Genomic DNA, 230,686 nt, shown 5'->3' with positions numbered 1-230,686 from the left:
TACGAACTTCTCAGTGCGGGCAGCTTTGCCGTTGGGACCTATTCCGCGAAGGATGAAGATGGTGCCTGCTCCGGAGTCGGCGAGAAATAGATCCCCGTTGGGAGCGGTTCTGAGGATGCGCGGCATGGTGAAAGTGCCGTTGCTACGCGCCATATTTTCTTTGTTGTCGGCACGTTGCATAGGAGCGGAGTCGCCGCCTGCGTAGAGAGTGACTTTAAAACCAGCGGGTGCTACCGGCCATGCATCGGCGGGGCGAGGAACGATATGTGGGGTATTGTTGACGGCCTCTTGCGGCTTGGGTTGGGGAAGATCGGCCAACGTGATTTTGCGGTGAGCACCGGGCTGCTGCTGGTTCCAGTCGGCAAATGCGGCCTGACCGGTGATGACTTGTTGAGCCAGTAACGCTGTGGGAAGAAGTGCGGTAGCGGCGAGGAGGGCAATCGAGGCTGAATTTCTCATAATTGGCATCTCTTTTGGGGGTTGGGATGTATCGACTTCGTGCCTGCGACCTTTTGATGATCATACTGCCGACGATGAAAAGGGCGTTAGTCCAGGGAATACGCTGGAAATATTGCACGCGCTGCCGATCGCCTATTTGTATATGGATGCATATTCCGGGTCACGCAACACTCCGAAGAGTCTAAAGAGTCATCAATTCTTCGTAAAAGCCACCGATTTCATGCTGCCTGTCCACAAAGTGAATCTCCAGAATCCAATGCCGTTTTTGTCCATTCTGGTCGAGCGAGCGCATGGGCAGGTGGCTGTCTGGATGAATATATAAAGACACTTTATCTCCGGAAATTTTTTCATGAGGGAACTGTCCGATCAGATGTCCGGCGATTGGGCTACCAAACTCCCATCCAAATTGCTTAGCCAGCGATTGTGCGTAACGGAAGAGCTCGCTGCTGACGAGGTCGGGATTCTCATGAAAGTATTTCTTTCCTGCAGCAAAGGCCAGTCCGACGTCCTGTTGAAGCTTGAGTTTGAGTGGGTCTGTTCCGAGAACGAAAGTGCGTCCAAAGTCTGCCTCCCACTGCTCGAAGACTGGTCCAAAATCGAGAAAGAGGATGTCATCCGCCTGCACAGTAAGGTCGGGCGGATTTTCATCATACGGAAGAAGAGTGTTCTTTCCAGCACGAACGATGCGCTTATGCCAGTAGGCGGAGATTCCATACATCTCATTTGCGAGAGCATAAATAGCGGAATTCAGCTTGCTCTCGGTGACACCGGAACAGATCAGTCCGCGAGACTCCACTTCATGAAAGAGCTTCTCGGCCTTGGTCTGTGCCTCCAGAAGTTCTGCTGCACGCGCTTCTTCGTTCGCCGTCATATTCTCTCCATGTTTGTTGCAGGTGAGATTGGAACGCTTACAAAGGCAGAGGGAATCATCTACCCTGTTCTTGTATGGTAAAGTCGACCGTTCACGGAGTTTCTCTAGACTCGCAAACCCGCTGCGCTCACTACTCAACTCTGCGGGATGTGATTGCCATTCAAATGAAATGCTGCGGCATCTATTACGCATGTAAAGAATGTCATGATGCAATGGCCGATCATGCTATTGAAGTTTGGCCGCGAAGCGAATGGGATTCGCAAGCAGTCCTATGCGGAATCTGCGGCACCGAAATGAGCATACGGCAATACCTGGATTGCGAGAATGAATGTCCTGCGTGCTGTGCGCCGTTTAACCCTGGCTGTCGTAATCACTATCACTACTACTTTGAATGGAATCCTGTCGCTACCTAAGATGTATAGCTTCGCCCCAGACCAAGCGCAGAAAGACCTTTGCGATAAGTGATGGAACTTCTGTCAGCAGGGAAGTGTGCTTCATCGTGGAGCTTGAGCGGAAGATCCTCGGGAAATTGTCGTTCAACAATCTCTATATCTTCCGAAAATACCTGATAGTTGAAATCGAGCGTTGCTTCAATCGCTGCCTGCTTATCGAAGTTACGGCAGATGGGTACGAACAGGCGCGTTTTTCGTGCAGATACAGGCGAGGCCGCGTTCATGATGTGGAGTAGTCCACCTTCGGGAAACGTAACTGTGAGCTTAGCAGTGAACGGGAAGAAGACTTCAAAACGCCTGTGCCATTGAAAGCCAGGCGGATTCAGATGCTTGTATCCGTGCGCGTAGTTGCTAACGGTGCTGATGTAGTCGGCTACAAAGCCCCCCTTGGTCGCGGTCACTTTGTAATCTGGAACGACGGGGTTATCAGGCTCTCCAAAGCTGTTTTTATGAATGAACGCGAAGTGGCTTACATCGAGAAAGCCTTCGATCTGCCTGCCCGCTGCGGCCTCGATAGCAACGCTGTCTGGTAGCACTTTCAGATAATCTGGGTCTTCCCACTCTTTCATCTCGGGAAGCGGACTTGGGCCGTTGTCTACCAGGCGAACCCATACGAGTCCATACCGTTCCTGCGCCTGATACATATCAAGTCTGAGACGCGGTGAGATCGCTCCGCCGGGATGTGCCGGAATGCATGTGCATCTGCCTTCACGGTCGTAGCGCAGGCCATGATATTTGCAGATGATCTCGTCTCCCTCAACATGGCCGAGACTAAGCGGAACTCCACGGTGATAGCAGATATCTCGCGCAGCCGCCAGGGAACCATCCGAGAGACGATAGATGACAACCCGTTCGTCGAGAAGTCGCGCCGCGTAAGGCTTGTTGGTTATCTCATGTGAAAACGCCACAGGATACCAAAAGGGAGCAAGCGCTCGCCAATCCGACTCGGTAAAGGTACAGTCCCGGGGGAGCGCCTGTACCTGTGCTGAATCACTTTTGGTAAGTTCCGTGGCCGGGACAAAAGAGTCGGTGATCGCCATGCATGATTATGATCTGAGCCGATGGTTCAAATCAACGAAAGACTGGCGACGACTGTTTTTGCAAATCTCAAGCTGTTTTTGTAAATCGCATAGAAGCCGAATTCATGCAGTAACGCATGCCTGTCGGTTTCGGACCGTCGTCAAAGAGATGACCGAGATGTGCGTCGCACTGGGTACAGGCGATCTCGGTGCGTGAAATCCCGAGGCTATTGTCGGTCATTTCACGTACATTTTCCTTTGCGAGAGGTTGCCAAAAGCTTGGCCAACCCGTTCCAGACTCAAACTTGGTTTCGGAACTGAAAAGCGCCAGATCGCAGCAAACGCAGCGATAGATGCCGTGGTCATGAAGATTCCAAGTGTTGCCCGTGTAGGCTCGCTCTGTCGCCGCGTGGCGCGTAACTTCGTATGAGACAGGTGAGAGCTGTTTCTCCCACTCGGCATCGGTCTTCACAACACGTGGCACGCTGACTTTACCAATCTTTTTGCCGTCCGGTGAAAACTGGATAATGGTTACGGAGCTGTCTCCTTTAGCGATTGCTTTAACCGGAGAAGTGAGGCATGCCGATAGGGCAAAGAGGCTACATGTGCTTGCCGTGCTGAAGAGAAAGTTGCGACGGGATGTGCGGCGAATGCTGGTTTGGCCGTTCGTCTCAAGCGTCGCAGGTTGTTCGGGAAAATTCCTGTTCATAACAGATAGCCTCCTGAAGCCGGTGTGATTCACGCAAGGCAATCTGTTTCAGCCCCAAGTGAATGATTCTGAACATCTGATGCAAAATACGCTGTAGAGGTTACGGATTGTGAGGTGATTTGGTTTGCCTGGTATTCCTCAGGCGGGATGTTTCTCAATATAGGTTCCAATAATCCTTGCCGCTTCTTCGAGAAAATCCCGGTCAGCGCTCGTGAAAGCGGCGGCATCGTGGCTATCGATATCGATCTCCCCCAGGATTCGGCCATGCACATAGATGGGGACAACGATTTCAGACTTGGTCTTGATTGAGCAGGAAAGATAGCGTGGGTCCGCGTTGACATCATCAACGATTACGGTTTTACCCAGTGCCACGGCCGCTCCGCAGATGCCCTCTGTGACAGGAATACGGACATGCGGCGTTGAATCGCCTACGAATGGGCCCAGAACCAGAGTGTCTGGGTCGTTGGGATCGAGCATGTAAAAGCCTGTCCAACTGTAGTAGGGCAACCGCGAGGGGATGGCCTTAACGATGTACTCCTGCAGGATGATCAGCGAAGGAGCGGAAGATGCCAGCTCCCTCATCTCAACAAGAAGGTCAATCATTTCGGGAGTAAGTTTTTTTTCTAACATGGTCTATTGCCACCGCACATGAATTGCAACCGAGTGGAAAAGGTCGCGACACGGTATTTCTACTATATCTGCCTACCATTGGGCAGCAATATACCGCAGCAGTCTATTTAAGGTTTACGGCAAATTACGCAGATATAACTTGCTATGAGAAGACGATCTCCTCGCCTTGTGCGGGGGAGTTTTGGATCGAAACGAAGCTCTAGGGAAAATCTAACGGAAGTGTTATCGTCTCTTGGAGAGAAATTGGAGCAATATGCACGCATCTAAGAAAGCAGATTCTTCCAGGAAAACAACAAAGCGCTTGTACTTGATACCTATCCTATCCAAGGCGCTGGATATCATGGAATTGCTGCAGGCCGAGAAGGCGCCGATGGCTCTAGAGGCGGTTTATCAACGCACCAAGTTCTCCAAGACAACTGTCTATCGTGTCTTGCAGACGCTGGCACATCGAGGTTATATATCGAGGACGAGCGATGGCCTGTATCGACATGTGAATGCTCCTGCGAAGCTGCGCTTTGGCTTTGGCAGTCAGAGCTCCGATATGCCATTTTCAGAGGCTGTAACGGAAAGCATGCGCGTTTCGACCGCCGCCTCGGGGGTTGATCTCATAGTTTTAGATAACCGGTACGATGGCGCAACTGCACTCAAGAACGCGGATGAATTTATTAAAGCCAAGGTCGATCTGATTATTGAATTCCAGATCGATCGGCGAGCTGCCCCGGTAATTGGTGACAAAGTTGCAGCAGCGGGCATTCCGTTAATTGCAATTGATAATCCTCATCCGCATGCAACTTACTTTGGGGTTGATAACTATCGCGCAGGTCTGGAGGCCGGCGAGTTACTTGCCACCTATGCCACGGAGCAGTGGGGAGAAAAGGTAGATTGGGTGCTCGGACTCGATCTTGAAGAAGCTGGGACGCTCGTCCAAAGCCGCATTACCGGCTCTTTGGACGGCGTGCATTCCATGTTGCCGCAGATACAGCCTGATCGCTTCGTGCGGATTGATGGGCGAGGGATGCGCGAAAAGAGCCAACGAGTGGTAGCGGAGTTTCTTGCACGGCATGCCAAAGATAAGCATATTTTGATAGCTGCTGCTACCGATACCAGTGCTCTTGGTGCGCTTGAGGCTGTGCGCGAGGCGAAGCGTGAGCGACAGGTGGCTATTGTCGGACAAGACTGCATTCCCGAAGTGGTCGAGGAAATGCGTCGCACGGGAAGCCCTATCATTGGTTCGGTTTCTCATGAAGTACATGAATATGGCCCGCGAATTATAGAGCTGGGCTTATCCATTCTCCAGGGCAGAAGTGTACCTCCCTATAACTATGTAAACCATAAGACCATTACGCAAAAGATGGTTCGTCAAAGGATCAAAGTGTAGAGTGGGTTTATTGCTGGCCAATGGTTATAACCCACGATGCCGCAGGTAAACTGTATTTATAGGCCTAAAGGACATTAGGCGATAGGCGAAATGTTTATTATAGATAGCGTTGTTATCGATAGGTTTTTGCAGAGTTATATATGACGCTGATTCCTCACTATATAGCGAGCTACATGTGAGTACGGGATGGATGATTGCCATTAGACCTTTTAATGAACCAATTAATCTTATGGCGCACGAAATCTGTATCCGAGATAGCGTCTGTTAAAAGATATGTTGGGTTAGCCGCATTATCTTCGAGCTTCTTTCGCAGTTGCCCGATAAGAACTCGTAAAATAAGTGCGCTCGTCTCCAAAGCCTGGCCCACGCAAGGCGGCAAGCAGCCGTGCATGCGTAACCGGGCGTCCTGCATGTATCATCAAAAACTGAAGAGCATCGAACTCACGTGGCGGTCCATATCTGACCCCGACCGTACATTGCCACAGAGCCGTGGATTGGTTATCGTTTTTGTCCCTCGGGCAAGGATCATGCCTGAGACTCGCAATCATCTCGGATGACCGAGGCGTTGAAGTCCGGGTCAATTCTTCGCGCCAGCGATGGGATATCCTTGCCATAGATACTCCAACGCCTCGGCCAGAGTCTGTTGTTTGACTGCGTGATCCACGCGTCCTGCATTGCGCGCAAAAATATATTGATAGTGATAGCCTTTGGCGGCCAGTACCTTTGCCATCTCTTCATTAGCTACAACCCAATCATGCATATGATCGTTCATGACATTTGGATTGAGCAGGTCTCTGTCGCCGACTTCCATCCAAATTCGGAGTGGCTTAGCAGGATTGTTAGGTATGAGGTGTTCATGGAACTCCCATGCACCATGAGGAGTCTGCGAATTATACGGCCATTGCTGATTCACATAAGTTCCTGAATAAGTAAGAACCCGATGGTATAACTCGGGGTGATACCACGCCATGATGAGTGCGCACGAGCCGCCGGAACTGCCTCCGGTCGTTGCACGGCCTTCAGGGTCTTTGGTTAATTTCACATGGTATTGCGACTCCACGCGAGGCAGCACTTCCTGCTCTACAAATTCTGCGTATCTGCCTGACATGGTGTCATATTCCAGACCACGCTCGCTGCCTTGTGCATCTCCACTGCCGTTGCCTATGGAGATAGCGACCATCACTGGAACGCGATGTTCTGCGATCAAATTATCCAGGACCGTGAACAACTCTCGATCCGGTCCGTCGGCGCCGACGATGAATGGCACTACTGTTCCTGGCACGTATTGCTGCGGAATATAAACGGTAACTCGGCGTGTGTAGGGAGCAGGGTGGTTCGTAGGTACCAATAACTTTGCGGGATCAGTCGGATCGACTGTTCCGAATGTATTAGCCTCACGCGCTATACCGGGATAGATCTTACTATCAGTTGAATTCATGGTGAACTCAAGCACAGCTCCCTGCGGTACGCCCTGTTGCACGGATGATTCTGGTGCGCGTTTGTGATCAGGGCCGAGGATAAAATTTCCATCAGCATTTGCCGGAGCATTTGTTCCGTCCGGTAATTCAGTAGCAGTGACATCGCCTGGTGTGTGTGGTGCGCGGCTAGGAGGGGCCGGCCGTACAACCGCTGGTGAGGTCTGTGCCAGCGCAGAACCAAACCCTGCGCCCGTGATCGTACCGACTAAAAACATAATGCGCAGAAAACGAGGCATTGGAGGCTCCTATTGTCTAAGTGATACTAACCTGGGACGCGAGGAATATCCTTGCGCCAGATGCACAAATTCTAATGGATTGTGATGATTGCTTGCTGTGCCAATCCATAGGGAGTCAGCAGTGAAGGCAGCAATCAAAGCTGATGCTAAGAGTAGTCCCAGTCAACTGTGATTGGACCTGCTGGATATGAGCTGCCTTCACAATGTTGCGCATATCCTATCGGTGCTACCCATCATTTCGTAAGAAGCCGCGAGCGGAGCCTCTCTACAAAGCGCAAAGAAAGCGAATTCTATATAGCTTCGATTGCCAGGTAGCAATAAAAATTAAAAAACCTTTGCCGATGCGTTACTTGCCACCATGTGTATTAAGGCATTTCGAGCCAATGTCACAGAAGTTGACGCGCCCTCTACAAGATGTTTGACAGCTGGGCTCTTCTTGTAGTCGACTAAGCGTGCATACTTTTGAAAGAACAATTAGAAACAGACGAAAGGTGGAACGGAACTTGGCAAGCAGGCGCATTGGCATCATCATGCATGGCATCACCGGGAGAATGGGTTACAACCAACATCTGGTTCGTTCCATACTGGCTATTAAAGATCAGGGTGGTGTGCTGCTCTCGGACGGAGATCGTGTCATCCCCGACCCAATTCTGGTGGGACGCAATGAGGAAAAAGTAAAAGCGCTGGCCAAGCGCCATGGTGTGGAGCGTGTAGCAAAAGATGTTGAGGCCGCTCTGGCCAATCCGGACGATACTATCTTCTTCGACGCAGGTTCGACGCAGATGCGTGTGCCGTTGTTGACCCGCGCTATTGAGGCTGGTAAGCATGTGTATTGCGAAAAGCCGTTGTCGGAGACGCTCAGCGAATCGCTTGCGTTGGCGCGTCTTGCACGCAAACACGGCACCAAGAGCGGCATCGTGCAGGACAAGCTGTATCTACCAGGTCTGCGCAAGATTCGCATGTTGATTGATGCTGGTTTCTTTGGGCGTATCCTCTCCGTGCGTGGGGAGTTTGGCTACTGGGTATTCGAGGGTGATCTGCAACCGGCACAGCGGCCTTCATGGAATTACCGCAAGGCAGATGGTGGCGGCATCATCCTCGACATGCTACCCCACTGGCGTTACGTACTGGACAATCTTTTCGGCGCCGTGAAGGCTGTAACATGCATTGGCGCCACACATATTCCTCATCGAATTGATGAGAGTGGCCAGACTTACAAAGCAGACGCCGATGATGCAGCTTATGCCACCTTTCAGCTTGAGGGAGGCGTAATTGCGCACATCAACTCCTCCTGGGCTGTCCGCGTAAAGCGTGATGATCTCGTCACTTTTCAAGTAGATGGAACGCATGGTTCTGCGGTCGCTGGATTAACAAGCTGCTACACGCAACATCGTGTGAATACTCCGCGGCCAGTATGGAATCCCGATCAACCACAGACGATGCAATTTCAGCAGCAGTGGGAAGAGGTGCCGGATACGCAGCTCTATGAAAATGGCTTCAAGTTGCAATGGGAAGACTTCATTCGCCACGTGGTTGAAGACGAGCCGTGGCGCTACGATTTGCTGGAAGGCGCGAAGGGCGTTCAACTCGCGGAACTGGGGTTGCAGAGTTGGGTTGAGCGACGCTGGGTAGATGTGCCCGCGTTGTCACTGGATTCGACTGGCTCGATAGATTCGATAGGCTCGACCAGTGAGGAGAACTAACACAATATGCCCAGCCTCAACCTGCCTATATCCAATGGCTGTATCGAGACTTATAGCCTGGTTGGCGTTCCGCTTGAGGCGTCTCCCTCGGGCGCAATCCCGTCGTTTAATCGTGTCGTGTATTCCGCCGCGCATGTGGTCGTAAATCCACTTGCGGATAACAATCCGTGGGTAGACCAGGACGCACAAAGCATCGACTGGGATCGAACGATTGCCTTTCGTGAGCATCTTTGGGATCTTGGTCTCGGTGTCGCGGAAGCCATGGATACGGCACAGCGCGGCATGGGCCTGAATCTGGATGGCGCGAAGGAACTGATTCGTTATTCCTTGCAGGCTGCTAAGAACCGCCCGAATGCTCTCATCGCCTGTGGCGTTGGCACGGATCAGTTGACACCCGCCGCAAGTCTGACAGTGGATGATGTGATCCGCGCATATGAAGAGCAGGTTGAATATGTGGAGTCGTTCGGTGGCCGAATCATCCTGATGGCAAGCCGTGCGCTGGTTGCAGCAGCTAAATCACCAGACGATTATCTTCGTGTGTACGATCGCATACTTCGACAGACAAAGCAGCCTGTGATTCTGCATTGGTTGGGTGAGATGTTCGATCCAGCCTTAGCCGGTTATTGGGGATCAAATGACCACGCTGCCGCGATGGATACCTGTGTCGATCTCATCAATAGCCATGCGGGGAAAGTGGATGGGATCAAAATCTCGCTACTTTCCGCTGAAAAGGAAATTGTCATGCGCAGACGATTGGCGCATGGCGTTCGCATGTACACCGGCGATGACTTCAACTATCAGGAACTTATCGCAGGGGATGAGCAAGGCTTCTCACACGCGCTGCTGGGGATCTTCGATGCAATAGCTCCTGCGGCTTCAGCTGCGCTGGCAAAGCTTGCAATAGATGATGAGGCTGGCTTCCACGCGATTCTTACTCCAACGGTGCCATTGTCGCGACATATCTTCAAAGCTCCCACTCGCTTCTATAAAACGGGCATCGTATTCCTTGCGTATCTCAATGGATTTCAGGATCACTTCGTAATGCTGGGTGGCCAACAGAGTGCGCGTTCACTTGTGCATCTCGCAGAGCTCTTTCGTCTTGCGGATGAGGCTGGAGTACTCCGCGATCCGGATATGGCAGTTCAGCGAATGAAGCAGGTTCTTGCCGTGGGCGGAGTTGTATGAGTCTGCGCAATCTCTCGATCAATCTAGCCACGGTACGCCAGCAGTACAACCTTGCGCAGGCCGTGGATGCTTGCCTGGCACAAGGTATTACTTCGATCGCTCCTTGGCGCGACCAGATACATGAGACCGGATTGGCAGAGGCTGCAGAAATTATTCGCTCCAATCAGATGCGCGTCACCGGGCTTTGCCGCGGTGGCATGTTTCCCGCATCTGACAGGGGCGGTCTTGCAGCCGCAGTCGAAGACAACAAACGCGCCATTGATGAAGCCGCGGCCATAGGGGCTGACTGTCTGGTGATGGTTGTAGGCGGCCTGCCAAAAGGATCGCGGGATATCAGTGCTGCGCGAGAGATGGTCGTAGATGGTCTCGCCGCAATCCTTCCACACGCCCGTGCTATTCGTATGCCAATCGCAATTGAGCCCTTACATCCGATGTATGCAGCGGATCGAGCATGCATCAACACGCTCGAACATGCATTGGATGTTTGCGAGTTGCTCGGCGATGGGGTGGGAGTTGCCATCGATGCGTATCACGTTTGGTGGGATCCGAAACTGCGTGAGCAGATCGTTCGTGCTGGTGCCAGTAACCGCATTCTCGCGCATCATATTTGCGATTGGCTTGTCCCCACGCGCGATCTTTTGTTAGACCGTGGAATGATGGGCGATGGAGTTATCGACCTGCGTTCGATTCGTCGCACGATTGTTGAAGCTGGATACGATGGGCCACAGGAAGTAGAGATATTTTCTTCGGAAAATTGGTGGAAGCGTCCAGGCGAAGAAGTACTCGCCACTTGTATCGAGCGCTTTCATGAGGTCTGTGAGTTGCACGAAAAATCTTTTCAGGAGAGGTGAAGTATATGTCGTTCGAGTCAAGGAACCCAACCACCGGGGAGTTGCTGGAAACATACCAGGAACACAATACAAACGATGTCGAGCTTCGCCTGCAAAGTGCGTGGGACTGCTGGGGCAGGTGGTCGCAAACTGCACTTTCTGAGCGCACTGCGTTTCTGCTTCGCCTGGCGGATTTACTCGAAGAGCGCGTCGAAGAGTACGCACGGCTGATTACTCTTGAGATGGGTAAACCGATTGGCGAGGCTCGCGGCGAAGTCAAGAAAGCTGCTTTTGGTGCACGGCATTTTGCTGAAGAGGGTGCGGCTTATATCAAACCCGAATCCATCTCTGGAACACCAGGCCGTGTTGTTTATGAATCGCTTGGGCCGATCCTCGCAATCATGCCGTGGAACCTTCCTTTCTGGCAGGTACTTCGTTTCTTCATCCCCTCCGCGCTTGTTGGCAACACCGTAGTCGTAAAGCATGCGGAGACAGTGCAAGGCTCTGCGCTCGCCATCGAAAAATTAGTGAGAGATGCTGGCGGACCCGAAGGACTCTATGTAAATCTCTCAGTGCAGCGTGATGCAGTCGCAGAGATCATCACGGACTCGCGTATTCGTGCGGTCACTGTGACAGGCAGTGTGAAAGCTGGTCGGGCTGTGGCGCAGCAGGCAGGCCTGTATGGCAAGAAGGCTGTGTTGGAGCTCGGCGGTTCGGACCCATTCCTTGTCTTTGAAGATGCGGACATAGCCAAAGCCGTGCAACTCGGTGTGACATCGCGGTACTCCAACAACGCTCAAAGCTGCATCGCCGCCAAACGCTTTCTGATTGCGGAATCTATCGCCGATGCTTATATCCAGGCCTTTGCGGAACAGGCTGCCGCTTTGAGAGTAGGAGACCCCCTGCTTGCAGAGACGAAGCTAGGCCCGCAAGCCCGTGCCGATCTACGCGCGACCACCGAACGTCAAGTACGGGACGCAGTAACTGCGGGAGCGCGTATCGTCACCGGGGGAGAATCTCTGGATGGCCCGGGTTACTTCTACGCTCCGACAGTATTGGTAGATCTGCCGCATGATGCCGTTATTGCTAGAGAAGAATTTTTCGGCCCAGTCGCGCTCTTCTACACATTCAAAACAGAAGAAGAAGCGATACGACTGGCAAATGATACTGAGTTTGGATTAGCGGCAACAGTATGGTCGAAAAATATTGCGCGCGCCAATGCGGTTGCAGCAAAAATTGAAGCTGGAGCTGTCTTCGTCAATGACTTTGTGCGTTCCGATCCACGAGCACCTTTCGGGGGCATAAAAGGTTCCGGATTCGGCCGTGAGTTAGGTGCCCTCGGTGCTCGAGAACTCACGAACGCGAAGCTTATCTGGGAAGGGAATTAAGATCTTTCATCGCTGATATTTTTGGCCACGCTTCGACTATTCGCCATGGACTTGCAGGTTCAAAAGAAGGTGACGCCAAATGCAATGGATGAAGAAGTCCAGGCCCGCTTCAGATGCGTCGAGTATCACTTCAAGTGCCGATCTCATTTCGCCGCGATGGGGATTCGCTGTATCTTCCGGAGTTTTGGGTTGGGTTCTCGACGCATTCGACTTCTTTGTCCTTGTCTTTCTTGTAGATGTTCTCGCAGCAAACTTTCATGTTGAGAAGAGTGCGATCGTTTGGACGATTACGATCACCCTGGCAATGCGGCCTGTCGGAGCCTTGCTGCTTGGTTCGCTGGCCGATCGCTTCGGACGTCGCCGCCCACTGATCGCTTGTGTTCTCTATTTTTCAATCATTACTGCGCTTACTCCTTTCGCTCCGAACTACACGGCATTCATAATCCTGAGAGCGCTCTATGGCATCGGGATGGGCGGCTATTGGGGGATCGGTGCATCGCTCGTAATGGAAAGTTCCCCGACGCGATGGCGCGGTCTATTTTCAGGAGTCCTGCAGTCCGGCTACTCACTCGGATATCTGTTGGCCGCGGTTGCTCTGCGAACCATCGAACCGCATTTTGGCTGGCGATGGATGTTCCTATGTGGTCTCGCCTTCGCCTGTATTATCACTGTACTTACTCTGCTTGCACCAGAATCTCAGTCATGGGAAAAGCATCGCCTGGTCAACTTCGGCGAGGTCTTTCAGGTACTCTGGCAACATAGGAAAGATTTCGCGTATCTAGTCCTGATGATGACCGCCATCACCTGCCTATCTCATGGCACGCAGGATCTTTATCCAGACTTTCTGAAGACAGTCCATCGCTACTCCAACTCAGTTATCTCGAACATCGCAATCCTATACAACATAGGCGCCATAATGGGCGCACTCGTAATCGGCCATTATTCTGATCGGCTTGGTCGGCGCAATGCCATCTTCCTGGCTTTGATCATTGCTTCTATCAGCATTCCTCTATGGGCATTTGGCTCATCGATCATCATGCTGGCGATTGGATCATTCGTAATGCAGTTCGGCGTCCAGGGAGCCTTCGGTGTAATTCCTGCTCACTTAAATGAACTCTCCCCGAACAGCGTACGTAGCCTGTTTCCCGGTATTGTTTATCAGCTTGGCGTTCTTATAGGTGCGCCGTCAGTTGTGATTGAGTTCACGCTGCGCAAACATCTCGGTTATCAATGGGCGCTTACCGTATTTGAAATATGCGTGATTACCGCCCTGTCCCTGATCTTCGGATTCGGCCCTGAGCGAAAAGGTCGGGACTTCGCAGGGTAGGAACAGCTTCGGGTAAAATAGACAGGTCCGAGAAAACTGCCAATTCGATCGCTACAGTAAGATCATCGATGGCAAGGGTATTTATGGTTGAGAATTACTACCCTCTTTCAGAAGGCTCTTCCTGGACTTCGCGGAGGAGCCGCCTTCACGCTTTTGCTTTCTGCCCTGGCGGTGGCTTGCGTGAGCGGACCGTGGAATAAACGTATTCATGCTGCGCAGCAATCCTCAGATTTAGCCCCACATAATCCCCCTCCAGCATCAGCCTATGCTGGGGATGCGGCATGTCTTGGATGTCACCAACAGGTAGCTGAAAGCTATGTGCACACGGCACATCACCTCACGTCGCAGGCGGCATCCACTGAGTCGATTCACGGGAGTTTCAGCGCGGGGGCTAATACGCTGAAAACCTCCAACCCTCGTTTAACTTTCGAAATGCGCCAGATGCCGGATGGTTCCTTTACCGAAACGGCCGACTATCGTACGCAAACTGGCAATCTCCAAACTCTCACGCAACCCATCGAAATCGTGACTGGCTCTGGCCGTAAGGGACAGACGTATCTATATTGGGTAGGCGATCTCTTGTTCGAGTTGCCGGTCTCATATTGGGCCGCTAATGGCACATGGATTAACAGTCCCGGCTATAAAGAGGGAACAGCTCATTTTGATCGCCCCGTCATACCGCAGTGCCTCGAATGCCATGCATCTTATTTCGAATCTCAAACTCCACAGGTGAACCGCTTCAACAAGACGGAGTTGGTTCTGGGCGTTGGCTGCGAACGCTGCCATGGCCCGGCTGCCGAACACGTGCGAAGAGAACAACAAAGTCAGCAGACGCATACCCGCCCTGTAGCCGAAGCGATTATTAATCCGGCCAAGCTTACGCGTGAGAGACAAATCGATGTCTGCGCACTATGCCACGCAGGAGCAGGCCTGTTACCCGCCCCTGCACCAGCACTGTCGTTTCAGCCGGGAGACGTTCTCGCTGAGTATGTTAAGGCCGCACCGATTGATCCAGATCAGCCTCTGGACGTGCATACAAATCAGGTCCAATTGCTTCGCCAAAGCAAGTGTTTCCGGTCAAGCGAGATGACATGCACGACATGCCACAACACGCATGAAGAGCAGCGGGATGCGGCTGCCTTCTCGTCCAAATGTCTTGGATGCCATTCTATAAAAGCCTGTCCTACCTACAAGGAGCAGCATGAAGCTATCCAGACGCGCTGCGTGGAATGCCACATGCCTCTCCAGCAATCCAAGACACTTTTCTCCGACAATCTGGGAGAGCATCTGACGCCTGCAGTTCGCAATCACCGTATCGCGATTTATCCCAAGACCCAGTAATTAGTAGTAATCGAATGGATTTGAGTTGTTTGAGTTACGAGATGCAGCCTGGCCTCTACATCTCCGCCCAACGACGTAGCAGATTGTGATATACGCCCGTCAATTGAACTCCCGCACCATTACCGGGAACGTCTTTCGCTAATTTCTGAATTGCCGTATCCAGATCGTAAAGTAGTGTGCGGTCACCATCGCTGCGAATCATGCTTTGAATCCAGAAGAAGGACGCCAGTCGCGCTCCGCGAGTAACAGGTGTAACTCGATGCAGGCTCGTAGCAGGATATAGAACCATGTGCCCGGCCGGAAGCTTCACGCTATGTACTCCATAAGTATCTTCGACGAGTAACTCACCACCGTCATATTCTTCTGGCGCAGCAAGAAACAATGTTGCAGAGACGTCCGTCCGAATTCGCTGACCCGTCGATGCCATCGCGCGAATTGCAGTATCGACATGTGTGCCAAAGTGTCCACCACCTGTGTAGCGATTGAACATGGGTGGAAACACTCGCAGCGGCAGTGCCGCAGACATGAATAGTGGTGAGCGCGCCAACGCTCCCAACACGATTTCCCCGAGTTTTACCGCAGCCGGATGGCCTTCAGGCAACTGCAGGTTCTCCTTGACTGTTTGTGCCTGATAGCCGGCTGTTACTTTTCCATCTACCCAGTCGGCGGCATCGAGCACAGACCGCGCATGGGCGACCTCGTTAGCGTTCAATATGTCGGGAATTGTGATCAGCATATAACGAACTCCTTACGCTTGCGGACTTGATGGTGAGGGCAGGATTACTGATTATGTAATCAGGCAACCTACCCTCACCATTTTTGTTTCTGGGGCGTACTCAGAACTTAAAGTTTACCCCGATGATTGCATTCGCTCCCGCTCCGGGAACGAGATGGCTCGGATGCGGCAGGTCAATATAGTAGCGATTCAACAGGTTATTCACATTTGCCTGGAATTCGATCTTCTCTGTTAGTGGGTGCTTGATCATTGCATTGAAGATCCAATAGCCTGGCACCTGTTTCATGGCTACGCTCGTAACCACAAACCCAGGGCCATTCGGATTTACGGCGTATCCGGTCGGTACATATGGCACTGTTGAACTTGCTGTTCTGCTGCCGACGTAGTTGCTGCCCACGCCACCATTCAATCCCAATGGGAGGCGATGTGTCACAAACAAATTAAATGTCTGCGTGGGCACATTTGCCAGCGGATAGCCTACCGAAGTAGGGAAGTATTGGGAAAAGATCACTTTGTTATCCAGGTATGCATAGCCAGCCACTAGGTCCATTCCTTCGGGCAATCGTCCCACCACGCTGAACTGCGCACCTTTTACCAACTGATTACCGGCGGCGACAATGTTATTCGAGTTTGTCGGATCAGTCTCGTGCGCGTTGTCTTTCTCAGTTCGAAATACTGCGCCTTCCATCAGTAGACGATCATTGAGAAAGCTCCATTTAGCGCCGCCCTCATAGGACTCATTCTCTTCAGGCTTGACATTGCCATTCACCAGTCCAACACTGAGGCTTAACGACTCTGCATCTGGATTGAAGCTTGTTCCATAATCAAAGTAAACACTGCCATGCGTCGATGGCTTGTACACAAGCGCTGCGCGATAACTCGGCTGCTCATCCAGTCTGCTGATCGGCGCCACAGCCGCAGTCACCGTGCCTCCTGCTGGAGGTGTAGGAGCAGCAAGGTTGTAATCCGTATCGAACCGATCCCACCTTATGCCTCCGCTTAGTTCAAAAAACTTGCTGATCTTGATCGTATCGAGGAAGTACAAGCCAACACTCTTCGATTTCGTATGCACAATCGAAGTGATATATCCCGTGCCGCCAAACGGCTGATCTTCGTTCGGATTTAACAGCGTCGTCTCTGGAACAGTATTGATCTTGTTAATCGTGTAGCTGTAGCGAATAGGATTCGAAATCTCCTGTCCACCCTCAGCGCCTGCAACGAAATCATGCCTCATCTTCCATGTCTTGAAGCGGGCCACGACTTCTGTCTGGTCCCACAGATCACCTTCGACACTCTTCACTTGAATCTGGTTGCGGTTCAGTTGCGTAATCTCGCTCGCCGGAGTATTTGGCGTATAAGGGCAGGTAATCGCGCTGTTGTATGCCAGCGTGGGGAGTGAAGTAACAACTCCTCCCACAGGTACGCTCAGCCCTGCATTCGAACAGATCTGTGGTTCCGTAATTTGCGCCTGTCGAGGATAGTTAGCAGCGCGCGCAATCGTATGTAGATTCAAGCTCGGAGAAAACTCATGCTCGACCTTCAATGTCATGATGTCATCGCTGGTCTTCAGATAGTTCTCATCAGGAAAGCCAAAGTAGCTATGACGATTCGCAGGCGCCAGCTTGTTGAACAGCCACGGCAAGCCATAATCCGGTGTGTCATCTTCAGAGAGATGCATATAGCTAAGAGTGGTGCGAGTTTTTGTATCCATCCCAATTGAGATCGAAGGTGCAAATCCGAACCGCCGAATCTCAGCCGCATCGCGCCCGGCAACTCCACCTTCCTGTGCCATCACATTCACTCGAAATGCAGCGCCGCCTAACTCATTGGCTATCGGGGAGTTAATATCTGCAGTAATTCTTCGCGTAAGGTCAGTTCCAAACTGTGTATCCACATGCACGAACTTATCAACTTGTGGAACCTTGCTCTCCTGGTTGATTACGCCGCCCGTCGAACCACGTCCAAACTGGATTCCCGCTGGTCCCTCTAACGCCTCGACCTGCTCATAGTTGAATGAGTCGCGATAATAGCTGCCGAAATCACGAATTCCATCCAGAAAAATATCGTTGCGAGCCGTAAAGCCGCGGATGGTTAGATTGTCGCCCTGCGCACCCGCCTCACCTGCTGCAAGGCTGATTCCTGGAACGTTGCGTAATGTGTCGCGCAGAGTGGAAACGCCCTCGTCTTGCAACACAAATGTGGGCACCACGCTCACGCTCTGCGCCGTCTCAAGTAGAGGCTCCGTAAACTTACCCATTGAGATGGAGTCAGGCACCGCAGATGTAACCGATACCGTATCCTTTGCCTGCACACCGACAACCATGGTTGTTGCATCTTCAGCGCGGTAGTTCAGCCCTGTTCCGTTCAGCAGTAGTCGAAGTGCTTCGTCCTCGCGGTACAGTCCCGTCACACCGTGAGAATTGAACCCCGCTAATGTGCCGTTCGGCAGCACAATCTTCACCGATAGGCCGGTCGCCTTTTCATAAGCTTCAATCGCGGCATCCAGTGGACCAACGGCAATGTCAAATCGTTTCAGCGGCAATGTGGCTGAAGCTCCATTACCACTTGGATCAATCTTCCAAACAGCTGCCATCGCCGGACGATTTGCGCCCATCACGGCATAAGCTGCCAGGGTTCCCATTGCTACCAAACCGCGAGCGTTTCCAAACATCACTGCCTGGGCTGTCTTCTTTTTGGCCTGTACTTTTTGTGTCTTCTGGCTCATCGTCATCCTCGAATTTAGTCTCCGTTTGGCAATCGGCGTCCCCTCAAAAAGACGACCCTTGCGATTCCATTTCGCGGATTATGAGGACCAATGACGCCTGAAAAAGGGCGCACGACATCCTCGACCGCAAGATTCAAGCATCTTTGCCGAACCACAACAACGCGACGGCAAATACCTGAGCGTTCTTCAAAAACGCAATTTAAAAAGTTGGATTGATAACAGAAGTTTGAGCCAGTTCGAGAGACGACCCTATAATGCAGATAGCTCGCAGTCGATCCGGCTGTAGCTCCAGGGTCTTCGCGGTCTCCGCCAAGAGATATTCCGCAGGGCCCTGGTTCCTCTTAATTCATTGCTTTCATCCATCCATGCAGTTATTCGGTTCCGCTAAAAAGAATATACGACAGATTTTGTCGTATATCAATGTCGCAATGAAAAATCCTGCGCAAAGTTCATTAATACAAAGGACTCCGTGGAGTATGTATCCCTCCAGGGAGTCCTTTGTATCTCAGGTCGTTGATTCGATGTTGATAGGTTATGTTGTTTAAGCCTCGTCCTTATATATTGCTGGATCACTAGTGCTCGGCCGTCCTGTTTCCATATGGCCAGCAAATCGCCGCAGGAAGGTTGCGGAATCATTGGACGTGATTTGTAGATCGAACCAGCCAGAACTCGCTGCAAGCGACCAGCGATCCTCAGTCTTGGCGCCGGCCTGAATCGTAAGCTGACGGCTGGGCTCCTGAGCTGCATAGGTGTTGACAACCTTGAGCGATGCAGGCAAAGCTCCTGCATTGACTAAGGTAAGTCGAACCTCGCCACTATCGCGATCATAACGGATAGTGACCTCTGGATTGGCCTGGTTAAGTGCAGCGACAGTGCCTTGAAAGTGGCTCAGGAAACCATTCGGACCCTGCAACGTGATGTCGTAATCAAGATCGACTCGTGGCTCTTTGCCTGGTTTGCGATTCAAGTCGTTACCGGAAAGGAGCCAGTAATCGGAGATGGTGTTCGCTGCCGAAACCGAGTAACGGCGCGGCGCTTCGTGAGGAAGAAGTCCATTGCGTGCATAAAAAGCGGCACCGGCCTTACCTGTATTTTCAAAATCGATCCAGAGCTTATCCTGCTTACTATCGATGCGGCAATGCGTGTAGAACTCATACGGCAGAGCCCGTGCAGGCCGTGTGCCAGGCTCTTGCTCCGGCATGGATTGTACCGCCGGCACACTATACGGCTGATGCAGCGAGGCCAAAACAGCGGGCACAGGGAAGCTCTCAGTTACTGGGTGACCAGCTCCGCTAAAGTCAAAGGCTGAGGTCAAATCGCCGCAGATTGAGCGACGCCACTTGTTGATATTCGGCTCTTGAATCCCGAAGCGAGCCTCAAGGAATTGCAAAACAGAGGTGTGGTCAAATGTCTGCGAACATACCCATCCGCCCGTAGTCCATGGCGAAATGATAAGCAGAGGAACGCGCGGCCCAAGGCCAATTGGTTGCATCCCGCCCGGATCGGTTCCTGGAACCAGCGGCCTGCGCTCATGCGGGAATTTATCCATGTCGATGAATTCGTCAGAAAGAGCATCGACCAGGTCCGGCGAAACAAGCCCCTGCGTATTTGGTTCCCGTGTCAGTGGTGGCATCGGTGGCACGATATGATCGAACAAACCATCGTTCTCGTCATAGTTGATGATGAAAGCTGTCTTGCTCCACACCTCGGGGTTGGCGGTAAGTGCTTCCAATATGAGGTTGATGAAGTAGGCTCCATCACGAGGTGAAGCCTCCGGGTGCTCGCAGTATTGATATGGGGCCACAATCCATGAAACCTGTGCAAGATGGCCATCGACCACATCTTCGCGAAATTTCGCAAGGTTGCGGTCTGTTACGCCTTTCTGAACAAGTGTGCCGGTCGGCGATGCGCCCTCATCGACCTGATACTGGGAGAAGAATTCCAGCGAATTATCCGTGTAATTATCAGTCGGTGTGCCGGGCTCGCCCGTGCCGCCCTGGTAGAGCTTCCAACTTACCCCGGCCTTTTCCAGGCGCTCTGGGTAAGTTGTCCAGGTATAGCCATTCTTTTTGGGGCGTTCACCAAAACCGGGCCCATTTGCTTTCTTTCCGAGGCTATTGGCAGCATCCATCGTGCCCGACCATAAGTAGATGCGGTTGGGCGCTGTGTTCGCGTGGACCGAGCAGTGGTATGCGTCGCAAATCGTAAAAGCATCCGCCAGCGCGTAATGAAAAGCGACATCCTCACGCTTCAGATAACCCATCGTCATTACGTCTTGCTTCTGGGTGACCCACTGATTATGATGTCCGCGATTCCACGCCTGATGTCCGCTGCTCCAGCCATGATCGGTACCGGCCTGAAACTCCGTCGTAAGCTTTGGATTGATATAAAAAGGCAGCACATGTTCTGCGCCTAGGTGAAGACCGCGATCATGAAAATGATGCGTCTTTACGCTGGCAGCGGGCTGATACCAGACTGGTTTTCCATTTGGCTGGCGCGCCGGACGTGGGTCATTGAAGCCTCGCACACCCCGTAGAGATCCAAAATAATGATCGAAAGATCGATTCTCCTGCATGAGAATTACGACGTGTTCCACATCCTGAATTGTTCCGGTTACTCGACGTGCGGGAATTGCCAGCGCCTTGCGAATGCTGGCAGGAATTATGGCTGTACTCGCCGCGGTGGCGGCCAGACGCAGAAAGTCGCGACGTGTTCTCATTTGTTACTTATCTCCTCGGATAAAAGCGTAAGTGTAATATTGCTTGGGCTCGAAGTAAGCTTATTGTCGAAAGTATACATGCGCTACATTCTCGGATGATTACAAGGATGGCAGGGGAATTCGCGATCCTGGTTAAGTTGCCCAACGTCTCTTAGCGCGTGTAAATAGATTTTTTGCCGATGAGTGAGAACAGATATGAACTAGGATAAAAACTTAAATGATTCATCTCGCTGTAACATGCAAGCAGGAGTCGAATGGATGTTGGAGTCAATGAACAGGGGGCCTCTGAATGAATGGGAATGGTACAAAAAATGACGAAGCACTTGGCGAGCAGTTGCCGCCGCTGACGTCAAATGCAGCGTCAATTGAAGCGGACCGATGCCTTTACTGTTACGACGCTCCATGCACCCATGCATGTCCTACCCATATCGACATACCGCGCTTCATCAAGAAGATAGCAACGAACAACCTTCGCGGCTCAGCGGAAGCTATCTTTGAATCTAACCTGCTCGGAGCCACATGTGCGCGCGTCTGCCCAGTACAGGAGTTATGTGAAGGAGCATGCGTGCTCGGCTCAGATCACAAGCCGATTGCCATTGGAAGGCTTCAACGGTATGCGATGGATTATGCCCGCGACACAGCAAGTTATCCGAGAGTGAATGCTGAGCCCACCGGCAAGCGAATCGCTGTTATCGGGGCTGGCCCAGCAGGTCTTTCCTGCGCGGGAGAACTGGCAAAACACGGCCACTCCGTTACAGTGTTTGAAAAGCGCAGTCTCGCAGGCGGTCTTTCTACGTATGGAATTATCGCGCTGCGTGAGCCAGTAGATATCGCCCTCGATGAGGTACGAATGATTGAAGGGATGGGAGTGAAAATCATCACTGGCATTGAGTTTGGCCGGGATATTTCACTGGCCGAGTTAAAGAGTGACTATGACGGTGTTGTACTGAGCCTCGGTCTGGGCCGTACTCCCGCTCTAGGCATCGACGGCGAAGAAATGATCGTCGATGGGCTTGAATTTATTGAGGCCAGCAAGATATCCAATTGGAAGCTGGTTGTAGGCCGAGATGTAATCGTGATCGGAGCAGGAAATACCGCCGTCGATTGCGCGACCATAGCGAAAAGGCTCGGTGCCGAGCGAGTAACAATCGTTTACCGTCGAACAGAGCGCCAGATGACCTGCTACGAGCATGAGTATGATTTCGCACGCAGAGAAGGAATAGAGTTTCGCTTCCTGACCCAACCTTCGCGCGTGCATCAGCACGATGGTATCGCTGTCGGATTGGAATGCATGCGAGTGGAACTTGGTCCCATCGACACTACCGGACGACCCGCTCCCGTATACGTTGAAGGATCGCAATTTATGTTGAGTGCAGATCAAATTATCAAGGCAGTCGGGCAGACAAAATCCGCACTGAATCTGAAAACACACAAGGGGTTCATCTTTGTGGATGACAGCTTTCAAACAAGTATCACGAATGTTTATGCCATCGGAGATTGCATTCGCACAACAGGTGCTGCATCTACAGTGATGGCCGTGCAGGACGGCAAGCTCGCAGCACAGGAGATCCATCAGCAGTTCACGCAGCAGCCTGTTTCTGCAGAGGTAAATTAGCATGGCAGATCTTCGCATCGACTTTGCTGGCATCAAATCACCGAACCCATTTTGGCTTGCATCGGCGCCGCCGACTAACTCAGGCGCGCAGATTCATCGAGCCTTTGAAGCAGGCTGGGGTGGCGCGGTTTGGAAGACAATCGGGGCGCCAGTATTGAATGTTTCCAATCGCTATGGCGCATGGCATTATGGCCGCCAACGCATGCTCGCAATCAACAACATAGAACTCATCTCCGACCGGCCCATCGAGATCAACCTGCGTGAAATAACAGAGCTCAAACGCACATGGCCAGATCGTGCCGTAATCGTATCCGCGATGGTTGAGTCAAAGCCTGAGGCATGGCATGATATCGTCCGTCAGATAGAAGATACAGGCGCGGACGGCATCGAACTCAACTACGGCTGCCCACACGGAATGAGCGAGCGAGGAATGGGCTCCGCAATTGGGCAGGTGCCCGAGTATTGCGAACAGATCACGCGTTGGGTGATGGAGGTCGCATCGATCCCTGTGATCATGAAGCTTACGCCTAACATTACTAACATTGTGCTTCCTGCACGAGCAGGAGTAGCTGCCGGAGCAAATGCGCTCTCGCTAATTAACACCATCAATTCGATTGTTGGTGTTGATCTTGAGACCCTCGAACTTACTCCAAGTATTGGAGCCAAGGGCGGTCACGGCGGATACGCCGGTCCGGCAGTGAAACCAATAGCATTGAATATGCTGGCTTCGCTGTGCACGGATGAGATCGTTGCAAACTCAGGCCTGCCCATCTCTGGCATGGGCGGTATTACGACCTGGCAGGACGCAGCACAGTTCCTATTGTTGGGCGCGTCAAGCCTGCAAGTGTGTACCGCAGTGATGCATTACGGTTATCGCCTGATAGAGGATCTTTGTGATGGCCTCTCGAACTGGATGGATGCAAAGGGCTTCGCGACCATTGCGGATGTGACCGGTAAAAGTCTCAATCGAGTTTCAGAATTCAAGGATCTAGACCTGTCTTATCGTGCAGTCGCCCGTATTGATCATGACAAGTGCATCAAGTGCAATCTATGCTATGTCGCCTGCAATGACAGCGCCCATCAGTGCATCGACCTTGTCTCGCCCAACGGTGAAATCGCTGCTCCAATGGCGTATGATGTTCGCTCTAACGGCAAACAGGATGCCATCCATACACGGCCGCAACCTGTAGTGCGAGATGAGGATTGCGTCGGTTGCAGGCTTTGCTATAACGTGTGCCCAGTGGATGATTGCATCGAAATGGTGGAACTGCCTTCTGGACGGGAGTCGGTGACATGGAGTGAGATCTCACAACAGAACTCGGCGGTCACCGAGGATTGGGAAGAGATGAAAAAATATCGCGAGCAGGTAGGGATACATATCCATTAGAAAAGCCTGTAACGCAATTGCGCAGAGATGCAGCAGGAGAAGTCTTCAATGGGATTGCTGATCAAGGATGGCGAGATTGTTACAGCGGATGCTCGCTGCCATGCGGATATCTATATTGCAAACGAGACCATCACCAGCATTGGTCTTGACCTTCAGGTGCCTGCCGAAACGGAAGTTATCGACGCCAATGGAAAGCTGATCTTTCCCGGATTTATAGATCCTCACGTGCACATCCATCTTCCCTTCATGGCCACGTTTGCCAAAGACACACATGCGACGGCAAGTGTGGCTGCACTGATTGGAGGAACTACAACCTTTATCGAGATGGTCTGTCCCTCGCGTGGAGAAGATGCGCTTGAGGGCTACCACAAATGGAAGCAGAAAGCAGAGGGCACTTCAGCCTGCGACTATGCATTTCACATGGGTGTCACCCATTACGACGCTGGCACAGAAGCTCAACTACGTGAGATTGTGAAGGATGGAACAGCGTCATTCAAGATCTTTCTTTCTTATAAAGGCTTCTTCGGCGTCGATGACAATGAGATGTTTCGTGTTCTCAAGCTTGCTGCAGAACTTGGTGTGATTACCACTGCTCATTGCGAAAACTCAGAGCTAGTAAGTCAGATGCAGCATGCGTTGCTCGCAGCAGGTAAGACAGGCCCTGAGTGGCATGAGCCGAGCCGTCCTGAAGCAATTGAGGCCGAGGGGACGAGTCGCTTTGCAACCTTCGTCGAGCAAACAGGCGCGACCGGCTATGTCGTGCACCTCTCATGTGCGCCCGCGCTTCACGCAGCAGTCGAGGCAAAGCTGCGTGGAGTAAAACTGTATGTCGAATCAGTCGTGCCACATTTTCTACTCGATAAAAGTTATGCTGAGCTTCCAGGAGTCGAGGGAATGAAGCATGTCATGTCTCCGCCTCTACGCGACAAGAGCAATCAGCAAGTACTATGGAGCTCACTTGAGACCCGATTGATAGACACAGTGGGTACAGATCATTGCCCTTTCGATACAGGCCAAAAGCTCCTGGGTGCAAATGATTTTACTCAGATACCGAATGGCATTCCCGGCATTGAAGAACGTATAAACCTGATGTATACGTATGGTGTTAACCGTGGGCGATTGAACATCCATCGTTTTGTAGATGCACTTAGCACCCAACCTGCGAAGTTATTTGGATTGTTCCCAAGGAAAGGCACCATAGCCGTAGGCTCGGATGCAGACCTGGTTATCTATGACCAGGAATATCGCGGCATACTCACAGCAGCTAAACAACATACAAATAACGACTACTGCGGCTTTGAAGGATTCGCCATTGAAGGGCGACCATCCGTAGTGATGGTACGCGGCAAGGTGCAGGTGCGCGACGGCGTATTCATTGGCGATCAAGGACGTGGATTGTTTTTGCGCCGCGAGCCACAATATCAGAAGCATGAGGTCGCTGATGCCTGTTGATGCCAGGATGGCTATAGCCGAGCTAAAAGAATTACGCGCTCTTACTGCGAATGAACATGGAGCGCAACGTGTTGCATGGTCCCCTATGTGGATTACTGCGCGAGAGTGGTTTCAAAGCAAGTTACAGGGCATGCCGGTGGAGCATCATCTGGATGCAGCAGGGAATAGTTGGACAACGCTACGCGGAGAATCAGAAAAGACGTTGATCCTCGGCAGCCATCTTGACTCTGTTCCCAATGGTGGATGGCTCGATGGTTGCCTCGGAGTCGTCGCAGCGCTGGCAGTGTTACGACGCATCGTGCTGGAGTATGGAGAAAGACCGCCAATAACGATTCGTCTCGTTGATTGGGCCGATGAAGAGGGAGCGCGCTTTGGTCGTAGTCTCTTTGGATCATCTGCTTTCGCAGGTACTCAAACGATAGAGGCAGATCGAAGTCGAACAGATGCCAACTGCATTCAGCTTGAAGATGCGCTATTTGAGTGTGGGGTTAAGATTGACTCCATCGGCGAAGCACAACTGGAGCAGAAGAACGCATCTGCTTATATAGAACTACACATTGAACAAGGTCCCGTGCTGGAGAGCATTGACCTGCCGCTAGCCGCTGTTACCGGAACCAAGGGCGTTGAGCGTCATGCTATTACCTTTCATGGACAAGAGGCGCACTCTGGCTCAACGCCGATGGCCGCACGCCGCGATGCTCTGGCAGCAGCAGCCAAGCTGGCCCTTGCGATTCGTGGCATAGCTCTGAAGCATCCGGATGCGGTATGCACCATAGGCAGCGTCAAGACGTTTCCGGGAATAGTAACAGCAGTTGTTGGACGCTGCGAATGTACGCTCGATCAAAGAGATCTCGATGCAAATGTGCTTGCACAGATGTATCGTGAAGCGCAGGAGATGAGTAAGCGTTTTGCCGAAGAAGAAGGATGTTCTGTTGAGTGGTCGCGCATCTGGAACATCGCGCCTGAACCCTTCCACCCATCACTGATCGGGCTCTGTGATGAGGCGATTCAGGAGGTACTTGATGGATCAGAAAAAGTGCCCTATCGCATGCCATCCGGACCGTTGCATGATGCCGCAGAAGTTTCGCGTGCCGGCATCCCGACTGTGATGATGTTTGTGCAATCGCTCAAAGGAATCAGTCATAACAAGATCGAAGACTCCCGTGAAGATTATCTCGAGCTTGCAGTGGAGGCATTCGATCGTCTCGCTTCAAAAGTAATAGCGTGGATTCGTACAGAGTGACAGAAAAGTTGAACAGAAAGGCTGAGTTGATATGAGCGTTACAGAGGTAGTTGCTCCGCAGGTTATAACTCACTGGATCAATGGAAAATCCGTCGCATCCTCGTCTGGGCGAAGCGGTGTGGTCACGAATCCTGCAACTGGACAGAGGGTTGCCGAGGTCAGTTTTGCCTCGGCAGGTGAAGTTGACGAGGCCGTCGCAGCAGCCAAGGCAGCATCCGTTGAGTGGCGAGCCACTCCACTCTCCCGACGAGCCGAAATCATGTTTAGACTACGTAGTCTCATCGTCGATAATCGCCAACGACTGGCCGAGATCATCAGTCTTGAAAACGGTAAGACGATTGCCGATGCTCTCGGCGAAGTGGCACGCGGTTTGGAAAATGTAGAGTTCGCATGCGGTATTCCGAATCTGCTCAAAGGTGGCTATTCGGAACAGGTGAGTCGCGGCGTAGATATCTATCAAATTAAGCAGCCTCTTGGAGTCGTTGCTGGAATTACTCCTTTCAACTTTCCTGCAATGGTCCCTTTGTGGATGCTCTCCAACGCAATTGCATGTGGCAATACATTCCTGCTCAAGCCCTCTGAAAAGGTACCTTCGGCGAGCATTCTCATCTCCGCGTTAGCAAAGGAAGCAGGCGTTCCAGACGGAGTGTTGAATCTTATCCAGGGTGATAAAGTTGCCGTGAGTCGCTTGCTTGAACATCCCGACGTAAAAGCGATCAGCTTCGTAGGATCAACTCCCGTAGCGCGATACATCTATGAGACGGCAACTCGCAATGGTAAGCGCGTCCAAGCCCTCGGAGGCGCAAAAAATCATATGCTCGTGCTGCCTGATGCGGACATCTCCATGACGGCAGATGCCGCAGTCTCTGCAGGTTATGGTGCGGCCGGTGAACGATGCATGGCCATCTCCGTCGTGCTTGCTGTGGGCAGCGTTGCGGATCCACTGATCGAGGCAATTCGTGAGCGAGTAGCAAAAATCAAGGTCGGTCCCGGTTCAGATATCACCAACGAAATGGGACCATTGATCTCGCGTGAACATCGCGATCGGGTTGCCTCATATCTCGATAGTGCCATTGCAGAGGGAGCAACCCTGCCCATTGATGGAAGACTCGATCCCGCGATGAAGCATGATGGTTATTTTCTAGGACCATCCCTGATCGACAATGCCAGGCCGGGCATGCAGTGCTACGATCATGAAATCTTTGGACCCGTGCTGAGCGTTGTACGCGTGAATAGCTATGCCGAAGCTCTACAGTTGATCAATGACAATCCCTTTGGAAATGGGACGGCTATCTTTACGCAGAATGGTGGAGCAGCGCGACAGTTCCAGTTTGATGTTGAGGTGGGAATGGTGGGCATCAACGTGCCTATCCCCGTGCCGGTTTCCTATTACAGCTTTGGAGGATGGAAGTCTTCGCTCTTTGGCGATTTACATATGTATGGACCAGAAGGTGTGCAGTTCTACACTCGCTCCAAAGTAGTGACAAGCAGATGGCCTGATCCAGCATCAAGCAAAGTAGATCTGGGGTTTCCGCAGGTTTGATAAGCACTGAGAAAATTGGATATTCACTTTAAGAAAGTTAGCCCTGCTATCGCAGCAGGGCTAACTTGTGTCATAACCCCTAGAACGCGAGTATAACTATTAGAAAATAGTTGTAAGTCGCAGGGAGAAACTCCTCGACGGCCCGATGGCGTTGCCAGAGAAGAGGCCTCCGAAATCAATTACATCCAGAACATCTGTCAGGTTCTGCCCATCAATCTGGAACCGCGTATTGATGCGGTCGGACTTGTACAGGTCAGCTCCTGCTGATGCATTGAACTGAAATGAAGGATCGATGCGGCCACGATCGAAATTGATCCGATCGATGATTTGCGGCCCGTATTGCGCGAGCGCCTGGTCCCGATCTCCGTCGAATTCAAAGGGAAGGCCAGTATCGTATTGCACTCCGCCGGCAACCCAGAGGCGAGGGATGACCTGATAGCGTGCGCGGCCACGTACAGTATTGCGTTGGTCCTGCGAATCTGGGAAGTGGCCAGTCAGGGCTGCTGCCGCAGCATCTGCATCGTCGCCAAGAAATAGACCACCCGTGACTGGGTTCCAAACATTACCGACCTCATACGAGTAGCTTACGAAGCCCGAAAAATGATGCCAGTCGGGAACCTCGATCTTGCCCTCTGCACCGTAGATGATCGCTTTGCGGAAAGATATCGGAAAGCTGATGGTCGTGTTATCGATCTGATCATCGTCAGCGTAATCATTAACGAAGCGGCGGAAGTAGTTGGCATCCAGTTTAAGATGGCGCGCAAAGACCGTAGTCAGCCCACCTTCGTAATAGTCGCCCTGCGATGGCTTAACTGGAAGGCGCAAAAAATCGCCAGGGTCGATGGATTCAACCGCAGTCGAACTCGAGAGCAGAATGTTTTCAAACGAGGGTGTCTGAAAGACGCGATCGTAAGAGAAATGAAACACCGTGTTTATGGAAGGTAAGTAACGTGAGATCGAAAAGCGTGGCTGTACCGCTTGTTTGTTCAATATCAGTTGATAGTGATCCCATCGCAGGCCTGCGGCGATAGTCCAATTATGTAGCTTGATTAGATCCTGCACAAAGACAGCCTGCTCCAGATCGGGGCGCTGGTCCTGAAAAGAGAAAGTGTTTGAACCGTTATTATCCGCCGGTCTCAAGCGAGTTCGCCTTGCACGCGCCGGTCGCGAGTCGTCATCATCGTCATCCGAACTGGTGATTGTGTAGCTGGTGTTTTCATGCAGGAACATGTTGTCGCTTTCAACGCCAGCTTTCAATTCCTGGTGCCCGCGGTTGAGAGTGAAGTTTGCCCTGAAATAACCCTCACGAAAGGAATTGTGCTGAAAGACTTCGACAGGTGTGGATTCCGGGTTGGAGTAGAAGTCATTGGCATTGTCACGCACCATTCCTGCCACATCTCCAGTAGCATTTGCAGAGAAGATATGCTGATACGAGGCGACACCCATCGTCTCGATGTTGTCGGCATTCTGGCGCTGACCCGCTGCCTGCTGCACAAGTTCATTCGGAATATCGTAACGCGAAATCTCATGACGTACGCTCATACTGAGCTTGTCGTCAGGCGTGAATACACGACGGTAATTCAAAGAGAAGTCGCCCAAAGTTCCGGTGTTGGAGTAATTCTGTGGGACGACTGGATTCAGGTAGTGATCCGTCATGCTTCCACTTGAGCTCCCGCCAATCGTATTCTTACCCCAGGCATACTGGCCTTTCGCAAAAGAACCGCCCGAAGCGAAGCTACCGCCGGAGAGAACCACCTGTCCGTGAAATCCTGGTTGGGTATCCTGCAATGTATTTACCTCAACCACGCCGCCCATTTTGCGTCCGTATTCCGCAGGAATTCCGGCAGTATAGATACTCATCGATTGAACATCGTCAGCCTCAATCTCTGGTCCGAAGCTGGGCGATCGATCGTCTGTCAGCGGTATGCCATCAATAACAAACTGCGTCTGGTACTCTGATCCTCGCGGATGCAGCACCGCATTGCCCTCATAGAGCCAACCAGGCTGCGAATTAACCAGGTCCTGCAGGTCACGCCCCGGAATGGAACCAAGCCTATCCCTGATCGCCAGTGATCCTATCTGATTCACCGAACCCGCCCTGTCAGGATCAATAAGGGTATTCGCCGCATTGACCTTGATCGATTCATTTACGCGCGGCAACTCTAGCTGAATTTTCAAGGTAGTCGGCAGCGATGAATGAATCTCCACAGATATAGATTTTGCAGCGAAGCCAGCCTGCTCAACCTCAAGCTCATAGATACCGAATGGCAGACGTTGCACGTCCAACTCACCTTCGCTGCTGGTCTTCAACGAATTGCGATATTGATTGGCGCTGCTGACAATCTGAACACTCGTTTTCACGCCCAATCCAGATGGGTCGGTAACCCTGAGGCGCAATTCACCCTGGTTCGTCTGACAAAGGAGCGGTATGGCGCTGAACAAAAACAGAATTGCAAATTTCTTCATGAAGAGATGGCCCTTATCGATAGATAGTGACAGTTAGTCCCTGGAGCAAGATTGAAAGCAACGCAATTCGCCACTATTGCTGGTGATATATGCCGTTCATTTTCTATTGCTCTACTGATATATTCCTTCGGTTGCCAATCTGTTCAGCTTTTCTTGGATTATTTTGCAAAGTAAGTTCAATATCTTTGAACAGCAGCGAGAATAAAGGAATATAGAGAGTAGGCGTAGCGCGTGTCATTTACAAACTCCATCGACGAGGCACTTTATCCGGAGAGTACGATCGCGTCCTCTTCGGCTAAACCGACGGAGATCGAGCGTGAGGTTCTCGGCCTTTTTGAGCAGCTTCGAGCCCCCGTCCTGCGCTATACGCTCTCGTTCGGAATCCCAATGCATGACGCCGAAGAAGTGACCCAGGAGGTCTTTCTTGCGCTGTTTCGGCATCTTCAGCTAGACAGGTCGAGGAAAAATCTTCGCGGTTGGATCTTTCGAGTTGCCCACAATCTCGCGCTCAAGCAGCGATATGTGAACCAACGCATCTACGACAAACTGGATTATGACGATGCCATCGAAGATACTCATCACGATCCATCGCCAAATCCGGAGCAACTCCTCTCATTTGCCCAAAGGCAGCATCATCTGCTGACAATTGTTGATGCTCTTCCAGCCACGGACCAAAGCTGCCTTCGCCTGCGTGCCGAGGGGTTGCGCTATCGGGAGATAGCCGCAATACTTGGAATCTCATTAGGATCGGTATCTATATCACTGACCCGTTCACTGGCGCGGCTGGGCCGTGCGGAGGGGAGGTAATCCATGAGGAACGAGAACAATCACCCTGCGGATGAAGAACTGCTTCTCGCCGCTGACGGCGAACTATCAGATCGTCGAGCGAACGAGCTTAAGAAACACTTGGCAACCTGCTGGGAGTGTCGCACACGTCAGGCTGAAATAGAAGATACCATCACAGAATTCATGAGAGCCCACCGTCATTCTGTCGACCCACAGCTACCTTCAGTAGATGGGCCGCAGGCGTTGCTACGCGCTCGATTAGCAGAGCTCACGATTGATAAGAGTCTTACACAGCCGTGGTTCCATCGGCTCACTTCGCCCATTGCTGTTACGCTCTGTCTTTGTGCTGTTCTATCAGTCGCAGCGACGTACAGTGTGTATGTTCTACGGCACTCCAATCAGAAGGCTCCAATAGTTGCAATGCTTGATCGTGGTGCCATTCCAAATCGTGAACTGACACCCGGAGCAACGCGCAGTGTATCGACCAGGGATGTTTGCTCCATGGAGCATGAACAAGTTGTCGGCGATGTTTCATTGCCCTTGCGGCAGCAGGTTCTGCGTGAGTATGGAATAGCGAGTGCGCGCCCGAGTGAATATGAGATCGACTACCTGATCGCTCCGGGATTAGGTGGTACCGAAGACATCCATAATCTCTGGCCAGAACCCTACACTTCAACGGTATGGAATGCTTATGCAAAAGACGAACTGGAGGAGCATCTCCACCAATTAGTTTGCTCTGGCGCGCTGGATCTCTCGACAGCCCAGCGCGACATTGCGACCAACTGGATCGATGCTTACAAAAAGTACTTTCACGCCGAGCATCCCATTCCAGAGGCAACTTCCTGGCCTACACACCCCATTCGTATTTTTTCAATTTCGCCCGCCATAGTCAGTTGCGCATATAGCTCATGAAGAAGTCTTGCCGCCTGGCATAACTCCCAGGTCTGTCTTCAAATGAGGAAAGACCGCGATGCGCAATTCCGTGCTCGCAAACGGAACTAATTTCAATGTCTGCACTGGGCCTGTAAGTTCAGTGGGGAGTTGAATCGGATCAGGCAATCGCGGCGTGAAGGTCGCCTCTTCGTTATTCACTCTGGACTTTGTCAATTCCCAATGCGCAACTTCACGCGCTGCGACAGATATGGACGATGTTGGATTGCTCCAGGGGTCGAACTCGCCCGCATTTTCAGTGGGCACTTGTTCGTGGAATGAAGGGGCCTGCGAATCACTCTGCTGTAGTAGTGCATAATTCCATTTGCCTTCAGGCGTGAGATCCCATGCCGGAAACTGCGGCGTCGATTGCTCATCAGGAATTACGGACCACTTCTGCGGAATCGGATAGGCATATACCAACGGCCCTCGTTCATACGCGATTCCATCCTCAGGCCATGTGCTGGTAGTGATGGACATGGGCAGTCGCAGGACGAGGCTATCACCCGGTTGCCACACGCGCTGCAACGTGACAAAACCCTTCTTCTGGATTGGGAGTGCAATCTCACTGCGATTCAGCAGCACCTTCGGAGCATTACACCACGCTGGAATACGCAGATGAAGAGGGAACTCTACAGGCTGCGGTACTTTTAGATGAAAAACAATTTCATCTGAATAGGGATATCGAGTTTCTTCGTGAATCTCAATTTCAATTTTGTGAATACCAACACGAGTCTTGACTTTGCTCGGCCCGTACAACGTTGCCGCGAGGCCATGTCCTTCGCCATCCGACATCCACATGCGGGCAATGTAGTTAGGCAGGATTCGATTTACATTTGCAGGGCAACACACAATGGAATATCCCGGAGACGGACGATACGACATGCGCTGCATGTATCGAAACTCCGCGATGTCAGGATAAGAAGTTCCCTTCATGATGCCTAAATGATCTGAGTGCGCCGTGCAGAGAAATTGATTCGGCGAAGAGTAATACTGTAACGCCTTCCAATCCTTGCGTAGCGCTCCGGGAACAGCGTTGAATGTCGTACGCTCAATGCTGTCGCCGTAAGCACCATCCCCGGTAGCCATCATCAGATATCCCCAACTCCACGGATAGTCCGCCAGATCGCATGTCTCATGTGCGTCCCGCGCCGTAACGGTCGACAAAAACTCAGTCGATGAAGCTCCGCCATCTACCAGTACATGATGATTGAATACCTTCTGCTGAGCGGCAATTGCCAAATCAAGATATTGTTGTTTGCCCGAGGCGCGATAAAGCAATGCCGGTAACTTACTGTGCTCGGCATAAGTCACTCCATGCATATTAATGACAGGTCCTGCACTGAGCATCGACTTCTCTGTCAGAGCCAGCATGTCTTCCATTTGAGCAAATTGCGCTTGAGACAAGGTCCATGTCTGTTCCGCCAATTCCAGAAGCTTTCGATCTCCCGTCCTATCGAAAGTCCACAACATCGCCTCGATGTTGGTCTGATTGCGCTGCCCTGTAAAAGTAAACGGCGAATCAATGTAGTGACGGTGCAGGCCTTCGACAATAGCAGGATCATTGGAGGAATCATGCCACGCCATAGCCGCTCGAAAGAAGACATTATGTGGCCAGCGATGATAGTCGCCCGAGGCCTTCAGAAACGCAGGTCCAAGATATCCATCGCGCTGCGGGTTAGCAAAAGTGTATTTCACGAGCCGCGATGCCTGCTCTATGAGGGTGTCCTGCTGCAAAAGCAATCCGCATCGCAGCGCGCCATCGCACCAATAAGCACGCACCTCCCACGGAACCCAATCCGCATCTGCAGCCTGTTCATCTGCAACCCAGGCGTTACCGGTGAAAGGTGCATAGAGATGTTGCAGGTGGCCGGTAATGCCATCGGCTTGCCGTTGCAACTGTTGCTCTAACCAACCGTCAGGGCGCACACTCCCAATCGGTAATTCTTCAAATGAAGAAACTGCCTTGTGGCTAACGGCCCGGGCGCCTTCTTCCTCCGCGGCTAAAGGCAGCACTGTATTGAAACTGACTGCGGAAGCTGCACCAATCGCTGCCAAATGAAATGCTTCACGGCGGCTGAACTTTTTCATTGTCAACTTTATAACGCCCCTTTGCTATGTTGATTCCATTATCACGGCAGAGAGCCACGGCTGTCAGGAGAAAATACTTGAATCGGTGCAATTTCTGTTAGCCACAACGAGATTGCAATGAAGCGTCTCTGTGCTCGACGCAATGTGCATCGACACGATTCTTACATACGAATTTGTATCCGTTTGATTTTACCCTTGCGCTTATTGACTTCCACGCTACGCTCAAATGTTTCTTCTAGGCAGATATAAATGTCGTGGCAATTACTTACCAGACATGGAGAGAGTTTGATGCTCCTGTAATAACTGCGCTCGTAGCACATCATAGGGAACATCCTGTACTGCTACGCCACGATCAATTGCGATTGAAGCCGCAGTCCCCGCAGACTGGCCCACAATCATGAACACAGGTTCAAGCCGCAACGAGCCATAAGCAACATGCGAAGCGGAAAGACACACGGGGACAAGCAGATTTGCAGCCTCTCCTGCACGCGGCGTAATCGATCGATAAGAGATTCTATATGGGCCGTTCACACCTATCTGTACATCTCCTTCGTTTCTAACTTCACCGGCAGCATCAACATATCTCTGCGTGTTGTGAGAGTCGATCTGGTAAGAGCCCATGCCAATCGAATCATTGACCGTTGCATCATTACGCAAGGTCACCTCTGTTTCAACAAATGGCCCAATCATCCGGCGAGCCTCTCGTATATAGAGTTGCCGAGGCCAATTGTGATTGTCGGTAAACTCATCCTTCGCTAGACCCCACTGCGCATATTTCTCTCGCACGCTCTGAGGAACTCTAGGATTATGTTGAATGGTATAGATGACGCCACGTTGCCAGGCTTCCTGGGCTGCCGCGATCTGCGCTCTCGTAGCATAATCGCCATCTGGGTATGCATAGTTAAGCCCGATGAGATCGAACGAGGCCCCCGAGCTATTATTCGCATCCAGCTTTCGATTCGGAATATAACTAAGTTTCCACGGTGTTGTTGAACCATGCTCACTCGCTCGAATCAATAGCTCGTAATCCCGCTCGTCATATCCCGCGGGCTTATCAACTATAACTCGGTTATCGTGATCCATCGTCATGCATAGCCGATAACAATAAGCTTGTATCTTTTTATCCGCGCTACCATCTATGCCTCCAGGGTTTTTGTTGACGGAGGGCAACAAGCCACTTGCTGGATCGCCTTTCGTGGCATACGGGTCGATACCCAGTGGCAGATTATTTCCTCGTGCCATCGCCGCCTCAATACCATTGATCGTTTCACCATACTGACTATTCGCTTCGCGACCTACTGTATAACTGACCCCTGCACGGGCCATTACGTCTCCCTCATAACTCGAATCAATATAGATTCTTCCGTGAAACGTTCGTCCATCTTCCATTCGTATGCCGATGATATGTGTACCGTTCTTGTCTACTCCGTTGCTTAGATCCAGCCGTCCTCGAACAACAAGAACGTCAGCCTCTCGGATCATTTCGTTATAAACCTGCTCGGCAATATGCGGCTCAAAGGACCACTGCACCTGGTTCACGTCATCGATTGAAGGAACAGCCTGGCCCGGTACCGTATGAAAGAACTCGCGACTATCCTGCTTCCACGCTTCTGGTTTTTGATAAGCCTGCCAGACTCGGTGGTAGAATTCGCGAGCCATTCCCCCCAGCACTTCGGGTCTGCCAACATCAGTAAAACCGAGACCATTCGTAGCGAGACCGCCCAGATGCTCAGACGGATCAATCAACACGACCCTCTTACCCAATCGCGCCGCCTGGATAGCCGCAGTAATGCCAGCAGACGTTCCGCCGTACACCACGACGTCATACATATCCGTGCCCGGGCATGCGGTTACAAACATGCAGATAACGGAAATCATCACTATGCTGGCCCACAATTGTTTCGTCATGAATGCTCCAGTAACTCAATGCTGGCATGCGCCTGGTTAGAGTCTACAAGTTCAGCAAGTCGCCACTCAGACCCCGGCTCCGTCTACAAATTGGTCCACATAACTATTAGGACTTGACGAATATCTAAGAATGGTGGCACAATCCTCGCCAAAGTTTTGATAGGGCTTGCCAGCATCGCAAGTTCGATCAACGCAGTAGAGGGCCACCAACCTGGTGCATGTATAAGTCATTGCAATGCCCAGAGCTGAGCACTGGTGATCTCCATGTTTGTGTGCAGACTCAGACGCGCGAAATGCATTCTCAAGGCCTTCACGCTTTTTGTGTTAATCGTCACCTTCAGCGCATGGACGCCGCCACTAACAGCCAAAAATCTTACGGATTTCAACATCGTTGGAACTGACCCCGAGTCTGAAACGGTGCTTGGCGGAACGTCATCTGCGAGCCAGGGCACCCCGGTAGAGCACCCATCGCCAGAGCAGATGGGCGATCTATATATGGCCCATCAACGTTACCAGGAAGCCATTGAAGCCTATCGTCAAGGTCCGCGCGATTCTTCTGCAATCTGGAACAAGTTGGGGATCGCAAATCAGCAGATGCTGCTCCTGAATGAAGCTAGAAAAAGCTACCAAATAGCTCTCAAACTCGATTCCAGTAATCCAGATGTACTCAATAATCTAGGCACAATTCTCTACACACTCAAGCAGTATCGCAATGCCGAGAAACTATATCGCAAAGCCATCAAGCTAAGCCCCAAGGCACCGCTCATCTATAAGAATCTGGGCACCGATATGATGGCCGAGCGTAAATTCAAAAAAGGACTGGAGTGTTTTCAAACCGCCTTGGCACTCGATCCGAATGTGCTGGAGCGCATCGGTTACTATCACGTTGGCGATCCAGCGACTCTTGAGTTGCGTGGGGCCATGAACTATTATCTCGCCAAGAGCTACGCTCACGCTGGCATGTACGATCGTGCAATCGAGCTTCTGCGAACTGCCATTGATGAGCGTTTCGCTGATCGTAAAAAAATCATGGCAGATGAAGAGTTTGCAGGTTTACGCGACATGCCTGCATTTCAAAAACTTTTCGCCGAACAGAACATGCAGTAAAGAGATTGCAAGCCTTCATCTGAAGATGCCGCTCCCAGCCAGATCGCGAACATACCGTATCCTCAAAGAACAAGAAGCACTCGGCGAGGATATCCCAATGCAGGATTGGCACACGCTCTATCAGCAAATGCTAGCCGTAGCTCTCGACGAAGCCCGGCTTGGACACGCCGAGGGCGGAGTTCCCGTCGGCGCAGCGCTCTTTACGCAGGAGGGCACCCTGCTCAGCCGCGGACACAATCGTCGTGTTCAGGATGGAGATCCCTCCATACACGGCGAAACCGACGCATTCCGTCGCGCCGGTCGGCAAACCTCCTATCGAAATCTGATCATGGTCACCACGCTCGCGCCCTGCTGGTACTGCAGCGGTCTCGTCCGCCAGTTTCGCATAGGAACGCTCATCGTCGGTGAAAGCCGCAACTTCCAGGGAGGCATCGACTGGCTCCGCGAAAGCGGCGTCAACGTGATCGATCTCGAGAGCCAGGAATGCGCAGACCTGATGGCCGGATACATCAGCACCCATCCAGAAATCTGGAACGAAGACATCGGCGAAGAATAATCCGCAAAGCCCATAAAAAGATCCTTGACAGGCGACATAGGCATAGATAATCTATGCCTATGTCAATGATGCCTAAGATCGATACGCCTAAACCCGGTATGCCTTCCGGAGCTTTGGCTATGCTGATTCTCCGTGTCCTCCAGTCCGGCTCTCTTCACGGTTACGCTATCGCCCAGCGCATTCACCTGCTCTCCAGTGAAGTGCTTGAGGTCGAAGAAGGCTCGCTTTATCCCGCATTGCAAAAGCTGCTGCTCAAAGGCTGGGCAACCGCAGACTGGGGAATTTCCGAGACCAACCGCAAGGTCCGCTTCTACAACCTGACCCCGGCCGGTCGCAAACAACTGGAGACCGAACTCCAGGAATACGATCGTGTTACCCAAGCCATCCAATCCGTACTGCGCACCGCCTGAGTCCAGATCTGGTCCGAAAGAGGTCCCATCCATGGGTGAACTCTACCGTCGCCTCCGCTACCTGCTTCAACGCAATCGTCATAGTCAGGAACTCGCCGACGAAATGGATTTTCATCGTGAAATGGCCGCGCGCGCCGGTCGTCCTGCAAGCCTCAGCTTCGGCAACGCCGTGCGGCTCCGTGAACAATCTCGCGAGGCCTGGGGATGGACATGGATAGATCGTCTTATTCAGGACTTGTCCTACGCGGGCCGTACGCTCCTCCGCTCCCCTGGATTCACGATGACAGCGATCCTCGTGCTGGCAGTCGGCATAGGCGTCAATATCACAGCCTTCAGTCTCTTCAACATGATGGTGTTCCAGTACCTGCCAGTGCGGGATCCGGCATCGCTCGTTCGTCTTCAGCGCCGCTCGCCCGATGCATCCACCAACACCATTTCCTATTCGGCAATGCTCTTCTACCGCGATCACGCGCGAACCCTTTCTGCAGTCATGGGCACATTCGGCACAAGCGTCCTTCAACTCGAAAGCGACCCACAGCCAGTTTCCTCCAACTTCGCGACCGAAAATTACTTCACCGAACTCGGCATCCAGCCCTCCCTTGGCCGTTTACTCGATCCTGCGCAGGATCGAGTAAACGGCTCAGCCCCCGCAGTTGTCATCAGCTATGGTTTCTGGCAGCGTCATTATGGAGCAGATCCCAACATCGTTGGCAAAGTTATTCATCTCAATCAAAAGCCTGCAACGATCATCGGAGTCACCCCCTACATTCTCCCCTCGCTCGGCAATCAACACCCCGATCTATGGCTTCCGATGAATCAAATTGCCTATTTCATTGAAGGCAACACCACTCTCATCGATACCGGTTCCAGCGGTCCAATAGAAATGTGGGGTAGGCTCGCCCCCGGAGTCTCCGCCAAAACCGCCGAACAAGAGCTTCTCTCGCTAACCAACCAGCTCCGCAAAGTGCATCCCAAAGACATCTGGGACAACGAATACATCCGCACAGATCCCGGCGGTCATGACCAGATCATGCAGCCCGAGATGCTTGCCACCATGGCCATGTGCGGAGCCCTCGTCCTGCTCATCCTCGCCGTAGCATGCGCCAATCTGGGAGGTCTGCTCCTCGCCCGTGGCGTGGCCCGCGAACACGAAATCAGCATCCGCGTAGCTATCGGAGCCAATCGCAAACGCATCTTCCGTCAGCTCTTTACCGAAAGCCTCCTGCTTTCGTCGCTAGGCTCAGCCGCGGGACTCTTCCTCGGCTACATCGTGATACGGATTACCATGGCCCATGCCAACGCGCCCCTGTGGATGACCGCAACTCCTGACTGGCGCGTTATCGCCTTCGCCGTAGCAGTCGGCCTGTTCGCCGCGCTCCTCTTCGGCTTCGCGCCCGCATTGCAGATAGCCCGCCAGCGTCAGCGTAAAACCATCGCGCGCCAGATGCTTCTCGGGGCGCAGGTCGCAGCCAGTTGCGTGCTTCTCATCGTTTCCGGATTGCTGGTCAGGGCAGTGCAACATGCTCTTCATACGAACCCCGGCTTTGGCTATGAACAAGTCATCTCCATTGATCCAGGCCTGAGCACCCACGGCTATAAACCCGCCGACGCCCGTAACTATATCGAACAGTTATCCAATCGCCTGCGCACAATCCCCGGTGTAACTTCCGTATCCCTCACTTCGATGACGCCATTGAGCCACTTCCGAGTCTCTACCATCTCCAATACCATCAACGGGCATCTCGTTCGAATCTTCCCATTCCAGGTCGATCCGGAGTTCTTCTCCACCATGGAAATACCTCTTCTGCGCGGGCGCAACTTTACTCCCCGCGAAGAGCACGCCGTCATCATCAGCGACACTCTGGCCCGCAAACAGTGGCCCGGCGAAGATCCCATTGGCAAGCAGGACGCCAGCGGCTCCGCTCCCGGCGATGTTGTCGTCGGAGTGGTCGCCAACGCCCGCCTCATGGACATACAGAATGGAGATACCGTCGAGCTTTATCATGCAGCCCAGGAAGCCAATATGGCCGATCTGGTCATTCTCATCAAAACTGCTGGCGTTCCCGAGGGATTCATTCCCTCCGTTCGCACAATAACGCGAAGCCTCGATCCAAAGCTCTTTCCCGAAGTAAACACCCTCAAAGAAGGCTTTCGCGATACCACCCGGAGTTCGGGAAATATCGCCATGGTCGTCAGCCTGCTCGGTTTCGTCGCCGTATTTCTGGCAGCGCTTGGAATCCTCGGCCTCGTCGCCTACACCGTATCCCAGCGAACCAAAGACATCGCCATCCGCATAGCCCTCGGTGCAAAACCATTGCATGTGCTGGCGTCTCTGCTGAGTCAGTTTTCCTGGCCGGTTGCCCTCGGTCTCGTCGTGGGTATCGGTATTACCGCTGGAGTATCGCACACGATGCGCGGTGTGCTTTACGGAGTTAGCAATCTGGATCCGTTCAGCTACATCGCCTCGATCGGCATTCTGCTCGCAATCATTGCCTGTGCCGCATTCCTCCCGGCACGGCGAGCACTGCGGCTCGACGTAGCCCGTGCTTTGCATCAGGACTAACTAAAGCGAATATTCTCCGGCTCTAATACAGAAAGGCATGGCCAAAGCCATGCCTTTCGATAAAGCAAGACAACGTAAGCTAGAAGCTGTAAGAAACTCCAAGCGTAGCTCGCGGATTCACACGCATATGAGCTGACTCACCCGAACCGGATGGAGCCTGCACAAAGGATGAAAGAATCCCGTCGCCAGAAACACGAGCCGACCAGCGCGGAGTAAGGCTGTAGCTCAGGCCGCCGCCAATAGCGTACGCGAACGAAACGTTCGGGGTTGTTCCGACGTTTCCCGTATGCGCTCCGCCGAACATCACGTGGAAAAATCCAGTGAGCTTATCGGCTGGTATGTAGACCTCAGGGCCAGCCAGCACTGTAGTCATGGTCGGACTGGCGTGAGTGGTCGAAGTAGCGTTGATTCCGTAATAGCCAAAATCTACAACACCGCCAAACCACGGCTTCAGCTTGGCATCCGCGCCCACATTGAAACCAATCAACGCAGAAGAACCCAGAACCTGGTTAGCGGAAGAGTAGTCAACGCCTGCAAATGCGTCATACCGGTGGAAGACATTGATCGTATCTGCCCCAGGAGCGGTCGGCTTGGCAACCTGGCCAGCAAGCGACACTGGCAATAACGACGCAAACGCAGTAAACATCAAAAGCAAAAACTTACCCTTCACCAAAGATCTCCTCAACTCAATCAATTTCCATCAATCCAGAACTTTTCAGCGGGTCCCATCCAATAGACGGACCAAACCGCAAACCGGCGCTTCCTATTCAGCTTATCAGCCCAGGTTCTGGTCTTCCTGGTTACCGGTATTTCAGGCGGCCGGTTTCTTCCTGTCTATTTCCCGCTCCAGGTACCACGGAATGTTGATCACCACGATATTGTGGTTGCCGCGCATCATCAGCAGCACCTTCAGTATATCGGCTCGCCGGTTATGCATCAGGTTTTCCCACCAGTGCCGCACCATCAACTCCGGCACCAGCACACAAATCTTGCGCGAGTCATCCTTGGGAGCCACCGAAAGAACATAATCCACCAGCGGCTGCAGAATATAGCGATAAGGCGACATCAGCACCACCAGCTTCGGCACCGGCTTGCAGGCAATATGCAGAGGATCGACCACCAGCCGCTGCCATGACTTGCTGATTTCGTCCGGTTCCTCTCCCGACTGCACATGAACGCACCGCACGTCCGAAGAGAGCGACAGCGCAAATGACACAGCCCTCTCCGTAATCCTGCTCCAGCGATCGATCGGCATCACCACAATCGGCTCCTGCACCATTGCTGAGACTAGCGGCGTATCCAGCTCCGTTTGCTTGGCGACGCTGTCATAGTGCCGCCGCACGGTATACATCACCAGAATCATCGCCGGAATCAGCAGCGCCGTAATCCACGCGCCCGAGGCAAACTTCGTCACCAGCACTACGATCGCGGTGATTCCCGTAGCCACCGCGCCTAATCCGTTCACAAACCCGCGAAATCGCGCGCCCCCCTGGCGCTTCCAATGCATCACCATGCCCGCCTGGGACAAAGTGAACGCCAGAAATGCGCCAATCGCGTACAGAGGAATAAGTTTGTCCGTAACGCCGCCAAAGATGATCAGCAGTAGCGCAGTCAGCGCCACCAGAACAAAAATTCCCCACGAATACAGCAATCGCCGTCCGCGCACCAAAAAGATATGGGGCAGGTAATCCTTCAGGGCAATCGCGCGCGTCAATCGCGGAAAATCCGCGAACGCCGTATTTGCCGAAAGCGCAAGCACCAGCAGGATCGCCCCAATTGTCACGTAGTAGAACCATCCATGCCCCATCACCGCGCGCGTCAGCATTGACAGCACGCTCTCGTAATGCGGTCCGGTTGGGTCCGTGGCAGCCACACCGTACGCCCGGCATAACAGTGCGATTCCCAGCAGCAGCACGAATAGAAACGCAATGATGATAGTGAGTGTTGTCTTGGCGTTCTTACACGCCGGATCGCGAAACGCCATCACTCCGTTGCTCACCGCCTCCACTCCGGTCATCGCCGCGCAGCCGGACGAGAAAACCTTGAGCAGCAGCCACAGGGACAGCATTTCAGTTGCTGGAGCAGGCACCGGCAACGGCGTCAGCGGCGCCGGATGCCCACCGCTCATTAACACATGCCATCCTCCTACGCCGATCACGATCAGTAGCGTGATCAAAAACAAGTAGGTGGGGACCATGAATATCGCGCCCGTATCGTGCACGCCGCGCATGTTCACCAGCGTCAGTATCGCCAGAATCCCCAGGCACAGGACAAGCGTGTAAGGCTGCAGAGACGGCACAGCCGAGATCAGCGCTCCCACGCCCGCCGAAATACCGACAGCCGCCGTCAGAACATAGTCAATCATCAGCGCCGCTGCCGCCAGCAATCCCGCCCCATCGCCCAGGTTTTCACTCGCCACAGTAAACGAGCCGCCACCGTGCGGATATGCGTCAATTGTCTGCCTGTAACTGAAGAAAATAAGGATCAGCAATCCGAGGATCGCCAGGCTGATGGGAACAATTTCTTTCACTCCCAGCAATCCCAGAGGAATCAGCAGGGTAAGCGCAGCCTCAGGCCCGTATGCCGCCGAGCTCAACGCATCCAGTCCGAAGATGGGAATGCCCGCGAGCGGGCCTATCTGTTCAGCGCGTTCTTCCGACGTGGCCAGCGGACGGCCTAACAGTAAATTCCATAGGTTTGGGGATGCCATACGGATCAGCCCTCTCGCGACGTCTCTTGATTAAAAAGCTACCGAGGGCATTCTCTCACGATGCGGTTGCTATCTCTGAGCTGCCTGCCGGAAGAGTAAACAGAAATCTGCTTCCTTTACCGGTTCCGCTTTCCGCCCAGATTTTTCCGCCGTGCTGTTGCACAATGCGGCGACAAATCGCCAGACCCAACCCCGTTCCACCCAGTGCCCGCGAATCGGACGCGTCGCCCTGCTGAAAGCGCTCGAAGATCATATCCAGCTTGTCCCGCGGAATTCCGCGCCCCTGGTCCTCGATCACAACGCAGATTTCGTCATTCTCCACCGCTTTCGCGCTCAATTTCACGATCGTTTGTGGCGGCGAAAATTTGATGGCGTTCGAAACCAGTTCCGACAGCACCTGCAGGATGCGCTCTTGATCCACATTCACCAGCACCTTGGCCGGCGCATCGAAGCGGAAGGTAATCTGCGCTTTGAGTGCAGTCTCGTTTTGAACATCGGCAGCCCGTCGCAGCAAATCGCCCGCTGGCAGAACCTCACGATGCAGCGGCATACCGCCTCGCTCCACCCTGTCAAAGTCCAGAATATCGTTCACCAGCCGGACTAGCCTGTCACAGTTGTCAATCGCCACTTCCAGCATCTGCTTCTGCTTTTCGGGCCGCTTGTCCAACGATCCAGACGAGATCAGGCCTAGCGACGCGCGCAGCGAAGTAAGCGGTGTGCGCAACTCATGGCTGACCGTTGAGATGAACTCGTCCTTCATCCGCTCAAGGCGTCGCCGTTCAGAGACATCCTGGAATGCTACAACCATACCGGCGATCTGCCCTTCATCAATCAGTGGACTCGCAACATATTCAACAGGGATCGTCGTGCCATCTTTTCGCCAGAACACATCATCATGAATGCGTATAGCCTCGCGACGTTTCAGCCCGAGTGAAATGGGGCAATTCACCTGGGAATGCTTAGTGCCGTCCGCGTGGCTGTAATGAATCAAATCGTGAATGTCCTGACCCTGCATTTCCTCACCGGTATAACCAAGCAGCTTGGCCGCTGCAGGATTGGCGAAGGTCAGTCTACCCTCCATGTCCATTCCATAAATGCCATCATCGAGGGCCGCCAGGATCAACTCCTGCTGGCGTCGCACAAGGTTCAGCTCGTCTTCCGCTTCATGCTGGTCCGTTACATCCATCCCATGCGTCAGCACAAACGATGCACTGCCGGCCAGATCCATACGCCGGCTGCGAAAAGCAATTCTGCGTACGCCTCCATCCTTGCCCAGGATGGGAATAGTGCCCTGAAATTCGCCCGTCTTGATAATCGTCTTCAGACTCTCGGCAAAAGTCTGTTGAGCAGCCTTGCTAAGCAGGTCGGAAAGAGCTTTGCCCATCAACTCGTCCACCTCATAGCCAAGACTCTCGGCAGTAAAGGTATTGAGTGAGGTCAGCCGTCCCCCCAGCGAGCAGGTAAAGACGAACCCCAGGCTATTCTCGACAACATGCCGATAGCGCGTCTCACTGGTCAGCAGAGCCTGCTCTGCCTGACGCTGACTGGTCACATCCTGGCCGCTCACGATCAGGTATTGCACCTCGCCGCTCAACCCCATCAACGGACGAAGCGTCCAACTCACCCGGCGAGGCGCTCCCTGCGCCGTGCGCCAGAGATTCTCATAAGGACCAGCCACCTGTCCCGCCGCCGCCTGTCGCACCTTATCGCTGGCCCAGCCGCGAGCCTCGCGCTCCGTCAGTACTTCCTCGACAAATGGCCTGCCCGCAACATCCGCCAGCTGCAGCCCCGTCAGGTCTTCGCATGGCTGATTAAATCGAACCATCCGACCCGCGGTGTCCAGCACTGCAACCAGCGCAGGAATCGAATCCAGGGTAGCCGCCACAAAGTTGCGTTCGATGGCCAGCGCATGTTCCAGCCGCTGCCGCGAGCGCTGCGCCTGATCCTGTGCCGCTATGCGGCTATAAAGCTCAACCCGAGTCACTGCCTGCCGGGCAAGAATATTGATCAGATTCACATGCTCCTGGCTGAAGCGATTCTCTTCAATCGCCAGTACCGACAGCGTTCCAACCGCCTGATTTCCCGGCCCGATAAGCGGTACGCTCAGGTAAGAACGGCAGGGAAGCGCATGCTCCAGTTCAATCCCCTCATTCGGAAAACGCGGGTCGCCAGCAGCATCTTTGAGCAATAGAGGTTCCCCATGCTGCACCACCCAATGGCAAATGCTCGATGGCAGAACCCGTTCCCGATTTAGAAATCCATGCGTAGCCTTGAACCAAAGCTCACCGGAATCGATCCAGCTCAGATAGGCGTAGTCTGCTCCCGAAAGTACCGATGCAAGTCGAACCAATTCCTCCAACGCAGGGTCTGGAGTGAGGTTAAAAACCTCCGCCTCAGGGCCCCGGGGTATAGTTCGGCGTTCGGTTCGGGTTTTATCTTGAACTGCAGACATTGTGGCCATTTACCTATGCATGAGTATGGCCTAACCATCCGCAATTAGCTCTTGCACAAACGGGTTAGCGATGACTGACCGCAGTCTGCAACAGAAGTAATCTCGCCTGTCTGTATTTGTATAAGAATGTAACGGTACTGTAATGCACCGCCGTACCCGGAGTTATTTCGCCTTATTCCCCCGGAGGCAACTTGCAGCAGTCGTCCGCCCCCGCCGGTTCATCACTACTCGCATCCAGAACGACTTTCCAGCTCCCATCCGGCTGTTTGCGCCAGATAGTCAGGTAACGTCCGCTAGTTACTTTTGAGTTACCATCGGCATCATGACTGCGCCCTTCGTAATGCCCCCAGGTATAGCCCATATCGCCCGTCGCGCTCATCTCAGCATCTGTGGGAGTCCACACCAGTTGATAATCCTTAGGAGACCAGGTAGCCTGTTTCGCAATCGCATCCCGCCCATGAACTGCCGCCTGCCCATTTCCCAGCGATACACCATCCTCGGCAAACCAGGTGGCGAAAGCCTTGCCGCCGCCTTCCGCTGTGGCCTTTGCAAACTGGGCCTCCAGATCGAAGAGGATAGCTTTCCCAGGCTTTACCGTACTGTCTGCCAGAGCATTGGGAGTAGCACTCTGCCCATCGGCAGACAAAACTTGTCCGTTTGCCATCCGGCTATGAAAGCCAAATGTAATCAACAAGATAAGTGCAATCGAAAATAGGCGAACAGTCTGCATCTCACATCTCCAGCTCGTGAAAAATCAATCCAGTCAATCGCCCTTCTGTGCCACAGGCGCCGCATCCATATCCTATCGCAGGCCCGATGCCCTTCAAAGATCGTCGACAAACGTCCGAAAAAACACACCTGAACCAATAACCCAGCGTCCAATCTTTGAGCAGACATAAAATGGTTGCGCTCGCAAAAATGGGCAATTCACGAAATTGTTATACTTGCTGAGGCCGATTCTGGTCTTTGTCGCAGACAATGGTCGGTGCGACTTTACCTCCGGTCTTTGCTGCCTATCCACCATCGGAAGGCAGAACGTAGAAGCCCCTGGTCGAAGCCGCGAATCCTCCTGGGGAAGGAAATGGAATGGCAACGTTGCTCGATACAATCCAATCGGCGCGCGACATCAGGCGCCTCTCGTATGCTCAACTAGAGCAACTTGCCGTCGAAATCCGCGAGTTCCTGATTCAGAAGCTCTCCCGCACAGGTGGTCACCTCGGCCCCAATCTCGGCGTTGTCGAGCTATCGATGGCTCTGCATTACGTCTTCAACACCCCTGAAGACAAAATCACCATGGATGTAAGCCACCAGTCCTACATTCATAAGATTCTCACCGGTCGCCGAGCACAGTTCGATACCATCCGACAACCAGGCGGCCTGAACGGCTTCATGCTGCGTACCGAGAGCGAGCATGACGCCTACGGAGCAGGCCACGCAGGCACCGCACTCTCCGCAGCACTCGGCATGGCAGTAGCGCGCGACCTATCCGGCGGCAAGAATCATGTAATCGCTCTCGCCGGCGATGCAGCTTTCACCAACGGTATCTCCTACGAAGCGCTCAACAACATCGCCGAACAAACCAAGCGCCTCATCATCGTCCTCAATGACAATGAGTGGTCGATCGATCGCAACGTCGGAGCCATCGCCGGCTACTTCCACCGCATCGTCACCAACGAGCGCTACAAGCATCTGCACGATTCCGCGTCCAGGTTGCTCGAACGCTTCGGCGGCAAGACCGTCGCCCATGTAGCGCGTAAAGCCGAAGAAGCAGCCAAAGGCATCCTCTGGCCCTCCATGTTCTTCGAAGAGTTCGGCCTCAAGTATTACGGTCCCATCGACGGCCACAATCTACCGCTGCTCATCGAGACCTTCAAGTTCCTCAAGACTGAGGACAGACCAGTCCTTCTCCATGTCCTCACGCAAAAAGGCAAAGGCTTCCAACCCGCACTCGACGGACAGAAGAAGTTCCATGGCCTCGGACCCTACGATCCAGAAACCGGCGAGACCAAGCAAGCCGGTCAGGTCACCTACTCCGAAGTCTTCGCCAACACACTCGTGCAGCTCGCCGACGAAGATGAAAAAATAGTGGCCATTACCGCAGCCATGCCCAACGGCACCGCGCTCGATCTTTTCCGTCCGCATCACCCCAAGCGCTACTTCGACGTAGGCATCGCCGAGGAGCACGCAGTCGTCTTTGCCGCCGGAATGGCCACGCAGGGATTCAAGCCAGTCTGCGCCATCTACTCGACTTTCCTGCAGCGTGCCTTCGATCCCATCGTCCATGATGTCTGCCTGCAAAAGCTCCCCGTCCTCTTCTGCATGGACCGTGCAGGTCTCTCCGGAGACGATGGCCCCACGCATCACGGTCTCTTCGACATCAGCTATCTCCGCGGTATCCCCGACATCGTCCTCATGGCTCCCAAAGATGAAGATGAACTCGCAGACATGATGCTCACCGCGCTCCAGATTCCCGGTCCCAGCGCCATCCGTTATCCACGCGGCGTTGTCACCGGAGTAGAACGAAAGCCACATCCAGTAGCACTTCCCATCGGCAAAGCAGAAGTCCTTTCCGACAGCCCGAACATCGGTGCGGATGTAGCCATCTTCGGCCTTGGCCCCATGATCGCTCTGGCCGAGGATCTTGCCAGACGTCTCGATGAAGAAGGATTCTCGTCCGCCGTCATCAATCCCCGCTTCGTCAAGCCTCTCGACCTTGATCTGATTGAGTACTACGCCCGGCGCGTCACCGCCTTCGTCACCTTTGAAGATCACGTCAAGATGGGTGGCTTCGGCTCAGCTATCCTCGAAGCCCTCAGCCAACTTGGACTGAGTGTTCCAGTCGTCAGCATCGGCTGGCCAGACCACTTCATTGAGCACGGCAAAGTGGATCAGCTACGCGAGCGTTACGGCCTCACCGCGCAGGCTGCGTTGGCCGCACTCCAGCCATATCTCGCCTCTTTGCGACATCGCACAAGAATTGCCATCTGAGATATTTCTTCCAGCCAGCATGCTCCTCCATGCATACGCTTTGTACGGCAAAATCCCCGCTCGTCTATAGAATTGTCTGGTGTCTGACAGCTGCGCTTGTACAAAAGGGAACTGCCAGTTCAGCATTCCACCCGTTGTATAGAGACTGGCATTCGTCGTCCGTTCATGCTGTAAACACATCTTCGTGCAACAATATGAGGATTAAAGCCCCATGTCATTCATGACGCGAACATTGCTGCGAATATCGTCTGTCTGCGTCGGGGTCCTCACCCTGGCTTTTGACTGCGGCGCCGCGTCCCCTCAAGTACAGCTCCCAAAACCAAATTCAACACCACCGCTGGTTCTGGCTGGCGGCACGGTAATCGATGTCACCGAGTGGGGCCACTCGGCCAATGATCTTCAGGATGCCGTTATCTACATCCGCGACGGCCGCATCACCGCCGTCGGCCCACGAAGTGCACTTCCCATCCCCAAGGGATCGCGAGTCATCGATTGCACCGGCAAATTTCTTATTCCCGGCCTGATCGATGGTTTCGCAGGCATGAGCAGCCAGGGCGAAGCCAGCGCCAATCTCTACATGGGTGTAACCACTGTCGTCGCCAGCTCCGATGAACGCCGTGGCCACATAGACCAGCACGCCAGCCCAACTCCCCATCTTTATCTCCTCGATAGCATAGGCTCCACCGATGACTGGAGCCTGCTGATCAATCGTCCAGCCTGGGCCACCAAGCTCAAAGACATCAATGGACGCTCCGTCGAACTCAACCCCGACGACACCGCGCATCAGCTCGCAGACACCGCCAAACTCGGGACTCGCGTCCTCTGGCTGGGCCACAACCTCACGGCAGCCAACACGCAATGGATCATCGAGCACGCCCATCAACTCGGCCTCATCACCTACGGCGAGTTCGTTTCGACTCCCTACAGAGTAGGTATCCAGGCAGGCGTTGACGCGCTACTCCACATGAGCCGCTACGAGTTGGGCGTCATCCCGGACGAACTTCAGCAGCCCCTTGTGGACGATCCTGAAGGCTCCGCCAGCCGCACCGCCTATGGATACTCCGAGCGGCTTCCGCCGACCGACTTTCACCTGCACGACTACGCAAGATTTCTCGCTGGCCATCGCACCGCATTGATGCCGACCTTCAGCATCTACTACCTGCGCCTACCCAATCACCGCAACCTCTGGAAGGAACCAGCAGCACAACTTCTCGATCCCACCATCCCCGAGTCTGCAACCGATCCCAGAGTAGATCCCGAGACCGGCGAGCTGATCTATCCTCTGGCCACGTGGACACGGCATCTGCCCACTTCAACACAACGCTGGATGGAAGACGGCATGCGCCGCAAAGCAGACCAACAGGCGGACAGATTGTGGGCAATCAATCAGACTATATTTGCGGCCTATCCCCACTATCTCGCAGCCAGCGGAACACCGGCAATGGGCACGATGGCCGGTATCTCCATGCACACAGAGCTGGAGCTGATGGTGCGCCTCGGTCTATCTCCTCGAGAGGCTCTCGCCGCAGCGACAAATAACTACGCGGACCAATTCAACTGGCATGAATTAGGCCAGATTGCTCCCGGCAGACGCGCTGATATTCTCGTTCTCGACGGCGACCCCACTACCAACATCTGGAACGCCCGCCGCATCAGCACCCTGCTGGTTGATGGCAACGAAATCGATCGCGAATCACTGCTTAAGAAATAGCAGGCATCACTTCTTCTGAGAAGCCAGCTTCTTCTGCGTCTCACCAAAGCGCCGGACCCGATCAAGCGTACGCGCCTTACCAAACACAATCAGACTCTCAAGCAGTGGAGTGCTCATCGTGCTGCCTGTCACAATTGCGCGCAGCAGCATGAAGTTTTCCTTGACCGACCACAGCTTTTCTTCGCCCAACTTTTTCAGCGCAGCTTCGAGTGCCTCAACTGTCCAGTCAGTGGCCTCAAGCACCGCAAGCTGATCCGCAGCGAACGGGAGAGTTTCCTCCAGCGTGCGCTTCTTCGGAACAAACACCTCAGGCGTCGGAAGAATGTTGTCTGCAAAGAAAAAGTTTGTCAGGTCGCCAAACTGCCCCAGCGTCTCAACACGAGTCTGTATCAACGGCGCAATCTCAGAGAGATAAGCATCGGAGAGCACCGTAGAGCGAAGCACCGCGTAAAAGTCAGCAGGAGCGAGTGCACGGATATATTCGCCGTTCAACCACTTGAGTTTGGTGAGATCAAACACCGGCCCGCCCAGCCGGATATTCTTCACATCGAAGTGCTGCTCCATCTCTGCCAGCGTGAATTTTTCTGTCCCGCCATTGATGTCGTTTGGCATTCCACCGCCCAGAAGTCCCAGGAAGTTCAGCACAGCCTCGGGTAGAAAACCAGCCTGCCGATAGTAGACCAGCGAGACAGGATTCTTGCGCTTCGAAATCTTCGACTTGTCCTGATTGCGCAGCAGCGGCATATGCCAGAAGCGTGGCGCAGGCCAGCCAAAAGCCTGGTACAGCAGAACATGTTTGGGAGTAGAAGAAATCCACTCCTCCGCACGTATCACATCCGTGATGCGCATGAGATGGTCATCGACAACATTCGCCAGATGGTAAGTAGGGAACCCATCCGACTTCAACAGCACCTGGTCATCGACATTGGTGTGCTCGAAAGTGATATCGCCGCGCAGCTCATCCTTGAACGTGGTCGATCCTTCAAGGGGCACCTTCATGCGAATGACAAAAGGCTTTCCAGCCGCAAGATTTTCCTCGATCTGCTCAGCAGATAGATTGCGGCATGTGCCCGAGTAGCGCGGTGGCAGCTTGGCTGCAATCTGTTGCTTGCGAGCGGCTTCGAGTTCATCGGCCGTGCAGAAGCACCGATACGCGCTGCCGTTTGCCATTAGCAGATCGGCGTGTTCACGATAGATCTCCGTGCGCTCCGACTGACGATAAGGCCCGTAGGGACCACCCACGTCCGGACCTTCATCCCACGTAAGCCCGCACCAATGCAGTGCATCGAAGATCATCTGCTCGCTCGTGGCTACAAAGCGTGCGCGGTCCGTGTCCTCGATGCGAAGAACGAACTTGCCCCCACGCTGTCGTGCATAGACGTAGTTGATCAGGCCAATGTATGCGGTTCCAACATGCGGGTCGCCGGTAGGCGAAGGAGCAACGCGAACACGAATAGTCGGCGCAGAAGAAGAATCAAGTTCAGGCATTGTCAACGTATCTTTCTAACCAGTTCGCCAGAGTTCAATCTCACGGCAAAGCCGATGCGGGGGAAGATGGTCACGCGTCAAGTGTCGCCGAAACCATCCTCCAGTTCGTAAAAGCGAAGACATACAGCATCCCGATGTTCACTCACAGAACAACGATCATCAGGACCAGTATCACCAGATCTAGGTGATGTCTTCCGTATCAAACGCCGGCACAATCTCCCTGCGCTTGGGTACGCCATGCACCTGTGTCAGCAGGTCTTCGACAACATCTTCCAACTCACGCTGGCTCTGAATGACCGCCGACATGCTCTTCAGATCCTCAGGATCGCGCACCCGTTCCAGCAGCACCACGGCATGAGCCTGCGCCACATGATCCAATCCAAGTCCCTCAGGAGTCTTGGCCTTGATGCTTACCTGGTCCAGATCGACATTGAGCAATTCAGCAACACGCACCCGCATCTCCCCGGCAATCGGAGAAATCTTCGGAGCCGCCAGCACCAGTGTCGTATCCACATTCACAATGCCGTACCCGGCATGCTGAATCTCTTCCAGGGCCAGGTTCAAAAAGATAGCGGAATCCGCATCCTTCCAGCGCGGATCGCCCGGCGGAAAAAAGCTTCCAATATCTCCAGCCGCCACCGCTCCCAGCAGTGCATCGGTAATTGCATGCAACAGCACATCGCCATCCGAATGGCCAGCCAACCCAGAGTCATGTTCCAGAGTCATCCCGCCAATGCGCAGAGGAACGCCCGGTTTAAACGCATGCGAATCCCAACCAAATCCAATTCGTGTATCCATAATGTTCGTGCCTGTTCCTTATCCATCCTGAATGAAGAATAGAAGTTTTGAATGATCCCGCTTAAACCCGATTACGATCCCGGTCTCTTTGTCGCAAATAGAACTCCGCGAGTTCAATGTCCCCAGGTTGTGTGATCTTAAGATTAACCTGTGAGCCGGGAACCACCGCCACCGGGTGCCCCATTCGCTCTACCACCGAGGCCTCATCGGTTCCCACAAATCCGTCCGCCGTCGCTTCCGCAAACGCCTTGTGCAGCACTCCGCAGCGAAATCCCTGGGGAGTCTGCGCCAGCACCACAAATTCTCGCGGAATCGTCGAAGTCACCAGCGCCCCATGCGCCGTACGCTCCACCTGCTTCACCGTATCAATCGCAGGTAGCCCCACAATCGCTGCGCCAAACTCCACCACCGCGTCAATCGTTCGTTCGATGGTCGCCGTATCGATCAAAGGCCGCACCGCGTCATGAACGAGCACAATATCCTCGTTGCCGCTCTTCAGCGCAGCCAGGGCATTCGCCACCGATCCCTGGCGATTATCTCCGCCTTCGACCACATGCACCCGTCCGGCAAAACCATAGGCATCCGCATATTCGGCCACCTGCGCTCGAACACGCTCCACCTCATTGCCGCGGACTGCAACGTAGATCGCCGTCACCCTCGGTACAGACGCAAAGGCGCGAAGAGAATGAATGAGGATTGGCAGCCCATTCAGTTCCAGAAATTGTTTTGGCAACGCCGCAGCCATGCGCGTGCCCAGACCAGCAGCGGGAAGGATCGCAAAAACCTGCATAACCAGTGGAGTATACCCTGTTACACCGTTCTGTCCCACCATTCGGTCTCACCGTTCTAACATCAAGGAGTGATCGCTACGCATCTTCCTCTCAGCACATCCTTCCTCAAGCCCGGCCTGCGGCTGGCCATCGGACTCTCCGGCGGCGCCGATTCCGTAGCCCTTACCCGTGCACTCGCCGCCCGTGCTGATGAACTGGGCATCGTCCTTCACGCCGCCCATCTGCATCACGGCCTCCGCGGCGCTGCAGCCGATGCCGATCGGCAATTCGCCTCGGACCTCGCCCAATCCCTCGGCCTCATCTTTCATTCCGCTCAGGTTGATACCGCCAGCGAAGCGGAAGAGCATAAGGAATCCATAGAAGAAGCAGCCCGCCGCCTGCGCTACACTTGGTTCCGCCAACTCATGGCCCATGGCCACGTGGATGCTGTAGCCACTGCCCACACCCTCGACGATCAGGCAGAGACCGTTTTAGGGAAATTCCTTCGCGGTGCCTGGACCGAAGGCCTCTCCGGCATCCATCCCATCGTCGTATTCCCTGAGGGCAGGATTCTCCGCCCGCTCCTCGCTGCCACGCGTCCTCAAATCGAGGCGTATCTTCATGAACTGGGTCAGGGCTGGCGCGAAGATGCCTCCAACAGCGACCCGGCCTACACCCGCAACCGCCTCCGCCACCAGTTGCTTCCGGAACTTGAGCAATGGAACCCCCAGATTCGGAAACATCTCTCCAACATGGCCGAGCTATCCCGCGATGAAGAAGCCTGGTGGCAATCCGAACTAGCCCGCCTCGCTCCCCAGCTCATCCTCACCGGGCGTCCCGTCCGCGGCGGTGGTCGTGCCTCCGCGAATGAAGACGCCCTCGCTCTGGACATAGTCCGCGTCAGCGCGCTGCCTCCCGCCCTGCAACGCCGCCTGCTTCGCCATGCCGCCGCTACCCTCGGAGTATCGCTCAGTTTCGACGCAACCGAGACCCTGCGCCTGCTCGCCACCCAGGGCCGCGCAGGCCAGCAACTGGCACTCCCCGGCCCGCTCACCGTCGAACGCACTCCCCGTGAACTCCGCCTCTCGCGTAACCAGCCTAAAATCCACTCATCGGAAGCGCCAGCCGCCTGCCCGCTTCCTGTGCCTGGCGAGGCCACCGCCTTTGGCCTGCGTTTTCAGGCCACCGCCACTGCCCCGGTTTCCCCCGCAATCATCCGCAATTGGAAGCCTGGTGACCGAGTAACCCTGCGCTACTCCAGCGGTCCACGCAAGGTAAAAGAAGTACTTGAACGCCTCAAAGTCACCGGAACCGACAGGGAACACTGGCCTGTCGTCGAATGGCAAGGCCTCATCGTCTGGATGCAGGGCGCAGAACTCCAGCCCATCCAGGAATTGACCATTTCCGCGCAGAAGGAATAAATTGCCGTTTCGGTTCCCGTTCACTAGCCAACGTTTGGCTGGCTGTGCAACCGGAAGCGTCAGCTACATTGAATTAGCTACCCGGATTGGCCCCTGGCCAGCAGGAAAGAAGACCGTCGCATCCTAACCGAAATATAAGCTGGCATTGGACTTATAGGGCAAATCGATTTTTTGAGATCTACCGGATATCTTCAATTCGCTCACTTGTGCCATGCGAGAGCGGCCCTCTTAGGAGTACAATCAACGGACTGTGTAGTCACTCCAGATCCAGTTGTTCAGCGCAATCAAATCAGTGCAATCTTATCTGATACTTTGCAGCCGGATATGGAGTCTAATCGGGTAAGTAGGCGGCTTCGGAGCCCTAAACAGTTCCTCCCCCGCCCCAAAAGGAGTCCTGGTGAACTCGACCGTTAAGACAATCATGTTCTGGGCTTTCATCGTTATCTGCCTTGTCCTGCTCTTTGGAGTAGTGCAGCGCGGCGCCGGAATGGGTGGAAAAGAGCAGGAAATTCCTTTCTCCTCGTTCCTTGAAAAAGTCCAGCAGAACCAGGTGAACGACGTTACCATGCAAGGTATCGAAGTCCATGGTCATTTGAAATCCGAAGGTAAGGATGCTCCTCAATTCCATACCACGGTCCCTTCAAACTACCCGGACATGATCACCCAGATGACCAATGCCAAGGTTCAGGTCACAGTGAAGAATGCCGAAGGCAATCTCCTCTGGCCGATCTTGATGAACATTGGACCTCTCGTGCTGATCCTCGGAATCTGGTTCTTCATCATGCGGCAGATGCAGTCCGGCGGCAATAAAGCCATGTCCTTCGGCAAGAGCCGCGCCCGCTTGCTTTCCATGCAGCAGAAGAAAGTTACGTTCAAGGACGTAGCTGGCGTTGACGAAGCCAAGGAAGAGCTCAAGGAAATCATCGAGTATCTGCGTGAGCCCCAGCGCTTCCAAAAGCTCGGCGGACGCATCCCCAAGGGCGTTTTGCTCGTCGGACCTCCGGGTACCGGTAAAACTCTGCTCGCCCGCGCAGTAGCTGGAGAAGCGAACGTACCGTTCTTCTCCATCTCCGGTTCGGACTTTGTTGAAATGTTTGTCGGCGTCGGTGCAAGCCGCGTCCGCGACCTCTTCGAACAGGGCAAGAAGAACGCACCCTGCATCATCTTCATCGACGAAATCGACGCAGTTGGCCGCCATCGTGGCGCTGGCCTCGGCGGTGGACACGATGAACGTGAGCAGACCCTGAATCAACTCCTCGTCGAGATGGATGGATTCGAGTCCAACGACGGCGTGATCCTGGTCGCTGCAACTAATCGTCCCGACGTTCTCGATCCGGCACTGCTTCGCCCCGGTCGTTTTGACCGCCGCGTTGTAGTCGGTTTGCCTGACGTTCGCGGTCGCGAAGAAGTGCTCCGGGTCCACGTCAAAAAGGTTCCCGTCGCCGAAGATGTCAACCTCAACGTTCTGGCTCGTGGAACACCGGGTTTCAGCGGTGCCGATCTGGCCAACATGGTCAATGAAGCAGCCCTGAATGCAGCCCGCGTCAACCGCAAGCAGGTCACCATGTATGACATGGAACTGGCCAAGGACAAAGTCCTCATGGGTGCCGAGCGCAAGTCCATGCTCCTCACGGATGAAGACAAAAAAGTCACCGCGTATCACGAAGCCGGTCACGCACTGGTCTCCGTACTGCGCGATCACACCGATCCTATTCACAAGGTCAGCATCATTCCTCGCGGTATGGCGCTGGGCGTCACGGTCTATTTGCCCGGCGATCGCCACAACTACACCCGCGAGTACCTTGAAACCCGTCTGGCCACAGCCTACGGCGGACGCGTTGCTGAGGAAATCTTCCTTAAGCAAATGTCCACCGGTGCAGGCAGCGACATCGAGAGCGCAACCGATCTCGCCCGCCGCATGGTCTGCGAGTACGGCATGAGCCGCCTCGGTCCTCTGACCTACGGCAAGAAGGAAGAGCAGATCTTCCTCGGTCGCGAAATCGCGCAGCACCGTGACTTCTCCGAGGAAACGGCACGTCAGATCGACCAGGAAGTTCGCCGCCTGATCGATGAGGCCTACCAGTCTGCTTACACGCTCGTTGATACCAACAAGGACGCGATGCATCGCATCGCCAACGCCTTGCTGGAGCGGGAAACCATCGATGCGGAAGAAGTTCGTCTCCTCATTGAAGGCAAGGAACTGCCGGAAATTCGCTCATCCCTCGCATCGCCCAGCGATCAGGGTGGTGGCGGCGGAATCCAGCAGATTCTCAAACCCGAAGGCGGTCGCGGCAACTCCGGCTTCCCCGAAGGCTCACCCTCACCGGCATAACTCAGCTTCTGGCTGCAAGCTTCAAGCTGAAATTCAAAAGCCCTGCATCTTCAATGAAGATATAGGGCTTTTTCACGTAAGTATGAGCCTCTCGCTCAAGCCAGCACCATAACTACGGCCCCACCGGCAATCATCAACCCACCCACCATGGCCCAGGGCGACAACTTTTCCCCCAGAAAAATCACGGCAAACAGCATCACCAGCACCACGCTCAGCTTATCCAGCGGAGCTACGCGCGAAGCCGGCCCAAGCTGCAACGCCCGAAAGTAGCAAAGCCAGGAAAGCCCCGTCCCCAGCCCCGAAAGCGCCAGAAACAGCCACGCTCTTCCATCCACTTGCCGCAGTTCATTATGTTTCCCCAGCCCCAGCGCAATCGCCCAGGCAAAGACTACAACCACCGTCGTGCGAATTGCCGTAGCCAGGTTGGAATCAATATGCGCCACTCCAACCTTGGCCAGAATCGCCGTAGCCGCCGCAAACAACGCCGAGAGTAAAGCCCACCCAATCCAGTTCATCCTTCCATGCTACGTCTGTTGAGGCTACGTCCGCTTGGGCCTCCCGCATTAAACTAGTCATCATGAAGCCGGGCCGCATCAGCATGACAGCCAGGGGAGTAGCCAGTCGCCGGGCCGCACACCAGGTCCTTGACGACTCACCCAAAGTCCTCGACGACCCCATCGCGGTTCCCATCCTGGGTCCCGAATTCTTCGCCGACCCCGTCCGCCACGCCGATCCCAGATCGCGCGCCTTTCGCGCCTTCATGGTCGCTCGCAGCCGCTATGCAGAGGACAACCTGGCATCCGCAGTAGCCGCTGGTGTATCTCAGTACGTAGTTCTAGGCGCTGGCCTCGACACCTTCGCCTATCGCAATCCCTTTCCCACACTCCGCGTCTTTGAAGTGGACGTGCCTGCCATGCAGCAATGGAAGCGCGGTATGCTCCAGTCCGCAACCATCGCCGAGCCGGCCAATCTCACATTTATTCCCCTCGACTTCGAGCACCAGACACTCATGTCCGGCCTCACCGAAGCAGGCTTCGATGCTCAGGCACCGGCCTTCTTCACCTGGCTTGGCGTCATCCCCTATCTGACGCTTCCCGCCTTCCGTTCCACACTCGACGTCGTCGCCAATCTTCCAACCCATAGCGGAATCACCTTCGACTACTCCCTCTCTCACGACGAACTCAGCCCCCGATTGCAATCCGCGGCAAAATCCCTGGCCGCCCGAGTCGCTGCTGCCGGAGAGCCTTTCCAACTCTTCTTCCGCTCATTACAGATGGACAACGAACTCACCTCAGCAGGCTTCCAGCGCATCGAGCAACTCGACACCATAGACCTCAATGTCCGCTACTTTGCCAACCGCAGCGACGGCCTGGAGTTACCCGCCGAGGGACTGGGCAAACTCGCAACCGCCTGGGTTTGAGTACACTGATAAAAGTCATGCGCAGGTTTGCTCTTTTTCTCGCGATAGCCTCGTCCGTCCTCTGCCTGAACGGTTGTGGCTACCACACCGTCGGCTCCGCCACACACCTGCCCGCAGGCACCAGGAGCCTGTCGATTCCGGTTTTTGCAACCAAAACTACTGCGTATCGAACAGAGACCGTGATGACTACCGCCGTCGTCCGCGAATTCGCAACGCGCACCCGTCTACGCGTCACGCCTGACGAAACATCCGACTCCGATCTCGTTCTGCATGGTACCATCCTCAGCCAGACCGTGGTCCCGCTCACCTATAACTCGCAGACCCAGCAGTCTTCAAGCTTCCTCATCACCATCGCCTGCTCAGTCGTACTCAACGATCGCGAAGGAAAAATCCTCTACAAGAACGACAAGTACGTCTTTCGCCAGCAGTATCAATCCACCACGGATCTGCCCACTTTCCTTGAAGAAAGCCCTGCGGCCATCGAACGTCTCTCCCGCGACTTCGCTAAATCCCTTGTCGCCGACGTCCTCGAAGGCTTCTGATCACAGAAAATGCAGCAAAATCAGGGCACTCCGACGTAACCAATACAATTCCGCCCACGTTTTCCACCGCCTCCACAGGCCGCCCGAAGGGTATCCTTGAAGCAATGGGCATGGAACACAGCGTCGGCGAGCCGCAAGCATGAGCACTCAGCGCTCCGGCGTGGGCTTTGCCGCGACAGATCGTTTCGTTGCCGAGGTCGCAGCCGCTACCGCCAATCCTGCAGCTCTCAAACCTGGCTACGTTCTTGTCGGCGATGAAATCTTTCTCTACGAACGCTGCCGCCGGGCCGTCCTTCAGGCTTTCGTGCCCGAGGAGCTCCGCGACTTCTGCCTCTCAGAGATGGACCTGGCCCAGAACTCCATCTTTGAAATCCTGGACCGCGCCCGCACGCCATCCCTGATGGCTCCATTTCAAGTTGTCTTTGTCCGAAATCTAAAACAGCTCTACACCCGCGGCGCGAAAAAAGACGAGTTCGCCGAGATAGATCGCTACTTCCGTTCGCCCAATCCCCAGGCGCTCATCCTCTTCATCGCCGATCATCTCCGCATTCCCGCCGATCCACGCCGCATGGACATGGACGACAAAAACAAGTTCGAGCGTCTCCGCGAAACTCTCGGCGACCACTGCAGCATCGTCGAACTGGCCCGTGTCGATGACACCGACGCCATGCGCTGGGTCGCTTCCACCGCGCAGGAGCAGGCGACCAGGATGGATCCCGACGCGGCAAGGGAACTGGTCGACGCTCTCGGCTCCGACATGATGCTCATCGCCTCAGAACTCGAAAAACTCTTGCTCTACACCTACGGCCGCGGGCGCATCACTCTTGGCGATGTGGAGACAATGGTTCTCAGCGCCAAGCAGCGATCCTTGTATGAACTCACCGACGCCATCAGCTCCAAAGACCGGCCACGCGCTCTGGCCCTTCTGCACGGTCTGCTCAACAGCTCTGAAGCAGGCGAAGAAGCCGCCATCGGCCATCTCTACATGCTCGCCCGTACCTTCCGGCAGATGCTCGTCATCCTGGAGAAAAATGTGCGCGACTCTCGCGCCATCTGGCAGGCACTCTGGCAGGGTTTCCGCATGCCCCCATTCGCAGCCGACGATCTTATTCGCCAGGCTCGCCGCTACAAGAGCCGCCGCGATCTCACTCGAGCACTGCGCCTGATTGCCCGCGCCGATCTCGAATTACGTTCATCCCCACCCGACAAGCGTCTCGTCTTGGAACGTCTGATCTACGACCTCGCCAGCGAACCACGCCCCTATGCGCCCGCCTACGCCTCTCCGCAACTAACCTTCGAAGGCTAGAGTGATCGCAGTTATCATTTGCGAGCGGGAAGCTGTAAATCGTGGATCGATTCTACGTCGACTGTAGGTAGCTGGGTCTTCCGGGCGAGGATCGCGGCCAACGAGACTTGGATGCCTTTTGCCGAATCGTCCCAATTGGCTTGCGACCAGCGGTGGCCATCTGCGAAATCGAGAACATAAGCAGGCCTGCTTATGAATTTTCCGTGCTTATCGAATGCCCCACTTACCAAAGTGATATTGCGAATATCTTGATAAGAATGAAAGGTCTGTTTCGCAAAGGCATATCCGAATTCGTGAATACCGTCGTCACCGAAGGTTGTGTGCATATTTAGAGCAAGGCTGGTGAATATGCCTATAGGAAAGACAAGCAGGAGCGCAAATCCGCGAAGGACTTTGCGCGCATCGTAATAGACAATGCCTCCGCGCGATTTCTTGGGTTGTCGGCTATCCCAGTCGCTGTAAAGTTCAACGACACGTTGACCGACAAACAGCGCCCAGATCTGGAGAGTTATCTCAAAACACAGGCTCAATGCCCCGAAGCCAGGAAAGAACCACAAAATCACAGATTGATAAGGAACACGGTATCCTGCGATACCGTCAGAGTTCACGAGCCAATTGCTGATTGCTGCCAAAATCGCATGCGCGATAAAGAAGAACGCAAGTCCAGACGGAATACAGCAAAGGTTGACGATAGTTTGCTGCGCTGCAAATTGAGCCTCAAAATCCTCAATCTGATCCTCTGTCAGGCCTGAGTCGGACTCAATTTCCGAACGATGCTGGTGGGACAAAGTCGTTATTCCTTTTGGTAAACAATTGTAAGCAGGAAAAATCGATCTTAAATTAAGAGTTGAATGCCGATACGGGACTCGTCTTTACTCCAATATCACTTCCGGCTCCATCTTCTGCCCTCGCGCCGTAAGCGTCACCGCCGCAGCCAGAATCAGTCCACCGCCCACCCACGCAAACGGCCCCAGCGTATCTCCTAGTAACTCCACTCCCAGCAGAGAGCCAAGGGCCGGTTCGATATTTAGAAATACCCCCGCCCGCGATGCCGGCACATGGTGAATTCCCCAGTTCCAAAGCAGCGTAGTCGTCGCCGTACATAGCACTCCACTTGCAGCCAACGCCAGCCACGCCGTCCTGCTCACATGCATCACCGGCGGAGGCCCATCCACCGTCACCACCCAGGCAGCCAGCATCGCCGTCCCCGAGAGAATTCCGTAAGCCGTCACAGTCAGCGGGCTGTGAACCTCCATCAGATGCTTATTGAGCAAAATCCATCCCAACGCAATCGTCAGCGAAAGCACCACCAACAGATCGCCCGCCAGCGTTGGACCTGAACCCGCCGCCGAAGCCGGATGTCCACCCATCACGATCAGGGCCGCTCCAACCGTCGATCCCGCCAGCGCGATCCATCCAATACGATCAAGCCGTTCCCCCGACCAGATCGTCGCCCCCAAAGCCAGCAACACCGGCATCGTCCCCACCATCAGCGATGCATGACTGACCGTAGTCCTGGCCAACCCGGCAAACTGCAGCAGAAACTGAATCGGAATCCCCAGCGCCGCAGCAATCAGCAACGTCCGCCATTCCCGCGCTGACCACTTCGGGCCAGTTGGGTGTAGCGCACTCACCAGCAACACCGGCAGCATGCCCAGGCTGGCAAACAAAAACCGGTACAGCACCATATGCCCCACGCTCATCTCTCGTAGCGCAAGCTTGCCAAAGTAAAATCCTGTTCCCCACAGGCATCCGGCCATCGCACAAGACCCATAGCCCAGCCAGGTCAATCGCCTTGTCTGCCCTCCGGTCATCCGCCCGGTCTTTTGAACATTTGTCATTCCTTCCAATGTCGCACACGCGCGACCGGCCCGAATCAGCGACAATAGTGAGCGATGAAAAAGTGGTTTTTCAGTGCCGTGTTCGTTGGAGGAATCAGCCTCATTCCGAGGGCAGCTTTCGCTCAGCAACTGGACCTCATCGCGCCCGACCCGTCGACGCATAAAAGTCACAAAGTAGCGGATAAGCCTGCACTCAAGCCGGACATAAGCATTGCAACAGCTCCACTCGGCTTCGGTCCGCCCGCGCCCTTTTACATCAGCATGCGCATCGCACAACTATCGCTCGATTTTCTCGATGAAGATACCCTGCTCTTCACCTTCCACGTCCCCGGCCTCGTCGTGCGCGAACGTCCCATCCCGTCCCCCAGCCCGTCATCCAGTTCCGACACGCACAGTCAGTCCGACACACAAGACGCGCAACAGGATCAGCCCCTCTGGAATGAACGCCACATCCGAGCTGTCGTTCTCTCCCTGCCCGATGGCCGCGTCACCGCCGAGGCTCTGTGGACAGTCCACGACCGTGCTCGCTACCTCTGGATGCTCAAGGACCGGCATTTCCTTCTGCGCGATAAAAACACTGTCCACCGCGGCGATGCAGCTCTGCGCCTCGATCCGTTTCTCCGTTTTCCCGGCCCGGTCAACGACATCGAGCTGGACCCCGCACAGCATCTCCTCGTCGCCAACACCTCGGAAGCCCCAGCTCCCGAGGCCAGCACCGAAGCCAGGCCGGATAAAGGAATCTTCCCCGCAACAGCATCCGCCAACGTCACCTTGGAAGAACATCACGATACCGCTACATCCCAAAGCCTGCTGCGCATTCTCAGCATGGATTCCCGCAGCGTCATGCTCTTCAGCCGCGTCTCCGGCACGATCCACCTGCCCCTCGATGGCGAGGGGTACTACGAAGCACTCCGCGGAAACGGCCGCTATTGGACCATCGTTCGCCAGAACCTGGGTGGCTCCACCGTTCCTCTTACCGAGGTCGAGTCCATCTGCTCGCCGACACTCGATGCTGTCGCTCCCGATGTCGTTCTCATCTCAGCCTGTCTCGATGGTGGCGTTCGAAGGCTCTCCGTCGTCTCCAAAGACAAGGCGTTGCCCTGGGATCAGACCCTGCCACCGACCTGGGTCTGGCCCACTCTGGCCAACGCGCCCGGCGCCCGGCGCATCGCTCGCGCCACTCTGGATGTCACCCACCCCATCGGCCCCAGCAATCCGCTCGATTACGATGACATCCGTGGCCAGATCGTTCAGGTCTACGATCTCGCCACCGGCAATCTAAAACTCACAGTGCCCGCCAATCCGGCACTTGATGGAGGCGGCAACTTCGCCCTGTCCCCCTCGGGCAATCGCCTGGCCGTTCTGAATGCCGGAGCCATCCAGATCTACAATCTGACGCCGGCCCCGGCAATGCCGTAGCCCAAATTACAGCTTCCTGTGTCTATGGACCGCATCGCCACCCCGTCCATTGACATATCGTTGTAAACTAGTTGCCGGGGAGATGGGCTTTGGCTACCGCTGTCGTGCGCTATACCGCCGCCGCTATTACGGATCGTGGCCGCAAACGCGCCTCCAATGAAGATGCCTTCGGATACTCCGTCGAGCATGGAATCTATGTCGTCTGTGACGGCATGGGGGGAGCTGCAGCTGGTGAAATCGCCAGCTCCCTCGCCGTCGACGAAGTCCTGCGCCTGGTCACCGAACGCCGCGCAGCCGAGTCCGGCATCCTCCCTCATATCGCCACCGAAGCCGTCGATGCAGCCAATGAAGCCATTCACTCCCGCGCCCAGCGCAACCTCCGCCTCAGCGGCATGGGTACCACCCTCGTCGGCTTTCTCGCTGAAGAACGCCAGGCCTGGATTCTCAACATCGGCGACAGCCGCTGCTATCGCCTGCGCGGTCAGCGGATACAGCAATGTACCCAGGATCACTCGCTCGTTGAAGAACAGATTCGTCTCGGCCGCATGACCCGCGCCGAAGCAGCCCGCTCCCCGCTGCGCAACGTCATCACCCGCGCACTTGGAACGCAGGGCAGCGTCACCCCGGATGTAATCGAAATCGAAACCGACCCCGGCGACATCTTCCTGCTTTGCTCCGATGGCCTGACCCGCGAACTCTCCGACGAAAAGATCGAGGCCTTGTTGAACACCCCCGCCACCCTCGACGAAATCTGCACCCAACTCGTCCAGGCCGCCAACAAAGCCGGCGGTCACGACAACATCACCTGCCTGATCATCCGCGTCGACTAAATTTCTAGTCCAATACGCTAAAATTCGTAGAAATCATATACCTGATTGTTCGGGAGTTTAGTGCGAATGAAAGCATCGCAGATGATTTGCGTTTTTCTCCTAAGTTCTGCTTGGATAACTACTACATTTGTGGCCGCTGAAGACATGTCCGGCATCGCCAATAAAGCGGTGGGTAAAAGTACTCTGGATCAACCGGGAACGCATCCATTTCACTTGAAAGCCACGTATGCGCCAAGCCTCGAACGCGACAAGGCTTCAAATCGCACTGGAGAAATCGAAATATGGTGGCAGTCACCGACTAAGTGGCGCCGAGAAGTTCGATCGCCTGAATTCCATCAGATTGCAATCGTGGATGGACAGAAAGAGTGGCAGAAAAACGACGGCAACTACTTTCCTGAATGGCTGAGGGAGCTATCCGAAGCCATGATTCGCCCTGTTCCGATACCTGCGGACGCTTTATCAAAGCGCATAAAGACTGCCGAAGTACACCATGTATTCACTCAGACCAATATTGAATGGCAGGCCATAAGCACTCCTTTGTCTACGCCTCCGAATGAACAGATTGACGGCAAAGGGTACTTGGCTCTCAGCGATAAGACAGGCCTCCTGCTATATACCGGTGGGCCCGGATTCAATGGTCTTTATCATGACTTCAAAGATTTCCACGGTCGCATGATCGCTTATACAGTGGCAGCAGGCTACGTTGAGGTCACGGCAAAAATCTCTGTGCTCGAAGATTTGGCAGCTACACCTGAGGATTACTTTAACGCGACTGCACCTGGAGGCGATGGAGAGCCGATCCAAACCGTCGTACTTGACGAGTCGAACCTCCGCAAGAACCTGTTACCCGGCAAATCGTTCGATTGGCCCGCGCTACAGGATGGCCCACTGGAAGGCGTTGTCTGGACTGAGGTCGTAGTAGATAGGACCGGTACGATTCGCGAGATGATCCCGCCCATAGCAGATAATCCGGGTGTCAAGGAGGCAGCCGAGCAGACCTTTCGCTCCATGCAGTTCAGCCCAATCCTCCGCGATGGGATTCCTGTACAAGCTATGGGCCGATTATCCCTTCGATTCAAAACGGTTCGTCCTTCAGGCATTGAAAATTTCGATAGTGCTCACAACTACTTCGAACGAGGGCGCAAAGTAAGCTGCCTCGGCTCCGGCTCAAGCGAGCCGTACCTGTTGCGAGCAGAATTTCAGATAGCTACGAAGTCCGGCATCCAGACCGGTCGATATGAAGACACCTGGATTAGCGCAACAAAGTGGAAGAGAGAGGCCTGGTTTGGTTCAAGTCACCTGGTGCGTACAGAAGAAGGGGACAAATATTACGTAATTTCCGAAGGCCCCGAAATCAATCTTCTCGCTTGGTAATGATGATGGTTGAACCAATCCCCGCAGCCGATACCATGACGGAATCCGACTGGCGAATCCGCCGTGACATTTTGGATGGAGAGAAAACTGTCCGTGTTTTTCGCGGTCCGGAAGGTCCGGATGGTCAACTGGAACCAGGGAAGTCACAAGGATATTGGTTCGATGACAGCGGCCATCTCATCAAGACCTATACTCTGGGCTATGAAATTCGTCCACAGGAGGCTAAAGGCTATGCAGGCGTTCAAATGCCAAGACGTATTGATTTGATCAAGGATGGCAAGGTTGGCGCTCGGTTTCTGGTTAAGGAGATTGGGCCAGCCACAGTGTCGCCAAAAGAGTTCTCTTTGAATGGGCATGAATGGCAACGGGCGTTTACCGCAGAAGTTCGCTAAGCAGAAGTTTGCTAGTCTTCGATGTATACGCCGAATCCTCGTAATTAACGGTGAACTAACGAATGCCAACCATCCAAACCATCGCAGTAATCGGAGCAGGCACCATGGGCAGCGGCATCGCCCACCTCTTCGCCCGCTCCGGCTTCAACGTCCTTCTCTGCGACGTCCAGCAAAGCTTCCTCGATCAATCCCTGACTCGCATCCGCACCAACCTGGGGAGGGAAGCAGCCAAAGGCAAGCTGCCCTCCGATCAGGTCGAGCCATCCATCGCGCGCATCACCCTCACCACCGACCGCAACACCCTGGCCTCCGCCCAATTCGCAGTAGAGGCAGCCAGCGAGCGCTTCGACATCAAGAGCGAAATCTTCCGCTCCCTCGACACCATCCTGCCCCACGGCGCAATCCTCGCCACCAATACCAGCTCCATCTCCATCACCAAACTTGCCGCGCTCACCAACCGCCCCGCGCAGGTTATCGGCATGCACTTCTTCAATCCCGTGCCCGTCATGACGCTCGTCGAAATCATCCGCGGCCTCCAAACCGACCAGGCCACCTACGACGCCGTTCGCGATCTTTCAATAGAACTCGGCAAAACTCCCGTTGAGGTCAACGATTCCCCCGGCTTCGTCTCCAATCGAGTCCTCATGCCGCTTATCAACGAAGCGGCCTTCACCGTCATGGAAGGCGTAGCCACCGCCGAAGCTGTCGATCAAGTCTTCCAACTTGGCATGGCTCACCCCATGGGTCCGCTCACCCTCGCCGACTTCATCGGCCTCGACGTCTGCGTCGATATCCTACGCGTCCTCCACGAAGGTCTCGGCGACCCCAAATATCGTCCATGCCCACTCCTCATCCGCATGGTGGACGCAGGATGGCTGGGCCGCAAATCAGGTCGAGGCTTTTACTCCTATTAGCGTCCCCGTTTGAGTGCCGCGTTTTTGCACCCGTTACTAGTTAGGAAATATCCCCTCGATTCCAACCCCATCTTCCACATCGATTGGGGCTATTCTTGAAAGATGGTCCGTTTCACCGTCCTCGCCTCCGGTTCCAAGGGAAACAGCTCCATCGTTTCCTGCCTCTCGGCGACCGGCGGCCAGACGCGCATCCTCGTGGATGCAGGCCTGAGCTGCCGCGAACTCTTCCGCCGCATGAAGCAGGTCGGCGAAGATCCCTCCACGCTCGATGCCATCCTCATCACCCACGAGCATCAGGACCACATCAACGGCCTCGCCGTCACCGCCCGTAAACTCGGCATCCCGGTTTATTTCACTGAAGCAACACATCGCGCCTGGGTCCGTCAGGTCACCCCGCGCAAACGCATCACCTACGCCGAGTGGGCCCAGCAGTACCGCGAAGCCAAAGACCGCCAGCAGGCCGAGCAGGAAGCTATCGCTTCCCACAAGGAGTCCTCAGAATTAGAGGAACTCGCTGCCGAAGCCGCGGCCGATACCATCCGCTGCAACTTCGCACCCGACCCGGCAGACGAGCGCGATCCTGAATCCGAACCGGAACCAGAGTTCGCAGCCGACCAGGCATCGGCCCCAGTAGCATCTGACCCAGCAACAGAACCGGCAAAAGACCCAGCCCGGCTACCATCCGTCGAATACTTCCGTCCCGGCGAATCCTTCGCCATCGGCGACATTGCCGTCAGCCCCTTCACTATCCCACACGACGCCGCCGATCCCGTTGGATTCGTCTTCACCGCCGAAGGCACACGTCTCGCCGTCGCCACCGACCTCGGCTACATGCCCCCCAATGTGCAGGCCCAGCTTCGCCGCTGCGATCTCATCATGCTGGAGTCGAATCACGATCTCGAAATGCTCCGCGACGGCCCATATCCCTGGTCCGTCAAGCAGCGCGTTCTCTCCCGCGTCGGCCATCTCTCCAACGATGCCGCCGCCAGCTTTCTCGAAGAGATTTACGACGGCTCCGCGACCTATCTCATCCTTGCCCATCTCTCCGAAAGCAACAATCATCCGGAGCTCGCAAGAATCGCCGCCGAACGGGCATTGACCTGCAAACCCAGCCTGCTCGCCAACCGATTGTTCCTTGCCAGTCAACATGAACCCATGGCTCCGGTATGTTTTTGATCCCACGTATGTAACGCGCTTCGGTTACAATGAAGTAACATGCGCCGCTTCGGGAAGTGGTGAATGTTGAATCAGCACCACATCTTTGGCGTATATCTTCATCCCATTTAATTCTGAAGCTAAACAAGAGAAAAGCGAGTCTAAACACTATGGCGAGAACCCAATGCACGGATCGAATAGTTGGGGCCATTTTGAGTAGTTGGCGCTATGACATTTCCGGTATCTCTCCGGAGATGCGCAAAGATTACGAATATCACCTCGCCGAATGCGCCCACTGCCGTGCTCGGCAGAAGTTTCATCGCACCTTGGATGCCTCACTGGCCGTTCTGACTGCGCTGTCGATTATATCGTTTCTCTTCGCTCTGGCCGTCCTGCAACGCGTCAAGCTGATGGAGCATGTAGCCTTCAAAATCCTCCATCTCGAACCAGTTTCTGTTTACCAGATGCTCGTCTCCGCAGCCTTCGCCGGACTAGGCTTCTCTTTGATCGCTTTCATCCTGGTGCTGGCCACCACTCCCGCCTCTGCCTACCTGGGCGGCATGGCAATGGAACGCGCACGAGGCTTAGAAGCCCGCTTGCCTGAATCCATCCGCAGCCTGCGACCGCGGTAAAAATTTAGACAGAAAAACTCAGATTTGATCCTTGGTTTTTCAGTCTGTCGTTCCCGCAGGGAATCTGCTGTTGCCTCAATCGAATATCTACCTGTTCTACCCCTGCCACGGAATAGTCATCCCCCCCGTAAGCGAAGCCACCCGCTCCACGTGGTGGCTCTTACACCAGCTCTCCAACCCTTTAACCAACCGCTCCACCGCGCGCGGATCGGCATAACTAGCCGTCCCCACCTGCACCGCCGTAGCCCCAGCCAGTAGAAACTCCACCGCATCCTCTGCAGTAACAATCCCGCCCATTCCCAGCACCGGAATCGAAACTGCCTTTGCCGTTTCGTAGACCATCCGCAGCGCAATCGGCTTGATTGCCGGTCCCGACAGCCCCGCCGTTACATTGCGAATCATCGGCTGCCGCGTCTCCGCATCGATCGCCATCGCCATAAAAGTATTCACCAGCGAAATCGCATCCGCCCCCGCCAGCGCCGCAATCCGCGCCATCTGCGTCACAGAAGTAACATTCGGCGACAGCTTCACAATCAAAGGCCGCGTAGCCGCAGTTTTTGCCTTGGCCACCAGAAATTCCAGCGCCCCCGGATCAGCCCCAAACGTCATGCCGCCCTCATGCACATTCGGGCAGGAGACGTTCAGCTCATAGGCCGCAATCCCCGCAGCATCGTTCAGCCGCTCGATCACCGCAACATAGTCCTCAACCTTGTAGCCGAAGACATTCACAATCACCTGCGCCTTGGGATACCGCTTCAGTTCCGGCAGCTTCTTCTCCACAAAGTCCGCAACGCCGATATTCTGCAGCCCAATCGCATTCAACATCCCCGATGCCGTCTGCACAATCCGCGGGGCCTGGTTACCCGCCATCGGCTCGCGCGAAAGCCCCTTGGTCACAAACGCGCCAATCCTTTCGAGCCCGACAATTTCCTCGAACTCGATCCCATAGCCAAAGGTTCCGCTCGCGGCTATCACCGGATTCGCCAGCTCCAGACCGGCAAATCGCACTGTCATATCAGGCTTCAAAGGCAGCCGCTTTCTTACTTCGTGATCTGACCTAATTATAGTTGCCTATATTTTCTGAATCACCCGCTCCTTGATCGGCCTGCAAGGGCTCCCCGTGCAAACCATCCACGGCGGCATCGAACGCGTCACCAGCGACCGCGCTCCAATCACTGCTCCCTCGCCAATCGTCACCCCCGGCGAAAGCATGCATCCCGTAGCTACCCACGACTGCGACTCAATCCGTATCGGCTTTGAAACCAGTGGAAAGTGCGGATGCGTATGGTCATGCGTCGACGTGCAGACATAGCTATGCTGCGAAACAATGACATGATCCCCAATTACCACCGGCGCGAAATTGTAAATTTCTGTGTCGAACCCAATCGCCGAGCACTCGCCCATGATCAGATTCCACGGCACCCAGACCTTGACGCCCCGGCCTATATTGCAGGATGGTCCAATCTTCGCCCCAAACAACCGTAATAACGCGATCCTCAATGGACTCAACGCCTTAGGCGTATGCAAAAAAAACGGCAGTTGAAACAGTGACCACAGTGCCCGCAAAATTTTCACTTTCAGCGGAGTACCGCTGGGCACCTTGTACAAGTTGATGCGTAGCGGGCCCTCGCCCGACGAGCCAATTGCATCAACCTTTTGCTCTACCTCTAAACCCAAGCTGCCCTCCATGGGAACTTCATCTCTAATCCCTGATCTCTATTCCCTGTTACATGCCTTGCCTCGTCTATAATCGCAGAGAACAAAGAATTTCTGTAGGAGAAGTTCGCCTCCGGCAGGGCCAGTCACCGCCCACAAGTCCGCAAGCGCCCATCCGTAAAGGTCGTCATTCGCACATGATTCGTTTCCTGCAAAGTAAAGACAACCGCTTCGTTAAAGCCGTGTTCATCGTCATCATCGGCGCAGCCGTCATCACGATGGTCATCACTCTCATTCCAGGCATCTTCCAGAACGAAGCCACCACCGGCGACACCTACGCCACGGTCTACCCGCACTGGTACAGCCGCTTTACCTTTACCGGCGAACAGGTCACCATGACCCGCGTACAGGAAGTGGCCCAGCAGCAGCTTCAACGTCAGAAACTGCCCGACTTCGCCCTGCCCTACATGGTGCAGCGCGTCGGCCAGCAACTCATCCTGCAAAAGCTCCTGCTCGCGGAAGCCTCCAAGCTCGGCGTTGAAGCCAATGACGAAGATGTGCGTAACTTCCTGCACAGCGGTCAGTACGGCCAACTGCTTTTCCCCAATGGCCAGTTCATCGGCGAGGACAAGTACAAGCAGTTCATCTCTTCTCAGTTCCAGCTCAGCACCGCAGACTTCGAAAAGGAACTTCGCGAAGGCATCACCATCAACCGCCTGCGCTCGTTCATCACCTCCGGCGTCACTGTCAACGACAGCGAGATTCGCGACCAGTACCGCAAGCAGAACATCAAGATCAAGTTCGACTACGCGGTCATCTCCGCCGACGATCTGCGCAAGCAGATCAACCCCAGCGACAGCGATCTGCAGGCCTTCTTCACCAAGAACGCGGCCCGCTACGCCAACGCTGTTCCAGAAGAGCGCAAACTTAGCTACTTCGCCTTCAACGCGAACCAGATTCCCGGCGGCATTCCGCAAATCTCCCCACAGGAGATTCAGACATACTACAACGCTCACCAGGCTGAATATCAGCAGCCTGAGCAGGCTCGTTCGCGGCACATCCTCATCAAGTTTCCCGGCGGAGCAGCCAAGACCGACGCAGAAGCCAAGGCCAAGGCCGACGCAATCCTGAAGCAGATTCAGGGCGGCGCTAACTTCGCCGATCTCGCCAAGAAAGAGTCGGAAGACACCGGCAGCGGCGCCCAGGGCGGGGAACTCGGCTTTGCCCGTCACGGCACGATGGTTCCTGAATTTGACTCAGCTATCTTCTCGCAGAAAATCGGCGATACCCAGATCGTAAAGAGCCAGTTCGGCTACCACATCATCCAGGTTGAAGAACGCCAGACCGCGCACACCCAGGCTCTTGCCGAGGTTACCCCTGCCATTCAGGTCACCCTCCTTCGTCAGAAGGAAGCCCAGGCCGAACAGAACTATGCGCAGGCACTTGCCACGGAAGCAGCCCACAACGGCCTCGCCAAAACTGCCGCCGCACATCATCTTGAATTGGTCGATACCCCCTCCGTTTCCGCCCAGGGAGTGATCGCCGGTCTTCCCGATGGTTCCCAGGTGATCGCCAAGGCCTTTACCTCCAAGCAGGGCAGCGAACCGCAGTTCGCGCAGACGGGCGAGGGCTACGCCATCTTCCAGGTCACCGGAATCACCCCACCTCACGCGCCTGTTTTCGCTGACTCCAAAGCCCAGATCGCCAAGGACTACGCAGACGAACGTCTTCCCATGCTCCTCGAACAGAAGACCAAGGACCTCGCCGCCAAGGCCAAGGCCTCAGGTGATCTGGCCAAGGCCGCGAAAGAAGCTGGCGCAACCATCAAGACCAGCGATCTCGTAGGCGATGCTGGCCAGGTTCCCGACTTCGGTCAGGTTGGCTCCGTAGCTCCCGATCTCTTCAACCTTCCTGTCGGCGGTATCAGCGGCCCAATCAACGCCCAGCGCACCGGCGTTGTCGCCAAGATCCTCGACAAGCAGGAACCCTCAGCGGACGAAATCACCAAGAACCTCGATCAAACCCGCGACCAGTTCCTCGATCAAAAACGGGAAGAAGTCTTCGGCATCTTCGTAAGCACCACCGAAGATCGCTTCAAGAAAGCCAAGCTGATCCAGATCAACGCGAAAGTGGCCAAGTCCCCCGACCAGGGCTTGTAAAACTTTTCCGGATCAGACAACAATCTATGGGATAACCACTCTTCCCATAGAAATTCATCCGACAAGGCCGTTGCCACCGCAACGGCCTTGTCGCTTTTTGCCCTACAGAACGCTCCGACTCAGCAGATAATAAACTCATGGAATTCCAGCGTTCATCCGGCATCCTCCTGCACATCAGCTCTTTAGCTTCCTACGGCGGCATTGGTGACATGGGGCCGGAGGCATACAAGTTCCTCGACTTTCTTCATGCGGGTAAACAGCACATCTGGCAAGTGCTCCCACTCTGCCCCACCGGCTATGGAAACTCACCTTACGCAGGCAGCTCCGCCTTCGCAGGCAATCCCTCGCTCATCAGCCTGGAACTACTGTCAGACTGGGGCTGGATCGCCGGCGATCGCATTGCCAATCTGGCCGGACGCAACGGCAACGTCAATTTCGAAGATGTAGAAAATCGCAAGCGTCCTCTGCTTTACGAAGCCGCAAAGAATTTCCTCGAACTCGGCCCCAAAGAAGAGCGCTTCCAATCGCAATGGCAGCGCTTCACCGCCTTCTGCACCCAGGAAGCCTCCTGGCTCAATGATTACGCCTATTACGCCGTCCTCCGTCGCGAGTTCAAAACCGGCGCCTGGACCGCATGGCCCGAACCGCTGCGTCGCCGTGAACCAGCCGCAATGGAGCAGGCCGCTGCCCAATACGGCAATGAATTAGCCGTCGAACAAGCTCTCCAGTTCGCATTTGAAGAGCAGTGGACCAGCCTGCGCTCCGCTGCCGCCAAGCAGAAAATTCGCTTCCTCGGAGACATCGCCATCTTCGTCAGCATGGACTCAGCCGACGTCTGGGCCAATCCCGGCCTCTTCCAACTCGATGAAGATCTAAACCCCATCCGCGTAGCAGGCGTTCCACCCGACTATTTTTCCCCCACCGGCCAGCGCTGGGGCAATCCACTCTATCGCTGGGACGTGCTGGCCGAAACCGGCTACGGCTGGTGGGTGCAGCGCATTCGCCGCTCCTGCAATCAGTACGACATCGTCCGCCTCGACCACTTCCGCGGCTTCGAAGCCTACTGGTCTATTCCCGCCAACGAAGAAACCGCCATCAATGGCGAATGGATCAAGGCTCCCGGAGCCGATCTCTTCGACCGCCTCGAACATGTCCTTGGCCCGCTGCCCCTCGTAGCCGAAGACCTCGGCCTGATCACCCCCGAAGTGGACGCCCTTCGTATCAACTGCTCCATGCCCGGAATGCGCGTTCTCCAATTCGGCTTCAGCTCTGTGGAAGCGCACAACCATCTCCCACATCGCTTCGTCCCGGCCACCGTCTCCTACACCGGCACCCACGACAACGACACCACTCTAGGCTGGTGGCAACATGCCACGGACGTAGAGCGCGCCGCCCTCGAAACCTATCTCGGCCCGGTAGCCATGACCCCCGTTTGGGCCCTGATGCGTGCCTCCTCAACCTCGGTAGCCGAACTGGCCATCGTCCCCGCCCAGGACCTGCTCGCCCTCGGCTCTGAAGCCCGCATGAACACCCCCGCCATTGCATCCGGAAACTGGAGCTGGCGCGCCCCCGAAGACTGCTGGACCGAAGACATCTCCCGCGGCCTGGCCGACCTCGTCGATGTCAGCGACCGCGACAACGATCCACTAAAATCTTCTGCTACAACCCGAGGGCAAGATAAAGCGATGATCCAATCTTTGTGATAGTTCAGAAACTATCGCTGCTCTGATCCCTGCGATGCAGCATCGAGTACATTCTGGGTAAAGTGCCTGATTCCTCGATCATTTTCTTTATCGAGATGATTGCGCAACATCCCTTTGGCGTTTGCTGAGCCGATCTTTGCTAAAATATAACATGCTCGAAATCGTACAGATCGATCACTACTTTCGAGGAGATGACCAACCACCACAATTGCCGGTTCGCCGATTTGTGCAAGAGCTTTCCCAGGCGGATCGTTGTCAAGGTTCAAGGCTCGAGTAAGGGTTACAAAGCCGCCTTGGGTGTTAGCCCTCATAACTTGATCGATCAGGACAGGTACAGCTTCCGATATCTTGAGATCGCCGGCCAAGCGCACTTCATTTAACCAAACCGATCCTGGTCCGGAGTCCTTTATTAAAGACGGCAAGTGAGCAGCTACATATCGGCGCGTCTCGGTGTCACTTTCTGCTTCTTTACGCAATTGTGCTGCAGCGTTATCACTTGTCGCGGAACTTTGGAGATCCGTGAAAATTTGTTGCAGATGTGCCGGTTCTTGGCTTGTGAGGTTCAGGCCTAATCCTGAAGTCAGCCCTATCGCGAGCATTGACGAAATCATCCATCGCATACTCTATACTCTCTCCTTCTCTGTTTCTTGGAAGTTCATCGATATGGACCTAAGGTGGTCTTTGAGTTTGTTGTGTCGAGAATACCACCAGATTTCACAATGATCTCTGCGTACCAGCTTATCGATTCGTAAGCATCAGATGTGAACAGCAGCCCCAACAAAGATCATTTGCTAACTCCTGGCAGACAACAGGTGATCTGTGTAGATTCTCGAGTGTTACAAGGCTAACTATTGTTGATAGCTAATGAGACATGAAAAATAACTCGCGTCAAATTCAATCTAACTTATATCTCAATTCTATTTAGGCCCTCTAGTTACTTCAGATTTTCATGCCATTTCAGTCATTCCGCCTATAATCAAAGTTTGTTTCTGAAGAGCCAAACCAGATGACCGATTCCATCACCGTCTCCAAAGAGGACTACCTCAAAGCCATTCTCGAAGCCGAGTCGGAAGGCCATCACGTCATCCCCGCCACACTGGCGCATTGGCTCTCGGTCTCCGCTCCCGCTGTCACCATGGCTCTCAAGCGCCTCAAACGGGACGGCTTCGTCGACGTCAAGGCCGACGGCATCGTTCGCCTAACCGCCAGCGGCAAAGAAACCGCCTATCGCACCGCCCTCCGCCATCACCTTATAGAACGCATGTTGTCCGAAATCTTCGGCATGGAGTGGTATGAAATCCACGCTGAAGCGGAGCGTCTCGAACACGCCGTTTCTCCCGCCTTCGAAGCCCGCCTCATCGAAAAGCTCGGCGAAAAAGGAGCCTGCCCTCACGGCAACACCGTCCTGCCCGAGAGCCCCAGCCAGCGCCGGAAACGCGGCCTGATCCAACTCTCAGAGGCCCAGGAAAACACCGATTACATCGTTACCTCCCTCTATGAACGCGACCCCCGCCTGCTCGTTTTCCTCCATCAATCCGGCATCAGCCCCAGCACCCGCATCCGGCTCATCGCCAAGAACTACGACCAGACCGTCTCCATCGAAACCGCCTCCGGTCAGGCCACCCTTGGCCGTCCTGCCGCGGAGCGCATCTGGGTCAAGCGAGTCACTTCAAGAGATTCAACTAGATAACCATAGGCAAAATAAATTCGTTAACTATAGTTAACTATCCATGCCATAATACTGCTAAGGGCTCCGCCCGCAGGATGGTGGACTACGCAGACCCCTCAAATCTCGCGGGAATCCAGTATCGAAACGGAACGCTCTCGGCCCTCCATGCCAGAGGCTTTCTCCTCCGTTCATGTCTCGCGTTCCCCGCAGTTATGGCGGCGCCTGCTCGGCTTCATCGGTCCGGGCTTTCTCATTGCCGTCGGCTACATGGACCCAGGCAACTGGGCCACGGATCTAGCCGCCGGTTCGCGCTACGGATACACCCTGCTCTTCGTCATCATGCTGTCAAATCTGATGGCGATCCTCCTCCAAAGTCTCGCCATCAAGCTCGGCATCGCCACCGAGCAGGATCTGGCCCAGGCCTGTCGCGCCCATTACAGCCGCCGCGTTAACATCGGCCTGTGGCTCATCGCGGAGATAGCCATCGCCGCCTGCGACCTCGCCGAAGTAATCGGCTCTGCCATCGCTCTGCAACTGCTCTTCCACATTCCACTCATGGTAGGAGTCCTGATCACCAGCGCCGATGTGCTGTTAATCCTGCTGTTGCAGCATCGAGGCTTCCGCTATCTTGAGGCGCTGGTCATCGTGCTCATCGGCACCATTGCAGCGCTTTTTGGCGTGGAGATACTCTTCTCGCATCCGGAGTGGGCTCCCATCCTGCGCCACCTCTTCATTCCCTCAGCACAGATACTGACCAACTCCGACATGCTCTACATAGGAATCAGCATCCTCGGCGCAACCGTCATGCCCCACAATCTCTACCTGCATTCATCCATCGTGCAGACGCGCAACTACCCGCGCACTGCGGAAGGGAAGCGCGAAGCCATCCGCTTCGCCAACTGGGACTCAGCCGCAGCACTGACAATGGCCCTCCTCGTCAACGCCGCTATCCTGATCGTTGCCGCCGCCGTCTTCCACAGCAGTGGACACACCGAAGTAGCTGAAATCGAAGACGCCTACAAGCTGCTTTCACCACTTCTCGGAATAGCGGGAGCCAGCGCAATCTTCGCCGTCGCGCTGCTGGCCTCAGGCCAGAACTCCACCCTCACCGGCACATTGGCAGGTCAGGTCGTCATGGAAGGCTTCCTGAACATCCATCTGCCCCAATGGCAGCGCCGCCTCGTCACACGCCTGCTGGCTATCATCCCCACCGTCATCGTCGTCGCATTCTATGGAGAACACGGCACCGCCAGGCTGCTCATCCTAAGTCAGGTCGTCCTAAGCATGCAGCTCAGCTTCGCAGTAATTCCACTCGTCGCCTTCACCGGCAATCGCAGCAAGATGGGCGAGTTCGTAAACTCAGCATGGATCAAAGCACTCTCATGGACCAGCGCAATAGTTATCGCCGGACTCAATCTGTGGCTGCTCGTCCAAATCTTCCAGGGACGAACCTGATCGGCAATTCAGCCACGCTCTCTATCGCTCATCCTTGAACTTAAACTGGAACTGGAACGAACTGAAACCAGGCCAGATTCATATTGCCTTCTGTCAAAATATGCACCGTGAGCACATTCTTTCCGGCATTCAGTTTTACCTTCACAGCGTCATGCATCATGTTCCAGTGATGCCACTGCCGCCATGCAATCGGGTCCGCAGGATTGTAAGTGGAAATAATATGGATCGGCTCCGTCGCAGAGGCCCCATTCACATCCAAAGCAATCATCCCACCACGATTTGAGGTATAGAGCAGATCTGCGCTATAAACACCTGCATGTGTAGCGTCGACCGTGATATTGAACCACTCCCCTGGTTGCGTCCAGCCAACATAAAGCTGGTTCTCTTCAACCTTCACCATCCCATAAGGATTGTTATCAATCGCATCATGAAATTTGGTGTACGAAGTATCTACACCTTCATTCTTGCGAAACTCGTTTAAATAACTTCCATCCGCGGGATTAAGCCCGCCACTACCTTCATTCTTGAACGTAGTGTCGTGATAAGCAATGCCTTCACCGCCTAAGTCGTAATAAGCGCACTGCACTCGTCCGGGAACCGCCTGCGCGCCTCCCGTATAGCGGCTATCCACATACGGAATCCCTTTGTAAACAGTCAAAAAATCTGCAGCGATCCCATCCGCAGATAAAGTCAGCGCAAAAGCGGCAAAGATCATTCCAGCAATATCGAGGCGAAGTTTCAACATTCAAACATCCTACTATTTCTCTCAAGCCACACTAACCAGAATGCAACGCGGAATACAGAGTGCAGAATGCAGTAAGATCAGCTCTGTTCGATCGGCACCTCTCAATTGCGTTCCATCGGAGCATCATGATCAACATCCGCCGCCCAGCAATCTCTCGCGCTATGACCAGGCTTGTATTCGCAGTAATGGCACTCCCAGCGATGACGATTTGTCCGGCGACTATCCCCGCTCTGGCGCAGGCTACTCAAGCCGTAATCATCACCGTCCATGCCAATAAAACCATAGCCCCCTACAAGCCGCTTTGGAACTTCTTCGGCGCCGACGAACCCAACTTCACCTACGCCCCAAACGGCCAAAAGCTCCTGCATGAATTAGGCTCGCTAGGCCCGGCTGAGCATCCGATCCCCGTCTACTTCCGCCCTCACAATCTGCTCACGACAGGCAACGGAGATAGCTCACTCAAGTGGGGCTCCACCAACGCCTACACCGAGAAACCGGACGGCACAGCAGTCTACGATTGGACCATTACTGATCGCATCTTTGACGCCATCACCGCCGCGCACGTCCGTCCTATCGTAGAGATTGGCTTCATGCCCGAGGCGCTTTCCACGCACCCCGAACCCTATCGCCACACCTTCCCCAAAGGTGATATCTACACCGGGTGGGCCTATCCGCCAAGGGACTACGCAAAGTGGGGAAAGCTCATCCACGCCTACGCCGAACACCTCAAACAACGTTACGGCAGCGCAGTCGACAACTGGATGTGGGAAGTCTGGAACGAGCCCGACATCGGCTACTGGCAGGGCACTCCCGAAGAGTACGACCATCTCTACGACATCACAACCAGCGCCATCCGCACAGTGCTCCCCAATGCTCGCATTGGCGGCCCCGAATCAACCGGCGTTGCCTCATCCCGCGCCGAAGCCTTCCTGCGACAGTTCCTCGAACACTGCGCTCACGGCACAAACACCGCCACCGGAGCCAAAGGCGCGCCCCTCGACTTCATCAGCTATCACCCCAAAGGCCGTCCCTCAACCGTCAACGGTCACGTTCGTATGGATATAGGACATCAACTCCGCGCCATAGATCGCGGCATGCGCGTCATAGCCTCGTATCCCGAATGGAAAAACACCCCTATCGTTCTGGGCGAGAGCGACCCCGAAGGCTGCGCCGCTTGTAAAGGCCCAGAGAATGGCTACCGCAACGGCCCGCTCTACGGCGTCAGCGTAGCCGAAGCCACCATGCGCACCTACGAGCTGGCCCGCAAATACGGCCTTACCGTCGAGGGCTCCGTAACCTGGGCCTTCGAATTCGAAAATCAACCTTACTTCGCAGGCTTCCGCGAACTAGCTACGAACGGCATCGACAAGCCCGTCCTCAACGTCTTTCGCATGATGGGCAAGCTGAACGGTAACTGGGTCCAGGCAGACAGCACCGGAGCACTTTCACTCGATGACATCGAGCAGGTCGGCGCAGTCGGCTCACCCGACATCAACGCCGCCGCAACATCATCCTCCGCAGGCAATCAGCACGAGTTGGACATCCTCCTCTGGAACTATCATGACGACGATCTGCCCACCACCCCGGTCACAATTCAACTGAACATCGACGGCCTTGCCGCAGCAAAATCCGCTACCGCCGAAGAGTTCCGCATGGACGCAACCCACAGCAACTCCTACGCCGTCTGGCAACAGATGGGCAGCCCGCAAACCCCGACCTCTGAGCAACAAAAGCAGCTCGAAGCCTCCGGCGACCTCCAGCAATCAGTCGCCCAGCATTCGCTCTCCATCGCAAACGACACAGCCGCGACAACTCTCCAACTACCTCGTCAGGGAGTAGCCCTCGTCCGCCTGCGCTGGCAACAATAGGGAGTAGATTTACCTCCAAGGGTTGGATTTCCTCAAATTCCCTCACACCCATAACCGCTCGCCTTTACACTCCACCCCCGCAGCGCGGACAATGAGACTGTTAACGCAACACCACATCGATCACGATTCGAGGGACTCATCCATGCCACTCTCCGGAGAAGCAATCCGCCTCATGAACTACATCGACGACGTATCCGTAACCCTGCGCCGCATTCTCACCGGAGTAGCCACCCTCGACGACGATGAGCGCGCCCTGGTCTCCGAACATCTCGCCCAGGCCAAGCCCAGCGCCAGCGACGTTCTGAACGCCCTCGCAGCCAAGTAGCCTTTTGCCTGAAAACACCATCACCGTAGCCATCATCGGAGCTGGACCGCTCGGCAGGCGTCTCGCCTCTCACGCCGCGCGGGCCGGCTTCCGCGTCATTCTTGAAGACGTAATGCCCTCCAGCCTGCGCCACGCCGAGGAAGCCTTGCGCCTCGAACTCAGCCCAGCCAACATGCCGCTGGTCACCTTCGCTGGCACAGTAGAAGAAGCCGTCCGCGAAGCCGATCTCGCCATCGATTGTGTTCCTGACGAACTTGAGTCCAAGCTGGAAATCTTCAGCCTCCTCGACCGCATGGCCCCGCCGCGCACCATTTTTGCGACCCCAACCACCAATCTCTCCATCGCCGATCTGGCTCGCTGCACCTACCGACCCGGCCAGTGCGTAGGCCTGGCAATCGACGCCACCCAGCTTTCTGCCAGCACCGAATTCGGATCCCAGTCCGGCACCCAGCCCGGCCCCACAGCGCAAACCATCCCCATTCGCATCACCAGCGCAACTACCCCGGCAACACAATCCCTGGTGCGAAACTTCTGGCAGCGCCTCGGCTACACCCCCGCAGTAGAACTGGACGCCGCCGAAGCCCTCCTGCTCTAAATCAACCCGCCAGAATTACGGAACCAGCAGCCTCCCATCTGCGTAGAATGCAATAGGCCAACCTGTTCGCCGAAAGTCGCTATGCAAAGCCTCGCAGATATCCTCGGTGAAGTCTTCCGCGCCATGATGGCCAACAAGCTGCGTACCTTCCTCACCATGTTCGGTATTGCCTGGGGAGTAGGCTCTCTGCTTGTACTCGTCGGCCTCGGCGAGGGCTTCCGCTCCGGCCAGCGGCGTAACCTCGCCAGCGTCGGCAACGACGTAGTCATGGCCTTCGATTCCACCATTCCTGCGCTGCCCTTTCAGCACACCGCCATGCGCCCCTACAAGCTCACTCTCAAGGACGAAGCCGACATGCGCGCCCTGCCTGAGCTGCGCGCCGTCACTGCCACCTTGAACCGCTCCGATCTCTACGAAGTAAGCGCCTGGTCCAACACCTCCATGCTTGTCTTCGGCGTCGAACCCAATTTCTCGCAGGTGCGTTTCGTCCCCGTGGAGCAAGGCCGTTTTCTGGATAATGACGACCTCACCAATCGCAGGCGCGTCGCTGTCCTCGGCTCCAAAGCTGCTCGCATGTTGTACCCCGGTCATCCGTTTCTGGGCGAATCCATCACCATCAACGGCACCAGTTTCACCGTCGTCGGCAGCGTAGCCACCATTGCCCGAGGTGGGCAGGATTTCGACGATCAGAAGGTCTACATTCCGCTAAGCACCATGATGGAGCTCTTCGCCATGAAAGGCGAAAACATCCCCCGCGATTCTCTCACCACCATCCAATATCAGCCGACCATTAAAGGCGACAGCACAGCGGCCGTAGCAGCCGTACATCGCGTTCTCGGACGCAACCACAGCTTCGATCCACTTCTCAAAGAAGCCTTCGACGAGTGGGACACCATCCACACCTCCAAGCTCGTCGATAAAATCTTCGATGCCATGGATCTCTTTCTCGGCGGCGTAGGCGTTGTCACCCTTGGTCTCGGAGCCGTCGGCATCATCAACATCATGCTTGTCTCCGTCACCGAACGCACCCGCGAAATCGGCCTGCGCAAAGCCCTCGGAGCCACCAGTCGCAGCATCCTCGTTCAGTTCTTCCTCGAAGGATTGATCCTCACCACCGTCAGCGGCATCATCGGCATAGGCATCTCCGCCGGATTCATGGCCATCCTGCAATCCCTGCTCACGGGCAAAATGCCCGGCTTCGATCCGCCTCAACTTGTCTGGTGGTCCGCCGCGCTGGCCATGGGCTCACTCGCCGTCTGCGGCATCGTCGCCGGAGTCTACCCAGCCAGCCAGGCCGCCGCCCTCGAACCAGTAGAAGCCTTACGAAGAGAGTAAGAAGGGAAGTAGTAGCGATGTTAAAAGACATTCTGATGCAAGCATGGGAAGCGATGGTCTTCAATCGCCGTCGCACTATGATCACGATCGTCGGAATGGCCTGGGGCATCGCCACCGTCGTGCTTCTGCTCGCTTACGGAGCAGGTTTCAGCCGCGCCATCGAAGCCATCTTCGCCCAATGGGGCACCACACTCATCGGCACCTTTCCCGGCCGCACCAGCGAACAAGCCGGAGGCGACAAGGCCGGCGTCCAGGTGCGCTTCACGCAGGATGACTTAGACACGGTATGGAACGGCGTTCCCGGCCTCATCCACATCACCCCCATGGTCAGCAAAGACGTTCCCGTGCAAGACGATCTGCACACCTTCACCTGGACCGTAAGCGGCATTTATCCCGTCGGCCAGGAGGTCATGCATCTCCCCACCATGACAGGCCGTTTCTTCAACGGAGCAGAAGAACTAGAGCGCGCCCACGTAGCCGTCATCGGTTCCGAAGCCAAGACCAAGCTCTTCTCCGGCAGCTATCCCATCGGCGAATCCATCCGGCTCAACGGCATCCGCTTCACCGTAATTGGTATCCTCGAAGCCAAAATGCAAGAGGGCGACAACGACGCCAATCGCCAGATCTATATCCCCTTCTCAACCATGAGCGACATCAAGGACACCAAGTACCTCGACGGCATCTGGATGAACTACACCGGTGACCACGAACTCGTCGAGAAGAACCTGCGCGCCACTCTCGCCGCGGCTCACAACTTCCGTCCCTCAGACCACAACGCCATCAATGTAGCCAATCTCATGGAGCAGCTAAGCCAGTTCCGAATTCTTTCCATAGCTCTCCAGGTTCTGCTGGCTCTCGTCGGCGCTCTGACACTGGGCATCGCAGGCATCGGCCTCATGAACATCATGTTCGTAGCCGTGCAGCAGCGTACCCGCGAGATAGGCATAGAGAAAGCACTCGGCGCACAAAAGCGCCACATCCTCACTCAATTCCTCGCAGAGTCCTTCGTCATCACCGCAGTCGGTGGAGCATTAGGCATAGCGCTCGCCGAGATTGTATCCATATCGATCGGTCGCATTACCTTCTACAGCGCCATCGCCGATCACGCAGAAAACGCAGATATCTATCTGCGCATCTCGCCCACATCGGTTCTGGTAGCTACCGGAATTCTCGTAATCACCGGTCTCGTAAGCGGCATGATCCCAGCAATCCGAGCAGCCAACCTCGACCCGATAGAAGCCCTGCGCTACGAGTAATCCGCAATACAAGCAACACCCGGAACAATCCAGCTAACCAACTAAAGCCGCGACAGCGGCGCTAACCCGCTAACCAGCTGCCCTTGTCCTAAATCTCTTGGCCTAAACCGGCGGCAAAGCATCCACCACGGGAATTCCAGCAGGCGGCGCGAAATGAAAAGCGCTCTCAGGAATCACCGCATCCGGCTCTTCATTGGTGAAGTTGAAAGCCGTCCTGGCCCCACTCACTTCCTCAATCACAATCGAGCGAATCACCCCATCGCCCGTCACCGTCAACGTCAGCTTCGCAATGCGTTTCTGCTGTCCCTTGGGCACACCGCCCAGCACATAATTTCCACTCGAAGCTCCAGCAACAGTCAACCCCTGCAACTCACTCTCGATCTTCGTATGTCCCAACAAAAACCGTAGCGGCGAACGCAGATCATCCAGTTGGCTCGCAGCAATGCGCTGCACCTGACTATCCCCCGGCGAATAGAACCACGCATATTTACCGTCCAGCACAAAGACCTTGCCCTTCGTGCTCGAATACTCCCAGCGCATCTTTCCCGGCTTACGCAGCAACATCGTACCGGATTCATCGCGATGCATGCCCAGTCCGTCATATTGCTCGCTGAATCCAGTCTTCAACGACTTGAGTTGGTTGTAATGCTGGTCAACACGCCTGGCCAGCGCACTCGCCGTTAGCTGCGGCGATCCAGGCGCTTGCGCTCCAACTGTAGCCGCACAAACAACAAAAAGCAGCAGCGCCATCAAGCCCAATATTTGTCGGCTCATGACGCTGCTGCTTCGTTCTTCTGACTTACGTGATCGTATTACTGAATCGACTGAGTGCAATTCGTCCCGCCCAGCGGATCGCTCTTGATGGTATTGAACTGGTCGATGCAGAATCCGCGATTGCCCGTCTTGCCCACCGCCTGCGGCACCGCAGTCACTTCATATCCAGTGATCTGATCGGTGTTGTTCACCGTGACCTTGCTGCAGTTCACAATCTTGAATGTGTAACCGGACTTGGTTCCCGAAGCCAGATCGTTCTGCAACATCTGCGCCGAAGTCGGCGTCGGATTGCCCTGCTTCGGATCTCCACCCAGCGCCGTCAGATCACACGCGTATCCGTTTGCAGGATACGTCGTCTGAAACAGGATCTGCGCCTTGTTGATCGCTTGCAGCGAATTGATCGCCGAAGTCTCGTTGCCGGTCATTCTCATCTTGCTGAAGTTAGGAATCGCCAGCAACATCAGGATGAGCATGATGCTGATAACAATCAGAAGTTCCATAAGCGTGAAGCCGTTGGCTTTTCTGGAACCGTGAGCACGGTGGCGGCGAATCGTCGTTGACATAATGTTCATAGTATCCAAAGCCTCAGTTTCAGCTTTCCAATTTCACCAATTTCAATGGTCCGAACGCAAGGCCGGATTGCCGACCTCTACAGGAAGCATCCTAACGCCTCGGGCCCGTAAAAGGAAATCCCAGCGTAACAGGGCGAGTCATCTTGCCGACTACCGCTTCAAAGAGAGTATGCTGCAATCCAATAGACGCATGTACACCCCGGATCGCTCAGGCCGTTAGCAGGCCAGGCGCGCCCGCGAAAGCTTCAACCCATCCAACCGTCCCAGCAGCGTCACCGCGATGCGTTCCGACACAAATAACTTCTGCGCCATCATCTGCACCTGCTCAGCCGTCACCGCATCCAGCCGATCCAGTACTTCCTCCACCGAGAAGAAGTGGCGGAAATACATCTCCTGCCGAGCCAGGTTCGACATGCGCGCATTCGAGCTTTCAAGTCCCAGCAGAATATTGCCCTTCACCTGCTCCTTGGCCCGCGTCAGTTCTTCTGTTGTAAGCAACGTCTCTTTCAGCGCGCTGAACTCCGCCATCACCAGGTCGATCATCTCCAGAGCCTTATCCGCCGAAGTTCCCGCGTAAACGCAAAGCGAACCCGTATCGCTGTACGGACTCAGATCCGAATAGATCGAGTACGCCATGCCACGCTCTTCGCGAATCGTCTGAAACAGTCGCGAACTCATTCCCCCGCCCAGCACTGTATTCAAAATCAACGTCGCATAGCGGTTCTCATCCGTGATCGGCGGCGAAGGCACGCCCAGGCAAATCTGCACCTGTTCCAGCGAACGCTTGTTGCGCAGAATAATCGGCGCACTCACCTCAGCCGTCTGAAAATTCATCTCTGTCGTTCCCGCAGACAGCGAACCAAACTTCTGCGCTATCGACTCCACAAACTGGTCATGATCCAGTTGCCCCGCCGCGGAAAACACCATATTCCCGCCGCGAAACCGATCTCCGTGGTAATCGAACAGGGTCGTCTGCCCCATGCCTGAAACCGTCTTCGTCGTTCCCAGGATCGGCTTGCCCAGCGGCTGATCCTTCCAGAAGTTCTGCGTGAAAATCTCATGCACCAGCACATCCGGATTGTCTTCGTCGATCTTGATCTCTTCCAGAATCACGCCCCGTTCGCGCTCGATATCGTTATCCGCAAACGTAGGATTCAGCACCAGGTCCGAAAGCACATCCAGCGCAATAGGCACATGATTCGATAGCGCCTTCACACTGAAACAAATCGTTTCCTTGCCCGTAAAAGCATCGAGATTGCCGCCAATCGCGTCCATCTCGCGCGCAATATGCTGCGCAGACCTCGACCGCGTTCCTTTGAACAGCATGTGCTCCACAAAGTGCGAAATGCCGTTAATCTCCGCCGCCTCATAGCGCGAGCCGGACTTGACCCACACCCCCATCGCCACCGAGCGCAGATGCTCCATCCGCTCCGTCAAAACAATCAGCCCGTTCGGCAGCACAGTGCGACGCAGATTGCGCTCCGCAAAAGGTTCATTCGTGAGTAAATTCGTACTGGAAATCGTCATAAGTTATCTCTTCCATTGTATTCCCGTTAATTCCTCCCCGCAGGGCAACCCACGTCTCGAATCGGAATCACTGGTATCCTGAATAAGCAGCAGCATTCCGATTTCCGTGACCCAACCCCTCCTCCAATCCGCCATCCAGCCATCTGCCGTCCAACCAGAGGACCTCGTCACCCTCACCAGCTTCGTGCCCGGTCCGGAACAAGCCGCGCAGCGCCAGCTCTTCGGCCTCGATACCGCCGCCCTCGCAAGCCTCTTCGCCGAGCTGGGCGAAAAGCCCTATCGCGGCAAGCAGTTAGCCGAAGCCCTTTATCGTCAGCGCGTAACCCATCTTGATGAAATCACCACCCTCCCCAAAGCCCTGCGCGACAAACTCGCGTCCGCAGGCTGGGAAGTCGGCCGCCCCCGCATCGCCGAAAGCTTCAAAAGCATCGACGGCACCGAGCGCTACCTCGTCCAGGGCGTAGGACCAATCGGCTCTGCCCAGACCGTAGAAACCGTCTGGATGCCGGAAGGCGACGAAGGAGCAGAGTACAGTCTTGAACCAGGAGAAGATCCGGGCGCCGAAGGCGCATCTTCAGCCGCGAGTGCCTGGAAGAGGGCTACGATCTGTGTTTCTAGCCAGATCGGCTGCGCCGTCAACTGCCAGTTCTGTCTCACCGCCAAACTCGGCATGCAACGCAATCTGACGCCAGGCGAAATCGCAGGCCAGGTAGTCGCCGTTCTCGAACGCCACAAAGTCGAGTTGAACAAGAGCCGCGTCAACCTCGTCTTCATGGGCATGGGCGAGCCCTTTTTGAACTACGACAACTTCATGTCCGCCGTTCGCATCCTCATGGACGAAGTCGGCATCGCCGCCCCACGCATGACCGTGTCCACCTCCGGCATCGTTCCCGGCATCCTGCGCTTTGCCGAAGAAAAGATCCGCCCCAAACTTGCCATCAGCCTCAACGCGCCAAACGATACCGTCCGCGAAAGCATCATGCCCATTAACCGCAAATGGAACATCGCCGCGGTTCTCGATGCCGTCCGCACCATCCCCTTCAAAACTCGCGAACGCGTCACCTTTGAGTACGTCATGCTGGGCGGCGTAACCGACCAACCTGAACACGCCGAAGAAGTAATCAAGCTCGTCCGCCGCGCCAACCTCCCAGCCATGATCAACCTGATCGCCTGGAACCCCGGCCCTGGAATCGCCTACAACAGCCCCTCAGCAGACTCCGTCTCCCGCTTCCAGCAACAGCTACTGGCAGCAGGCATCCAAACCTACATCCGCCGCCCCCGAGGCCGCGACATCTACGCCGCCTGCGGCCAGCTAAAGCGCACCACAGAGAGCGCCACCCAGTAGCAAAAGCAAGTAGCAAGTCCGTCTGCAATAAAGTGTTGCCCTTGCGGTTGTTGTTGCTTGTTTTTGCTCTAGCTGTAGCTTTTCTGCCGTTGCCTTTCTGCCCTTGTCGTTGCTTTTTGCCTTTGTCGTTGCCGTTGCCTTTCTGGCTGTCATTCCCGAAGGGAATCTGCTTCTTCCTTCGCTACCCCACCACAAAATGAACCCACCCACCAGCGACTTTTCCCACACCAACCGAGTCTCATCAGAAATCGCGATAGGGAGTAACTCAATGCGCAATGTCTCCAAATTAGTTTTCGTATGCCTTTTATTTTGTTCTTCTTTTTTAGTAGCAGGCGCAGCCCAGTTGCCGGATAACCCACCCCTGGCCGCCGTTCCCTCAGACTTTCAGTTCACAGGCACCTGGGATTGCGCCGGCACCTTCCGCACCAACCAGGTACACAAAGCCGTCTTTGCCGCCGGAGCCATCCTCGGAGAAAAGTGGCTTGAGATCACCGAGCGCGATCTGGTTCCGTCCACCGGCTACCTGGCCAAATACCTGATTGGCTACGATCCCCAGCAAAAAGCCCTGGTCGAATATGACGCCAACAACTTCAGTACCGCCGTCTACACCAGCACTGAAGGCTGGAAAAACGGAGTCCTCACCATGACTTCAGCCGTCACCGACGACCCCAAGGCTCCCTACGTCGCCAACCGCTTCATCTACACCATCAACGGTGCCGATTCCTTCACAATCGATTGGAAGATCAGCAAGACCACTCCACTCAACTTTGTCTCTGGCGATCATCTGGTCTGCAAACGCCGCCCGAACGTCTAAGGCTGCAGTTGATGAGAAATAAAACAGCAGAGAGTTTACCGGGCGATGGTGTCTCCACCTGAATGCGTCAGTCTGGATGTGTAAGTAATCTCACAGCATCACTGCGAAACGGGAGAAATGCAATCCTGTGGATTTCGTCCCGTTCGCGCCATCGCCACCCGGCCTAACTCCATCAGCGCTCCTGTAACGCGATCCGAAGCATGGCGCAGCACATCGCCCTCGCTCAGAAAATTCCCCACCACGCAGCGCACGCCCATACTCTCCACGCGCTCGATATCCGGCTCAATCGGCACCGCGCCCTCTGCCGCATAACGCACCAGCATCTCCGGCGAAACCTGAGCCGTGTTGATCAGTGCGTAATCAAAAATCGGCGCGCCCGTATGCTCGTAGATGCGCTCAATATGCTGCGATGCAGTCAGCCCCAGGCTCTCATTCGCCTGCGTCATCAGGTTGCAGACAAACACGCGAAGCCCGCGAGCGGCAGCCAGCTCCTCAGAGATTCCCTTGACCAGCAGATTCGTAATCAAGGACGTATACAGCGACCCCGGCCCGACCGTGATCAGGTCCGCGCGCTCAAGCGCATCCATCGCCTCCGGCAGCGGAGCAGCATCCGGCGGGTCTAGCATCAGCTCCACAATCCGCTGCTTGGTAGCGCTGATATTCGTCTCGCCTCGCACCGTGCTGCCATCGTCCATGTGGGCAATCAATGTTGTGTCCGCAGTCGTCACCGGGTAGATGCGTCCCCGCGTCGCCAGGATCTTCGACGCAAGTTGAATCGCCTGCCCAAAGTCTCCCGTAATCTCCGTCAGCGCAGCCACGAACAGATTGCCAAAATTGTGACCCTCGATATCCCCACCCGAGCGAAAGCGATGCCGAAACAACTGCGCCAGCAAATCTTCCTCTTCGCTCAACGCCACCATGCAATTGCGCAAGTCGCCCGGCGGCAGCATGTTGAATCCCTTGCGCAGCCGCCCCGAAGAGCCTCCATCGTCCGTCACCGTCACCAGCGCCGCCAGGTCGCAGATCAATCCCGTCGCAGGGTCTGAGGTAGCCGTCTGTCCCGGCACAGCAACGTGCCGCCGCAGGCCTCGCAGCAGCGTGGACAGCCCGGTACCTCCTCCAATTGCCACCACCCGCATGGGCGACGGCTGTGCGTCGATGTTGGAGGTACTCAAATAGCCTTCTCTCGTCTTGGAAGAAACTTCAGAGACACGTTTTCCTACGGTGCTTCCGGATACAGCAATTCCGTAAATCGCGGATCATCCTGCATGCTCTGAAAATCGGTATCTGTGCGCGCCTGCAGCCGTGTCCGAGGATTGCCGTTGATCGCCTTCGACAAGTGATCGAGACACTCCTCCACCTGCCCGGTGATCGCATCCAGAACCGCCATCCCGTAGAGCGCATAATCCGCAGACGGATGACCGCGAAGAATCTCGGAAAATTGCTCCCGAGCCTCTTCGTAATAGTCCAGATTCAACAACGAGACGGCATAGTCATACCGCTCTTCGGGCGTGACAAACTCAAGCTTGGTTTTACCTAACTGACGGTGACACGCAGTTATATACATCCTGCAGCGTTCAGCCAGTTCCGGCGGAGCCGTCGCCAGCAGTTTCTCAAAAGCAACCAGCGCCTTCTCGAACTTCGCCTGCTGCAGCAACTGGAGCGCTGCTTGGTAATGCTGATAGACGGGGCCATCGTGATTCGTGGCTCCATGAGCACCGGCGCGTGGTGCCGACGGTGTAACCTTCTTGCGGCTGGATGACGGTGTTCGTGCCTCGAGCATCATGGTTGGTTGGCTGGCAGTACAAATCACTTTCACTGGGACTCGACTATTCCTTCAGTCTTACCCATGAACTGATTGTATCTTCAGGCCCTCTTTATACGCAGAACCCCGCCCCGCGTCAATGGCCCCTGCTTTCCGGCAACGGATCAGCATGAAGGGTATAGGCTTTAGCTCATGCATAAAACCTGCAGGAACAAAGGGTCTTTAGCTTCAGGAGTTGGATTTATTCGAACCGACGGCCAGGTAATTTTGCTTGAAATGAATTTCGGAAATCTATCCTGAGCAATATTGCTCACGCGATTGTTTTGTCGTTTGTAAATTGCCTATAGACTGCGGGATTCAACGCCGGATCGTTGTACATCTTCAACTGCCGATAAAGCTTGAAACGCCGCCGCCCAGCAAGTGTTTCCGCCCACAAATGATTGAGGCATCCCGCCAGATCGTCGCGCTGCGCAGTCAGAACATCCATCCGTTCGCGATTACGCTCAGCATGTCCCGCAGGAGCTCCCACTCGCGCAATCTCTTCCGCCGTGTGAAAGATTTTCAGCGCCAGAATAGACAGCCGATCGATCATCAACCCTGGAGATTCTGAATTCAACTCAGCATCATCCTTCGGCAATCCCTGCCGCGCCAGCGTCTCAAGCAGCATCCGGTCAAGCTGTTCTGAAAGATCGTTGCGCCGTTGATTCGTTTCATCGATGCGCCGTTTCACCCGTGCCAGGTCTGCATCCGTAGCCTCCGGAGTCCGCGCCGCATCCTCGGTATGCCACAGCTCAAAATTCGCCAGGTGCTGTCGCGCCACCAGCGAACCCCACACATCCTCAGGCGCGCGCCACGTCTCCATCGCCTCCTGGTGCCAGCGAAGCGTCAATTGATCTTGCAGCGCAGCTATGTCATGAAGAGAAAGCATAGATAATCCAGCTTGATGAAAGCCTTCGTTTTGAAATAGCGTGGCTTCAGCCACACAGCAAACGAAATCGAATCAATACGGCTTTAGCCACCAAGGGAAATGTTTTTCATTCCCAAATTGGTTCATCAGCAGTATGAATCTTCTATCGGTTCTACGACTCAGTGTATCGTGTCGGCCCATTACCATCGCTCAAGCTTCCCACGGATTCACCAGCGGCAGGCTCCGGCCGCCAACGTTGCTCGTCCGGCTCTCAAAATCTGCAATCCAAAACGAACTTCCAGAACCGCCACCGATTATGCAGTTAAGCCTTCACGCCCACTATGGTAGAACTATCCACATTCGGGCGACATCCATCCCGCGCAGATGCAGGCCACAAGATTCGACCCCTTCAGGAGAAAGAAAGCATGCCTCAAAGCAGCCAGCGGTTCCTGTGTGTTACCAGCTACGAGAAGGGCCATGACTTCCTGCGCCAGCTCGCCGAACTCGGCGTCCAACCCACGCTGCTCACCATGGACAAATTCGCGAATTCTCCCTGGCCCCGGGACATCCTCGAAGAACTCGTCACCATGCCCGCCGGGCTCTCCAACGAACAGATCATCAACACCGTCACATGGATGGCTCGCGGCCGCAAATTCGACCGTCTCATTGCTCTCGACGAGTTCGACATGGAAGTCATCTCCCAGCTTCGCGAACACATGCGTATTCCCGGCATGGGCACCACCGCCATCGCCTTCTATCGAGACAAGCTGGCCATGCGTACCGCTGCCCGCGACGCCGGATTCCTCGTTCCCGAATTTGTCCGCGTCCTCAACTATGACGAGCTGCGCGAATACATGAGCCGAGTGCCGGCTCCCTGGCTCCTCAAGCCGCGTTCCGAAGCCTCAGCCCTCGGTATCCGGAAAATCCAGCAGCCCGAAGACCTCTGGCGCGCTCTCGACGAACTAGGCGACCGCCAAAGCTACTTCCTCATGGAGCAATTCGTTCCCGGCGACATCTTCCACGTTGACTCCGTCATCAGTGAAGGCAAGGTAGTTTTCTCATCCGTCCATCAATACGGCCGTCCACCCATGCAGGTCATGCACGAGGGCGGAGTCTTCACCACCCGCACCGTCAACCGCCTCAGCCGCGACTGGCAGGACCTCACGGCCCTCAACGCCAGGCTCGCGCCCGCTCTCGGCATGCAGCGCGGCGTCACCCACGGCGAATACATCAAGGCCCATGCCGACGGTCGCTTCTATTTCCTCGAAATCGCCGCCCGCGTCGGTGGTGCCTTCATCGCCGATCTCGTCGAACACTCCACCGGCGTCAACCTCTGGCGCGAATGGGCCAAACTCGAAGTAGCCAACTTGCGCGCCGAAACCTACATTCCGCCCCCAACGCGCGAAGAATACGCCGGCAGCGTCCTCTGTCTCGCCAAAGAAGACAACCCCGACACCTCAGCCTTCGACGCACCAGAGATCGTCTATCGCATGAAAAAGCACCACCACGCCGGTCTCATCGTCCGCTCCGGCAACCCGGATCGCGTCCAGCAGCTCCTCGAAGAGTACAGCCACGCCTTCATGAACCAGTTCCTCGCCTCCATGCCCCCACCCGCCCGTCCAACCGCCTGACGCCTCATGTCCCAGTCTGGAGTGAAACCAGCAGGCCCGACGGTGTAAAGTCCTACTGAAGCTGAAAGAACGAAAAGGAAAGCAACGAGATGGAAAAGCAGTGGCAATACCCGCACCGGCGTTGGAACCCGCTCCGGAAATCCTGGGTCATGGTCTCCCCGCATCGCACCCAGCGTCCCTGGCAGGGGGAAGTCAGCAAAACCACCCCGCCAGCCAGCATTAGCTACGACCCCGAGTGCTACCTCTGCCCCGGCAACACGCGTGCGAATGGGGAAGTGAATCCGGCGTATCCGAAAGTATTTTCATTTGTAAACGATTACTCCGCAGTCCTTCCCAACCCTCCAGCAGTCGTCGATCAATCTCCATCGCCTCTGCTTGTCGCCGAACCAGTACAGGGCATCTGCAAGGTCCTCTGCTTCCACCCCGACCACAGCCTCACGCTCGCAAAGATGCAGCGTGCCGACATCCGTCTGGTCATCGACGCTTGGGCCGCGGAGACAGAAGAGTTCGCCGCCCAAAAAGAGATCAACAACATCCAGATCTTCGAAAATCGCGGCTCCATGATGGGCGCCAGTAACCCGCATCCCCATTGCCAGATCTGGGCAACCAGCCACATCCCCGACGAACCAGCCCTCGAAACCGAAGCCCAGGCTGCCTACCTCGCCGAACACGGAACCTGCCTCCTCTGCGACTACCTCGCCGCCGAGCGCGCCAGTGGCGACCGTATCATCGTTGAGAACGATCACTTCACCGCCTTGGTCCCCTGGTGGGCAACCTGGCCGTTTGAAGCCATGATCCTCTCGCGCCGTCACTGCGGCCTCTTTCCCGAACTCGACACCAGTGAACGCGATGGTCTCGCCGACATCCTCAAACGTCTCACCAGCCGCTACGACAGCCTCTTCGACGTCAGTTTCCCCTACACCATGGGCTTCCATCAGTCCCCGGTAGACACCCCCGACCATCCCGAATGGCACTTCCACGCCCACTTCTATCCGCCGCTGCTGCGCTCCGCCACCGTCCGTAAATTCATGGTCGGCTTCGAAATGCTAGGCATGCCCCAGCGCGACATCACCCCCGAAGATGCCGCCGCCCGCCTGCGCGCCGCAAGCGAATAGCTGCCCGCCATCTTCACAGAACCAGAAACGTAGAGCCAGAAACTATGAGCGGTTTCCGTTAGGAAACCGCTCATAGCAATCCCGCTGTTTAGATTGAATTGTCAGTTGTGAAAAGGATGGCGGCCCGGGAGTGTGGTGAGCACGCTGGGAATCGAACCCAGGACCCACGCATTAAAAGTGCGTTGCTCTACCAACTGAGCTACGTGCTCCCAAAGGCCTTCCAATACCAAGGTAGCACAGACTTGCGATTCCAGTCCGCACAACTCCTCAGGGAAGCCCATGCAACTGCTCCGTTTTGTGCCATATATCTTTGCCGGGCATCACACTTGCTATGTCAAACACGGCAAGTCGATGCTACTGTACAGCATAAAATTCCCCGTGTAACTCGACAGCCCTGGAGCCATGCATTGCTCGGTAACAAGAAAGTAGTACCTCGGTAACCAGAGGCAGTGTTATTGTTTGGCTATTAGGCTACTTTTTAGTCTGTAAACTACGGCTAGTTCTGCGCAGGTAACATCTCTTTCGGTTTTGCGAAAACCAGGTAGCAGGTCCATTAACTCAGGACTGCGAAGTACCGAAGCAATAAGCGTAGCAACGGAGAGTTGCAGGTGGGTATGACCGATCAGAAACCGCAGGCCGAACCAAACGAAACACCCGAAGATGTGGCAACCCTGTATTCGTGGGCTAATCTGCACGGAGCTAAATATCGGGATTTCACCGCTTCCCGAGCCCTTGCCCGTGAAGAAGCCCGCCTCCGCGTAGAAGAAGCTCTAGCCGCCGAAAAGCGTCGCCAGCAGGAAGAAGCTGAGCGTCTCGCGCAGGAAGAAGCCCAGCTGGCTACCCGCCTCGCCGCCGAAGCAGCCGAAGCCGCACGTCAGGCCGAAGCCGACCGCCTCGCCGAAATAGCACGCCAAGCCGAAGTCGAACGCCAGGCTGTTCTCGCAGCCCAGGAAGCGCAGCGCCAGTCCGTCCAGCAACGTGCCTGGCAGCCGCCACCGCCCGAAGCCTATCAAGGCAGCTTCGAATCCATCGCTCCCGGCACATTGCAGCATCCCTTCGCGCCCTCCTACCTGGACAGGGAAGCACCTCGGACCGCCGTTTCCAATGCCGCCGTTCCCAATCCCATAGTTCCCAATCTGACGCAGTTCCCGCAATCGCCTCTCGCGGCATATCAATCCCCCAATCCGCCGCAAAGCGCACGGCTGGTGCAGGTGCAGGATCAAGCTCAAGCTCAGGCTCAAACTCAGCCCCCAGATACATTCGCTCCGCCATCCTACAACTCGCAATATCCGGATCAGGCGCCGCCCTCAAACCGGCAGCAAGCCGAGCAACGCGAATCGCTCTCCCAGCCTGCATGGCTCGCCCCCGCTTCCGCGAGCCCAGTTCTTCCAAACCAGCTTCGTTCGAACCAGCCCCCGTACAGCGAACACCAGACCCAGGGCAATCAACCCTCAGGCCGCTTCACCCAACCCGCATCCCAAGTCCCGGGCCTCGTCGATGACACACTTCTCGGCTCCCGCGAACGCATGACCAATCGCTGGTTCGCCCTCAAGAACATCTTCGACCCCAGCGCCGCGCCCGCCGAACCAGCTCCCATTCATCCACCCGCCCGCGTGCCTGTTCTAGCCGTCTTCTCGCTCGCCGGAGGTGTCGGTAAAACCAGCCTCGTAGCCTCGCTCAGCCGTGCCCTCTCTTCACGCGGAGAGCGCATCCTCGTCGTCGACACAGCCGCCTTCGGCCTTCTGCCATTTTTCTTCGGAGCACGTGACCAGCGTCCCGGTGCCCTGCGTACCTTCAATCCGCCGACCGCCAGCGCAGACGCTCCCATCCAGCTCATAACACTCGATCCCGACGCACCAGCTTCCGAAAGCGCTACTCCAGATAAGAATCAGGACACACCTCAAGATCAAACACGTCAGGATTGGATGCTCAGCGAAGTAGCCCGCTACTCCCGTGGTGCCAATCGCATCCTCATCGACCTGCCCACAGCCTCCGGATCGACAACCCGCCGCATCCTGCGTATGTCGCCCGTCGTCCTCGTCCCCGTCGTTCCCGACATGAGTTCCGTAGTCAGCGTCGGGGCCATTGAAGCCTTCTTTCGTCACAGCGCAGGCTCAGGCCGTCCCATCTTGCCCTACTATCTCCTGAACCAGTTCGACTACTCCCTGCCATTGCACCTCGACGTGCGTGAAATCCTTCGCGAACAGATCGGCGATCGCCTGCTTCCATTCGCCCTGCGCCGCAGCCCCGCCGTCAGCGAAGCCCTCGCCGAAGGAATGACCGTCATGGATTACGCCCCCAATGCCAACATTGCCGAGGACTACACCAATCTCGCTGGCTGGGTGAGAAGTCTGTCTGCCCCTGCCGCCGAAAATCCTCGCGGCGTGCGCTGGAGCGAACGATGACGGTATCTCAAATCTGGCACGATATCGGTGCCGGTGAGACATTCCTGACCCGGCTATTGCGATTCATCTTCCTTGTGATCGCGCTGGTCATGTTCTATTTCTTCGCCACGCTGCCGCTCACCTGGCCGCAGCAAGCCGTATGCGGACTGCTCACACTGCTCATGGGCCTCACCCTGGCCCGCACATCAGACTCCTACCTCATCACGCTCACCCTGATGATCCTCTCGCTCTTCGCGACCTTTCGTTACGGATACTGGCGTCTATCCATGACCGTCGATTTCTTCCGCGACCCCGGCAATCACTGGGGAGCGCTCGACGCCTTCTTCATCCTCTCGCTGATCTTCGCTGAAGGCTACGCCTTCATCATCCTCTTCCTCGGCTTCTTTCAGACCATATGGCCATTGCGTCGCGCACCCATCCCTCTACCTGAGATGACCGAAGATTGGCCGCACGTCGACATCCTCGTACCCACATACAACGAACCCCTCGAAGTAGTCCGCTACACCGCACTAGGCGCACTCAACATCGACTGGCCCACCGACAAACTCCACGTCTACATCCTCGATGACGGACGCCGCAAAGAGTTTGAGCAATTCGCCTTTGAAGCTGGCGTCGGATACAAGATTCGCAACGGCAACTTCCACGCCAAGGCCGGCAACATCAACACAGCCCTCAAGTCGCTGGACTCACCCTACGTCGTTATCTTCGACTGCGACCACGTGCCCACGCGCAGCTTTCTGCAGATGACTATCGGCTGGTTCCTCCGCGACCGCAATCTGGCCATGCTGCAAACGCCGCATCACTTCTATTCCCCCGATCCCTTCGAACGAAACCTCGGCCAGTTCCGCACCATCCCCAACGAGAACGAACTCTTCTACGGCATCGTGCAGGACGGCAACGATTTCTGGAACGCCACCTTCTTCTGCGGCTCCTGCGCCGTCCTCCGCCGCACCGCACTTGACCAGATCGGCGGCATCGCCGTCGAAACCGTCACCGAAGACGCGCACACCTCGCTGCGCATGCAATCGAACGGCTGGAACACCGCCTACATCAACATTCCCCAAGCCGCCGGCCTCGCCACAGAACGTCTCTCCGCACACGTAGGACAGCGTATCCGCTGGGCTCGCGGCATGATTCAGATTCTGCGTACAGACAACCCTCTTTTCGCTCCCAGGCTTAGTCTCGCCCAGCGCCTCTGCTACTTCAACGCCATGGCGCACTTCCTGTATGCGTTGCCGCGTCTGATCTTCCTCACCGCGCCGCTCATCTATCTCCTGCTCTCGCACACCAATGTGCCCGGCTACTGGGCCGCCATTCTCGCCTACGCTCTGCCGCATCTCACACTCTCGAACATCACCAACTCACGCATCCAGGGCCAGCATCGCCATTCCTTCTGGAACGAAATCTACGAGACTGTTCTCTCGCCCTACATCCTCTTGCCAACCCTCATGGCGCTCATCAATCCCAAGCTGGGTAAATTCAATGTCACGGCCAAGGGAGGCATCGTCAAGCGCAGCTTCTTCGATGTCCGCATTGCGCAGCCATTTCTCGTGCTTCTCTTCTTCAACTTCATGGGCCTGCTCGTTGCCATCCCGCGCTTCTTCATCTGGGATAGAGATCGCCCCGGCACCGTCATCATGAACGCGATCTGGTGCTTCCTTAACATCGTCATACTCGGCGTCTGCTCCGCCGTCTCTCGTGAAATGCGTCAGCTTCGCGGCCACGTTCGCGTCAAGGTCGTCACCTCGGCCATACTCAAGCTCGCAGACGGCCGCTCAGTCAAAGGCGAAACCATCGACCTCTCCAGCGGAGGCACCGCCATCCGCCTGGTGGAACCAATCGAAGCCATACCCGGCGAACTAGCCAGGCTATCCTTCCCACTTTCCTCCGTGGAAGGAGATCTGCCCGTCACCATCGTTTCCAGCGATCTCATGAGCATTCGTGTCAGCTTCAACGAGCTCTCCATCTCAGAGCAGGAGCTGCTCACCATGATCTTGTACTCTCGCGCCGACACCTGGCTGGGCTGGGGTGAAAGCCGCGAAATAGATCGGCCAATGAAGAGCCTGGCGCGCATTTTCTATATCTCGATGCAAGGCCTCAAGATGACATTCACCAGCCTCTTCTTCAAGGAAAAGCCCGCCGCCAAAGCCAAGGGAGTTTCCGCCGCCCGCGTCGCTCAAATTCTCGTGCTCTTCCTTACGTCTCTTGTCCTGCTCACCTCTGGCAGCAAAGCCCTTCATGCGCAAACCAGCATGGGCTACGAAACACGTCAGGCCATCGCCAAAGCCGGACCACCAGCCCCCGGCCAGTTTCACGATGTCTTTTCGCTGGCCGAAACAGGCGCCTCGCCGATCGAAATGCGTGGCATCGACAGCCAGCACTCCACCTTTTTCACGCTCAACCAGACGCACGTAGTCAAGACAGCGAAGATTCACATCTACTACGCGTTTTCCCCCAGCCTGCTGCAGCAGTTGAGCCACATCCAACTCATGCTCAACGGCACACTCTTCGCCACACTCCCCGTCCCGCCGGGCGAAAACTCCACCACCGGCAGCAAAGTAGAAGAAGCGGATATCTCTATCCCCGCCGAACTGCTGGTGCGCAAAAACGTCCTCACCATCGAGTTCATCGGCCACTATGTCATGGTCTGCGAAGACCCATCCAACACCACGTTGTGGGCGCGCGTAGGCACCGGCACGTATCTCGATTTCTCCGGCGACATTCTCCCGCTCACCGACGACCTCAAGCAATTGCCGCTCCCATTTCTCGACACCGAGGTCGTGGATGCACCGAAGATCCCCGTAGTCTTCGCTTCCACGCCTTCCTCCAGAGCAATCCAGGCCGCTGGCGTAGTCACTTCCTACTTCGGTATGGAGTCGGAAAATCGCCCCGTCCGCTTCCCGACCTACCTCGGTCAAATCCCCGCAGGCAACGCCGTCCTCATCGCCGAAAATCCCGCCAGCCTCCCCGGAGGTCTCAACCTCGGCAATATCGTGGGCCCCACCGTCGCCATGCGCGCCAATCCCTCCGATCCCTACAGCAAAATCCTCATCATCACCGGTCAGGACGCGGATCAGACCCTCATTGCCGCACAAGCCGTAGCCCTCCACTCCAATTTCATCCAGGGATCCATCGCGTCGATCGACAACCTTAAGTTGCCCGAGTCCCCGGCAGCCGACGCAGCTCCCCGCTGGGCGCGTACCGATCAAACCATAGCTCTCTGGGACTACGCCAATGCCCAGGAACTCCAGGGCGACGGCTCAGCTCCCGTCAACGTCTACTTCCGCATTCCCCCTGACATCTTCTACGGAGAGAAGCCCAACTCCCTGCTGAAGATGGTCTATCGCTACAACCCCATGCCGATCGGCCCTATCTCCAGCATCCAGGTTCGTGTCAACAACGCCTTCCTCGGCTCGCTGCCGCTCATCCCCGGCTCGGAACCATCGCGTGTCATGAAAGCCGACATCCCCGTTCCAGTCGTGAATCTGAGGCCTTTCTCGAACTCGCTTTCCTTCGACTTCACCTTCCAGTTGCTCAAAAAAGGTGGATGCACCGATACCACTCCCATCAACATGCAGGGAGCAATCCTGCGCGATACGTATCTCGATCTGCGCGGCTATCCGCACTACGCCCCGCTGCCCAATCTTGAGATCTTCGCTAACGCCGGTTTCCCCTTCACCTACCACGCCGACCTCAGCGAAACCACCGTCGTCCTGCCCTCGCTACCCACTCCGCAGGAAATCGAAATGTTCCTCACCCTCATGGGACATTTCGGACGCCAGACCGGCCTTCCCGTCTTCCGCGTCACCGTCGCCGGTTCCGACGCCATGAAGCCCGGAGCAGCCACCGACTTCCTCGTCCTGGGCACCGGTGACGATCAGCCCGGCTTCGACAAACTCACCGCCAACCTGCCCGTAAACGTGCGCGGCGGCCAGGTGCAGGTCAGGGATACAGCAGGCTTCTTCTCTCTTCCGCATCGCGCCTGGTGGAAGATCCAGCCCCGCGAACACAACGAGTCCGGCGACCTCACCACCTCTGGCACTCCGGACTCAGTCATCGAAGGCATAGAGTCGCCCTTCTCATCCGGACGCAGCGTAGTCGTCATCAACGTCAAAGACTCCGCCACCTATGACCAGTTCCTCACCACGTTCCTGAAAATTCAGCAGTCCAGCGACATCAACGGCAGCGTGTCCGTCTTGCACGGCTCGCTCTTCCAATCCTTCCGCATCGGCAGCAATGTCTATCACGTCGGCGTTCTGCCTTGGTGGACACGCATGACACTGTGGTTCATGCAGGTACCGTGGCTGGCTGCCGTCGGGGCATTGGTTCTCGCTTTCCTTGTCGCAGTCTGGGTACGCATCTGGCTCCGCGCCCATGCTCGCAAGCGACTGCATTTGGAAGACAACTAATGCTGCAACTGAAACGAAGGATCTCCCTCATGATCGGAATTGGAAGCTTGCTGGCGGTGCTAGGAGTCGCTACCGCCCCGGCCCGCGCCCAGAATTCCGACCATGCCAAACTCTGGCAGGCCTACTGCAGCCACTTCATCAGCGCCGACGGACGCGTCATCGATCCCCAGGGCGAAGACCGCACCACCTCCGAAGGTCAGAGCTACGCGCTCTTCTTTGCTCTCGTCAACGACGACCGAGCCCGCTTCGACAAAGTATTCGAGTGGACGCAAAGCAACCTCGCCGCCGGGGACATCGCCACCCATCTCCCCGCATGGACATGGGGCCGCGCCAAAGATGGCGAGTGGGGCATCCTCGATCCCAACTCAGCCTCCGACTCCGATCTCTGGATCGCCTACGATCTCGTCGAAGCCGGCCGCCTCTGGAAAGATCCACACTACTTCTCGCTAGGCCGCAAGCTCGCCACCCTCATCAGCCATCGCGAAGTAGCCAACCTTCCCGGCTTTGGCCCCGCGCTGCTGCCCGCAGCCGTCAACTTCAAGTTTCCCAAAGCATGGGTACTGAATCCCAGCTATACCCCTGTATTCCTCCTCGATCGCCTCGCGAAAGCAGATCCGGCAAGCCAATTCGCCGACGTAGCCGCCGAGATTCCCACCCTCCTCGAACGCAGCGCCCGTAACGGCTTTGCCATGGACTGGGTCAGCTACACACCCGGCAGCGGCTTCACTCCCTCGCTCGCCAATAACCACACTGGCCCACAGGCTACCGGCAGCTATGACGCTATCCGCGTCTATCTCTGGGCAGGAATGCTCGCCGATTCCAGCCCCGCCAAAGCCCGCATTCTGAACGCACTGCCCGGCATGAACACCTATCTCCAAAACCACACTGCACCGCCCGAGAAGATCAGCAATCAGGGCATACCTCTCGGACAGGACGGCCCGGTCGGATTTTCTGCCGCTCTGTTGCCCTATTTGCAGAGCCTTTCAAGCCAGCCCGCACTTGCCCAACAGTTGGTGCGCTTCAAATCGCAACTCGATGAAAAATCAAATCTGTACGGCGCAGGTTACGGATCTGGCCCTGCATATTACGATCAGAATCTAGCTCTCTTCGCCACCGGCTGGATGGAGAAGCGCTTTCAGTTTGGAAGCAGCGGAGAACTGTTAGTACGATGGACGCGCGAATGACGAGTAAAAAGCCCCAAAACGGTTGGAGTTGGATATTTCTTTCCGCAATTGCTCTCAGCATGTGCCTCCCGGCCATCACGGTCCAGGCGCAAAAGGAGAGCGACGCAGAAAAGACCCTGATCGACAAGGCCAAGGCTCTGGAGGCTCGCGGACGTCCCGACATCGCCGTCCAGGTCTGGCAGCAGATTCTCCTTTCCGATCCCAACAACGCCCTGGCCCTTGAAGGCGTAGCCCGCGACTATCGCCTCAGCGGCAACTCCAGCGCCTCCGACCAGGCACTCGACAAACTGCGCCGTATCAACCCCAGCGATCCCAACATCGGCAGAATTCAAGGCCTCACCAGCGACAAGACCCGCGATCAACGTCTCAGTCAGGCTGGCTCCTACGCCAAAGCCGGCAACCCTGACGCAGCCATGAAGATCTACCGCGAGTATTACGGAGATCATCCCCCCGACGGCGACATCGCCCTCGCCTATTACGAAACCCTCTACGCCACGCCCAGCGGTAAAACCGAGGCGCTCAATGCCATGCGCGCCGCCGCCGCCCGCAATCCCGGAGACCCGCGCTTCATCGTCACCCTCGGCCGCATGCTCACCTACGATCCACGCACCCGCGCCGAAGGCATCAGGATTCTTCATGAACACGCCGAAGATTCCGATGCGCAAAACTCGCTGCGCCAGGCCCTCATCTGGGACTCCGCCAACCCCACCTCCGCCGCTGAGCTGCGCGAATACCTCCGCACTCACCCCAAGGATTCCGAGCTCGAATCCCGCCTCAAGGAAAACGAAGGTAAGCTGGCCGAGATGAACTCAGGCATCGCCCGCACTCCCGCCGAGAGAGCTGCCTTCGCCGCATTGAACGCCCATCACCTGCAGGACGCCGAAGCTCGCTTCAAAGTCATGCTCGACGCCAACGAAAAGGACGCCCGAGCCGCCGCAGGCATGGGCTTCCTCCGCATGCAGCAAAGCAACTTCGGCGGAGCCATCAGCTACCTCGTCCAGGCCGAGCAGAATGGCTTCCGTGACCGCTCCGTCGTCGAGGGTCTTGCCACCTCCCGCTTCTGGTTCACCATGGGCGAAGCCTCAGCCGCCTTCGACGCCAACCAGCTCGATGCCGCTGCCGACAAGTACAAAGAAGCCCTGACCATGCGCCCGCGCAGCCCCGAAGCACTCAACGGTCTCGCCGGCGTCTACACCAAAAATGAACAGTTCCCTGAAGCCATCGGTGTCTATCAGCAGATCCTGAAAATTCAACCTGCCTCCACCGATGCATGGCGCGGACTCTTCCTCGGTTACGCCCGCGCCAATCAAAACACGCAGGCGCTCACCGTAATGGCCCGCTTTCCCGTTCGGGTTAAAACCGCCCTCAATCGCGATCCGGATTTCCTCCGCACCCTGGCCGTCATCTATCAGGCCGACGGTCGCGACGCCGACGCGCAGCGCGTCCTCGCCCAGGCCCTAGCCCTGCCATTCCCCGACAACGGAGCCAACCTCAAAACCGGCACCCGCCTCCAGTACGCAGGCATTCTAATGGCCGCCAAACGCTATGACCAGGCCGCCGAACTCTACAAGCAGATCCTCAACGACGGCACCGACAGCCTTCCCGCATGGATGGGCCTCGTCACCGCCGACCACCAACTCGGTCAGGACCGCGACGCCATCGACCTCGTAGAAAAGATGCCGCCGGCCACCTATGAAGCCTCGCTCTCCGATCCCGGCTTCCTTTCCATGCTCGGTTCCATGTATCAACAGTCGAACCAATTCGAGATAGCCCAGGGTCTGCTCGAACGTTCCGCCAAAATTCAAATGCAGTCCAGCGGACAGCCCTCGCTCTCGCTCCAGATTCAGTTGGCCTCAATCTACCTTTTGCGCAACAACACAGCGCAAGCCTACGGCCTCTATCGCCAGATATTGCAAACCCATCCCGACAACCTCGACGCCTGGCGCGGCCTGATCGGCACCCTGCAAGTCACCAATCGCAACACCGAGGCCCTCCAGCAAATCCAGCTCATCCCCCCCGCCGTGCGCAAGCAACTCGAAGCCGATGTCCAGTTCGAGCAGAGTGAAGCCAGCCTCTACGCTGCCGCCGGAGACACCGTGAACTCCTTTGCCCTCTTCAACCGCATTCAGAAGCACTACGCTACCCTGCATCAACAGCCTCCCGCCGACGTAGATATCCAGAGCGCCTACCTCCTCTACAACACCAAAAACGATCGCGCCCTCTATCCGGCCCTCATGAATCTCGGCGCTCGCCAGGACCTCACCACCGCCCAGCGCGAAACCATCCAGGGCCTATGGGCTAACTGGAGCGTCCGCCGCTCAGCTACCGCCTTCGCCGCAGGCAACACCGCCCGCGCCATCGATATCCTCGACGCCGCAGCGCAAGCCTTTCCCGATAATCTCACCGTCCGCAAAGCCGTCGCCGGAGGTTATCTCACCGCAGGCAAAAGCAGGGAAGCGCTCGCCATCTTCAAAGAGATCGACATGCAGAACGCCAGCGCCGGTGACTTCCAGGGAGCCATCGGCTCAGCCCTCGCGGCCAGCGATAAAGCTCAGGCCGAAATCTGGCTCCGTCAGGCCCTCGATCGCTTTCCCCGCGACCCCGCCATCCTCGGCCTCGCAGCCCGTTTCGAACAGGCCCGCGGAGATAACGCCCGAGCCGCCGACTACTGGCGCGCCTCGCTCGCCGTCATGCCCCAGGTCTCGCCCACCGACAAGCTGGCCCACGAACTCGTCAACCCCGAGCAGGAAAAGTCCAGCCCCCACGCCGCCACCCCGCGCGACCTCGCTCACCTGCTCAATCCAGACGAAGAACCCACGCCGCGTGGCGCCAGGGACCTGCCCCCGCTACCCAGCTACGGCCGCGATCCCTATGATGGCTCAGCCCCCGTCGTACTGACTCAGCAGACCCCAAACCAGACCCCCGGCACCACGCCGGTCTACGCTGTTCCCACCACGACCACCACACCGCTGCCCGCCTCCGACACTATCCCGTCCGGCAACGCCAGTTCGCAGCCCAGCACCCAGCAAGCCTCACCCACCCATAAAAAGAGCGCAGCCAGCGCCACCAACTACTCCGGACGCATGCACCCGCCCGCTGCCAATCCCATCACCCCCGCTCCAATTCAAGCCCCAACCCCAACCTATTCCCTACCCCAACGCCCATCGCAACCAGTGCAGCCCTATCTAGTCCCGCAAAACTATCAACCATCCACGCAGCCCCAAAATACCCAGCCCAATCTGCGCATCACCTCGCAGCCCATGAACCCCACTGCAGCACGTGCGCAAGCCATGCTGGCCGACCAGACCGATGGCCAACTCACCCAGGGCCTTTCGATCCGTTATCTCTCGAACGCAACAACCGGCCCCGACGGACTGAACGCCCTGCAGCAAATCTCATCTCCAAACGCCGCTTACAGTAACGCCCAATACACGCCATCCGCACAGGACGCAGCCGCCGGAGCCTACTCCGCTCAGAAGCAGGGCCAGCAACCAACAGCCCCTCAGCCCGTACAACCGGCAATCCAGCAACCCGCAAAACCGCTTCCTTCGCTGAACTCTTCGCAGAATGCCAAACCCGTCCGCCGACGCCGCAGGGCAAAACCAGCCACCACCCAGTCCGTGCCCACCCTGGTCACAGCTCCGGGCGAAACCCCAGCTCCCCAACAGTCGATCACCGACGGCCAACTCCCAGCGAGCCAGCCCACGACGACGACCGGCCTCTCCGATCAGGAACTCCAAAATCGCAATCTGCCTCCCCTGCGCGGCCCCTGGGTTCGCACTGCCCGCGAGCCAAAGATCATCAGCCCCCGCGAAGAAGCAGAAACGCAGCTCCGCACCATCGAGGGTGGCTACAGCGCCTGGCTGGGCGGTACCGGAATCATCAACCACCGCACCGGCGTCCTCGGTTACGAGTCTCTGACCGCTCTCGAAGCTCCATTTGAAGCATCCGTCCCGCTCAGCACCAAGGCCCGCTTAACCATCATCGCCAAGCCCGTATTTCTGGACTCAGGCCAGGCCGACGGCACCGCCGTGATCCAACTTACCTCCGGCGCCGGTCCTGAGCCATTCGGCACCGAAAGCGGAGCCGTAGCCACCGCCACACCGCCCGCACAGCAGAATGCAGCCGGTCTTGCCGCCGAAGGCCAACTCTCCCTCGGCAACCTCGCTCTCGCAGCCGGAATCACTCCCCAGGGCTTTCTCGTCCGAAACTTCACCGGTCGCGCCAACTGGCGTCCCGGCGGCGGCCCATTCACCTTCATCTTCAATCGTGACTCCATCAAAGACACGCAGCTCTCCTACGCAGGTTTGCGCGATCCTGGCTCCGCCTCCGCCTTCTTCCCCGGCAACGTCTGGGGCGGAGTAATCGCCAACCAGGGCAACGTGCAATACGCGCGCGGCGACCTATCCTCCGGCTTTTATGTAGGCGCAGGCGGCCAGTACATCACCGGCTTTCACGTTCAGAACAACACGCGTTTCGACGGCTCCATGGGTGCATACTGGCGCGTCTATGCCAACCCCGAATACGGCACCCTCAATATCGGCGGTAACTTCTTCGCCATGCACTACAGCAACAACGTCCAGGCCTTCACCTACGGCATGGGAGGATACTTCAGTCCCCAGGCATACTTCCTCGCCAACGTGCCTCTGACGTGGACCGGCCACTACCTGACCCGCTGGCACTACACCATCCTCGGTAGCATCGGTATTCAGGCATTCCAGCAGGATTCAGTGGCCCTCTATCCGCTCGATAAGTCCATCGAGGTCTCTCAGAACAACCCATTCCTCGCCGCCAAAACCAGCGTAGGCTCCAACTACGATTTGCGCGGCCAGGTAGCCTATGGCATCAGCGATCACTGGTTCGTAGGCGGCTTCGCAGGAGCGAACAACTCCCGCGACTACACCAGCGTCGGAGCAGGCTTCTCCATTCGCTATCTCTTCCGCTCCCAGCCTTCAACAGTCGCCGGACCCACCGGCCTTTTCCAGGTCGACGACCAGCACCCGCTACGTCCGCTCATGGTTCCCTGAGCCTTATTTGTCGACCACGGATCTGTTCCTGAAACCAAAAATGCGGTGAACGCCAATAGCGCTCACCGCATAAAAATCAACCGAGTGTTTCTCTAATTTGCCCGTTCTTACTGTCCGTCCTTACTGCCCGTCACCACGCGCCGGAGGTTGCGGCGGCAATGCTGTTCCCGAAATCGCAATCTTGTACGATTGCGAACCCGATACAGCATCATGCAGCGAGTAAGCCGTAAGCCCCGACCCTGCCGCCAGGAACGGCGTCAATGCTGCCACTGCAGAAGCGCTTCCATTGAATACAGTCGCGATTCCGTCCGTCTGCTCATAGACATACTGGTTCGGAGGAACCGTATTCGAAAGATCGCGGCCCAGAACGCGATGCTCCGCCTCCACTCCCAGGATGGATGCACATACCTGCGAAAACCACTGCAGTTCGTGCGCCCCATAATAGCCGCCCGTTGCCCGGGGCTGACGTACGCCATTGGCCCGGCTGTCAGTCGCCATCTGCGCAAATTCCAGCGTTGCCGCCAGATATGCTCCGATGAAAGCATCTTCCAATGCATTCAGCATCGATGTAAACGCCCCAAGAGTATCGAATGTGCCGGTCGGAAAATAAAACGTCTGATACGGATCGCTTGAGGGGACATTGCTGTTCAGCAAATTCCTGAACAAAGTAGCGTGCGTTCCTTCCTCGATCAGTGCAGCCTTGAGGTAGCTCACGTTCCCCGCATTGCCGGTCGACGAAATCTTATTCGCCGTTCCTCCCGGTCCTGCCAGGCTTGGATCCTCAATCACCATTCCCCTCAGACCGTTGTAGTAAAAAACAGTGGCCAGATCCTCAGCAATCAAAGCCGCTGTCAAAATCTGCTCAGCCGTGTCCCCTGAAGTATTGTCCAGTTGCGCTGGAGCTACCGCGTTGGCTTTCCCCGGCAACAGAAACGCTGCCGCCGCTGCAACTCCCGCTCCGCCTGCCGTGGTCAGAAACTGCCGACGCTTCAGCAGTTCACGCTGTACATCTTCATCTGTCCTGATCGCTTTCATCACGTTCCTCCAATGGATTTATATGGGGGACTTAACCTTGCGGCTGTGGCTATCCAGAGGGGGAAGATAGTTGAGTCGGTCCATACGAAGCTTCGCTCTTTATCTTGAGAATTGTCGTTCAGTCAGCTTGATTGAATCCCATTCAATGTACGCTATGATGCCGATTTCGGATTGCTCGTGATCGGTATTTGTATAACTATTTTTATTTGAATTTATGTTATGAACTTATAGTTGCTTTGGTTACTTGTCCAACCTTTAGTTACTGAACGAATGTTACTTATCGGGTAGAGAAACGATCAAGTTAGATAGGACAGCTAACTCTACTTATCCCTGCGTTGTATCTTCTGCACTGGAACCACCTGCACCGTAATATCCCGCACCTCGGCAAGAAAGCGATTCAGCACCGATCCGCGCAATAGAATCTCCCATCGCGAGCGCACCGACTGCCCAAACACCACATGCGAAATGCTCTCCTGCTGTGCAAACCGAATCAGCGCATCGGCAACATTCTTGTCCCGCAGCGTGACCACCTGCGCACCAAGATCCCGCGCCATGCGCTGATATTCCTGCAAGCGCTGAAATGCCTCCGGATCATCGTGCCCCTCATACTCATCCGGCCCGCTGACATTCACCGCGAACCAGTTCGTAGCCAGTCGCCCAGCCACACGCGCACCCACGCGCACCAGCTTCTCCGTCCCAGGCCGCGTCGACAGGCACACCATTACCTTCTCCGGTATCGGAGCCTGCTCCAACCCCTGGTTCCGCCTGTACTGTGCCGCCTGCGAACCAACCTGCTCCGCCGTCGTCCGCAGCGCCAGTTCGCGTAGCATATTCAGGTTGCCCTTGCGAAAGAAGTTCGCCAGCGATTGCTCAATCTTCTCCGGGGAATAGATCTTGCCCTGCCGCAACCGCAGCCGCAGCTCATCCACCGTCACGTCGACGTTCACCACTTCGTCCGCGCGCTTCACGATGCTATCGGGCACCGTCTCGCGAATCGTCGTGTTCGCAGAACGAGTAACCGCATCGTTCAGCGTCTCCAGGTGCTGGATATTTACCGCCGTCAACACGTTGATGCCCGCATCCAGCAGGTCTAGAACATCCTCGTACCGCTTTCGATTCTTGCTCCCCGGCACATTCGTGTGGGCCAGCTCATCCACCACAACCGTATGCGGATGCCGCGCCAAAATCGCCTCGACATCCATCTCCTTCAACTCAACGGAGCGATAAGGAATCTGCTTCAGGGGCACAATTTCCAGGTCGCGAATCTGCGCCTCTGTCTCCGCGCGTCCATGCGTCTCCACCAGCCCCACAACCACGTCGGCACCCTGCTCTCGTAACAGGTGCGCATCGTTGAGCATGTGATAGGTCTTGCCCACTCCAGGAGCCGCACCGATGTAGATGCGCAGCTTGGCCGGTTCTGCCGATTCCGTCGAACGGTCGAGCTTCAACTCTGCCATCGTTTAGCCCACCTCAACCGGATGGTGCCCAAGTTCCAGCGCGGCCACCGGCAAGGTGAACCGAAATGTCGCACCATGCCCCAACCGGCTCTCAACTGAAATCTGTCCATCCAGCGACTCCACCAGCCGTCGTACCAGCGCCAGGCCAAGCCCCGTTCCACTATCGGATAACGCACTGAAGCGGTCGAATATGGTGCTCAGCCGCTCCGTCGCAATGCCTTTGCCCGTATCTCGAACCGTGAACTGGATGAACTTCTTCCGTTCCTCAGCCTCCAGCACAACCTCGCCGCCCTCCGGAGTGTAGCGCAGAGCATTGCTCAACAGGTTATACAGAATCGTCCTCACCGCGCGCCGATCCGCCTGGATATGCGAAAGATCCGCAAAAGCCTTGATCTCCAGCCGAATGCCCTTATGGCTCGCCTCATCTGCCACCTGGTTGCGCGCATCGACGAGCAACGCATAAGGCCGCAGCTTCTCCAACTGCGGCTCGCGCTTGCCGGAGTCCAACTCCGCCACCTCGATCAGGTCGGCCATCAGATCATCCAGCTTCTGCGCTTCCTGCCCCGCCGAAGCCACCAGCTCCGTCTGCAACGGCCGCAACTCACCCGCAAACCCCATCCCCAGCGCATACAGCCCGCGCCGCAACTGCAACAGCGGATCGCGCAACTTCTGCGAAGCCACGGCGATAAACTGCGTCTTGAACCGGTCCGTATCCTGCAGCGAAGTCACATCTTCCAGCGTCGTCACCGCCCCCAGCAATCTTCCCTCGGAATCGCGCATCGGCGTCGTCCTCAGCCGGTAACTGCGCTCATGCTCGCCAATCCGCATCGGCAGCAGCGCAGCCTCATCCTCCGTCGCCACCGCCTTCTGCATCGACACAGCATTTCGTATCGCATCCAGAATCCTGTCGCCCCCCGGAGTATTCGCCAGGTTGATCAACGCCATCCTGTCCGTCGCGCCCGCCCCCAGTACCTCGGCAGCCGACTGGTTCAGCTTCAACACATGTCCCTTGCTGTCGGTAACAATGATCGGTTCGAAGATCGACTGCAGCACCGCATCCGACAGTTGAAATTCCATCTGCCGCCGCCCGGCCTCCGTCTCGCGCAGCTCCCGCAGCCGCACCGCCAGCCGGTTCATCTCGTTGGCAATCACCCCAAAACTGTCGCCACCCGTCCCCTGGCGGCCCCACTCCGTCCGATGCGCCAGATCGCCCGAAGCAATTCTTCGAATGTCTTTGGAAAGCCGCTGAATAGGCAGCAGAACCAGCAGCAGCGTCCCCACCGCCACCAGGATCGCGCATCCCGAAAGCGTCCACAGGATCAGCAGGCTCTTCGTCGTATGCCCGGCCGCCGCTCCAATCGGCGCAAGCTCTCGATGCACCCACACTGCCAGCGTCAGCGAAAGCGCCACCAGCAGCGTACATCCCAGCGTGAGGCGCTGCGTCAAGTTCAACATGGGCAGAGAACTCCGAAAGTCTTTAACAGATACTCTGACCATTTTGGAGCAAAGGGCTCAAATCGCCAAGCAGCGCAATCCGGCATCCTGCTTCCGGCATAGTTCAAAGTACGCCAGCGATCGGAGTCGCCGAAGCAGTCAACCGCTGCAACCGGCAAACCGCATAGCCCCGCTGCTGATACGGGCAGTCCAACCCCACCGGGGCCGCACCATGAACCACCGTCCATGAAACCACCGGATACTCCTGCTGCAACCGGCCAAAGTCCGCCGCGGAAAAGTGGTTCAGCCCATAGGTGGCATTGCTCATCTGCTTCCACTCCGTCGCCAGGTCGGGAAACAGCGCAACCACCCCGCCATCCTTGAAGTAGTCTGCCAGTGCCGAACGCTCCGACACCGCGCGGAAGCCATGCACATCCGTGCCTTCGTCCTTGAAGTAGCGCGAATCCACAGCAAACACCGCGTCCGTCGGCGTATTCTGCCGCACCCACAACAACGCGTTCGCCCATCCATTTGAACTGGTATTCGAAGGCAGCTCCACCTGCGGACTGCTCGGATACGTATCCCGCGCCACCACAAACATCAGCGCCGCCAGTCCAATCGAGATACCCGCCACAGCCCACGGACGCCCTTTGCCCAGGTACTCGCCAACCACCCCGCCAAGCAGCAGCACAAAGACAATGGTGATCAGGTGAAATGAGCGCAGCGGTTGCAACCGGGCAAACATATCCAGCTCATGAGAAGAAGAGAAAACCAGCCCAGCCGCAATCGACAGCAGTCCAAAAGGAATCAGCGCAAAGCTCAGCTTCTGAAATCCCACCTTCGTTCCCCGAAGTGGCTCTCCCCGCAGATTTCCCTTCCAGAACCACGCCAGAATAGCCAGCGGAGCCAGCAGCCCTGCCCAGTGATACCAGGACCAGTTACTCAGGAAAAAATAGTCTCTCGAATACAGCGCCTCGCGGTAAGGCCCCGTCGCCGGAGCCAACCGGAAATCGCTCGGCAACACCCCGGCAGACGCCGCCGAAGCCAGCACCGGAACACGCTCCCGCACCGCCGTCTTGCTGCGATCCACCAGCCAGATCACCGCCGTCAAAAACAGCACATAGACCACCATCTGCGGATGAATAGTCGCCGTCAGTACCGCCCCAACAGCCGCGCGAACATACTTGCGCTCCAGAAAACTCGCCAGCACAAACAGCGTCAGCGGCGTCGAAAGCGATCGCGCCGTCAGGTACGGATCGACCAGCAGCAGGGAAGTGTTAGCCGCCGGCATCGAAAGCACCGCCGTCATGATCAGCATCCCGCTCCAACGCGCCCTCTCCGAAGAAAAACAAGCCGCAGCCAGCAGCCAGCATGAGCTCAGCATGGCGAATAGGCAAACCACGTACCAGGCCAGCACCGTCCAGTCCATCGAAAGGTGGGTTAGCCGCGCCGTCCACGCAAGAATGGGGCTAAAAAGCGATAACCGCCCATGCGAAAGGAAAAACTCGGTTCCGAAAGGATAAAGTGTCGGGTCCAGCAGCTTTCGAGCCGCCGGAATATAAATCTCGCCGTCTTCTACTCCCAGGTGGTACCCGTGGATACCAAGAGCCGCTATCGTCAAGGCGCCCAGACGCAGGATGGGCAAGCGCCCGCTTGGGCTAACTTTCATAGACACTCTCTTGAAAAGATTGGGGATAATCGAAGATCGTGAGTCGAGGTTGGGTTCAACATGCACTGGGTCACAGAACTGCCCATCCAATAACTCGTTCAAACAATTTCCGTAACCTCAGTCTATCGTATTCAGAATTCCATTTTTGGAATTTTTCCGGATACAGTTCCGCGCACCGACCCGTATTTCAGACTCTTACGGCAATGACTTTGGAAAAGCATTGCCAATCCACGGCAGGTCCACAAACAACAGCACCACAAAAGCACAAATGCACAGCCCTAGCGCAATCATCAGCTTAGGCTCCCGGTACAGCTTCTCCGGGTTTTGCACCGCGCTTTCGTTATGAAAGGAAAGCCCGAAATACACCGCCATCAGCCACGCCACCAGCGGAAACGCCAGGATCAATTCCATCCGGTATCGCATGATGAACGCGCCAAAGAACAGCATCGAAGTCGCCGCGTAAAACACCACTGAATTCAGCAGCGATTCTTCCCGATAGTAATGAAAAGACTTGCGATAACTGGCAGCCACGGCTCCATCGCCAATCTGCCTGTACTCGCTGAACCGCTTCAGAGCCATGAAATAAGCCCCCAGCATCCAGTAAGAAAGCAGCAGCGAAAGCGGCGGCAGCAACATCGAGGCCACAATGTACCACCCCAGGCAAAATCGCAGTGGATTATTGATCGACTCACTCAGAACGTCGATATAAGGCAGGTCTTTACTGCGCACCGGCGGAATGTTATATACACATCCCATCACCCACAGCGCGGCGGCACTATACAAAAATCCGAGGGAAATCGTACTCGCCAGCGCCAGCCCAACCAGCATCATCCCAATCCACTGCGCATAACCCCAGCCGATATGCACCAGCCCACAGGCCGCCGGACGATATTTCTTGGTCGGATGCAGCCGGTCGCACGGCGCGTCCAAAATCTCGTTGATGACATAGTTGCTGCACGCAATCAGCGTAGCCGCCACCAGCCCGAGAACAATCTTTCCGGTCAGCGCCAGGCTCAGCCGCTCACCAGTCAACGCCATTGCCAGCACGATTCCCGGAAGAATGAAAATTTGCTTTACGCTATGATCCAGCCGCGCTATCCGAATATGCGCAACAATTCGATCACGAACGGAAATTTCCGAAGCAGGTAAACCTTCGATCTCTGCTTGGGCGATCAACGTCTCAACAGGCATTCAACCCCTACTGGCACACCTTGAAATTATGGGAATGACTCCCAATTTTAGTGGACGCGGCAACGATCAAAGAGTAAGAGTTCAATAAATTTGAGACTGGCATCGCAATGATCCATTTCTTTAGTAACTATCAGAGCTGCTCGCACTACCCACTTGATAGACGAATAAGGTCTGCTTTTAGATTAGCCCCAAATCCCGCTCGTTACGACTTCTTCTCATAATGCGTGTGCGCCCCGCGAAAACATCCCAGCACCTCCGCCTCGGTCAACACGCCCACCGCCTCCGTCGCCCGTGCCCGATTGCGTACCAGCAACGCCGGCCACCGGCCAAAGTGATGTAGCGTAACCTCCAGAGACATATCGGGATAGATCACCGGCAGCCGCTCCTCAGTACGAGCCGCCACCACGCTGCCCACATCCGTTTCGGGTGCAAACGATGACCCAATCTCCCCTAACTCCTTCGGTGTCAACGCATAACCGCTTCCATTCTCAAACTGGACGATCACCGCCACCTCATGCTCCGCTTTCACCATCGCCGCACCGATCGGTAATCTGGCGGGCAAAATCGGCACCATTGGCTTCCCCAGCGCATCCTCCACGCGCAGCCGTTCCTCCTCGCGCATCTCTTCCATCGAGGGCAGATCCAGCCCCTCCTGCTTGGTGAACACCTCAAAGATCGGCACCGGATCGAGCTTGCGAGCAATTAGGTAGGCCACCGTATTCGCCAGAATCACCGGCGCCACAATGGAGTAGTTCCCGCTCACCTCCAGCACCATAAACACGCTCGTCAGCGGAGCCCGCAAGAACGCCGCAAACAGCACACCCATCCCCGCCATCGTGTAGGACGCAATCGGCCCCGTCAGGTGCGGCAGCCACATCTGTTGCAGAGTTCCGATGCCCGTCCCCAGCATGGCTCCGATAAACAAAGTCGGAGCAAACATGCCGCCTGGTGTTCCGGATGAAAAGCCTAGAGTTGTCGCCAGCATCTTCAAAATCGCCAGCGCAAACAACAGCTTCCAGGCCATCCCTCCGCCAGCCGCCTGGTTGATCGTCTCGTACCCCACGCCCAGCACCTGGGGAAAACCGAGATATCCGATCAGCCCAATCGCCAGGCCCGCCAACGGAGGCTGAATCAGCCGCGTCCAATGCGGCAGAGCCGCCAGCCTCGGCCGCAACTGCCGCAACGCACTCGCAAACAGCCACGATGCCAGCCCGCCCGCCACGCCGAGAATCGCGTAAGCGCCCAACTCGCGCGGATCGCGCAACTCCAGTTCCGGAATCCGAAATAGCGGCGCATCGCCAAAATACCACCGCGAAACCGCATCCCCCGAGATCGCCGCCAGCACAATCGACCCCAGTACCGACGCATTCCAGTTCCCGACAACCTCTTCAATCACAAACAGCAGCGCCGTGATCGGAGCGTTGAACGCCGCCGCCAGTCCCGCAGCCGCACCCACCGGCGCAAACAGTCGCAGATTTTCCGCCGTCAGCCGAAACCGCCTGCTCACTGTCGAAGCGATCGCCGCCCCAATCTGCAGCGAAGGATCCTCCGGCCCCAGCGCAAATCCGCCGCCCAGCGCCAGCGCCGTGCAGATCAGCTTGCCAAACATCGTCCGCAGCGAAATATATCCATCGTGGATGTACATCGCCGCCTTCGTCTGGTTCAGCCCCGACCCACGCGCCCCCGGAAACACAAACCGCACCAGCAGCGCAATCACCAACCCGGCTCCCGTAGGAACCGCCAGCAGCCGCCAGTCGCCCCCGTGCAAATCCTTGCCCAGCAACGTCAGCCGCAGCCACTCAATCGAGATCCGAAAACACACCACCAGAAGCCCGGTAAGAATCCCGATAAAGATCGGCAGCACCAGAAACAGACGCCGCTCCCGGCTTGCCGGATATTTAGCTAATTGATCGGATTGATTTTTAATATCGGACTTGCCAAACATCGACTGATCGGCCATCAGCGTCGCCTCACCACCGGCAATGTAATCACCGGAGTATTATCTGTAGGCAGCCCAATCGATGCCCGGTAACGGGAGTAAGCACCGTAATAAAGCCCGGTTACGCCAAACAGCACCAGCGTAATCGCGCAAAGAATGCCGAACGCAATAGCGTCCCGTATAGCTTGTTTGCGGAAGGGGTGTTGCTCAGAAAGCTCTGCAGGAAGATTCGCGTCCAGATCCATCTCTCCAAATCCATCCCTGCAAGTGTAACTCCACCCACAAATCCAGAGAGCTGCAGCAGGGAAGAATCACGACTCCCCCGCAACAGCAGAAATCCCCGGCAGAAAAATTAAACCGCAGGCATAATCATTCGCAACAACAGAAACCCAGCCACCCCGGCAAAGAACACCAGCGCCATCTTGATCCCCGGCTCCCGATTCACCTCCGGCACCAGGTCCGTAGCCGCCACATACAGCGCCACTCCCGCCGAAACCGGTAGCCCATACCGCACCAGTTGCGGAACCATCCCGATCACCAGGACTCCCAGCAAAGTAGCCCCAGCCAGCGCCACAGCCGAGAAAAACGCCGCCGTCCGGCTCTTCCCACTGGCCAGCATCACGCTCGCCATGGTGAACCCCTCCGGAGCCTTGTGCAGCAGAATGGCCAGAAAGATCAGCATCCCCAGCGCGCCGGACAAAGCAAACCCCGAGCCGATCGCCACTCCATCAAACAGCGCATGAACCGCCAGCCCTCCCAGCACCGAATAGCTGGTCTTCGCCGACACAAATTCGCCGTGATGCGTCTCTTCTCCAAAATGAAAATGCGCCACAATCGTGTGTTCCAGAAAATGCAGCGCACAATACCCCGCCATCACCAATACCGGAGCCAGCTTCATATCCAGTTTGAGACTCTCTGGCAGCATCTCCAGGACAGCAGTAGCCATCAAAAAACCCGCACCAAGAGCCACAAAATAACGCAAATAGCGCTGCACACCCCTGGCCCTGACCAGCACCAGGCCGCCGACCACATCCGCCAGCGCAGCAATCGTCCCCAACAGCAAAGAAAGTTTAAGCATCTGTCAGAATACTACGCGTGCTCGGACCACAATATCTTGCGGTCAGATTGGATTGGAGGAAGCAGGGCCCTCAGCCCCGCAGATCAAACAGCCTGTCAGCAGAAAAACCTGGCAGGAACATTCTCTAATCTAAGATCACACCCGCGCAGCCGCAGCCGTCTCCGCATTCGCAATCAGCGCCACCACGACAATCCCCAGCAGCAACACGCCAACTTCCACATGCTCGCTCCGGCGATGCAGCAACTCAAAGTGCACTCGCGCCGGATTATCGTGAGCCGCGGCATCGACCACCCCGCCCGCCGCCGCTCGATCCCGATCCATCGCCGGAAGAATTCCAAACTGCGAATAAGCCGTAAGCCCCATCATCACCAGCACCAGCCCTATAGAAGCCAGCTCCGTCCGTGGCTTGAACACACCCCACGCCGGAGCCAGCGCCAGCAACGCCACCAGCACGATCCCGGACACCAGCCCCATCACATGCATGATCCGCAATAAAGCCCCGACGATCAACCCGGCCTCATGCGTATCGGGAGCCAGGTTCATGAACGTAATCGCCGCCACCACCGGGAAGAAAATCTCCGCTCCCAGCCAGACAATCAACGAAAGCATCAACAAAGTCCGAATCAGCGTCTTCATCAGTTCAGCCCCTAACCAATACCCCACAAAGGGTGGGAGTAACAACTCCTCAAACCCCTAACTCCGACCCAAAGCCCGCCGTAAAACCGTCTCCAGCGCCGCCTTCAAATCCACATACTCTTCCGGAGAAAGTTTGCCCGCAATTTTCTCACTCTCAATCGCGAACAGCTCCTCCTTAAGCGCCTCCAGCAACAACTGACGCTTGCTCTCCACAGGTACAGCGAAAGCAGCAATCTGTGGCTCCGGCGCAGCAGGCGGAGCAACAGCAACTTCCCCCGCCGGCTTCTTCAGCAGAAACGCCGCCGCAGCAGCTAACACCAGTGCCAGCGCACCCAGAATCCAATACTTGTACTTGCTCAACGGGTCAGGAGTATCGATAGGATTCCCCAAACCACCGCCCGGCGCCCCATTCGGACCACCTTGCGGCGCAGCATCCCCGCCCACCTGCGGCCCCTGCGGACCACCGGCCATCCCCGCACCGCCACCTTGTGCCTCACGCGGCCAGGTTCCAGTGCCGGAAATCGCAAACTCCAGCGGCTCGCCCGGCTTCACGCCCCGCACCAGGAACGTCTGTCCATCCGTCCCATCCGGAGGAACCGTCTGATAGCTGGTCCCCGCTCCCGGCTCGAACTTCATGCCCTTCGGCACCATCACCGCCAGGTTGTCCGTATCCTGCATCACCTTCGGCGTGAACTTGTAGCTGCCCGAGTAAGGCACGTGATAGCTCAACTGAAAGCGCGTCCCCTGGTCTCCCTCATTCGGGCGAATCGGGAACGAAAATGCATAATGCCCCTTCGGCGTAACCGGGTCCGGAGTAGCCGCCAGCGGCATCCCGCTCGGCCCCACCGTCGCCGCACCATCCAGCACCGCATCTGCAGGCATCACTACTTCGTACGTATGCTCACTCGACTCCGTGCGAGGCGGAGAAGAGACGTTCTTAACGAAGTAGTTCTCCGTCACCTTCAATTGCCCGCTATCGGCCTCGACACGCAGCACATCCGCCTCAGTCGAAACCCCCTCGACCTTCGTCGCCACGTCATAAACCGTAATCTCTACCGAAGTAACATTAGGCGGCACGTTCTTGAAGTAAGCGCCCTTCTGGTGCTCCACCTTGATCAAATAAGGCGCAGCCGTAGGCCGGTTCAGCGTGAAATGCCCGCGAGCATCCGTCTTCGCCGTCCCCACCTCATCCAGCCCCGCCGAAAGGCTCAGCAGCGTAACCTTATCGCCCACCGAAGGCTTGCCATTGGTCTTGTTCGTAACCGTGCCATCAATCGAATCGGCCATCGCAAACGTGCCCGCAGCCAACACCAGCAGAGCCACCGCCCGCAAAGAAAAAGAAGTAAATCGCATCAATGTATCAATCCTCGCAACAATCTTTTCTCCAGCTTCAACCACCAGGCAGGCATAACAACTCCGTACGTGCCTTCTGTCTGTTCCGTACTTGCTATGGAACCTGTTCTGTACTTGCTTTTCAGCCTTTTGTTTGTTCTGTTCTGCACTTGCTTTTCTGTCTGTCATTCCCGAAGGGAATCTGCTTCACCCAGGCCTTTACATCTAGGAACAGAAAGAAAAACTAAACCCGAACCCGCCCCAGCAAATCCATCTCCGCCAGAACCGTAGCAGCTTCTTTCTCCAAGATCGCCCGCTGCGCCGCATAATCTTCCTGCGGATATTTCCCCGCCTGAAACTCAAAATTCAAATCCCGCAGATTGGCGTAGATCTGATCCTTCAACTCTTCCAGAAAATCCAGCCGAGTCTTCTCCCGTTGCACCGCAGCCGACTTCTCCGGCCACAAAATGTACAGAAACAGCGCCAGAAAAAGCACAATCCCGAGAATTACACCCGCGTCGCTAGACATATTTAAACTCCCCCATCCGTTCCGGTCTCCCGGCGAATTCGTTCCCGCATCTCATCCTCGGCCCTCGCCTGCGCCGGGCTCAGCGAAGCATGGTCAGCCAGCTTAGGCTGCTGTGCCGCCCAATGCCGCACTAGGAAGATCGTTCCCAGCAACGCCACCAGCGCCACCGCAAACGGCATGATCCACGCCAGCAAATCAAATCCATGCGTCGTCGGCGCCGCCAGCACCACCGTTCCATACCGCCCGACAAAGCCCTGCAGGATAGCCTCGTCGCTCTGCCCGCTATTGATTCCGCTGCGCAGATCGTCCATCTCCTGCCCACGCGAAGGACAGCCCTCATGGTCGCAGAGCAGCAACGACTGTGCGCACCCGCAGGTACACATCAGCTTGTTACCCAGCTTGTTGAAGTGTTCCGTCGGGTCCGTAGCCCCCAGCGAAAAACAAACCACCGAAGCCACCAGCACCCCAAGCAGCAATCGCGAAGAGATCATTTTGTACAGCCGCCCAGCGAGCATCAATTGCCGCCTCCCGTCGCCCTGACCGCCGCAGCTCCCGGCAAAGGTCCTGTCGAAGAAGGCACCGCCACCACCGCCCGCACCGGACTGAGACTCGGCACCAGCGCCACCAGCGTGCCAAACACCACAACCACCAGCCCAATCCAGATCCAGGTCACCAGCGGATTCAAAAACGCCTTGATGATCGGCAGCCCTGTGTCAGGATTCTTGCCCTCATACACCACGTACAGATCCCACCGCAGCGTCGAGTGATTTGCCACCATCGTCTGCGGCTGCCCATTCACCAGGTAAACCCGCTTCTCCGGAGACATCGGCTGGTCCAGAATCTTCTTCCCATTCTCAAACACATCTAGTTGAGAAAACTCCGTATCGTAATTCGCGTTCGACTCTTCCGTATTGCCCAGGTTCACCAGCGTATACGGGCCAATCTCCATCTTGCTGCCCACCGCCATTTCCTTCTCCGCACTGCGATTGAAGGCATATCCCGCGAACCCGATAAAGATCACCACCAGCCCCAGGTGAACAATGTACCCGCCATATCTCCGCGTACTCCTGCGCACCAGCAGCACCGTCGAAGCCGCGAAATTCTTACCCGTCTGCCGATGCAACACACCCGCCCCGCGCAAAAACTCCGAGCAGATCGCCGTAGCCACCGCCACGCCCAGCGCAAAGGTCATCGTCGAATAAAAAATACCCTCATCCGCCCACGGCTTCAGCCCGGCAGCGATGCACACCACCACCGTTGCCAGGAACGCAATCCCCGGCAGCACAAAGTTCTTCCGCAGGCTCTTGAACGAAGAAGCTCTCCACGCCAGCAGCGGCCCAACCCCGGTCAGGAACAGCAGAAACACCCCAATCGGAATCGCCACATGCGAGTAGTAAGCCCCCGCAACCGTCTTCTTCGTCCCTTCAAAATACTCCGAAAGCACCGGGAACAGCGTCCCCCAAAGAATCGTGAAGCAGGCCGCCAGCAGCACAAGATTGTTGAAGAGAAAACTCGACTCGCGGCTGACCAGTGATTCCATCTGGTGCTCGCTCTTCAAATGATCCCGCTGCAGAATGTATGTGAACAAGCAAACTGCCAGCACAATCACCATGAACCCGACAAACCAGTCGCCAATTGAAGACTGTGCAAACGCATGCACCGAACTCACCAGCCCCGCGCGCGTAAGCAGCGTCCCCAGCAGCGTCAGCAGAAACGTCGCGAAGATGAGCCAGACATTCCAGCTCTTCATCATTCCGCGCTTCTCCTGCATCATCACCGAATGCAGAAACGCCGTACCCGTTAACCACGGCATCAGCGAAGCATTCTCCACCGGATCCCAACCCCAGTACCCGCCCCAGCCCAGCACCGCATACGCCCAGTGCATTCCAAGGAAAATCCCGATCGTCAGAAACATCCACGTAGCCATCGTCCAGCGCCGCGTAATGTGAATCCACTTCTCACCCGGATACCGCATCATCAGCGCGCCCAGCGCAAACGCAAACGGCACCGAAAATCCCACATACCCCAGGTACAGCATCGGCGGATGAATCACCATCTCCGGATACTGCAATAGAGGATTCAACCCATTTCCATCCGGAGGCGCAATCCCCCCACGCACCCCGGAAAATGGCGGCGCAGCAAAGTTCAGCAGCAGAAGAAAGAAGACCTGCACCCCGGCCAGAATCGTCCCCGCATAAGCATGCAGCTTCACATCCGAGTGATGCCGCACCCGCAGCACAAACCCATAGATCGCCAGCAGCGAAGCCCAGAGCAGGAGCGAACCCTCCTGCCCACTCCACAACGCAGCAAACTTGTAAGCCGCAGGCAAAGCACGGTTCGAGTGCTCGACAATGTACTCAATCGTAAAGTCGTTGTGAAACACCGACCAAACGAGCGCAAACGCCGCCGCCATTATCGCAAAAAAACCAGCAATACCAGCCCGCCGAGCCGTCTCCGCCAGTCGCTCCGGCGCAATTCGTGCCCGCCCGCCAACCGCCAGCAACCGCAGCGCAACCCCACCAGCCACCAGGTTATAAGCAGCCAGCACCAACGCAATTAGAAGAGCAAACGCCCCAAATGCCGCCATAAGAAATCCATAACCCCACGCAATCTACTACGATTGTCGCACCAGCACCAGCACCAGACAAAACCCAACAAAAAGTAAACAGTGGCCCAACTTGCATACAGCATAGAAGTTCAGAACTTTGCTCCTGTCCCAAGCTCCTGCCGTCGCCCTTGCTTTTGCCCTTGCATTTGCATTTGCCGTTGCAGTTCTGTCTGTCATTCCCGAAGGGAATCTGCTTCTCCCACTCCCAACAGAAGCACAATTCCCCAAATCCGACCCACCACAAAAAAGTAGCTCAACCCTGATACTAAGCAAAGAAAAGCCCCTTGCATTCCACCCAAAGATGGACAGGAGCATACCGAGTACGTGGTTGACAGATCAGATCAGCGTTTTAGGACAACGTCGTTTTCAGGAATAACAAATAAGGAAGCATCAACTTCCGAGAAACTTCAAGCAGGCATATAGTCCAATTGCAAATCTGAAAACGCTCAGTCCAATTGTCTCGGGAACCATCCACTCTCATGCTTGTATGGGCCAACAGTCGTATGTGGACCGAGAGACTCAGGAATTTGGAGGGCCTGGCTTTGGTTCTTTCTCTGATCTTCGACTTCGACTGCAAACGTGGGCATCACAGTCGCAGACTCAGTCGCCGTCAGGTAAGACTTGCTGGCGAGAGTTGCCGCGAGTTTTTGGAATGGTTCCTCATGGAGGGTGATCATGACTGACAAGGAAGCGAGAAAGCTCGCCCGACCGGTATAGCGAAGCGTGTCGTGCTGATAGGTGCCAGGGCCGGGATCACCGGGTAAGAGGCTGGCCTCTTGTCGCGCCAACAAGACCTTCTGCACGCTCGTAAAACCTGGCAGAGTGGAGCAAGAACTGTTGCTGAGTGCACGGCGCCCAGTGATGGCGGGCTCTCCGGGAATGAGGATTCCTTCTGCCGGTCCTTGGCTGTTCCAGTGCTGTTCGACAACATAGGTATAGGGCTGGGGCCAGCCCGGGGCTGCTACAAGCCCAAAGGAATCTCCGCACGTTCCGCTGGAAAACGGTCCATTGTCTTTCTGGTCATCATCGGTCACGCTGATCTTCAGGATGACGGTAGCCTCGTTGAGAAGAGTGGCAGTGAAGCCCGGCGGAGGGTGCAGTGCGAGGATGGCAGCGGCCATGTGGATCATCTGCAGGTGGGCGATGCGGTGCCAATCATAAGGTTGGTCCGATTTATCCCGGGTCTCATAGATATCGGCTGCACATTGCGAGCGCTCAGGCTCTGGCATAGTTGCGAGGAGCGTGAGGGCCTGGGCTGGAAAGTCCGGTACGACCGCGACAACAGCTTCGCAGGAAACCTCTCCATGGAGTTGGATTATCGAGTCAAGAACAGCCTGCATAGAATCCAGATATTGTTTCTGTTCAGGAGTTCTGGGTATGTAGTTGCCACGCGCGTCATACTCATGGCGTGGGACAGACTCATAGTTTTCCGCGAGGGCCGCCAAGACAGGCAGCTCATCCTTATCACCGGACTTTGCGGCAAAGGTTGCGCCCCAGGCGACCATACGTGGATCCCCGTCACGCAGCCAGAGGTTGATCTCATGATTTGTCGCTTGGCTTGGAACGATCTGGGAATGAGCAACAACGGACACCACCGAGAAGATTGTCAGACCGTAGATGTAGGCGTTCCCGTTGATTCTCATGTCCACTTTTCCTGCAGAAGAACCTAATGCTGAGAGGTTCTGAAACAAAGACGTATGAAGAGTCAGATAAGTAACAAGAAACACGCCTCTCGTCTGCAATCCACATGCCCTTGTCTTTCTGTCTACAATCCCCGTAGAGAATCTGCCGTTAGCCGTTGCCTTTCTAGCTGTCATTCCCGAAGGGAATCTGCTGTTAGCCTTTGTCGTTGCCCTTGCAGTTCTGTTTGTCATTCCGAAGGGAATCTCCTTCCCCTACTCCGAACAAAAAAAACAATTATCCCAACCTGACCCACCACACCAAATTCCATATCGCGAGAAGCTCCCCAACAAGCCCGCATCTAAAAACACCACCAGGAAACCGCTATGATCGTTCAATCGAAACAAAATATAGAAAGGTAACCTGCACTGTCGCAAACAACATATGCCTACGAATAGAGACGGCCGCACCCATAGAAGCATCTACCTCATCCTGGCCGTCCTCACCATCCTGGTCGGCCTGTTTCTGCGCCTCGTCCCACTCGGCTTCCCGTTTTTAATCGTCAGATACGGAGGCTCCGTCCTCTGGGCCACCATGCTCTACCTGCTCTTCGCCACCATCCAGCCAAAGCGAACGCCGTTGACCCTCGCGATCCTCGCCTCGATCCTCGCCGCCCTCGTCGAACTCTCGCGCCTCTATCACTCTCCCGGCCTTGACGCCTTTCGCCTCACCCTCGCCGGAGCACTGCTCCTCGGCCGCGTCTTCACCCCCTGGCATTTCCTCGCCTACTGGGCAGCAATCGCCATAACCGCCATCGTGGATCAAGCAGCCCGGCTCACCGCCCGAGCAGCAAACTCACGATTGTCGAGAGGTAGATCGAAAAGAAGAAAATAAAAAACGAGCAATCAATCTGCTCGTCGTCACAATCTATCGAATTTGCAGAAACATATTTAAGCGGACTGCTTCTCCACCCGCTGCAATATCTGGTTTACCACCGGCCAAAGCTCATCCGGCGAATTTGCCTGTGAATGCGTTACACCGGAAATTCCCTCATACTGCGATTCCACATTTCCCACCGAACTCAACACCAGCACCGCAACCCTCGGCATCCGCATCCGCAACTCTGCCACAAACTCAGGCCCCGAAATCCCAGCCGTCGTATGCCCGGTAATAATCAGCGAAAGTTTCTGCGTTTGCGAGGGCACTTCGATATAACAGAGCGCCTCAGCCGCATCCGAAGTCCGCGCCACACCTGCGCCACCACGCTCCAGAATTGATTTCCGCAGAGACGCACGAAGCGGATTGTCATCTACAAGTAAAATTGTCCCCATATGTCCCGATAACCGGATGAAACGTAATAATCGAATTCCTCTGGTGTTTACCATTAAATAAATTAGATGTCCCGATCCGATAAGCAGTTGCTTCAGTAATCACAACCGTAATAGACCGCAAAGAAGCTTTATACCAACCTTAAGATGCCCTTCTCGTTCGCAAAGATGCCCGTATTCCAACAATTTAGGGAAATTGTTCTCCCTTTCACCTGGAGCAGCGACACAATTCCCAAAACAAAAGAAAATTCGGGCGTCCCATCCTTTCACGCTTTTTGCGAAGGATGGGAGTAACCACTCCCATTCCAGAACTCGCCTCACCCCCAGCCCGAAAACACTACCCGAAAAGAAACTCCTTGGCCCGCAAATCCTTGATCGTATCCCGCAGCCGAGCCGCCTTCTCAAACTCGAACTTCTTCGCGGCCTCCCGCATCTCCACTTCCATCTTCGCCAGGTGTTTGTCCAACTCAACCTGAGAAGCAAACTCCGGCATCCCTTCCGCCGCCTCTTCCAGCGGATCGCCATACTCCGCCTTCAAAATCGACGCCAGCGAATTGTCCATCTTGCTCAACACCGACGTTGGCACAATCCCATGCTCCTCGTTATAAGCTCGCTGAATCTCCCGTCTTCGATCCGTCTCATCAATCGCCCGCCGCATCGAATCCGTCATCTTGTCCGCGTACAGAATCGCTCGCCCCTCGACATTTCTCGCCGCACGTCCAATCGTCTGAATCAGCGCTCCGGTCGAGCGCAAAAAACCTTCCTTATCCGCATCCAGAATCGCCACCAGCGAAACCTCCGGCAGATCCAATCCCTCGCGCAACAGATTGATCCCCACCAGCACGTCGTATTCGCCTTTGCGCAGCCCCGCCAAAATCTTGATCCGCTCCAGCGTCTCAATCTCCGAATGCATATACCGGCAGCGCACCCCAACCTCTGTGTAATACCCCGCCAGGTCCTCAGACATCCGCTTGGTCAGCGTCGTCACCAGCACCCGCTCATTGCGCTTTGCCCGGTCGCGAATCTCGCCCAACAGATCGTCAATCTGCCCCTTCACCGGCCTGATCTCAATCTCCGGATCAACCAACCCCGTAGGCCGAATCACCTGTTCCACCACCACGCCCGCAGCCTTCGTCAACTCAAACGGGCCCGGCGTCGCCGAAACATAAATCGTCTGGTGAATCCGGTTCTCAAACTCATCGAACTTCAGCGGCCTGTTATCCATCGCCGACGGCAATCGAAACCCATAATCCACCAGGTTCGCCTTCCGGCTTCGATCCCCATGCCACATCCCATGCACCTGCGGAATCGTCACATGCGACTCATCCACAAACAGCAGAAAGTCCCTCGGAAAATAATCCAGCAGCGTCGGCGGAGCCTCACCCGGCAGCCGCCCGCTAAAGTGCCGCGAATAATTCTCAATCCCATGGCAGTAACCCATGCTCTTGATCATCTCCAGGTCAAACCGCACCCGCTGATGAATCCGCTGCGCCTCCACCATGCGCCCCTGCTTCTCCAACTCCGCTTCCCAATCCGTCAGCTCCGCCACGATCGTTTCAATCGCCTGCGCCTTGCGCTCCGGCTGCACAACATAGTGGCTCTTGGGATAAATCGGTAGCCGCGCATACTTCTGTTTCACTGTGCCAAACAGCGGATCTATCTGCGATAGCGATTCAATCTCATCGCCGAATAACTCAATCCGAAAAGCATTCTCATCATAAGTAGGGAAGACCTCGATAACATCGCCCCGCACCCGGAAAGTGCCTCTGCGAAAGTCCGCATCGTTCCGTTCGTAAAGTATCTCCACCAGCCGCCGTACAATATCGTTGCGATGAATCCGCTGCCCCTTCTCCAGCAGCAGCAACATGCCGTAATAAGCCTCAGGAGAGCCCAAACCATAGATACAGCTAACCGAACTGACAATAACGCAATCTCGCCGTTCAAATAGCGACCGCGTAGCTGAAAGCCGTAACTTGTCTAACTCCTCATTGATCGTAGCTTCCTTCTCGATATATAAGTCCCCCGCAGGGATGTAAGCTTCCGGCTGATAGTAATCGTAATAACTGACAAAATACTCAACCGCATTGCCCGGAAAGAACTGCTTGAACTCGTTATATAACTGCGCCGCCAGCGTCTTGTTATGCGCCAATATCAGCGCCGGACGGTTCAACTCCTCAATGACCTTGGCCATCGTAAAAGTCTTGCCTGAACCAGTCACACCCAGCAGCACCTGGTGCTTCTCCCCAGCCGCCAAACCCTGCACTAGTTCATCGATAGCCCGAGGTTGATCTCCCTTAGGCTGATAAGGCGTAACCAACTGAAAGTCCATAAAATTAAGTATACAAGCAAGGCGAAAATAAGGCGAAATAAAGCCTCTGCAGGATTGGCCACAATCGACTTCTGATCATGGTCATTGCCATTCCCCAGCAAAACTTGATCAATGCGGCAGCCACACCGTGCAGAGAATTATCCCCCAACCGCGCATAATCAATGAAAGCCCCGTCAGAACCAATCAAAAGCCGAAATACCAGGCAGACACGTCTGTCTGACATGCCCATCGCACCCAGAAAAAGGATGCCTGAGTTATCAGGGCAACAGGTATAGCAAGGGGCATCCTTAGGGACACCGGCAAACAGCTACATAGCCCCCCTGGGGTAGGTCAAATTCTTTAAGGTAAGCCCCAAAGCCATCGCGTCACTCAGGATGGCATGATTTTCGCGAATAGAAATCAGCTTCCCCGCAGACCATGCCGATCAGTAAACTGTGGCGCATGAAAAGCCTCTATGATTCCTCGGCAGCAGAAGAAATCAAGCATCGCCTCGCAGCCATAACTCCAACTAGCGAACGTCTCTGGGGCAAAATGAACGCAGCCCAGATGCTCGCACATTGCTGCTTAAATTTGGAAACCGCCTGCGGCGATAACGTCCAGCCAAGAAGTTTCATCGGCAAACTCATCGGCCCACTCTTCAAGTCCGAATTCTCAAGAGACAAGCTGTGGCGAAAGAATTCTCCAACCGTCCCGGCCTACATCATCAGCGAGGAACGCGATCTCAATGCAGAACGCGAACGCCTCCTCCTCCTGATAGACCGCTTTCAAAAAGGAGGCCCCGTAGCCTGCACACAAGCGCCCCACGCTTTCTTTGGCAAGCTCTCAGTCGAAGAGTGGGGCAAAGGCATGTATAAACACCTCGACCACCACCTGCGGCAGTTTAACCTCTAACAACGAGCTGGAGATGTCGCCTCAAATCAGTCGGTCGTGACTCCGTAAACATCCAACTCCCCGGGAGTACTGGTTGTGCTGTCTACACCACCCGCGTTGTTGCCACGAGTCCCCACATAAACATGCCCATTGGCAATAGTCGGTACCGTAAATTTGACAGCATTGCCCGCCGCATCCGTACTGGTTGTAGAACTGTTCCACAACTCCGTACCAAGGTTTGTAGCATCATAGGCATGAAGCACTGCAGGCCCACAGGATTTCGATTGGCTCGTGCAGTAGCTATTGCTGTTCAAAGCCCAAACGATTCCATTCGAAGCTCCTGATGCCGAAACCGATGGTGTAGCGCCAGGGAACCCATAGGTGTTGGAGGACCTGGTACTCGCCGACGGATTGAGAAGATTGGCGAATGGATCAAATGCATAAGCTACCATTGAGCCATTGAGCGGAGCCACATAGTACGTGTTATTCCAGAAAGCTCCAGTGGAGAAAATTCCGCTGCCAACGCTGATAACCTGCCTGGCATTCGTGTCCCCAAGCCCCCCCATCGAATCGCCATTCAGAAGATACAACGAACCATCTTTTCCTCCGCCGATTACCAGGTGTCTCAAGGCTCCTGAAGCTACATTCACCAACACCGCCGAACCACCCGATCCAAAGTCAGCGTCATTCGTTTCATCACTCTCCTGATCCGTAGGAGTGAAATAGGAAGAAACCGTCAATCCATTCGATATCTTGAGGAAGGAGTCGCCATAATCGTTATTCGGCATACTGGTGCTGGTTGCATCAAACCCGCCATTCCCCGAGATCAGATAAAGGTTATTGTTCGCGTCTGCTGAAGGCGCACCACCACTCATCCAGATGCCACCCTGCGTTACGTTCGGGTCTATATTCAAAATACTTGCGACCGTCAGATCGGATGCCTTGTATCCGACTAACCATCCATAGAAAGGATTCGCGTCTTCGTGCGCAGCCCAGGCAACGTATACAACTCCATTAACGAGCGCGAGACCAGGCCGTTGGTTTTCCTGTTTCGCATTAAACGTCACAGTTGACCCGCCATCCCCTGTGCCTGGAAAAGTGATATTAGCTCCAATATCGACTGGCCCACTGAATTTCTCGCTACCTGTCGTAATGTCGATCGCGTGCATGCGTTGATAAAAAAGAGTTGAGGCAGAATTCATCGATTTAGAGACCACGTAAAGTGTGCCCGTGGATGGATCGATCACAGGTGTTCCAGTTACGCCGACCTCCGGAGCGATATCCCCGTTCCCTTGTCCCAGCAAGGTCGAATTCACAGCAGTTTCCCCACTGCTCCCACCATGGTTCGTATCAACCAGGCTAGCCATCCAAAGTTGTTGACACGGGCTGGCGTCCGCATCAAAGGCATACACGCTATCGTGCTGTGTAGCGACGAAGGCCACATTATGCTTCGCGTTGCCGATAGTAAGGTTAGCAACCCACAACGGCTGTGTATAGACGGCGCCATCTACAGGGCATGAGAACAATTTTCCGAAGGAGGAGGAAGCCACCGTCGTTGTCGTCAGCGCATATTCCTGGCTGTTGACACCATCTCGCGCCAGATCATTATGGTAGGTGTAAACGCCGCCCAGATCCGTAACGTATACGGTCATGGCAGCAGTCTGCGAGGGAGTCTTTACATTGGCAGCGGTCACAGTGTAAATGCCAGCCTTGGCGGGCGCCGTATAAGTGACCATTTTGCCCGTCATACTCGTGTCCGCAGAAAGGCCGCCCCCGGTCGCTGTCCATGTCACGCCCGATAGATCTTTCGTAGTCGCAGCAATTGAATAGCTCTGTGACACCGTCAGCGCGGCGCGTGTCGAAGAGACAGAAATCTGAGCCGGTGCGGCTAGAGGGAAAGTGGGATTCAACGAACCACAACCGTTGAGGCAGAGAACCACGCCAACGGCCAGAAGACAAGAGAGAGAACTCGCGGCAATTTTCATGTTTATTGGTTAAATCTTCGCTAATTGTACATTCAATTGTTAGGATCATGTGCTAAAGAAATAGGGAAGTTGCAGCACAAAAAAGACAAACGTCCCCTATGCGACAAGGGCAAAATCACATCTGCATCAGAGGACATAATTCTCAGGAAAATTAGACGAAACTACATCTGATCAGATGACATAATTTAGGAAAATTATCAGAGGCCCGTCCTTGCAACTCACGAAGGGTTTAAGCAGGTGGTGATTCGAGCTACCCAGCTTTCCCATCAGGGCCTCGTCATGGCGCCATTCTTTGTTTGCTGTGCCTGCCTGCATGAATGCATTGCAGCCACTCAACCGAACTGCTACCCTGAGCAAAATCATGTTTGAAACCAATGACACCGCCCCAGAGTTCACCTCCGTCGTGACCCCGCCACCCGCGGCCCCAACGGACGCTCCGCAATTTGCCACTGCCGAATACGCCCACATTCCCGGCACGGAGCATTGCCGCATCTGCGGCAACCTGGTCTCAGGTGAGTATTACCGCATCAACAGCCAGATGGCCTGCGCCACCTGCGCTCATCAAGTTCAGGCGGCCAGCCCGATCGATAGCCATGCGGCCTACGTACGCGGTCTTCTTCTCGGCATAGGAGCAGCCATCGTAGGACTGATCGCATACGCCACGTTCACCATCGCCACCGGCTGGTATCTGGGTTACATCGCTCTTGGCGTAGGTTGGTTCGTTGCCAAGGCCATATCAAAAGGCTCGAACGGCATCGGAGGCAGGCGCTTCCAGATCACTGCCGTCCTGCTCACGTATGCAGCAATCTCCATGGCCGCTGTGCCCATCGGCATCTCGTACGCCATCAAACATAAGACTCCAACCGCAGCAAAAAGCGCCTCCGAAAATTCCTTGCCTGGAGACGCACAGTCAAACCACATCTCCCAGGCCCCGAAACATCCCATCAATTGGGCAAGCGCGATCGCCCAACTCGCGCTCGTGGGTCTTGCCTCACCTTTCATGGAATTGGCGAACCCCTTTCACGGAGTCATAGGCCTGTTCATTCTCTTCATCGGACTCCGCATAGCCCGGACGATGACGGCCGCAAAGCCCCTCTATGTCGATGGACCCTACAGCATGACCGTCGCATAACGATAGAATTGATATAGATCATCGTGTCGACCATTACCCACGCAATCCTTCGCAACTGTCCGAACTGCAACGCTGACCTTCCACTGGAGGCGCTTGCCTGCCCGCAGTGTCATGCACTTATCCACAGCGTGCGCCTCGAACAGCTCTCCAAAGATGCCCGCGCCCTCGAAGCTCGCAATCTTATCCCGCAAGCCCGCGAGCTGTGGGAATACTCGCTCACCCTGCTTCCGCATGATTCTCGTCAGGCTGAGTGGGTTCGCCAGCATCTCGGCGCCATTAACCCGACACCTAATGCATTATCAGAATCAACAGGGCCATCAGGATCAGCAGGAGCATCAGGGCGATCAGAGCCTGCGCCAAAGCCCAACTGGGTCAAGAAGCTTGGTCCCTTTGGCCCATTTGCGCTTCTGCTCCTCAAATTTAAGACACTGCTTCTGGCGCTTTTCAAACTCAAGTTCCTCTTTAGCTTTGCCTTCTTTATCGTGCTCTATGTTGGAATCTTCGGCTGGCGCTATGGCCTTGGTATCTCCGTCTGCATACTCATCCATGAACTAGGCCATTTCACCGACATCAAGCGCCGCGGTCTGCCCGCCGAAATGCCCGTTTTTCTACCCGGCTTCGGTGCCTATGTCCGTTGGGCTGCCCAGGGAGTCACTCGCCGCCAGATCGCGCAAATCTCGCTCGCCGGTCCACTGGCTGGTTGGATCGCTGCCGCCATCTGCTACATCCTTTACACCTATACGCACGATCCGCTCTGGGCCGCTCTCGCCCGCACTGGAGCCGTGCTCAACATCCTCAACCTTATCCCCATCTGGGTGCTCGATGGAGGCCAGGCCGTCAACACCCTCGCTGCTCCTGAACGCGCCACTCTGCTTGTCTGCGCACTCGGCCTCTGGCTTTTCACCTCCGAAGGCATCTTTCTCTTCGTGGCAGCGGGCTTTGCCTGGCGCTGCTTTACCAAAGACAAGCCGCAGCAATCCGACTGGAGCAGTTGGGTCTACTATGCAGCCCTGCTCATCGCGCTCGGAGTTCTGATGCACTTCACTCCCAACACTGTCGCGAATCAGGGCAGACAGGGCTGGTAGCCGCGCAGATCTTCTAAAGGGTGCAAGGCGGTTCTATCTTAAGTGGTCTGCTTGATCGGGCGCTTTGTGGGCCGCCACATGGTTTCCACGATCAGACCGGCCAAAGCATACGTAACAGCATTGGCAAGAAGCACGAAATTGATAGTCATATGGTGTTGACGCCCGAGCGCTATCGGACAGGTTAAATCGAGCAAAATCGCGGTTAATCCTCGCGGCGTTCCAGATGCACCGTCGAGGTAAATTGACCAGAGACCTACAACCAGTGCGCCAGTCGCTGCCCAGATTGCGATTCGAATCTTCATACCAGGCACCTCTTTGTTTACTCTAGTCCTTAATCATTCAGCCGAGTCAATCTCATAATTTCAAACTGGCTTACTACCAACAGGTTGGGTGTTGGGTTGGTTTGGGGAATTGTGTTTTTGGGATGACGGGATGAAGCAGATTCCCTTCGGGAATGACAAACAGAACGACAACGGCAAAAGCAACGGCAACGGCAAAAGCAAGGGCAAATGCTAAGGGCAAAGTTCGGGGCTTCGATGCTGGATGCAAACTTACAGGCTGCCAAAGATTGCGGGTCACTTCTTTTCAATCCTAAGACTTGATAAGATTCCTCCACGGTCGAAGCGAAGGAAAAAGGGAGATTTGCCTCAATGGAAAACTGGTATTTGCAAAAGGGAGATCAGCGTTTCGGTCCTATGACCCTGGATGCATTGAAAGAGATGGTCGCGGCTGGCCAGGTAGCGCCCAACGATCTTGTCTGGACAACCGGCATGGCATCCTGGCTACCTGCCAATACGCAGGCGTGGTACTTTTCCCCAGAGAGTACGCCGACCTCCATCAGTGGCCCCTACAGCAGCGAACAGGGCAGCATCTATGGTGGGCAATCCTATGCGGCAACACCACCGCCAAGCCTCACCGGATGGTCGGTTGCGGTCATCTTTTTCTGTTGTCTTCCCGGCGGAATCGTTGCTCTTATCTACTCCAATAAAGCCAAGAAGCAATGGGCGCTGGGCAACTTTACTGAAGCGCAGGAAGCACATAAAACTGCCAAGACGACTTTGATCGTCTCGGCAATTGCAGGCTGCATCATCAGCCTCATCTATATTGTCCTCGCCATCGGCCAGAAATGAACCTGTCGCAAGTCGACCAACCCGCGCAGACTCCTGACCGGATTCAGGCCGGCCCGGTGCGGCTCATGCAACTGCCATCCGGCCGTCAACTCGGAGTACTCCTCATCGTCTCGGCCGCAGTAGTGGCTGGTGGAGTGCTACGCGCACATGCTCCGGGCGCGCTCCATCTGCCGTCGTGCCCCTTTCATCAGTTCACCGGCTTCTATTGCCCTGGCTGCGGATCTACCCGCGCGCTGCATCATCTTTTGAACTTCGAGTTCGCCGCTGCCCTGCGCTGTAACTTCATGTTCGTTGTACTCTCGCCATTCCTCGCTCTCTGGTTCGGAGCGAAAGGCCTGCGCATCCTCAACCTCTGGCATGGCCGCGACTTTGACCTTTCTGTCAGAACAACGCGCCTGCTCATCGCCATCACCATTGCCTGGTGGATTGTCCGCAATCTGCCATTGCCCTGGTTCACTATTCCACTGCAATAACGGCATGTTGCTGTATTCGAAAGCCATAACTTCACGTAAGTGGAAGACCTTACAAATCATGACCGAATCTCAGGCACAATACGCCACTTACCCCAGTCTCAAGGGCTGTCGCGTACTTATCTCCGGCGGAGCCAGCGGCATCGGCGAAGCGTTCGTAGCAGCCTTTGCTGCGCAGGGAGCAGCAGTTGCATTCCTCGATATTCAGGATCAGTTGGCCGCAGAACTCGTAGCTCGCATCGCTGCCGCAGGGCATCCTGTACCTATCTATCTCCGCTGTGACATGACAGACATTAAAGCCGTTCGCGCAGCCACTGCTCAGGCCATTGAATCTCTCAACGGCCTCGACGTGCTTATCAACAATGCGGGCAATGACCGGCGTCACGCGATTGAAGAAGTTACCCCCGAGTTGTGGGATCAGCTCATGGCCGTCAACCTGCGCCATCAGTTCTTCATAACGCAGGCAGCGATACCTGCATTGAAGCAATCCGGCAACGCATCCATTCTTAATATGAGTTCGATCGCATGGCTGATTCCGTCGGTCGGCCTGCCTGTCTACGTCACAGCTAAAGCAGCTATCGTCGGCATGACCCACACGCTTGCTCACGAGCTGGGCAAAGACAACATTCGCGTGAACGCCATCCTGCCCGGCGCTATCGTCACCGACAAGCAACGCAAGCTGGTCCTCACAGCCGAGTACAGTGCTGAAATCCTCGCCAGCCAAGCCATCAAACGGCATCTTGTTCCGGACGAAGTGGCTCGCCTCGCGCTCTTTCTCGCCTCAGAAGACAGCAGCGCCATCACCGGACAAAGCCATATCATCGACGGTGGCTGGATCTAGTCAGTAAAAGATAACTCAATAACCTCGCAGCATTCGCCTGCGCCGTTGGCCGCGAAGCTCGCGTACGACAAAACTAAATCCAAAAACAATCAGCAGAAACGGCACCCAGAAGATAAATCCAGGCTGCACTACGCGGTCGCCGCCGTAGCTCACTGATTGCGGAGCATGCAGGCTGCCGAACATCACCACCGTGTCCTGCCCAACGGTCACATTTTCACCCAGCCGCACGCTACCGAAAAAGTTCACCAGGTTGTGTCCAATCGATGTATTATCGGCTGCGACTACATTGCCAAAGAACACCACGACATCGTGGTTTGCCTGCCCATCAATACGTGCGCTGCCAAAAAATACAACCGTGTCGCCGTTGATCGTCCCCTGCACATTTACGCCGCAGAAAAAGCAAACAGCATCACGGATGGAGGCATCCTTGTTTACCTGGATGGTGTCACCAAACTGCACCACATCCCCGCGGCTCGCGCTGGCTTAACCAGCATTCCAGCCATCAGCAGAAGAAGCACGATCCCCACAACGCGCGTACGGCTCATACACTTCACCCCAGTCTGCGAATACGAACTCTGCCAGCGAGAAGTTCCACGAAATCGATTCGCGATCAAGCCAGCATAGATCGAGGCAGCATATTGGAAAGTTCCAAGAAACCCTACCGAGAAAGGCATTCGGCTTGCTTGGAAGCGGGGCAGTGAAACCGGTCGGACAGCGAGAACAGAGAAACCGAAAAAGAAGCCAAAGAGAGAACGCAGAAACGTAGAGAAGGGAAGCACATGCATATCCATTCAGGACAAATAAGTCCCAGTCAAACGAATTCGGCGCACGCCTCAACAGCCGCTACCGCCGCGCGTCAGTCCGAAGCCACCCGCAAAAAGCTCTTTGCCTCGGCCTCAGAACTCGACGCCACCGCCAGCACTGAGACTAGTTGGATGGTTACTGCCTGGGCTGGAAAAGACTCATCTGCAAATCAAGGCTACTACGGATCCAATGAATCCGGCGACCAGGATCAGGCTACCGAGACACAGCGCACCTCATCGGCAGCTCCAGTTTCAGGTCCACTCTCATTCTGGGCCTGAAAATCGAACGACGTGACGACCGGGGTCGTCACGTCGTTTAGCCTAAATTGCTGGCTCTAATATCGGTCTAATATTCGGCTCTTAGAACTCAAACCGCATCGCCAGCTGAATACGCCGCGCCGGAGCTACCGACGTGACCTGCCCAAACGAGGTCGAACTCTCGACCTGGTCCACTGCCGAGCCATTCTCATGGTTCAGAACATTGAAGGCGCCCGCCGAAAAACCAAGCTTCGGCGATTCGTCTTCTTTGCTCTGTGTCAGATGGAAATCATGGCCCCAGCGCACATCGAGATCGACATACGACGGCAGAGTCTCCGTATTGCGCGCCACACCATCCGGTCGCGCGTTGAACAAGAGGTCGTTATACGGCAGATCGGCTCCAGTCTGCACTGTCCACGGCGAACCGGAATTGGCAAAGATTCCCAATGCAAGATTGGCTACGCTCTGGTGGTTGAAGATGGCATACATCCCCAGCCGATTCCGACGATCCCAGCTTGAGTTCGCCCACTCGTCGTTTGGATCCTGCTGGTTCTGCGGGAACCACGAAATACCTTCCTGGTTGGACTCAAAATGCGACCAGGTATAACGCCCAAAGCCAGTGAAGTATTTGTTCAACTCGCCATGGAACGAGATATCCATTCCATTTCCAATGAACGTCCCCTCCGGCTGCATCTCTCGAATACGCGCGAACTCAGGATTCGGCCGTTCTGTGTAATTCGATTGAGGTGTCGGAGCATTGATATCTACCGAGCGGAAGCGATCCACACCGCGTACCGAATAGGCGCTGATTACTGCTACAGCGCTCTTGCCAAAACCGCGTTCCACGGAGAGTCCATATTGAATCTGGTAGGGAACCTTCGCGTTCGGCTGCAACTGCGCCAGGTTGGCCGGTTGATCGCCCAGTGTCACGCAATTGGTCACCGGCACGCATCCATCCGCTGGTTGGGTTGCCGGATTGAGCGACAGCGTCAGCGAACGACGCCGCGCATTCTCATATCGCACCAGGTCCAGCAGCGGCCCTCCGCCGAAGCGGTCGTAATACAAACCACCACCACCGCGAAGCACGGTCTTTGAAGCCGGATCAAGCACCCACGCAAACGACACGCGCGGAGAAAACGTCAGTCGGTCCGTCGCCAGAAAGTTCTGCCAGTCATAGCGAATTCCGGGCGTGATTGAGAACCGGTCCGTCATTTTGTACTGGTCCTGGGCAAATACGCCCATTTCCTGCTGGTGATACACAAACCGTACGTCGCCCGTATTTTGCGTAAATCCCGAAGGATGATTCGTTGCGTAGTTCTGCAATGCCGATGTCACCACATCCCCATTCGCATCCAGGGTTGGAGCGAACGTATATGTGCCCAGGCCGTTGGTGTTGTCGTCATACACGCGGCGATCCAGATGGGGCACGTTCGCGCCTACTTTTACCGAGTGCTTACCACGCGTCCAACTTACCGTATCGCTCAACCGCAGGTTGTATTCCGTTGAGGTTGAGTCGTTCTGCGCTGAGCCGCCCACAAAGTCTCCCGACACATTTACCTGGGGAGCCTCAATCGCATTCTGAGTCTCGTTGCGATCATGTTCGAACACGATCGAGGATTGGTTCAGCATGGTCGCCGAGAGCGTCGTGTCTGCGTGAAAAATCACATCATCTTCGTGATAGTGATTGTTGTATCCGCCCGCCGCCAGCGTCTGTCCGCCTACGCCTTCATTCTGCGAGGTTGAGTCCTGATACGCATACTGCGCATAAGCTGAGACTCGGTCGCCAAACTGATGAGCCGCTCGGGTGCTGAACTCCGTATCCCGAGTCGGCGCCGATACATTCGCCTGGAACTGGCCCGTGGGATTTGTCGAAGTCGGAGCCTCAGTCGTCGCCAGGACTACCGCGTCCTGATCTTCTTCTGCCCGGTTAAACGAAACCAGGAAGCTGCTGTTCTTCGCGTGAGGAATCGGCCCCGTCGTATATCCCTCATAAACGCGTCGCTGCTCATATGGCTTGGTTGCGGCCAATGCATTCTGAGCATTTAAAGCTGAGTCGCGAAAGGTGAAGTTGAACTGGCCGTGGTAGTGATCTGCCGCGGAACGCGTAATGATCTCCATTTGCCCGCGCCCCGGCCAGTAATACTGCGCCGAATAGGGATCCTGGTTGATGCGAACTTCCTGCACCGCGCTTGCGGATACAGTTGCCCGATTCGCTTCCACTCCATCGACCAGCAGCCCGGCGCCGCCTGTGCCCTCGGCGCTCGAATCCATAAAAGCGCTCATCGCGGTGCTGTAATCGTTGTCAAAGATGGGCAAAGCTTTTAGATCGTTTGCGCTCATCACCGAAGTGTCCGCATTGGACTCCGAGGCCGTCAGGTCCACGCTGTTTCCGGCATTCACGTTGACGGTAGTCGCCATCGTGGAGATCGGCAATACAATGTGCAGCATCGGTCCGGCCAGCGCGGGGGCGATTGGCTTGGCCAGTTTCACGGGCGTTCGCACCGTGTCGAATCCTGCTTCAGAGACCACCAGCGTAAAATCCCCGACCGCAGGTGTGGTGATCTGAAAATTTCCTGTCCCATCCGAGTGCAGGGTCGCCGTTACGGCGCCGGCAGCATTGACCAAGTCAATCTGGGCATTCGGCACAATTGCGCCACTGGGATCTGCCACCACGCCTCGCACGACGTTTGAGGGGGTCGATCCCGGAGTCGATTCTGGATTGTCCACAGAATTACTGCTTGTAAAATTTCCACTGACGGTCCGCGTTCCCGCAGGACTTGCAGCTGCCAAGGCAACTGTTTCAGGGAGAATATGGATAGAGAGTATGGCAACAGGGAGAGCAAGAAGTACAATAAATCGATTCAAAAAAAGACTCCTTCTAATAATGATTAGATCAGTCTGAATCACCGGATGTCGAACTGGTATGTAACTTAGACGAACAATCGCCCACGCAAGTTTCGTTTTTGCCGGTTCTAGCTGCGGCAGATTTCCCTGCTTATCCCTGGTTCTGCGGTGCAAAACGCGCACCCTGCAGTGCCTCAGCCCATTCTGAAGCATGATCCACCACCACATCGGGCATCGCTGCTGCCAGTGTGACGGGCGAAAGCCCAAAACTGCATCCCAATGCCCATGCCCCCGCATTGCGCGCTGTTTTTACATCTACATCAGAGTCGCCTACCATCAGCGTTTCTTCCGGACCGACGCCTGCCTCGGCCATCAGTGTCCGCAAGCCCTGCGCATCCGGCTTCTTGGTAGCAAAAGTATCGCCCCCGTATACGCTGAAGAAGTAAGGCGATAGTCCTAGTGCATCGCAGATGGCCTGTGCAGGGCCCACAGGTTTGTTTGTCAGGCAGGCCATCGCCCGCTGCCTGCCATCCGGCAAAAACTTCAGAGCCTCCAGCGATTCGAAGACACCGGGGTAGACGTAGGTATAGTCCAGTTTGTGAATGCGATAGTAGCTGAGAAAAAACGCAAACGCTTTCTGAAAAAACTCCTCATCGTCAGGCTTCATCCCCGGTAGCAGTTCGCCTGGAACAGACAACGCTCGTCGGATCAGAGTTGCCGCTCCATCGCCAATGTATCCGCCGATCACTGAGTCCTCCAGCGTCTTCATGCCGAAGTTTTCGAGCGTAGCATTTACGGAGTCGCAGAGGTCTCGCCGCGAATCAATCAGCGTTCCATCCAGATCGAAGACCAATAGCTGCAGCGATTCCAATGGAAGAGCGCGGGAAGTATGCACCATGCTTTCAGTGTATGAGAAATCACGAGACTGTTACAAAATCCCTTGTTCAGTCGAGGATAGTGGCTGCCTCCCTTGCGGGTTGGCGATAAACCTGGGGCCAAAACTTACGCAAATTGGAAGTAGAACCGGTAGTTGTCCCGAAACTAAAGAAAAGTTACTAAGTAAGCTAATTTATGTTTCAATTTTGTTTCAAAATGTTATAGATTCAAAAAAAGGCGAGATCCGTCCCGTGGAGCACTTTCGAATCCCGCCGAGGAACACCCTTGTTGTTGAACTCATGATGGAACAATCGGGGGTTAAGCTGTCAGTATCGGCAGCAACCCCGATTTCAATGAATACGAATATCGCCTGACCCTGTCTCGATACGGACCGCTGGTCCGCCACCATGCAGCTTTGCGGTGAGATTGTGATGATTCGTCATCACTGCATCCATCGTAACGCCATCTGTGTGAATGTCTCCGGAGCCTGTCGATGCCTCCAGATTCATTGGGGCGTTGGAAGCCCAAAGCTCTACGCTGCCCGAGCCGGTCGTCACATGCCATCCAGCTTTAGGCTGCCCACCCAGCTTGATATCGCCTGATCCCGTCTGCGCCCGCAGACCGCCGGAAACATTTCTCAGTTCGATATTTCCCGAGCCGGTGTTGGCCTTCACGTCGCCAGATCCGGTCTGCTCCGCGTAAATATCTCCTGAACCTGTTTCCACCGAAATGCTCTGTTGCAGCCCGGTCGCATGAATGTTGCCCGAGCCTGTATTCAGCTTGGCGTCTACCCCGACGCCGGCATCGACCACATCGCCCGATCCTGAAGAGGCTTCGAGCAATGCATTTGCGGGAGCCGTAATCTCATAGTCGATCGAGATATTGTGCAGGTTGTCGAGATGCGCGCCTACGCGCAAAATGTCCCCGGTCTGCTCAATCGGCGGATTGGCTGCAATCTGCCGCACACGGTCTTCCTGGTCGCCATGCGAATGGATGTGCCCAACAACATGCACCTGGTTGCCTGAAGAAGTCGTCAGGTGGATGTTTCCCGAGCCCGTGGAAACATGCAGAATCACATGCCCGTTCACCGTCAACGTCCGCTCAAACGTCGCCTCCGAAGCCTGCGCAGACCGTGAAAGCACTCCAGGTACCAGTGCCAGGAGAACTGCTGTTGCCGGAATCCAATGCTTCATATCGTTCCTCACAAATCGATAACGGTTGAACATCAAATCTGCGACTGACTATAAATCCAGTCACCCCTAGTTGCACAATGTATTGCATCCAAGTGGCCAAATCGGCGAATTCGTAGGAATCTCATCCTAAACGGGTTATGTCTGCAGGAAAAATGCGCTTTTTGTCCACTTGTCCAGATTTGTAACTTTCGTGTCCGTTTACGAACAGCAATCGGAGGCGAAATTCATGCTACTGCAACACACGCTACTGCAATACGACGGTGTCGCCCTCTTTGATTCCGCTGATCACTTCAGTCAACGAACCATTCGACAGTCCAACCTTTACAGGAATCTTTCGCTTGCCTTCCTTTTGCTGCTTGTCGGGAATCTCCACAAAAGCATTCTTCGAACTGTCATAGATCACTGCATTCTCCGGAATCGTCAACACGCCCTTGTGCTCATCCAGCAGAATCTCTGCATTCGCTGTCATCTGCGCTTTCAACTCTCCACCAGGATTGTTGATCGACACCCGCACTTCAAAGGTTGTGACGTTATCCTTCTCCACGCCCATCGGAGAAATTTTTGTCACCTTGCCCTGAAAATACCGGTCCCGGAAGCTCTCCACCTTGATCCGCGCGGGCTGCCCCATATAGACGTGCGCAATGTCCGCTTCATCCACCTTGCCCTTCACATAGACCTCGGTCGTATCGCCGAGCGTCATTACGAGTGTTGCCGTCGAACCCAGCACGAGGATCGAACTTACCGCATCGCCGATCTCAACATCCCGCGAAAGCACCACTCCATCCATCGGAGCAACAATCGTGGTGTAGCTCAACTGCTCATCCAACTGATTCAGAGTTGCCTGGTTCTGGGCTACCTGTGCCTTTGCCTGCTTCAACTTCGCGCCATCCACACCAATCTGCGCCTTGGCCGAATCACGCTTGTTCAACGCTGCCAGGTAGTCGCGGTTGGCATTATCCAGAGACTGCTGCGGAACCAATCCCTGCTTCACCATCTCTATATTGCGATCCAGAGTGACTTTGTACATAGGCAGGTCTGGAGCAGCGGCGGTAACCCTGTCCTGTTCCAGTGCCGCGTCAAAGTTTGAGACATTCGCTTCCGCCGCCTGCAACTGCGCTCTCTGCGCCGCTACCTGAGCTGCAATCTCCTGCTGATCGAGCTGTGCCAGCGACTGTCCCTTGTGGACGACATTGTTGATGTCCACATACAGCTTCTCCACAATGCCCGAAGCCTTTGACTTCACCTCAACCTGCGTGATCGGAGTAATCTTACCCGTTGCCACGACCGAGCGCGCCACATCGCCACGTACCACTTTGCCGAGCTTGTTTGGGTCAATCGCCGAACCAGAAGCAAGGTGGGCAATCGCCGCTCCACCCAAAGCCAACACAATTACAACAACCAAACCAGTCCACAGCCAGAATCGGCCTTTCTTACGCGCTGCAGCCACAACTGCCTCCGATAGTGCTTCTCTGGAAAATTACAAACGCAACTGATTTCCAATAAGCGTTGTAAACCAACGATACGTTGCCCCCCTGCTTTTGGTTCCACCGCGCTTATTCCTAGGGCCGCAAATCGAGCTGACTCGCCAATCAGCTATGCCGCCAAGGGGTGTTAAGCCGCTGCATCTGTTCTCAAAACAACACCAACTGTTAAACTCAGCCAGAAAGAGAGAGTGATGCACGGTCTCCCGCTGCTCCAAATCGTCGCCGTCGCCATCCTCATCCTGGCCAATGGCTTCTTCGTCGCCGCAGAGTTTGCACTTGTCTCCATGCGCGACACCCGTGTTGAGCAGCTTATCGCCGCACGCGTACCGGGAGCTAACGCTGTCCGCCGCCTTCAGCAGGATCTTGACGGATTTCTCCCCGCAGGTCAGCTCGGCGTAACGCTTTGCAGCCTGGCCCTCGGTTGGATAGGCGAACCCGTAGCTGAGGAAATTCTCTATCCGTTAATGCAGGGATTGCCGCATGCCGTCCTCTTCGCACACGTTACGGCTGTCGTAATCGGCTTCGCCCTCATCACGTACCTTCATGTCCTGCTTGGCGAACTCGTTCCCAAATCTCTGGCCCTGCGTCGCGCAGAAAACCTGGCTATCGCCATAGCTGCGCCCATGCTGCTTTTCATGGCGCTCACCCGCCCGGCTGTACGCCTCCTGCAAGGCTCCGCACGCATTGTGCTGTACCTCTTCCAGGTGCCCATGTCGCATGAGGCGGCGGTCCACTCTCCAGAAGAACTCAAACTCATCGCGACTGCGGCACGTCGCATGGGTGTCCTTCCCGCGTTTCAAGAGCGGCTCATCCATCGCGCTCTGGAACTGGACGAAACGCCTATTCGCGAGATCATGACCCCGCGCCAGAAGATCATCTCCCTGCCGGGGGATACCCTCATCGAAGCAGCCAGCGCCGCTGTGATCGATCACCAACACTCTCGCGTGCCCGTCTACGACGAAACCCGCGGCCCCGAACACATCATCGGCGTCATCTACGCCAAAGATCTGGCGCGACTCATGCATTTTCGCCGTACCGCAGGCACTCGCTCCGCCGCCGCTCCTTTTGTAGAGCTGCGACTCAGCCAGTTGATGCGCGACGTCCTCATGGTCCCTGAAACCAAAACAGTTCTGGACCTGATTCAGGACTTCCAGCAACGCCGCCGCCAGATGGCCATCGTAGTAGACGAGTACGGCTCGACCGTGGGGTTAGTCACAGTAGAAGACGCCATAGAACAACTAACCGGCGAACTCGATGACGAATTCGACGACCCAGCTCGCCCCGTCCTGACGACAGCGTCAGGTGCCTTACTGCTGGAGGGCAGCGTTAACCTTCGCGACTTGGAGACCCAGATGCAATGGCACCTGCCTCGCGAAGGCGGCGTCGAAACATTAGCCGGCTTCTTACTGATGCGATTGGGAAAAATACCAAGAGGCGGCGAAAGCATTATGTTCGAAGGCCGAAAAATGACAGTGACTGAGATGGACGGCCGCCGCATCCAGCAAGTCCGAGTAGAACCAGTCGAAGAAGATCTCCAGGGTTGAAACCGTTATCGTAAAAGCTAACCAATGAAGTCTATTCTCATCCGCGTCCTGTTAACCCTCCCAGTCGTATGGCTGGTGGTCTCGCTTGTCTTTTTGTTGATCCATTTGGTCCCTGGCGATCCTGTCCAGCAAATGCTCGGCGAGGGAGCAACCGCGTCTGATCTTTCAGCCCTGCGCCATCAATACGGACTGGATCTTCCGCTCAGCACGCAATATATCCATTACTGGCGCGACGTTCTCCACGGAGACCTGGGTCGCTCTATCCGCCTCAACGACACGGTGGTCCACCTAATATCCACCCGCTATCCCTACACCATTGAACTGACCATAAGCGCCCTGATTCTCGGGCTGCTGCTGGCCATCCCCGCGGGAGTTATGGCTGCTGTCTACCGTAGCCGCTGGCAGGATCAGGGCATAGGCCTCGTCAGCCTCTTCGGTCTGTCTGTTCCGGCCTTCGCGCTCGGGCCGATTCTGATTCTTACGTTTTCTATCAAACTTGGCTGGCTGCCGGTTTCAGGGTCGGGCTCCGGGCCACTATGGAGCTTCGATGGCTGGCCGTATCTGGTCCTGCCATCTATAGCGATGGGAGTGTCGCTTGCCGCCATCCTTACCCGCATGGTCCGCACTGCCATGCTTGAAGAACTCAACCAGGACTACATCCGCACCGCTCGCGCCAAAGGCCTGACCGAAACCGCGGTAGTTTACCGCCATGCCCTGCCCAATGCACTGGTTCCAATCGTGACCGTGGTCGGCCTGCAATTCGGCGCTCTACTCGCCGGAGCAATCGTCACCGAAACCATCTTCAGTTGGCCTGGCCTGGGACGCCTGGTAATCGCTGCCATCTCCGGCCGCGATTACGCGCTGGTGCAGGGAAGCCTGCTCGCGATTGGACTGACCTACGTTCTCGTTAACCTGCTAACTGACATTACGTATCGGTGGGTCAACCCGCGCATGAGAAGTTAGCGAATGTTTGGCGGTCTTAGGCGTTGTAAATGTAAATAATCCGGCAGGGAATGATTAGCCGATTGACTGTCCGGTCCATTCGAGCATTGCCAGCGTCAGCAAAAGTATCCGCCGCAACCCTAATTCCCGGTTCACAGCCGAATACCATTCTCCCCGCGTATGCGCTCCGCCACCGTCGCCGCCAGCTCCGAGCGAAACTGCCGGAATCCCCAGCGCCAATGGAATATTGGCATCTGTGGAACCAAGCCGCAGATCCGTACGCAGCCCAAGATGCCGATCCACAGCCCGCAACGCTTCCAATATCGGAGAATCCGGTGGGAGGTTCGCAGCGGGTCTATCGCCAATTGTTTCAATGGCAAAGCTAAGTTGATTGCGCCCTCGACCGCCTTCGCGCTTCAGTTCTCGCGCAGCAGCACGGCCATTCGCGAGATCAACTGAATCCTCCACGGCGCGATGCAAAGCTACTTCGAGCCGCACCAGTTCCCGCATATCGGTGGATCGGAAATCAACCGCCGCAGTAGCCATTTCGGGAATAGTATTCACGCTTGTTCCACCTTGAATTGTGCCCACATTCAGCGTGGTTCGAGGCTCATCGGGTACCGTGGTCTGTGCCAGGTTGGCAAGTGCTAAGCCCAATGTAGGTATAGGGTTAACTGTTCCTGAATCGGTAAAACTATGCCCGCCCGGCCCAGTAATTGTTACCTGAAAGCGCTTGCTCCCCAAGGCCTGCGTAACGGCAGTTTCAGCGCCGGCACCATCCAAAACGACATGCGCTGCAATGCGCCCTGCATATCGCGAATGCTGATAAATCTCCCGCACACCACGCAGGTCGCCTTCGCCTTCTTCGCCCACATTTCCGACAAAAACCAGCATCGCGCCCAATGGCATCTGCGCCTTCACCAGGGCGTGCGCAATCCCGAGCATTCCGATTACTCCGGCGGCGTTGTCACAGGCTCCTGGGGCCTCAAGCAAATCTCCGTTTATCAATGGTTTAAGCGGAGTGTCGGCGGGAAAAACGGTATCCAGATGAGCGGACAGCAGGACCACTGGCCCAGCCTCGGTTTCGTCCGAATCAGCCCCAGCCAGTTCGCCAAAAACATTGCCCAGTCCATCGATATCAACCGAACCGAGTCCGGCCAATCGAAACTGCTCCGCCATCCAGAGAGAGCGCATCTCTTCGCCAAACGGCGGTGCTGGAATGGTGACCAGCTCAGCCTGCCAATGCAGCATTTGCTGCCCATGCAAGTGCAGCCAGCGAAAAGCCTCATGCAAAGGCCTTTGCTCAGCAAGTGCCGTTACGCGGGAGAAAGCCGAACTGCGGCTAAGCAAAACCATAGTGTTTCAGGTTAGCAGGAAGGCGCTTAAGCTCCCGGTGGATATTCCACAGAATGCAGGAAGAGCCCACGCGCCGGCGCAGTCGGTCCGGCAGCGGAGCGTGTCTGGGCGGCGAGAATCTTCGGCATAGCATCCGCAGGGAAGTGCCCCCGAGCAATCTCCAGCATCGTCCCCACCAGGTTCCGCACCATATGGTGAAGGAATCCGTTACCTCGGACATGATAGATAAGCAGGTCGCCTGGTTCTTCGCGCCATTCTGAGGAAAAGATAGCCCGCACGTTCGAGTCGGCGGCAGCCTCATCTTCTTCAGCACGGCTACTCATATCGGGATCAGAAGCGGCGAGGCTGGTGAAGTCGTGTTCTCCAATTACCTGTTGCGCGGCTTGTTGCAAAATCGCCAGATCCAGATTCCAGACGCACAGGTGAACGTATCGAGCGAGAAACGGCGAACACAAACTCCCGCGAAAGATGCGGTACTCGTAGGTCTTTCCGATAGCGGAGTGGCGCGCGTGAAAGTCCTGTGGAACCGGCTCGGCGCGGAGGATGCGTATCGCAGGCGGCAGCGTCCGGTTGAGCGCACGCTGGAGATTTTCCGCGGGGATTGGCGCCTCCAGCATAACGCTGGCTACCTGCCCCAGAGCGTGAACCCCGGCGTCTGTTCGTCCAGAGCCTTGAGGCAGCGGCATTTCGCCCGATGCAGCCCCCAGCACCCGCCGCAGAGCGCTCTGCAGCTCTCCCTGGATCGTTTCGATGCCAGGCTGCACTTGCCAGCCGTGGTAGGCCGTGCCGTCATATGTAAGGGTGAACTTCCAGTTCTGCATCGCTGCCACAGCATAGCTTATTGAACTGGCTGAAGTTTCAAGCTGTGGAGTTGTCTGGAAGGCTTCTGCGCCGGGATATACTCAGGGGTGCCGGGGGAGCCGTAGTCTGCATTGGGTTACCGTATGGGTACGTGTAACGCAGGGACCAACAGGCGGCTGATGAGCGTGGGAACGAATTCAATACAATTGACGTATTCCCTTCCGTACCAAAAGCAGGCCAACCGATGCTTCTTCACCGCGGGCTGAATCTTGGCGGAGAGAATGAGTAGGCAAGAGCGTAATAGCGTCTTGATTGAGTGGTAACCCACATGCCTCAAGGATGAGTGGAGAGGATTCATGCATTTGTACGGGAATCGTGTCACAGAAGTAGTGAAAAGCGACGAGATCCATGACCGCGTTCGTAAGCATGGCAACAGCTCAGGCCGCCTGCGTGTTGCTGCGGTGGTTTTGCTGGGATTAACAACCGCGATGCCGCCACAGCTATTTGCCCAGCAGACTGCACCTCAGGCTGGGAACAAGGTGCTGAACGAGCTGCCATCCGAGCCAGCGCCTACGCCTACTGAGCCGCTGTTTTTACGCGACACCGAAAAAGACTTCGGCAAGGCGCATGGGATTTATCCCAACCCGCTGAGGATTTTTGAGTCGACGAAGGTGCCGGCAGCCAGCTTCATGAACTCCGTTCGTCTGACCGATCTGGTGAAGAACGGCAAGATCTACCTGAGCCTGAGCGACGCCATTACGCTGGCACTTGAGAACAACTACGATCTGGCAATTGCGCGCTACAACCTGGACATTGCAGATACAGACCTGTTGCGTGCCAAATCCGGATCGAGCCTGCGTGGCGTCAATTCGGGTATCGTGTCCAACACACTGGGTGGCAGTTCGCAGACGTTAACGGTTGGCGGCGGTCCTGGCGGCACCTCGGCAGGTGCGGCTACTGGTAGTTCCGGCCTTGTGGTTTCAACCGACGGTGCTGGGCCTCTTCCGGAAAATCTCGATCCCTACGTGACTGGCACCGTCCAGTTAGAGCGTGCCTCGGCGCCGCAGTCCAACACATTGTTTTCCGGTGGTCTGGCGGCTCTTACAACGAATACCGATCAATACAACTTCGTATACAACCAGGGATTTGTGACTGGTACGCAACTCCAGGTCGGTTTTAACAACAGCCGCATTACTACGAACAATCCATTTGCCAACTACAGCCCGGATCTTACATCGAGCTTCAAGGCTCTGTTGACGCAGCATTTATTGCAGGGCGGCGGTATCTGGGTCAACAAGCGCTTCATTCAAGAGGCGATTTACGATCGCCGCATTACGGATTCGGCCTTCCGCCAGCAGATTCTCTACACCGTCAACCAGGTAGAAAACATCTACTGGGCGCTCGTAAGTTCCTATGAGGATTTGCAGGCGAAAGAGCATGCGCTTGAGCAGAGCACCAAGGTTGCGGATGACGATCGCAGGCAGTTGGAAATCGGCACCATGGCTCCGCTGGATGTCGTGACTGCGGATTCTTCAGTGGCGGCAGACAAGCAGGCGTTGATCAGTTCACAGAGCAATCTCAACTATCAACAATTAATCATCAAGCAGGCGATTGCGCGTAATCTCAATGACCAGGCGTTGCTTGCTGCTCCGATTATCCCAACGGATCGCGTGAGCCTCGAAGAGTTGCCGGAAGAGAAACAAACTGCGGATGAGTTAGCGCAGATTGCTTTCAAACAACGACCGGAACTTGAGCAGGCCGTGCTCTCCATCAAGAAAGATGAGATCACACTGCGCGGCGCGAAGAACGGGTTGCTGCCAGTGCTGGATGGTTTTGCGTTCTACGGAGCGAGTGCGCTCGGTGGCGCTCAGAGTCCCGATGCATTGGACTTCAACACGGGCAAGCCGTACGTCCCGGGATCCTTTCCGACCGTCAACTACAGTTCGGTATTTCAGAACCTGTTCAATAGCTCGGCTCCGGACAAAGGTGCTGGCTTCAACGTGAATATCCCGCTGCGCAACAGGACGGCACAGGCAGATCGGGCTCGTTCGTTGATTGAATATCGCCAGGCGCAGTTGCGGCTTGAGCAGCTCTATACCGAGATCAAGATGCAGGTGGTCAACCAGCAGTTCGCGCTGACGAACGATCGTGCCGCAGTTCTCGCCGCCGAGGCCTCACAGAAGTTCAATGCGCAGAGTCTCGACGCTGAGCAGAAGAAGCTGCATCTTGGCGCTTCCACAACCGCGCTGGTGTTGCAGCAGTCACGCAATGTGGCGACGGCCGAGAATAGCCTGATCGCAGCCAAGGCAGCTTACGCGAAGGATCGCGCCAGCCTCTATCAATTGCTTGCCACCACGCTGCAACACTATGGCATCAGCCTTGAAGATGCGGCGACGGGCGTCGTGAAAGAAGTTCCGCTCATTCCGGGACTTGAGCCAGCGAAGCAGAGCAAGGAGCCTACGGTTCCGGATGCGAATCAGCAGCAACAGCAGCAACAGGAAATCCCCAAGGGGCCGACGATGCAGCAGACTCCGCCGCCTCAGAAATAGCCTCGCTACAGAATCAAAAAGCCCGATCCTCCATTGGAGCATCGGGCTTTTTGATTTCAGTTTTTAACGCGGCAAAATTCTACCGTTCTGCAACGAAGTCGAGCAGATCAAAGAACTCAGGGAAGCTGATCGCCGCCGATTCCGAACCGCGAATGAGTGTGTCTCCCTCGGCGCGCAGTGCGGCTACGCTGAAGGCCATCGCAATGCGGTGGTCGCCGCCGGACTCAATCGTCGCTCCATGCAGCTTCTGTCCGCCGGGTACATCCATGCCGTCCTCGTACTCGATGACTTCAGCGCCCATTGCCTTCAGGTTCTGAACGACCAGCGCGATGCGATCGGACTCCTTGACGCGCAGCTCCTGTGCATCGCGAATGCGGATGCCGCCGCTTGTATACGGAGCGATGGCCGCCAGCACGGGAAGCTCGTCGATGAGCTGTGCCGCGAGCGAGCCGGATATCGAGGTGCTGCCCAATCCTTCGGCAGGAGAAGTGACCTGCACAGTGCCAATCAACTCCGAATGCTTGTCTTCAAGATTGAGTACGCTGATCTGAAGCCCGAGAGAGGTCAGTACATCCAGCAGAGTGGCGCGCGTTGGATTGAGGCCGAGTGAGTCGAGCAACAGTTGAGAGCCGGGAAAAAGTGCAGCCGCGCAAAGAAAGAATGCCGCTGAGGAGATATCTCCGGGAACGGTTGCTTCAATCGCGGAGAGCGTCTGCGGTCCGGTGATCGAGACGGAGTTGGAGGTGCGATGAACGTTGGCTCCAAAGGCTCGCAGGGCCAGTTCGCTATGGTCGCGGGTGCGGATATCCTCGCGAATGGTTGTTGTACCGGGTGTTTGCAGCCCGGCGAGCAGGACGCAGGTTTTCACCTGTGCGCTCGGCACTGGCGTGGTGAAATCGATCGCCTGGAGCGGGCCGCCAAGAATATGGATTGGGGCATGGCCTTCCGTAAGCGTGAGCCGTGCGCCCATCTTCTCCAAGGGCTTGCGGATGCGCTCCATCGGTCGCCGGGAAAGGGAATCGTCGCCGATAAGCGTGAACTCGCCCTGCTGCGCGGCCAGCAATCCGGAAATCATACGCATGGTCGAACCTGAGTTGCCGCAATCGAGCGGTCCGGCAGGTTGCTTCACAACGCCGCCGACGCCGGTGACTTCCACTATACCGTCTTCGGTGCGAGTGACCTTGGCTCCCAGGGCTTCCATGCAGGCGAGGGTGGATGCGCAGTCAGCTCCTGTGGAAAAGTTGGAGAAGCGCGAAGTGCCCTCGGCAAAAGAGCCCAGCATGCCGTAGCGGTGACTGATAGATTTATCGCCAGGAAGGCGAAGACTGCCGTAAATATTTTTGGCGGGGCGGATGAGGCGTTCTTCAGAAACGGTGTGCACAGATACTCCGAAATTGATCTCTCTTAGAGTCTATCGAACCAGGCCGGGGAGATGGGCCACAGCCATATGAAAGCTCGTCGGAGATTATGCCGAAAGTTTTTATCGCACGCGCAGGACGAGGATGGTTTCGTCGTCAAATCGTGGCTGACCGGCTTGAAAACGGGCAACATCCGCGAAGATCGCGTCGGCAATTGCGCCGGCCGGAAGCTCGCGATGGCCGCAGAGTATCGAGGTCAGCCTCTCGGTGCCGTACATCTCGCCCTGGGCATTTTCCGCGTCCGTTATGCCATCTGAGACGAAAACGAAAGCATCGCCAGGCTGCGTAGCCACGGAAAACTCCTCGTATTCGGTGTCCGGAAACATGCCCAACGGGAAGCCTTCCGCCTTGAGGGTGGTGATTTCGCCGCCGCGACAGAAAATCGGCGGTACAGCCCCGGCGTTTGCGACCTGGAGCGTCTGGTTATCATCGTTCCAAACGCAGTACAGCATCGTTACATACTGCGAATCGAGCCTGCGCTCCTGTAGAGCGTCATTCAGCAGGCGCAGCATCTCCGCCGGGGCAGGCTTCTGTACGGCAGCCGAGCGCATGATGCCGCTGACCAGGGCTGCGAACAGCGCTGCCGGAGCAGCTTTGCCGCTGACGTCGCCCAGTACGATAGCGGAATTATTCGAGTCATACTCGACAAAGTCGTACATGTCTCCGCCGATTGCACGCGCGGGCAGGAATTTGGCGGCAAATTCGCCATGCACGTGAATGGGACATGCTGCCGGTAACAGGCGCAACTGCACCTGTCGGGCCATCGACAGATCGCGTTCCAATTGCTGTTCGTGCCGCACAACCTGCTGGTATAACCGCGCGTTCTCAATCGCAATGGCTATCTGCGCGGCCAGGGTGATCAGCGTACGCTCGTGGCGCTCCTGAAAATAGCCGGTGCGCACGTGCTCAAGGTCGAGAACGCCGATCACGCGATTCTTATAGAAGAGCGGCACCACCATCTCCGAGCGTGTCTCGGGATTCATCATGTGGTAGCGGGGATCTTCACTCACGTCGGGAACATTGATCAGGCGCCACTCGCGCACCGCCGCGCCCACTATCCCCGTCTCAACCGGCAGCCAGCGCGAGGGCGTGCTTGCATGCCCAAACCGCCAGGTGTAGCGAGTTACGAGCCGTTGCCCGGTGGAGTCGATCAGCATGATTGAAAACATCTGGTAATCGATCAAACGCCGCAGCAGTTGACCGATGCGTTCAAAAAGCTGGTCGAGGTCGAGGATGGATGTCAGCTCCACCGCGATCTCGTTCAACACCTCAAGCGCCTGCGCCTGCCGTGTCACGCGGGAATAGAGGCGCGCATTCTGGATCGACTGAGCGATGCGCGACGCCGTTAGTGTGAGCAGGTGCAGATGCTCGGGGCGGAAATAGCCAGCCTGCTCGCTCTCAATATCCAGCACACCGATCAGCTTGTTCTTGTTGATGAGGGGCACGGCGAGTTCGCTGCGCACCGCTTCGTTTGCCGCAATATAGTTCTCGGCATTTGCAACATCGTTCAGCAGGATAGCCTGCCTGGTCTTGGCGACCTGACCGACCACGCCTTCTCCGATGGGAATGCGAAGCCGCTCAATCTCTGGCGTGTGGCCGATCTGAAAGCGCATCCGCAGCTCCTGGCTGCGTTCGTCGACCAGCAGAATGGCAAAGATGCGGTACTGAATCACGACGCGAACGAGCTCCGAAGTTCGATTCAGCAGGGTGCGCAGGTCGAGCGTTGTGTTCAGTGCTTCTGAGAGCCGGAGCAGGTAGCTGTAGTCGCCGGGCTCCACGCGGGCGTTGATCGGATCCAGATAGGTGCCGGTGCCGACTGGCGGACGATAATCCCCCTCCAGCTCGGAGTCGGGGATGCTCTCGGGCGCTGGTTCCGATGGTGAAGCGGGGGGTGGCAGCTTTTTCAGCATTGGGTGTGATTGTATCGGAATGTGGTCGAAGATAGATTCGACTTCTGGGTTTGTATGTTCGTGGTTTGCACGTTTGTGGTTTACATCTGCGTGGTTCGCACAAGGTTGCGCCCGGTTTCAATTCGAAAACCGGGCACAGGGAACAGTTCCTGATTTCGATGAGGCTATTCGGCGCCCAATTCGCGGACGATAGCCACAGAGGCGGATGCTCCGATACGGTTGGCTCCTGCTTCAAGCATGGTGCGGACATCGGCCAGCGTACGAATGCCGCCTGAGGCTTTCACTCCGGATCGCGCACCGGCGACTCCACGCAGCAGAGCTACGTCGGCCGCGGTTGCTCCGCCGGTAGAGAAGCCGGTAGAGGTCTTGAGAAAATCTGTGCCCGCCTGGATGGCAATCTCCGAAGCGCGAAGCTTTTCTTCAACCGAGAGAAGGCATGTTTCCAAAATGACCTTGAGCAGCGCTCCATGATCGTGGACGACCTCGGCTACTCCTCTGATCGTTCGCTCGACGGCAGCATGTTCACCGCTCTTCAACTGCCCAATGGAGATGACCATGTCCAGCTCTTTCGCACCGAGCCGAGCCAGGGACGCTGCCTCATGGCGCAGGGTTGAAGCAAGCGTTGCACCTAACGGGAAGCCGATAACCACTCCGACGGGAACGCCGGTTCCAGCGAGCAGGGAAGCGGCGGTCGAAACCCAGACCGGGTTCACCATGGCGCAGGCGAAGCGATACCGGATGGCTTCGTCGCATAGATTTTCAACCTGAGTGCGAGTCGCTTCCGGCTTCAGCAGTGTGTGGTCGATCACCGCAGCCAGGGGAAGTGGGCCAGACAATGCTTCCGCGGCAAAACCTGCGGCGTCAAAGTAGCCGTTATCAAAATCGAGATCAATATCCCGGACGAGGGGATCGGTCATTTGGGTCAAGGTAGACATCTTTGATACTCCTGGGGTTCCAGCTTGCCTGAGGTTATTCTTCGCACCGGAACAGGAGTATATCGCTATTCCGGTGCGCCTGGGGGCATAAGACAGATATCGGGGAGATTGCGGTAGCGTTCCGCATAATCCATTCCGTACCCGACCACGAACAGGTTCGGGATAGAGAAACCAATATAATCGGCCTCTATCTTTTCGATGCGTCTTGAGGGCTTATCGAGCAGTGCTGCGATCCTCAAACTTTTTGGATGGTGCTGAAGGAAGATTTTGCGCAAATAGGTCAGCGTCAAACCGGTGTCGAGTATGTCTTCTACAACAAGAACATTCTTGCCCTCAACCGGCTCGTCCAGATCTTTGATGAGCTTTACCGCGCCTGAGGTGCGGTTGCTTTTCCCATAGCTTGAAACGGCAACGAAATCGAATGTAGTGTCCACAGTGACTGCACGAGCCAGGTCAGCTAAAAACGGGGCCGCGCCTTTCAGCACTCCCACCATGACCAACTTTTCTCCGGCAAGATCTTTTGTGATCTGCTCACCAATCTGACGCACCCGCTCGGCAATCTGCTCACGGGTATAGAGGACCTCAAGGCCCTGGTAGGTAGGGTTAGCCATGTCAAGTAGTATCACCCGTGACACGCCCGGTAGCCAACCCGGGATCATCTTGCCTGTCGACGCGTGACAGAGTCAGGCCGATCCCCGTCTATACTCTGAATAGCGATGCTGCCCTACATACACATTGGAATTCATTTTGTTCTTCACTTTGGCGGTCGACTGATTCCGGTCGGTCCGTGGAACGTGCCCACCTTTGGCCTGATGCTCTGGGTTGCTACCGTCTGCGGCGCCATCGTCATGCACCTGAGCTTTCGCCGCGAACATATCGACGCGGACGCTCTGGGCATTGTCGCCATGACCGTCGTCGCCGGCATCATCGGAGCCAAGCTCTGGCATGTGCTTGATTCTCCACAGGAGTTTCAATTGGATGGCTGGTCGGTTCTCTGGTCCACAGGAGGATTCGCCTGGTTTGGTGGCCTGGTGGCTGGTATCGTGGCCCTCATCCTGCAAGGCCGGTCTGCTGGCCTTGGCGGTCTTCGTACTCTGGATCTCGCAGCCCCGGCGGCTGCTGTCGGGTATGCGATGGGCCGCATCGGCTGCTTCACCTCGGGCGATGGCGACTATGGAATTCCGAGCAATCTCCCCTGGGCTATCGGCTTCCCTGATGGAATCGTGCCAACTCCTCCGGGCGTTCGTGTGCATCCCACGCCTATTTATGAACTGATCGTAGGACTGCTCATTGCGTGGTGGCTCTGGCATCGCGCAGGCAAAAAGACCGGACGGTCGCTTGGGACAGGTGCAATTGTCGGAGAGTACTTGCTGTTGACTGGAGCAGCTCGCTTTCTGGTTGAATTTATTCGTCGTAATCCTAAGATAATAATTGGGTTATCGAATGCGCAGTTGGCCAGCCTGGGGTCGGTTGCCGCGGGTCTGCTCCTAATGTGGTACGCCGCATCCAGGGCCAAGCGAAGCCCGGAAGATTCCGCTCGAATCGCCAAAGTGGCTTAGCCAAATTTAACAGCCAAACTTAATAGCCAGGTCTGATTCTCGGGCCTGGCTATTAAGTTTGGCCTGTTTGAACGATCTAGTTGGTTGACTCCCAATCGCAGACAATCTCGCGATGTTCCGTCGAGCTTTGTTCGGCCCAATCCAGAACTTTAGCTGCGCGAAGAGCGTCGATTGCCTCCACTGGCGGGGCTGCTTTGCCGATAATTGCATCGCGCGCTCCGGAGTAGTACAGCCTGTAGTCCCCGGGAATCGGTTCGATCGGCTGGCTGACCATGTTGCCATCCACATCGATGGCCAGAGTGCCCCAGCCCGAGGATGGTTCTACGCCCCAGCCCGGTTCCTCGATACGGAAGATTTCCTTCAGCCGTGCTTCCTGGGGATCCAGCCCCCATTTCAGATATCCACCCCTGGTTCCACGCACGTTGTAATGTGGCCGGGGCATCGCTGCCAGGCAATTCGCTGTCAGCGTCGCCGTCATGTGCGAATATCTCAGGCGAACTGTGAATGAGTCATTGGCCACAGCCCAGGGGCGTTCACAGATTACCTCGGCACTGACAGAGAGGGGCAGGCCAAATAACTGTAGAGCTTCATCTACAAGGTGAGTTCCAAGGTCTAACAGAATGCCACTTCCGGGCCCAGCGGTCTCACGCCAGGCACTTCCTCGGGGAAGTGGACGCCAGCGATCGAAGGTGGCTTCAAAAGAGACAATCTCGCCCAGTCTCTCTTCATGTAAAAGCTTCTTAAGTGTCCGGAAACCGTTGTCCCAGCGACGGTTATGGTATGGCATGACGTATCTTCCGACCTCTTTCGCATGGGCGATGAGATCGGCGATTTCTGCGGGAGTAATCCCAACCGGCTTGTCCACTACGACATGTCGGCCTGCGGCGAGTGCTTCGTGGGCCTGAGGAACGTGAAGCGTATTGGGGGTGGCGACGACGATCAGCTCAAGCGTGGTGTCGGCCAGCATGGCTTCGAGGGATGTGTAGGTTGTGATGTCGGGATACATCAGCTCGGCGTTGCGGGTATGCCGCTCAACGACTGCTGCCAGCTCCAGTCCATCGACTGCTGTGATCATTGGCGCGTGGAAGACTTTCCCGGCCATGCCGAATCCAACCAACCCCACACGAATCATTTGCCCACTGCCTCCGGTTGCTCCAACTTGCATCCGAGTCTAGCAGTTCGGGCTTTATATGGGTCTGTAGATTTTCCACAGGCTGGGACGATATCGAAAGTCCACAGCCTGTGATTTTGGAATGAGATGCTTGAGGCTAATACTTAAAGTTATTTCTTAAGTAGGAGCAATTGCCCGACGTGGTAGGAGAGATGGCTGGTTCTGCTCAGCAAAATGGCCAGTCGGTTGCGATGAGGTTCTTTGGCGAAATCTTCTTCGGATACGGCTGAGTGGCGCTCCAGCCATTCCGAGGGTGTCAGCTTTGAGAGCAGCTCAGTCAGTTCAGCGTGCGTATCTTTCCAGCCCTGACGCAGCTCCCCGATGGAAGGCAGATCGGTAACTGCGCCATCAGGCTGCTTCACAAACGTTTCACGTAAGGATTCGAAACGAGCCTCGCCCAGGCGTAACTGTGGAATGATCGCGTCATCCACAACGAGAAGATGGCCGAACAGGTAGATGGCGCGGTTCTTGCCGGGTGCGATCTCCTGCAGCATCTGCTCATCGCTTAAGGAATTGAAAAACTTTGTCGCACGGGCCGCCCATTGTTCCCAGGCGGTGATGGCTGTTTTGACAAAAATCTGTTCATTGGAGAGTTCAGTAGTCATTCGAGAAAGTCTTTCCTGGTCCTGGAAATTTGGGTGAGTCCTTCCTTGGATGCGTGGAAGACTTTCTCGAATCAAAAATACGCCAGCTTCGCGATGTCGAACAGCGATGTCGAACTTAGTGCCCAGCCGGAGCCTTGCCTCCGACCTTAAAGGCACGGATGCAAAGCGCTACCGGAATCATTGCAAACGTCAGCCAGCCGATCACGCGGAAGCAGTCCATAAAGCCGAGCAGTCGCGTCTGGTTGCCCAACTCGGTGTAGTAGTGAAGGTAGGCTGCGCGCGTCGAATCTGCCGTGGAGTAACCGTGGGCCGCAAGGTAAGCGGACATTGATTTCACCGACTGCTGCAGGCTGCCGTTAGAGCCAGGCAGATTGCCGCCGACAACGGACTGGTGGAAGTTCTGACGACGCTCGCTAAGGGCAGTGACCAGCGCGATGCCAAAGCTGCCGCCCCAGTTGCGGAAGAGGTTAGTGAGACTCGATGCGCGATTGTTCTGGTCTGGCCTGAGCTGAGAGTAGGCGATTACCGAAATCGGCACGAAAAAGAAGGCATAGCCAAATCCTTGCAGGCAGCGTGCCAGGGCGTAGTGATTGTAGTCCGTCTGCAAGGTAAACCCGCTGTAGTTCATCATCGCGCCGGTCACGACCAGCAGGCTGAAGATGAGCAGCACTTTGGGACGGACAAGCCCACGCTGAATCAACTGGGCACCTACCGGAGCGAGCAGCGTAATTACAAAGGCTCCCGGTCCAAGGACCAATCCGGCATCGATTGCCCGATAGCCGTAAAGCGATTGCAAAATCTGCGGGATCATCGTTGTGGTGGCGAACAGTCCCACACCGAAGATGAAGTAGAACGCTGTCGCGATGGCGAAGTTCCGATTGGCCAGCAGGCGCAGGTCGATGATTGGATCGTCATGCGTCAGCTCCCAATAGATGGCGAGAGCCCAGCAGGCGATCGAGATGGCGAACATCCACGAAATGAACGGACTGCCAAACCAGTCGTCGATCTGGCCGCGATCCAGGAAAAGCTCCAATGTTGCTGAGCCAACTCCAACCAGCAGAATGCCGATTGTATCGATGCGCAGACCACCGGATTCGCGCGCCTTCTTACGCTCGGCCTCAAAAGCCGGTGGGTCGTGCACGAAGCGGCTGGTCAGAAATAGTGAGAGGATTCCGATGGGCAGATTGATCAGAAACACCCAGCGCCAGTTGTAGTTATCCGTGATCCAGCCGCCGAGCACGGGACCAATAGCCGGGGCGGTCACAATTGCGATGGTATAAAGTGCAAAAGCTGAGGCTCGTTTCGCTGGCGAAAAAGTGTCAACCAGGATCGATTGCTCGACCGGTGCCAGCCCGCCGCCGCCAATTCCCTGGAGTACGCGGCTGATCAGCAGCACTCCCAGGCTGGGCGCCAGTCCGCAAAATAGCGAAGTGATGGTGAACAGCGCGACGCAGCCCATGTAGTAATTTTTTCGCCCGAAGACACGGCTGAAGAACGCGCTCATCGGCAGGATGACCGCGTTCGCCACAAGGTATGTCGTCAGGATCCAGGTTACCTCGTCAAAGCTGCGGCCGAGGCCTCCAGCAATGTAGGGTAGCGAGACGTTCGCGATTGAAGTATCGAGGAGTTCCATGAACGTAGCCAGCGTTACCGTCAGCGCTACAACCCACGGATTGATAGGCTTTCTGGCTCTTGACACTATGCCTGAAACGCCGGATTGTGGTGCCGGAAGTACATTGGCTGCGGCCATGAAGCGACAATTCCTTTTGCTTGAAGCTGCTCATTATTTGAGACCAATTGGTCGCAATAAGATGCAAGAAAAGAAAGGGTGAAATGTCACCGGTGAGGCAATAGCCTACGAGAGATTAGAAAAGCAGAGGCATCTCATTGGTTGAGTTCTTTGTTTTGCGGGCAGGTTTCGTTTGCGATTGGCGGACTTCCGATTCGAGATACCGGTTCAGATATTCAACCGTATGGTGCAATGCCTGATCGTTGTGCTCGATTCGACTGATGAGCATCGCGCCTTCCAGTGCGCCGATGATGTGGTTTGCAACTTGTGCAGGATTCACGTCTGCACGAACTGTCCCGGCCAGAATGCCTTCCGCGAGGACGTTTTGCAAAAACGATTGCCAGTTGCGAAGCGCCTTGCAGACTCGTTCGCGCAGAACCGGGTTGCCATTATCGGAGTCGACGGCGGTATTGAGCAGCGGACATCCGCCGGGCATGCCACTTCGAGTTGTGAAGTTGGCGACATGTTGCTTGATGCGATCGACCTGGTCGGGAATCATATCCAGATTCTGACGCCGCTTGGCTGTGGCGTAGGTCCAGGCGTAGTCGAATGCCTCGGCGGCCAGCTCTTCTTTGCTCTCGAAATGGCGGTAGATGCCGCCCTTTTCAAGACCGGTCGCGCTCATGATGTCCTGGATGGAGCAGCCTTCGTAGCCGCGTTTATTGAAGAGGGGAGCGGCTTCAGCGATGATGCGCTGGCGGGTTTCCTCGCCTTTGGACTTAACTGTATTCATAATCAGACCTGCGGACAGTAGAAGAAACCGTCCGGTCTCAAATTATAGCACCGGCCTGTTTTTGCGGAATCAGGGGTTAGCGCGCAGCAGTGCTCTTGGTGCGGTCAACCGCCAGGCTCGACGAATAAGTTCACCGAGGACTTCGTCGCTGACCTTGGGTAGTTCAACCCCTACCCAACCTTTGACTCCGACATACGGAGGCTTGAAGTATGTTCCGGGAGCCTCGGCAATCATTGCTTCCTGAGCGCCGCGTATCGCTGGAATCCAGATGGCGGTGTGGCCATCGCTGTGATGGTTGTTGGCCACCATTACGAAAACGCGTTTTTGAACAAAAAAGGTGGGCTCGCCGTGGGAGAGTTTTTCTGAGGTGCCGGGGAGCGCCAACGCGCATCTGCGAACCCGGCCGATTTCATCTTCAGCGATGGTGATTTCTGGGGACATACTCAGACTAGTTTAGCCGAGCAGTTTGTATTTGGTTTCGGCCAGGCGATAGAGGCGGCGCCAGACCAGCCGGTTCATGCTGACCACCATGAGCGAAATCAGGATCGTAGCCAGTAGCAAAATTGGCAGGTGATTGCTGTCGGTAGCAGCTTGAATCTGCGCGCCTAGCCCGATTGTGGAAAGGGTATGGTCGTTCAGCTTGGAATACTCGGCGAAGACCGAGGCGTTCCATGCGCCACCGGAGGCAGTGACCATGCCGGTAATGAGGTAGGGGAATATGCCGGGCAGGATCAGGGTGGTCCAGCGTTGCCAGCGGGTGAAGCGATAGAGCGAGGCAGCTTCGCGCAGGTCTGAGGGGATGGACATGGCTCCGGCGATCACGTTGAACAGGACATACCACTGGGTACCGAGAAGCATCAGTGCGATGGATCCAACGCCGAGGCCGCCGCCGATTTTGACCAGTCCGATGAGCAGGATTGGGAAAAACGCGGTGGCTGGGACGGACGCCATGACCTGGGCGACTGGCTGTACGACCCGCGCCAGCTTGGGGTTGAATCCAATGGCTACGCCGACGGGAATTGTCCATGCGGCAGAGATCAGCAGGGAAGCGTTGACGCGAAGGAAGGTTGCGCCTGCACCTTCGAGCAGCAGTTTCAGGTCGGCCCAGGTAATCTGCCGAAGCATGATGATGGCCTGGACTGCTCCCCAGCCGACGAGAGCCAGAGCGACGGCCGCGACAATCCAAAGGCCGATGGAGTTCTTGTGTTTGCTTTCGTCCTCATCCAACGGCTGTACGACACGACAGGAGGCGGTCTTCGACATGCGCCGGTAGATGGGTTCTTCGATGCTTGTCCAAACGCGGCCCGGTATGGAACTCAGAAGAGTCGAGCGCTGCAGCAGGGTAAGAATGGGAGACGTGACGCGATCAGCCGACTCAACCTGCTCGAACTTGAATTTGTCGCTCCATGCAATAAGAGGCCGCCAGAGTAACTGGTCGGTGGCGATCACGATCAGGATTACAACTACGATTCCGGCGACCAGGGCGCGGATGTCTCCGGAGTCTGTCGCTGTTTTGAGGTAGCTACCCAGGCCGGGAAGCTGGAAGTTGCGGTCGCCCATGGTGAACATCTCGCAGGCGATGAGTGCAAACCAGCCGCCTGCCACGGATACGATCGAGTTCCAGACCAGGCCGATGGTGGCATTGGGCATCTCCAATTGCCAGAATCGTTGCCAGGGAGAGTAGCGATAGATGCGCGATGCTTCCAGCATTTCCTTGGGGATATTTTTCAAGGAGGAGTAGAAGCTGAACGCCAGATTCCAGACCTGGCCGGTGAAGATCAGCAGGATGACGCCGAGTTCAATGCCGAGTTGATGGCCGGGGATCAGGGCGACCATTGCCAGGACAACCGGAGGCAGAAAGCTGAGTACGGGGATGGACTGGAGAATATCCAGGGTGGCGACCATCCAGCCTTCAACACGAGGGTTGTAGGCGGCGGTGTAGCCATAGGTGATGGCGAAAGCCAAGCTCAGCAGGTACGCGATTCCGATGCGTACGACCGAGTAAAAGGCGTACACGGGCAAAGCGTGAATTGAGTGGGAGATTGGAACGACCGGGACTGGCGCGCCCAGCCAATAGGCGCCGGTGTGGACGATGGCGAAGAAGATGGCCAGCCCGCAGGCGGCGATGCCCACGTCGATGACGACGGGCCATGTCCGAACGGTGACCAGCGACCGGGCGAACGGGTGCTGGAGCGGGCTCTGAAGTTTCATTCAGCACCCTCTTCGCTGGCAACTACCTCTTCCTGCGGCTCGGGCAGGATGAAGCGCCGACGAGAGGCGTCGAAGTCGAAGAGCTCTGCATAGCGGCCCCAGTTGACGGCGGTTTCTACCTGGCGCTGGCTTTCATCGGCGCTGAACTGCTCGTCGAGCATGTCGAGGAAGAATTCCTCTGGAACGGTGTGGTCGCTCTTGGTATCGAGGGCGCGGCGAATCTGGCGCAGGAGCAGTACATGCTCTGTCGCCGCCACGCGGAAGAGCTCTTTCTGGTGGAGAATTTCTGAATTGGCGTAGGCCGATCCGGTGGGAGTGATGGCGGCGTCGCCTTCTTCGATCTTGAGAAATCCGAGTAATTGGGCGGCGTCGACGATGGGCAGCAGGTCGTCGATCTCGAAGGCCAGATCGTCGGCCAGGCGATAGATATCGTCCTTGCCACCTTTGTCGAGCAGAAGTTCGAGCAGACCGGCGACGCCTCCGGGCCGCGCGTGAGGCAGCATCTGGTAGTGCATCTGACGCTGGTCGCGGACTGGTTTGCCGGTAGTCTGATCGGGTGCGGCCGGGACGACTTCAGGCCGGGTGAGAACCTTGTAGATGTAATCAACGAGGTGGGTGAAGGGCTCGGATTTCCGATCACGCGGGTGCTGCAGTTGTACTTTGAAGTCTGTCCGAATGTGACCTGGGTTACGCCCGAGCACGATGATGCGGTCGGCGAGCAGGACAGCTTCCTCAATGTTGTGGGTGACGATGAAGACGGCCTTGGTGGGCATGGTCTTCTTGGCCCATAGTTCCAGGAGTTCGCTGCGCAGGTTCTCGGCGGTCAGGACATCGAGCGCTGAGAACGGCTCGTCCATGAAGAGCACTTCTGGTTCGACAACCAGGGCGCGGGCAAAGCCGACACGCTGCCGCATGCCGCCGGAGAGCTCCTTGGGGAATGCTGCCTGGAATCCGTCCAGACCGACTGTGTCCAACATGCGCAGGCTGCGTTCGCGGCGCGCCTCGGGCTCAACGCCCCGGGCCTGCAGGGGAGCTTCGACGTTCTCGAGTACGGTCAGCCATGGAAACAGGGCGAAGCTCTGGAAGACGATGGAGACGTTGATTTCAGCGTCGGCGATAGGCTTTTCATGCCAGTAGACCTGGCCTGCGCTGGGTTTGGAGAGGCCGGTGAGCATACGCAGCATGGTCGATTTGCCGGAGCCTGAAGGGCCAAGCAGGGCGAGGATTTCGCCGGGGACGATTGAGAGATCCGTCGGAGAGATGACCTGGATACGATTCTGGCTCGGCTGGGCGTAGTACTTTTCGATCTGCTCGGCGCGAATGATCGGGCTGACCTGGCTCGTACTGACCTGGCTCGTGCTGTTGTTGGCAGCTTCCTGCATCAGACAGTCTCCGGAATTCAGTGTGTCAAGGCTCTGCCTGTGACGTGTTTAAGGGTTCCAATTAGTTTATTGCAGATGAGTTGCAGAACGATGAATGGTTACAACTCATGTTATAAGGTTTTGAGCAACCCGTGTTCCGCCAGACGAACTTAACCGCTGTGTCGCTGCGTGGTTAAACTAAAGATGCCTTGGAGTATTGAAAAGGTTTTGAAATCTGGCACGGGGTGAACAAAAGAAGGGCAATTATGTCGCTGATCTCTCGCCACAGCGTATCATTCTTCTAGTGCAATCCGAATGTTCCTTTGTCCATTCAGCCAGCCTGGGCATTTTTCGATGACGTCACTGCGTGCTTTACTTTGCGTTTCTGGCGGAAGTTCAGGCGAGAAGTTGCGCCACTACATTGTTTTGAGGGTCCATGCCTGACATCATAACGAAACCGAAGGTGCTGGTTGCCGATGACGAACGAGTCATCGCAGATACGCTGGCCATGATTCTCAACCAGAGTGGATTTCAGGCGCGCGTAGCCTATACCGGCGAAAAAGCTGTTGAGTTGGCGAGCGAGTTTCAGCCGGACATGCTGATTTCTGACGTGATCATGGGCGGCCTCAATGGCATCGATGCGGCAATTCGCATTCGCCAGTTGCTGCCGTCGATCAAGATCCTATTGTTTTCGGGGCAGGCTGCTACAGCCGATCTGCTTGAAAAGGCCCGTACGCAAGGCTATGAATTTGAGATTCTGGCCAAGCCGGTCCATCCACAGGATCTGCTGGCGCGTCTGCGTAGCTGATTTGCAACAGCGGGCTGTCTACAGCTCCCGCCTGCCTTCCATGGCACGCGACATGGTCACTTCATCCGCATATTCAATATCGCTTCCGGCTGGGACGCCGGTGGCTATGCGCGTGATTTTGATGGGTTGGCCGACGATGGCCTGAGCGCGTAAGGCAGCAGCCAGCCAGCTTGCCGTTGCTTCGCCCTCCAATGTCGGACTTGTCGCCAGAATTACTTCATCCACTTCACCCCGCTCCACACGTGCCAGCAAATTTGCCGCGCGCAGTTGATCGGGGCCAATGCCATGTAAAGGCGATAGTGTCCCATGCAGCACGTGGTAGACGCCCTGGTAGCTGCGGGTTCTCTCCACGGATGCGATGTTGGTTGGTTCTTCCACTACGCAAATCATCCTGAGGTTGCGCACCGGGCTGGTGCAATACGCGCAGGGGTCGGTGTCGGTCACGTTATTGCAGATGGAGCATAGGCGCAGGCTGGCCTTGAGTTCGCGAACCGCGTCCGCGAGCGCCCTGGCGTCTTCATCGGAGGAACGCAGCACGTGGAAGGCAAAGCGTTGTGCGCTTTTTGTTCCAACGCCGGGCAGCTTTTTCAGTTCCTCTATCAGCCGTGCCATCGGCTCGGCATACCGTGACATGTGGTTTACCTTTTCCTGGTATCTGAATGATCTAAAAGATGGTTACAGGTTGAGCTTAGTCTGCGCCGGGCAGATTCAGACCGCCGAGCATCCCTTTCAGTTGCCCCTGGAGCGCTTCTTCGGCTCGCCGTCCGGCGTCGTTGACTGCGGCAACGATCAGGTCTTCCAACATTTCCACATCTGCTGCATTGCCGGTCAGGCTCACCGTGGCAGCGGGATCGATGTGAATCTTGAGAAGCTGCTTCTTGCCATTCATGGTGGCTGTGACTGCTCCGCCTCCGCTGCTTCCTTCCAGAACGGTCTGGCTCAGCTTGCGCTGAACCTCTTCTTGCATCTGGCTTGCCTGGGAGAGCATCTCCTGCATTTTGAGTGGATTAAACATGATAGCTCCGTTCTGCTTTCACTTATTCGGCAGGGGTTGAGTGCATCCTACTTTTCTCGTAGATCGACCACGCTGACGACTTCGGCTTTGAAAAGCTCTTGCGCTTTCAGCACCAGTGGATGTTGGCGGGCTTCTGCGTCGACGCTGCCCTGTGGAGCGCGGCGACTTGTGGAGCTGGAGCTTGTCGGATTCTCGCCCGGCACGATCATGAAACGTGTCGGTGCTCCAGCCTGGGTCAATCCCTGGCGAATGAACTTCTCGGCTGCAGCGTTGAATGTCAGGCGAATCATGGTTGCCTTCGCACCTACTTCGATGCGAACGCTGCTGGCTTCGATTGTCCATTTGCCGTCGTCGATCAGGGTGGCGGCGGTTGCGTGTCCACCGGCCTCAAGCGCCTGCGCTACGGCGGAGCGAACCTCGGCGATTCTATCTTCATCGGCGCTGCTGATGGCTGTGGCCGCTGGTGTTGCAATTGCTGGGCTGGGAGCGGCACTGGACGCAATCGTGTCGACGGGAATCGGCGGGGCTGCGGGCTGTGCAATTGGCTTGGCAGCAGTCGGCTCGGGAGCAGCCGGCATGGAAGCAGCCGGCATGGAAGCAATCGGAGCTGGAATTTCAGCAGCAATATCGGGAACGATTTCGAGTTTGGTTTCCGGGCTGGAAGACTCGACCTGGCCTGTTTGTTCTGATTTGGATTGTGTGGCTTTTTCTTCCGGCGTAGCGACGGCGACGCGAGCCAGCGATCCCTCGGTCAGGGTTTCGCTGACGCTGCCGAGGGTGTAGTTCGAGACGGCAATCGGCGTCAGAGGGCTGGGAGACTGCGAGATCGGGGTAACTCCGGGTTCTCGCAGCGACTGTGTAAGCGGCTCTCGCGAACTGGAAGCATTGGGCACATCGCGAACCGGAGCACTGGAACGGGATGTGGAAACATCGGCAGACCGTTGATTGCTCTGGGCGAAGGGCGAAAGTGAAGGCGCGGCAGGTGGCGCCGGAGCCGCTGCTGGAGCAGATGCGCGTGAAGCGGGCGCGGACTGGGGCGACGAGGGCTGGGATGCATTGCGCGCTGGCGATGCTGCCGGAGCGGATGGACGCCGCGTGCCTGGGCTGGCCTGGCTGGCCAGTCCGCTGAGAATCTCTTCCATCGGCAGTAGACGCTGCGCCTGAATCAGCTTGAGCAGGCCGAGTTCCAGGTGAAAGCGTTGCTCCTGCCGGTAATTCAACTCGTCAAAGGTGCGCAGGACAATCTGCAGGTTGCGAGTCAGTTCTTCTTCGGTGAAGAGAAGTGCCGTTCGTGCGGCACGGGCGCGTTCGTCGTAGGCAATCTCAAGCAGGCCGGTGTTTTCGCCGCCCAGCTTGGCCATCAGACAGTTGCGCAGATACCGCACCATTTGCCGGGCCAGGGCTGACGGACTGTTGCCGGATGCGAGAAGCTTATCGAGGTCTTCCATCAAGCGTGCGCTTTGCTGGGCGCTGACTGCTTCCATGAGGCGCTCAAAAACCGCATTGGGAACCGAGCCCATGAGTTCGCGAATCTGGTCCGTCTGTAAAACGGCTTTGCCATTTTCGACGGGAGCGGATGCAATTGCCTGATCCATGATGGAGAGCGCGTCACGCATCGATCCATCACCGGCTTCGGCGAGCAGGGCAAGAGCGGCATCCTCGGTGATTACATCTTCCTGCAGGGAGATGGCCTTGAGCTGGGCGAAGATATCGTCGAACTTTACGGCGTGAAAACTGAAGTGCTGACAGCGAGAGCGGATCGTCTGTGGAATGCTCTCCGGCTCGGTCGTGGCCATCATGAAGATCACGTGCGCGGGCGGCTCTTCGAGTGTCTTGAGGAGCGCATTGAAAGCGGCATCGGTGATTTGATGGGCTTCGTCGAGGATATAAATCTTGTAGCGGTCGCGGGACGGCGAGTAGCGGGCGGCGTCGCGCAGCTCGCGAATCTCGTCGATGCCGCGGTTGGTGGCTGCGTCGATTTCGATGACGTCTACGGCGTTGCCCTGGCGAATCTCAATGCAGGAATCGCACACGCCGCAGGGTTCGGCTGTTGGGCGCTGGTCGGATCCGATGACGTTGCGGCAATTGAGCGCCTGCGCCAGAATGCGGGCGATGGTGGTCTTGCCGATGCCGCGATGGCCGGAGAAGATGTAGCCGTGCGCGATGCGCTGTTGTGTAAGAGCGTTGGTCAGGGTGCGAGTGACATGGTCCTGCCCGGCGACATCCGCAAAACGCTGCGGACGGTATTTCCGTGCCAGTACCTGATACCCCATAGCTGCAAGCTCTCCTAGCTCGATTGTATCGTTTTACGCCTTGGCGGTGATTTGCCGCGAAGGTGGAAAACTGCGATAAAACTACTTGTCAACGGTTGGAAACGGGTCATAGCGGACCCTGGCTAGTCCGCTACCGTTTACTTGGCACTTTTGCTTTTGGTCTTGAGGGCTTTGCGCTTGCCGCGTTTTTTGCGTTGCCCGATTTTGCGTGCTTCTGCCCGGCGACGCTTCAACTCTTCATCGGAATACATGGAACCCCGGCAGAGTTTTGAGCCGCAGTTGCAGGTGCAAGGGTCGTCTCCGCCGTCGTAGAGGCAGTAGTCGTAGGTGACTTCATCGCCAGCGAGAATGTCGCGAATCGCCGTGATCCAGACGCGGCCATCTTCTTCGGCGGTCTCGCAATTGCCTTCGCAACTGTGGTTGATAAACATTGCCGTACAAAAACCGTCTATGACTATGGCGCCGTCGCCCAGTCCAAACAGATAGGTGACGGGGTAATCCTGGTAGAGGACGTCGGCCTCTTCTTTGGTTATGCGCCGACCGGTATATTCGGCCAGGCGTTCTCCCTTACGGACGGCTGCGGTGGTATAGCAACCGGCAGCGTGGATGGCAGACGAGCGGACGATGAGTGCCATAGTGGGCGTGATCCAATATCCTGTTAGTAGAGCGGTTTTCAGTTGTCTAGTGAAATGATGGCTGTGGGGTGTTGACGTGATTCAGGAGTATTTTGTCTCCTAGAAACGCATCCTAACATTGCAGGGGCTGGGTGAGAGAAACAGTGCTGAAATTGCTGGAAAGATTGCCAATTCGAATAGGGTCACTGGTACTCGCGGCGGGCGTGTGCGGAGCGGTGGGTGTGCCTCAACTGATGGCGCAATCTCAACAGCAGGCGCCGCCGCCGAGCCAGCAGGACAATCCGTTTCCTGAGGATTCAACGCAAAAGCAGCAGGGCCAGGCGCAACCGAATCCGCTGCCGCCAGACAAAACGAATCCAGTGCCGCCAGCCTCGGGAAGCCAGAATCCGTTTCCTGGCGAGGATACCAATGCTCCGATCATTCCGGTCGATCCTGATCCGGGAGCGGGGCATTCCGGCCGTCCTGATTATTCGCCTTCCCAGTCGCACTATGGAAATCCCAATACGGATGGCGATCCTGTGCGCTCGCCCGATCCGCAGGGGGACGCGGCCAATGACGGATTCAGTTCGAGCCGCGCAGGTTTGAAGCCGATGGGGGATGAGAGCAGCACAGATGCCAAGGCTGGCAGTTCCATCAAAACGAAAACCAGGGCCCAGGTGTTGAGCGAAGACATCAATGTCGGCGAATTTAATTTGAGCAGTAAAAACTGGCGAGGCGCGCAGTTCCGCTTCGAGGATGCTTATCGGCTGGATCCGGAGAACGAAGATGCTGTGTGGGGATTGGCCGAAGCTGAGCGCCATTTAAATCTTCTCGATAAGGCAGGCGCTCATTACAAGCTGTTCCTCACCTACGACCCGGACGGTCCGCACAGCCGCGCAGCTCGTAAAGCGCTTGATGAGATAGAATCTGCGAAGCCAGCCGCGCAGACTCAGGGTGTAAACTTACCCAAATAGCAATATTGAGCTAGCGGGCTCGTACAGTACGAAGCCTAATTTTTATTTGTATTAATTCGTTGCAGCCAACGGTTAACTTTATGACATATCCTTGCAGTCGTGTCTGAGCTCACAGGCATAAACCAAGGTGGAAAGAAGATCGACGTATATCTTTTATGCACCCAGTTCTAAAGTCCGCCCTTCAACCATTGGCGACACAGATCGCTACCGTAAGTAAAGAAGAAGCCCAGGCTCATCCATTGCCTGGACAGGATCGCTGGTCGCCCCAACAGATCATCGAACACCTCATACTGACCTATAAACTCACGTCAAATTCGGTCAGCCGACAGTTAGAGTCGGGGCGTGTGGTTAAAAACCACCGCAGGCTGCTGAAGTTTCTGCTTCGCGCTCAGACTCTGGGCCTGGGATACATGCCGAGAGGCGTGCCTGCAATGCTTGCGGTGCGTCCTTTGGAATACACACCGGAAGCCGGGCCGGCTATTGCTGCGCGCTTCCTGGCGGCGGCCGAAGAGATGGATAGCCTGCTCGTGGCAGGGCGAAAGAAGTTTGGCATACAGGCATGCGGAGAGCATCCGTTTTTTGGAGTGATGCGCATAGATGAGTGGCGTCGCTATCACGCAATTCATGCTCGCCATCATGCATCCCAGTTGCACAAGGCAATTCAAAACGCGCGTAGTGCGAGCCGGGTGTAGCCGGGCCGTGTTGGGCATCAGTATTGGAGATCAGGCCAGGAATATCCGGCTCCACGCGATCCAGAGCCAGTTGGGATAAAAGATCTGCGTAAGAGCGGCGAGGCAGAGAAATGTTCCCAGCGGCAACGGGATCTGCGCCCATCCTTCGGAGGTCTGAGAGCGGTTGCGAATTGCTGCGAAAGCAAACCACACAATCGCGAAGGCCGTCGCACCGAGAATGGCTAATGCAAAGCTTTCGAAAGCTGCGGGCAGGCTCAGCCACGCTGCCAGCATAGCCATGAGTTTTGCGTCGCCAAGTCCCATGCCTTCTTTGCGGCGAACCAGCCAGTAGGCAAGCCGGATGGCGAGAACGAGTCCAGCGGCGGCGAGGATTCCGATACCCGACCAGTATGCAGCTTGCGTGAGCGTCTGTGGTCCATCCAGGAAAAATATCGGATGCTCCAACCCTGGACGAAACTGCAGCAATGTGAAGATGAAGCCAAGTCCAATACCGGGTAGCGTTACCCAATCCGGCAGCCAGAAATACTCCGCGTCGAGTGCCGCAAGCGCGACCAGCAGCCAGCAGAGCAGAAGAGAGCCGAGTAGCGAAACGATGCCCCAGGCTGGCTGGTGCGGTGCATCGCCAAGGACAAATAAGGCCGGGCCAAATTTAAGCCAGCAGCCTGCCCAGCAGAGTCCAACGGCCAGCTCTACGAGCGGATAGCGGAAGCCGATCCAGTCGCGGCAGGTGTGGCAGCGGCCACGGAGGATGATCCAACTCAGGAGAGGAAGGTTTTCCCACCACGCGAGGGTGTGATCGCAGGTGCGGCAGTGCGAGCCGGGCCATGCGATATTTTCGCCTTCGGGCAGACGAGAGAGGCAGACGTTCAAAAAACTGCCGAACGCCAGACCCAGCAATCCTGCAAAGACCGCCCCGGCAACTTCTATTTCGCTGAAAATTCTAGTCACACTTTCCCGCTGTTTCTATAGACGGCAGGCAACTCAGCGCCGTTCGAGAACTGGTTACCTGCTTCGTGCTGGCCCCACTCGCAGGTTACAGTATTGTTATGGAGCCAATCTCCAGCAATATTTGTGAGCCTTCCGCAATTGTCCCTGCAGAAGCACCCACAGCCTTCGCTGAATCTGTCGCGATCATGGCTCGCTTGCGGGGCCCTGACGGTTGTCCGTGGGACCAGGAACAGAGCTTCGATTCGATTCGCAAGCATACGCTCGAAGAGACCTACGAAGTCCTCGACGCGATTGAACGCCGTGACTGGCCTAATCTGAAGGAAGAGCTTGGCGATTTGCTGTTGCAGGTGCTTTTTTACTCGCAAATGGCTGCGGATGAAGGACACTTTACCATCGCCGACGTGCTTCAAACTCTGAACCGTAAATTGATTCGCCGCCATCCACATGTCTTTGGCGACGAGGCGTCGGCTGCTGCTGGAAATCAGGCGAATGTCGATGGGCAGGTTGATGGTTCGGCTGCAAAAGTGCTGGCCAACTGGGAGCAGATCAAGCTCGCGGAGAAGCAATCCGCCAGCAAAGACCAGCAGGAAGCTTCACTTCTGGATTCGGTGCAGCGTTCCCAGCCTGCCCTGGCGGAGGCGGCAAAGATTAGTTCCAAGGCGGCTAAAGTGGGCTTTGACTGGAGCCACTGGCGCGATCTGCTGGCGAAGCTCGATGAGGAGACCGCGGAGCTGATCGTTGAAGCTGAGGCTCTCCCGAACGATCCCGCGCGCCAGCCGGCAGTGGAAGCGGAATTCGGTGATTTGTTGTTCACAGCGGTTAATCTTGGCCGTCATCTGGGCGTCGATGCGGAGATGGCCCTGCGTGGAACGAACGTTCGTTTTCGGCAGCGCTTTCGCCAGATGGAACTGGCCACGGACCGCCCGCTTTCAGAACTCGCGCCAGAGCAATTGGAAGCACTTTGGATCGGCGCCAAGCGCACGCTGGCGGATCAGGCCTACTCAACTTCTCACTCAACCGTTGCCCCCGCTATTGACCCAGCTATGGATTCAGTCAGGGAGAAATTTTCTTGATTCTCATTCGATCCTGCCAGGGCTTTGACGAGTTGCAAGCGTGCGTGGATCTCCAGATTGAGGTCTGGGGCTACAGCGATGGAGATGTCATTCCTCGCCGCGTTTTTCTTGTCGCTCAGAAAATCGGCGGGCAGGTTATCGGCGCCTTCGACACCGATCTCCCTGACGCTTCAGAGCAGGGAAATGCCGCATCCCTGATAGGGTTCGCGTTCTCGCTGCCAGGCGTGAAAACCGGCGTCAAGTCCTCGACAGGCAGGCCGGAGAGCTACCTGCACTCGCACATGCTGGCAGTAAAGGAAGGCTATCGCGACCGCAGTATCGGCTCCCGGCTCAAGCTGGCCCAGCGAGATGAGGCCCGTTCGCGTGGCTTTACCCGCATGGAGTGGACCTTCGATCCGCTGGAGATCAAAAATTCTTTTCTCAACATTCATAAGCTCGGAGCGATAGTTCGTACCTATATTCCGGACTTTTATGGTGTATCCTCATCTCGATTGCAGGGTGGCTTGCCCACGGACCGCCTGGTGGCGGAGTGGTGGCTATCCTCCCCACGCGTACTTGCGACAATCGAAGGGGCTCCAGCGTCAGTAGAAGCTGCAACAGAGGAAATCGTAGTACCGGCCGCCATCTACCAATGGAAGGCTGACGATCAGCAACGGGATCAGGCACGAAAGGTGCAGGCGGAAAATCGTCTGCATTTTCAGCAGGCATTTTCTCAGGGGCTGGCCGTCGTGGCCTTCACCCGCGATGCGGAAGGAAACGGAATATTTCATCTTGGAAAGTGGATCGAGCCCGATCCTCGCCCTATTTCCTCATCCGAACAACCATAGTCGTCAGCCAGATCGCGAGGCCAAATCTCTATCCATCGATTGCCTACGAAATGTGACGGCTATTCATTTGTCAGCCAGGATTCGCAGCCAGGACTAAACCTATATGAAAATTGATGCCATCTATCTCCGCGAGTTGAATCTGCCGCTCGTGCGTCCGTTTCAGACCAGTTTTGGAATCACCACCGATCGTCGCGTCCTGCTCGCGGAGATTCATTCCGAGGGCCTGATTGGCTGGGGTGAGTGTACTGCTGGAGAGCATCCACATTTCTCTGAAGAGTCGGTCGATTCCTGCTGGCAGGTTATTGTCCAGGAACTCGGTCCGATGCTTGCTGCGACGTCCCCGGAAAACGGTGGGCAATGCCCGCGAATCTTAGGGCTAGTTCGCGGCAACCGCATGGCCAAGGCGACGCTCGAAAACGCCATCTGGGACCTTGAAGCGCAGCGCAAGGGCATTTCTCTGAGCCAGTTGCTGGGCGGTGTTCGCGAGGCGATTCCTTGCGGTGTCTCCATCGGCATTCAGCCTTCGGTGGCGGAACTGCTTGATCTCATTGATCGCGAGGTTGCTGCCGGTTATCAGCGCATCAAGCTGAAGTGCAAGCCTGGCTGGGATGTAAAGGTATTCGAAAAAGTTCGCGCACGCTTTCCGGAAATCACTTTAAGCTGCGATGCAAACTCCGCGTATCGCCTGAAGGACGCCGATCATCTTGCTTCCTTCGACAGCTTTGATCTGCTGATGGTCGAGCAGCCTCTCTGGTATGACGATTTCTATTACCACTCCATGCTGCAAAAACGCCTCGATACAGCCATTTGCCTGGATGAGTCGATTCGCAATCGGCGCGATGCCCTGGCAGCTATCGAGATGGAGTCCTGCCGCATCATCAACATCAAGCTGGGGCGCGTTGGCGGCTTTTCCGAGGCGGTTGCGGTGCACAACGCGGCCTATGAACGGGGCATTCCTGTCTGGTGTGGAGGTATGTTGGAGGCGGGTATCGGACGTTCGCATAACATCGCTCTCTCGACGCTCGAAAACTTCTCTCTACCCGGCGATGTTTCCGCATCCAAGCGCTATTGGGCTGAGGACATCATCGAGCCGGAGGTGACTGTTTCGGCGCAGGGTGAGATTGCGATTTCAACCGAGCCGGGACGCGGTTTTGAAGTACGCACCGACCTGGTCGAACGGCTGACGGTTCGCAAGCAGGAGATTCGCGCCCACGCACTCGTCGGCTGAGTGTAATTTGCAGGTCGCTGTCTCTTCTGCGAATTGGAACTCGGCGCACAGATCTGGCGTAGTTCTATATGCGGTGCAACTTTGAGTGTGGGCTTGCGTCTCAATGAAGAGAAGCGGCTCGCGTTCAATGCCAGTAATCGCTGGCAGGCAGCCGCTGGAGGATCGATCCGTGACTTCTCAGGAAGAACAGATGCTCAACTCGCTCGTCGAGCGAGTGAATTCAACACAATTGACAGAAAAAGACCCGGACGCGGCTACGCTCCTGGAGCGAGGCTTTGCGCCTAATCCCGATGCTGTTTACGTGCTGGCGCAATCGGTGCTGGTGCAGAACATTGCCCTGGAGCAGGCGCACACGCAGCTTACGGCTGTGCAGGAGCAGGCAAGGCGCTTGCAGCAGCAACTGGATCAACAGGCTCAGCAGCCGGCTCACGCCACCAGTTTTCTCGGAAACCTGCTTGGCCATCGCGACCCTCAGCCGCCGCCATTGCCTCAACAACCGCCTTATCAGCCTGTCTACAGTCCGCAGGCTGAGGCAGAGTATCAAAACCCTCCGTATGGCCAACCGTATGCTAACCAGCCATACCAGGGGCAGCCTTATGGTGGTCCGCAATATATTCCTGCCGCATCGGGGCCGCCGAGCTTTTTGCGCTCCGCAGCGCAGACGGCTGCGGGAGTTGCTGCCGGAGCACTGGCTTTTGAGGGAGTGGAAGCGCTGCTGCATGGTGGCTTCGGTCATCCTGGCATGGGTTATGGCATGGGAGGCTGGGGCATGCCCGGCATAGGGATGGGCATGGGGCCTGGTTTGATGGGCGGCGGTATGGGATTCGAGCGCCCTGTCGAAGAGACGGTCGTGAATAACTATTACGACTCTCCCGGTGGCGGTGGAGAGCATGGGGAACATGGCGGCCATTTTCACGAGAGCGCGAGTCAGCAGGACGGTCAGTTTTCTGATGCGAGCTGGAGTGACTCACAGTCCAACTTTGACAATAACTCCAGCTTTGACGACTCAAACAGTACTGCCGATGACAACGGCAATTTTGACAGCGGCAACGACGGCATTCTCTAAAACGGAATCCCAGCGAAAGAGGGACAGGCGCGAGCTTGTCCCTCTTTTCTTGCGGACTATTTTCCCGCTTTTGATGGCTTGGCTTGCTGCGAATTCAAAATCTCAATTGCCTGCTGATAGCTGATGCCGTTGGCAACCGGCTGGAATTGGGAGAGTTCGAGCGTGGTGTCGAGCTTGATGGACTTCAGTAACACGCGTGCGTTCATCACCAGCACCATGTGCAAGGTGCGCCACTGGTGATTGCCGACGTCCCCTTGCTCAAGCAGTAGAGTACCGCCCTGGTCCAGCTTGCCTAACAGGCCCCATCCATAGGCAACGTCGTGGATGCGCTTGCCCTCCAGCCGCGTAACTCGCTGCTGGGCAACATCAATCCACAATTCGCCGGCCATGGCTTTGAGCACCTGCGCTTCTAAATCCTGAGGATCGAAGTTGGGATTGGGTTGGAAGGTCATCCTGTAGCTGGGGCCTTGCGGGGTGTCGACTATTCCGGCGTATTGATACACAAAGGCATCGGGTAGCGCCTGCATGACTTTGCGGGCGCGCTCTGTATCGCCCTGCTCACGCTCCCTGCGATGCCGCTGCAGACCGGGGTCAGCGAGAAGACCTTGCAGACGAACCGCTTCGCTCTGCTGAGCCTCTGCGCTTAACGGCTGGTCATTGACGGCAATCAGTCGTGCGACGTCTCCATCCTTGGTCTCGACGAGCAGCTTGGTCGAGGTAAATCGTGGGCTCGCTTTGCGTAGCTGATATTGCATGGGGTGGCTGGTGTCCTGTGCCGCCTCCAGTTCCGTATGCAGGACACGCTGCACCAGCGCCTGTGTTTCAGCCGTAGAAAGAGCGGGAGCTGGGGTGTTCTGTGACAGTGCGGCGAATCTCCACCCAAAACATATGGCCAGCAGAAGTCCGATGTTCCGATACCTGTTCCGGTAGCCGGATGAGTGCAGCGCGTGCGCTTTGGCATACCTGGAGATTGTTTGCTGGGGGAGTGTGGACATTCCTTTTTTAGACGCAGTTTAGGCCGTGTCGTTGCAACTGTTTTGTGATGTCCCCCCGGGGTTGTTATAGTGCGGGCAGGGATCCATGATGGACCCTTAAGAGGATTGAGCCAATGGCAGTGGATAACACACCCGCACGAATCGGTAAATCTGTTCTCATTCGCGGAGAAGTTAAGGGAAGCGAAGATCTCTTTGTCGACGGACGCGTTGAGGGCACGATCAGCCTCAGCGAGAGCCGGCTCACCATTGGTCCCAACGCCGTGCTGGCTGCTGACCTGACTGCGAAGGATGTTCTTGTGCAGGGGCAGGTGCAGGGCAACATCTTTGCTACCGGCCGCGTGGAACTGCGCGCCGGATGCCAGATGATTGGCGATGTACGCGCCCTGCGACTGGCGATTGAAGACAATGCCGTATTTCGCGGCAAGGTCGATCTGACCCAGGCGCAAACCCCGGCCAAGGGCGCAGAGGCGGGAGCAGCCTCTGCCGATGCTGCACAACCCAGCGGACTGTTTTAACAGGGCGGGTTGGGTGACGAACCAGACTTCGCTATATTCGTTTCCGGACGGAACAGATGCGGACCACGGAGTCTCCGGAGGCAGTGACCATGCTCGGAAAACTGTTTGACAGGCAGGGCTCATCCGGCGCGAATGCTGGTGGTGGGCCCAGAGTTCCGCGCCATTCGGGCGGTTGGGGCATGCTGCGCAAGCGTCTTGCATCCGAGCCGGGGCTGCGCGTACTGGATGTGGGCAGCACGTCTCCGAACAACATCAATTACCTCACCAGCCTTGGCCACAGCGTCTATATGGCCGATCTGATTGAAGACGCGTTTACTGGAGAGTGGCAAAAGGGAATTGATGAGGACGGAAAGCAGGTCTGGGACACAGAAGGCTTTTCCAAGCAGAATCTCCACTTCTCGGGGCGCACCTTCGACATGATTCTGCTTTGGACGACTCTGGACTATCTGCCAGAGGCTCTCGTTGTTCCCGTTATACAGGCCCTTCATCGTTCGATGGAGCAGGGTGGCCAGTTGATAGCCCTTTTTCATACGAAGCTCGAACCGGAGCACGCACCTTATCATCGCTTTCACATCACGCCTGCGGACGATGTTGAGCTGCAGCTTGCTCAATCGGTGCAGCAACAGCGTGCTCTGACGAATCGCAATATCGAGCGCCTCTTCGCGGACTGGTCAGGCCTAAAGCAGTTTTTAGCTAAAGATGGAGTCTCCGAAGCGATTATCGTTCGTTAGACATCTAACCACTGGGGCATACTGCCAAGCCGGTTTCTGGGGCTGCTTGTCCTTGATCCATTCACCTAGTTCCGTCCATGTAGCTTCATCCATGTATTCGATCAATTAGTTCTATCAATTTTAATTTTAGGGAGAAATTCGTGAGCTTATCTAATGGAACCAAAATCACCTGGCTTGGGCACGCTACTGTGCTCGTTCAATTGCCCAACGGCACAAATCTGCTGATCGATCCTTTCATCGAGCACAATCCTAAATATCCTAAAGGTTTTGTTTTGCCAGAGAAGATTGATTATGTGCTGCTAACCCATGCGCATTTCGATCACACGGCAGATGCTATTCCCGTCGCGACTAAACATGGCTCTACAATCATCGCCATCGTGGAATTGGCTGGATATATGGCCGGCAAAGGGGCTGCATCCACTATCGGAATCAATCTCGGCGGTACTGTGCAATTACCGGGCGTCGATGTGACCATGGTCGATGCCAAGCACTCTTCCAGCATCGATGAGGGCGGAGTTTCACTTTACCTGGGAGAGGCAGCGGGATTCATTCTCACGATTGCTGGCGGTCCTGTGCTCTACCATGCGGGAGACACGTCGGTCTTTGGTGACATGTCCCTTATTCACGATATCTACGCGCCGACTATCGCATTGTTGCCTATTGGCGATTTCTACACCATGGGGCCAAAGGAAGCAGCGGTGGCTACACGCTTGCTGCAACCCAGGATCGTTCTTCCGATACATTGGGGAACATTTCCCCCACTCAAGGGAACTCCGCAGGAACTGGCGCAAATTTTGAAGCAGCCTGAACTGGTTGAATCATGGGAGCCGGGCCAGACTTTCCAGAAATAAATCTACAGCCGAAAAATTGGGGGAGGGCCGTGTGCCATGCACGCGCCCTCTTCTATCCAATTTCATATTTGCGGGGGATGCTACCTTCCTGCAGCTTTCTTCTGCAACTCCCAACGGCGACGAACAGCCTCTGCGATTCGTTTGCGGCCTTCGGGTGACAGGTTGCGTTTCTTCTTGCGTTTGGTGGGAGCATCCACACCAGAAGCCACCGCTTTCGTTTTCCTGGTCTTCGTGGTCGTAGAACTATCCCCTGCAAGTAAAGACCGAGCCTGTTCCAGACGAGAAATCTCCAGATCAATCTCAGCCAAAATCTTCGAAAGTTGCATGCTTCCTCCTGATTTTCGCCAGTCCTCTATGAGACTAATTTTCAGACTCAGAGCACTGGTCGTATTTACTTTGTATGAAACATCGGTAGGGTTTGTAAACCCTAAAGTAGGCCTTTTGCCGTAACATCGCAAAGTTATACGAAAAAGAAGCCATTTTTTCACTAGCTTCGTAATCGAAGATAGCGAATAACTCTCCAGATACTGTATCCCGACTACTCTTTGCCAGAGCTATCTAGGCCGCGAGGCCGGGGAGAAGTAGGAGCCATGGTTCCCAGGGTGCTGCCACTTAGAACAGATTCAGGCGTACCCAGTTTGAGGCCCGATGACGGGGCATCCGCCGATTTGTATCCGCGCAGATCCTTGATGATTTCCTGCTTATCCCGCGCGTATTGGCTGGCGAGACGAGTCAGCGCATAAGTAATAATGTCGCTGTGATGCAGATCCTGGATAGAAGGATCGCGGCGTAGATTCAGCCACAAGCGATGCACTAATTGAACATCGTCAGGACGCAGCGATGGAGCATGCGGGCCAAGATAGTAGACCTTCGATTCGCCGGATGGATTGATGACATAGAAGTTCATCTGGCGCTTTGGTTCGGGCAATGCTTCCCATGCCTGACCAATGTGAAAGGCCTGTTCCTCGGGGCTCATCTTGCTTGAGAGCCCAGATACAACCGAATCTACTTCGAGTGAGTTGGCCGTTTGCACCAGCGCGGCAAAGATATCTCCTGCTGGAACAACGAGTAACGAAACCTTCTTGCCAAAGCTTTCAGCAACGGAGATAGCCTTGGTAAAGACCATCTGCTCGTGCTCGGAGAATATCTGATCTTCCGGTCCAAGATACTCCGGACCGCCTGCGCCCATCATGCGCACCGTAAGTACTACGACATCCTGTTCTTCAGTGCTGGTGCGGGATAGAGCCCATTTAAGCGCGAACGGATTGGCGGCATCGCGCATGGTGACCATCACGCTGCCTGGTCTTACATCGACTGTCTCGCGATTTACAACGTCCTGATGGTCGAGTTGAAAGTGTTCCTTCATCTGACGTGCTGTCAAGGCATGTTGCTTTTTGTTTCTATGTTCGGAGATAGAGAAGATTACGAAAAACGTTGCGGCAAAGATAATGCCGCTGACGGTCGCTACAGATTTCGTAAACAAATTTACGATAGCCGTGACCAGCAAAACGAGAAAGACCGAGGCCAGGCCAACTGGAATCTCAACCTTGCCGATGCGTAGGTTCGGCGGAACCTTCCAGCCGCGTTCGCCTTTGTATTTCCAGCGCAGAACCAGCATGGCCAGACTGTTGAAAGTAAACGACCAGATAACTCCAAACGCGTAAGCCTCGCCCAGCATGATCACATCGCCACGCGTGACGATAATGGTGAACATCTGCATGATGAAAACGAGGTTTACTATTCGGTAACTGGTGCCAAATCTTTTATGAGGCTTGCGGAACCAGTCCGTCAGCACACCATCTTCGGCGACGCGCATCAAAACGCCGGTTGAGCCGATCATGGATGTATTGATGGCTCCGGATAAGATGAGAAACCCGACGATGACGACGAAGACGCGGAAGCAGATCTTGAGGACGTCCGGGCCGGTCATAAACATTGCCAGGCCAGCGATCAGGTTGTCCTGGTAGGTATGCGTACGCGGCCCATCGGGAATGAGCATGGAGGCCAGCAGGGTTGCTCCGCCGGTGAAAACAAAGCTGTAAATCGCAATGACGATTGCGGCGCGTTTCAGATTCTTGAGTTTCGGATGCTCGATTTCCCGGTTGACCTGGGCTAGCGATTCCTCGCCGCTCATAGCCAGAACAGAGTGGCCAAAGGCCATCAGGATGCCGAAGAGTCCCAGCACGGGAACGAACGGTGTTCCCCGCAGGAAGCCCAATGCATCGCTACTGAAGTGCATGTTGCTGGCGGTCGGCAGCGGCGGCAGGTGCGAGCCCTGCATATAGACAGAGTACACACCCCAGCTCAGAAGAATGACCACCATGATGGTGGTGATCTGCATCACCTTCATGGCTTTTTCGCTGGACTCTTCAATGCCCTTGGTATTTTCCCACCAATAATAGATCGTCACAGCCGCCGCAAAAACTGCCGAGGTGTGATTCATGTTGAACTGAAAGAGAGGGTGGGTTGCAGTGGGAGAAAGCGCGACGGGAAGCCAGCCGCGTTTTGCGGATTCCGTGATCATTTCATTGATCAGGCCCGTGATGTATTGTCCGGCAGAAACTCCTGAGATGGGACCAGTCAGGATGTAATCAAACATCAATGCAGAGACGCTCAGCTTGGCGAAGGTGCCACCGAGAGCTTCTTTTACAACGCGGTAGACGCCGCCACGGGTAAACATCGAGCAGCTCTCGACATACACCGCGCGCACCGCGAAGGAGAAGAGCATGACTCCAAGGATGAACCAGGGTGCAGCTTTGCCGACTGCCTGCTCAGCGATGCCACCTGCGTAAAAGGCTGAGGAGCCCAGGTCGTTCAGAACAATTGCGGCGGCTCGCCAGAACGAAATAAAGGTGAGCATCACCGAAGACGCTACAACCAACCGGACGCGATCGGAGATTGGTGCGTGAGTAGTTTTTGGAGTTCCCATGAATAAAAATCGGCCGTCCGAGCCCTGTTTCAAACTTCCGTTGGTGCGTTTTCCGGTCAGATTTCTGGGGGCGAATCGCACACGCCCAGCGGTGAGTCTAGTGCGGACGCTGAAGCCCGTCAATCAAAAGTTAGTGGTGTTGAGGAGATCTTTGGGGCTATTGTTTCGTTGCAGGAACCAATTCTGCACGGAAATGCTTGAAGAGAAAGCCTTTTTCAATCCTCGCCGAAAAGTTCCTGGGCATCTTCAATAAAGCTGATAACGACGACGATTGCCGAACCGGCCATGCCTACAAAGAACATGACTTCCAGGACGTGCATTACGAATAGACCAAGAACCATGCCGATCATTGTATCCTCCGACGGCGGAGCTTATCCAGAGCCAAATGCTTTTAGCAAGTTAAGACCCACCTAACCAAATTTTGCCCAGTGCTCTGCTAAACTCAGCCCCATGCGCGGCATACCCTGGCGATTACTGGCAGCAGCAGCTCTTACTGCCCTCCTGCTGGACCTTCCATTTCCCATTGCCGGTCCGTTGCCTGCGTGGCGAGCGGTTTTTGCCTGGTTTGCGCTTGTGCCCCTGGTTGTGGCCGTGCTCAGGCTGCCGGTGACGCAGGCGGGGCGGTCGATTCGGTGGCAACTTGGCTGGTCGTTGCTGACGGGCTGGCTCAGCGGAGCGCTCTGGTTCGGCGCCAACTGCTACTGGGTCTACGGAACGATGCATCTGTATGCCGGGTTGAATGCTCCGTTGGCTGTGCTGGCGCTGGTGCTCTTCAGCCTTTATCTGGGGTTCTGGTTCGGAGCATTCGCACTGGTACTCGCGATTATCCATCGTGCCACTCGATCCAATGGGGTTACGTGGCTGACGCTGGTTGCGATTCCGTTCCTGTGGACTGCGATGGAGTTTGCTCTCGCCCGGATTCCCGAGTTTCCCTGGGATCTGCTCGGCTATTCCCAGGTGGACAACGCCTGGCTTTCGCAACTTGCTCCCTGGACTGGAGTTTATGGGATCAGCTTTGTCCTGGCGGCGGTAAACGCGCTGCTGGTTGCTGGATTTGTTTTGTCTCGCGGCGCGGGTTCATTCCCGGCAAATCGAAGATGCACCGTCCTGGGTGTGGCGCTGATTATTTTGGGAATGGCCGGTACTCTTGTCCACCCGCAACACCCGGCCACCAGCCAGGTTGCGATGCTGGTGCAGCCTAACCTGGACGTTGCCACGGACGATGCCTGGGCTGGACCAGACTGGGATCGTCACATGGCTGAGTTTCAGAGGCTGGCGAGCGAGACCTGCGAGGGCTATCTCGCTGGAATGCCGCAGACTGGGGCGCCTGTAGTGGCCAATATCGATTGCACCGCTGTGCCGCCGACCAGTCTCATCGCGTGGCCCGAGTCGCCCGCGCCTTTTCGTGAGATGGATCCACGTTTTCAAACGGGCATGGCCGCACTGGCCCGCACAAATCACTCTCCGATGATTGTGGGTACGGTGGGCATGGACGACGATCCGGCTAATCGCAAGTATCTGGTCTACAACTCGGCCTCGGTGATCACGCAGGAAGGCCAGTTCATTGGCCGCTACGACAAGATTCATCTCGTCCCTTTTGGTGAATATATTCCGCTTCGCAGCGCCTTCTTCTTTCTTCACAAAATTGTCCAGGACATGCCGGACATGAGTACCGGACGCTCTCGTGAGAGCTTTCCCCTCAAATCTGCCGATGGCAATACTCACCGTTATGGCATTTTTATTTGCTACGAGTCGGTTTTCGGCGATGAGGTCCGCCAGTTCGCCCGTAACGGTGCTGAAGTTCTGGTAAACATCAGCGACGATGGCTGGTATGGGGATACGAGCGCTCCGTGGCAGCATCTGAATATGGCCCGCATGAGGGCTATCGAGAACCGGCGCTGGCTGCTGCGGGATACGAATAACGGCGTCACCTCGTCGATCGATCCGTATGGAACGGTGCGGCAGAGCATTCCGCGGCACCAGGTGGATTCGCTCGCTGCTTTTTTCGCTTACAACTCGGCATTGACCTTCTATACGCTCCACGGCGACCTGTTGCCGGGGCTTTGTGCCATACTGACTCTGGTGTTGCTGGCGTGGTCGGGACGCATGCTGCTGTATCCAAAGGCTGCGGAATCTTCGTCCAAAGCCGCCTGATCGCACCGGCGTTAACTCAATTCAAAGTCAGGTCTAGAAGCGAAATGTCGTCATTGAACGATCTCGAATTTGCATTCGCTCCCCTCCGCGATACTGTGCGCGACCTGCGGGAGTATCTTTGACCCCGCTCGCCTGCATCGCGAACTAAAATCCGCTGAAGCCAAACTCGCCGACCCTGCCATGTGGTCCAATCCTGCGGCCAGCCAGCCCATCATGCGCGATCGCAAGCGCGTTGAGCTGCTCATCGCGGACGACGAAAAGCTGGTCAGCAAGCTGGGCGACATCGAGGCTTACTTCGAACTGGCCAAAGAAGGCGCTGAAGAAGTGCTGCCAGATCTCGAACGAGAGATGAATTCGCTTCGCGAGTTCTGTGAGGCGCTCGAAGCTAAGACCATGCTCTCGGGCGAGACCGATCCGCTCAACGCCATTGTTACTGTTCACCCCGGAGCAGGCGGCACGGAGAGCCAGGATTGGGCTGAGATGCTGATGCGCATGTACCTGCGCTGGGCGGAGCAGCAGGGCTACAAGACCGAGATGAACGACTACCAGGATGGAGACGAAGCGGGCATCAAATCCGCGACTTTTACCATCACGGGCGAATACGCTTTTGGCCTGCTGGCGGGCGAGTCCGGCGTGCATCGGCTGGTGCGTATCTCTCCATTTGACTCGGCCAAGCGTCGTCATACGTCTTTTGCCAGCGTCTATGTTTCGCCGGAGATCGATGATTCGATTGAGGTCAACATTCGAACGGAAGACCTGCGTATCGACACGTATCGTTCCGGCGGCAAGGGCGGCCAGCACGTTAACACTACCGATTCTGCGGTGCGTATGACGCATTTGCCGACGGGGATTGTGGTGACCTGCCAGAACGAGCGTTCCCAGATCAAGAACCGCGATAAGGCGATGAAGATGCTGCGATCACGCCTTTATGAGTTCGAACTGGCCAAGAAGAAAGCTATTACCAAGGAAGTAGAGGATGCGAAGCTGGAGATAAACTTCGGTTCGCAGATTCGCTCCTATGTCCTACAGCCTTACCGCATCGCCAAGGACCATCGCACCAAGGTTGAAGTCGGAGATGTGGACAAGGTTCTCGATGGCTATCTCGAACCGTTTTTGCGCGGATTTCTTTTAATGAAGCGCCGTGGCACGGCACCTGCATCGGATAATTCAGACGACGATCTCGACATATAAACACGGAGTATGCAATGACGGAACAGCAAAGCCCAGCCCAAAGCCATGACGCTCAAAGCCATGACGAATTGATCAGCGAAATGCTGCACACCGCTAAAACCATTGCCGTCATTGGCATGAGCAATAAGCCGGAGCGCGCCAGCTTCAACATCGGTGCTTATCTGGACAGGAATGGCTACCGGGTTCTGCCAGTCAACCCTGCGCTGAGTGAGATTGCGGCGAACGGTAAGGTGCTGGTCAGCTATCCGACGCTTGAAGATGCGCAGGCCGCAATCGCAGCCGAGGGTGGCAAGATCGACCTGGTGGATGTTTTCCGCGCTCCGGAGTTTGTTCCCGAGATCGTAAAGGACGTGATTCGCCTGCGCATCCCGTATCTTTGGCTTCAGGATGGCGTGATCAATGACGAAGCGATCGCAACTGCCGAATCCTGCGGCATCAAATGCATCCAGGACGACTGCATTTTCCGTGAGCATGCCAAACGCGCTTGAAACCTCTGGCCGAAAAGAGCGTCCTATTGGTGAACAGGGCAAACGTCCTATGTCTCAAGTTGATTCTCAGACGTATAACGTTCATAGTGGCAACGCTCAACATTCTTTGCCGATAAGGGGGATTTAACCCCCGAGGGGATTTAAGTCTCGATGCGATTTTTGGGTATCATACTCGCCGTTTCCGCCGTGCTCCTGCCTGGGGTTGCGATAGCTGCTGTCCCTACTGCTTCGGCGCCATCTTCTGCCGACCTCATCCATGTTCATGTGCAGCTTGTTGCACCGACTGACCTGGTCGCAGGGCAGCAGGCGCAGGCTGGCCTCTACTTCAAGTTGGAGTCGGGTTGGCATGTTTACTGGAAAAATGCGGGAGATGCGGGTGAGCCGCCCAAAATTCGCTGGACATTGCCGGACGGAGTGACTGCGGATGCGATGCAGTTTCCTGCGCCGAAACGTCTGCCAAATGGGCCTTTGATGGACTTTGGCTATGAAGACGAAGTTCTTTTTCCGATTGCGCTGAACGCCGCAGCGACTGCCAAATCGGGTGCGGCTACTCTACACGCGAAGGTTGACTGGCTGGTTTGCCGCGAAGTCTGCATTCCGGGCAAAACGGAACTGGGAGTCGAACGCAAAATACTGCCAGCAGGAGCAGGATTCAATCTCGTAGACAAAGGCGATGCGGGGCTCCTGCAGCGTTTAACAACCGCTCTGCCCAAACCGCTGCCGACCTCTGCGAAAGCTGTTTTTACGCCTACGCCCACAGGTTTTCGATTGGCTGTTCTGACTGGTCAGCCGGAGGCGACTGCGCAGTTTTTCCCGGCAGAGCAGAGCGTATTGGATAATCCAGCTCCGCAGCCGGTTTCTACGCTTGCAACGGGCATCGTTCTCGATCTCAAGAAGGACTCAACTCTGGGCGCGACGCCTGCGCAGATTGCTGGAATCGTTGAATTATCCGGTGGACGGGCGTATGACGTCGTGGCTATTCCGGGCGTGGTTCCGGCTTCAACAGCGAGCAAGCCGGCAGATGCGACGGGCCTGATCAAGGCAGCGGGATTGGCTTTTCTTGGCGGCATCATCCTCAACCTTATGCCGTGTGTTTTTCCCGTGCTCTTTATTAAGGGGCTTTCGCTGGTGCAGTCCTCCAGCGAAGAGAAGCACAAACAGCGTAGCCACGGCTTTGTTTACACGGCCGGAATCGTGGTTTCTTTCTGGGTGCTGGTGGGTGCGCTGCTGGGGCTTCGAGCTGCAGGAGCGACCCTGGGTTGGGGATTTCAATTTCAATCGCCCATCTTCGTCGCGCTCATGGCTGGACTGCTCTTTTTCCTTGGTCTTTCGTTGGCCGGGCAGTTTGAGATCGGCCTCACATTGACCAGCACGGGTGGCTCGCTTGCCAATAAACAGGGCTACGCGGGCAGTTTCTTTACGGGAGTGCTGGCGGTTATTGTCGCTACACCTTGCACGGCTCCTTTCATGGGCGCGGCTGTTGGATATGCGCTGGCGCAGAGCCCGATTGTCACGTTCGCAATCTTTACGGCGCTGGCTCTTGGTCTGGCCGCACCCTACCTTGCACTGACCCTTCAACCGGCCTGGACACGGCTGCTGCCTCGTCCGGGTGCATGGATGGAAGTGCTGAAGCAGGCGACGGCTGTTCCGATCTTTGCGACAGTGATCTGGCTGGCGTGGGTGCTGGCGCAGACGCGCGGCGCAACCGGGGTCGCGGCACTTCTGGCAACTTTTCTCCTGTTGGCCATTGCCGGGTGGATTCTCGGACGCTGGCCGGCAAAGCGTATTCCTACATTTACCGCTGTACTGGTTGTGGTGCTGGCAATCGTAGCCTGTATTTATGGAGTTCAAACGATGGCTGCGCCTGTATCGACGGGCTCCACAGCCCAGGCGAGCGCTGACGGCAGCCGTTGGGAGCCGTGGTCGCAGGCCGCTGTTGATAAATATCGTGCTGCAGGACGACCGGTTTTCGTTGATTTCACCGCGAGCTGGTGCCTTAGCTGCCAGGTCAATGAGCGTGTGGCTCTGCGTACTGCGCAGGTGGACGATGCATTTCGCAAGGGCAATGTCGCACTGCTGAAAGCGGATTGGACTTCGCACGATGATGCGATTTCTCAGGTGCTTACGTCATATGGACGCAGCGGTGTGCCAGCTTATGCGCTCTATGCGCCAGGCAGCACGGATGCGCCGACACTGCTTCCTGAAGTCCTGACTCCCGGCATCGTCATTGACGCGTTGAGCAAGTTGCCGGGCGCTGGCTCTGCATCTCTCTCCGGGCAGAAGTAGCCCTGGGGTAAACTCAGGAGAATGCGCGTTTTTGGGATCGATTGCGGCACTGAAATTACCGGCTATGGGGTAGTTGAATCCGATGAGACGAGCCGCCGTCCTCGTCTGGATTGTCGAGCTTTTGGCGCGATCAGGCTCTCGAAACAGAAGACCATGGCAATGCGTCTCCGGCAGGTGTTTGAAGAGCTGACCGCTGAGCTGGAGCGGTGGCAGCCGGACGTGGTCGCCATTGAAGAAGTATTTTATTCAGTGAATGCCAAGTCGGCGCTTAAACTTGGTCAGGTGCGCGGGGTGGCGCTGCTTTCAGCGGCTCGTCTCAACTTGCCGCTGGCGGAGTATGCTCCGTTGAAAATTAAATCGTCAGTCGTGGGGTATGGATTGGCAGCCAAGGAGCAGGTACAGTTCATGGTTGCCCGGCTGCTGGAGTTGGCAGCGCCACCTGAGCCTCCGGATGCCGCCGATGCCCTAGCGATCGCCATCTGCCATATTCACACCTCCCAGACGCTGGATGCGCAGAATGCCATCCCTCGATCGGGATCGGCTAAGTCGGGGTCGGCTAAGGGGGCTGTGCGATGAGACAGATTCGGATTCGCCTGAAGATGGCCGTTGTACTGGCCGTCGCAGGGATACTTTTCGCGGGGAGGGAATCCCGGGCGCAGCAGCCTGCAAAGCCGACGGCGACCTTCCAAGTGGAATTTACCAATGCCAGGTTGCTGCCGTCTCACTGGGTCATGAAATTCGGCGAAGACGGTAACGGCTGGTTCGATGCAGATCCGAGTCATCTGACGGACGCTGCAAGCCACCGTATTCAGGTTGGGGAAATTCATCGGGCAATCCAACTAAGTCCGGCATTTACCGCGCAGGCATTTACCGTTGCACGGCAACGTCAGTTGTTCGACTTTCCGTGCGAAGGCAACCTCAAGGTTGCGTTCCAGGGAACCAAGCGGCTGAGTTACTCAGGCCCTGAGGGCACCGGGAGCTGTGAATATAACTACTCGAAGGACAAGCAGATACAGGCATTGGGGGATTCTCTGCTCTCCGTTGAAAACACGATCGTGATCGGTGCCAGTCTTGAGATGTTGTTGCAGCATGACCGTCTCGGTCTGGATCAGGCAATGAGTGATCTTGCCATTAACGCGCGCAATGGCAATGCGCTTGAGATAGGCGTAATTCGCGAGACGCTGGGGAAGATTGCCAGCGATGAAAGCGTTCTTGAGCGGGTACGTACCAGGGCTCGTCTGTTATTGAAAGCCACACAATAACAAGGATGTCGCTCAATTGTAACTTTCTTGCAGTTCTGCGACTTTTGCACTTAGTTTGGGTCTTACTATAGGAAGCCTTATTCGTCGGCAGGGAGCTGGATCGCCGACTTAGTCAGCTTAGTTATGGGCGTGTAGTCGCCCGGGAGAGTGTCTCCATGAAAAGTTATGCCGTAGATGTCAATCGTAGGACAAATCGTGCCGTTGCATCGCGAGCTGTCAGGTCGGGTACGGGCTTTCGCATCTTTGCGTTGATGCTCGGTGCCGGGGTGTTGTCGGGGATGCTGGGTGCGGGGCTGACTCTTCGCGCAGCAGAACTTCCAAACGCAGAGCTTCCGAACGTGGAATCAGGCAATACCTCTGCTACCGCCAGCGCTGATACGGGAGCACCCGTCGATTCGCGCGCGCTCCGTCTGAGCAGCGTCGAAGGACAGGTGCAGGTTTTGCAGGATGGCCAAGTCATCGCTGATCCTGCCTATGCGAATCTGCCTCTTTTTGAGGGTACGCAGGTCATGACCGGCAACGATGGACGCGCTGAGATTCAGTTTGAGGATGGGAGTATTGTCCGTCTTTCGCCGAACAGCACTGTGACATTTGCCGTTCTACAGCAGCAGGGGACGAACTCTGGCAGTGAAGTTGTTCTCAACCAGGGATTAGCCTATTTTGAGCTGCAGCCGAGCACATCCGCACATGCTCTGCGAGTGAATTACGGGGCAGCGTCTTTCAGCGCGCTCAATTTTGCAGTCGTACGCGTGAATGTGGATACGCCTCCAGGCAGTCTCGCGGTCTTTGATGGAGACATCCATTTCGGGCGCGGCGCCGCTGTGCAGTTGGATCTTCATGGTGGCCAGAATCTCGATCTGAATCCCACAGATGCAGCTCGCTACTCCCTGACAGACAAGATCGAACCAGACACGTGGGACGACTGGAATGCGGACCGCGACCAGTTCCTGAATGGCGAGGATGCAAATCGCACGGCAGCTTCTGGCGATGCAGGCAATGGCGCGAGTGTTGGAATGAGCGATCTCGATGCCAACGGTAGTTGGTACAACGTTCCCGGACAGGGCTATGTCTGGTCTCCGTATGATGCGCAGGCACAGGGCGCGAGCTGGGATCCCTATGGCTATGGGCACTGGGTTTTCTATCCGCGTTACGGCTATGTCTGGGTCTCCGGTTATAGCTGGGGATACACGCCTTTCCAATGCGGATTATGGAATTACTATGACGGCTTTGGCTGGGGTTGGGGTGCGGGCGCCGGTGGCTGCAGTCCGTGGTGGGGTTACGGTTTTGGCGGCGGCGGCTTCGGCCGTGGATGGGGCTTCCGTATCGGACGTGGTCCGAATGGATATCACCCACCAAGTCGTCCTTTGCCTGGTCCTGTTCATCCTCGTCCGGTCGGCTCAAGAGGTACGTTGCAGGCTGTTGTTCCAGTCGATCATCGTCCAGCCGGGGCTCCGACGCGGCCAATCCACGTTGGCGGCAATGGTCCGGTTGTGATCGCGGGGCATACGGTTGAGCCGCTTCGTCCTTCGGAGCCTCGTCCGGCTTTTGATCATGGTGGAAATGGGACTAACGGGACCAATGGCTTCGTTAGCCGGTCTGGATCCTCGGGAGCATATCACGGTGGAAATGGCTACTCTCAGACATATCGGCCAGGCAGTGTGCAGCGGCCATCTGCACCGGCGAGCAGACCTGCACCGGCACCTGCGCCGCGAGCCCAGTCCTACAGCGGCGGTGGTGGTGGACATTCAGCTCCGGCAGCATCGCATGGCGGTGGTGGTTCGCACAGGTAAAACGTACGTCTAATTCTGTGAAATAGGCAGAACAAAATCGCCGATCCCGAGAAACAACGGGATCGGCGGTTTTGTTTTAGAGATGCGCAATTCGTTTGAGGACTAGCCCTCGACCAGCGTGCGCCAGATGGCCGCAAATTTATCGATCGGCAGCGCCTCGGCGCGAACCTGTGCTGGAACTTCGGCGCTGGTATAGGCCTTCGCAATTGCATCCGCGGTAAATCCAGCAGCGCGCAGGTTATTCGACAGGGTCTTGCGCTTTTGTGCGAAGCATTGCTTGAGGAAGCTGATAAACGGCGCTTCGGTCACTCCAAGCTGGGCAAAGGTGGGTACAAAACTCCAGCGGAAGACAGTCGAGTGCACTTCCGGCGGCGGCGCAAAAGCTTCCGGCGGTAGTGTAAACAGATTCTCGGCTGGCCCGTAGAGTTGCAGCGTTGCCGAGAGCAGTCCGTAGTCGCGCGAACCGTGGTCGGCAGTAACGCGATCGGCAACCTCACGCTGCACCATCAGTACGGCTCGTTCGAGCGAAGAAGCCTGGGCTGCAAGCCTCAACAGAATTGGCGAAGTAATGTAATACGGCAGATTTCCGACGACCAGCAGCGGCTGCCCAGCCTCTTTGGCCGCCGCGGCAAAATCGAACTCCAATACATCCTTGCGAACGACGCTGACGTTGGAAACGCCTTTTTCCGGGGAAAATCGCTCCTGCAGATTCCACGCCAGCTCGCGGTCAAGTTCAATGGCAATCAGATGGCCAGCTCGCGAGGCGAGTGCCTCGGTGATGGCTCCTTTGCCTGGTCCGATTTCGACAACTGTGCGGGAGCTGAGATTGCCCAGGGCAGCCACAATTCGTTGGATAGCCTGGGGATCGCGTAAGAAGTTTTGCCCGAGCTTAGGTTTGGTGGGCATATGCATCTTTCATCTTAGTGGAACGGGACGGGGCGGCGTCTTCAGGCGCACGGCATTTCAGCATTGTGTTTAAAGATCATTTTTCAGAACGGAGAGATTGAACGTTTGGCGCAGGGTGAATCCCAGATCGCGATAGACACGAATGGCATCGGAATTGGTAGAAAAAGCGTGCAGGAAAGGCGTTTTGCCTCGTTGGAGGATATCCTGCATGGCTTTGATCATGAGGATTCGTGCGAGTCCGCGGCGGCGTCCATCGGGATGTGTGCAGACGGCGCTGACCTCGACGTAATCGGGCAGGTGCATGCGCTGTCCGGCCATGGCCAGGAGACGACCATCTTCGAAAAATCCGAAAAAGTTTCCTAATTCGATTGTCCGTTCGGCGAACGGACCAGGTTCTGTGAGCGTGGCCAGCTCGACCATAGCGGGTACGTCCCCTGGGTTGAGCTGCCGAATGCCTTCGAGCTCCGTGCTTTCGGTCCAATTCAAGCTGGCGTCGGGTTGAAGAATCATTTGATTGAGATGTCCACCGCGGATCATTTTCCAGCCGGGAGGAACGATTGGCTCCTCTTCAAGGAAGAGAGCGACGACTCCGCCGGGGCCGGCAAGGGTGCGCAGGGCCTCATAGCTGTCGTGGTCCTGATTCGCGATTCCGCTGAGCGGCCCGATGGCGGCGGGATAGCGCTGCGCGAGGTGGTTGCCCAGGGCTACGGAGTGATGTTCGGTGCGAAGTGCGTTCCAGATGGGCTGGTCGAGCGGGTGGGGGTTGCATACATTTCCCATACGAATGAGACTCACGATATTTTCGGTTCGATGCAAAATGGCAAGTCCTGTCTGCTCGTTGCCTACGTCCTAATGAAACGCGTAGTAGACTTGGCGGGTTGGGCCATTTGGGAGCTAGTCCGATGTGGCTGAATCGGTTACGCCCCAATAGCCTTGTTTAGGGATTGCGTTTAGGAATTGCTCAAAATTTAGATTCTGTCCGCCGGGGTTGCGCATCTGAGAGTAATGCGGCGTGTTCGCGGCAGAGGAGAGTTCGTATGCATATTGTATTTGCTGCCTCGGAGTGTGTGCCGTTTGCCAAGACCGGCGGGTTGGCCGATGTTGTCGGTGCGTTGCCACCGGAGCTGGTCAAGCTGGGGCATCAAGTCTCCGTTTACATACCGCTTTATCGCACGGTGCGGCCATTTTTGCCGGAGCAATTGACCTTTGCCGTGCGCTCGATCACCATTCCGTTCGAGTATTACAACCGCTTCGCCGGTATTGTCGATGGCGGTTTACGAGACGGAGTGCAGTATTACTTTGTGGACTGCCCGGAGCTTTTTGATCGAGACGGTTTCTATGGTCCGAGGAGTGGGGCAGGCGACTACGGAGACAATGCGGAGCGCTTCGGCCTCTTCTGTCGCGCAGTTCTTGAGGCATCCAAGCAGCTAGGCGTTCCGGACATCTTTCACGTGCATGACTGGCAGGCGGCCATGCTGCCCGTTTATCTGCACAGCGTGTATTACTTCGATCCAGCGCTTCGCACTGCGGGAACGGTGCTTACAATCCACAACGCGGGCTACCAGGGATGGTTCCCGCCCTCGACTACTCCGCAACTGCTGCTGCCGTGGGACATGTTCACTGTGGATAAGGTGGAGCAGAACGACACCTTCAATTTCCTCAAAGGCGGCCTTGTCTATTCGGACTACCTGACGACGGTCAGCCCGACGTACGCAAAGGAGATCCAGACCGGTGAGTTTGGCGCGGGCCTGGACGGTCTGCTGCGGAAGCGTCACTGGGATCTGCGCGGGATTCTTAATGGCGTCGATTATGCTCACTGGAATCCAGCCCACGATCCCAAACTGGCGGCCCACTATTCGCCGGAAAATCTGGCAGGCAAGGCAGAGTGCCGCCGTGATCTTCTGCACGCCTTCGGTTTGGAGGGCGTTCAGGATGACACGGCGATCATCGGGATTGTTTCACGGTTTGCCACGCAAAAGGGTTTCGATCTAGTGTCCCAGATTGCGGACCAGATGACCGACCGCAACCTCGCCGTCGTTGCCCTGGGGAGTGGAGAACCGTATTACGAGAATTTCTTCCGCAGTTGGGCGCAGCGTAAACCGGTGCAGGTCGCGGTGCAGGTTCGCTATGACGATGCGCTGGCGCACAAGGTCGAAGCGGGCGCGGATATGTTCCTGATGCCTTCGCGATATGAGCCTTGCGGACTGAACCAGATTTATTCGCTGAAGTATGGGACGGTGCCGGTGGTTCGCGCGACGGGTGGTCTTGAGGACACGATCGAAGAGTGGAACGCGGATAATCGGACGGGGACTGGCTTCAAGTTCTCGGGATACCATGCGGGGGATCTGTTGTGGGCGATCGACCGCGCTCTCTGGGTGTTTGCCAACGACAAGCCTGGCTGGCAGACGCTGATGCGGAATGGGATGGCGAAGGATTATGCGTGGGCGCATCCGGCGCGCGAGTATGTCGAGGTTTATGAAGAGGTTCTAAGGCGGAGAGGATAACGGAGAGTTCATCCTGTATTCTAGTAACAACGGATTACGGATTATGAAGAGGTTTGACCGAGCGACGTATCTACTGTTTCTGCTGGTTCTTCTGGCGGACGTTGCTTTGGCGCATTCTGTGGCGCAGACTGGTGGCGACACGAGCGGTGGGCTGATTTTCCGCGCTGGTGGTCAGCTTCAGGTCAATCCGGCGGGAGAGGCGCTTCGGAGTGCAACCAGTTCTTCGTTGCGCGTCGTTGGTCGCAAGCGCACCAGGATGAGCTTTGCGACATGGTCGGGGAATCTCTTTCATGTTTCAAGCCGTTTAGGTCATTCGCTTCAATCTGCGCCGGTGATGCTGTCGGTTCTGGCATCTGCGCCTGAGGTTTGCTCAGGGCCTGCTTTGGTTGCATCCTGCAGGCCGTTGTCCCCATCCCTGGGGATTTTCGAGCATAGCGGAAGCCCGGCTCCTTAGTTTTCCAATGGACCGGTTCTCGTTCGGACGCGGGTTACGCGCACGATTCCAGCTCAATCCATTCGATTCAATGGCCTTATTTTGTGCCGTCGATGGAGGAATGCTTTATCGTTGTGCTCTGCCCGGAGACCTGTATCGACGCTGCGCAATCGTGCGGCATTTAAACTGAGAGATGGAGAGTTCTGCCGTGTTCGGTAATGTGCTAACAAAAGTTTTTGGTACCAGCAACGATCGCGCAGTGAAGCGCCTGTTGCCCAGAGTTGCTGCTATCCAGTCGTTTGAATCACAGATTGCTCCGCTTTCCGATGAGCAATTGCGCGGCCGGACTCTCGAGTTTCGCGCTCGGATTGCGGCACGTATTGAAGGCCTGACAGATCCTGACGCCATCAAGGCTGCAGAAGACGCGGCACTTGACGAGCTGTTGCCCGAGGCTTTCGCTGTGGTTCGCGAAGCAGGTAAACGTGCTGTCAAAATGCGTCACTTCGATGTGCAGATGATTGGTGGCATGGTGCTGCACCAGGGCAAGATCGCCGAGATGCGTACCGGTGAAGGAAAGACACTTGTCGCCACGCTGGCCTGCTATCTGAACGCGCTCGCGGGGCATGGCGTACATGTGGTCACGGTCAACGATTACCTGGCTAAGCGTGATGCCGAGTGGATGGGCAAGATCTATGAGTTCCTCGGGCTCACCGTCGGCGTGATCGTGCATGATCTTGATGACAGCCAGCGTCGCGATGCGTATGCGGCCGATATCACCTATGGCACCAACAATGAGTTTGGCTTCGATTACCTGCGCGACAACATGAAGTTCGAGCTCAAGGACTGTGTACAGCGTGGCCAGTATTACGCCATCGTGGACGAAGTCGATTCTATTCTCATCGATGAGTCTCGTACGCCGTTGATCATCTCCGGACCAACGGATCAGACTACGGACAAATATGCGCGAGTGCGCAAGATTATTCCGCAGCTTGAGTTGGGAGAAGAGACAGATCCGGGCCAGGGAGAAGCCAAGATTTTCACCGGCGATTATGTCGTGGATGAAAAGCAGCGGTCCATCGGCGTGACGGATGAGGGCTGGTTCAAGATTGAAGAACTGCTTGGCATCGGAAACATTGCCGACCCGGAAAACTGGGATCTGAAGCATTATGTCGAGACGGGTATCAAGGCGCATTCGCTGTATAAACGCGATGTGGATTACGTCGTCAAAGAAGGCGAAGTTATCATCGTGGATACCTTCACAGGCCGCCTGATGCCAGGTCGTCGCTGGTCCGATGGACTGCATCAATCCGTCGAAGCGAAGGAAGGCGTGAGCATCCGCAAGGAAGATCAGACGCTGGCGACGATCACCTTCCAGAACTACTTCCGCTTGTACAAAAAACTCTCCGGCATGACAGGAACAGCGGAGACTGAGGCTGCCGAGTTCGACAAGATTTATAAGCTCGACATCACGGTTATTCCAACCAACAAGCCGATGCTGCGTGAGGATAGTTCCGATGTGGTCTATCGGACAATCAAGGAAAAATACAAAGCTGTGGCGGATGACATCGCCACGGTGCATGAGACGGGGCAGCCGGTGCTCGTTGGCACCACATCGATTGAAAAGAGCGAGTTGCTTTCGCAAACATTGCAGCGCAAAGGCGTGAAGCATGTCGTGTTGAATGCGAAGTTCCACGAGCGCGAAGCGGAGATTGTTGCGCAGGCTGGCCGGTTGGGTATGGTTACGATTGCCACCAACATGGCGGGTCGTGGTACGGATATTCTGCTGGGCGGCAATGCCGAGTTCATGACGCGCCAGGAGTTGGTGAAGAATGGCCTTGCACGCGTCATTAGCGGTGCAGAGGGCGCGATCAATCCTATGGCTCCTGCAGGCTTCCTGCGTTTCTATTACCAGGGCCAGGAGTTTGAAACGCCTGAACCGCAGTGGAACGAGTATTACCAGAATCATGCAGAAGGCGTGCAGCGGGATCACGATGCCGTTATCTCCGCGGGCGGCCTGTTCATTCTTGGCACGGAGCGCCATGAGTCACGGCGCATCGATAACCAGTTGCGTGGCCGCGCAGGTCGTCAGGGCGATCCGGGTGCGTCAAGATTTTATCTGTCGCTTGAAGATGACTTGATGCGCATCTTCGCCAAGGCGTGGGTGAGTACACTGCTTGAACGTCTCGGCATGGAAGAAGGCGTACCTATTGAGTCGCGCATGATTTCCAAGCGTATTGAAGGCGCACAGAAAGCGGTTGAATCGCAGAACTTCGAGTCGCGCAAACATCTGCTTGAGTATGACGATGTGATGAACAAGCAGCGCGAGGCGGTGTATGGTTTACGCCGTCAGCTGCTACTTGCAGTCGAGCAGCGTGAGCTGATTCTTGAGGATTATCTCTCGAATATTTTGAGCACCATGCTTGATCAGTTTGCGCCTGAAGACAAACATCCCGATCAATGGGATATCAAGGGTCTCAAGGGCAAGCTTATCGAACAGTTTGGCTTCGATCTGAATAATCAGGGACTCGATCCACTTGAACTGACGCGCCATGAACTCGGCGAGGGAATCTTCAACAAGCTGAAGGCAGAGTACGAAACGAAGGAAGAGATTCTCGGCGCAGAGGCGATGCGATATCACGAACGCATGGTGATGTTGTCCGTGTTGGATGGCCTTTGGAAGGACCATCTACTTGCGATGGATCATCTCAAGGAGGGAATCGGTTTGCGCGGCTATGCGCAACTGGATCCGCTGGTGGAGTATAAGCGCGAGTCGTTCGATATGTTCGAGGCGATGATGGTGAAGTTCCAGGAGGATACGGTCCGGTATCTGTTCCGCATGCAGATTGTGGGACCCGATGGTCAGCCGGTGACGCAGGTTCCCAAGGTGGACAGGGAAGTCCCTGCGGCTCCGCCGGTCGAGAGCGCTGCGCAGTTGCCTTCCCGGGAGACGGCGAAGGAGCTGCCGCGTGAAGTATCGATTCCGACACGCGCGCCATCGACAACGATCGATGCGCTGGAGAAGGAGTTCGAGCGCAGAAAGCATCGGGAGCTGGAGGCTGCGCGCTTTGCAGGCGCTGCGGCGAGCAGTGAACCGACACAGCGAAACGCTGGGAGCAAGGTTGGGCGGAATGATCTTTGCCCATGTGGATCAGGGAAGAAGTTCAAGAAGTGTCATGGAGTGGAAGCTTAGAGACCATTCCTGGTAGTTCGATGGCGTGAGAGCGTGGCTGGATATGGAGGGTAGAACGACTTCTGATGCGAGTCTACTCCATGCTGGCCGCGCTTCTTATTTGCTCCTGTTTGCAATGAAAAAGCAAATACGGAAAGCTAACTGACGATTTCGCCCACTGCAGAAAAGGTGAGGTTTTCCGCAGTGCTGCCAGTGCGTTCGCGCCACTGATCAAAGAGCCGCCCATAGCTAAGAGTCATGCGCTCTTCCTGTGCGATGCCGAGTTGGGCGGCGATGCGGTCGATCCAGTCGGGTGTGCCTTCGAGCTCGGCAAAGTTGCCGACGGGTGTTTCATCTACAACGCAATGACCTTCGTCATCGGCCCATTCGGTGCGCCATTTTTCATAACGAAAGACCGGCATTAGGCCAATGGATTGGAAGACTACGGCGAGCGATTCGCCATCGGAAACTTCGGTCTCTGTTTCCACGCGATGCTTGTGGCGATCTTCGCCTACACCTGAGTCAGGAATGCGTTTGTGCGTGAGTATCCATCGTCCGGCGTAGCTGCGAATGCGCACCAGTTCGCGTTTGGCGCGCAGCTCGCGTGTCAGAGTGTCATACAGGGTGTTGCTTTCAAAGTTGCGGGGCGTAACAAGATGAAATCCGAGCGCGGAGAGCTGCGCCTCAAGATCGACCTTGTCGGTTACTCGGAATTTGATCTCTGTTTCAACTACGGCCATAGGTCGTGAGTATACGACATTCCTGCTGTGGGCCGTCAGGGGCTGCGGTAAGATGCCGCAGTAAGATATCGTTGCCGAGTACGCGATAATCAAGCTATGGAAACCCTGCGATTTATTGTCGATGCAGAGCGCCTTGCGGAGCCGGAAGCGCAGTCCGCGCTCGATACGGCTGCGGTCATCCTGCGTGGCGGCGGGACGGTCGCGTTGCCGACGGAGACAGTCTATGGATTGGGTGCAAACGCACTCGATCCAGTCGCTGTAGCGAAGATTTTCGTAGCCAAGCAACGTCCCGGCTGGGACCCTCTGATCGTGCATATCGCGGATGAGCCCATGCTGGCCAGGATTGTGAATGGGAATGAGCTTCCTGATAGCGCGCAGAGGTTGATGAAGGCGTTCTGGCCTGGCCCATTGACCCTGTTGCTGCCTCGATCGGTGGCTGTGCCGGATGCAGTTACAGCGGGCCGTGCGCTCGTAGGAGTGCGCATGCCTGCGCATCCAGTGGCTCTTGAGCTGATTCGCCGTGCCGGGGTGCCGATTGCTGCTCCTAGCGCCAATAGTTTTGGCCATACCAGCCCTACGACAGCAGATCATGTCCTCGACGATCTCGATGGCCGCATCGATGCTGTTGTGGATTCCGGACCAACCGATTTTGGCGTTGAATCTACAGTCATCAATCCATGCGTATCACCGATGATTATCTACAGGCCGGGCGCCATTACCATTGAGCAGATTCGCGCAATGGCCGGCCCTGTCGAGTTATTTGTGGAACGGACAGACCCGGAAGCTGAACTCGCAGTCGGGCCGCGCGAAGCGCTGCCCTCGCCCGGCGTTGGTCTGCGCCACTATGCGCCTCGCGCCCGATTGATCCTGGTGGAAGGAAGTGATCGAGAGTTAGCTGCGCTGATAGACTTTCAGGCTAATTCGGGAGAACGAATCGGCGTGATGTTGCCTCAGGGGATGGGAAACGAAGACGTGGAAAATCTGTCTCGAAGCAAATCCGTTGTAATTTTTCCTTGGGGTCGATGGTCGCGGCCGGATGAGATGGCCCATCTGCTCTTTGCCGGACTGCGGCATTTGGATGCCGTTGGCTGCACCGTGATTGTATGTCCGACGCCGCGGGGGGAGGGAATTGCGGAAGCGATTCGAGATCGCCTCCGCAAGGCTGCCTACAACACAAGCCCGGTTCCAGGGATCTGACCGGATCTTATCGACAACGGATTAAATTTCCGGAGCCGTTCCAATCTCGCCTGCTTTGAACAGATATTTGATGGCGGATTTATAAACCAGCACCCGGGATTTGCCGCGCACCTTGATGGAATAACGGTCATACCACTCGATAACGCCCTGAACTCGTTCACCGTCTTCGAGAATGATCACCATCGGAGTCTGCTGCTGAATCTGCTTCTGTAAATAAAAGCGCTCCGCCTGGCGGTTAGATGAGTCCTCCTCTGGTTGGATCGCAGAGAATCGAGCAAATGGAGCCTGCGTCGGCCGTGACCTGCGCTTTCGAGGCTGAGTAGTGACAGCGATGCCCGTCCCTGTTGCGGAGGGTATGGAGCTGGCTACTACTTCGTTTTTTAGCTCTTCCGGATTATCTAACACAGCACCCGCGCTCCTCGCCGCAGGGGAAGCAGAGCTTTTTCTTCTGATTACTTCTTTAGCCATTCTCGTTCCTTTTCGTTCTCTCTCTGTATTCGTAGGGACATGAGAGATGAACGCATCTGTCTCATATAACTTTCTTGCACAACGCTTGTCGTGCGTTCTTTCTCAGTCCAAATACCGCGGCAAAAATCCAACAGACATATACGGAATACAATTCCGAATACTTAGGGGGTAGTAAGAAAATCTGAATTTCTTATTAATTACAGATGCGTAATGGGCACTTGTAGTTGCCTTTTCATCGGCTTAAACCCTGATTAAGGGTCAATTTAAACCAAATCGCGGTACGCCCGTACTTAACGTCCAACCTTTCCTGCCTTAGGTTGTTTTTCATCCGCGTTCAAGGCTGAGCGCCATGGCATCGATTGAGAGCGACCGCAGCAGGTTGCGGCGCATCCCTTTTTCCACTTCAGACAGCGCTCGTGCCGCTCCGTCAATCCATTCGAGGGAAACGCCCTGTGCAAGCTGGGTCAGTTCTGAGGTTATGTCCTGGTTGCGCATGAGTTGCTGTGAGCCAGCGACCAACATCAGCAGATCTTGAATGAGGCTATTGGCAGCCCGTATCAGGTTGAGGGTCTTTTCCTGTCCATCGGCTCCGCCGCGATAGGTCTCGGTTGCGCGAAAGAGCGAAGAAAAGTCAGGATCGCGCAGCGCGGTTTTGAGAACCAGCAGAGCGTCCTGCCGGCTGGCCATATAAGCGTCCACGTCAAAACCGAGGGCACGGCCAACAGCCCCGCCCGCCATGCGCGCTACCAGGGCGCGACGTGCGCCTTTCAACTCGGGGCGACGTTTGCTGATCAACTCTTCCAGAGTCTCGACTGGAACGCCGCCGAGCCGGTGCAGCATCGCTCGCGAGCGAATTGTGGGCAGCATCTCCGCCGGATTTTCCGTGAGCAGGATCAGGGTGCAGTTCGGTGGCGGTTCTTCTAGAACTTTCAGCAGGCTGTTCGCCGCTTCTTTCATGAAAGCCGAGGAGGTAAAGAGGAAGAACGACCGTCGCGCCTCGACCGGCTGCCGATAATAGGCATTGTGGATAACCTGGCGAACCTGGCCGATTTTGATGAGATTCTGCGGCGGATCGGGCGGAATAATCAGAATGTCCGGATGCGGCTGGATAAGAATGCGAGTCTCGCGCTTATCGGTCTCGCGTAGATCCTCGCGTGCCGAGACGGCTTCGACGACTTTGGCTTCAAGGTCTGCGGCCTGACCGATGCGCTCGCAGTTGCGGCACACGCCGCAGTAGTCGGGCAAGCCATCGGTTTCAGTAGGGCTGAGGCAATTCACGAGGCGGATGTACATCAACGCTAGGGTGTATTTGCCCGCGCCGCGCGGCCCGGCAAGGATAATCGCCTGGGGAATGCGCTGGTGCAGGACGGTTTCACGCAGCCGCTCTACAGTGCCCGGGTTACCGAGAAATTCATGAAAGCCCACATCTTGAGGCTACCAGAAATGCCATCGGATAAAGTGTGCCTGACGGCTGGCTCTTAGGCATTGAAGACGTTCTTATCCACAAACTCGTTGTGAAATTTGCCTTGTGGGTCATGCTGTCGCATCAGTGCTTTGTAGTCCGGCATTTTTTCGTAGAGCTTGTGCAATCGCTCCGGAGCCACAGTGAAGACCTTTGCCCAGTGCGGCCTTGCTTGAAACGGGGCGAGCTTTTCCTCAATGAGCGGTAGAACAGCGTGGACTTCCGGCGTCTCGGGCTTCCATGTGAAGTGGATCGCCAGCGAGTCACGTTTATAAGCCATGCTCATCCAAAGGTTGTCTGCTGCAATGGCGCGTATCTCGGTGATAAAGAGGTGTGGCGTGATCTTGTCACGCAGCTCCTCCACGGCCCGGATCGCTTCATAACCGCGATCGCGCGATACGAAATACTCCGTCTGCAACTCGGCTCCGCTTGAGGGAGTGAAGTTCATCTTGAAATGCGGCATCCGTTCATACCAGGGGCCTGGAACGCCCATCTGTTCGGTGCAATTCACCGCGGAATGACCATCGATGGGATGCATGTTCTCTGTGGCGCGCTTTGCCCCGTAAAACTCTGCCGCGATCTCGTGATGTTCGCCGGGCTTGACACGGCGCTTGATCCAGACCTGGTTGATCTTGTGGTTTTGCCAGTCGGTAAACAGGCTCACGCTGTAACCACTACCCATGATCGTTTCGAGATTATGCTCCAGCTCATTGATGGAGAGATTGCGATAAACCACCTGTGTCATATCAAAGCGCGGCAGTACATTGAGCGTGACCTTGGTCACAATGCCCAGCGCGCCGAGTGCAACAACAGAGCCGAGAAAATCTTCGCCATCTTTCTCACGGGAGAATGTCTTCACGTTCCCGTAGGAGTCGACAATCTCCAGCCCTCGAACTGCCGTGGCGAGGTTACCATTTTTAATTCCAGAGCCGTGTGTGGCCGTGGCAATGGCACCGGCAACGGTTATATGAGGCAGTGAGGCCAGGTTATGCACCGCAAAACCTTTGGCGTCGATAACCGGAGCAAGCGTTCCATAGCGAACGCCAGCGCCCACCGTGACCGTATGCGCCTGCGCATCCAGATCAATCGAATCGAGATGGACAAGCGAGATTTGATTCGATTGACTATCGGCAATCGTGTTGAACGAGTGTCGTGAACCAAGCGCGCGTAGTTTGGCGCATTTGCGCACCGTCTGCTGCACCTCATCGACATTCCTGGGGGCGAAGAGATGATCGGCATGATAGCGAAGATTACCGGCCCAGTTTGTTTCGTGGGCAGTTGGCTCCGTGGATGAGGCTGTGTCTGCGTTGGCCACGCGCGAAAGCAGAGCACCGGTCGCGATTGCACTCGAAGTTTTCAAGAATTGCCTCTTATCCATTGTCTTTCCGATCCCTTCCAGATGTCAGTCAGAATGCTCACCGAGTGTAGTCATCTGCGGCCATATCGAGCAAGTACACTCCTCATTGAATCGCGAATTCATCTGCGAAGTTCCGGGATAACTTGTATGCCAAATTTTGGTCGAAGAGTTATCTTTGGCTGTAACTCGATTGGCTGGTTCTCGACGATGCGCAAGCGCCAGCGTTGAGCCAGTGTGGCAAGTACGAGCACTGCTTCCATCCATGCAAAGGATTCGCCGATGCATTGGCGTCCGCCGCCGCCGAAAGGGAAGTAAGCGAATTTTGGACGCGATGCTTTGGCCTCTGCAGTAAAGCGCTCAGGCCTAAATTCAAGCGGATCCGGGAAATATTTCGGGTTACGTTGAACGATATATTGACTGAAGAAAACGAAGCTTCCGCGAGGGATGCGATAGGGGCCAATTTCGATATCCTGCGTAGCCTGCCGCCCCATCGCCCATGCTGGCGGATAGAGTCGCATGGCCTCCGCCACCACCATCTCGGTATATGGCAGTCGCGGATAGTCTTCAAGCGTGGGCAAGCGGGGCTGCCCTGAGGAGTCCTGGAGCACCGTATCGAGTTCAGCGTGCAGGCGCGCCTCTGATTCGGGATTTTGGCCGAGCAGTAACCATGTCCACGAAAGCGCATTGGCTACAGTCTCGTATCCGGCGAGAAAGATTGTGAGCACTTCATCGCGAAGTTCAGATGCAGAGAGTCCGGTTTTGATGCTGGCGTTGAGACTATTGCTACCGGCTTCTTCATCGCGAGCAGCAATGAGCATTGAGAGCAAGTCGCCTCCAATAGCGCGGTTCTTTGCGTTCGCTTTTGCTATCTCTGCCTGTTTACGCGCAATCATTGAGTCCACTACCGAATCGAGCCTCTTCTTCGACTTGCGAAAACGGACCAGTACCGGCACCGGTACACGTAGCTTGAGCAGCAACTCCGCGTTGGGCATAGCGGTCAAAGCGTTGTATATTTCCATCACCGCATTTGCTTCATCGTTGATGGTGTGAATCTCCGCCGTGACCTCTGTATCGAATAGCGTTCGCGCTGTGATTTGCAGGGCCAGACGCATCATTTCGGAAGCTGCATCGAACTGTTTTCCATTACTCCATTGGGTGCGCATTGCCGCAGCATGGCTGACAATCGTCTCGGCATAAGCCTGAATTCGCTGGCGATGAAAGGCCGGTGCGGCAATGCGTCGATGCCTCTTATGTGTCTCGCCATCGGATGTGATCAGCCCTTCGCCAAGCAGGATCTTCATCCGTTTCTGCGTGCGTTCTTTGATGAAGAACTGCGCTTTGTCCACGAGGACTTCGCGAATGTCGCTGGGGTCATTCAGTAGCAGAATGTGATGCCAGAAGAGGCGATAGTGCGCCGCCCTGCCAAACTTCGACAGGTATTCAAACAGCAGAATGGGATTGCCTGGGCGAAAGAATCTGCGCAGGAAATAAAACGGCAAATTCCAGCGTAATCCGGGCGGAAACCGGTACTTGCCCTTGGCTATTACCGCTGGATTGCTGGTCGTCGGAATATCTTTAAGCGGCATAGACTTACTTGGTCTTTCCGATCAGCTAAAGACGGATTGAGTTACGACGAAATCAGGTTCATCTGCCGCAGCATCGAACTTACTGCTCGTGTGACTTGAGCGTGAACTTCTTCCACAGTGAGATCGCCCTCAATTACGAGAACTCGATCAGGCTCGCGCGCCGCAATGGCTTTGTAGCCAGTATAGACGCGATGAAAAAACGAGTTCTGCTCCTGCTCGAATCGGCTTTCGTCCTTGCCTGTCACCGAGGTTTGATGCGTATTACGGCGGCGAGCGCGTGCGAGGGATGCGGCGAGGTCGGGCAGCAACAATATCGTCAGATCAGGCCGCAGATCATTGCAGATGAGCCGATGCAGTTCGAGAACGATCTGCGAACCCAGTTCCCGTCCGCACCCTTGATAGGCTTCGGTTGAATCTGTGAAGCGATCGCAGACAACGATCTTTCCCGTTCGCAATGCAGGGGCGATGATCTCCTCGATTGCTTGCGCACGGTCAGCGAACATCATCGCAAGCTCTGTTTTCGGAGATAGTCCTGTCGATTTTGAGTCCAGCAGCAGCGCGCGAATGCGGTCGCCAGTCTCCGTACCACCCGGTTGACGGGTCACGACGGGAGCGATGTTTCTAGCCGCCAGCCATGCGGTCAGGCGCTTGATCTGGGTCGTCTTTCCCGAGCCGTCGAGGCCTTCAAATGTGATGAAAAACCCTCGCTGCGATTGCGGCTGCATGGCTGGAGTTTACCATTCCGTCGTCATCGTTCGGGAGGCATGGGTAATCCCAACCGCTTATGATGGACAAGGCGGATTTTGTGAATCAGCCTTTGCCGCTGTCAGTGCGGACACTTTTTGTACGAAGCAAGGATGAAGCATGGGATTCAATTGCGGAATTGTCGGTCTGCCGAACGTGGGCAAGTCCACTCTATTCAACGCACTTACCGAGACTGCCGCAGCCGAGGCTGCCAACTATCCGTTCTGCACCATCGAGCCAAACGTAGGTCGCGTTGCGGTTCCTGATCCGCGACTTGAAGTGCTGGCAAAGCTGGCCGAGTCGAAAAAGATCATTCCAACCCAGCTTGAGTTTGTCGATATCGCGGGCTTGGTGCGCGGCGCTTCACGCGGTGAGGGATTGGGCAATAAGTTCCTCGCGCACATCCGCGAAGTGGACGCGATTGCGCATGTACTGCGCTGCTTCGACGATGGCAATGTGACGCACGTTGAGGGCTCCATCGATCCCGTTCGCGATGCCGAAACTGTAGAAACCGAGCTGATGCTCGCCGATCTCGACAGCCTGGAACGTCGAGTGATCGCGACCCAGAAAAAGCTCAAAGGCAATGACAATGAGGCCAAGGCGCAACTGCCTGTGATGGAGGCCGCACTCGAAGCGCTGAGGGCAGGGAAGTCCGCGCGTACTATCGCCGCAGAGCTTACTCCGGAGCAGCAGAAGATTCTTCATCAGCTTGGCCTGATTACCTCCAAACCTGTGCTCTACGTCTGCAATGTTGAGGAGGCGTCGGCAGGTACGGGGAATGCATATTCCGCAAAGGTTGCGGAGTTCGCTAAGGCACAGGGTACCGTGGCTGTCATCATCTCGGCGGCGATTGAGGCAGAGGTTTCGCAGCTTGCCGAGGAAGCGGAGAAGAAGGAATTCCTGCAGTCCCTGGGGCTTGAGGAGACCGGTCTTGCACGGGTTATTCGCGCTGGATATGCGCTGCTGGGCCTGCTGACTTTCTTCACGGTCGGGCCGCAGGAAACGCATGCGTGGACCGTCGAGAAGGGATCCAAAGCACCTCAGGCTGCTGGAGCTATCCACTCTGATTTTGAAAAAGGGTTTATCCGCGCCGAAACCATTGCCTATGCGGACTTTGTTGCGGCTGGCTCAGAAGCAGCGGTTAAAGAAATGGGCCGTATGCGATTGGAAGGCAGCGATTATCTTACGCAGGATGGAGATATCTTCCACTTCCGGTTCAAGGCGTAAAAGCAATTAAGGAATGATAGATGCAGATTCCAAAGAAGTTACCTTCAATATTGGGAATGTTCGATCAGTTTTTGATTCCGTGTCGGACAACTTCTCCATATCCACTGTGTTCCTAAAGCTGTAAGTTGACTGTTGTAGTGGTGACAGTCGTCGATCAACTGGCCTTCAGTTCCGGAATTGCTCCCCCGGTAGCTAGAATGCTCTAAGCTAGAACGCTCCAAGAACGGTTCGGAGGATTTATGAAAGCTCTTCGCTCACTGCGTTTACTCTTGCTTGCGATGCTGATCAGCGTCGTCCCGGCATCTTCATTTGCCGGTGTGTTTATTAGTATCGGTATTGCTCCGCCGGTACTGCCCGTTTATGTGCAGCCTCCATGCCCTGAAGATGGTTTGATGTGGACTCCCGGTTACTGGGCCTACGGTCCCGATGGCTACTACTGGATTCCTGGTGCATGGGTTCCATCCCCCTATGCCGGTGCGCTCTGGACGCCTCCTTATTGGGGCTGGGAAGGTGGCCATTACCTCTTCCATGACGGCTATTGGGGCTCCCACGTTGGCTACTACGGTGGCGTGAACTATGGCTTTGGCTACATGGGTATCGGTTTTGCCGGTGGCGAATGGCGTGGTGGTCGCTTCGCTTACAACACGGCCATTGTGAACGTGAATCGGACTGTGATTCGTAACACGTATATCAACCAGACGATCGTTCGCAACAACACGATCGTGAATGACCGGCGTGTTGCATTCTCAGGCGGTCCCGGCGGCATTCGGCATGAGGCTACTCCGCAGGAACGGATAGCGTCGAACGAACGGCATGTAGGTGCAACTTCGATCCAGCAGCAGCACTTCCAGGCGGCAGCTCGCGATCCGCAGCAGCGTTTCTCTGCTAATCGCGGTCGTCCCGCAAATGTAGCAGCAGCGCGTCCGCTGGCTTCCCCGAACAGGGGTGGTGGAAACGATCGGCCGGGAGCGGCAAATCGTCCTGAAGCCCGCCCAGCAGCCCGTCCTGAAGCCCGTCAGGCCCAGGAAGCTCGTCCGGCGCAGCAGTCGCGGCCAGTCACCCAGCCACGTCCTGAGGCACGGCCCGCGCAGCAGGCTCGTCCGGAATCGCGTCCTGCGCAACAGTCGCGCCCAGCCCCGCAAGCCCGCCCCGAGTCTCGCCCTGCACCGCAGTCGCGTCCAGCTCCGAGGCCCGCGGAGCACGAGAAGCCTCGCGGTCGCTAACTTGTAACTTGTATTCCTGGCAGTTCACGGCCAACCCGTGAGCTGCTTTTTTCATCCCTAAGTATGTGGGCATAGAGCATCGCCTGCATCTTTAGGGAACCCGATCAGTCAGGCATCCGGTTCGGACTGTCTGGTTATCTGATAACTGGAGAAAATGCACTAGGAGGAAATATGAAACGAATTGCGGGTATGTGGATGACCGCTGCATTGGCGGCTGTAGTTATGAGCTCTCAGGGCGCTGTAGCGCTTGGAACATCAGGATCGTTGTTACCCGCTGGTTATGCGCAGGAACGTGGCTGGGATGCGCCTCCGGGAGAACTGGATGAAATTTCCCGGCGTGGATTCCACGATGGAATCGAAGGTGCCCGTAAAGACTTTGAAAATCACCGTCGTCCCGATGTCCATAATCGTGACGAATTCCGTCATCCACCGGTACACGGACGCGACCGCGACGCCTATCGTCATGGGTTTGAGCGCGGCTACCAGGTCGGAGTGGATCATCTGATGCATGGCCGCTAAACTCAATGGGCCAGATACGAATAGGCCAATGTAATTGAGTGGCAACAGTACACGCGGTCTCCGAGGCATTAGCCAGGGAGGCCGCGTTTCTGCTTATGGTTCTTCTGTCAATTGCATTCCGGCAATCTCGATCTGCAATCCGCCATATTGCGGGTGGTCGTTCTCGCGGATGCGATATGCCAGATGAATGAGGCTTCCGGCTTGCAAACTCAATTCCTCAGCGCGCCGAGCAAGATTCCACCCCACGGCCTGTATCGAAGCCCCTGATGAAGAGTTGTGAGTAGGTGATCCTTGCGCGAGCGCTGCCTGCGTCAGCATCAATCGAATGTGTCGTTCCTTCATCAAGCGAACCGACCCGGCCAGCCGCACATTTCTCGCCAGAAAAACAGGTTCCGCGTTGCCATGCCCGAGCGGCTCCAGCTTATGCAGCCATCCGCCTAGAACAGGTGTGACGCGGTCCAGTGGCAACTCGGCGTGAATACGCAAAACATGCTCGGCATTTTGCCCAGCGAGTTTTTCCGCGGCAAAGATCAGCAGGCGACGCTCCATCTCGGGCAGATTTTCCGCAGGCATTGCAAAGCCTACCGCAAAGGCATGCCCGCCAAATCGGGTGTAGAGATCGGCGCAGGTTTCAATGGCCTCCAGCAGCGGAAAACCATCGATGGAGCGTCCCGATCCATACGCAACGCCGTCTTCGATGCTCACCACAATTGCCGGTTTGGCAGTGCGGTCAACCACACGCGATGCGAGAATCCCAATTACTCCACGATGCCATCCGTCGCCAGCCATCACAAGCATTCGGCAATCCGCCAGCCTGGCCTCGGCAGCCAGCCGGAATTCAATATTCTTCAACGCCTCGGCTTCTGTTTCGCGACGCTCCGTATTGAGCCGCTCGAGTTTTTCAGCCAACGTTTGGGCTCGTCCCAAATCACGCGTAGTAAATAGCTCGACGACCTCCGCAGCTACATCCATCCGGCCTGCTGCGTTGATCCGCGGAGCCAGCCGAAATCCGAGATCGAAGCTCGTCAGCGCTTTCGTCGTTGGATCAAGTCCCGCAGCCCGAAACAATGCGCGGAGTCCCGCCCCCGCAGGTCGGCTTAATTCGCGTATCCCCAGCGCAGCCAGCACTCGATTTTCGCCGCGCAAAGGCACCGCGTCCGCGACTGTAGCCAGGGCTACCATCTTGAGAAACGAGGGCACAATCTTGCTGTGCGTTCGCGCAGCATCCCACCGTTCCAGGAGAGCCTGCGCAAGCTTGAAAGCAATGGCCGCTCCGCATAGAGATTTTTCCGGATATTCGCATCCGGGCTGATTGGGATTCAGAATCGCCAGCGCTTTAGGAATAGCGTCGCCTGCATCAGGAAGATGATGGTCCGTGATAATCAGATCGAGGCCCAGCCTGCGTGCTGTCTCCGCTTCAGTAAAAGCGCGCATGCCGGTATCGACTGTAATGACAAGGCTGACGCCCTCAGCGGATGCCTGCTCCAGCACAGAGGATTGCAGTCCGTAGCCTTCGCGAAGCCGGTGCGGCACATGGAAGCGAACCTGACATCCATCGGCGCCAGCCATCATCTCAATAGCTGTTTTGAGCAGCACAACGGCAGTCGTGCCATCGACGTCGTAATCCCCATACAGCAGGATGGTTTCGCGGCTCACAATGGCCTTCTGCAGGCGCGCTACAGCTACATCCATGCCCAGCATTCGAAGCGGGTCATGCAGTTGATTGATGTCGGGATTAAGAAAGCGTGCTGCGTCCTCAGCAGTGTGAATGCCGCGAGTTATAAGTAACTCGGCAATCACCGTTGGAATATGTGCTGAGGCAGCAAGCGCGGCAGCCTCTTCAGGATGAGGCAGAGTAAGCTGCCAGCGCTGGTGCAAGGTAGGGAGAGTGGCCGTAACTACAGGCAACCCGGTACTCACTCGTTTTCCGAGTCACCATCAGGATCGTCGATCACGATGTCCTGAAAGCTCTCAATGCCTTCCAGCAACTCCTGGTATCGCTCGTACCATTCCGTGGTCGTTTCATGCAGGAAGACTACGCCTTGATGTACAAAGCCAAGCTGGATATATCCAACTTTACCTGCGTATTTCAAGAGCCATTGCGCTTCGACCAACTCGGCTGCTTCTTCATCCGGGAAATTGAGTTCGCTGGCCTCTTCCACCAGTTCATCCAGCTCTTCGCGATCGAGCTGCACTTCGCTGATGGTCACAAACAGGGCACCTGTATGTTTGGCCATCTCGACGAAATCTTTCCAGGAGTCGGGGTTGTCTTCATTCTCCCAGAGGATCGCGGGGATATCTTCGGTGACATATCCAGGCAGACGGCGCAGGCCGTGCCCTTCAATAAACGCCACCATATCGTCTTTTAGCAGTACCAGGTTATCGGTTTCCATAGGTTGTTCTTCATTGTCTCAGATGTAATTGGGCCGCCTGGAGCAATTGTGTCTTCTCCGCCTGTGGAAAGAAGGCCCAATCCAGCCAAAAATTGTCCGCATCGGCCACAACCGATAGATCATTTGTAAACCGTATGTGGATTGCAAGTAGTTCGGGCTGGAACAAGATAGGGTTCAATGTGGTATCTTGAAGGCTCAGTCAATGATCTTCTCCCGCGAATACATCGGATATCTGGCGCGCCGCACGGTGAAACACCTCGTCGACGCCAACATGATCCATACCGACCAGGCCGCTCTTGTTGAAGAGCGCGTGACAGCCGGTATGATCGAAGAACTTTCCCTTGAAGACCGCATCAACGACGAAGTTCGCATCATCCTTGAGGCGTATCAGCAGGAGATGCTCAAGTCCGGCGCACAGTATGCGGAGATGTTCAAAAAGGTCAAAGGCGAGCTGGCGCGCAAATACAAGGCGGTGCTATGAGAATCTCTCGCGATAAGCTCAATAAGCTGGCCCACACAGTTGCAGATTCCCTGGCCGAGATCGATCAGGTGGACTTCCTCGAAGATCGCAATACCATCCGCCAGGAAGCTCGTAAGGCCCTCGAACAACTCTTCGCCGAAGAGACCAAGATCGATCAGGCAGCACGGCTCAAGATTAGTTCGCAGCGCAAGATCATCCAGGAAGGCACCCAGGAGTGGGACATCCTTTACCGCAAGTATTACAACGATGAAGTGCGGCGTTTAGGAATCTAGCTTCTCCTGATGATTCGGCACATGATCCTCTGGGCCGTGGTAACTTTGGCATAAGCCCTGTTTTTTGTTAAATTAGATGAGTGGCTAAGCTGGTTCGCAGTGAGAACCAGAGGTGGCCTTCCCCGCAAGTGTGGCGCTATCGTCTAGGGGTTAGGACGTGAGATTCTCAATCTTAAAACACGGGTTCGATTCCCGTTAGCGCTACCAATACACCTTCCGAAGAAGCCCTAGACGTCCATAAAATCTCTTAAACCTGGTATTTCTTCACAAAGACGTCCGAGTAGGTCCGACTGCGTTTTTTACCGGTCGCGACGTTTGAGGGAACCTCTTGGGGAACCTGGCGCAGTTGCCTCCAGAGTGGTTCTCCAATCCTCCCTACGAGGTGTCCCATGTCTCTTGACCGAGCAGATCAGGAATTTCAGGCCAGAACCCGGAAAGAAAACGCGGCTCTTTGATGGGCGCGGCCTTTATCTCAAAATCTTTCCAACTGGCGGAACTTACCGGCGCTGGAAGTACCACCATAGGGCAAAGAAAGGCCTCTGGCAATCGGTGTGTATCCGGAGATCAACCTGAAGGCTGCGCGTTTGCGCAGTGACGAGGCTCGTAAGCTTCTAAGCACTGGCGTGGACCCTGTATATCAGCGCAAGAAAGAAAAGCTGCTGCTGGTGGAGCGATCCGGAGAGACCTTCGAAAAGGTCGGCCGGGGAATGGTACGCCAAGCGGGCTGAGGTTTGGTCGCCGGGACATGCGGCACGCGTTCTGAGCTGGCTAGAGCGAGATCTCTTCCCGTTCCTATGAGCCAGGACGTAAGCTCCAAACCTGCTTTCTGTCAGCAATTAGGCCGATGTGTCTCTTTCTACCGATGGTCTCGATCAGAAGCTCGAGATTTTCTTAGTCGTGTCGCGCCGCCAGGTTCAGCCCAGACGTTCACCATTGACGCGGGCGCTGTCATCTATTTTGGCGGTCTGATCTTCGGCGGCATTCGGATGATGAGTGGGCGCTTCCATGATGCCATTCTGGCCTTTTTCGGTGCGCTGAAGGGTGCAGGCGTACTCGGATGGGGTGCGGGCTAGAGTGGAGGTGATAATGGCTATGAGCCACGACCTGAACGGCTGTTTGACGGCGATCATTTCTTGCTATTAATATATTTTCCATTTCGATTCGAAGTTTCTCTTGAGTATGTTGGGGTTTGCGCTATGCTTCAGGGTTGAGTTACGAGTGCAGGCCGAGAAGTCGCGGACTTCCAAAATCGGCAGACGTAATATCCTGCGAGGGACTCCTGACATCTAGTCACCCAATTCGTATTCTTAGCGTTGAAGACCATCCGGTTTTTCGCGAAGGTTTGGCAGCAGTCATTGGCTCGCAGCGCGATATGCTTCTTGTCTCAGAGGCAATGAACGCCGCCGATGCTGTGACCGCATTCCGGAGCCACCGACCTGACATCACACTAATGGATCTTAAGCTTCCTGATGGAAACGGTACCGATGCTCTCATTACGATTCTGCAAGAGTTTCCTCAGGCTCGCGTTATAGTCCTCACCAGTTCGGACAACGACACTGAAATACAACGCGTCCTCCGCACGGGCGCCGCAGGATATATTCTCAAAAACACGCCAAAGAACGAATTGGTTGCCATCATTCGATCCGTTCACAGTGGTGCCCGGTACGTTCCGCCAGAAATCGCCGTTCGGTTTGCCACGCAGTTCGGACAGGATAACCTGACCGTCCGCGAACTTGAAGTTCTTCGCCTAATCGGCGAAGGGCATCGCAATAAACAAATTGCTGGCAAACTAGCCATTTCAGAGGCGACAGTCAATTTTCACATCAGAAACATTGTGGACAAATTAGGTGCTCATGATCGTGCCCACGCCATTTCGATCGCCATTCGTCGCGGTTTGCTGCAAACTTGATTTCCAACCTCAAGTTTTCTATAGCTTCTGCATAGCATATTCAGATGTTATCGAGACGTTGGGAACGAGACTAATGTTGAAGGTCTATCGACAGAACGTAGGGTTTGGCTGTTCAGTTTTGATTGGCTGTTAACGAGATTGGGGCTGCTCCCTGCGAAGAGTGAATATATCAATGAATCTCGCAAGGGCAAGTTCGTTATGCTTGGTTTGCGTACTGCTCTCGACACAAACTATAGTTGCGCTCAATCCAGACCGCCGTATCTCGCAGTATGCACACACTGCATGGGGGATGCGGGAAGGCTATTTCAGCGGTGGGCCCGAAGCAATTACGCAAACTGCTGATGGCTATATTTGGATCGGTACAGCCGATGGCCTCATACGATTCGATGGCACGAGATTTGTGCCATGGTCCGCCATCAATTCTTCTAATCAACAGCTGCCCTCACCACGGATCCACTCACTCCTAGGTGGACGCGACGGAAGTTTATGGATAGGAACGGTAGTTGGGTTGAGCCGCTGGAAGGATGGCCAACTCACGAATTATGACGATACGCCGGGAATGATCGGCGACATCCTCGAAGACAAACACGGACAAGTGTGGGTTCCGCATTTTTCCCTCGACAAACCCCGGGGATCGCTTTGTCGCGTCATCGACTCCAAATTGCAGTGCTATGGGAAAGCCGATGAGATTCCCTTTAATGGAGACCGCGGCCAGTCGATAGGAGAAGATGCTTACGGAAATATCTGGATAGGCAGCGACACCGCAATTCTTCGATGGAAACCGCGCGCATCCCATCTTTACGCACTCAATGGGTTGAGATCGAATGTGGGTCAAGGAGGAGTGGTGTCCCTTGCCTTCCCCCTCAACGGACCACCCTGGGCTGGAACGGCTGTGAGAGGGCCCGGTCTGGGACTTCTGCGTCTGGCCAACGACACCTGGAAACCTTTTGTCATGGGCAAATTCGATGGGTCCAGACTGGAGGTACTCACACTGTTGCTTGATCACGCGGGGAGCCTGTGGGTCGGCACAGCGCGCGACGGAATCTATCGTGTTGTAGGCGACAAGGTAGATCATTTCGGCAAAGCCGATGGGCTCTCCAGCGATAGTGTGCTGAGTCTTTATGAGGACCGCGAGGGAAACATCTGGGCCGTCACTACAAGAGGCCTGGACAACTTCCGTGACTTGTCGGTGGCCACCTACTCGACGCACGAGGGATTGGCTGGTACTGAGGTCGACTCCCTCGCCGCTTCGCGCGATGGCACCGTCTGGATTGGAAGTGCGGAGGGACTGAATTTTTGGCGCGACGGCGCCCTGGGGTCAATTCGCATGGGGGAGGGGCTGCCAGGAACCCAGGTGACCGCCATGGTCGAGGACCATATGGGACGGTTATGGACTGGAGTCGACAATACACTCAGGGTCTATCAAAACGGGAGATTTCGTCTGGTCGACATGCCGGACAAGAGTCCGACGGGATTGATTCACGCTATCACTGAAGATACGGATCACAATATCTGGGCTGAGGCGGGAGGCGGCTCGGAGGGGCGGCTTCTTCGCATACGAAATATGCGAGTCCTTGATGTGATACCAGTCTCGCGGATACCAACTGCTCAAAGTCTCGCGGCCGACGCAGAGAACGGGATCTGGTTGGGACTATGGACGGGCGATTTGGCTCGATATCGTCTCGGGAAATTGGAGACCTTCACCTTTCGTCACGGATCAGGCAGTACTGTAAGGGACCTCCTGACAACCAAGGATGGTGATGTGCTTGGAGCCACGCAGTACGGTCTCATTGCGTGGGGCCACGGTAGGCAACAGACACTCACTGTCCGGAATGGACTTCCCTGTGATCGCATCAATGCCATGGCGCTCGACAGCGAGGGAGGGCTGTGGCTCAATGCACAGTGTGGATTAATCAAAGTTGCTAAACGTGAACTTGATCGATGGTGGCTAAAACCAGATAGCAAGGTACAGATCACTATACTCGACGCATTGGATGGCCTAGAGACCGGTGTCGCGCCGTTCAACGCCGGCGCTACGTCAGTTGACGGGCGGTTATGGTTTAGTAGCGGTTTTGCATTGCTAATGATCGATCCTCAACACCTGGCGGAAAACCATATCCCTCCACCTGTCCATGTGGAAAGAATCATCGCCGACAGGCGTATCTATTTAGCTCAGCCCAATCTTCTTCTACCTTCTCGTACGCGCGACATCGAAGTGGACTACACGGCACTTAGCTATGTGTCTCCACAAAAGGTTCGTTTTCGTTATCGGCTAGTCGATCATGATGCAGATTGGCAGGATGCTGGAACGCGTCGACAGGCTTTTTACAACGACCTCCCTCCTGGAAAGTACAGATTTCGAGTCGTCGCCTGCAACAACGCCGGCGTTTGGAATGAAGTAGGCGCCGCGCTGGATTTCAGCTTGCTTCCTGCCTGGTATCAAACGGCATGGTTCCGCCTTTTATGCGTTGTACTGACAGCAATGGTTGTGTGGTCTCTTCACCGTATACGGCTCCATCAGATCGCGTCCGCAATGAACGCACGGTTTGATGAACGCGTGGCCGAACGAACCCGTTTGGCCCGCGAGCTACATGACACCATGCTGCAAACTGTTGAGGGCAGCAAGATGCTTGCGGATGTCGCGCTAGACGAACCTCTCGAAGCTAACTATCTGCACCGCGTAATGGAGCGATTGTCGATTTGCCTGGGCCACGCGATCGAGGAGGAGCGCGCTGCCATTACTTCGTTGAGATTGTCCATGAGTCGGAAGAACGATTTGGTAGAGGATCTTCAGCGAGTAATCGATGAATGCTCCATCAAAACTCAGATGCAGGTTGAATTTACTGTTCACGGCGTGACGACTCAAGTCCATCCGATTATGCGCGACGAAATTTATCGCATCGGATACGAAGCAATTCGAAACGCGTATCAGCACTCAGGAGCCAGTCGGATACAGGTGCAAATTAGCTATACGAAAGGCGTTGTCCTTACTGTTGTGGACAACGGCAGGGGTATTGATCCGGTTGTGTTGCGTGGCGGTAGACCAGGTCATTTCGGGTTGCAGGGTATGACGGAACGGGCTCAACGTATCGGCGGCGTGCTCGACGTAACGAGTACTCCTGGAGCAGGAACCCGCGTTGAACTCATTGTGCCTGCGCATGTTATCTTCCCGGAGAAGAAGCGCGATGTGTGGAACTTGTTCCTGAAAGCAATCATTTCGCGCTTGCATAAGAGCCGACGACGCTAGACCACTTGAGAACGACCATCGCCCATGAGCCCTAAAGAAAAATGTAGGGCCGACACCATTCCTTCTAACGTTTCGTTCTCCTGTATGACCCCGTAATCTCGGTAGTGCATCGCGACAATGATGCGCTGAACATTCGATAAGGCTGCAGAGGCACACGCTGCGGCTTCGCGATTTGTTTTCGAGATTGTGATCACGGGGGACATATGGCCACTCTCACGGCTGTCGTTACAGCATCGCTCTGCGACGCTTTGAAGGAAGCGACGGCGGCGCGCGGAACACCCGTCGGCAACATCGTCTCAACGGGCTGTGAGCGAGTATCTGAAGTCGGATGGTCACCGCGTGTTTCTAATTTCTACTGCCGCGGCACTGGTTGAAGGGTGAGTCAAGGTGCGGTCTCATCCAGAACCCTCTTTGAACATGATGATTTCAGACTCGGTACGCGGGAGATCACTCGATGAGGCGGCTCGCCTAACTAACACGGCCCAGTCTTGGCCTCTGCTAGTCAGAAGGTGCGAGGCAATTTTGAATTGCGCGCTCCACATTTGTAAGTGGGTTTCGCAAGAGCGGCGTTCGACGACAGATTTAGAGGAGTCATGAATGAAAAACGAAATGGATAAAACCATCATAGAAAACCACTCTCGAAGGAGATTTCTGGGAGCCGGCTCGGCGGCGCTAGCAGCAGTGGCAGTCACTGGACTTACTGCGGATGCGCAGGAGCGAGCAAATATTCGAAAAGCGGAGCACGACCATTCATCGAGTAATCCAGGGCAAGAGAATAAGACGATTCTGGACGAGAATCCTAATTCCAACATGCCGCCTCCAACTGATTCTGGCGATACAGTGCCCATCTGGTATTCCTTCGATTTAACCAAGAAGAGGGTAGAAGAAGGTGGCTGGACACATCAGGTGACAGAACGCGAGTTTCCATCTTCAAGAGACATAGCGGGTGTCAATATGCGATTAACTGCGGGAAGTTTCCGCGAATTGCATTGGCATACGGCAGACGAGTGGGCCTATGTGCTCTATGGCAGCGCGCGGGTGACAGTGATGAATCCAGACGGGTCGATGTTCATTGAGGACGTAAGCGAAGGGGATCTCTGGGTCTTTCCGGCAGGATACCCTCACTCCATTCAGGGACTTGGCCCGGACGGCACCGAATTCCTTTTGGTATTTCCTCAAGGATCATTTTCCGAAGATGGTACGTTTCTTCTCTCGGAATGGGTTGCACACACACCCCCAGAGGTGTTGAGAAAGAACTTCGGTCTGGACGACGCGGCTCTGGCAAAATTGCCAACCGGTGCGCTCTACATCTTTCCGGGAGAACTGCCTGGGACGCTCGATCGGGATAAAACGCAGATTGGCAAAGCGCTGGAAAATCGACTTCAATATACCTTCAAGATGAAGTCTATGCTGCCTACGAAGGCAACGAGCGGCGGTGAAGTTCGTATTGTGGATTCGCGAAATTTCCCCGTCTCGAGGAATATTGCCGCAGGGTTAGTGACGATCAAGCCTGGCGGGATGCGTGAACTCCACTGGCATCCAACATCCTCGGAATGGCAGTTTTATGTAGCAGGTAAGGGAAGGATGACGGTCTTTACCCCGGTTGGTAACGCACGAACCATGGATTACAACGCCAATGATGTGGGCTACGTTCCGGCTGTTGCCGGCCATTACGTCGAAAATACGGGAGATACAGATCTCGTCTTTCTAGAGCTTTTTGCTTCCGACCTGTTCCAGGACGTGTCGCTGAACAATTGGTTGAGGCATCTCCCTGCCGAAGTTGTCGCACAACATCTGAATCTGGATGCAGGCAGCATTAAGAAAATACCCGAAGAGAAACAAGTAGTCCTGAAATAGCAGCCTCCGGTGCAAACAGCGAATCGGTGGGCGGCGACACGACGCTTGCTGAACATCGCGGAGAACATTGATGCCTACTCTCAATTGTCAGATTTCGCAATCTCTCCAAACAGTCCTTGAGCAGCGATCCAAGGATAGCGGCGAATCTATCGACCATCTTGTCACGAGTACATTGTCGCGGTGCCTCGGTGTTCCGCTTCACACACTCTTCCAGGTTTCTACATCAGCAGCGTTAGTTCAAGGCATCTACGAAAGAGCCGTCTCCAGCAGCGATCTGCTCAACTATGGTGACCTCGGGCTTGGCACATTCGATAACCTCGACGGCGAGATGGTCGTGCTCGACGGCAGTATCTATCAAGTGCGCGGCAACGGCACCGTTGCTAGGGTTGTCGACGATACAGGAACACCTTTCGCTGTGGTCGTTCGCTTTGTAGCAGACCAAGATCAGACCATAGAATCCGTTACGAGCCTGGAATATCTCACTCGGGCCTGCGATCGGTATCGCGATTCCAACAATCTCTTCTACGCCTTCCGCATCGATGGTCGTTTCAAGCACATTCATACCCGAGCTATGAAGCCGACATTGAATGGGATTCCACTGGCGCAAGCTGCCACGACTCAGCCTGAGTTCAATTTCAAGGATATCGAAGGAACGCTCGTGGGCATTTGGGCTCCTCTGTTCTCCAAGACATTCAATATTGTCGGCTATCACTTTCATTTTCTCTCGGAGGACCGCACCAAGGGAGGGCACCTGCTCGAGTGCAGCGGCACAAACCTTCGCGTGCGTGTTGAGAGGCTGAACGATTTCCATCTCGCTCTCCCTGAGTCAGAAGAATTTCTACGAGCCGACCTCACGAAAGACACCTCCAAAGATCTTGCCTTCGCAGAGCAAACACGTCAAAAGGAAAAAGCCTAATGTCCAGCGATAAACAGCAAACCAAGCAGTTCAGCGGCGCAGATGTCCTTGTCAAAACCTTGGAACAGCAGAAGGTGAAATGGGTCTTCGGAGTGCCAGGAGCGAGGATCGACAAGGTATTTAACACTCTCGTTGATTCCTCGATTCAAACCGTCGTTTGCCGCCACGAGCAGAACGCCGCCTTCATCGCGGGAGGTATAGGACGCTTGACCGGCAAAGCCGGTGTGGCAATCACTACTTCTGGTCCAGGAGTCTCGAACCTTGTTACCGGACTTGCCACAGCAAACACTGAAGGGGATCCAGTGATCGCGTTCAGCGGGGCGGTACCCATCGCCGACAGACTGAAGAAGGTTCATCAGTCGATGGACTCAGTGAATCTCATGAGGCCGGTAACCAAGTATAGCGCTGAGGTCGATTCGCCGGAATCAGTCTCGGAAGTAATCACGAATGCGTTTCGCAGCGCAGAGTCAGACAGGCCAGGCGCAGCCTTTGTGAGTCTACCTATGGACATTATGATGGCACCTGCCAGGTGCGATATTCTCACTCCACCCGAGTACTCTGGTACCGGCCCCGCGGACGCCGCCGCAATTAAGGAAGCCGCCCGTCTTATTAATCAGGCGAAGACTCCAGTTGTTCTGCTCGGCTTGTTAGCGAGTAAACAGGAAAACGCTGTTGAAGTTCATGTGCTGATTGATCGCGGAAGGCTTCCGGTAATCGGAACCTTTCAAGCCGCGGGTGCTGTCTCGACAAATCTCTTCAGCAACTTTGGCGGGCGGGTTGGTCAAATCAACAATCAACCCGCAGATGAGATTCTTGCGGCGGGCGATCTGATCATCACCATAGGATATGACCCCGTCGAATACTGGCCGGCCCTCTGGAATAAAGGTATTACACGCACCATTATCCACGTGGACGCTCTTCCGGCAGATATCGACAACTCTTATAGCCCGACCGTAGAGCTGATAGGCAATATCGCCGCGACCATTCAGTTGTTGACTCCGCTTATCGCGCCTCGCGCTCCAGATCCATCCATCAAAAAGCAACTCGATAAGATCGCTCAGAGCCGCGAGGAACTGGCACGCTCGTCCGCAATGATGAATGGCATTCCTGTCCATCCGCTAAGGCTCGTCTCTGAGCTACATAGAATATTGACGCCCGATATGACTCTGTGTCTGGACATGGGCTCCTTTCACCTTTGGATAGCAAGGTACCTCTATAGCTTTCGCGCCAGACAGGTATTGATCAGCAATGGCCAGCAAACATTAGGTGTCGCGCTCCCATGGGCGATCGCGGCCGCGCTTCTGCGTCCTGCGGAGAAGGTCTTATCTGTTTCGGGTGATGGAGGTTTCCTCTTTTCCGGTATGGAGCTTGAAACCGCCGTCCGGCTTCAATCGAATCTCATTCACATGATCTGCATCGATGGAACTTATGACATGGTCGCTGTACAGGAAGTCGCAAAGTATGGCCGACCTTCGGGTACTACCTTTGGTCCAGTAGATCCTGTGCAATACGCAGAAGCCTTCGGCGCTCGCGGGTTCATCATTAGATCTCCAGATCAGATTGCTCCCGTACTCAAGAAAGCTTTCGACATTCCGGGACCAGTGCTTATTGGAGTACATGTTGATTATCGCGATAATCACAAGCTCTTCGAACAGGTAAACGAACGGAGCATCCATTAAACCTGGTTTGAACTTGCAGTCGTCATTAGTAGCGAGGCACGGGATGGCAAATAGCTTATGAAAACAGGGAGTCAATCCATGGATCATTTTGCAATCCTCTACAAGTCCACTGATATCGACCATGTCGATCAGATGCTCCCTCCTGAACGCTGTTTAGGCACATGGTCGAACCAATCATTAGTCAGGGTCATTGCCCCGTTGTTATCCCACGACATACGACATCATCTTTCGATTGTTTACTGCAATGCGGAGTTCATGAGTGAGTCTGCAATAGAGACCGAACGCAAGCAACTCTTCGAAGAACTGAAACTAGCCATAGGCGATGTGACTAAGCTGCTTGATTTCATTCTTTTTAATGCTAGGAGAGCCGTTCCACTGAAAGATGTGACGGAATCTTTCAATCGCTTAATTGACGAGATTGCGGCAGCAATCCGTCCGCATCCACATGCTACAGGGGTAAACATTTCGATTCGCGATTCACCGTCGATCGCCGCCCATTTCAACAAGACAATCGTCAGCAGCGCTGTGTACAACTTGGTGCTGAATGCCTGTCACGCATCCCGGTGTGCTGCCGAACCCGGCAGGGTCGAGATATCGCTTCACGATGAACCATCATTTGTCTGTATTCGTGTAAGGGACAATGGCTCCGGCGTTCCCGCATGGATGCGGAAGAGTTTGTCTTTGCCGATCGACGCGGCAGATATGCAGGATGGGAGAGGGCTGGGCATCACGATCGTTACATATGTCGCTCGTGAGTATGGTGGGAGTCTTCAGGTTGAAGCGAGTTCTCCCGGCTACACAATATTAGCTCTACGATTTGCAAAGACCGTCCTTGCTTCTCGAAGACACGCAAGCTCCATACGGGAGGCTGAATGAATCAATGACGTAATGACGTGAGAAGTATTTCCCCATGCCAGGAGATGACCGGACCGGTGGCAAAGTTGAATGTACAGTCCTCACCGGATTCTCGTATCTATCCGCCGAATCGGACGTGTAGGCGAATTAGTGCTTTATGACGATTCCTCTATCTATTCAACAACTTCGTATGATCTAGCCCACGGAAACACAGGAAGGTGATTATGAAACAATTTGCGCGTATCCAGCAAGGCGCTTCAGTTATTCCAATACTCGTCAGCGGCACCGAATTATTGGACCTACGATCCCTCATCCCCGATATCACACCCGAGGCGATAGCGAGTGGTGTCCTGAATGAATTCGATGTCGCATCGCTCAAGCCCATTACCGGGGAAGTGCAATATCTAGCACCTATTCACGGCGTACGCCAGGTGCCGGCGACGGGTTTCAACTACAAGAAACACATCCAGGAACTCAAAGTTCCAACTCCGACTGAGCCCGAAGTTTTTCTAAAATCGCAATATTGCCTGACTGGCCCTTTCGACCCGATTCGTCGTGGTCCAAATCCCGACGTCAAGCTAGATTGGGAAGTTGAGCTTGCAATTGTCATTGGTCGCGAGGCACAGGACATCAAAGCCGAGGATGCAGTTGACTACATTTTCGGTTATGTGTGTCTTAACGACGTTTCTGATCGTGCGACTCAAGTTGATGCCGAACGCCAGCACCACCTCGTTCGTGCTAAGTCCCGTCCCACGTATGGCCCAATCGGCCCGTATCTCACAACAGGTATCGATCCAATGAATGTTGACTTGTGGACGAAGGTCAATGGGAACTATGAGCAGCAAGGCAACACGAGTGACATGATATTTCCGGTCTACGAGATGCTTGCCTATTTCTCGCGCCACATGAGGATGGTTCCCGGCGATATTTTGGCGACTGGGACACCGCCGGGTGTAGGAATGGGCAAAAATCGCTTCCTTGCTGTGGGCGACATACTGGAGTGCGGCATTTCCAATCTTGGTGCCCAGCGGCACGAAATCATCGGATAATGCCGATCTAAGATCAGTCCTTCGATCCCAATCGATGCCTATCAGGAAGCTAGCTATTACTGCATGGCGACACTTGCGCCAGAGACGATTTGATGACCAAGGCAGTGCGAACGGTAGTTTCGCGCTGCCCTCCCTAAATGTCTTTCGTTCAATTGTTGCGAGATATTCGTTACGCTTCCCACCGCGACTTCCTCGTTGAGATTGAATATCCGAGATGTTGTCATCTCAGCAAAACACCTAACTGTAAGAAGGAGCTACGGTGAATATCAGTAGGTTATTTGCGGCACTGATTCCTATATTCTTCGTGCTGATCCTCGGCTACGTTGCAGGCAGACGACACACCTTCAACTCCGAACAAGCATCGGGCTTCAGTAAATTGGCGCTGGGTTTCGCATTGCCCGCTACTCTTTTCGTTAACATGACGGATATTCCCAAAAATCTTCTTCTTCAGCAGAGTGGTCTCGTCGTTGCTCTTTTCATCTCTCATATTGGCTTGTTCCTTTTGGCGCTGTTCGCCATGGAGCAAATTCCTTCGCTCAAGGGAACCCCGGCTGCTATTTACGCGCTAATGCTTTCAAGTTCTGCTGCGCCTGTCTTTGGCATCCAAGTCTTGCGCCCCCTGCTCGGAGAGACCAGCGCGGGCACTGTAAGTCTGGTCGCTCTGTCGATTGATTTCGTGATCCCCCTAGCTATCATTTTTCTCGAGATGAATAGTGCGCCGGGCTCAAGTGCGCTTAATCAGGATTCGCCCATCGCTATGGGAATCAAGAATGGCCTCAAGTCGCCTTTACTGTGGGCTCCCGTCTTGGGAATTCTCTCTGTCCTGGTAGGAATCCACGTCCCCACGGAAGTTTCGAGTTCATTGTCCATGATTGGTTCCGCAACCGCCGGTGTTGCGGTATTCACCGTTGGCCTCATTCTCGCCGCTCATGCCTTCCGGTTCTCCAGAGCCGTCGTACTGGGAACAATAGGCCGCATCACCATACAGACTGCGCTGCTTTTCGCACTACTACGATGGATGCATATAAGCGGGCCGTTCGCTCGCGAAGCCTTGGTATGCGCGAGCTTTCCCATGGCTACAGTCGTCGTTCTGTTCGCGGCAAAGTACAAGACTTTGGAGGACGAGACAGCCTCGATTCTCCTACTTTCCACAACCTCGCTGTTTGTGACCGTGCCGGTCACTCTTTTCATGAGTAGTTGAGGTCCATTGAATCTAGTGACAACCGCGGTCATAACAATCTGTCAGCAACTATAGGAATCGTCAGGTTATTCGCCGTAGGAACTGACCTCCATTCCCCTGAGGCTAACATGGGCTTATCCTGCGGCAATCCCACTTCTCATTGCTAATACGCGGACCGCACACGCCAGATTCGGGGAGGGTGCTGCGGGGGACGAGATTTGCACGATGTTCGGATTTTCTGGAGTTGGTCGAGACGTGGCATCGCTTCAACTGTTGCCGCAACGTTGTGGCGGAAAGCGAGGGGAGAATGCCGCCAGGATGACGATGTGCGGACCCAGTCGATTGTTGGCCGAATATGTGCAGTTCGGAATCGAGACAGATTGATGAGCGCATCTACGTCGAGATGACGCCCATTGACGATTGGCGCCTCAAAAAGGCGTACCGCTCGCTTTCGAGCGCAGTGCAGCATCTCATGAAATTTTTCCAGGACGGGAGGATCTGAGGCCAGTTGCGCAAATGCATTATGGATGGCGTAGTCCGTTTGCCGTCGATGATTCCGAACAAAATGCTCAGACCAAGACATAAACTTCTCCTATTTTCTAAACCGTTGAGCGAGCAGTACGAATGTGCGCCGCCGATGCTACGTACAAAAACAAAGGGGCCGACTACTGCGGTCGCGGCATGCCTGCGTTTTTGTACGGTTTAGATAACAGAGAAGAACATCACGACCCAATGATAATGCATTCGTCAATTACCATCACGGCCAAACGCTTCGGCCTAAGGTAATCAACGCCCACACGTCTGCCAGGCAGATTGCAAGGAACAATTGCGTCAGAGTTGCTCATTACAAACGCGCTTTTTGTAAGTAACGCATAGCGCTTCAATGAGTGCATTGGCCTGTTATCGCCAAGTGAGATTAGGCATCGCATCAGGATCGTCAAATGATGCGGAGTTCATGAGTCCCTGGGAGTAATCCCTCACCATGCCCGCACCACGAGAGCTTTCATCAAGTCGATGTCGTCATGGAAGGTCTAGCCAATCTCCGTCCCCAACTACTGGGGACACTCCTGCGAGAGTGCAGGAGTGTGAAGGTAAAGCGGCTCTTCCTCTGGTATGCAACCAGGCATGGACATGCCTGGTTCAGACATCTGGATCAGTCTTCCGTCGACCTCGGGAAAGGAAAGCGTCAACTGGTTCCCCAGGGCCACTTCGACTCGCGCTATCAGATCACTCTTCCAATGGAACTATTCAGCACTAGAGGCAGCAACGATGGCCAGTGAAATCTTCGAGGCACAGGTTGCCATACTCGTCCGCGTATCGCCTCATGTGGCGACCTGGACTTGCTTTGCTCTCAATGGCGAACAGCAATCAATCTTTTCGTTCGAGACCTACCCCGCCTCTCGGTGGACATCGATCTGGTGTATCTGCCGATTGCGGATTGAGAGACCTCGCTCATCGAGATACGATCTGCGCTGGGTCGTATTGCCCAGAAGATTCACAAAGCAAGATCCATGTGCCTTAATTGTTGAGGATGAGTTCTCTGGACATCGATCGGTTGTCCAGGGTGGTGGAATGGAAAACGGCAGCGCGAACTGTTGATACAATTTCGCTGGATTGGCCTTGCAACAATTCGCTACTGAATCGGCCGGACCAGAGAATCATTCCTTGCATCGTCGTCAATTGAATCTGCACAACAGCTCCCTCTGGCGCTTGATGCAAATGACCATGAAGAGCAAATTGAACTCCAGACCGATTCCAATAACAAAGCTGGTCCGCGGAGGGGGCGCAACCACCGACAGAGTTCCGAAACACTTTGATGTTCGGGACCATTGCGAGCTCGTGAATCAATTCTTCTTCGAGATTGCGGGCGAAATGTTCAAGAGTAGATTCCGTGTTTCTTGCGCTAAAAGGGATGACGCCTATCGAAAGAGTCTCTCCTTGGAACGACGATATCGAGGGAACAGCAGCTTCAAGTCTGCCCACGAATCGCGATGGATAGCGCATTTCGATTAGTGGCACGTAGCTTCCAGTTGCGAATGCGATTCTCACCCTGCACTGCTCCGGGAAGTTGGAGTAATACTCTCTCAACTTTGTTCGAAGACGTCGCGCTTCGGTACGAACGATTGTGTCTTGTGTTGGATCATAGGTTGCCGACCTCTTATAGACCTCTATCCCTACGGTGTACTCTTTGAAGCAATCGGCTTTTCCTTCGAGAAGATAGTCGATCGCCGTGGACAGGAAGCACGATAGTCGTATCGACTTGATAAAGAATCGACTTCTGAGGATTCGACCCAGTTCCTCCCGTACCTCTTCGTGAGTCCAGGTGTTCGACGGGGCGGCGGGAATAAGCACTTGGTTATGAGCTTCGAACATTTGGGGTGTGATGTGCATCTTCGGTCCTCCGCGAGCGTTTAGCTCGATTACGCTGTCAACCAGCTTGCCGTGGTACAACTGCCAATATGGACATCTTCTAGCGTAGAGTCCTCCAACTCAACGCCTATTCAGGGATGGTTTCATTCACCCATTTGGGCGAGAACAGGGCGTATGAAGGCATGGAGCCAAAAGCTGCGGTTCAAAAAATCCGTATCCTAGTGGTCGACGATCATCAGATGGTGAGAGACGGCGTACTCGCCTCAGTGAAAGGTCAACCTGACATGGAAATCGTCGGCGAAGCCACATGCGGTCAAGAAGCGGTGACACAGTTTTTTCAAACTCGACCCGATGTCACATTGATGGATCTTCGTCTTCCAGATATGTCAGGGCACGAAGCAATCACGCAGATTCGAGAGACATTTCCGAATGCCCGCATCATCGTGCTAACGACGTATCAGGGCGACGTACAAGCGGTTAAGGCTTTCAAAGCGGGCGCGATGGCCTATCTGCTCAAGAGCTCTCTACGAAAAGACTTGCTGACCACAATACGAGCCGTGCAGGCTGGAAGAAAAGTGATCCCGCCGGATATCGCCGTTGCTATGGCTTCGTACGTGGCCGATGATGAACTCTCTGCGCGAGAGTTGCAGATTCTCAGACATGTTGCAGAGGGTCTGTCGAACAAGCTCATCGCTGATCGTCTCTCGCTCAGCCCTGACACGGTAAAGTCGCATCTTGCGAATACGATGGCGAAACTCAATGCAAATGATCGGACACACGCAGTGACCATTGCTATAAAGAGAGGTTATTTTGACTTGGATGTTTGAGGACATACCGTCTGGTGGTGGGCGGAGCGTGAAATGAATCTAAAGCGCCTCATATGGTTTTGCCTGTTGCTACTCCTAGGCTTTTCGCAGCCCTTGTTCGCGGTCAATCCAAACACAGCGATTTCTCAGTATGCCCATACGGCTTGGCGCCTTGAGGACGGTCTACTGAACGCGCCACCTAGAGCAATTGCCCAAACCAGGGACGGATACATTTGGATCGGCACCGAAGCGGGCGTGCTCCGATTCGATGGCGTCCGATTTGTTCCTCTAGACTATATCGCTGGAAAACCACTTGGTCTCGGTGGAGAAGTATGGAGCGTGCTAGGAGCTTCTGACGGAAGTCTTTGGATTGGGGGTGGTAATCACCTTTACCAGTGGGATGGGAGAACACTATTGTCCTTCTCCGGGCGGGGAGGTAGATACGATGCGCTCGTGGAAGATCGATCGGGGCAAATTTGGGCTGTGCGTGAGAGGGTTGAGGGAGACAGAGAAGGTGGTCTATGTAGGCCCACGAACGCTACTATCACCTGCCTCGGAGGGAACTCTCAACTGTTCAGTAGCTTCACAGCCACCGTTGATGCCGACAACGCGATTTGGTCAGCAAATGGTAGCGCTGTGTTTCGTTTTGTCTCCGGCAAGTTAACGGTGTTTCCATTGCCATCGAATTCTCTTCGAGGAAAACAGGGATTGGGAGGAGTGGGGGCCTTGGCTCCTGATTTTCATGGGGGCGTCTGGATCGGCTTTCCTTCGCGTGGCAGGGGTTTGGGTCTCGAACACCTCACCGATGGACACTTTCAACCCGTCCAAACTTCCGAGCTCAGCGGCGCTGACCTCGAAGTAAATGTCATTCTCAGCAAGAAAGATGGAACTTTATGGATTGGAACGGAGAGGGACGGCATCCTGCGGGTCAGTGGGAATGGGGTGGAGCGTTACGACTCCAAGAACGGCCTTTCTGGAGATTCCGTCAGGAAGTTTTTCGAGGATCGAGAAGGTGATCTCTGGGTGGTAACCAACAAGGGGATCGATCGGTTCAGAGATAGCAGCGTCATTACTTATTCAAGCGCGCAGCATCTTAGTCTCGACTATTCTGATGCTGCTCTCGCAACCCACGACGGCAGCATATGGACCATCACAAAGAGTGGAGCAGATATTATTCGCGGACGCCCTTTACCGCGACTTACAGATAGAGTGCATCTTCCTGGAACACAGGGAACTTCAATTTTTGAGGACAGAAACGGGTCTATTTGGTTAGGCATGGACACCGAGCTCTATCGAATAACAAAGCATTCGGTCACACGAATCCGCGCCAAAGATGGGAGCTCGGTCGGCATCGTGGGACGCATGGCGGAAGATGAGCAGGGCAACGTCTGGATCTCAACTTTCAGAATGAAGGTTGACAATACGATTCTCTCCTACGTGAAGCCTAACGAAAGTGTGGCGCGACGTTTTGCCGCAGCACTTGGAATGTCAAATGTCACTATGTCGGACATACGTTCGGGCATTTGGATATTAGATCGATCGGGCAACATCGCTCATATCGAGGGCGGAAAGGTTGAGCCCGAGCGGAACAAGTTACTAGAACACAAACATCTATACGGTCTCATGCAAGGGCCTGATGGGACGCTATACATATGGTGTAAAGAGGGCTTGGTCCTCATCCGGGGAGTTGAAGGAAGATTCATTCCAGACCCACAGTTCGCGTCCTGCAAGTTACATGAATCTATCTTTGATCTGAGCGGATCTTTGTGGGCGGCGGGCAAATGCGGGCTCCTTCGAATCCAGAAGGGTGAAGTTGAACAATGGTGGAACGTTCCAAATGCGCGTCCTTGGCATCGGCTCTTTTTTGACGGAGAGGACGGATATAACGTTAATTTGGGCGACTTTTCGCCGGTCCTATCCCGGTCTCCGGATGGAAAGCTTTGGTTTGCAACCGCGAATGGCTTGGAGGTTGTGGATCCAGCACACCTTTACTTCAATTCTCTACCGCCTCCGGTGGTAATCGAGTCATTGATAGCCGATCATGTGCGAGTACCACGGCTCGCCTCAAATGATTTTGCGGCGGGAACGCGCGACATCCAAATCGATTACACAGCGCTGAGCTTCCCCAATCCCGCAAAGGTTTTGTTTCGGTACAAGCTTGACGGGCACGATAAGGACTGGCAAGACGCTGGCACGCGTCGCCAGGCTTTTTATACAAATCTCGGTCCGGGTCACTATTCATTTCAGGTGATCGCCTGCAATAACAGTGGAGTGTGGAACCAACAGGGGAACTCTATCCAGTTCGACATCGAGCCTGCCTGGTATCAGACCTTGTGGTTTCGTTTGGTCACAGCAGCTTTGATCGTCTGTGTTCTTGTCAGCGTGTATCTCCGTCGAAGTCAAGCGATCGCAGAGAGAATTGAGTTACGCGTCAGCGAACGAATGTCTGAGCGGATGCGCATATCGCGAGAGCTGCACGATACTCTTCTGCAGGCGATCCAGGGAATTGTTCTAAGCTTCTCCAGCTTTACGAGTCGTGTGTCGCCAGACGTTAAACAGGAAATGGAGCGCTCTTTAGATGATGCGGAGTGGCTTCTTGTTTCAGGCAGAGATCGTATCAAGGAGATGAGAGGGAACTTTTCACAGGACGGGAATGTGACAGCCGAGATTCATCGGGTAGTAGACGGTCTATTCAAGGATGACAGATGCAAAGTCACGGTGACGGTCCATGGGGATCCCGTACCGTTGAACTCCATCGTTCACGATGAGGCCGTGTGGATCGCTCGAGAAGCCATTACAAACGCTTGCCGACATTCCAATGCTCAACATCTCGACATTCAAATCTCATATGCACTCAAAGACTTTAGGCTGTCGATCCAGGATGATGGCATAGGTATGGATGCGAATGCATTTCTTGCGCACTACAGCGGGCACTTTGGTCTCGTAGGCATGCATGAAAGGGCAGAGGCAATAGGTGGACGCTTCAGTGCCCGCAGCAATGGTGGAAAGGGAACGTCAATTGTTCTCTCGCTTCCGGCTCCGATCGCCTTTGCCCCGCGGCGGAATTGGTGGAGCAAGCTTTTCCACTCCCGGTAAACTCTGAGATATTGACACCAGCTCTTGACCGGCCCTTCGGTGAGCGGGATATCACCTAACTCATCACGGTTAGCTCACTCTGTATGCCGTCCAAAATCTTCTATTGTGAAGGTCATGCCGGTTAGTTGGAATGAGCCGATCAATTGCGATTTAACGTTTTGCATATTGGCACTAGTGCAGCCTTCATTGCGATCAATCCTCGACAAACTGAAAAATGTCGCTTACATGCGCTTGGTTGTTTGCTTGACTGTCGAAGAATTCGTGCGAGTCTCGAGACAGGCTAAGTATTCAGTTGTGCTGCTACCCGCTGAT

Annotated in this window: 190 protein-coding genes, 2 tRNA genes and 3 pseudogenes (2 of these 195 only partly in view); 106 read left to right on the top strand and 89 right to left on the bottom strand. The window is 55.5% G+C overall.

Features of this window, described 5'->3' with window-relative positions:
* Together OHL19_RS14100 and OHL19_RS14095 are read right to left on the bottom strand one after the other, a co-directional pair.
* Positions 1-459, bottom strand: partial view of a PQQ-dependent sugar dehydrogenase gene (locus OHL19_RS14100; protein ID WP_263358337.1) — the 5' portion only. The gene continues 966 nt to the left of window position 1, outside the view; 459 of the gene's 1,425 nt are visible here — the first part of the coding sequence; the start codon lies at positions 457-459; its stop codon lies beyond the left edge, outside the window.
* A 181-nt stretch (positions 460-640) separates the two neighbouring features.
* Positions 641-1,330, bottom strand: a complete 690-nt coding sequence (locus tag OHL19_RS14095; protein WP_263358336.1) for an aminopeptidase P family protein — start codon at positions 1,328-1,330, stop codon at positions 641-643.
* A 74-nt stretch (positions 1,331-1,404) separates the two neighbouring features.
* Here OHL19_RS14095 and OHL19_RS14090 point away from each other — a divergent pair, with 74 nt between their 5' ends.
* Complete coding sequence (locus OHL19_RS14090) at positions 1,405-1,743, top strand: CHY zinc finger protein (RefSeq protein WP_263358335.1); 339 nt, start codon at positions 1,405-1,407, stop codon at positions 1,741-1,743.
* On the opposite strand, the gene OHL19_RS14085 is transcribed toward OHL19_RS14090, so the two are convergent.
* The 3 genes from OHL19_RS14085 to OHL19_RS14075 form a co-directional block, all read right to left on the bottom strand.
* On the bottom strand, positions 1,740-2,822 hold the full coding sequence (locus OHL19_RS14085) for an aromatic ring-hydroxylating dioxygenase subunit alpha (RefSeq protein WP_263358334.1): 1,083 nt from the start codon (positions 2,820-2,822) through the stop codon (positions 1,740-1,742). The two genes, OHL19_RS14090 and OHL19_RS14085, sit on opposite strands and share 4 nt — an antisense overlap.
* A 67-nt stretch (positions 2,823-2,889) precedes the next feature.
* On the bottom strand, positions 2,890-3,510 hold the full coding sequence (msrB, locus tag OHL19_RS14080; RefSeq protein WP_263358333.1) for a peptide-methionine (R)-S-oxide reductase MsrB: 621 nt from the start codon (positions 3,508-3,510) through the stop codon (positions 2,890-2,892).
* A gap of 138 nt (positions 3,511-3,648) precedes the next feature.
* Entirely contained in the window at positions 3,649-4,140 is a 492-nt protein-coding gene (locus tag OHL19_RS14075; RefSeq protein ID WP_263358332.1) for a GAF domain-containing protein, read from the bottom strand.
* A gap of 253 nt (positions 4,141-4,393) precedes the next feature.
* On the opposite strand from OHL19_RS14075, the gene OHL19_RS14070 reads away from it, so the two are divergent.
* A complete protein-coding gene (locus tag OHL19_RS14070; protein WP_263358331.1) occupies positions 4,394-5,518 on the top strand; it encodes a substrate-binding domain-containing protein in 1,125 nt (374 codons plus the stop codon).
* 577 nt (positions 5,519-6,095) lie between these two features.
* Here the strand turns inward: OHL19_RS14070 and OHL19_RS14065 are convergent.
* The gene (locus OHL19_RS14065) at positions 6,096-7,232 is read right to left on the bottom strand and encodes an alpha/beta hydrolase (RefSeq protein WP_263358330.1); all 1,137 of its coding nucleotides are present in this window, start codon (positions 7,230-7,232) and stop codon (positions 6,096-6,098) included.
* A gap of 446 nt (positions 7,233-7,678) precedes the next feature.
* Positions 7,679-7,975 (bottom strand): hypothetical protein, encoded by a 297-nt coding sequence (locus OHL19_RS23110; protein WP_396126777.1) that lies wholly within the window; start codon positions 7,973-7,975, stop codon positions 7,679-7,681.
* Here OHL19_RS23110 and OHL19_RS14060 point away from each other — a divergent pair.
* The 6 genes from OHL19_RS14060 to OHL19_RS14035 all read left to right on the top strand — a co-directional run bounded on the left by OHL19_RS14060 (position 7,886) and on the right by OHL19_RS14035 (position 15,006).
* Positions 7,886-8,935: a Gfo/Idh/MocA family protein gene (locus OHL19_RS14060; RefSeq protein WP_396126776.1), complete on the top strand. Its 1,050-nt coding sequence runs from the start codon at positions 7,886-7,888 to the stop codon at positions 8,933-8,935. The two genes, OHL19_RS23110 and OHL19_RS14060, sit on opposite strands and share 90 nt — an antisense overlap.
* 6 nt (positions 8,936-8,941) lie before the next feature.
* Positions 8,942-10,120, top strand: coding sequence for a dihydrodipicolinate synthase family protein (locus OHL19_RS14055; protein WP_263358328.1), 1,179 nt, complete (start codon positions 8,942-8,944; stop codon positions 10,118-10,120).
* Positions 10,117-10,971 (top strand): sugar phosphate isomerase/epimerase family protein, encoded by an 855-nt coding sequence (locus tag OHL19_RS14050; protein ID WP_263358327.1) that lies wholly within the window; start codon positions 10,117-10,119, stop codon positions 10,969-10,971. The genes OHL19_RS14055 and OHL19_RS14050 overlap by 4 nt, the downstream gene beginning before the upstream one ends.
* A gap of 5 nt (positions 10,972-10,976) precedes the next feature.
* A complete protein-coding gene (locus OHL19_RS14045) occupies positions 10,977-12,338 on the top strand; it encodes an NAD-dependent succinate-semialdehyde dehydrogenase (protein ID WP_263358326.1) in 1,362 nt (453 codons plus the stop codon).
* A 79-nt stretch (positions 12,339-12,417) separates the two neighbouring features.
* Positions 12,418-13,665, top strand: coding sequence for an MFS transporter (locus OHL19_RS14040; RefSeq protein WP_263358325.1), 1,248 nt, complete (start codon positions 12,418-12,420; stop codon positions 13,663-13,665).
* Between the two features lie 87 nt (positions 13,666-13,752).
* A complete protein-coding gene (locus OHL19_RS14035; RefSeq protein WP_263358324.1) occupies positions 13,753-15,006 on the top strand; it encodes a multiheme c-type cytochrome in 1,254 nt (417 codons plus the stop codon).
* Between the two features lie 55 nt (positions 15,007-15,061).
* Here OHL19_RS14035 and OHL19_RS14030 read toward each other — a convergent pair whose 3' ends face one another.
* The 3 genes from OHL19_RS14030 to OHL19_RS14020 all read right to left on the bottom strand — a co-directional run bounded on the left by OHL19_RS14030 (position 15,062) and on the right by OHL19_RS14020 (position 21,186).
* Positions 15,062-15,742 (bottom strand): Fe2+-dependent dioxygenase, encoded by a 681-nt coding sequence (locus tag OHL19_RS14030; protein WP_263358323.1) that lies wholly within the window; start codon positions 15,740-15,742, stop codon positions 15,062-15,064.
* 100 nt (positions 15,743-15,842) lie between these two features.
* Positions 15,843-18,467: a TonB-dependent siderophore receptor gene (locus OHL19_RS14025; protein WP_263358322.1), complete on the bottom strand. Its 2,625-nt coding sequence runs from the start codon at positions 18,465-18,467 to the stop codon at positions 15,843-15,845.
* Positions 18,468-19,008: 541 nt separating this feature from the next.
* Positions 19,009-21,186, bottom strand: a complete 2,178-nt coding sequence (locus OHL19_RS14020) for a phosphocholine-specific phospholipase C (RefSeq protein ID WP_263358321.1) — start codon at positions 21,184-21,186, stop codon at positions 19,009-19,011.
* A 289-nt stretch (positions 21,187-21,475) separates the two neighbouring features.
* Between OHL19_RS14020 and OHL19_RS14015 the strand changes: the two genes are divergently transcribed.
* Genes OHL19_RS14015 through OHL19_RS13995 form a run of 5 tightly spaced genes read left to right on the top strand, consistent with a single transcriptional unit; the run spans position 21,476 to position 28,426 of the window.
* On the top strand, positions 21,476-22,801 hold the full coding sequence (locus OHL19_RS14015; RefSeq protein ID WP_263358320.1) for an NAD(P)-dependent oxidoreductase: 1,326 nt from the start codon (positions 21,476-21,478) through the stop codon (positions 22,799-22,801).
* Position 22,802: 1 nt separating this feature from the next.
* The gene (preA, locus tag OHL19_RS14010) at positions 22,803-24,188 is read left to right on the top strand and encodes an NAD-dependent dihydropyrimidine dehydrogenase subunit PreA (protein WP_263358319.1); all 1,386 of its coding nucleotides are present in this window, start codon (positions 22,803-22,805) and stop codon (positions 24,186-24,188) included.
* A gap of 48 nt (positions 24,189-24,236) precedes the next feature.
* Positions 24,237-25,640, top strand: coding sequence for a dihydropyrimidinase (gene hydA, locus OHL19_RS14005; RefSeq protein ID WP_263358318.1), 1,404 nt, complete (start codon positions 24,237-24,239; stop codon positions 25,638-25,640).
* Complete coding sequence (locus OHL19_RS14000; RefSeq protein ID WP_263358317.1) at positions 25,630-26,883, top strand: Zn-dependent hydrolase; 1,254 nt, start codon at positions 25,630-25,632, stop codon at positions 26,881-26,883. The genes hydA and OHL19_RS14000 overlap by 11 nt, the downstream gene beginning before the upstream one ends.
* A gap of 31 nt (positions 26,884-26,914) precedes the next feature.
* Positions 26,915-28,426 carry a CoA-acylating methylmalonate-semialdehyde dehydrogenase gene (locus OHL19_RS13995; RefSeq protein ID WP_263358316.1) on the top strand — a complete coding sequence of 504 codons (1,512 nt, stop codon included), beginning with the start codon at positions 26,915-26,917 and terminating at the stop codon, positions 28,424-28,426.
* A 99-nt stretch (positions 28,427-28,525) separates the two neighbouring features.
* On the opposite strand, the gene OHL19_RS13990 is transcribed toward OHL19_RS13995, so the two are convergent.
* On the bottom strand, positions 28,526-30,787 hold the full coding sequence (locus OHL19_RS13990; protein WP_263358315.1) for a TonB-dependent receptor: 2,262 nt from the start codon (positions 30,785-30,787) through the stop codon (positions 28,526-28,528).
* A 336-nt stretch (positions 30,788-31,123) separates the two neighbouring features.
* On the opposite strand from OHL19_RS13990, the gene OHL19_RS13985 reads away from it, so the two are divergent.
* Positions 31,124-31,699: an RNA polymerase sigma factor gene (locus tag OHL19_RS13985; RefSeq protein ID WP_263358314.1), complete on the top strand. Its 576-nt coding sequence runs from the start codon at positions 31,124-31,126 to the stop codon at positions 31,697-31,699.
* A gap of 3 nt (positions 31,700-31,702) precedes the next feature.
* Positions 31,703-32,590 carry an anti-sigma factor family protein gene (locus OHL19_RS13980; RefSeq protein WP_263358313.1) on the top strand — a complete coding sequence of 296 codons (888 nt, stop codon included), beginning with the start codon at positions 31,703-31,705 and terminating at the stop codon, positions 32,588-32,590.
* Here the strand turns inward: OHL19_RS13980 and OHL19_RS13975 are convergent.
* Together OHL19_RS13975 and OHL19_RS13970 are read right to left on the bottom strand one after the other, a co-directional pair.
* Entirely contained in the window at positions 32,585-34,699 is a 2,115-nt protein-coding gene (locus tag OHL19_RS13975; RefSeq protein WP_263358312.1) for a glycoside hydrolase family 127 protein, read from the bottom strand. The genes OHL19_RS13980 and OHL19_RS13975 overlap by 6 nt on opposite strands.
* Positions 34,700-34,960: 261 nt before the next feature.
* Positions 34,961-36,607, bottom strand: a complete 1,647-nt coding sequence (locus OHL19_RS13970; RefSeq protein ID WP_263358311.1) for an FAD-dependent oxidoreductase — start codon at positions 36,605-36,607, stop codon at positions 34,961-34,963.
* Between the two features lie 264 nt (positions 36,608-36,871).
* On the opposite strand from OHL19_RS13970, the gene OHL19_RS13965 reads away from it, so the two are divergent.
* The 4 genes from OHL19_RS13965 to OHL19_RS13950 all read left to right on the top strand — a co-directional run bounded on the left by OHL19_RS13965 (position 36,872) and on the right by OHL19_RS13950 (position 41,243).
* Complete coding sequence (locus OHL19_RS13965) at positions 36,872-37,714, top strand: tetratricopeptide repeat protein (protein ID WP_263358310.1); 843 nt, start codon at positions 36,872-36,874, stop codon at positions 37,712-37,714.
* Between the two features lie 97 nt (positions 37,715-37,811).
* Positions 37,812-38,270 (top strand): nucleoside deaminase, encoded by a 459-nt coding sequence (locus tag OHL19_RS13960; RefSeq protein ID WP_263358309.1) that lies wholly within the window; start codon positions 37,812-37,814, stop codon positions 38,268-38,270.
* 59 nt (positions 38,271-38,329) lie between these two features.
* Positions 38,330-38,680, top strand: a complete 351-nt coding sequence (locus tag OHL19_RS13955) for a PadR family transcriptional regulator (protein WP_263358386.1) — start codon at positions 38,330-38,332, stop codon at positions 38,678-38,680.
* A gap of 31 nt (positions 38,681-38,711) precedes the next feature.
* The gene (locus OHL19_RS13950; protein WP_263358308.1) at positions 38,712-41,243 is read left to right on the top strand and encodes an ABC transporter permease; all 2,532 of its coding nucleotides are present in this window, start codon (positions 38,712-38,714) and stop codon (positions 41,241-41,243) included.
* 79 nt (positions 41,244-41,322) lie between these two features.
* On the opposite strand, the gene OHL19_RS13945 is transcribed toward OHL19_RS13950, so the two are convergent.
* From OHL19_RS13945 to OHL19_RS13930, 4 genes are all read right to left on the bottom strand, one after another.
* Complete coding sequence (locus OHL19_RS13945; RefSeq protein ID WP_263358307.1) at positions 41,323-41,913, bottom strand: outer membrane protein; 591 nt, start codon at positions 41,911-41,913, stop codon at positions 41,323-41,325.
* Positions 41,914-42,054: 141 nt separating this feature from the next.
* On the bottom strand, positions 42,055-43,953 hold the full coding sequence (locus OHL19_RS13940) for an APC family permease (protein WP_263358306.1): 1,899 nt from the start codon (positions 43,951-43,953) through the stop codon (positions 42,055-42,057).
* A 55-nt stretch (positions 43,954-44,008) separates the two neighbouring features.
* The gene (locus OHL19_RS13935; protein WP_263358305.1) at positions 44,009-46,405 is read right to left on the bottom strand and encodes a PAS domain S-box protein; all 2,397 of its coding nucleotides are present in this window, start codon (positions 46,403-46,405) and stop codon (positions 44,009-44,011) included.
* 172 nt (positions 46,406-46,577) lie between these two features.
* Entirely contained in the window at positions 46,578-47,135 is a 558-nt protein-coding gene (locus OHL19_RS13930; protein WP_263358304.1) for a YybH family protein, read from the bottom strand.
* Between the two features lie 356 nt (positions 47,136-47,491).
* Between OHL19_RS13930 and dxs the strand changes: the two genes are divergently transcribed.
* Both dxs and OHL19_RS13920 read left to right on the top strand, forming a co-directional pair.
* Positions 47,492-49,393 (top strand): 1-deoxy-D-xylulose-5-phosphate synthase, encoded by a 1,902-nt coding sequence (gene dxs, locus OHL19_RS13925; RefSeq protein WP_263358303.1) that lies wholly within the window; start codon positions 47,492-47,494, stop codon positions 49,391-49,393.
* A 211-nt stretch (positions 49,394-49,604) separates the two neighbouring features.
* On the top strand, positions 49,605-51,104 hold the full coding sequence (locus tag OHL19_RS13920; protein ID WP_263358302.1) for an amidohydrolase family protein: 1,500 nt from the start codon (positions 49,605-49,607) through the stop codon (positions 51,102-51,104).
* 6 nt (positions 51,105-51,110) lie between these two features.
* Here the strand turns inward: OHL19_RS13920 and gltX are convergent, their stop codons facing one another.
* The 3 genes from gltX to ispD form a co-directional block, all read right to left on the bottom strand.
* Positions 51,111-52,592: a glutamate--tRNA ligase gene (gltX, locus tag OHL19_RS13915; protein ID WP_263358301.1), complete on the bottom strand. Its 1,482-nt coding sequence runs from the start codon at positions 52,590-52,592 to the stop codon at positions 51,111-51,113.
* Between the two features lie 180 nt (positions 52,593-52,772).
* The gene (gene ispF, locus OHL19_RS13910) at positions 52,773-53,390 is read right to left on the bottom strand and encodes a 2-C-methyl-D-erythritol 2,4-cyclodiphosphate synthase (RefSeq protein ID WP_263358300.1); all 618 of its coding nucleotides are present in this window, start codon (positions 53,388-53,390) and stop codon (positions 52,773-52,775) included.
* Positions 53,391-53,451: 61 nt separating this feature from the next.
* Entirely contained in the window at positions 53,452-54,180 is a 729-nt protein-coding gene (ispD, locus tag OHL19_RS13905) for a 2-C-methyl-D-erythritol 4-phosphate cytidylyltransferase (protein WP_263358385.1), read from the bottom strand.
* 69 nt (positions 54,181-54,249) lie between these two features.
* On the opposite strand from ispD, the gene tilS reads away from it, so the two are divergent.
* Together tilS and ftsH are read left to right on the top strand one after the other, a co-directional pair.
* Positions 54,250-55,581 (top strand): tRNA lysidine(34) synthetase TilS, encoded by a 1,332-nt coding sequence (gene tilS / locus OHL19_RS13900; protein ID WP_263358299.1) that lies wholly within the window; start codon positions 54,250-54,252, stop codon positions 55,579-55,581.
* A gap of 397 nt (positions 55,582-55,978) precedes the next feature.
* Entirely contained in the window at positions 55,979-57,913 is a 1,935-nt protein-coding gene (gene ftsH / locus OHL19_RS13895) for an ATP-dependent zinc metalloprotease FtsH (RefSeq protein WP_263358298.1), read from the top strand.
* Between the two features lie 95 nt (positions 57,914-58,008).
* Here ftsH and OHL19_RS13890 read toward each other — a convergent pair whose 3' ends face one another.
* Positions 58,009-58,428: an EamA family transporter gene (locus tag OHL19_RS13890; RefSeq protein ID WP_263358297.1), complete on the bottom strand. Its 420-nt coding sequence runs from the start codon at positions 58,426-58,428 to the stop codon at positions 58,009-58,011.
* Positions 58,429-58,490: 62 nt separating this feature from the next.
* Between OHL19_RS13890 and OHL19_RS13885 the strand changes: the two genes are divergently transcribed.
* The 3 genes from OHL19_RS13885 (at position 58,491) to holA (ending at position 61,181) form a co-directional block, all read left to right on the top strand.
* On the top strand, positions 58,491-59,333 hold the full coding sequence (locus OHL19_RS13885; protein ID WP_263358296.1) for a class I SAM-dependent methyltransferase: 843 nt from the start codon (positions 58,491-58,493) through the stop codon (positions 59,331-59,333).
* Between the two features lie 17 nt (positions 59,334-59,350).
* On the top strand, positions 59,351-59,875 hold the full coding sequence (gene lptE / locus OHL19_RS13880) for an LPS assembly lipoprotein LptE (protein ID WP_263358295.1): 525 nt from the start codon (positions 59,351-59,353) through the stop codon (positions 59,873-59,875).
* 139 nt (positions 59,876-60,014) lie between these two features.
* On the top strand, positions 60,015-61,181 hold the full coding sequence (gene holA, locus OHL19_RS13875; RefSeq protein WP_263358294.1) for a DNA polymerase III subunit delta: 1,167 nt from the start codon (positions 60,015-60,017) through the stop codon (positions 61,179-61,181).
* A 14-nt stretch (positions 61,182-61,195) separates the two neighbouring features.
* Here holA and OHL19_RS13870 read toward each other — a convergent pair whose 3' ends face one another.
* Positions 61,196-61,969 (bottom strand): hypothetical protein, encoded by a 774-nt coding sequence (locus OHL19_RS13870; RefSeq protein ID WP_263358293.1) that lies wholly within the window; start codon positions 61,967-61,969, stop codon positions 61,196-61,198.
* Between the two features lie 84 nt (positions 61,970-62,053).
* Positions 62,054-63,022, bottom strand: a complete 969-nt coding sequence (locus tag OHL19_RS13865) for a DMT family transporter (RefSeq protein ID WP_263358292.1) — start codon at positions 63,020-63,022, stop codon at positions 62,054-62,056.
* A 54-nt stretch (positions 63,023-63,076) separates the two neighbouring features.
* Here OHL19_RS13865 and OHL19_RS13860 point away from each other — a divergent pair, with 54 nt between their 5' ends.
* From OHL19_RS13860 to OHL19_RS13830, 7 genes are all read left to right on the top strand, one after another.
* Positions 63,077-64,441, top strand: coding sequence for a hypothetical protein (locus OHL19_RS13860; protein ID WP_263358291.1), 1,365 nt, complete (start codon positions 63,077-63,079; stop codon positions 64,439-64,441).
* Between the two features lie 89 nt (positions 64,442-64,530).
* The gene (locus OHL19_RS13855; protein ID WP_263358290.1) at positions 64,531-65,271 is read left to right on the top strand and encodes a Stp1/IreP family PP2C-type Ser/Thr phosphatase; all 741 of its coding nucleotides are present in this window, start codon (positions 64,531-64,533) and stop codon (positions 65,269-65,271) included.
* 129 nt (positions 65,272-65,400) lie between these two features.
* Positions 65,401-66,645 carry an energy transducer TonB gene (locus OHL19_RS13850; protein ID WP_263358289.1) on the top strand — a complete coding sequence of 415 codons (1,245 nt, stop codon included), beginning with the start codon at positions 65,401-65,403 and terminating at the stop codon, positions 66,643-66,645.
* Positions 66,646-66,680: 35 nt separating this feature from the next.
* The gene (locus OHL19_RS13845; RefSeq protein WP_263358288.1) at positions 66,681-67,037 is read left to right on the top strand and encodes a hypothetical protein; all 357 of its coding nucleotides are present in this window, start codon (positions 66,681-66,683) and stop codon (positions 67,035-67,037) included.
* Positions 67,038-67,099: 62 nt separating this feature from the next.
* Complete coding sequence (locus tag OHL19_RS13840; protein ID WP_263358287.1) at positions 67,100-67,951, top strand: 3-hydroxybutyryl-CoA dehydrogenase; 852 nt, start codon at positions 67,100-67,102, stop codon at positions 67,949-67,951.
* Between the two features lie 102 nt (positions 67,952-68,053).
* Entirely contained in the window at positions 68,054-69,127 is a 1,074-nt protein-coding gene (locus OHL19_RS13835) for an MBL fold metallo-hydrolase (protein WP_263358286.1), read from the top strand.
* 191 nt (positions 69,128-69,318) lie between these two features.
* Positions 69,319-69,738: a hypothetical protein gene (locus tag OHL19_RS13830; protein WP_263358285.1), complete on the top strand. Its 420-nt coding sequence runs from the start codon at positions 69,319-69,321 to the stop codon at positions 69,736-69,738.
* A gap of 96 nt (positions 69,739-69,834) precedes the next feature.
* Here OHL19_RS13830 and OHL19_RS13825 read toward each other — a convergent pair whose 3' ends face one another.
* Both OHL19_RS13825 and OHL19_RS13820 read right to left on the bottom strand, forming a co-directional pair.
* Complete coding sequence (locus tag OHL19_RS13825) at positions 69,835-70,752, bottom strand: dihydroorotate dehydrogenase (RefSeq protein ID WP_263358284.1); 918 nt, start codon at positions 70,750-70,752, stop codon at positions 69,835-69,837.
* 57 nt (positions 70,753-70,809) lie between these two features.
* A complete protein-coding gene (locus OHL19_RS13820) occupies positions 70,810-71,415 on the bottom strand; it encodes an LbetaH domain-containing protein (protein ID WP_263358283.1) in 606 nt (201 codons plus the stop codon).
* A gap of 176 nt (positions 71,416-71,591) precedes the next feature.
* On the opposite strand from OHL19_RS13820, the gene OHL19_RS13815 reads away from it, so the two are divergent.
* Entirely contained in the window at positions 71,592-73,553 is a 1,962-nt protein-coding gene (locus OHL19_RS13815; RefSeq protein WP_263358282.1) for a peptidylprolyl isomerase, read from the top strand.
* A 137-nt stretch (positions 73,554-73,690) separates the two neighbouring features.
* Positions 73,691-75,256 (top strand): 4-alpha-glucanotransferase, encoded by a 1,566-nt coding sequence (gene malQ / locus OHL19_RS13810; RefSeq protein WP_263358281.1) that lies wholly within the window; start codon positions 73,691-73,693, stop codon positions 75,254-75,256.
* An 11-nt stretch (positions 75,257-75,267) separates the two neighbouring features.
* On the opposite strand, the gene OHL19_RS13805 is transcribed toward malQ, so the two are convergent.
* Positions 75,268-75,876 carry a HEAT repeat domain-containing protein gene (locus OHL19_RS13805; RefSeq protein ID WP_263358280.1) on the bottom strand — a complete coding sequence of 203 codons (609 nt, stop codon included), beginning with the start codon at positions 75,874-75,876 and terminating at the stop codon, positions 75,268-75,270.
* 386 nt (positions 75,877-76,262) lie between these two features.
* Here OHL19_RS13805 and OHL19_RS13800 point away from each other — a divergent pair, with 386 nt between their 5' ends.
* On the top strand, positions 76,263-76,946 hold the full coding sequence (locus OHL19_RS13800) for a metal-dependent transcriptional regulator (RefSeq protein WP_263358279.1): 684 nt from the start codon (positions 76,263-76,265) through the stop codon (positions 76,944-76,946).
* 99 nt (positions 76,947-77,045) lie between these two features.
* Complete coding sequence (locus tag OHL19_RS13795) at positions 77,046-78,380, top strand: Nramp family divalent metal transporter (RefSeq protein WP_396126775.1); 1,335 nt, start codon at positions 77,046-77,048, stop codon at positions 78,378-78,380.
* 40 nt (positions 78,381-78,420) lie between these two features.
* On the opposite strand, the gene OHL19_RS13790 is transcribed toward OHL19_RS13795, so the two are convergent.
* Positions 78,421-79,125: a carbohydrate-binding protein gene (locus OHL19_RS13790; RefSeq protein WP_263358278.1), complete on the bottom strand. Its 705-nt coding sequence runs from the start codon at positions 79,123-79,125 to the stop codon at positions 78,421-78,423.
* A gap of 125 nt (positions 79,126-79,250) precedes the next feature.
* Here OHL19_RS13790 and OHL19_RS13785 point away from each other — a divergent pair, with 125 nt between their 5' ends.
* From OHL19_RS13785 to OHL19_RS13765, 5 genes are all read left to right on the top strand, one after another.
* Positions 79,251-80,993 (top strand): GH39 family glycosyl hydrolase, encoded by a 1,743-nt coding sequence (locus OHL19_RS13785; protein ID WP_263358277.1) that lies wholly within the window; start codon positions 79,251-79,253, stop codon positions 80,991-80,993.
* Between the two features lie 91 nt (positions 80,994-81,084).
* A complete protein-coding gene (locus OHL19_RS13780; protein ID WP_317890573.1) occupies positions 81,085-81,318 on the top strand; it encodes a hypothetical protein in 234 nt (77 codons plus the stop codon).
* Positions 81,319-81,322: 4 nt separating this feature from the next.
* A complete protein-coding gene (locus tag OHL19_RS13775; protein ID WP_263358276.1) occupies positions 81,323-81,913 on the top strand; it encodes a 3-hydroxyacyl-CoA dehydrogenase NAD-binding domain-containing protein in 591 nt (196 codons plus the stop codon).
* Positions 81,914-81,994: 81 nt separating this feature from the next.
* On the top strand, positions 81,995-83,248 hold the full coding sequence (locus OHL19_RS13770; protein WP_263358275.1) for an ABC transporter permease: 1,254 nt from the start codon (positions 81,995-81,997) through the stop codon (positions 83,246-83,248).
* Positions 83,249-83,265: 17 nt separating this feature from the next.
* Positions 83,266-84,504 carry an ABC transporter permease gene (locus OHL19_RS13765; protein WP_263358274.1) on the top strand — a complete coding sequence of 413 codons (1,239 nt, stop codon included), beginning with the start codon at positions 83,266-83,268 and terminating at the stop codon, positions 84,502-84,504.
* A gap of 102 nt (positions 84,505-84,606) precedes the next feature.
* Here the strand turns inward: OHL19_RS13765 and lolA are convergent, their stop codons facing one another.
* The 3 genes from lolA to OHL19_RS13750 form a co-directional block, all read right to left on the bottom strand.
* The gene (gene lolA / locus OHL19_RS13760; protein ID WP_263358273.1) at positions 84,607-85,278 is read right to left on the bottom strand and encodes an outer membrane lipoprotein chaperone LolA; all 672 of its coding nucleotides are present in this window, start codon (positions 85,276-85,278) and stop codon (positions 84,607-84,609) included.
* Positions 85,279-85,316: 38 nt separating this feature from the next.
* Positions 85,317-85,841 carry a type IV pilin protein gene (locus OHL19_RS13755; protein ID WP_263358272.1) on the bottom strand — a complete coding sequence of 175 codons (525 nt, stop codon included), beginning with the start codon at positions 85,839-85,841 and terminating at the stop codon, positions 85,317-85,319.
* Positions 85,842-86,066: 225 nt separating this feature from the next.
* Entirely contained in the window at positions 86,067-87,377 is a 1,311-nt protein-coding gene (locus OHL19_RS13750; RefSeq protein ID WP_263358271.1) for a M16 family metallopeptidase, read from the bottom strand.
* Between the two features lie 106 nt (positions 87,378-87,483).
* Between OHL19_RS13750 and rlmN the strand changes: the two genes are divergently transcribed.
* Complete coding sequence (rlmN, locus tag OHL19_RS13745; protein ID WP_263358270.1) at positions 87,484-88,722, top strand: 23S rRNA (adenine(2503)-C(2))-methyltransferase RlmN; 1,239 nt, start codon at positions 87,484-87,486, stop codon at positions 88,720-88,722.
* 343 nt (positions 88,723-89,065) lie between these two features.
* On the top strand, positions 89,066-89,536 hold the full coding sequence (locus OHL19_RS13740; RefSeq protein WP_263358269.1) for a hypothetical protein: 471 nt from the start codon (positions 89,066-89,068) through the stop codon (positions 89,534-89,536).
* 98 nt (positions 89,537-89,634) lie between these two features.
* Here the strand turns inward: OHL19_RS13740 and OHL19_RS13735 are convergent, their stop codons facing one another.
* The 3 genes from OHL19_RS13735 to OHL19_RS13725 all read right to left on the bottom strand — a co-directional run bounded on the left by OHL19_RS13735 (position 89,635) and on the right by OHL19_RS13725 (position 92,229).
* Positions 89,635-90,675 carry a gluconeogenesis factor YvcK family protein gene (locus OHL19_RS13735; protein WP_263358382.1) on the bottom strand — a complete coding sequence of 347 codons (1,041 nt, stop codon included), beginning with the start codon at positions 90,673-90,675 and terminating at the stop codon, positions 89,635-89,637.
* A gap of 80 nt (positions 90,676-90,755) precedes the next feature.
* Entirely contained in the window at positions 90,756-91,355 is a 600-nt protein-coding gene (locus OHL19_RS13730; protein ID WP_263358268.1) for a tetratricopeptide repeat protein, read from the bottom strand.
* Positions 91,356-91,611: 256 nt separating this feature from the next.
* Entirely contained in the window at positions 91,612-92,229 is a 618-nt protein-coding gene (locus tag OHL19_RS13725) for a DUF4254 domain-containing protein (RefSeq protein ID WP_263358267.1), read from the bottom strand.
* 404 nt (positions 92,230-92,633) lie between these two features.
* Here OHL19_RS13725 and OHL19_RS13720 point away from each other — a divergent pair, with 404 nt between their 5' ends.
* Positions 92,634-93,839: an ATP-grasp domain-containing protein gene (locus tag OHL19_RS13720; RefSeq protein WP_263358266.1), complete on the top strand. Its 1,206-nt coding sequence runs from the start codon at positions 92,634-92,636 to the stop codon at positions 93,837-93,839.
* Positions 93,840-93,928: 89 nt separating this feature from the next.
* Entirely contained in the window at positions 93,929-94,954 is a 1,026-nt protein-coding gene (locus tag OHL19_RS13715) for a UDP-glucose--hexose-1-phosphate uridylyltransferase (protein ID WP_263358265.1), read from the top strand.
* A 133-nt stretch (positions 94,955-95,087) separates the two neighbouring features.
* Here OHL19_RS13715 and OHL19_RS13710 read toward each other — a convergent pair.
* Positions 95,088-95,163: transfer RNA gene (locus tag OHL19_RS13710), tRNA-Lys, on the bottom strand.
* A 405-nt stretch (positions 95,164-95,568) separates the two neighbouring features.
* On the opposite strand from OHL19_RS13710, the gene bcsQ reads away from it, so the two are divergent.
* Genes bcsQ through OHL19_RS13690 form a run of 4 tightly spaced genes read left to right on the top strand, consistent with a single transcriptional unit; the run spans position 95,569 to position 107,979 of the window.
* Complete coding sequence (gene bcsQ / locus OHL19_RS13705) at positions 95,569-97,359, top strand: cellulose biosynthesis protein BcsQ (protein ID WP_263358264.1); 1,791 nt, start codon at positions 95,569-95,571, stop codon at positions 97,357-97,359.
* A complete protein-coding gene (gene bcsA / locus OHL19_RS13700) occupies positions 97,356-101,768 on the top strand; it encodes a UDP-forming cellulose synthase catalytic subunit (RefSeq protein ID WP_263358263.1) in 4,413 nt (1,470 codons plus the stop codon). The genes bcsQ and bcsA overlap by 4 nt, the downstream gene beginning before the upstream one ends.
* Before the next feature lie 29 nt (positions 101,769-101,797).
* Positions 101,798-102,952, top strand: a complete 1,155-nt coding sequence (gene bcsZ, locus OHL19_RS13695; RefSeq protein ID WP_263358262.1) for a cellulose synthase complex periplasmic endoglucanase BcsZ — start codon at positions 101,798-101,800, stop codon at positions 102,950-102,952.
* Positions 102,949-107,979 carry a cellulose synthase subunit BcsC-related outer membrane protein gene (locus OHL19_RS13690; protein WP_263358261.1) on the top strand — a complete coding sequence of 1,677 codons (5,031 nt, stop codon included), beginning with the start codon at positions 102,949-102,951 and terminating at the stop codon, positions 107,977-107,979. Before bcsZ ends, OHL19_RS13690 begins: the two co-directional genes overlap by 4 nt.
* Before the next feature lie 120 nt (positions 107,980-108,099).
* Here OHL19_RS13690 and OHL19_RS13685 read toward each other — a convergent pair whose 3' ends face one another.
* The 14 genes from OHL19_RS13685 to OHL19_RS13620 form a co-directional block, all read right to left on the bottom strand.
* On the bottom strand, positions 108,100-109,014 hold the full coding sequence (locus OHL19_RS13685; RefSeq protein ID WP_263358260.1) for a ferritin-like domain-containing protein: 915 nt from the start codon (positions 109,012-109,014) through the stop codon (positions 108,100-108,102).
* Between the two features lie 320 nt (positions 109,015-109,334).
* The gene (locus OHL19_RS13680) at positions 109,335-110,471 is read right to left on the bottom strand and encodes a universal stress protein (protein WP_263358259.1); all 1,137 of its coding nucleotides are present in this window, start codon (positions 110,469-110,471) and stop codon (positions 109,335-109,337) included.
* A gap of 3 nt (positions 110,472-110,474) precedes the next feature.
* Positions 110,475-111,926 carry a sensor histidine kinase gene (locus OHL19_RS13675; RefSeq protein WP_263358258.1) on the bottom strand — a complete coding sequence of 484 codons (1,452 nt, stop codon included), beginning with the start codon at positions 111,924-111,926 and terminating at the stop codon, positions 110,475-110,477.
* 103 nt (positions 111,927-112,029) lie between these two features.
* Positions 112,030-113,574 carry a hypothetical protein gene (locus tag OHL19_RS13670; RefSeq protein WP_263358257.1) on the bottom strand — a complete coding sequence of 515 codons (1,545 nt, stop codon included), beginning with the start codon at positions 113,572-113,574 and terminating at the stop codon, positions 112,030-112,032.
* Positions 113,575-113,769: 195 nt separating this feature from the next.
* On the bottom strand, positions 113,770-114,765 hold the full coding sequence (locus OHL19_RS13665) for a UbiA family prenyltransferase (RefSeq protein WP_263358256.1): 996 nt from the start codon (positions 114,763-114,765) through the stop codon (positions 113,770-113,772).
* Positions 114,766-114,967: 202 nt separating this feature from the next.
* Positions 114,968-116,725 (bottom strand): chloride channel protein, encoded by a 1,758-nt coding sequence (locus OHL19_RS13660; protein ID WP_263358255.1) that lies wholly within the window; start codon positions 116,723-116,725, stop codon positions 114,968-114,970.
* Entirely contained in the window at positions 116,725-116,949 is a 225-nt protein-coding gene (locus OHL19_RS13655; RefSeq protein ID WP_263358254.1) for a hypothetical protein, read from the bottom strand. Before OHL19_RS13655 ends, OHL19_RS13660 begins: the two co-directional genes overlap by 1 nt.
* A 107-nt stretch (positions 116,950-117,056) precedes the next feature.
* Positions 117,057-117,782 carry a ZIP family metal transporter gene (locus OHL19_RS13650; protein ID WP_263358253.1) on the bottom strand — a complete coding sequence of 242 codons (726 nt, stop codon included), beginning with the start codon at positions 117,780-117,782 and terminating at the stop codon, positions 117,057-117,059.
* Positions 117,783-117,917: 135 nt separating this feature from the next.
* On the bottom strand, positions 117,918-118,418 hold the full coding sequence (locus OHL19_RS13645; RefSeq protein WP_263358252.1) for a DUF4149 domain-containing protein: 501 nt from the start codon (positions 118,416-118,418) through the stop codon (positions 117,918-117,920).
* Positions 118,419-118,475: 57 nt separating this feature from the next.
* Entirely contained in the window at positions 118,476-119,771 is a 1,296-nt protein-coding gene (locus OHL19_RS13640) for a carboxypeptidase-like regulatory domain-containing protein (RefSeq protein ID WP_263358251.1), read from the bottom strand.
* A gap of 223 nt (positions 119,772-119,994) precedes the next feature.
* Positions 119,995-120,279 (bottom strand): hypothetical protein, encoded by a 285-nt coding sequence (locus tag OHL19_RS13635; RefSeq protein WP_263358250.1) that lies wholly within the window; start codon positions 120,277-120,279, stop codon positions 119,995-119,997.
* A 2-nt stretch (positions 120,280-120,281) separates the two neighbouring features.
* A complete protein-coding gene (locus tag OHL19_RS13630) occupies positions 120,282-120,794 on the bottom strand; it encodes a cytochrome c-type biogenesis protein (RefSeq protein WP_263358249.1) in 513 nt (170 codons plus the stop codon).
* Complete coding sequence (locus OHL19_RS13625; protein ID WP_263358248.1) at positions 120,794-122,866, bottom strand: heme lyase CcmF/NrfE family subunit; 2,073 nt, start codon at positions 122,864-122,866, stop codon at positions 120,794-120,796. Before OHL19_RS13625 ends, OHL19_RS13630 begins: the two co-directional genes overlap by 1 nt.
* A 467-nt stretch (positions 122,867-123,333) precedes the next feature.
* On the bottom strand, positions 123,334-124,530 hold the full coding sequence (locus tag OHL19_RS13620; RefSeq protein WP_263358247.1) for a hypothetical protein: 1,197 nt from the start codon (positions 124,528-124,530) through the stop codon (positions 123,334-123,336).
* Between the two features lie 421 nt (positions 124,531-124,951).
* On the opposite strand from OHL19_RS13620, the gene OHL19_RS13615 reads away from it, so the two are divergent.
* A complete protein-coding gene (locus OHL19_RS13615) occupies positions 124,952-125,401 on the top strand; it encodes a ribosomal maturation YjgA family protein (protein WP_263358246.1) in 450 nt (149 codons plus the stop codon).
* A 56-nt stretch (positions 125,402-125,457) separates the two neighbouring features.
* On the opposite strand, the gene OHL19_RS13610 is transcribed toward OHL19_RS13615, so the two are convergent.
* Entirely contained in the window at positions 125,458-125,838 is a 381-nt protein-coding gene (locus tag OHL19_RS13610) for a response regulator (RefSeq protein WP_263358245.1), read from the bottom strand.
* 334 nt (positions 125,839-126,172) lie between these two features.
* Positions 126,173-128,164 carry an excinuclease ABC subunit UvrB gene (gene uvrB, locus OHL19_RS13605; protein ID WP_263358244.1) on the bottom strand — a complete coding sequence of 664 codons (1,992 nt, stop codon included), beginning with the start codon at positions 128,162-128,164 and terminating at the stop codon, positions 126,173-126,175.
* Positions 128,165-128,581: 417 nt separating this feature from the next.
* On the opposite strand from uvrB, the gene OHL19_RS13600 reads away from it, so the two are divergent.
* Entirely contained in the window at positions 128,582-129,055 is a 474-nt protein-coding gene (locus OHL19_RS13600) for a DUF1569 domain-containing protein (protein ID WP_263358243.1), read from the top strand.
* Positions 129,056-129,081: 26 nt separating this feature from the next.
* On the opposite strand, the gene OHL19_RS13595 is transcribed toward OHL19_RS13600, so the two are convergent.
* Positions 129,082-131,019 (bottom strand): pyrrolo-quinoline quinone, encoded by a 1,938-nt coding sequence (locus OHL19_RS13595; protein WP_263358242.1) that lies wholly within the window; start codon positions 131,017-131,019, stop codon positions 129,082-129,084.
* Between the two features lie 361 nt (positions 131,020-131,380).
* Here OHL19_RS13595 and OHL19_RS13590 point away from each other — a divergent pair, with 361 nt between their 5' ends.
* Both OHL19_RS13590 and OHL19_RS13585 read left to right on the top strand, forming a co-directional pair.
* On the top strand, positions 131,381-132,151 hold the full coding sequence (locus tag OHL19_RS13590) for a hypothetical protein (protein WP_263358241.1): 771 nt from the start codon (positions 131,381-131,383) through the stop codon (positions 132,149-132,151).
* Positions 132,152-132,174: 23 nt separating this feature from the next.
* On the top strand, positions 132,175-133,236 hold the full coding sequence (locus OHL19_RS13585) for a site-2 protease family protein (RefSeq protein WP_263358240.1): 1,062 nt from the start codon (positions 132,175-132,177) through the stop codon (positions 133,234-133,236).
* A gap of 38 nt (positions 133,237-133,274) precedes the next feature.
* Here the strand turns inward: OHL19_RS13585 and OHL19_RS13580 are convergent, their stop codons facing one another.
* Positions 133,275-133,538: a hypothetical protein gene (locus OHL19_RS13580; protein WP_263358239.1), complete on the bottom strand. Its 264-nt coding sequence runs from the start codon at positions 133,536-133,538 to the stop codon at positions 133,275-133,277.
* A 348-nt stretch (positions 133,539-133,886) separates the two neighbouring features.
* Between OHL19_RS13580 and OHL19_RS13575 the strand changes: the two genes are divergently transcribed.
* Genes OHL19_RS13575 through OHL19_RS13565 form a run of 3 tightly spaced genes read left to right on the top strand, consistent with a single transcriptional unit; the run spans position 133,887 to position 135,677 of the window.
* Positions 133,887-134,366, top strand: a complete 480-nt coding sequence (locus OHL19_RS13575; RefSeq protein ID WP_263358238.1) for a CD225/dispanin family protein — start codon at positions 133,887-133,889, stop codon at positions 134,364-134,366.
* Entirely contained in the window at positions 134,363-134,839 is a 477-nt protein-coding gene (locus OHL19_RS13570; RefSeq protein ID WP_263358237.1) for a DUF2752 domain-containing protein, read from the top strand. Before OHL19_RS13575 ends, OHL19_RS13570 begins: the two co-directional genes overlap by 4 nt.
* Before the next feature lie 58 nt (positions 134,840-134,897).
* Positions 134,898-135,677 carry an SDR family NAD(P)-dependent oxidoreductase gene (locus tag OHL19_RS13565; protein ID WP_263358236.1) on the top strand — a complete coding sequence of 260 codons (780 nt, stop codon included), beginning with the start codon at positions 134,898-134,900 and terminating at the stop codon, positions 135,675-135,677.
* 15 nt (positions 135,678-135,692) lie between these two features.
* On the opposite strand, the gene OHL19_RS13560 is transcribed toward OHL19_RS13565, so the two are convergent.
* Positions 135,693-136,139, bottom strand: a complete 447-nt coding sequence (locus OHL19_RS13560) for a hypothetical protein (protein WP_263358235.1) — start codon at positions 136,137-136,139, stop codon at positions 135,693-135,695.
* A 317-nt stretch (positions 136,140-136,456) separates the two neighbouring features.
* On the opposite strand from OHL19_RS13560, the gene OHL19_RS13555 reads away from it, so the two are divergent.
* Entirely contained in the window at positions 136,457-136,759 is a 303-nt protein-coding gene (locus OHL19_RS13555) for a hypothetical protein (RefSeq protein ID WP_263358234.1), read from the top strand.
* A gap of 81 nt (positions 136,760-136,840) precedes the next feature.
* Here the strand turns inward: OHL19_RS13555 and OHL19_RS13550 are convergent, their stop codons facing one another.
* The 4 genes from OHL19_RS13550 to OHL19_RS13535 form a co-directional block, all read right to left on the bottom strand.
* On the bottom strand, positions 136,841-139,465 hold the full coding sequence (locus OHL19_RS13550; protein WP_263358233.1) for a TonB-dependent receptor: 2,625 nt from the start codon (positions 139,463-139,465) through the stop codon (positions 136,841-136,843).
* A gap of 268 nt (positions 139,466-139,733) precedes the next feature.
* Positions 139,734-140,480: an HAD family hydrolase gene (locus OHL19_RS13545; RefSeq protein WP_263358232.1), complete on the bottom strand. Its 747-nt coding sequence runs from the start codon at positions 140,478-140,480 to the stop codon at positions 139,734-139,736.
* Between the two features lie 328 nt (positions 140,481-140,808).
* A complete protein-coding gene (locus OHL19_RS13540; protein WP_263358231.1) occupies positions 140,809-141,651 on the bottom strand; it encodes a DUF4097 family beta strand repeat-containing protein in 843 nt (280 codons plus the stop codon).
* A gap of 244 nt (positions 141,652-141,895) precedes the next feature.
* Positions 141,896-143,098 (bottom strand): efflux RND transporter periplasmic adaptor subunit, encoded by a 1,203-nt coding sequence (locus OHL19_RS13535; protein ID WP_263358230.1) that lies wholly within the window; start codon positions 143,096-143,098, stop codon positions 141,896-141,898.
* 228 nt (positions 143,099-143,326) lie between these two features.
* On the opposite strand from OHL19_RS13535, the gene OHL19_RS13530 reads away from it, so the two are divergent.
* Together OHL19_RS13530 and OHL19_RS13525 are read left to right on the top strand one after the other, a co-directional pair.
* On the top strand, positions 143,327-144,679 hold the full coding sequence (locus OHL19_RS13530) for a hemolysin family protein (protein WP_263358229.1): 1,353 nt from the start codon (positions 143,327-143,329) through the stop codon (positions 144,677-144,679).
* Between the two features lie 24 nt (positions 144,680-144,703).
* Complete coding sequence (locus OHL19_RS13525; RefSeq protein ID WP_263358228.1) at positions 144,704-145,642, top strand: ABC transporter permease; 939 nt, start codon at positions 144,704-144,706, stop codon at positions 145,640-145,642.
* Positions 145,643-145,696: 54 nt separating this feature from the next.
* Here OHL19_RS13525 and OHL19_RS13520 read toward each other — a convergent pair whose 3' ends face one another.
* A complete protein-coding gene (locus tag OHL19_RS13520; protein WP_263358227.1) occupies positions 145,697-146,977 on the bottom strand; it encodes a M20/M25/M40 family metallo-hydrolase in 1,281 nt (426 codons plus the stop codon).
* 26 nt (positions 146,978-147,003) lie between these two features.
* Positions 147,004-147,798: a tRNA pseudouridine(38-40) synthase TruA gene (gene truA, locus OHL19_RS13515; RefSeq protein ID WP_263358226.1), complete on the bottom strand. Its 795-nt coding sequence runs from the start codon at positions 147,796-147,798 to the stop codon at positions 147,004-147,006.
* A 336-nt stretch (positions 147,799-148,134) separates the two neighbouring features.
* On the opposite strand from truA, the gene OHL19_RS13510 reads away from it, so the two are divergent.
* Entirely contained in the window at positions 148,135-150,327 is a 2,193-nt protein-coding gene (locus OHL19_RS13510) for a TolC family protein (protein WP_263358225.1), read from the top strand.
* Between the two features lie 79 nt (positions 150,328-150,406).
* Here OHL19_RS13510 and aroA read toward each other — a convergent pair whose 3' ends face one another.
* The 4 genes from aroA to hpt all read right to left on the bottom strand — a co-directional run bounded on the left by aroA (position 150,407) and on the right by hpt (position 155,201).
* The gene (gene aroA / locus OHL19_RS13505; RefSeq protein ID WP_263358224.1) at positions 150,407-151,708 is read right to left on the bottom strand and encodes a 3-phosphoshikimate 1-carboxyvinyltransferase; all 1,302 of its coding nucleotides are present in this window, start codon (positions 151,706-151,708) and stop codon (positions 150,407-150,409) included.
* 99 nt (positions 151,709-151,807) lie between these two features.
* Positions 151,808-153,655 (bottom strand): GAF domain-containing SpoIIE family protein phosphatase, encoded by a 1,848-nt coding sequence (locus OHL19_RS13500; RefSeq protein WP_263358223.1) that lies wholly within the window; start codon positions 153,653-153,655, stop codon positions 151,808-151,810.
* Between the two features lie 164 nt (positions 153,656-153,819).
* On the bottom strand, positions 153,820-154,590 hold the full coding sequence (gene deoC / locus OHL19_RS13495) for a deoxyribose-phosphate aldolase (protein WP_263358222.1): 771 nt from the start codon (positions 154,588-154,590) through the stop codon (positions 153,820-153,822).
* A gap of 65 nt (positions 154,591-154,655) precedes the next feature.
* Entirely contained in the window at positions 154,656-155,201 is a 546-nt protein-coding gene (hpt, locus tag OHL19_RS13490; protein WP_263358221.1) for a hypoxanthine phosphoribosyltransferase, read from the bottom strand.
* A gap of 105 nt (positions 155,202-155,306) precedes the next feature.
* Here hpt and OHL19_RS13485 point away from each other — a divergent pair, with 105 nt between their 5' ends.
* Entirely contained in the window at positions 155,307-156,149 is an 843-nt protein-coding gene (locus OHL19_RS13485; protein ID WP_263358220.1) for a prolipoprotein diacylglyceryl transferase, read from the top strand.
* 76 nt (positions 156,150-156,225) lie between these two features.
* Here OHL19_RS13485 and OHL19_RS13480 read toward each other — a convergent pair whose 3' ends face one another.
* The 7 genes from OHL19_RS13480 to OHL19_RS13450 form a co-directional block, all read right to left on the bottom strand.
* Complete coding sequence (locus OHL19_RS13480; RefSeq protein WP_263358219.1) at positions 156,226-157,281, bottom strand: Gfo/Idh/MocA family oxidoreductase; 1,056 nt, start codon at positions 157,279-157,281, stop codon at positions 156,226-156,228.
* A gap of 149 nt (positions 157,282-157,430) precedes the next feature.
* Positions 157,431-157,925 (bottom strand): DinB family protein, encoded by a 495-nt coding sequence (locus OHL19_RS13475; protein ID WP_263358218.1) that lies wholly within the window; start codon positions 157,923-157,925, stop codon positions 157,431-157,433.
* A gap of 115 nt (positions 157,926-158,040) precedes the next feature.
* Positions 158,041-159,675: a DHA2 family efflux MFS transporter permease subunit gene (locus OHL19_RS13470; RefSeq protein ID WP_263358217.1), complete on the bottom strand. Its 1,635-nt coding sequence runs from the start codon at positions 159,673-159,675 to the stop codon at positions 158,041-158,043.
* Positions 159,676-159,790: 115 nt separating this feature from the next.
* Positions 159,791-160,447, bottom strand: a complete 657-nt coding sequence (locus OHL19_RS13465) for a TetR/AcrR family transcriptional regulator (RefSeq protein ID WP_263358216.1) — start codon at positions 160,445-160,447, stop codon at positions 159,791-159,793.
* 69 nt (positions 160,448-160,516) lie between these two features.
* Positions 160,517-160,888, bottom strand: coding sequence for an MmcQ/YjbR family DNA-binding protein (locus tag OHL19_RS13460; RefSeq protein WP_263358215.1), 372 nt, complete (start codon positions 160,886-160,888; stop codon positions 160,517-160,519).
* A 12-nt stretch (positions 160,889-160,900) separates the two neighbouring features.
* Positions 160,901-162,658, bottom strand: a complete 1,758-nt coding sequence (locus OHL19_RS13455; protein ID WP_263358214.1) for an ABC transporter permease — start codon at positions 162,656-162,658, stop codon at positions 160,901-160,903.
* Positions 162,655-164,040, bottom strand: a complete 1,386-nt coding sequence (locus tag OHL19_RS13450) for an ABC transporter ATP-binding protein (RefSeq protein ID WP_263358213.1) — start codon at positions 164,038-164,040, stop codon at positions 162,655-162,657. Before OHL19_RS13450 ends, OHL19_RS13455 begins: the two co-directional genes overlap by 4 nt.
* 415 nt (positions 164,041-164,455) lie before the next feature.
* Here OHL19_RS13450 and OHL19_RS13445 point away from each other — a divergent pair, with 415 nt between their 5' ends.
* Positions 164,456-164,827, top strand: a complete 372-nt coding sequence (locus OHL19_RS13445; RefSeq protein ID WP_263358212.1) for a response regulator — start codon at positions 164,456-164,458, stop codon at positions 164,825-164,827.
* A gap of 18 nt (positions 164,828-164,845) precedes the next feature.
* On the opposite strand, the gene recR is transcribed toward OHL19_RS13445, so the two are convergent.
* The 4 genes from recR to OHL19_RS13425 all read right to left on the bottom strand — a co-directional run bounded on the left by recR (position 164,846) and on the right by OHL19_RS13425 (position 168,750).
* Entirely contained in the window at positions 164,846-165,460 is a 615-nt protein-coding gene (gene recR / locus OHL19_RS13440) for a recombination mediator RecR (protein WP_263358211.1), read from the bottom strand.
* Between the two features lie 55 nt (positions 165,461-165,515).
* The gene (locus tag OHL19_RS13435; protein WP_263358210.1) at positions 165,516-165,842 is read right to left on the bottom strand and encodes a YbaB/EbfC family nucleoid-associated protein; all 327 of its coding nucleotides are present in this window, start codon (positions 165,840-165,842) and stop codon (positions 165,516-165,518) included.
* Positions 165,843-165,889: 47 nt separating this feature from the next.
* Positions 165,890-168,115, bottom strand: coding sequence for a DNA polymerase III subunit gamma/tau (dnaX, locus tag OHL19_RS13430; protein WP_263358209.1), 2,226 nt, complete (start codon positions 168,113-168,115; stop codon positions 165,890-165,892).
* 137 nt (positions 168,116-168,252) lie between these two features.
* The gene (locus OHL19_RS13425) at positions 168,253-168,750 is read right to left on the bottom strand and encodes an SET domain-containing protein (protein WP_263358208.1); all 498 of its coding nucleotides are present in this window, start codon (positions 168,748-168,750) and stop codon (positions 168,253-168,255) included.
* A gap of 164 nt (positions 168,751-168,914) precedes the next feature.
* On the opposite strand from OHL19_RS13425, the gene OHL19_RS13420 reads away from it, so the two are divergent.
* On the top strand, positions 168,915-169,703 hold the full coding sequence (locus OHL19_RS13420; protein ID WP_263358207.1) for a tetratricopeptide repeat protein: 789 nt from the start codon (positions 168,915-168,917) through the stop codon (positions 169,701-169,703).
* Positions 169,704-169,858: 155 nt separating this feature from the next.
* Entirely contained in the window at positions 169,859-170,395 is a 537-nt protein-coding gene (locus tag OHL19_RS13415) for a DUF1569 domain-containing protein (protein WP_263358206.1), read from the top strand.
* A 30-nt stretch (positions 170,396-170,425) separates the two neighbouring features.
* Here OHL19_RS13415 and OHL19_RS13410 read toward each other — a convergent pair whose 3' ends face one another.
* Positions 170,426-171,343: a prepilin peptidase gene (locus OHL19_RS13410; protein WP_263358205.1), complete on the bottom strand. Its 918-nt coding sequence runs from the start codon at positions 171,341-171,343 to the stop codon at positions 170,426-170,428.
* Between the two features lie 98 nt (positions 171,344-171,441).
* Between OHL19_RS13410 and mazG the strand changes: the two genes are divergently transcribed.
* From mazG to OHL19_RS13390, 4 genes are all read left to right on the top strand, one after another.
* Positions 171,442-172,416: a nucleoside triphosphate pyrophosphohydrolase gene (mazG, locus tag OHL19_RS13405; RefSeq protein ID WP_396126765.1), complete on the top strand. Its 975-nt coding sequence runs from the start codon at positions 171,442-171,444 to the stop codon at positions 172,414-172,416.
* On the top strand, positions 172,413-173,243 hold the full coding sequence (locus OHL19_RS13400; RefSeq protein ID WP_263358204.1) for a GNAT family N-acetyltransferase: 831 nt from the start codon (positions 172,413-172,415) through the stop codon (positions 173,241-173,243). The genes mazG and OHL19_RS13400 overlap by 4 nt, the downstream gene beginning before the upstream one ends.
* A 103-nt stretch (positions 173,244-173,346) precedes the next feature.
* Complete coding sequence (gene menC, locus OHL19_RS13395; protein ID WP_263358203.1) at positions 173,347-174,471, top strand: o-succinylbenzoate synthase; 1,125 nt, start codon at positions 173,347-173,349, stop codon at positions 174,469-174,471.
* 127 nt (positions 174,472-174,598) lie between these two features.
* Positions 174,599-175,537 (top strand): DUF2076 domain-containing protein, encoded by a 939-nt coding sequence (locus OHL19_RS13390; RefSeq protein WP_263358202.1) that lies wholly within the window; start codon positions 174,599-174,601, stop codon positions 175,535-175,537.
* A gap of 56 nt (positions 175,538-175,593) precedes the next feature.
* Here OHL19_RS13390 and OHL19_RS13385 read toward each other — a convergent pair whose 3' ends face one another.
* The gene (locus OHL19_RS13385) at positions 175,594-176,532 is read right to left on the bottom strand and encodes a hypothetical protein (RefSeq protein ID WP_263358201.1); all 939 of its coding nucleotides are present in this window, start codon (positions 176,530-176,532) and stop codon (positions 175,594-175,596) included.
* A 113-nt stretch (positions 176,533-176,645) separates the two neighbouring features.
* On the opposite strand from OHL19_RS13385, the gene OHL19_RS13380 reads away from it, so the two are divergent.
* From OHL19_RS13380 to OHL19_RS13370, 3 genes are all read left to right on the top strand, one after another.
* Positions 176,646-177,047 (top strand): bactofilin family protein, encoded by a 402-nt coding sequence (locus OHL19_RS13380; RefSeq protein ID WP_263358200.1) that lies wholly within the window; start codon positions 176,646-176,648, stop codon positions 177,045-177,047.
* Positions 177,048-177,136: 89 nt separating this feature from the next.
* Positions 177,137-177,778, top strand: a complete 642-nt coding sequence (locus tag OHL19_RS13375) for a methyltransferase domain-containing protein (RefSeq protein WP_263358199.1) — start codon at positions 177,137-177,139, stop codon at positions 177,776-177,778.
* A gap of 140 nt (positions 177,779-177,918) precedes the next feature.
* On the top strand, positions 177,919-178,629 hold the full coding sequence (locus OHL19_RS13370) for a metal-dependent hydrolase (RefSeq protein ID WP_263358198.1): 711 nt from the start codon (positions 177,919-177,921) through the stop codon (positions 178,627-178,629).
* A gap of 80 nt (positions 178,630-178,709) precedes the next feature.
* Here the strand turns inward: OHL19_RS13370 and OHL19_RS13365 are convergent, their stop codons facing one another.
* The 3 genes from OHL19_RS13365 to OHL19_RS13355 all read right to left on the bottom strand — a co-directional run bounded on the left by OHL19_RS13365 (position 178,710) and on the right by OHL19_RS13355 (position 181,908).
* Positions 178,710-178,955, bottom strand: coding sequence for a hypothetical protein (locus OHL19_RS13365; RefSeq protein WP_263358197.1), 246 nt, complete (start codon positions 178,953-178,955; stop codon positions 178,710-178,712).
* A gap of 212 nt (positions 178,956-179,167) precedes the next feature.
* Positions 179,168-181,558: an APC family permease gene (locus OHL19_RS13360; RefSeq protein ID WP_263358195.1), complete on the bottom strand. Its 2,391-nt coding sequence runs from the start codon at positions 181,556-181,558 to the stop codon at positions 179,168-179,170.
* 215 nt (positions 181,559-181,773) lie between these two features.
* On the bottom strand, positions 181,774-181,908 hold the full coding sequence (locus OHL19_RS13355) for a hypothetical protein (RefSeq protein ID WP_263358194.1): 135 nt from the start codon (positions 181,906-181,908) through the stop codon (positions 181,774-181,776).
* Positions 181,909-182,008: 100 nt separating this feature from the next.
* Between OHL19_RS13355 and lnt the strand changes: the two genes are divergently transcribed.
* The 7 genes from lnt (at position 182,009) to OHL19_RS13320 (ending at position 190,729) form a co-directional block, all read left to right on the top strand.
* A complete protein-coding gene (gene lnt / locus OHL19_RS13350; protein ID WP_263358193.1) occupies positions 182,009-183,712 on the top strand; it encodes an apolipoprotein N-acyltransferase in 1,704 nt (567 codons plus the stop codon).
* A 44-nt stretch (positions 183,713-183,756) separates the two neighbouring features.
* Positions 183,757-184,903, top strand: a protein-coding gene (gene prfB / locus OHL19_RS13345) for a peptide chain release factor 2 (protein ID WP_263358192.1) whose coding sequence is annotated in 2 segments (ribosomal slippage) — positions 183,757-183,831 and positions 183,833-184,903 — 1,146 coding nt in all. Because the reading frame shifts where the segments join, the coding sequence is not laid out codon by codon here.
* A 14-nt stretch (positions 184,904-184,917) separates the two neighbouring features.
* Positions 184,918-185,391, top strand: a complete 474-nt coding sequence (locus tag OHL19_RS13340) for a CoA-binding protein (RefSeq protein WP_263358191.1) — start codon at positions 184,918-184,920, stop codon at positions 185,389-185,391.
* 150 nt (positions 185,392-185,541) lie between these two features.
* Complete coding sequence (locus OHL19_RS13335; RefSeq protein ID WP_263358190.1) at positions 185,542-187,677, top strand: protein-disulfide reductase DsbD family protein; 2,136 nt, start codon at positions 185,542-185,544, stop codon at positions 187,675-187,677.
* 21 nt (positions 187,678-187,698) lie between these two features.
* Positions 187,699-188,253, top strand: coding sequence for a crossover junction endodeoxyribonuclease RuvC (ruvC, locus tag OHL19_RS13330; protein ID WP_263358188.1), 555 nt, complete (start codon positions 187,699-187,701; stop codon positions 188,251-188,253).
* The gene (locus OHL19_RS13325) at positions 188,250-188,939 is read left to right on the top strand and encodes a hypothetical protein (protein ID WP_263358187.1); all 690 of its coding nucleotides are present in this window, start codon (positions 188,250-188,252) and stop codon (positions 188,937-188,939) included. Before ruvC ends, OHL19_RS13325 begins: the two co-directional genes overlap by 4 nt.
* Positions 188,940-189,094: 155 nt before the next feature.
* Positions 189,095-190,729 carry a FecR family protein gene (locus tag OHL19_RS13320; protein WP_263358186.1) on the top strand — a complete coding sequence of 545 codons (1,635 nt, stop codon included), beginning with the start codon at positions 189,095-189,097 and terminating at the stop codon, positions 190,727-190,729.
* 102 nt (positions 190,730-190,831) lie between these two features.
* On the opposite strand, the gene rsmA is transcribed toward OHL19_RS13320, so the two are convergent.
* Positions 190,832-191,635: a 16S rRNA (adenine(1518)-N(6)/adenine(1519)-N(6))-dimethyltransferase RsmA gene (rsmA, locus tag OHL19_RS13315; RefSeq protein WP_263358185.1), complete on the bottom strand. Its 804-nt coding sequence runs from the start codon at positions 191,633-191,635 to the stop codon at positions 190,832-190,834.
* A 69-nt stretch (positions 191,636-191,704) separates the two neighbouring features.
* Positions 191,705-192,430 (bottom strand): GNAT family N-acetyltransferase, encoded by a 726-nt coding sequence (locus OHL19_RS13310; protein ID WP_263358184.1) that lies wholly within the window; start codon positions 192,428-192,430, stop codon positions 191,705-191,707.
* A gap of 242 nt (positions 192,431-192,672) precedes the next feature.
* On the opposite strand from OHL19_RS13310, the gene glgA reads away from it, so the two are divergent.
* The 3 genes from glgA (at position 192,673) to secA (ending at position 197,762) form a co-directional block, all read left to right on the top strand.
* Positions 192,673-194,139 (top strand): glycogen synthase GlgA, encoded by a 1,467-nt coding sequence (glgA, locus tag OHL19_RS13305; protein WP_263358183.1) that lies wholly within the window; start codon positions 192,673-192,675, stop codon positions 194,137-194,139.
* Between the two features lie 43 nt (positions 194,140-194,182).
* On the top strand, positions 194,183-194,593 hold the full coding sequence (locus OHL19_RS13300; protein ID WP_263358182.1) for a hypothetical protein: 411 nt from the start codon (positions 194,183-194,185) through the stop codon (positions 194,591-194,593).
* Between the two features lie 187 nt (positions 194,594-194,780).
* Positions 194,781-197,762: a preprotein translocase subunit SecA gene (gene secA, locus OHL19_RS13295; RefSeq protein ID WP_263358181.1), complete on the top strand. Its 2,982-nt coding sequence runs from the start codon at positions 194,781-194,783 to the stop codon at positions 197,760-197,762.
* 137 nt (positions 197,763-197,899) lie between these two features.
* Here the strand turns inward: secA and OHL19_RS13290 are convergent, their stop codons facing one another.
* Positions 197,900-198,481, bottom strand: coding sequence for a class IV adenylate cyclase (locus OHL19_RS13290; protein WP_263358180.1), 582 nt, complete (start codon positions 198,479-198,481; stop codon positions 197,900-197,902).
* Between the two features lie 96 nt (positions 198,482-198,577).
* Between OHL19_RS13290 and OHL19_RS13285 the strand changes: the two genes are divergently transcribed.
* Positions 198,578-199,678, top strand: a complete 1,101-nt coding sequence (locus tag OHL19_RS13285) for an L-threonylcarbamoyladenylate synthase (RefSeq protein ID WP_263358179.1) — start codon at positions 198,578-198,580, stop codon at positions 199,676-199,678.
* A gap of 21 nt (positions 199,679-199,699) precedes the next feature.
* On the opposite strand, the gene OHL19_RS13280 is transcribed toward OHL19_RS13285, so the two are convergent.
* The 5 genes from OHL19_RS13280 to tmk all read right to left on the bottom strand — a co-directional run bounded on the left by OHL19_RS13280 (position 199,700) and on the right by tmk (position 205,276).
* Positions 199,700-200,146 carry an RNA chaperone Hfq gene (locus OHL19_RS13280; RefSeq protein ID WP_263358178.1) on the bottom strand — a complete coding sequence of 149 codons (447 nt, stop codon included), beginning with the start codon at positions 200,144-200,146 and terminating at the stop codon, positions 199,700-199,702.
* 324 nt (positions 200,147-200,470) lie between these two features.
* Positions 200,471-201,571 carry a DNA polymerase III subunit gene (locus OHL19_RS13275; protein WP_263358177.1) on the bottom strand — a complete coding sequence of 367 codons (1,101 nt, stop codon included), beginning with the start codon at positions 201,569-201,571 and terminating at the stop codon, positions 200,471-200,473.
* 53 nt (positions 201,572-201,624) lie between these two features.
* Positions 201,625-202,986: an FAD-binding protein gene (locus OHL19_RS13270; protein WP_263358176.1), complete on the bottom strand. Its 1,362-nt coding sequence runs from the start codon at positions 202,984-202,986 to the stop codon at positions 201,625-201,627.
* 98 nt (positions 202,987-203,084) lie between these two features.
* Positions 203,085-204,551: a cytochrome P450 gene (locus OHL19_RS13265; RefSeq protein ID WP_263358175.1), complete on the bottom strand. Its 1,467-nt coding sequence runs from the start codon at positions 204,549-204,551 to the stop codon at positions 203,085-203,087.
* 41 nt (positions 204,552-204,592) lie between these two features.
* Complete coding sequence (gene tmk / locus OHL19_RS13260; RefSeq protein ID WP_263358174.1) at positions 204,593-205,276, bottom strand: dTMP kinase; 684 nt, start codon at positions 205,274-205,276, stop codon at positions 204,593-204,595.
* A 139-nt stretch (positions 205,277-205,415) separates the two neighbouring features.
* Between tmk and ychF the strand changes: the two genes are divergently transcribed.
* The 3 genes from ychF (at position 205,416) to OHL19_RS13245 (ending at position 208,264) form a co-directional block, all read left to right on the top strand.
* Entirely contained in the window at positions 205,416-206,522 is a 1,107-nt protein-coding gene (gene ychF / locus OHL19_RS13255; RefSeq protein ID WP_263358173.1) for a redox-regulated ATPase YchF, read from the top strand.
* 239 nt (positions 206,523-206,761) lie between these two features.
* A complete protein-coding gene (locus OHL19_RS13250) occupies positions 206,762-207,745 on the top strand; it encodes a YXWGXW repeat-containing protein (protein WP_263358172.1) in 984 nt (327 codons plus the stop codon).
* A gap of 171 nt (positions 207,746-207,916) precedes the next feature.
* Positions 207,917-208,264, top strand: coding sequence for a hypothetical protein (locus tag OHL19_RS13245; protein WP_263358171.1), 348 nt, complete (start codon positions 207,917-207,919; stop codon positions 208,262-208,264).
* Positions 208,265-208,357: 93 nt separating this feature from the next.
* Here OHL19_RS13245 and recJ read toward each other — a convergent pair whose 3' ends face one another.
* Positions 208,358-210,184 (bottom strand): single-stranded-DNA-specific exonuclease RecJ, encoded by a 1,827-nt coding sequence (gene recJ / locus OHL19_RS13240; protein ID WP_263358169.1) that lies wholly within the window; start codon positions 210,182-210,184, stop codon positions 208,358-208,360.
* Positions 210,181-210,657, bottom strand: coding sequence for a hypothetical protein (locus tag OHL19_RS13235; protein ID WP_263358168.1), 477 nt, complete (start codon positions 210,655-210,657; stop codon positions 210,181-210,183). Before OHL19_RS13235 ends, recJ begins: the two co-directional genes overlap by 4 nt.
* A 187-nt stretch (positions 210,658-210,844) precedes the next feature.
* Here OHL19_RS13235 and OHL19_RS13230 point away from each other — a divergent pair, with 187 nt between their 5' ends.
* The 20 genes and pseudogenes from OHL19_RS13230 to OHL19_RS13150 form a co-directional block, all read left to right on the top strand.
* A complete protein-coding gene (locus tag OHL19_RS13230; protein WP_263358167.1) occupies positions 210,845-211,138 on the top strand; it encodes a DUF507 family protein in 294 nt (97 codons plus the stop codon).
* Positions 211,135-211,410 carry a DUF507 family protein gene (locus tag OHL19_RS13225; protein WP_263358166.1) on the top strand — a complete coding sequence of 92 codons (276 nt, stop codon included), beginning with the start codon at positions 211,135-211,137 and terminating at the stop codon, positions 211,408-211,410. The genes OHL19_RS13230 and OHL19_RS13225 overlap by 4 nt, the downstream gene beginning before the upstream one ends.
* 132 nt (positions 211,411-211,542) lie before the next feature.
* Positions 211,543-211,617: transfer RNA gene (locus OHL19_RS13220), tRNA-Glu, on the top strand.
* A 329-nt stretch (positions 211,618-211,946) separates the two neighbouring features.
* Positions 211,947-212,051 (top strand): annotated as a pseudogene (locus tag OHL19_RS23105) (Arm DNA-binding domain-containing protein); the annotation flags it as partial.
* Complete coding sequence (locus OHL19_RS23100; protein WP_396126774.1) at positions 212,029-212,208, top strand: phage integrase central domain-containing protein; 180 nt, start codon at positions 212,029-212,031, stop codon at positions 212,206-212,208. The pseudogene OHL19_RS23105 and the gene OHL19_RS23100, both read left to right, overlap by 23 nt.
* The gene (locus tag OHL19_RS13215) at positions 212,205-212,483 is read left to right on the top strand and encodes a hypothetical protein (protein WP_263358388.1); all 279 of its coding nucleotides are present in this window, start codon (positions 212,205-212,207) and stop codon (positions 212,481-212,483) included. Before OHL19_RS23100 ends, OHL19_RS13215 begins: the two co-directional genes overlap by 4 nt.
* A 188-nt stretch (positions 212,484-212,671) precedes the next feature.
* The gene (locus OHL19_RS13210) at positions 212,672-213,319 is read left to right on the top strand and encodes a response regulator transcription factor (RefSeq protein ID WP_317890575.1); all 648 of its coding nucleotides are present in this window, start codon (positions 212,672-212,674) and stop codon (positions 213,317-213,319) included.
* Between the two features lie 508 nt (positions 213,320-213,827).
* A complete protein-coding gene (locus OHL19_RS13205) occupies positions 213,828-216,566 on the top strand; it encodes a sensor histidine kinase (RefSeq protein WP_263358165.1) in 2,739 nt (912 codons plus the stop codon).
* A gap of 203 nt (positions 216,567-216,769) precedes the next feature.
* Positions 216,770-216,940 (top strand): hypothetical protein, encoded by a 171-nt coding sequence (locus tag OHL19_RS13200; protein WP_263358164.1) that lies wholly within the window; start codon positions 216,770-216,772, stop codon positions 216,938-216,940.
* A 223-nt stretch (positions 216,941-217,163) separates the two neighbouring features.
* A complete protein-coding gene (locus tag OHL19_RS13195) occupies positions 217,164-218,423 on the top strand; it encodes a cupin domain-containing protein (protein ID WP_263358163.1) in 1,260 nt (419 codons plus the stop codon).
* 70 nt (positions 218,424-218,493) lie between these two features.
* Complete coding sequence (budA, locus tag OHL19_RS13190; RefSeq protein WP_263358162.1) at positions 218,494-219,339, top strand: acetolactate decarboxylase; 846 nt, start codon at positions 218,494-218,496, stop codon at positions 219,337-219,339.
* A complete protein-coding gene (alsS, locus tag OHL19_RS13185; RefSeq protein ID WP_263358161.1) occupies positions 219,339-221,018 on the top strand; it encodes an acetolactate synthase AlsS in 1,680 nt (559 codons plus the stop codon). Before budA ends, alsS begins: the two co-directional genes overlap by 1 nt.
* Before the next feature lie 78 nt (positions 221,019-221,096).
* Positions 221,097-221,894 (top strand): sensor histidine kinase, encoded by a 798-nt coding sequence (locus OHL19_RS13180; protein ID WP_263358160.1) that lies wholly within the window; start codon positions 221,097-221,099, stop codon positions 221,892-221,894.
* A gap of 203 nt (positions 221,895-222,097) precedes the next feature.
* Positions 222,098-222,922: a fumarylacetoacetate hydrolase family protein gene (locus tag OHL19_RS13175; protein ID WP_263358159.1), complete on the top strand. Its 825-nt coding sequence runs from the start codon at positions 222,098-222,100 to the stop codon at positions 222,920-222,922.
* 259 nt (positions 222,923-223,181) lie between these two features.
* Positions 223,182-224,123 (top strand): AEC family transporter, encoded by a 942-nt coding sequence (locus OHL19_RS13170; protein WP_263358158.1) that lies wholly within the window; start codon positions 223,182-223,184, stop codon positions 224,121-224,123.
* Between the two features lie 974 nt (positions 224,124-225,097).
* Positions 225,098-225,382, top strand: a pseudogene (locus OHL19_RS13165) (type IV toxin-antitoxin system AbiEi family antitoxin domain-containing protein); the annotation flags it as partial.
* Positions 225,383-226,654: 1,272 nt separating this feature from the next.
* Positions 226,655-227,299 carry a response regulator gene (locus tag OHL19_RS13160; protein WP_263358157.1) on the top strand — a complete coding sequence of 215 codons (645 nt, stop codon included), beginning with the start codon at positions 226,655-226,657 and terminating at the stop codon, positions 227,297-227,299.
* Between the two features lie 33 nt (positions 227,300-227,332).
* Positions 227,333-227,521 (top strand): annotated as a pseudogene (locus OHL19_RS23090) (hypothetical protein); the annotation flags it as partial.
* Between the two features lie 483 nt (positions 227,522-228,004).
* A complete protein-coding gene (locus tag OHL19_RS13155) occupies positions 228,005-230,374 on the top strand; it encodes a sensor histidine kinase (RefSeq protein ID WP_263358156.1) in 2,370 nt (789 codons plus the stop codon).
* Between the two features lie 261 nt (positions 230,375-230,635).
* A protein-coding gene (locus OHL19_RS13150; protein WP_263358155.1) for a hypothetical protein crosses the window boundary here: on the top strand, positions 230,636-230,686 show its start. Its footprint extends 222 nt past the window's final position; 51 of the gene's 273 nt are visible here — the first part of the coding sequence; its start codon is at positions 230,636-230,638; the stop codon falls past the right edge of the window.

Source organism: Acidicapsa ligni, from assembly GCF_025685655.1.
Classification (GTDB): Bacteria; Acidobacteriota; Terriglobia; order Terriglobales; family Acidobacteriaceae; genus Acidicapsa; species Acidicapsa ligni.
The sequence above is the reverse complement of the archived record's forward strand: the minus strand, read 5'-3'. Positions and strand labels throughout refer to the sequence as shown.

What these genes read in the sequence shown, in the direction of transcription:
- dxs (WP_263358303.1), top strand. Translation starts at nt 47,492, where the DNA reads ATGGCAACGTTGCTCGATACAATCCAATCGGCGCGCGACATCAGGCGC.
- OHL19_RS13960 (WP_263358309.1), top strand. Translation starts at nt 37,812, where the DNA reads ATGCAGGATTGGCACACGCTCTATCAGCAAATGCTAGCCGTAGCTCTC.
- dnaX (WP_263358209.1), bottom strand. Translation starts at nt 168,115, where the DNA reads ATGGGGTATCAGGTACTGGCACGGAAATACCGTCCGCAGCGTTTTGCG.
- OHL19_RS13195 (WP_263358163.1), top strand. Translation starts at nt 217,164, where the DNA reads ATGAAAAACGAAATGGATAAAACCATCATAGAAAACCACTCTCGAAGG.
- OHL19_RS14085 (WP_263358334.1), bottom strand. Translation starts at nt 2,822, where the DNA reads ATGGCGATCACCGACTCTTTTGTCCCGGCCACGGAACTTACCAAAAGT.
- OHL19_RS13385 (WP_263358201.1), bottom strand. Translation starts at nt 176,532, where the DNA reads ATGTCCACACTCCCCCAGCAAACAATCTCCAGGTATGCCAAAGCGCAC.
- OHL19_RS13970 (WP_263358311.1), bottom strand. Translation starts at nt 36,607, where the DNA reads ATGACGAAACAATTGTGGGCCAGCATAGTGATGATTTCCGTTATCTGC.
- OHL19_RS13175 (WP_263358159.1), top strand. Translation starts at nt 222,098, where the DNA reads ATGAAACAATTTGCGCGTATCCAGCAAGGCGCTTCAGTTATTCCAATA.
- OHL19_RS14070 (WP_263358331.1), top strand. Translation starts at nt 4,394, where the DNA reads ATGCACGCATCTAAGAAAGCAGATTCTTCCAGGAAAACAACAAAGCGC.
- menC (WP_263358203.1), top strand. Translation starts at nt 173,347, where the DNA reads ATGAAAATTGATGCCATCTATCTCCGCGAGTTGAATCTGCCGCTCGTG.
- ispF (WP_263358300.1), bottom strand. Translation starts at nt 53,390, where the DNA reads ATGGATACACGAATTGGATTTGGTTGGGATTCGCATGCGTTTAAACCG.
- OHL19_RS13375 (WP_263358199.1), top strand. Translation starts at nt 177,137, where the DNA reads ATGCTCGGAAAACTGTTTGACAGGCAGGGCTCATCCGGCGCGAATGCT.
- OHL19_RS14025 (WP_263358322.1), bottom strand. Translation starts at nt 18,467, where the DNA reads ATGAGCCAGAAGACACAAAAAGTACAGGCCAAAAAGAAGACAGCCCAG.
- OHL19_RS13425 (WP_263358208.1), bottom strand. Translation starts at nt 168,750, where the DNA reads ATGGCACTCATCGTCCGCTCGTCTGCCATCCACGCTGCCGGTTGCTAT.
- OHL19_RS13685 (WP_263358260.1), bottom strand. Translation starts at nt 109,014, where the DNA reads ATGAAAGCGATCAGGACAGATGAAGATGTACAGCGTGAACTGCTGAAG.
- OHL19_RS13610 (WP_263358245.1), bottom strand. Translation starts at nt 125,838, where the DNA reads ATGGGGACAATTTTACTTGTAGATGACAATCCGCTTCGTGCGTCTCTG.
- OHL19_RS13480 (WP_263358219.1), bottom strand. Translation starts at nt 157,281, where the DNA reads ATGATTCGTGTGGGGTTGGTTGGATTCGGCATGGCCGGGAAAGTCTTC.
- OHL19_RS13950 (WP_263358308.1), top strand. Translation starts at nt 38,712, where the DNA reads ATGGGTGAACTCTACCGTCGCCTCCGCTACCTGCTTCAACGCAATCGT.
- OHL19_RS14090 (WP_263358335.1), top strand. Translation starts at nt 1,405, where the DNA reads ATGGTAAAGTCGACCGTTCACGGAGTTTCTCTAGACTCGCAAACCCGC.
- OHL19_RS14040 (WP_263358325.1), top strand. Translation starts at nt 12,418, where the DNA reads ATGCAATGGATGAAGAAGTCCAGGCCCGCTTCAGATGCGTCGAGTATC.
- OHL19_RS13785 (WP_263358277.1), top strand. Translation starts at nt 79,251, where the DNA reads ATGATCAACATCCGCCGCCCAGCAATCTCTCGCGCTATGACCAGGCTT.
- glgA (WP_263358183.1), top strand. Translation starts at nt 192,673, where the DNA reads ATGCATATTGTATTTGCTGCCTCGGAGTGTGTGCCGTTTGCCAAGACC.
- OHL19_RS13680 (WP_263358259.1), bottom strand. Translation starts at nt 110,471, where the DNA reads ATGGCAGAGTTGAAGCTCGACCGTTCGACGGAATCGGCAGAACCGGCC.
- OHL19_RS13390 (WP_263358202.1), top strand. Translation starts at nt 174,599, where the DNA reads ATGCCAGTAATCGCTGGCAGGCAGCCGCTGGAGGATCGATCCGTGACT.
- preA (WP_263358319.1), top strand. Translation starts at nt 22,803, where the DNA reads ATGGCAGATCTTCGCATCGACTTTGCTGGCATCAAATCACCGAACCCA.
- OHL19_RS13690 (WP_263358261.1), top strand. Translation starts at nt 102,949, where the DNA reads ATGACGAGTAAAAAGCCCCAAAACGGTTGGAGTTGGATATTTCTTTCC.
- OHL19_RS14095 (WP_263358336.1), bottom strand. Translation starts at nt 1,330, where the DNA reads ATGACGGCGAACGAAGAAGCGCGTGCAGCAGAACTTCTGGAGGCACAG.
- OHL19_RS14065 (WP_263358330.1), bottom strand. Translation starts at nt 7,232, where the DNA reads ATGCCTCGTTTTCTGCGCATTATGTTTTTAGTCGGTACGATCACGGGC.
- OHL19_RS13765 (WP_263358274.1), top strand. Translation starts at nt 83,266, where the DNA reads ATGTTAAAAGACATTCTGATGCAAGCATGGGAAGCGATGGTCTTCAAT.
- tmk (WP_263358174.1), bottom strand. Translation starts at nt 205,276, where the DNA reads ATGCAGCCGCAATCGCAGCGAGGGTTTTTCATCACATTTGAAGGCCTC.
- OHL19_RS14075 (WP_263358332.1), bottom strand. Translation starts at nt 4,140, where the DNA reads ATGTTAGAAAAAAAACTTACTCCCGAAATGATTGACCTTCTTGTTGAG.
- budA (WP_263358162.1), top strand. Translation starts at nt 218,494, where the DNA reads ATGCCTACTCTCAATTGTCAGATTTCGCAATCTCTCCAAACAGTCCTT.
- ruvC (WP_263358188.1), top strand. Translation starts at nt 187,699, where the DNA reads ATGCGCGTTTTTGGGATCGATTGCGGCACTGAAATTACCGGCTATGGG.
- OHL19_RS13770 (WP_263358275.1), top strand. Translation starts at nt 81,995, where the DNA reads ATGCAAAGCCTCGCAGATATCCTCGGTGAAGTCTTCCGCGCCATGATG.
- OHL19_RS13860 (WP_263358291.1), top strand. Translation starts at nt 63,077, where the DNA reads ATGAAAAAGTGGTTTTTCAGTGCCGTGTTCGTTGGAGGAATCAGCCTC.
- hydA (WP_263358318.1), top strand. Translation starts at nt 24,237, where the DNA reads ATGGGATTGCTGATCAAGGATGGCGAGATTGTTACAGCGGATGCTCGC.
- OHL19_RS13200 (WP_263358164.1), top strand. Translation starts at nt 216,770, where the DNA reads ATGGCCACTCTCACGGCTGTCGTTACAGCATCGCTCTGCGACGCTTTG.
- OHL19_RS13280 (WP_263358178.1), bottom strand. Translation starts at nt 200,146, where the DNA reads ATGGCTAAAGAAGTAATCAGAAGAAAAAGCTCTGCTTCCCCTGCGGCG.
- OHL19_RS13450 (WP_263358213.1), bottom strand. Translation starts at nt 164,040, where the DNA reads ATGCAGGAAGCTGCCAACAACAGCACGAGCCAGGTCAGTACGAGCCAG.
- OHL19_RS13285 (WP_263358179.1), top strand. Translation starts at nt 198,578, where the DNA reads ATGGAAACCCTGCGATTTATTGTCGATGCAGAGCGCCTTGCGGAGCCG.
- bcsQ (WP_263358264.1), top strand. Translation starts at nt 95,569, where the DNA reads ATGACCGATCAGAAACCGCAGGCCGAACCAAACGAAACACCCGAAGAT.
- bcsZ (WP_263358262.1), top strand. Translation starts at nt 101,798, where the DNA reads ATGATCGGAATTGGAAGCTTGCTGGCGGTGCTAGGAGTCGCTACCGCC.
- OHL19_RS13725 (WP_263358267.1), bottom strand. Translation starts at nt 92,229, where the DNA reads ATGCTTTCTCTTCATGACATAGCTGCGCTGCAAGATCAATTGACGCTT.
- OHL19_RS13650 (WP_263358253.1), bottom strand. Translation starts at nt 117,782, where the DNA reads ATGCTTAAACTTTCTTTGCTGTTGGGGACGATTGCTGCGCTGGCGGAT.
- OHL19_RS13225 (WP_263358166.1), top strand. Translation starts at nt 211,135, where the DNA reads ATGAGAATCTCTCGCGATAAGCTCAATAAGCTGGCCCACACAGTTGCA.
- OHL19_RS13565 (WP_263358236.1), top strand. Translation starts at nt 134,898, where the DNA reads ATGACCGAATCTCAGGCACAATACGCCACTTACCCCAGTCTCAAGGGC.
- OHL19_RS13955 (WP_263358386.1), top strand. Translation starts at nt 38,330, where the DNA reads ATGTCAATGATGCCTAAGATCGATACGCCTAAACCCGGTATGCCTTCC.
- OHL19_RS13380 (WP_263358200.1), top strand. Translation starts at nt 176,646, where the DNA reads ATGGCAGTGGATAACACACCCGCACGAATCGGTAAATCTGTTCTCATT.
- OHL19_RS13510 (WP_263358225.1), top strand. Translation starts at nt 148,135, where the DNA reads ATGCATTTGTACGGGAATCGTGTCACAGAAGTAGTGAAAAGCGACGAG.
- OHL19_RS13780 (WP_317890573.1), top strand. Translation starts at nt 81,085, where the DNA reads ATGAGACTGTTAACGCAACACCACATCGATCACGATTCGAGGGACTCA.
- OHL19_RS13455 (WP_263358214.1), bottom strand. Translation starts at nt 162,658, where the DNA reads ATGAAACTTCAGAGCCCGCTCCAGCACCCGTTCGCCCGGTCGCTGGTC.
- OHL19_RS13540 (WP_263358231.1), bottom strand. Translation starts at nt 141,651, where the DNA reads ATGAAGCATTGGATTCCGGCAACAGCAGTTCTCCTGGCACTGGTACCT.
- bcsA (WP_263358263.1), top strand. Translation starts at nt 97,356, where the DNA reads ATGACGGTATCTCAAATCTGGCACGATATCGGTGCCGGTGAGACATTC.
- OHL19_RS13750 (WP_263358271.1), bottom strand. Translation starts at nt 87,377, where the DNA reads ATGACGATTTCCAGTACGAATTTACTCACGAATGAACCTTTTGCGGAG.
- OHL19_RS13265 (WP_263358175.1), bottom strand. Translation starts at nt 204,551, where the DNA reads ATGCCGCTTAAAGATATTCCGACGACCAGCAATCCAGCGGTAATAGCC.
- OHL19_RS13655 (WP_263358254.1), bottom strand. Translation starts at nt 116,949, where the DNA reads ATGGATCTGGACGCGAATCTTCCTGCAGAGCTTTCTGAGCAACACCCC.
- OHL19_RS13670 (WP_263358257.1), bottom strand. Translation starts at nt 113,574, where the DNA reads ATGAAAGTTAGCCCAAGCGGGCGCTTGCCCATCCTGCGTCTGGGCGCC.
- OHL19_RS13250 (WP_263358172.1), top strand. Translation starts at nt 206,762, where the DNA reads ATGAAAGCTCTTCGCTCACTGCGTTTACTCTTGCTTGCGATGCTGATC.
- OHL19_RS13595 (WP_263358242.1), bottom strand. Translation starts at nt 131,019, where the DNA reads ATGAAAATTGCCGCGAGTTCTCTCTCTTGTCTTCTGGCCGTTGGCGTG.
- truA (WP_263358226.1), bottom strand. Translation starts at nt 147,798, where the DNA reads ATGCAGAACTGGAAGTTCACCCTTACATATGACGGCACGGCCTACCAC.
- lnt (WP_263358193.1), top strand. Translation starts at nt 182,009, where the DNA reads ATGCGCGGCATACCCTGGCGATTACTGGCAGCAGCAGCTCTTACTGCC.
- OHL19_RS13580 (WP_263358239.1), bottom strand. Translation starts at nt 133,538, where the DNA reads ATGAAGATTCGAATCGCAATCTGGGCAGCGACTGGCGCACTGGTTGTA.
- OHL19_RS13840 (WP_263358287.1), top strand. Translation starts at nt 67,100, where the DNA reads ATGCCAACCATCCAAACCATCGCAGTAATCGGAGCAGGCACCATGGGC.
- OHL19_RS14055 (WP_263358328.1), top strand. Translation starts at nt 8,942, where the DNA reads ATGCCCAGCCTCAACCTGCCTATATCCAATGGCTGTATCGAGACTTAT.
- lolA (WP_263358273.1), bottom strand. Translation starts at nt 85,278, where the DNA reads ATGAGCCGACAAATATTGGGCTTGATGGCGCTGCTGCTTTTTGTTGTT.
- OHL19_RS13270 (WP_263358176.1), bottom strand. Translation starts at nt 202,986, where the DNA reads ATGGATAAGAGGCAATTCTTGAAAACTTCGAGTGCAATCGCGACCGGT.
- hpt (WP_263358221.1), bottom strand. Translation starts at nt 155,201, where the DNA reads ATGGCTAACCCTACCTACCAGGGCCTTGAGGTCCTCTATACCCGTGAG.
- OHL19_RS13465 (WP_263358216.1), bottom strand. Translation starts at nt 160,447, where the DNA reads ATGAATACAGTTAAGTCCAAAGGCGAGGAAACCCGCCAGCGCATCATC.
- mazG (WP_396126765.1), top strand. Translation starts at nt 171,442, where the DNA reads ATGGAGCCAATCTCCAGCAATATTTGTGAGCCTTCCGCAATTGTCCCT.
- OHL19_RS13635 (WP_263358250.1), bottom strand. Translation starts at nt 120,279, where the DNA reads ATGTCTAGCGACGCGGGTGTAATTCTCGGGATTGTGCTTTTTCTGGCG.
- OHL19_RS13530 (WP_263358229.1), top strand. Translation starts at nt 143,327, where the DNA reads ATGCACGGTCTCCCGCTGCTCCAAATCGTCGCCGTCGCCATCCTCATC.
- OHL19_RS13790 (WP_263358278.1), bottom strand. Translation starts at nt 79,125, where the DNA reads ATGTTGAAACTTCGCCTCGATATTGCTGGAATGATCTTTGCCGCTTTT.
- alsS (WP_263358161.1), top strand. Translation starts at nt 219,339, where the DNA reads ATGTCCAGCGATAAACAGCAAACCAAGCAGTTCAGCGGCGCAGATGTC.
- ychF (WP_263358173.1), top strand. Translation starts at nt 205,416, where the DNA reads ATGGGATTCAATTGCGGAATTGTCGGTCTGCCGAACGTGGGCAAGTCC.
- lptE (WP_263358295.1), top strand. Translation starts at nt 59,351, where the DNA reads ATGCGCAGGTTTGCTCTTTTTCTCGCGATAGCCTCGTCCGTCCTCTGC.
- OHL19_RS13965 (WP_263358310.1), top strand. Translation starts at nt 36,872, where the DNA reads ATGTTTGTGTGCAGACTCAGACGCGCGAAATGCATTCTCAAGGCCTTC.
- OHL19_RS13460 (WP_263358215.1), bottom strand. Translation starts at nt 160,888, where the DNA reads ATGTCCCCAGAAATCACCATCGCTGAAGATGAAATCGGCCGGGTTCGC.
- OHL19_RS13835 (WP_263358286.1), top strand. Translation starts at nt 68,054, where the DNA reads ATGGTCCGTTTCACCGTCCTCGCCTCCGGTTCCAAGGGAAACAGCTCC.
- OHL19_RS13445 (WP_263358212.1), top strand. Translation starts at nt 164,456, where the DNA reads ATGCCTGACATCATAACGAAACCGAAGGTGCTGGTTGCCGATGACGAA.
- OHL19_RS13520 (WP_263358227.1), bottom strand. Translation starts at nt 146,977, where the DNA reads ATGGTTTTGCTTAGCCGCAGTTCGGCTTTCTCCCGCGTAACGGCACTT.
- rsmA (WP_263358185.1), bottom strand. Translation starts at nt 191,635, where the DNA reads ATGCCCACCAAACCTAAGCTCGGGCAAAACTTCTTACGCGATCCCCAG.
- OHL19_RS13470 (WP_263358217.1), bottom strand. Translation starts at nt 159,675, where the DNA reads ATGGCCGCAGCCAATGTACTTCCGGCACCACAATCCGGCGTTTCAGGC.
- OHL19_RS14015 (WP_263358320.1), top strand. Translation starts at nt 21,476, where the DNA reads ATGAATGGGAATGGTACAAAAAATGACGAAGCACTTGGCGAGCAGTTG.
- OHL19_RS13995 (WP_263358316.1), top strand. Translation starts at nt 26,915, where the DNA reads ATGAGCGTTACAGAGGTAGTTGCTCCGCAGGTTATAACTCACTGGATC.
- OHL19_RS13435 (WP_263358210.1), bottom strand. Translation starts at nt 165,842, where the DNA reads ATGTTTAATCCACTCAAAATGCAGGAGATGCTCTCCCAGGCAAGCCAG.
- OHL19_RS13290 (WP_263358180.1), bottom strand. Translation starts at nt 198,481, where the DNA reads ATGGCCGTAGTTGAAACAGAGATCAAATTCCGAGTAACCGACAAGGTC.
- OHL19_RS13620 (WP_263358247.1), bottom strand. Translation starts at nt 124,530, where the DNA reads ATGAGAATCAACGGGAACGCCTACATCTACGGTCTGACAATCTTCTCG.
- OHL19_RS13930 (WP_263358304.1), bottom strand. Translation starts at nt 47,135, where the DNA reads ATGCAGACTGTTCGCCTATTTTCGATTGCACTTATCTTGTTGATTACA.
- OHL19_RS13160 (WP_263358157.1), top strand. Translation starts at nt 226,655, where the DNA reads ATGGAGCCAAAAGCTGCGGTTCAAAAAATCCGTATCCTAGTGGTCGAC.
- OHL19_RS13245 (WP_263358171.1), top strand. Translation starts at nt 207,917, where the DNA reads ATGAAACGAATTGCGGGTATGTGGATGACCGCTGCATTGGCGGCTGTA.
- OHL19_RS13805 (WP_263358280.1), bottom strand. Translation starts at nt 75,876, where the DNA reads ATGCGATGGATGATTTCGTCAATGCTCGCGATAGGGCTGACTTCAGGA.
- OHL19_RS14000 (WP_263358317.1), top strand. Translation starts at nt 25,630, where the DNA reads ATGCCTGTTGATGCCAGGATGGCTATAGCCGAGCTAAAAGAATTACGC.
- OHL19_RS13660 (WP_263358255.1), bottom strand. Translation starts at nt 116,725, where the DNA reads ATGGCCGATCAGTCGATGTTTGGCAAGTCCGATATTAAAAATCAATCC.
- OHL19_RS13500 (WP_263358223.1), bottom strand. Translation starts at nt 153,655, where the DNA reads ATGCTGAAAAAGCTGCCACCCCCCGCTTCACCATCGGAACCAGCGCCC.
- gltX (WP_263358301.1), bottom strand. Translation starts at nt 52,592, where the DNA reads ATGCCTGAACTTGATTCTTCTTCTGCGCCGACTATTCGTGTTCGCGTT.
- OHL19_RS13720 (WP_263358266.1), top strand. Translation starts at nt 92,634, where the DNA reads ATGCCTCAAAGCAGCCAGCGGTTCCTGTGTGTTACCAGCTACGAGAAG.
- uvrB (WP_263358244.1), bottom strand. Translation starts at nt 128,164, where the DNA reads ATGGACTTTCAGTTGGTTACGCCTTATCAGCCTAAGGGAGATCAACCT.
- OHL19_RS13300 (WP_263358182.1), top strand. Translation starts at nt 194,183, where the DNA reads ATGAAGAGGTTTGACCGAGCGACGTATCTACTGTTTCTGCTGGTTCTT.
- OHL19_RS13640 (WP_263358251.1), bottom strand. Translation starts at nt 119,771, where the DNA reads ATGCGATTTACTTCTTTTTCTTTGCGGGCGGTGGCTCTGCTGGTGTTG.
- OHL19_RS13415 (WP_263358206.1), top strand. Translation starts at nt 169,859, where the DNA reads ATGCACCCAGTTCTAAAGTCCGCCCTTCAACCATTGGCGACACAGATC.
- OHL19_RS13215 (WP_263358388.1), top strand. Translation starts at nt 212,205, where the DNA reads ATGAGCCAGGACGTAAGCTCCAAACCTGCTTTCTGTCAGCAATTAGGC.
- OHL19_RS13575 (WP_263358238.1), top strand. Translation starts at nt 133,887, where the DNA reads ATGGAAAACTGGTATTTGCAAAAGGGAGATCAGCGTTTCGGTCCTATG.
- OHL19_RS13340 (WP_263358191.1), top strand. Translation starts at nt 184,918, where the DNA reads ATGACGGAACAGCAAAGCCCAGCCCAAAGCCATGACGCTCAAAGCCAT.
- OHL19_RS13475 (WP_263358218.1), bottom strand. Translation starts at nt 157,925, where the DNA reads ATGACTACTGAACTCTCCAATGAACAGATTTTTGTCAAAACAGCCATC.
- OHL19_RS13865 (WP_263358292.1), bottom strand. Translation starts at nt 63,022, where the DNA reads ATGACAAATGTTCAAAAGACCGGGCGGATGACCGGAGGGCAGACAAGG.
- OHL19_RS13800 (WP_263358279.1), top strand. Translation starts at nt 76,263, where the DNA reads ATGACCGATTCCATCACCGTCTCCAAAGAGGACTACCTCAAAGCCATT.
- OHL19_RS13570 (WP_263358237.1), top strand. Translation starts at nt 134,363, where the DNA reads ATGAACCTGTCGCAAGTCGACCAACCCGCGCAGACTCCTGACCGGATT.
- OHL19_RS13815 (WP_263358282.1), top strand. Translation starts at nt 71,592, where the DNA reads ATGATTCGTTTCCTGCAAAGTAAAGACAACCGCTTCGTTAAAGCCGTG.
- OHL19_RS13320 (WP_263358186.1), top strand. Translation starts at nt 189,095, where the DNA reads ATGAAAAGTTATGCCGTAGATGTCAATCGTAGGACAAATCGTGCCGTT.
- OHL19_RS13555 (WP_263358234.1), top strand. Translation starts at nt 136,457, where the DNA reads ATGCATATCCATTCAGGACAAATAAGTCCCAGTCAAACGAATTCGGCG.
- OHL19_RS13980 (WP_263358313.1), top strand. Translation starts at nt 31,703, where the DNA reads ATGAGGAACGAGAACAATCACCCTGCGGATGAAGAACTGCTTCTCGCC.
- OHL19_RS13335 (WP_263358190.1), top strand. Translation starts at nt 185,542, where the DNA reads ATGCGATTTTTGGGTATCATACTCGCCGTTTCCGCCGTGCTCCTGCCT.
- OHL19_RS13325 (WP_263358187.1), top strand. Translation starts at nt 188,250, where the DNA reads ATGAGACAGATTCGGATTCGCCTGAAGATGGCCGTTGTACTGGCCGTC.
- OHL19_RS13825 (WP_263358284.1), bottom strand. Translation starts at nt 70,752, where the DNA reads ATGACAGTGCGATTTGCCGGTCTGGAGCTGGCGAATCCGGTGATAGCC.
- OHL19_RS13885 (WP_263358296.1), top strand. Translation starts at nt 58,491, where the DNA reads ATGAAGCCGGGCCGCATCAGCATGACAGCCAGGGGAGTAGCCAGTCGC.
- OHL19_RS13935 (WP_263358305.1), bottom strand. Translation starts at nt 46,405, where the DNA reads ATGTCTGCAGTTCAAGATAAAACCCGAACCGAACGCCGAACTATACCC.
- holA (WP_263358294.1), top strand. Translation starts at nt 60,015, where the DNA reads ATGAGCACTCAGCGCTCCGGCGTGGGCTTTGCCGCGACAGATCGTTTC.
- OHL19_RS14050 (WP_263358327.1), top strand. Translation starts at nt 10,117, where the DNA reads ATGAGTCTGCGCAATCTCTCGATCAATCTAGCCACGGTACGCCAGCAG.
- OHL19_RS13675 (WP_263358258.1), bottom strand. Translation starts at nt 111,926, where the DNA reads ATGTTGAACTTGACGCAGCGCCTCACGCTGGGATGTACGCTGCTGGTG.
- OHL19_RS14045 (WP_263358326.1), top strand. Translation starts at nt 10,977, where the DNA reads ATGTCGTTCGAGTCAAGGAACCCAACCACCGGGGAGTTGCTGGAAACA.
- OHL19_RS13665 (WP_263358256.1), bottom strand. Translation starts at nt 114,765, where the DNA reads ATGCCTGTTGAGACGTTGATCGCCCAAGCAGAGATCGAAGGTTTACCT.
- OHL19_RS13940 (WP_263358306.1), bottom strand. Translation starts at nt 43,953, where the DNA reads ATGGCATCCCCAAACCTATGGAATTTACTGTTAGGCCGTCCGCTGGCC.
- OHL19_RS13485 (WP_263358220.1), top strand. Translation starts at nt 155,307, where the DNA reads ATGCTGCCCTACATACACATTGGAATTCATTTTGTTCTTCACTTTGGC.
- recR (WP_263358211.1), bottom strand. Translation starts at nt 165,460, where the DNA reads ATGTCACGGTATGCCGAGCCGATGGCACGGCTGATAGAGGAACTGAAA.
- OHL19_RS13180 (WP_263358160.1), top strand. Translation starts at nt 221,097, where the DNA reads ATGGATCATTTTGCAATCCTCTACAAGTCCACTGATATCGACCATGTC.
- OHL19_RS13630 (WP_263358249.1), bottom strand. Translation starts at nt 120,794, where the DNA reads ATGCTCGCTGGGCGGCTGTACAAAATGATCTCTTCGCGATTGCTGCTT.
- OHL19_RS13845 (WP_263358288.1), top strand. Translation starts at nt 66,681, where the DNA reads ATGACGGAATCCGACTGGCGAATCCGCCGTGACATTTTGGATGGAGAG.
- malQ (WP_263358281.1), top strand. Translation starts at nt 73,691, where the DNA reads ATGGAATTCCAGCGTTCATCCGGCATCCTCCTGCACATCAGCTCTTTA.
- OHL19_RS13625 (WP_263358248.1), bottom strand. Translation starts at nt 122,866, where the DNA reads ATGGCGGCATTTGGGGCGTTTGCTCTTCTAATTGCGTTGGTGCTGGCT.
- OHL19_RS13645 (WP_263358252.1), bottom strand. Translation starts at nt 118,418, where the DNA reads ATGAAGACGCTGATTCGGACTTTGTTGATGCTTTCGTTGATTGTCTGG.
- OHL19_RS13890 (WP_263358297.1), bottom strand. Translation starts at nt 58,428, where the DNA reads ATGAACTGGATTGGGTGGGCTTTACTCTCGGCGTTGTTTGCGGCGGCT.
- OHL19_RS13600 (WP_263358243.1), top strand. Translation starts at nt 128,582, where the DNA reads ATGCCGATCAGTAAACTGTGGCGCATGAAAAGCCTCTATGATTCCTCG.
- OHL19_RS13235 (WP_263358168.1), bottom strand. Translation starts at nt 210,657, where the DNA reads ATGGAAACCGATAACCTGGTACTGCTAAAAGACGATATGGTGGCGTTT.
- OHL19_RS13545 (WP_263358232.1), bottom strand. Translation starts at nt 140,480, where the DNA reads ATGGTGCATACTTCCCGCGCTCTTCCATTGGAATCGCTGCAGCTATTG.
- OHL19_RS13590 (WP_263358241.1), top strand. Translation starts at nt 131,381, where the DNA reads ATGTTTGAAACCAATGACACCGCCCCAGAGTTCACCTCCGTCGTGACC.
- OHL19_RS13525 (WP_263358228.1), top strand. Translation starts at nt 144,704, where the DNA reads ATGAAGTCTATTCTCATCCGCGTCCTGTTAACCCTCCCAGTCGTATGG.
- OHL19_RS13615 (WP_263358246.1), top strand. Translation starts at nt 124,952, where the DNA reads ATGCCTACGAATAGAGACGGCCGCACCCATAGAAGCATCTACCTCATC.
- OHL19_RS14030 (WP_263358323.1), bottom strand. Translation starts at nt 15,742, where the DNA reads ATGCTGATCACAATTCCCGACATATTGAACGCTAACGAGGTCGCCCAT.
- OHL19_RS14020 (WP_263358321.1), bottom strand. Translation starts at nt 21,186, where the DNA reads ATGAGAACACGTCGCGACTTTCTGCGTCTGGCCGCCACCGCGGCGAGT.
- deoC (WP_263358222.1), bottom strand. Translation starts at nt 154,590, where the DNA reads ATGTCTACCTTGACCCAAATGACCGATCCCCTCGTCCGGGATATTGAT.
- OHL19_RS13360 (WP_263358195.1), bottom strand. Translation starts at nt 181,558, where the DNA reads ATGGGAACTCCAAAAACTACTCACGCACCAATCTCCGATCGCGTCCGG.
- OHL19_RS13365 (WP_263358197.1), bottom strand. Translation starts at nt 178,955, where the DNA reads ATGCAACTTTCGAAGATTTTGGCTGAGATTGATCTGGAGATTTCTCGT.
- OHL19_RS13735 (WP_263358382.1), bottom strand. Translation starts at nt 90,675, where the DNA reads ATGCGGGTGGTGGCAATTGGAGGAGGTACCGGGCTGTCCACGCTGCTG.
- msrB (WP_263358333.1), bottom strand. Translation starts at nt 3,510, where the DNA reads ATGAACAGGAATTTTCCCGAACAACCTGCGACGCTTGAGACGAACGGC.
- OHL19_RS13975 (WP_263358312.1), bottom strand. Translation starts at nt 34,699, where the DNA reads ATGAAAAAGTTCAGCCGCCGTGAAGCATTTCATTTGGCAGCGATTGGT.
- OHL19_RS13715 (WP_263358265.1), top strand. Translation starts at nt 93,929, where the DNA reads ATGGAAAAGCAGTGGCAATACCCGCACCGGCGTTGGAACCCGCTCCGG.
- ispD (WP_263358385.1), bottom strand. Translation starts at nt 54,180, where the DNA reads ATGCAGGTTTTTGCGATCCTTCCCGCTGCTGGTCTGGGCACGCGCATG.
- OHL19_RS13755 (WP_263358272.1), bottom strand. Translation starts at nt 85,841, where the DNA reads ATGTCAACGACGATTCGCCGCCACCGTGCTCACGGTTCCAGAAAAGCC.
- OHL19_RS13355 (WP_263358194.1), bottom strand. Translation starts at nt 181,908, where the DNA reads ATGATCGGCATGGTTCTTGGTCTATTCGTAATGCACGTCCTGGAAGTC.
- OHL19_RS13920 (WP_263358302.1), top strand. Translation starts at nt 49,605, where the DNA reads ATGTCATTCATGACGCGAACATTGCTGCGAATATCGTCTGTCTGCGTC.